Consider the following 225,710-nt stretch of genomic DNA (forward strand, 5'->3'; position numbering starts at 1 on the left):
GGCAACTTCGCAAGCCGTTCCCGCGCGCGGCCAGCTTATGCGCGACCGCAATTTCCGCTGGCTGATCGCCGGCTCGCTCATCTCGATGCTGGGCGACCAGTTCAGCCTGATCGCGCTGCCCTGGCTGGTGCTGCAGATGACCGGCGACACGCTGGTGCTGGGCACGGTGCTGGCCCTGATGAGCGTGCCGCGAGCCCTGCTGATCCTGCTTGGCGGCGCGCTGGTCGACCGGCATTCCCCCAAGCGCGTGCTGATGCTGACCAAGCATGTCAATACGCTGCTTCTGGCATTGCTGGCGGCGCTGGTCTTCGGCGGCCAGCTGCATCTCTGGATGGTCTATGCGCTGTCGCTCGCGATCGGCCTGGCCACGGCGTTCAGCATTCCGGCCGCCACGTCCATCATGCCGCATGTCGTCGCCCGGGAACTGCTGCCCGCCGCCAACGGCGTGGCCATGGGCCTGCGGCAGCTTGCCATGTTTGCCGGCCCGCTGCTGGCCGGTGTGCTGATCGCGCTGTTCGGCGACGGAAAAGGCGGCATCGGCGGTGGCGGCGAAGACGCGGGAAGTGCGCATGGCATCGCCATCGCGTTCGCGCTGGATGCGTTCAGCTTCGCGCTGTCGGCATGGACCTTGTCGAAGGTGCGCTCCGCTGCCGCCCCGGCAAATCGCCAGGCAGTGCGGCAATCCGTCTGGGCGGCGGTCGGCGACGGCCTGCGCTATTGCTGGAATGACGCCAGCCTGCGGACCTGTTTTACGTACTGGGCTGCAGTGGCGCTGTTCATCAGCGGCCCCGTCCAGGTGGCGGTGCCGGTGCTGGCCGGCGAACTTGGCCAGGGTGCGGCGGCCTTCGGCGCGCTGGCCGGAGCGCATGGCGCCGGAACGCTGATCGGCGTGATCATCACCGGCATGCGGCCGCGCATGCGCATCGGTAGCTTCGGCAGGACCATCCTGCTGCTTGACGGCATGATCGGGCTGCTGTTCATTCCGCTCGGCCTGATCGGCGCGGCATGGCAGGGCATGCTGCTGCTGTTGGCCATCGGCGTGCTGGGCGGGTTCGTGCAAGTGACGGTCTACACCTGGCTGCAGCATCATGTCACGCCTCCCATGCTGGGCCGCGCGATGGCGATGTTCATGTTCATCTTCCTGGGCATCGCGCCGATGTCGTCGGCGCTGACCGGCTGGCTGCTGCGCAGCGTGACGCTGGTGCAATTGTTCGCCTTCAGCGGCGCCGTCCTGGTGGCGATCGTGCTGGTGGCGCTAGGCCTGTCGCGCATGGGCAAGCTGGCAGATCCGCCAGCCGCACCGGTCTTGCCATCCTGACAGCGGGATTGCCGCAGGCGCTGGAACGTGCCAGTCTTTGCTCACTGCCCCCGTGTTTTAGGCAATAATCAGGTTTCGCCAAGAAAACTTTTTTGCCGGCAATCCACGTTAAGACTGGGAATCCATGCTTGATGCCGATCTGACAACAGCGCCGAACCGCGGCGTGGAGGAAGACCTGTTCCGCCAGCTGTTCCGCCGGCACAGTTCGATCATGCTGCTCATCGATCCGGCAACAGGCATCATCGTCGATGCCAACCCGGCAGCCATCGCTTTCTATGGCTATCCGCACAGCCTGATACGCGGCATGCACATCAGCAAGGTCAATACCCAGCCCGGGCATGAAATCCGCAGCGGGATGCATGAGGCGCTTGACGATCAGCGCAAGTTCTTCATCTTCCGCCATCGGCTCGCCAGCGGGGACATGCGCACCGTGGAGGTCCACTCCTCCGCCATTGACATCGGCAATCGGCCGCTGTTGTTTTCCATCGTGTTCGACGTCACCGAGCGCGAGCGCGTGCATGATTCACTGCGGCTTGCATCGCTGGTCTACCAGAAGAGCAGCGAGGCCATGTCGGTCATTGACAGCAACGGCATCATCGTCAATATCAATCCGGCATTCACCGAGATCACCGGCTATACCGAGGCGCAGGCAATCGGCCGTAACATCCGGATCCTGGAGTCGCCGCGCGAGAGGCCGGATGCATTTACCCGTATCGGGCAGGCGATGGCGCGCAACGGCCGCTGGCAAGGCCAATTGTGGTGTCGGCGCAAGTGCGGCCAGGATTTCCTGCTGTCGCTCAAGCTCAATTCCATTTATCAGCCCGACGGCAAGATTCAATGCAACGTCGGCCTGTTTTCCGACATCACGAAAAAGCACGAAACCGATGAACTGGTCTGGCGCCAGGCCAATTTCGACACGCTCACCGGCCTGCCCAACCGGAGCATGTTCCACGACCGGTTGCAGCAGGCCATGTTCAAGGCCAATCGCGGCCGGCAGCAAGTGGCGCTGCTGTTCCTGGACCTCGACTTCTTCAAGGAAGTCAACGACACGCTCGGCCACAGCATGGGCGACCGCCTGCTGCAGGAGGCGGCGCGCCGGGTGCGCTCCTGCGTACGCGAAACCGATACGGTGGCGCGCCTCGGCGGCGACGAATTCACCGTCATTCTCGAAGAACTGAGCGACACCCGCAGCGTCGAACGCGCGGCCGGCGACATCCTGCAAGCCCTGGCCGAGCCCTTTCATCTCGGCACCGAACAGGTGTACATCTCGGCCAGCATCGGCATCACCTTCTATCCGGCCGATGGCAGGGAAACCGATACCCTGCTCAAGAACGCGGATCAGGCGATGTATGCCTCCAAGGCGCAGGGACGCAACCGCTACAGCTACTTCACCACGTCCATGCAGGAAGCGGCGCAGATGCGCAAGCGGCTGGTCACGGACTTGCGTATCGCGCTGCATGAAAAGCAGTTCCGGGTCTATTATCAGCCCATCATTGATCTCACCAGCGGCCGCATCTGCAAGGCCGAGGCGCTGATCCGCTGGCAGCATCCGGTGCGCGGCCTCATCAGTCCGGCCGAATTCATTCCGGTCGCCGAAGAGACCGGAATGATCGTCGAGCTGGGTGAATGGATTTTCCGCCAGGCCGCGCGTCAGGTCGGCGCCTGGCGCCTGCGCCATGATCCGGCGTTCCAGATCAGTGTCAATGTTTCGCCGGTTCAGCTGCAGAGCGAAGGCATCAATCACGAAAGCTGGCTGGGCTGCCTGGAATCCCTGCAGCTGCCGGGACAAAGCGTGGTGGTGGAAATCACCGAAGGCATGCTGATGGACAGTTCGCGCGGCGTCTCCAGCCAATTGCTGCGCTTCCGCGACAACGGCGTGCAGGCGGCGCTCGATGATTTCGGCACCGGCTATTCCTCGCTCTCTTACCTCAAGAAATTCGACATCGATTACATCAAGATCGACAAATCCTTCGTGCAGAATCTGTCGCCCGGCTCCGATGACATGGCCTTGTGCGACGCCATCATCGTGATGGCGCACAAGCTGGGCATCAAGGTGGTGGCCGAAGGCGTCGAGACCGAAAGCCAGCGCCGGCTGCTGGCGGCCAGCAAATGCGATTTCGCGCAGGGCTACCTGTTCTCGCGCCCGGTGCCGGCGGAGGAGTTCGAGCACCTGTTTTAGGGCCTGTTTCAGGGCCAGTTCCGGCTTTTCTCCCGCTATTACCAGCACGTCCTGATGACGCCGGAGGTAATCGACCGCAGTCCGGCTTCGGCGGAAGATGGGTTCAACGATGCAGCATACGGATGCCCGCATCGGAGATTTCCCTGAACCGACTTGAGGAGCTTGCCATGCTGAACTTTCAATCGCCACTTTTCCTTCGCCGCGTCCTGCTCGCCGATGCCGCCGCCGGCGCCGCGACCGGCCTGCTGATGCTGTCGGGCGCCGGCATGCTGGAAAGTCTGCTGAACCTGCCGGCGGCATTGCTGAAGACCGCGGGCGCCAGCCTGCTGCCGCTCGCCGCCTTCCTGGTCTGGCTGGGCACCCGCAAGGCACCGTCCCGGACTGCCGTGTGGATCGTGATCGCGGTGAATGCGGTCTGGGTGGTGGAAAGCTTTTACCTGCTGCTATCGGGATGGGTTGCGCCGAATGCCCTGGGACAGGCGTTCATCGTGGCGCAGGCACTGGCGGTTGCGGTACTGGCGGAGCTGGAGTATTTCGGATTGCGCCGGTCGCCATCGGCGGTGGCTTGCTGAACGCCGGCGTACCGGAGCCATATTCAAGCCATATTCAAGCCGCACTGGCCATGCCGGCCACGCTGCGGCGAATGGAAGAATGCCATCGCAGGAAACATCATGTCCTGCGATGGCATTCGGAAAGTCCGCCCCCGGCAGGGAGCGATGTCGGATCTAGAAGCGGCTGCGGCGGACGGTGCGGGTGCCGTAGCTGCGGGTGAGCATCCTGGATTGGATCTTGCGCCACAGAAAACCTGCAACGGCGAGGAAAATCATCTTGCGCATGAAGACCTCCGTTATCAAATGAGTCAATGATGATCTGACGCAGGCTGATCGGCTTGGTTCCTGCTTTGCACGCCCAGACAGGTCATAAACGCATCAAATGCCGGTATTTGCTCAGGCTGTCAGCTTTTCGCGGTTGGTGAGCGAAGGAAAAAGCCGCATCCAGATTGCCACGATGGCGAGCGTGCCGAAGCCCCCGATCAGCACCGAGGGAATGGCACCGAACCAGCCCGCGGTCACACCCGATTCGAATTCGCCCAGCTGGTTCGAAGCGCCGATGAAAATCGAGTTGACCGCGCTGACCCGTCCCCGCATCTCGTTCGGCGTATCGAGCTGCACCAGCGATTGCCGCACCACCACGCTGACCATGTCGAAAGCGCCGGTCAGCGCCAGGGCCAGCAACGACAGGCCGAACGATGTCGACAGGGCGAACACCAGCGTTGCCACGCCGTACAGCGCGACCGAACCGAACATGACCTTGCCGACCCTGCGCTGGATAGGATGGCGCGCAAGATAGAGGGATACCAGCAGAGCGCCGACGGCCGGCGCGGAACGCAGCAGGCCCAGTCCCCATGGGCCCACATGCAGGATGTCGCGCGCGAAGATGGGCAGCAGCGCGGTGGCGCCGCCGAGGAGAACGGCGAACAGGTCCAGCGAGATGGCGCCAAGAATCTCCTTGCGATTCCAGATGAAGGAAATGCCGGCGAACAGGGTCTGCAGCGTGACCGGTTCGCGCGGCGGCGGCGCATGGTCGACCCGGATCATCAGCGTGAAGACGACCGCCGCAATGCACAGCAGCGCGCAGGTGGCATACACGGCGACTGCGCCTGCCACATAGAGGAATCCGCCGATCGCCGGTCCGAGAATGATCGCGAACTGCGTGCCGGCCGAGTTGATCGCCAGCGCGCGCGGCAGCACTGCCGGCGGCACCAGCAGCGGCCCCAGCGCCTGCTGGGTCGGCATCTGGAAGGCTTTTGCCGCGCCCAGCGCCAGCGACGCGAGCAGAATGGTTTCGCGATTGAGCCAGTGGCCCAGGGTCCCCGCGATCAGCAACAGCGCGACGCCAAGTTGGCCGGCGAGACACCAGGCCAGAATGCGGCGCCGGTCGTAACGGTCGGCAATCTGGCCGACCAGCAGGGACAGGGCAAGCGCCGGCAGAAACTGCGCCAGCCCCACCATGCCGAGATCATAGGCACTCTGGGTGATGTCGTACATCTGCCAGGCCACGACAACCATGAGCATCTGGTTCGAGGCGGTGGTGGCAATGCGGCTGAGAAAGAAATGGCGGAACGAAGGATAAGCTGCGAGTGGATTGATCATTGTTGTTATGACGACGCGGAAATGCCCAGCCGGGAGCTTATACCAATCCCGAGCCAAACCATGCCGTGAGATCGATTCGGGATGGGTATTACCGGGCCCGCGACTCGTCCCAGGCGCGAATCCCCATGTTGATGCGATGAGATTGCAGGTTCTCAAGAACGACGCTGTCCGATGGGCGATGATACCGGTTGATTCGACAGACATTGACCATGGAGGACGGCGACTGCATGCCGTCGCAATACGGCATGACGCAAAAAGCGCAACGCAGGGAGCATTTCCTGCATTTATTCAAGGCAAGGGAACTGGTCACGCTCGCCGTGCTGGCCGCCTCCCTGCTCGTCACCTTTCGCATCTGGGAAAGCGCCGAGCGCTCGGCGCAGCAGAACCTGAGCACGGCCTTCGACTTCCGCGTCAGGGAATCAAATATCCGTATCGAACAGCGCCTTGCCGTCTATGAACAGATATTGCGTGCAACGGTGGGACTATTCGCCTCCGCCGATACGGTCACCCGCAACGAGTTCCGGGCGTTCGTGAGCAGTCTGTCCCTGCAGGAAATGTTTCCCGGCATCGAAGGGGTCGGCTTGTCCATCATCGTGCCGCCCGGGCAGAAGGATACCCACGTCGCCGCGGTGCGCGCCGAAGGTTTTCCGGAATACGACATCCGCCCGCCGGGCGACCGCGACTTCCAGACGTCGATCGTGTATCTGGAACCCTTCTTTGGCCGCAATCTGCGCGCCTTCGGGTTTGACATGTTTTCCGAACCCCATCGGCGCGCCGCCATGGAAGAGGCCCGCGACAGCGGAAGGACGGCGATTTCCTCCAAGGTGGTGCTGGTGCAGGAGTCCGGAACCGAAGTGCAGGACGGCTTCCTCATGTATCTGCCGGTGTTTCGCAACAATGCGCCACGCGCCAGCGTCGAGGAAAGGCGGGCCAGCATTCTCGGCTGGGTCTATGCGCCGTTCCGCATGGAAGACTTCATGCGCGGGGTCAACGGCGAACTGACCAACGACGTGGATGTGGAAATCTATGACGGCGAACTGGTCAATCCAGCGGCGCGCATGTATGACAGCCATGTAGAGGTGGAAGCAAGTTCTCCGGCGCGCGGGCTCAAGCGCGTCGCTTATATCCAGACAGGCAGCAGGACATGGACGGTCGTTACGTCGGCAATGCCGGAATTCGACGTCCGCATGCACTCGGATCGGCCAAGACTGATCCTGCAATCGGGTGTCAGCATCAGTCTGCTGATCGCCCTGCTGATCTGGCTATTCCTTGATGACAGGGCGCGTGCGCTGCAGGCCGCCGACCAGGCAATGCAGCTGGCGCTTTATGACGCGCTGACCGGCTTGCCCAACCGCAAGCTTCTTGACGAGCGGCTCGGCGTCGAACTCACCAAGGCGCGGCGCGACCGCAGCCATGTCGCCCTGCTGTTCATCGACCTCGACAAGTTCAAGCCGGTCAATGATAACTTCGGCCATGCCTACGGCGACCTGCTGCTCAAGGAAGTGGCAAGACGCCTGCAGAGCTGCATGCGCGAATCCGATACCGCTTCACGCCTCGGCGGAGACGAGTTTGTCGCATTGCTTTCCGGCATCGAAGATGACGAGGCGACGCTGCGCGTGGCCGACAAGATCCTGCTGCGTCTCACGGAGCCGTACGAGATTGCGGGACATACCTTTCATATTTCGGCCAGCATCGGCGCCGCGGTCTATCCGCGCGATGGAATCGACAGCAAATCGCTTGTCCGGAGCGCCGACGTGGCAATGTACGTCGCCAAGAATGCAGGACGAGCCAACGTGAAACTGGCGGAGCGTACACATTAGAGAAGATTGCAGGTGGGGTATGGAAGAATCGGTTTGTCCATGCGCCCAAGACAGGCCGAGGCCACCTTACGTTTACCTGCAATCCTCTCTGACACGCGCGGCAGGCAAGCAATCGGCGCTTCATAAAAAAGGCCCGCGCTCGGCGGGCCAAGTCCATATTGGCAATATGGAGAGGCAAAGGTCAACGACGGGGAGATAACACCGGTCCTGCTCAGCCTCCGACGCGCTGGATGGCGGAACGGCTGGCCTTGGCTGCCTGCACCGCTTCATTGCGCACGTCCTCGCGCGTCCGCGTGGAGGCTACCTGGGTGAATTCCACGAATTCCGACTGGCGCCCGGCCAGGCCCTGTGCGTAGGCGGAATCCAGCTCGGCGCGCACTTCAGCCCGGGTCTTGCCGCCGGCCACCTGGGTGAATTCGACAAACTCGGCCGATTGCATGGCGCTGCGCGCAGCAGGATTATTCAGCTCCGCCCGCACTTCCGCGCGGGTGCTGGACGAAGGCACATTGGTGTAATCGACAAAATCGTCAGCGGCAAAAGCGACGGTTGAGGTGGCGATGATGGCAAGGGCAACTGCAGTCATTTTGATGTTCATTTGGATACTCCACGGATTCATTGAATAAGCGGCAATACCGATTGCCGGTCCAGCACTTGCTGTGCATGCCTCCTAGTGGCTTGCATTTTGCAAGTAACGAAGCCATCTTAGCCTAGTGACTTTTATTTTGCAAGGGTCTAAAATCGAAAACATGGAAAAGACACTCAAATGCGCTGCTCCCATCTCCTGTCCGATCGTGCGCTCGGCGTTGCTTCTCGGGGATGAATGGATCCTGCTGGCCCTGCGGGCGCTGTTCCGCGGCCCGCTGCGTTTCGACGACCTGCAGAAACAGACCGGTGCTGCGACCAATATCCTGACGACGCGGCTCAACCGCATGATCGAAGGCGGCCTGGTGGAAAAGGTGCCTTACCAGGAAAGGCCGCCGCGCTTCAATTACCAGCTCACCAGGGCCGGCAAGGGTTTGTTTCCCGTTGTTCTGGAACTGATGCGTTTCGGCGATGAATACCTGCAGTGCGAAGATGCCAAGCCGGTGCGGCTGCGGCATGCCGATTGCGGCAAGCTTTCCAAGCCGGGACAGACCTGTTCTGAATGCGGCCAGCCGATACGGCTTGGCAACGTGACGCTCGAAGACTCCTGAGCGGGGTGCCGCACCAGCTTGCCAACCGCTTTATCAACAGTGAAGAAGTAAAAATCAGGAGACCTGGCATGGAAGCACAAGACAAACTCAAGCAGTGGCGGGATGAGGAAGCCGCGATCCGGCCGGTGCTGTGCGCACCCGGCGTGGCGACGCGCGAACAATTGCGCGAACGTTCCGGAATCGAATTCCTGAAGGACATCTTTCAAGGCAAATTACCGGTTGCGCCCATCGGAGCATTGCTCGACTTCATTCCCGTGCATGCGGATGCCGGCGTGATGGTGTTCCAGGGCACGCCCGGACCCCAGCATTACAATCCGATCGGCATGGTGCATGGCGGCTATGCCGCCACCCTGCTCGACTCCTGCGTCGGATGCGCAATTCACACCATGCTTCCGGCAGGCAAGGGTTACAGCACGCTGGAGCTGAAAGTGAATTACATTCGCGCGCTGACCGACAAGACTGGGCCGATACGGGCGGAAGGACGGGTCATCAACGTCGGCAGTCAAGTCGCCGTCGCGGAAGGCCGCATCACGGATGTGCATGGCAAGCTGTATGCGCATGCGACCACGACCTGCCTGGTGTTTTCCATCTAGGCTGTGTTTGATCAGCTGCAGTTCGGTGCGGTTCCGGGGCCGCGCCTGCGATGCCCGGCGTACGTCCGTACGCGGGCGCTCCCTCAGCTCAATGCAATGCAACGAAACGCGGCTTCGAACCGATCGCGACGCTAATCCAACCCAGCCTGGCGGGGCGAATGTACGGGAGAATCGGTTTGTCTCGGGATGCAGGGCATGGCAGGCCGAGATGCCCGTCCACTCATTCGCAACATTCGCAATTCGCTCCGCGCCATACCTGCACGGACCTGTCGCAAAAAGCATCCGGCTTTCGCCGACGGTGCTGCACACCGCAGTCGGCGACAAGTCTCAGTGATGGTGATGATGGGTCCAGCTGCCGTCCGGAGAAGCGAGGAAGGACTCGACTGCATCTTTTTGTCCGGTCGCATGACGCAGCACTTCACCGCAGCTGCAGATGCCCTGATAAGGCTGGATATGGGAACAGGCGGATATTTTTTGCAGGAAAACCTTGACGGGCTTCGAGCATTTCTTGCATTTGAATTGCAGGGTGCGGGCGGGCTTGTTGCTCATTTTTTAGGCAATGACAGTAAGGGGTTGAAGCGGTCTTCGCGGCCGCACATTATTTCACGGTTTTCTTTTTGCGTTTTCGATTGCGCCGCTTCTGCATCTTCTGTACAATTCGCAGCCTCAGACGCGGGGTGGAGCAGTCTGGCAGCTCGTCGGGCTCATAACCCGAAGGTCACAGGTTCAAATCCTGTCCCCGCAACCAGATATTAAAAAGGCCGCGCATTGCGCGGCCTTTTTTCATTTCGGCGCGGTCCCGCGATATTCAGGGATTCTCATGCGCCTTTCATGCCGGCAGCAATGCTGCCGGCCTCTGTTGCCATGAAACGCTTTCTTCAAGCGTGAATTACACGTGATGCAGGGCAGCGATCCGGTCCTCGAGCGGCGGATGGCTGGAGAACAGCGACATCAAGCCGCCGCCGGCAATCCCGGACGCCGCCATGTTCTTGGGCAGTTCACCATGCGAGAAGCTGCCCAGGCGCTGCAAGGCCGCGATCATCGGACGCGGGGAACCCAGCAATTGCGCCGCGCCGCGGTCGGCACGGAATTCACGCTGGCGCGAGAAGTACATGACGATGATGCTGGCGAGAATGCCGAACAGGATATCGCAGACCACGACAGTGACGGTATAGCCGATGCCGGGTCCGCTGCTTTCCTGGTCGCCCCTGCGCAGCATCTGGTCCACAAGATAACCCACCACCCGCGCCAGGAAGGTGACAAAGGTATTGACCACGCCCTGGATCAGCGTCAGCGTCACCATGTCGCCATTGGCGATATGCGCCACTTCATGCGCGAGAACCGCTTCAACCTCTTCGCGGGTCATGGACTCAAGCAAGCCGGTGGAAACCGCCACCAGCGAGCTGTTCTTGGTCGCACCGGTGGCGAACGCGTTCGGTTCGCCGTCATAGATGGCGACTTCGGGCATGGCGATGCCGGCGCGCTGGGACTGGCTGGCGACCGTGTTGACAAGCCACATTTCGGTGGAGGTGCTGGGCTGTTCGATGACGCGTGCCCCGGTCGACCACTTGGCGATCGGCTTCGACAGGAACAGGGAAATGAACGCGCCGCCAAAGCCCATCAGCGCGGAAAACATCAACAAGGTGCCGAGATTCAGGCCGTTTGCGGTCAGGTACTTATTGACGCCAAGCAGACTGGCGCTGATGCCGAGCACCAGCATAATGGCAAGGTTGGTGCCGACGAACAAGATCACTCGTTTCATGATTATCCTGTGAGGTGAATGTAGAGAATTCGTTTTGCCGAAGCCTTATGCGATATCGGGCAGCATCAGGCAGATTCGGCCACTAGGGGCGCCTTGAAGCGCGCATGCCGGATTTGCTTGGCTCGCTCGAGATGCCGGGTAATGACTTGCGCGGCGCGATGGACGGTGACATCCACCGCTTCGGCGATGCTGGCCGCCTTGCCGGTGACGATGACCGGCGGCAGGCCCGGAATGCGCAGTTGTATCTGGCATTGCTTGTCTATGCCGCCTTTTGGGCCATTGTGGTCGGTGATGCGGACAATGATGGCGTTGATGGACTGCTGGGTCCGGTCGAGCGCAAACCGCAGGCGCCGCACAACATGGTCGCGCATGACCTTCGGCAGCTTGACGCCATTGGCAACGATAGTCGGTTTCATGATGGGCTCCGTTGTGGTTAAGGAGCCCACATCGTAATGGAATGCAATCGCACAAAAAAGCGAAGTAGGCAGAAGTTTTTGTTCCGAAAAAACTGATTCTGTACGCAGCGGATTTTATGAAGCGACCTCCACGCGGTTGCGCCCCAGCCTTTTGGCCTGGAGAAGCGCGCCATCCGCCACCTCCGTCAGCGCCGCCGCGGTATGAATCCCCGGCAAGGAAGCAATGCCCGCGCTGAAGGTGGCATGCAGGGCTCCGCCAGGATGGGCATGCGGCAAGCCGGAAAAGTCCCTGCGGATGCGATCGATTGCGGACAAGGCCTTGTCCCTTGTCACGCCAGGCAATGCAATCAGGAATTCCTCGCCGCCATAGCGTCCGATCAGATCCACCGAGCGCAGCCTGCCCTTGAGGAGCCAGGCGAGGCCCCGTATCACCTGGTCGCCCACGGGATGACCATACGCATCGTTGATCGACTTGAAATGGTCGATGTCGATCATCGCCACCGTGAGCGCATGTTCGTCGCCGGCCTCTTCCACCATCGCCTTCAGGCGGGATTTGGCTGCCGTGTGATTGAGCAGGCCGGTCAGTCCGTCGAGACGCGTGGAGCGGCGCACTTCCCTGAAGCGCTCGATCCTGGTCTTGACCACCGCGGCAAGCAGCACCGGATTGAATGGTTTCATCAGGAACTGGTCTCCGCCAAGGCGCAGTGCCTCGACCTGCATGCCTACCGCGGATTCGCCCGAGAGATAGACGACCGGCAGGGAGTTATAGGCTGCCATCTGCCGCAGTACCCGCGTGGCCTCGACACCGTTGAAGCGCGGCATGTACATGTCCATCAGTATGAGATCGGGCTTGTAGGATTCGAGCGCCTCCAGCAGCCGGCCCGGATCATGGATGGCATGGGTATTGATGCCGTGCTGCGCCAGCGTGCGCCGGATCAGCGCGACGGCGACACGCGAGTCTTCGACCACCAGCACCCGGTACTGCTCCTGTTCATTGGTCTGCACCAGATCGAGTATGCAGTTGAGCACCATCGCAGGCTGGTCTTCGGCAGCGATGGTGATATCGATTCCGGCCCGCATCAGCGCGACGATGGGTTCGATCTCCGATTCACCGCCGAGGTAAATCAGCTGGCTTGCCGGACAGGCGGCGCGAATGGCAGCGATCCGTGCGCTTTCATCCGCCGTCGTGATGTCCCCCGCCGGAATGAAAAGCACCGCAAGCGGCTTTTCCGCTTCCTTCATGTCCTGATCTTCATCCCAGCCGTGTTTGCTGACCTTGAATCCGAAAAACTGCATCTGCTCCGTCAGCGCGCTTGCCATGGCGCGCTTTTCCGGCGCCGCAATCATCCAGACCGAGCGCGGCTTGATCCAGTCGATATCGGCCGGCGCCGCAGCGGCTTCCTGCATGCGGCGGGCGGAAGCCACGTTGCGCGATGTGGCGACCGCTCCGGCGAGCGAGTCAAGCTGACGCTGCAGCATGGAGATGTCCTGACCGGAAATCGGATGGGTCTCTTCTTCGCCAAGCCGCGCCAGCGCCGCATTTTCCAGCCCTTCGCAAAGACGGACCAGGCCGGGCAGGCGCAGGCGATTGAAGTATTCTGCGAGACTGTTGACGGCAATGGCGAATTCGATGAACTGCTCGAAGCGCCCTTCCTCGACATACCGCGACCAGCGCTTCTGCAAGACCGACAGGCGATCATCAATGGAGTTGTGGTGAGATTGTGGCATGACCGAACCTGCGAAAACGATTCGGCATTATCGGGGAAGCAGGTGGCTCAGGCAATGAAGAATGTAACCGGGAGTTGCTATAACTCGACAATGTCCGCGACTTCCCTCGACAGCCATTTGCGCGTGATGTGATAGACCTCTCGATCGAATCGCCCCCTGCCTTTCTGTAGTAATTCAACCGCCTCTTCTTCACTTCTTACAGGACCGAGATACGACCAAGAGTCGATGACATGCAGGTCGGCATTTTCGCGAAAGGCGATTGCACCAGGGTAGGGCCATGGCTGCAGGCGCATGCTTTGCAGCGCGTCCCGCACACGCTGGTTGTGCCGGTCCACACTCTCCTTGCCGGTGCATGCACCCTGGCATTTTCCTGTGGCGGCCGCCGTGCAAGATGCTCCTGCGCCTGCCCGCATCTTCTCGATTCCAAGAAGACGCGGGCACAGACGGTAGGCATTGGCGATCGCGCGCAGCGCATCGGATGCCTTTCGCCTGCTGGCAAACAATCCGTACAGGTCCGGGTCCACGCCGAAGAACAGGTCGTCGGTCATGATCAGCACCGGCTGCAGCACGCCCTTGCGCATTACCAGCCGCCATGCGCAAACATCCTCGTCAGGCACGATGTGATTGAACGCGGGCTGCAGCCGCTTGATCATGCGCGCTTCCAGCAACTGCGATCCGAGTTCGCCCGACGTCGCCCTCCATTCCACGCGGCGCACCTGGGACATCATCTGCTGTTCCCTGGCTGACATGCGGCCGGCATGAAAATGCGCGTCCACGCGTCGGCGCAGGTGGTCTGCCTTGCCGATGAAGAGCGGCGCATCCTCCTCGCCATAAAACAGATAAATACCCGGCGTATCGGGCATGTCGTCGATATGGAGCGCTTCGATCTGCGGCAGCACCACAGGGCGGTTGAGCAGCTTCTCAATCGCCTCATCAATGGCATCGGCCGCATGGGCTTCATGGATCTTCTTCCAGAACTGCCAGATGAGCTGGGCGTCTCCCAATGCCCGATGACGCTCGGTGACATGCAGGCCATGTCGCGCGACCAGCGCATCGAGGTTGTGTCGCTCGAATTCCGGATACAACCTGCGGGAAAGCCGGACGGTGCACAACACCGGCGGATGAAAGTCGCGTCCAACGCGGCGGAACTCGCTGCGCAGAAAGCCGTAGTCGAAGCGGGCGTTATGCGCGATGAAGACCCGGTCGGCAAGGCGCGTGCCGATTTCGTCGGCCAGGTCCGCGAAGCGTGGCGCATGCTGCACCATTTCGTTCGAAATGCCGGTCAGCGACTGGATGAATTCGGGAATGGGCATGTCGGGATTGACCAGGCTGCTCCATTCGCGCACGCCCTGCTCGTCGACTTGCACGATCCCGACCTCGGTGATGCGGTCCGCTCCCGCGGTGCCGCCGGTGGTTTCGAGATCGACGAAGGCAAGACGAGGATAGCGCCGTTCCGTCATGTCGGTTCGAGTGCCTCTCCTGAAGCCAGCCGCTGCGCTGTCTGCAGGGCGCGCACCATGTCGGCGAACGCGGCCGCCCTGAGCTGCTCGTCCGGCACGCGCAGTACATACGAGGGATGATAGGTGGTCACGAGCCAGCGGCCTTCATGCTGCATCGGCTTGCCGAGCATGCTGTTCAAGGTCACCTTGCTGGTGTGCATCAGCGACTTGAGCGCGGTGGCGCCAAGCGCGACGATGACGCTCGGCCCGATGCCGCCGATTTCCTGTTCCAGCCAGTAGTTGCAGGCATTGATATGGCGCTGGTCGGGTGTCTTGTGCAAACGCCGCTTGCCGCGCGGTTCCCACCGGAAGTGCTTGACCGCATTGGTGAGATAGACCGTGTCGCGCTGCAGGCCGGCCTGGGCGAAGACATCGTCGAGCAGCTTTCCCGCAGGTCCGACGAAGGCATGGCCGGCAAGATCTTCCTGGTCGCCAGGCTGCTCGCCGACCAGCATGATGCGCGCGTCGGTCGGCCCGCTGCCCGGCACGCCCTGGGTCGCGCGCTCCCACAGTTCGCAGCGCCGGCACTGGTCGAGCGAAGTGGGTTCGTCGCGCCTGGGCTGCGCATCGGCGGCTTCAATTGCAATGACGGCGCCGTCGCGACGGCCGACCTCGCGCGCCTGCGCAATGCGCTGCCCGCCGGCGCTGGCCTTGCTGACGAGATCGGGAATCAGGCGGCTTTCCGGCAGATTTTTCCAGTAACGAACAGGCATGTGCATCTCCATGGCATCGGTGTTGAGGCGCGCGGGATTGAAGGTGCTGCGATAGTAGGCCAGCCACAGGGCTTCTCCGATATCGTCGCCATGCTCGACCCGCGTGTTTCCCGGCGGCCCGAAATGCAGCCGGCTGCCGTCCCAGGAAGCGTTGCCCCGGGGCGTCGCGATCAGCCACGTCGTCCTGCCCATGCGCCGGGAGAAATGTTCCGCCGCGTCATGCAGCACGTCGTGCTCGGGTTCGAACCAGGCGACAAAGCGGGGATCGCCGGCATCCTGCGGCCGTTCGCGAAAGCGCAGGAAGGCATGCATCCTGTGTTCCTCGCGATGGACGGTCTTGACCATCGTCTGCAAGCGCATGCCATCCTCGTCAGCAGCGGACAGCACCACCCGGTCACCCTGGCTCCAGCGCCATAGCACCCGGTAAAGAAATGCCCAGCGGTCCGGCGCGCGGTAGCAGGAGGCCGTTTTCAGCAGGCTGACCAGCTCGCGCGTTACCTGCAATGCTCCCGGCGGCGCCTGGCCTTGCTGCAGCTCTGCATCGCTGGCAAACAGGCCGGGCTCTTCTCCCTCTTCCCTCCAGTCGATTTCATGCGGCGCCTTGCCGGCAGCAATGAAATTCCGAGCTGCCTGCCGCCATTCCGCGAAGGAGGCGACTTGCGCATGTGAATTCATGCAGCTTCCTGCAGCGAAGGCCACAGGCCCAGCTGCTGCGGCGCATCGGCCAGCGCGCGCCGCAACGCCTCGGACGGCGCCGTGTCATTCTGCGGCCGGTAATCGGCAGTGATGATGAAAGGCTTGATCTTCTCCATGCTGCACCTCATGCGTGCCAGATCTGCATAACGGATGCGTCTGGCGCGCCGAAGTTCCACCAGGCGCTTGGCATTGCGCAGCCCGATTCCCGGCACCCGCATGATCATGCCAAGATCGGCGCTGTTGAGATCAAGCGGAAAGTGTTCTCGGTGCATCAATGCCCAGGACAGCTTGGGATCGATATCGAGCGCAAGATTGCCGGCGGAAGGCAGCAGTTCGCCGGCATGGAAGCCATAGCCCCGCACCAGGAAATCGGCCTGGTACAGGCGATGTTCGCGCATCAGCGGCGGCGGCCTGGTCGGCAATCCGTCCGGGCTTTCGGGAATCGGGCTGAATGCGGAATAGTAGACGCGCTTGAGCTTGTAGGAGCCATACAGGGTTTCGGCCGTGGACAGGATGGTACTGTCGTCGGTCTGGTCGGCGCCCACGATCATCTGGGTGCTCTGGCCGGCCGGCGCATAGCGCGGCGCCTTCGGCTCAGCCTCCTTTTCGTCGAGCTTGCGGCGGATGGAGCCCATCGCCAGCTTGATGGTGTGCACGTTCTTTTCCGGAGCCAGGCGCTCGATGCCCTCGGCGGTCGGCAATTCGATGTTGACGCTCAGGCGGTCGGCATACAGTCCGGCCTCGGCGATGAGTTCCGGCGCCGCGTCCGGAATGGTCTTGAGATGAATGTATCCGCGGAACTGATGTTCGGTGCGAAGCTTTTTTGCGATCAGCACCAGCTGCTCCATCGTGTAATCGGCGGAGCGGATGATGCCGGAACTCAGGAAGAGTCCGTCGATATAGTTGCGCAGGTAGAAATCGGTGGTCAGCTTGACCACTTCGTCGACGGAAAAGCGTGCGCGGGGCACATTGCTGCTGCGCCGGTTGATGCAATACTGGCAATCGTAGATGCAAAAATTGGTCAGAAGAATTTTCAGCAGGGAGACACAGCGGCCGTCTGGCGTATAGCTGTGACAAATTCCCATGCCGGTCGTGGCACCAAGGCCGTCCTTGCCTTCGGACGAACGCTTGGGCGCGCCGCTGCTTGCGCATGAAGCATCATACTTCGCTGCATCGGCAAGAATCTCAAGCTTGTCGGTCAGTTCCATTGCAATCCAATACTGTCTGCATATACAGCATTTTACGCCAGAAGGAATCGGTTTGCCTTAGACAATTCGGCTGATTAACGCAGTTACCACAGCTTTTTACGGTACCTGGCCTGTTGCAGAAATGCATTGGCGAATGCCGGCTTTTGTATCGGACTTGAACTGATTTGCTTCACGTCAAAAGTATGGACGGCCGGGGTCTTACACTGCGCCTAGACCAGTTTGGTGAATGCAATCGGAGACCATGATGACCCGCCCTGAAAACCTGTTTGAACAAGCCAGCTACGACCTGAACAAGTTCAGGGAAAGGCGGATCGCGGAGCGTCGCTCGGTTCCGCGGGACACGATGGACCGCAGAGCAAGCCGCAGCGACGGCATGAATGGAGGGAGAAGCCTCGGAGAACTGCCGCAGGGTGAGAAGGACGATGGCAGCTAACGCGGAACCCGGGCGGCGGCCCGAGTCAGGCCGCCGCTCCGCCGGATTTACATGGCGCTGGCGCCAACTCCATGAGGCATTTCGCGATGCATTGTTTCGCGAAACGAAGGCATCTTGGGCGCACGGCGGCTCTTGACTTGTGGATCCATGCCGCCAAGCCAGTACTTGGATTGGGTATCGCCCATCATGTCGCGCAGATCGCGGATGCTGATTTCAGTCAGTTCATGCGCTGTCAGCAACATGTCGGAATTGACCGCCACCTGCTTGTGGCGCACCTTGCTGATAGTCGAAGGCGGAACGTCCAGCGCACGAGCCAATGCGGCGTCACTCTTGGCACCCAGAACCTCCATCAAGGTGTCGAGCAGATGGTTGGGTGTATAGCCTTCCTGTCCTACCAGCGGTGATTTTTTTCTCATGCTTCCTCCTCAATAACGATGAGCAATTTTGCCTTGACGAAACATGAATGGGTGGGAAACACAGCCGACTCTTGATTTTGCGCAAGCCCGCCCGAGAGGCCGAAGGAACCGCGTTACATCTGGTTCAACTGATAACAAATCCTTACAAACTTCGGGTCAACTCGCTTCAGGAAGGAGTCGTTTGTGGACGTGTACCACCCCTTTCAATATCTCTTAGCGAGAAAGCGAGACACGATATGAAGACTCTGATTGCCACCCTGATCGCAGGCCTGTTTGCCGCTTCCGCCTTTGCACAAACTGCTACCGCGCCGGCCGGCAGCACCACGACAACGACGACGGCACCGGCTGCCAAATCCGACGCCAAGGTAGTCAAGGACGATGCGAAGGCAGCGGAAAAGAGCGCGAAGGCCGATGCCAAGGCAGAGGAAAAGGTAGCCAAGGCGAATGCCGACGCCGACAAGAAAAAGGCCAAGGCAGACAAGAAAGCGAAGAAGGAAGTCGCCGAGGCGAAGAAGGACGCTGCCGAAGACAAGGCTGACGCAGCAAAGAAATAAGAAGCTTCACACGCGTTTGAGCCGCACCCAGGCAGGCCCGTCAGGGCCTGCCTTTTTTATGGCCGATCCCATTGCTTCGGCACCGGTATCGATATCGGCCCGAACGACTCCTCCCGGGCGAAATGCCAGTTCATGCGCGCCACGGCAACGGGCCTGATCAACAACGCGCGGCCAGCCCTGCAATGCCTGCGGCGCCTTCGCGCTCCCGAGTAAAGTGTGAACAGGCCCTACCAATCCCGCGCATCAGGCAATAGCCGTCACCTCCACGGCAACGCCGCTCAGGACGGCGTTGCCGGACAGGGGGTCGCGCCGGCTCTCGTCGAGCACCGCATTGAGATTGCTGCCGGGCCGTTCCGCCGCCACCGCCATGCGGGTGCCTGGCATGTCATGTCCCCAGCCGTGAGGCAGGCTGAGCACGCCCGGCATCATGTCCTCGCTGAATTCCACCACGGCTTCGATCGTGCGCCCGCCACTGCCGATGCGCACCTTGCCGCCGTCGCGCAGGCCGAACTTTTGCGCATCTTGCGGATGGATCAGCGCGGTGCAGCGGTAAGGTCCCTTCGCCAGCATCGGCAGGTTATGCATCCAGCTGTTGCACGAGCGTACCTGGCGCCGCCCGATGATGACCAGCGGCGGCACGGCTTGAGCGAGCGCTCCGCGTACCCGGCTCAAGTCTTCGAGCAGTATCTCCGGCGCCAGCTCGACCTTGCCGGACGGCGTACGCAGCATTTCCGGAATGCGCGGCTGCAAGGGTCCCAGGTCGATGCCTGCCGGAGCAGCCTTGAGTTTTTGCAGGTTGATGCCGCCGGGATTTCGCCCGAACTGGTCGCCGTACGGCCCCATGCGCAGTGCGAGGTCGATCTGCCGTTCGGGGCCGTTCAGATGCGACAGGGCGGAGATCACGGCATCCGCATGCTCGCCGGCGAGGCGCCGCACATCCTCCGCAAACAAGGCATCGTCCATCGCATGCACATCAGCGCCGGCGCCCCGGCCTTGCGCAATCGCGGCCAGGCGCAGCAGGATCTGCCATTCCGGCGGGTGACTTGGATCGCGCTGCAGCACCGGCTCGCTGTACCGGGCATGGTTGCGATAGCTGAACTGCGGGAACGCCATGTCGTAATGCAGGTCTTCCAGCGGCGACAGGCCCGGCAGGATGACGTCCGCGTGACGCGTCGTCTCGTTGAGGTAGATATCGACGCTGACCATGAATTCCAGGCTGTCGAGCGCGGCGGAAAGCCGCCCGCCGTTGGGCGCCGACAGCACCGGATTGCCGGCGATGGTGATGAGCGCCCTGACCTGCCCTTCTCCCGGCGTCTCGATTTCTTCGGCGAGACAGACAATCGGAAACTCGCCCATGACTTCCGGCGCACCGGAAACGCGGCTCTTGCGGCGGCCGGTAGTCACTCCCTTGCCGATGCCAGGCTTGCCCATGGTGTTGGCGGCGAAGGCGGGCGCTTTCGCAAACATGGCGCCGCCTTCCTGGTCGAGATGGCCGGTGAGCGCATTCAGGACGTCGATGAGCCAGCTGCACAGCGTGCCGTATTCCTGGGTGCAGGTGCCCATGCGGCCGTACACGGCGGCACGCTCGGTGGCTGCGAGGCGGCGCGCCAGCGCCCGGATGGTTGCCGCATCGATTCCGCAGCGCGGCGCCATCAGCTCGGGCGTGAAATCCTGCACCGCCGAACGAACGGCTTCGACACCATTGAGGTGATCCGCGATGCGGCCGAGGCGTACCAGTTGCTCGTCGAACAGCGCATGCACCATGCCCAGCAGCAGGAAGACATCGGTGCCGGGACGGATGAAATGATGTTCGTCGGCCGCTGCGGCGGTTTCGGTGCGGCGCGGATCGATCACCGCAATGCGCCCGCCGCGTGCGCGCATTGCCTTGGCCTTGCCGCGGTAATCCGGCACCGTCCACAGGCTGCCGTTGGACACGATGGGATTGGCGCCGATGATCAGCAGGAACTCGGTGCGCTCGATATCGGGCACTGGAAACGACAGCCAATTCCCGAACATCAGTCCGCATGACAATTGCTTGGGCATCTGGTCGAGCGTGGACGCGGAAAAGAAATTGCGGGAGCCGAGCGCCTTGCCCAGCCGCGAGAAGTACATCAGCAGGCCGATCTTGTGGGCGGAAGGATTGCCGATCACGCTGGCGACGGCGTCATTGCCGTGGGCCTGCATGATGGGCGGCAGCCGCCGCGCGATTTCATCGAAGGCGTCTTCCCAGCTGGCTTGCACGAAGCGGCCGTCACGCTTGATCAGCGGCGTGCGCAGCCGATCCGGATCATCATGCAAGTCTTTCAGCGAGGCGCCTTTCGGACAGATGTAGCCGCGGCTGAAAACATCTTCCGCGTGGCCGCGGATGCCGATGACCTGGTTGTCCCGGACGCGCAGTTCCAGGCCGCAGCAGGCCTCGCAGAGCGGGCAGATGCGGTGGGCAATAGTTTCGGTGGATGCAATGTTGTGGCTTGGCATGCTTGTCTCCTGGCTGGATGTTTTTTATTGTCGGACCATTATGCGGCAGGCGCGATTACCTTGCAGGTTATCCGTGGCGGATTCTGCCGAATGCCGGCTGCGGCGCGGCGAAGAACTTTCGGTGCGCGCTTTCACTCTACGTTGACGCAACGTCAACTTGAGTTAGTCACTCAACCGCATTCAATTCAAGAGAGAAAGACCGGGCCAATGGATATATTAATGGTATTAACTTCGCATGACCAATTGGGAAATACCGGCAAGAAAACCGGCTTCTGGCTGGAAGAATTTGCCGCTCCCTATTACGTGTTCAAGGATGCAGGCGCCAGGGTCACCCTGGCCTCTCCCAAGGGCGGGCAGCCGCCGCTCGATCCGAAAAGCGACGAGCCGGATGCGCAGACGCCGGCCACCGAGCGCTTCAGGAAAGATCCCGAGGCGCAACAGGCGCTGGCTGATACGGTGCTGCTCTCAAGCGTATCGCACGAGGAATTCGACGCCGTTTTCTATCCCGGCGGCCATGGCCCGTTATGGGACCTGTCGGAAGACCAGGATTCGCTGACCATGATCCAGAGCATGCATGCGGCCGGCAAGCCGGTGGCCGCGGTCTGCCATGCGCCGGGCGTATTCCGCCATGCCAAGCTGCACAACGGGCGGCCGCTGGTGGAAGGCAAGCGCGTCACCGGTTTTACCAACACCGAGGAAGAGGCGGTGCAGCTGACCAAGATCGTGCCCTTCCTGGTGGAAGACTCGCTGAAGCGAAGCGGCGGGAATTTTTCGCGCGGCCCGGACTGGGCTTCCTACGTGCAGGTCGACGGTACGATCGTCACCGGCCAGAATCCCGCCTCGTCCGAGGCAGCCGCGCAGGAAGTGCTCAATCTGCTGAAGAAGGGCACGTAGCAGGCTCCGATGTCATTAAGACACTAAGCAAGACACTTAAGGCCTGCGTCCGCAGCCACCGGGCGCAGGCAGGCTGTTTCCCTACCGGGAAGACCCGCTTTCGCTTCAAGCGGCCAGCTTGTGCTTGACCAGGATCTTGTCCACCTTTTCCTTCAGCGTCGCCGCATTGAACGGCTTGACGATATAGCCGTCGGCGCCCGCCTGGGCGGCGGCGATGATGTTCTCCTTCTTGGCCTCCGCGGTCACCATCAGCACCGGCAGGTGCTTGAAATCGGGCGTATCGCGGATACGCTGCAGCAGGGTCAGCCCATCCATGACCGGCATGTTCCAGTCCGTCACCACAAAATCGACAGGCACGCCTGACGAACGCAGGCAGTGCAATGCCTTTTCGCCGTCTTCGGCTTCGGATATCTTGGTAAAACCGATTTCGCGCAACAGGTTGGAAACGATGCGGCGCATCGTGGAAAAGTCGTCAACAACGAGAACGTGAATGTGAGAAGACATGCAATAGAGTTGGTTGTGAAGCAAGGATGAAACGACTGAGAAGACTTTGGGTGCAAAAAGTTCCAGGCGGATACACCATCGTTGCCGCAGGCTGCCCTCGAAAAATTCCGGCCTCCGATTTTGCTATCATGGCGCCCTGCACGGCGGACAAGATTTCAGCGCCGCCAACGCGACTATCCCCAATAACAACCATATTTTCGAAACGACCCGCTCTCATGAAATCACTGCTCCGCTTTGCCTTCGCCATCAGCGCATTGCTGGCCGCCGCCGGCGTCCATGCGCAAAACGCGCAAAACGTATTGCGTGTTTCCGCCATACCCGACGAGGCGCCCACTGAACTTCAGCGCAAGTTCAAGCCGCTAGGCAGCTACCTGGAGCAGAAGACCGGCATGAAGGTGGAGTTCGTACCCGTCACCGACTATGCTGCATCGGTCGAGGGGCTGATCAACAACAAGCTCGACATGGTGTGGTTCGGCGGCTTTACTTTTGTCCAGGCCAAGGTGCGCAGCGGCGGCAAGGTGATTCCGCTGGTGCAGCGCGAAGAGGACGAGAAGTTCAAATCGGTCTTCATCTCCACCGACAAGACGATCGGCAAGCTCGAAGACCTCAAGGGCAAGACCTTTGCATTCGGCTCGGAATCATCGACATCCGGCCACCTGATGCCGCGCTTTTACCTGCTTGGGGCCAACGTCAATCCGGATGTCGACATGAAGCGCGTCGCCTTCTCCGGCGCCCATGACGCCACGGTCGCCGCGGTGGCCGGCGGCAAGGTCGATGCCGGGGCGCTCAACATCTCGGTCTGGGAAAAGCTGGTATCGCAGAACAAGGTCGACACCAGCAAGCTGCGGGTGTTCTACACCACCCCGGGCTATTTCGATTACAACTGGACCGTGCGTTCGGACATGAATCCCGAACTGCGCAAGAAGCTCACCGATGCCTTTCTCGCACTGAACAGCAATGATGCGCAGGGCAAGGAAATTCTCGAGCTGCAGCGGGCCACGCGCTTCATTCCGACCAAGGCAGAAAACTATGCGTCGATCGAGAAGGCGGCGCAGCAAGCGGGATTGCTGAAGTAATGAGCTTTGAACTGCGCGGCGTTACGGTGCGCTATTCGCCGGCGCTCCCTAGGCTTGCGCTGTCCGACGTCACGCTGTCGATCGCGCAGGGCGAACAGCTGGCGCTGATCGGCCCTTCCGGCGCCGGCAAGACGACGCTGCTGCATACGCTGGCCTTCGCGCGCAGCATCGACGGCGGCAGCCTGCGTGCGCTGGATGCGGAGCCCTGGGGGCTGAGCTCGAGCGGACGCCATGCGCTGCGCGCGCGCCTTTTCCTGGCGCCGCAGACGCCGCCGCTGCCGCCGCGCCAGCGCGTGGTGACCGCGGTGCTCGCCGGGCGCCTGCCGCAGTGGAGCCTGCTCAAGGCGATCACTTCTCTCTTCAAGCCTGCCGATCCGCAGGCCGCCTACGATGCGCTGTCCAGGTTCAATCTGCAGGACAAGCTGTATGCGCGTGTTGACCGTCTGTCCGGCGGCGAACGCCAGCGCTGCAGCCTGGCGCGTCTCCTGGTGTCCAATGCGCAGGCGCTGCTGGTCGACGAACCGCTGTCGGCGCTCGATCCCGCGCTGGCGCAGCAGACGCTCGACGTACTCCGGCAGGAAGCCCGGGCCCGCAATGCCACCCTCGTCTGCAGCCTGCATCAGGTGGAACTGGCGCGCGCCCATTTTCCGCGCATCGTCGGCCTGCGCAATGGACGCGTGGTGTTCGACGCGCCGCGCGACGCCGTCAGCGACCAGATGATCGCCGCGCTGTATCAGCAGTCCGACCGCGAAGCTCAGGTCTCCGTCGGCGAAGAGCCCGAGATCGGCGCCGGCCGTGGTTTCGCCTCCGGCTGCTACTGACACGATCATGCTGCGCAGCGCATCCGCCGTGTCAACTGCCATGTCCCCCGCCATCCCGGCCGATCCGAGCTGGCGCGGCCGCGTCACCGCCATCGTGCTGGCGCTGCTGATTCTCTGGCCGCTGCTGGTGTGGAGCGAATTCAAGCCGTGGATCCTGTTCGATGCGCAGAGCCTGAACGCCACCTGGAATTTTCTCGCGTCCTTCCTGCCGCCCGCCCATTCTCCCGAATTTCTGCTGCTCGTCGCGGAAGCGACCTGGCAGACCATCGCGATGGCGACGGCCGGCATGGCGCTGGCATTGGTCGGCGCCATGCCGCTGACCATCCTCATCAATGAACGCCTGTCGGTGTCGCGGCTCGGCACCGGCCGCATCGGCGCCCTTGGCCGCATCGTTCGCCAGCTGATGCGATGGCTGCTGATCGTCTTGCGCAGCGTGCCCGAACTGGTGTGGGCGCTGCTGCTGGTGCGCATCGTCGGACTCGGTCCGACGGCCGGCGTGCTCGCCATTGCACTGACCTACTGCGGCATGCTCGGCAAGGTCTATGCGGAGATCCTGGAATCGGCCGAACCGCATGCGACGGATGCGTTGCTCGCCAACGGCAGCGGGCGACTGGCGGCGCTGCTGTACGGCGCCTTGCCGGAATCGGCGGCGGAACTGGTGTCGTACACCGTCTATCGCTGGGAATGCGCGATTCGCGGCTCGGTGGTGATGGGCTTCGTCGGCGCCGGCGGGCTCGGCCAGCGCATGGATGAGTCGATGAAGATGCTGGCCGGCGGCGAAGTCGCCACCATGCTGATCATTTTCGTGCTGCTGGTGGCGGGTGCCGATCTTGTCAGCAAGCTGCTGCGAAGGAGGCTGGCATGAAACCGGATCCGCAGGGAGCCGTGCCGATGCCGCCCTCACCGCCATCGCTACCATCACCGCCGCCACCTTCCGTCATCCGTCTCTCGACGCTGTTGCTGCTGCTCGGCCTTGTCGCGCTGGTCGTGGCCAGCTTCGCCACGCTGCCGCTGCAGTGGAAGGCATTCTTCACCCTCGATGCGCTGCGCACCACGCGCGATTTCCTGGCCGGCTTCGCGCCGCCCGAAAGCGCGCCCGCCTTCCTGCGCAAGACCGCGCTGGCGACTGCTGAAACGATAGCCATGTCGGCATTGGGCACCGTGATCGCCGCGATTGCGGGAATGCTCCTCGCCGTTCCGGCCAGCGGCCGTTTCGGCGCGGGCCCGAAGGCAAGCACGCGCATGCTGCTCAATGCATCGCGCGCGGTGCCGGAACTGGTGTGGGCCTCCATTCTGCTTGTCGCGGCGGGGCTCGGCCCCTTTGCCGGCACGCTGGCCCTAGCCTTTCATACCAGCGGGGTGCTGGGCAGGCTGTTCGCCGACGCGCTGGAAAACACGTCGCCGCTGCCCGAATCGTCCTTGCGGCTCAACGGCGCGCAAGCGATGCCGGCCTTTCTATATGCGACGCTGCCGCAGGCATTGCCGCAGATGCTGTCCTACACGCTGTATCGCTGGGAAAACAATATCCGTGCCGCAGCCATCCTCGGCGTCGTCGGCGCCGGCGGCCTGGGGCAGATGCTGAAGTACCACCTTTCGCTTTTCCAGATGCATCAGGCCGCCACCGTCATCATCGCCATGCTGCTGCTGGTCGCATTTGTCGATGCCTGCAGCTTTGCGCTGCGACGCCTGCTGATGCGCTGAGCGAATCTTTCTTCTTCTCCTTTAATTCTTCTTCGGCACAAGAGCCATCATTGTTCCCTCCATCTGGGCATGCAGTGAGGCATTACGCTGTCCCCAACGCCCGGCAAGGAATTTTCAATCGTGCCGATAGTCTCAGCAAATGAGCACGGCATTGCCGACACATGGCCGCTCTCCTTCACTTTCATCGCTGCCGGGAACACGCTTCATCGGCACGCCGATCCCGCATGCACTTTGTACTTTGTGCAGGTAATTCTTGCGTGCGTTGTCAATCCCGCCCGGATAAAAACGCACTGCAGCAAACATCGAAGATCATGCATCCATTGATACGACTGCAGGCATTGCGTCGATAAGACGCCTGCGTGGTACATGTCTTGCATCCCAGTCGCGTCCACCTACCAACGCGACCTGGCCAGCGGCATCGCCAGGCAACTATGAGAGGAATTCCATGTTTGCTCATAACAAACGTCTTCAGTACACGGTGCGCGTCACCGAAAGCAATCCAGGACTGGCCAATCTTCTGCTGGAACAATTCGGCGGCCCGCAGGGCGAACTCGCCGCAGCCTGTCGCTACTTCACCCAGGCACTGAGCGAGGATGATCCGGGCCGCAAGGACATGCTGTTCGACATCGCGACCGAAGAGCTGAGCCATCTTGAAGTGATCGGCAACCTGGTCGCCATGCTGAACAAGGGCGCGAAGGGCCCTCTGGCCGAAGGCATCGACAGCGAAGCGGAAATGTATCGCAAGATCCATGGCGCGGGCAACGACAGCCACGTCACCCAGGTGCTGTACGGCGCCGGCACGCCGCTCATCAATTCCGCCGGCGTGCCGTGGACCGCTGCCTACATCGATACCATCGGCGAGCCGACCGCCGACCTGCGTTCCAATATCGCGGCCGAGGCGCGCGCCAAGATCGTGTACGAACGCCTGATCAACTGCACCGACGATCCGGGCGTGAAGGAAGCGCTGGGCTTCCTGATGACCCGCGAGATCGCCCACCAGAAGTCGTTCGAGAAGGCGCTGTACTCGATCGAGCCCAACTTCCCTCCCGGCAAACTGCAGGGCGATCCCCGCTTCACCGGCGTCTACTTCAACATGTCGCAGGGCGAAGGCGACATGCGCGGCTCCTGGAACCAGGGCGACCAGTGGATGTTCGTGTCGGACCGCAACGAGCAGGCCGCGGTCGATGGCGGCGACGGTCTTGCCAGCGTGCAGTTGAAGACGGAAGAAATGACCGCGCTCGACATCATGGCCAAGCGTACGCAATCCAATCCCACGGTGGACCCGCCCACCGGCGCCGAGCTCGGCGTAGCGCCCGGCGGCCCGGCGAAATCCGTCAAGAGCAAGACGTGATGCGTGATTCTTCATTCGGTCCCTGAACGGCATTGAATGAATGAATCGCTGAGCCATTGCTGCTTCATGCACGCGGCGCACGCGGTGCACGCAGCGCATGTGATGCAGCATGGCTCTCCAATACCCGCAGGCAGCGCCTCGCATCGCTGCCTGCGCAAGAAAAGATAAGAAGGATGCGTCTTCATGCCCCCGCCCACCATCGCGGACACACCAGCCTGGACTTCACCGATACCCGCCGACGGAAACGGCATGCTGCGCAGCGTCGCCGTTAACGAGAGCGGCCACTGGATACGACGCCTGCTCGGCTTCATGGGACCGGGCTACCTGGTGGCGGTCGGCTACATGGACCCGGGCAACTGGGCCACCGATCTTGCCGGCGGTTCCTCGTTCGGCTATTCGCTGCTGTGGATCATCATGCTGTCGAACCTGATGGCGATCCTGCTGCAGATCCTCGCCGCGCGTCTCGGCATCGCCACCGGCATGGATCTCGCCCAGGCCTGCCGCGCCCATTACTCGCGCAAGTCGGCGCTGGCGCAATGGGTGATCTGCGAAATCGCGATCTGCGCCACCGATCTTGCCGAAGTGATCGGCACCGCGATTGCGCTCAACCTGCTGTTCGGCATACCGCTCGCCTGGGGAGTGACGCTGACCGTGCTCGATGTGCTGGTGGTGCTGTGGCTGCAGCAGCGCGGCTTCCGCTATTTCGAAGCGCTGATCATCGGCCTGCTGAGCATCATCTTCGTCTGTATCGTATTCAACCTGATCCTGGCGCAGCCGCAGTGGCGCGAAGTGGCCGCCGGCATCATTCCCAACAGCCAGACCATCACCGATCCGGCGATGCTGTATGTGGCCATCGGCATCATCGGCGCGACCGTCATGCCGCACAATCTTTACCTGCATTCCTCGACGGTGCAGACGCGCCGCTATGCGCTCGATGACAAGGGCCGGCGCAACGCGATGAAGTGGGCATCGATCGACGTGGTGATCGCGCTGCTGCTGGCGCTCATCGTCAACGGTTCCATCCTCATCACCGCGGCGGCGGTGTTTCATGCCAGCGGGCATCGCGAGGTCGCCGAGATCCAGGATGCCTATCACCTGCTCACGCCGCTGCTTGGCACCGGCATGGCCAGCATCCTGTTCGGCCTGGCGCTGCTGGCATCCGGCCAGAGCTCGACGCTGACCGCGACGCTGGCCGGACAGGTCGTGATGGAAGGCTACATACAGCTGAAGATGCGGCCCTGGCTGCGCCGCCTGCTGACGCGCTCGATTGCCATCGTTCCGGCGCTGGTCGCCACCATCTACTACGGTGAAAGCGGCACCGCGAAGCTGCTGGTGTTCAGCCAGGTGGTGCTGAGCCTGCAGTTGCCGTTCGCCGTGATTCCGCTGGTGCGCTTCACCAGCGACAGCAAGCGCATGGGCAGCTTCGCCAACCCGCGCTGGGTGAGCTGCCTCGCCTGGCTGGTGGCCATCATCATCGTGTCGCTCAACGGTGCAATGCTTTACGGTTTGTTAAAAGGATGATTCCCGGCGCCGCTACACTATAGATCCGAACCGGAAAATGCACCGTTTTTCGGGCCGAATCCCCTCACCCCGGCCCTCTCCCAGGGGATAGAGGGTCGAATCAATAAAAACCATCATGTGCGGACGCATTACCCAACATCGCGATCAGCTTGCCTATGCCCGGGAAATGGGCTGGCAGGCCGACGACTTCGGCCGCCAGGAGGGGCGCCGCGCTCCCAGCTGGAATGTGGCGCCCGGCACTTCGCCCTGGCTGATGCATCGCTTTGAGGACGACCGCGAACACATGGATACGGTGAGCTGGGGTTACCGTCCTTCCTGGGCTGCCGAAAAGAAAATTCCGATCGCCATCAATGCCCGCATCGAAAAAGCGGCGACCGGTCCCTATTTCAGGCCCTTGTGGAAGAAGGGCCGCGCCATCGTGCCGGCCGACGGCTGGTATGAATGGACCGGCGAGAAAGGCCGCAAGCAGCCCTGGTACATACGGCGCAAGGATGACCGGCCGATGTTTCTGGCCGCCATCACCGGCTACCGCGCGGACAAGGAGCCCGGCGAGAATACCGGCTTCGTGATCGTCACCGCCGCGGCCGATGGCGGCCTGATCGACGTGCATGACCGCCGGCCGGTGGTGTTTTCGCCGGAAGATGCGGCCCTGTGGATGGATAACAGCCTGCCGTCCGAGCAGGCCGAGCATCTGGCGCGGGCCATGGCGCTGCCGCCGGAAGCCTTTGACTGGTATCGGGTGAGCACCGACGTCAACCGCGTCGGCAACAACTCCGCGCACCTGATCGAGCCGATCGCCGCGCAAGACGCGGATGAGGCAACGGAAGACGAAGACGAATGATCAGCCGCCCAGCGTGCGGTCCTGCCGGGAAAACCATTCCAGCGCCTGCTCAAGGTGCTCCGGCTTGAAGTCTGGCCAGTAATCGTCCACCACATAGATATCCGCATACACCGACTGCACCGGAAGAAAGCCGCTCAGCCTGCGTCCGCCGCCCCAGCGCACCACCATGTCGAGCCGGGAAACATCGCTGGAACGGATGTCGCCGTGCTTCATGCCCGCCAGGTCCCATTTCCAGCCGTAGTTGACCAGGAAATTGACCTTGATGCCGCTTCCCTGCCGCTGGCGGTACTGCCGCAGTTCCGCGGGAAACTGTTCCGAGTCTTCGTCGCCGACCACCAGCAGCGCGCAGCCGCGCCGCATCACTTCTTCCGCAAAGTGGATGCAGGCCTGGCTGAACGCATGCTTCTGCTCCGAGGGCCGCTTGACATTGTCCTGAGTAAAGCCGTACACCGACACTTCCTCGATGCCGAGTGCCTTGCATTGCTCGTACAGCCGCAGGCCCGGTTCGATGCCGAACGCGTAGCCGTCCTGCTTGCCCATGCCGCGATTGACTGCCCAGCGGCGATTGCCGTCCGGAATGAAGCCGATGTGTCTTGGAAGCGCCATGCGTCATCACCATGCCATGATGGAAACCGCTTCACTATAAAAGCTTCCTTCAGGATTCGGATTGCTGCTTCTCCAATGCCGTGCGGATTGCCTGCGCATCCGGATCGCCCTTGTCCAGCGCTTCGTAATAGGACTTGGCCTGGGCGCGGGTCATGTGCGGCGGCAAGGGCGGCACATTGGCGTCGGCCACGAATTCCAGCACGCAAGGCCGGTCCGCCGCGAGCGCCTGGTCCCAGGCTGCGCCGACCTGGTCCGCGCTTTCCACGCGCAGGCCATGCAGGCCGAGCATGCGCGCAAAGTCGGCATAGGCGAAATCGGGCAGGTCCTGCGACGGCGCATACTTCGGATCGCTTTGCTGTCCGCGCTGCTCCCAGCTGACGAAGTTCAGGTCCCGGTTGTTGAGCACCATGACGACCAGGTTCGGCTTGCTCCATGCGCGCCAGTTCTTCGCGATCGTGATCAGCCCGTTGATGCCGTTCATCTGCATCGCGCCGTCGCCGGCGAGTGCGATCACCGGGCGGTCCGGATACGCATACTTGGCGGCGATCGCATACGGCACCGCGCAGCCCATGGTCGACAAGCCGCCCGACAGCGAAGCCTGCATGCCTTGCCGCATCTGCAGATGCAGCGCATACCAGCTGGCGACCGAACCGGAATCGCAGGTCAGGACGCAGTCATCTGGCAGCCGCTTCGACAGTTCGTGAAAGGGAAGCTGCGGATTGATCGGCGCCGCAGCATCCATCGCACGGCGCGCCATGGTCTGCCGCCAGCGCTGCATATTGCCTTCGATCTCCATGCGCCAGCCGCGGTCGCTCTTGCGGTCCAGCAGCGGCAGCAGCGCCTTCAGGGTTTCGCGCGCATCGCCGATCAGGTTGCATTCCATCGGGTAGCGCAGGCTGGTCATCCTGGCGTCGATATCGATCTGCACGCCGCGCGCCTGTCCTTCCGGCGGCAGGAATTCCGCGTAGGGAAAGCTCGACCCGACCATCAGCAGCGTGTCGCAGCCGCTCATCATTTCGAAACTGGGACGCGTGCCGATGATGCCGATGCTGCCGGTGACGAAAGGCAGGTCGTCCGGCACGGCGGCCTTGCCCAGCAGCGCCTTGGCGATGCCGGCGCCCAGCAGGTCGGCCGCCTGGATCAGTTCATCGGCGGCGCCGAGCGCGCCGGCCCCGGCCAGAATCGCCACCTTCCTGCCGCGGTTGAGGATCTCGGCGGCCTGCTGCAGGCTGGCCGCGGACGGCACGAGATTGCGGCCGACCGTGCCGATGCCCGAGTGCACCGTGCCATGCTCGCGCGGCGGCGTGTCCACCGCATCAAGCTCCTGCAGGTCGTTGGGAATGATGATGCAGGTCACCGTACGCTGCTCCTGCGCAATGCGGAAGGCGCGGTCGATCAGGTGGCGCACCTGCTCCGGGACCATCGCGGTCTGCACGAACTCGTGCGCGACATCCTTGAACAGCGTCTGCAGGTCGACTTCCTGCTGGTAATCGCCGCCGAGCGCGGCGCGTTTCTGCTGGCCGACGATGGCGACCACCGGCTGATGGTCCATCTTGGCGTCGTACAGGCCATTGAGCAGATGGATGGCGCCGGGGCCCGACGTGGCCAGGCAGACGCCGGCCTGACCGGTAAATTTTGCGTGGGCGCAGGCCATGAAGGCGGCCATTTCCTCGTGCCGGGTCTGCACGAATTCAACCGCGTCCTGGCGGCCGAAGGCGCCCATGATGCCGTTGATGCCGTCGCCCGGATAGCCGTAGACGCGACTAACGTTCCATTGCTGCAGGCGCTGCAGAATGAAGTCGCCGACAGTGCCGACATTGCCGATAGTGCCATCATTGGCCATGATGCTTCCTCCGGAATACGAATGAGCGGACAGAAGGCTTAGCAAATTGCATTCCGCTTGCCCGGACGCAGCATCGGCGCCGGCGAGCTGATGGCGGGAAACGTCGCGCCAAGCAAAAAGCGACGCCGAAGCGTCGCTTTCTTGTTTGCCATGCATTCCCGGAATCTGCTCCGGGAATCAATCAACAGCAATCGGCCGGCAGCAATGGCCAGCGCTGATCAATAGCTGGTCAGCGGAACCGGCTGCTGGTTCTTGAAGGTAAACACGGTTACCGGGGATTCCTTCATGTTGCCCTTGTCGTCGAAGGAGTAGTTGCCGGCGACGCCCTTGAACGAACCCTGGCGGATGGCGGCATTGACCTTGGCCGGATCAACCGAGTCGGCCTTCTTCATGGCCTCGGCGTACAGCATCACGCCGTCGTAGAAGGAAGCGGCATACACGCTCGGGTCCTGATTGAACTGCTTCTTGTACTTGTTCTTGAAATCAGGACCGGATGCGGCCTTGTCGAGGATCGCGCCGCCCTGCGCGCAGAGCACGTTCTCGCCGACGGCGTCGCCGCCGAGCTTGCCCATTTCCGCTGCGCAGATGGTGTCGCCGCCGAGCAGCTTGGCATTCAGGCCGAGCTGCTTCATCTGGCGCGCCATCGGGCCGCCCTGGGGAGCATAGCCGCCGAGGAAGATGGCTTCCGCCTTCTTCGACTTCAGGCTGGTCAGGATCGCGGTGAAGTCGGAAGCCTTGTCATTGGTGAACTCGTGGCCGACCACGTTCAAGCCGGAAGCCTTGGCCTGCTTCTTGAACTCTTCGGCGACGCCCTGGCCGTAGGCGGTACGGTCATCGATCACGGCGACGTTCTTCAGCTTGAGTTCCTTGGCGGCATACAGCGCCATCTTGGAGCCGAGCTGGGAATCGCTGGCGTTGATGCGGTACAGCGACTTGTAGCCCTGCTCGGTGATCTTCGGATTGGAACCGACGGTGGCGACCAGCGCGCCGGCGTCGTTGTAGACGCGCGATGCGGGAATGGCGACGCCGGAATTGTACGGGCCGACGACGAACTTGACGCCGCTGTCCATCAGTTTCTGGGCGACGTTGACGCCGGCTTTCGGATCGCCCTGGTCGTCTTCGCTGACCAGTTCGAACTTGACCTTTTTGCCGCCGACGGTGATCGGCTTGGCGTTCAGCTCGTCGATGGCCATGCGGGCGCCGTTTTCATTGTCCTTGCCGGCGAAGGATTGCGCGCCCGAGAGGGGGCCGCTGTGACCGATCTTGACGACGGTTTCCTGCGCGGTGGCGACGCTTGCCAGACCGGCCAGGGCCAGTGCGGCGATAATCTTGTTCTGGTACATGTGGTTTCCTCGTTTAAGTATCTTCTCCATGGCACGGCGATCGTGTCGGCCAGCGCCAGCGCTGTGAACTGGTGGGGTCACGGCTGTGGATTATGGACAAGGTCATGCAAAATTATCTTGCGTTCTTTTTACGTAAACCGGGCATTTGTAGCAAATTATTCTTCTGGAGCCGGCAAAGGTGAATTAAATTCGGCTTTTCCCGGGAAATGGAACTTCGACAACAATCTTGACGCCATGGAATCGAGCAATCTGTACAGCGGCATTCCGGCCGCCCTGCCGCAGGAATTGATGCAGACCCTGGCCGCCGCCGGCAATGTGCGCATCGAACGCATCGTTTCGCGCGGCCATGCCTCGCCGCCCGGCTTCTGGTACGACCAGGCCGAGCATGAATGGGTGGTATTGCTCAAGGGCCGGGCCGGCCTGCGTTTCGAGCGCGGCGACCGGCTGCTGGAGCTCGGCGAAGGCGATTTCGTCAATATCGCGGCCCATGAAAGGCACCGGGTGGAATGGACGGCGGCTGATGAGGAGTCGGTCTGGCTGGCCGTGTTCTACCATTGATTCGGCCGGAAAGATTGTTCATCTTCCGGGTTGCTGATCTCCCCCTCCCCTCCACCTTCGGAACAAGGCCGGGCGAGGGGATTCGGCCCAACCTATTTTCGGGCCGGATCTACAAGCTGTAAGCGCGCCGTTTCAGTCGTGCTCGTAATGCGGCAGGCGCGTGCCGCAGCCCTTGCAGAAATTGGCATCGGCATCCAGGCCGCTGGCCAGGCATTCCGGGCAGGTGCGGGTGGTCGGCTTCGGCTGCACCCGCTGCAGGGTCATTTCCGAGGTGATGATGCCGGTCGGCACCGCGAGGATCGACCAGCCGATCAGCATCGACAGCGAAGTGATCGCGCGGCCGAGATCGGTCCTGGGCGTGATGTCGCCGAAACCGACCGTGGTGACGGCCGTGATGGCGAAATACACCGCGGTCGGGATGCTGCTGAAGGGCGTGCCCGGACCGCCTTCGATCACGTACATCAGCGTGCCGTTCAGGATCACCAGGATCGCCACCACCGACAGGAAGATGAAGATCTTGCGGCGGCTGGCGAGGAGCGCGTTGCCCAGCATCGAATACTCCTCGATGTAGGACGTCAGCTTGAGCAGCCGGAACATGCGCAGCAGCCGCAGCAGGCGGAAATCGATCAGCGCGTGCAGCTCCGGCATGAACAGGGCCGCATAGGCGGGAACGATGGAGAGCAGGTCGATGATGCCGAAGAAACTGGTGGCATAGCGCATCGGATGCCGCACGCAGGACAGGCGGCTGATGTACTCCAGCGTGAAGATGATGGTGAAGAACCACTCCAGTGCGTGGAGCACGCTGCCGTAGCGGAGACCGATGCTCTCGATGCTGTCGAGCATGACCACGGTCACGCTCAGCAGGATGGCGGCGATCAGGCTGAAGTCGAACACCCGGCCCGGCACCGTGTCCGCCTCGAAGATGATGATAAACAGGCGTTCCCGCCAGCCCGCCTGCGGACGGCCGAAATAGGCAGCCGGGTGGGCAGGCCGCGGCGGGCGCTGCGATGAAATGCGCTGGTTCATGATGGGTAGGCCGAAGTGCGGAAATCCTGGAAGGCACGATTCTACAGGACGCATGTTGCCGCTCCGGCGCCTGCGGTCTTCCCGAATGATGCCGGCACCTTTTTTGCCGCGGCAACCAGGCCGCACTGTCTTGCCGCGCCCTTTGACTGAGGAAACGCACCATCGCATCGCAGGATGCTGCAAGAATTCGAATGTGAATATGAAGCCGTCTGGCCCGCAACCCATCCACCGTAGAGGAAAACAGCCGCATGGATCTCGTCATCCGCAACGCCACCCTGCCCGACCATACCCGTGCCGATATCGCCATCGCCGGTGACAGGATCGCCGCCATCGGCACCGACCTCGCCCTCAAGGGCAGGCAGGAGATCGATGCCCATGGCGACCTGGCGGCGCCGCCGTTCGTCGATGCCCACTTCCACATGGATGCGACGCTCAGCTACGGCCTGCCTCGCGTGAACCAGTCGGGCACGCTGCTCGAAGGCATTGCGCTGTGGGGCGAACTCAAGCCGCTGCTGGCGCAGGAAGCGCTGATCGAGCGGGCGCTGCAGTACTGCGACTGGGCGGTGGCGCGCGGGCTGCTCGCCATCCGCACCCATGTCGATGTCTGCGACGACCGCCTGCTGGCGGTGGAGGCGCTGCTGGAAGTCAAGCGGCGCGTGGCGCCCTACCTTGACCTGCAGCTGGTGGCCTTCCCGCAGGACGGCCTGCTGCGCAGTCCCGCTGCGTTCGACAACTTGAAGCGGGCCATCGCCATGGGCGTGGACGTGGTGGGCGGCATTCCGCATTTCGAGCGCACCATGGCCGATGGCGCCGAATCGGTGCGGCTGCTGTGCGCGTTCGCCGCCGACAAGGGCTTGCGGGTGGACATGCATTGCGACGAAACGGACGACCCGCTGTCGCGCCACATCGAAACCCTGGCGTATCACGCCAACCGCCTCGGCCTGCATGGCCGCGTCGCCGGCTCGCACCTGACCTCGATGCACTCGATGGACAACTATTACGTCAGCAAGCTGCTGCCGCTCATCGCCGAATCCGGCGTCGCCGCCATCGCCAATCCGCTCATCAACATCACGCTGCAGGGCCGCCACGACACCTATCCGAAGCGGCGCGGCATGACCCGCGTGCCGGAACTGATGGCCGCCGGGGTCGATGTCGCCTTCGGCCATGACTGCGTGATGGACCCGTGGTACGGCATGGGCTCCGGCGACATGCTGGAAGTCGCGCACATGGGCCTGCATGTGGCGCAGATGACCAGCCAGGAAGCGATGCGCGCCTGCTTCGACGCCATCACCGAAACGCCGGCGCGCATCCTCGGCCTGGAAGGCTACGGCCTGCAGGCCGGCTGCCATGCCGACCTGGTCATTCTCGATGCGGGCAGCACGATCGAGGCGATCCGCCTGCGCGCGGCGCGGCGCTATGTGCTGCGGCGTGGACGGGTGATCAGCCAGTCGCCGCCGGCGCGTGCCGAGCTTAATTTGCCGGGGCGGCCGGAACAGGTGAATTTCCGGCTGGGGCGGTGAGCTGCTTGCGGTCCTGCATTGGCTGAACCCGCGCAGCCATGAAATATTTAAAGAAAGCGTTTTCAGCAAGCCCAAATGAGTTCACTGAAGGCAAACCTGTTGTTTCAATCTTTTGTTTCAACGGCTTGAAGCGACCCATCGCGATGGGAGTAGACGTGGGCGTGGTGGGCGGCATGGAACTGTTTCGCTTCCGGAAACACTCATGCCTTCCATACCGCGGCCCGGATTCCTCTTTTCTTTAAGAAATGGATTCCGTCGCCCCTGTCTCTGCTTGAGGAAACGACGCATGACTAAAATGATTGGTTCATACCATGTATATGTAACAGGCTCCAACAGTCTTCCAAAAAATACGCAAATTGCCGATACCAGGCAGAACACACCAGCGCAAACGGCGCCAGGCGTTACCGGAAGTCGTGCGCATAAGAGCATGGTCGAGGCGGTCGTCTGGCGTAGCCGGCTTATGTCGTGCTGCATCACCAAGAACACGCAACCGACGGCGGAGAGCGTTGCACAAGCTTTCCAGCCTACCGGCATGCCTGCGGTCGAAAGTCATGCCGATCGGCTTACAAACCTGCCGCCGGAACTGCAACGGATCATCTTGTCCATGATGCCGATGAACGCCCGGAAGAACTATCGTCTGCTGAACAAGCGCGCGGAACCGATTGCAGCCAGCCAGCTGCAGCATGAGAACGTGAACTCGCCCCAACATCTCGCTGACGTATTGAACGCCTATGGTAATGCCAATATCCAAGCACTCAGCATTTCGGGGTCAGCTTTCGCGGACACGGACTGGAACACACTGCCTGTCTCTCTCGAGTATCTCAATCTGTCGCAATGTCAAAATTTAACGGATCAAGGGCTTGCCGCGGCATTGCAGCGTGTTCCCGATCTCCAGCATCTGGATGTATCGGGATGCATCCGATTAACGGATCAGGGCATAGCAACGGCACTGAACCATGTCCCCGATCTCCGGCATCTCAACCTGTCACGATGCGAAGGCTTACGAACAGTAAGCCTTCCGCTTCGTCGATTGGAAGAACTCGATGTATCCAATTGCCGTCATCTCCTTGCCATTCAAGCTCCAGAAGACGGTTTTCCTGCTCTTGCCCGGTTCAATCTGTCTTCGTGCGGCGAAATAGTTGCTGCGGAACTCACCCCACTACTGCAAAGATGTCGCAGTCTGGCCGAACTTAATTTCAGCTTCTGCCGCAATCTGGCCGAAGTAATACTGTCTGGGATGACTGCACTGGAAACCATCGAGGCGCGCCATTGCGAGAATTTGACAACATTAAGATTGGATAGCCATCGCATCCTCAAGAAAATGAATTTAGCCTACAACGACAGCCTAGTTACCGTAGGAGTCGGAAACCTGCCCGCGCTGGAAGAACTCGACTTATCGACGAATGTACAATTGGGGCAAGAAACCAATCGCCAAATGCTTGACGGGGTACTCCAAAACGCAGGAACGAATCTTAAGCGCCTCAACTTGAAGGGGCGCATTCCCAGCGATGGGGCCATGCCGGATCTGCGCTTGTTTGCCGCTCTGGATGAGCTGGATATCTCGCGTGCCAGCATAGTCGGTTCAAGCCTTTCGGAACGACTGCCGCCTTCCCTCAAGATATTGAAAATTTCTGATACCGGAATCACCGACAGGCACCTGAGCGGTGTCCTGCGAAAGCAACGCAATCTTGAGCACCTCGAAGTTCATCGGTCCCGCAATGTGACCAGCGCCGGTTTGCGGCCTTTGCGAAGAAATTTCCCTCTGACACTGCAGTATCTTGGGGTGGATGGTTGCACGAAATTAAGCACTGAAGCGAAAGCGAAACTGAGAGCCGTCATTCCCGATGTGAGTTCAACGAGTTAGCACGGCTTGCCTTCGCCCGTTCAGCATACGGAGGGGTATGGTTCGAGTCTGCAGCCGTCAGGCTCCGTTGCGTGGAACTTGGCGAACGCAGGTTGTCCACGGTACTGCGCATCGCGCCATGCGCGGCGCGATGCGCAACCCTGCTTGCCATCCGCGCCGGCTGTTGCAGATGGGCACCCGGCCTGCCAGCCGGGCTCGGACGCAAAACAAGTGTGCAACCCTTCCGCCTCAATAGCAGGCCTCCTACCCTCGCATCGTGCCTACATCAACAGCATCACGATGCGCACCGCGATGATCCAGCAGATGAGAAGACCGCCGAAGAAGCACAGCGCCCGCCAGGGCTGCAGGCCGCGCAGATAAACGATGGTGTGTGCGTAGCGTACGGCGACGTACAGCCCGAACAGCAGCTGCGCCGATTCCTTCGTCGCTCCCAGCAGTACATAAGTCAGCGCCAGTGCCAGGAACAGCGGCAGGTTTTCAACATCGTTGCGCCAGATATGGCCGCAGCGCTGCACCAGCGGCGCTTCCTTCTCCCTTGGACGCACACCCGCCAGCGCCGCGTCTTCCGGCACGAGAAAGCTGCGGCTGCGGAAGCGGCTGACGATCTGCAGGAAGCTGGTCAGCGTGGTCTTGAGGAACAGTGCCGCGAGAGCCAGCGCGAAGGCCGGCAGGGCAGGATAGGCATTCATTGCTGCGCCTCCCGGCTGGTGCGCCGGCGCTGTTGCGGCGAAGGCGCGCGCCTGGTGGCGTGCAGGTCGGCAAAGATCATGTGCGGCATGTGCATTTCCTTGTTGGTTGATCGTGCCGCCATTATCGGAATGCGGCGTCAAACACGCCATTGTCGGAAACGACATATTCATGGTTAAATCGGACACATGCCCAATGATCCCGACACCAGTCCCGGCACCATCCGCATCGGCGTATTGATCTATCCCGGCTGCCTGCGCAGCGGGGCCGTGCTGCCGCTCGATGTATTCCGCATCGCCACCGCGCTCTCCGCCCACCGGCCGGCGGCGCAGCGGGTGCGCTTCGAGGCGCAATGGTTCGGCGTGCGCAACCGCAGGAGCATGCAGGTCGGCGGCCTTAGCTTTGCTACCGAAGCGGCGGACCCGGAAGCATTCGACGCCATCATGCTGCCCGGGATCGACCATACCGAAGCCCATGAGCTGACGCCGCTGCTGGAAGAGCTTGGTCCGGAAAAGGAGTTGCTGCGACGCTATGCGCGGCTGGACAGGCCGATCATCTCCAGCTGTTCCAGCACCTGCCTGGTGGCGCAGGCCGGCCTGCTCGACGGGCGGCGCGCCACCACCAGCTGGTGGCTGGGCAATTTCTTCCGCAAGCGCTATCCCGAAGTGGCGCTGGATGCGGAACAGCTGGTGGTCGAGGACGGCCAGTTCGTTTCCTCCGGCGGCGTCACGTCCTATCTCGACCTGTCGCTGTGGCTGGTCGGCCGCTTCGGCGGGGAAGCCTTGCGCCAGAGCGTGGCCAAGGTGCTGGTCATGGACGGCAACCGCAGCAGCCAGGCGCCCTATGTCGCCACGGCGATGATGCAGGACCAGGGACATGCGAGCATCGACCGGGCGCGTCGCTGGCTGAACAAGCACATGGACCAGCCCTGGACCATGACGGCGCTGGCCGAGCATTGCAATACCACGCCGCGCACGCTGCTGCGCCGCTTCCGCCAGGCGCTCGGCATGAGCCCGATCCAGTATGCGCAGCAGCTGGCGGTGGAGCGCGCCAAGGCGCTGCTGGAATCGACCCGGCTGTCGCTGGAAGACATTACCGGCCGCTGCGGCTATGAGGATGTCTCGACCTTCAGCAAGGTATTCAAGCGCAGCACCCGGCTGACGCCGCGGGAATACCGGGCACGCTTCGGGTTGCGGCAGTAAGCTGCGGTGCCGGCCTGTTCCATCGTGCGCGTTTCCTCCAAAGCAATCCTGGTCAAAACCCCTAAGGGCTTCCTTAACTTGATTGCGGATGCGGCGAAAGACTCCTGCACGATGTGACTGGCGTTCTTTCCACGTCAGGCAAATTATCGATGGAACTATCTTTCGACAAAGGCCACACACGAGCTCCATTTTAGCGTTCCATGAATCCGGACGATGGCCGGACCGGTTATCCATTCAAGGGGGGAAATGAAATTTTCTATCAGTGACATGCGCAACACCTTTAGGAACCTGCACCTATTCTCCGGCCCCCGTCCAGATCAAACGACACAAGCACGGAGTGAAAACTCGCAGGGAAGTGCAGCATTGGCTGCCGCACCAGCAAGGGAGCCGGCAAGCACCAGAATCAGAGCCGGTCAGCCGCGCAATCAGACACGCGCTTTCTTATCAAAATTGAAGAATGCTCTTCATTTGCGCAGCAGACGGCCTCCTGAAACTCGTGAGGTCACTAATGCCGGACCGCAGGTTCATTCTGTAGTCGGCAATGCCGAACCAGATGCTGGCCCGGGCACCGTAGCCAACGTGGATGCTTCTCCTGGGGTCCGTGATGTCCAAGTGGATGCTTCTCGTCAGGTCAGCCATGCCGAGGTAGAGGTCTCTCCTCAGCTTAGCCATGCCCAGGTAGAGGCCTCCCCTCAGGTCAGCCATGCCGAGGTGGATGCTCGCCCCGACCCGTTGACAGAGGTCGCCACGCAATATGACACAAGAGATATTGAGCATTTGTCTCTGGGGAACTTGGGATATCTGCCGCAAGAATTGCGACTGGAAATAGCATTCGCGCTGGACCCTGCGGGACGCAAGCGGTTGCGTTTGGCATCGAAGCAACTACGACGCTTGGGAGCGCGAGGATTGCAGCACATCAGTATAAGCAGCCCTGCACACCTCAAGTCTGCGTTAATGACATACGGCCCCGGCGGCATCAAGTCACTGACCATTTCCGGCACATTTAAAGATGCGCATTTCGGTAATGTTGAATTACAGCGCCTGGTCCAGGCTAACCTGATGGCGCTCAAAAGCCTTGATATGTCCGGGTGCCCGGACATAACCTTTGATGGAATTTTGCGCTTAGTCCAGCATCTGCCATCGCTTGAGCGGCTCGATATATCGGGAGAGAAGCAACTTGTTGCGGTAATGGGCCAAGATATGCAGCGGCTGTTCACAATACTGCCGCGGCTTGGCCATTTGAAATTACGTGTTGGCAGCGAACTCAATGAGTTTGACGAGGTTGACGGAGTTGCCGAGTTTGCCGACGCGTTCTCGCTCGCTACCAATCTGAATCACCTGGATCTATCGCATTCCATACAGCTAACTGACGATCTGCTTGTTCAATTACTGGCGCGCTTGCCAACTCTGCAATGTCTAAATGTGAGTCACTGTCTTTCGATAACCGGAACCGGACTGACCGAAGCACTGCAACACACACGTGATCTCAAGCAGCTTGATGCCTCCTTCTCAAGCAACCTTGATGATGATGACTTGCCTGCCGCCTTGCAGCACGTACCTCGGCTCACTCATCTCAATCTTTCCGATTCGACGGGCATCACTCCCGAACAGCTTACGGGGGCATTGCAGCATGTACCGATGCTTACGCATCTTTTCCTGTCCAATCTGTCGAACATGGAAGATGTGGCGCTTGCCGAGGCACTGCAGCATGTGCCGATGCTCAGGCATCTGGATATTTCCGGATGGACGGGGCTGAACACCACCGAGGAAGGATTTGCCGCAGCAATGCGGCATGTCCGTGAACTCACGCATCTCAATGTGGCGGATCTCGGCGGTGGCGTCACTGATGCAAGGTTGGGAATGGCCATGCAGAGCTTGTCAGGCCTGAAGAGCCTCATTGTGGCCAGATCTTCCAGCCTCACTGATCATGGGCTCGCTGTTGCATTGAATGCCTTGCCGGAACTTGAGCACCTTGATATCTCTTCTTGCCATGCGCTGACAAGGCCGGCGTTGCCAGCCCTGTCGTCTCTCAATACGCTCAATGCATCGAAATGCCCAGAAATTCGAAGGATCAGCTTGGCAAATTTGCCTGCTCTGAAGCATCTCGATTTGGGTTACAACCCGCGTCTGACTGCAGCCCGTTTAAGAAGATTATTAGCCCCTGCGGCACCAAATCTGGAGCATCTCAATATCGCTCACCTGCGCGACGCCACGGATGAGAACCTTCCGAAATGGAACACGTTCGCCAACCTCAGGTCTCTGGATTTGTCCTTGCTTGACCAAATTACTGACGTGACAATCCAATCCCTGCCTCGCGGGCTTGACTACCTGGTCGTGCGCGGCTGCGACAACCTGACTGACGCCGCGTTGAATGGCCTGCCCAAATCCATCAACATTTCTCAATATTGAACCATGGCGCGATCCTGGCTTTGGGTTTGAACCGGCATCATCGAATGTGCGGCGGAGCGGTTTGGACGGCTGCGGAGCGCCGCAAAGCCATTGCATGCCGCATCGGCGCTCGCAGTGCCCGCATTCGATGGAGTCCGCCCGCTCCGAAAACCGAGCCTGATGAGATGGCCGCACGCCGATTTTCAGGAACTGCGCAGGGTCAACCGCACATGAAGGATGAAGCCCGGCTTGGTATGATGCCGACTTGTCCACCTCTTTCCAGCCGCCGCCATGAAATGCGCCATCGTTCCCGTCACACCCTACCAGCAGAACTGCAGCATTCTCATCTGTGAAAACACCAGGCGTGCCGCGCTGGTCGACCCGGGCGGCGAACTGCCGCGCCTGCGGGCCGCGCTGGAGCAGCTGGGCGTGACACTGGAAAAGGTGTTGCTGACCCATGGCCACACTGACCATTGCGGGGTGGCCGGCCTGGTGCGCGAGGAATTCGGCGTGCCCATCGAGGGGCCGCAGCGGGAAGACAAGTTCTGGATCGACCGGCTACCGGTGTCGAGCCGGCGCGAAGGCTTTACGCCGGTCGATGCCTTCGAGCCGGACCGCTGGCTGGAAGACGGCGACACGGTGAGCTTCGGCGAACAGACGCTGCAGGTGCTGCACTGCCCCGGCCACACTCCGGGCCACGTGGTGTTTTTCCATGAAGGTGTGCGGCTGGCGCTGGTGGGCGACGTGCTGTTCAAGGGATCGATCGGACGTACCGACTTCCCGCGCGGCGATTACGATACGCTCGTCAATGCCATCCGCAGCAAGCTGTGGCCGCTTGGCGACGACGTGTCCTTCATTCCCGGACATGGCCCGGCGTCAACCTTCGGCCATGAGCGGCAGCACAATTCCTTTGTCGGCGACGCGCACTTTGGGTAACCATCAGCAGGCAGCAGACACCGTTTTCCGATGCAGGCTTGCTTTTTCCGGCAAGCTGCTATACTTCAGTAAATATTTCCGCAGGGCAAACCAATTGAAAGATTGGGACGCAAAGCTTCCGGCCTAAAAGCACTGTTTTTCTGACATTGCTCACGGCAGCGGGGCCGCCTTCCGAAGCGAAGCCGCGCTTTTCGCCTTTGGCATGCCTTGCATTTTTGTGAGCCGACATGCCGAAGTTCCCGACGCTATTCCTGCTGACCGCCGCCGCTCTTGTCCTGGCCCCAGCCGCCAGGGCCGAATGCGGCATTGCGCACAATGAAGATACCTTGACCATCGTGGTGGGCAAGAGATCGCCGTCCTGTTTTTCTTCCGACGAATTCCGCGCCGCCTTCAAGGCGCAGATCAGCGCTGCGCTTGAAGGCGGCGGCGTTCCGAACCCGAAGCAGAAGAAGGCCTTCGATGATCGCAACAGCAGCGGAAGCAAGCTGTGGCGCATCGCCGAGCGCCGGCATCAGATGAACAATTATTTCGGGCAGCGTTAAGGCGATTGCCGTTTCGCCGCTATCTGGAGCGTTTTCACCCTGACCTGCCTGACTTGTTCCGCATGAGAGATGTGCCGCAGGATTCGCGCACGCCATGCCGATTTGCGCTAACGTTGAGCCCTTCGCGCTTTCAGCATCATTCAGGATTCAAGGAGGACAACGAGATGCCGCTCTCCGCATCGCAGCTTGCACAATTCGCCCAGGACGGTTACCTGGTATTCAGGGGGATGGCCGCGCCGGAAGCCTGCGCGGCGATGCAGGCCGTCACGCAGGCGCATCTGCGGCAGCAGCTGGCACCGGTCGAATACGAGGCGGAAGTCGGCTATGCCGGCGCGCCCGCCTCGCTCGATGCGCCCGGCGGCAGGACGGTGCGGCGGCTGCGCGCGGCTTACCAGCGCGATCCGGCCTTTCGCCGCTGGGCGGAAGATGCGCGCATTGCCGAGTGGCTGCGGCAGCTGATCGGCGAACCCGTCAACCTGACACTGGCCCATCACAACTGCGTGATGACCAAGCATCCCAACTTCGGCACCGCGACCGGCTGGCACCGCGACATCCGCTACTGGTCGTTCATGCGCAACGAGCTGGTCTCGGTCTGGCTGGCGCTGGGCAGCGAAGTCGAATCCAACGGCGCGCTCAGGGTGATTCCCGGCTCGCACCGGCAGGACATCCGGCGCGAACAGCTCGACGACCTGGATTTCCTGCGCCCGGACGTGGAGGAGAACCAGGCCATCTTCGCGCGCGGCATCACGGTGGAACTGCAGCCGGGCGACGTGCTGTTCTTCCACAGCGGCCTGTTCCATGCGGCCGGCCGCAACAACGGCGACGCGGTAAAGACATCGGTGGTGTTCGCCTATCGCGGACGCAGCAACCTGCCCCTGACCGGCAGCCGCTCGGCGGCGGCGGGCGACGTGGCGCTGGGCGACTGATCGATTGTCTGCTTCCTCAGACTTCCACGCCGAACGCTTCCCTGAGCCCTTCCCTGCCGCGCGGCGTGAGCTGCAGCACCCTGGGCGCTTGCCCGCGCAGCAGCCATTTGCGCTCCATCAGCGCCTGCAGCAGCGCCGCGCCCAGCGCGCCGCCGAGATGAAAGCGGCGTTCGCTCCAGTCCAGGCAGCCGCAGGCGAACTGGCGCCTGGCGCCGCGCAGCGGCGCGGGATCGATGCCGAAACCGAGAAAGGCCTGCTCGCCCCGCGCCGATAACTCCATCTGCCGGTCGCTGCTCGACAGCAGTCCCTTTCCTTCGAGCTGGGCGAGCAGCTGCACGGCCAGTTCGCCGGCAAGATGGTCGTAGCAGGTGCGGGCAAAGCGCATCGCCGGCGGCGTACCCTTCGATGCCGGCAGCGGGCGCGGGGCCGGCTGCGGCGCGATGGCCGCCAGCGATTCCAGCGCGATGCCGACGGTATGGCTCGCCAGGCAATAGTAGCGGTGGCGGCCTTGCGTCTCCACCCGCAACAGCTCGGCTTCGACCAGCTTGGCCAGGTGGCCGCTGGCCGATTGCGCCGAGACATTGGCGGCGAAAGCCAGTTCTCCCGCCGGCCGTGCCCGGCCGTCGATCAGCAGCCACAGCATCGCCGCGCGCGCCGGATCGCCCAGGAGGGCAGCCACTCTTGCAATCTGGACAGCGGATTCCATGCTTCACCTCGTGATGAAATATCAGCAGAAAAAGCATCCTAACATTGGAGCCTCTTTCACGGAGGTTGCCATGTTCGCAGTCGTATTCGAAGTCCTGCCATCGCCGTCCGGCTATCAGCGCTATCTCGATACCGCGGCGGCGCTGCGCCCGCATCTCGACGGGATCGACGGTTTTGTTTCCATCGAGCGTTTCCGCTGTCTCACGCAGCCCGGCTGGATTCTCTCGCTATCGTTCTGGCGGCATGAGGCCGCGCTGGTGCAATGGCGCGGCCACGGCGAACATCATGCGGCCCAGCAAGCCGGCCGCGGCGGCGTGTTCGATGATTACCGGCTGCGGGTGGTGCGCATGCACGATGCCTTTCCCGCGGACTCGGCGCAGCCGCTGATCGTGCTGCAGGAAAATCCGCCAGCACAAGCACAAGCACACGCCGCAGGCAGGCTTTTTCAAAGCCTGGCGCAGGAAAGCAGGCATATCGGGCTTGCCGATGGCAGGCCCTTCGCTGAAAGGCATGGGGACGGCCTGCGCTATGGCGAAGTGCTGCGCGATTACGGCCTGTTTGACAGGCAACAGGCGCCGCAGCATTTCCCTGCGGTGGCGCGTTAGGGGACTCCGATGCATAAGCTCTTGTTTCTGCAATCCGATGTGGCGGACCCGTTCGCCCTGTATGCCGACCAGCTGCGCCAGGACCCGGTTGCCTGGGATCCCGTCAACCGCATCTGGGCGGTGTATCGGCATGCCGACTGCGCAAGGCTGCTGCAAAGCGGAAGCGCGCACATTCCCGCACTCAATCCCGACAGCGAGCGGCAGCTCGGCGCAACAGCGCGCCTGGTCGCCGGCAGGCTGGCGCGCCTTGCCAACCCGCCTTCCCATGCCTTGTTTCGCCGGGCCCTGCTGCGCCTGTTCGAGCAGCTGCAGCCGGTGGCGATGGCCGGGCTGGTGGACAGGCTGATCGGCGCGGCACCGCAGCTGGACTGGGTGGAAGCCGTCTGCGCCAGGCTGCCGATGCTGGCGGTGATGAAGGGCTTCGGTTTCCCGGAAGAGGATATTGCCTGCCTGCTTCCCTGCGCCGCCCGCCTAACGCAGGTGATGCTGCCGAACAAATCGCCGCAGCAGGTCGCCGACGTCAACAGCGTGATCGGCGCCGTGTATCCGGTGGTGGAAAGGCATCTGCGGCATTGCGCCGGATGGCAGGTGCCGGACGATGACGACACGCGCGCGATCCTGAATGCCAACCTGATCGGCATGCTGATCCAGAGCGTGGATGCGGGCCGGGGGCTGCTTGCCAATGTCCTGCTGCAGGCAATGAATCAGCCCTGCGAGCCGTCGCGGATGACTCCGGCCGAATGGCGGGCATGGGTATCGGAAACATTGCGCTTCGATCCGCCCATCCACAATACGCGGCGGGTGCTGACCGAAGACATGGAGATCGGCGGCGCATTGCTGCGCAGGGGCGACACGGCATTGCTGGTGCTGGCGGCGGCGAACCGCGATGCGGCCGTGTTCGAGCGGCCGGAACGGTTTGATCCGAAGCGCCCGAACAATGACGCGCATCTTGGGTTCGGCGCGGGGATGCATCAATGCGCGGCGCGGCATTATGCGGAGGCGCTGGCGGCGGAAACCATGAGCGCGCTCTTTGCGCGATACCGGGTGCATCTGCCCGCGCAGGACATCGCGCATGCGCCGCTGGTCAATGCCCGGCTGGCGCAGCGGATTGCGCTGGAGCTCGAGCGGGTTTAGCTATACCACTCCGCCGATAATCAAGTTCCCGATCGCCTCATGCAGCGCCTCATCCACCGTTTCCAGCCACACGAAGCGCAACTGCTGCCTTGCCGTTTCGGGAATGTCGTCGATGTCCTTGCGGTTGCGGGCCGGCAGCATCACCACCTTGATGCCGGCCTGCAAGGCGGCCAGCACTTTTTCCTTGATGCCGCCCACCGGCAGCACCATGCCGCGCAGGCTGATTTCGCCGGTCATCGCGCAATCGCTGCAGACCGGGCGGTCGCGCACAAGTGAAGTCAGCGCGACATAGATTGCCACGCCGGCGCTCGGGCCGTCCTTGGGCATGGCGCCGGCCGGCACGTGAACGTGGATGTCCTGCTTTTCAAAGAATTCGGCATCGATCTGCAGTTCCGCGCAATGCGCCTTGACCAGGGTCAGTGCCGCCTGCGCGCTTTCCTTCATCACCTCGCCGAGCTGTCCGGTGAGAATCAGCCTGCCGTTGCCCGGCGTGCGGCTGGCCTCGATGAACAGGATCTCGCCGCCGGCGGCGGTCCAGGCGAGGCCGGTGGCCACGCCCGGCAGGCTGGTGCGCATCGCCAGTTCGCTTTCGTATTTCCTCGGGCCGAGGATCTCGGCAAGATCGCTTTCCTCGATGCGCAAGGCCGACGCGTTGCCTTCGGCGATGCGCATGGCCACATGGCGGAACACGTTGCCGATCTCGCGCTCCAGGCTGCGCACGCCGGCTTCGCGGGTGTAATCGCGGATCAGCGAATCGAGCGCGGCATCGCTGAGCTCGCACTGCTGCGGCATGATGCCGTCGGCTTCCAGCTGGCGCGGAATGACGTAGCGGCGCGCGATCTGCGCCTTTTCCTCGGCGGTATAGCCGGGCAGCTGCAGCACTTCCATGCGGTCCAGCAGCGGACCGGGGATGGTGTCGAGCATGTTGGCGGTGCCGATGAACATCACCTTCGACAGATCGAAAGGCTGGGCCAGATAGTTGTCGCGGAAGCTGATGTTCTGCTCCGGATCGAGCACTTCCAGCAAGGCGGCGGACGGATCGCCGTGCATGCCGCCGCTGCCGAGCTTGTCCATCTCGTCGAGCATCATCACGCAGTTGTGGGTGCCGGCCTTGCGCAGCGCCTGGATGATATTGCCCGGCAAGGCGCCGACATAGGTGCGCCGGTGTCCGCGCACTTCGGCTTCATCATGCACTCCGCCCAGGCTCACGCGCACGAACTTGCGGCCGGTGGCGCGGGCGATGCTCTGGCCGAGCGAGGTCTTGCCCACGCCGGGCGGCCCGACGAAGCACAGGATCGGACTCTTGCCTTCCGGATTGAGCTTGCGCACGGCGAGATGTTCGAGAATGCGGCGCTTGATCTTGTCGAGCCCGAAATGATCCTCGTCGAGAATGCGGCGCGCCTCGGCGATATCGATGCGGTCCTCGCTGCGCCTGGCCCACGGCAGCTCGGTCATCCATTCCAGGTAGGTGCACAGCATCGAATACTCGGCGGCGGCCTCGGGCATGCGGCGCAGCCGCTGCAATTCCTTGCGTACATGCGCCTCGACGTCGTGCGGCATGCCAGCCTTGTCGATGGCCTCGGCCAGCTTTTCGACTTCGGCATCGCCGGCTTCGGTTTCCCCGAGTTCATGCTGTATGGTCTTGAGCTGTTCGCGCAGCAGGAATTCGCGTTGCCTGTCTTCCATGCGCTCCTTGGTCTGCGCGCTGATTTCCTCGGACAGGCGCAGCACTTCGATGCGCTCGGCGAGATGGCCGATCACATGATCGAGGCGCGGCAGCAGTTCCCGCGTTTCGAGGATCTGCTGCTTCTGCGGCAGGGGCAGGTCCATCAGGCCGCAGACGAAATCGGCGAGTTCCGCCGCCGAGTTCATGTTCTGCGCGGCCGCGGCCAGCTCCGGCGGCGCCTGCGGCAGCAGGTCGATGATTTCGGTGGACAGCTGCTTGAGCTGGTGCAGGCGAGCTTCGATATCCGGTCCTTCCTCCGCCGGGCCGGCGAGGCGTTCGACGCGGGCGACGTAGAAGGGATAGCCGTCGAGGAACTCGACGATGCGGAACCGCTGTTGCCCCTGGCACACGATGTAGTGGCCGCCCTCGTCGGAAGTGAGATAGCGCAGGATGCTGGCGGCGGTGCCGACCTGGTAGAGCTGGTCGGTGCGGGGGGACTCGTGTTCGGAATCGTGCTGCAGCAGCAGGCCGATGTCATGCTCGCCGCGCACGGCTTCCTGCGCGGCGGCGATGGAGCTTTCGCGGCCGACGCTGATGGGCACGATCATGCCGGGGAACAGCACGAGATAGCGCACCGGAATGATGATCATCGCATCCGGCGGCAAAGCAGGCAGCTTGCTCGGCTCCGCCTTGATCTGGGCCATCGCGGTGCTGCCTTGTCCGCCGAGGCTTGCCTCAAGGAGATGCACCTGCTCGAGTTTGATCATGTCGCCCCTCTTGCTTGAAATATGAGGGGTTTGACACGGGCATGGCCGGGCTGTTCCGGCGAAAACGCTGATGCCGGATAAGCCGCGGGCAATAATGGAAAGTTCCGCTTACACCAGACCTTCGAACAGGATCACGTCGACCATGTCGCCGGCATGGACGGTGTCCTGGTCATGATGCAGCACCACGATGCAGTTGGCTTCGGACATGGAGCGCAGAATGCCGGAACCCTGCGAACCGGTGATGCGCACCCGCTGCACGCCGTCCGCGCCGGTGGCGACGATGCCGCGCTGGTATTCGGTGCGGCCGGGCTTCTTGCGGATCGGCGATTCGGAGGCGACGCGCATGAGCGGCAGCCGGTTTTCCTCTGCGCCCATCATGCGCAAGAGCGCATCGCGGGCGAAGAAATAGAAGGTGACCATGACCGCGACCGGATTGCCGGGCAGGCCGAACAGGCAGGCATTCCTGCCGTTCGAGGAAATCTTGCCGAAGGCCATGGGGCGGCCGGGCCGCATGCCGATTTTCCAGAACGTGACATCGCCCAGCTCTGCCATCATCTGCTTGGTGTAATCGGCCTCGCCCACCGACACGCCGCCGGAAGTGATCACCGCATCGGCGCTTTCGCAGGCAATGCGGAATGCCTGCGAAAGCGTTGCAGGATCATCCTTGACCACCCCCATGTCGATGATCTCGCAGCCGAGGCGGCTGAGCATGCCGTACAGGGTATAGCGGTTACTGTCATAGACGCAGCCGGGGTCGAGCGGTTCACCGATGGAGCGCAACTCGTCGCCGGTGGAGAAGAACGCCACGCGCAGGCGCCGCCGCACCGGCACCTCGGCGATGCCGAGCGAAGCCAGCAGGCCGAGGTCGGCGGGACGCAGGATTTTTCCCGCCGCCAGCGCCGGCTTGCCGGCCTTCAAGTCCTCGCCCTGCAGGCGGCGGTTGTCGCCGGTCTTCACCGCGCCGGCCGGAATGGTGACCTCTCCTTCGCCCGCCGCCTGCGTGAATTCCTGCGGCACCACGGTATCGCAGCCTTGCGGCATCGGCGCGCCGGTCATGATGCGCACGCACTCGCCGGCCTGCACTTCACCGTCGAAGCCGCCGCCGGCATGGATGGTGGCGATGATGCGCAGGGTGGCCGCCTTGTCCGGCCCCACGTCGGCGCCGCGAACCGCAAAGCCGTCCATGGCCGAATTGTCATGCTGGGGAACATTGATCGGCGAAATGATGTCGTGCGCCAGCACGCGGTCGAGCGCGCTGCGCAGCGCCACCTTTTCCACCGCCTCGACCGGCGTGACGACATCGCGGATGATTTGCTGCGCCTGCGCGACCGGCAGGGCGTTGGGATCGTAATCGGACAGGCAGCTGATGACTTCGGACAGGCTTGGCATGGCGGCGGTCGGTAAGTTCGGAAGGCGGTTGATGGGAGCCGGTGGCTGGCAGATGGTTGCTGGTGGCTGGCAACTCAGGCGGATTCGAAGCGGCGCAGCTCTTCGATGGTATTGATGTTGCGGAAGCCGGCGTCGTCGGGAAAATGCACTTCGACAAACTTGAGCGAGCGGTACCATTTGTCGATCTTGCGTTCGCCGGCCTGCAGGAAGATGGTCAGGCTCGACAGTACCGATGTCTTCATCAGGCAGAACACCGGGTGCGGCTGGCGGCGCCCGTCTTCTTCCGTGACCGCCACCGCCAGTTCCGCATCCTGCGCGGCGAGTTCGGCGGCCAGGCGTTCCACCAGGTCCTGCGGCAGGAAGGGCGAATCGCAGGGCGCCGTCACCAGGTAATCGGTCTCGCAATGCAGCAGACCGGTCTGCAGGCCCGCCAGCGGGCCTTCGAAGCCGCCCAGCTGGTCGGGCCAGACGGGAAAGCCGAAGCCTTCATAGGGGCCGATGTTCTGGTTGGCATTGATCATCAGCGCGCCGACCTGCGGGGACAGCCGCATGATGGCATGCAACACCATCGGCGCCCCGCGGAAGGTCTGCAGGCCCTTGTCGACATGGCCCATGCGGGAGCCGCGTCCGCCGGCGAGGATGAGTCCGGTAATCTGTTCAGGTGCGATCGTCATGTTCAATATCGGAAAGAAGAGCCCAGGTGGCGGACATTGTAATTCCTGCATTGTTCCTCTGTCGATTGGTGATGCGATGCATGGCGGCCCGGCGCGGGCCGCGCGCACCGGCACAAGCCGGCGCGGGCCGGAACATGATGCGCATGCAAAGTCCGAGCGCGGGAGCGGCAATCTGGTTTAGACTTCAGGCATCTATTCAGGAGAAGCAATGAGCATTTCGATTGAAGCAGTCAAGTCCGCCTTGTCGCAGGTTATCGATCCCAACACCGGCAAGGATCTGGTGTCGGGCAAGTCGGCAAAGAACATCCGCCTCGACGGCGCCGACGTCATGCTCGACGTGGAGCTGGGCTATCCGGCGAAGAGCCAGATGGACGCCATCCGCAAGTCGGTCATCACCGCGGTGCGCGCGGTCGAGGGCGCCGGCAATGTCAGCGTCAACGTCACTTCGAAGATCATCGCCCACACCGTGCAGCGCGGCGTCAAGCTCATGCCCAACGTCAAGAACATCATCGCCGTGGCCTCCGGCAAGGGCGGCGTCGGCAAGTCCACCACCGCGGTCAACCTGGCGCTGGCGCTGGCGGCCGAAGGTGCACAGGTCGGCATCCTCGACGCCGACATCTACGGTCCGTCGCAGCCGATGATGATGGGCATCAACGCCCGTCCCGAAACGGTCGACGGCAAGACCATGGAGCCGCTGGAAAACCACGGCCTGCAGGTCTCCTCGATCGGCTTCATGATCGATCCCGACGAGCCGATGGTCTGGCGCGGCCCGATCGTCACGCAGGCGCTGCAGCAGCTGCTGGAACAGACCAACTGGCGCGACCTCGATTACCTCATCGTCGACATGCCGCCGGGCACCGGCGACGTGCAGCTGACGCTGTCGCAGAAAGTGCCGGTCACCGGCGCGGTGATCGTCACCACGCCGCAGGACATCGCCCTGCTCGACGCGCGCAAGGGCCTGAAGATGTTCGAGAAGGTCGGCATTCCGATTCTTGGCATCGTGGAAAACATGAGCGTGCACATCTGCTCCAGCTGCGGCCATGCGGAACCGATCTTCGGCCAGGGCGGCGGCGAAAAGATGTGCGCCGAATACGGCGTCGATTTCCTCGGCGCGCTGCCTCTGACCATGTCGATCCGCGAGCAGGCCGATTCCGGCCGTCCTACCGTGGTGGCCGATCCGGATGGACAGGTTGCCGACATCTACAAGGCCATCGCCCGCAAGGTGGCGGTCAAGGTTGCCGAAAAGGCAAAGGACATGAGCAGCAAATTCCCGAGCATCGTCATCAAGAACGACTGAAGCCACTCAAAGGAGGCAAGGCAGCGCCCCGGCAGCCTGGCCTTCCTCTTTCCGCCAGGAGCCGGCTTGCCGGTTCCGCATCCCTTCCCGGCGGGATGCCAGCGCGCATCCCTGCCATCGTTTGCTTTCAACAAGCTTACAGTCCTGCAACACGAAAAAATTTCATCAGGGCCGGCACATGGGTGCAAAAAGCCACTGCAATTTTCCTTTTTTTGGCGCACTATTACGTCAGAAAAATTTGTAGCGCCCTATAACAGGGTAGTCCGCACGCCCTGAGGAAAAGATGGAGACAGAAGCACTCTCGGTCGCCGTGGTGATGCAGCGCACCGCGCTCGCCAACCGCTGGCAACCTTACGCATGGAAGCCGATCGAGCTTTCCATCGGCATGCCCGTGCCCGGCAACTCGGCCCGCTGCCTGCGCAGCGAGGAATCCGACACCCGCTGGCTGTTCGGCGGCTTCGAAGTCCGCCTCTACACCGACGAGGCGGAAGGTTATTTTCTTAACATCGATTCACCGCTCCCCTGCTGGTTCGTCATGTGGCGCATCGAAGACATCGACGGCACCGAAGTCGCCGTGCCCAAGCAGGTCACGCTGTCCTACAACGAGGCGGCGCGATTGATGGACGGCGGCGAACGTGTCGACACCCTGCCCGCGCCGGCGGAGATCATCGAACACCTGCAGCGCTTCGTCGCGCAGCACTACCGTCCCGAAGTGAAGAAGAAGCGGCGCAAGCCTTCCTTCGAGGGCGGCGCCGGCGTCGCGCAGATGGCTGCGGAAGAAGGAAAGCAACATGGAAGCTGAAAGCTTTTTTGCGCGCTGGTCAAAGCGCAACGCCGAAGCGGCCGGGGAAAGACAGCAGGACGCCGCGGCAGGCGGCACGCACGCGCAATCGCCATCCCGGGCGCAGTCCCTGCCGGCAGAGGAACAGGGCCTGCCGAAGCCGCCGCCGACGCTGGAGGATGTGGCCGCACTGACCGCCGATTCCGACTTCAAGCCCTTCGTCGCACGCGGCGTCGACGAGAACGTGCGCCGCTCGGCGATGAAGAAGCTGTTCGCCGATCCGCAGTTCAACGTGATGGACGGCCTTGATGTCTACATCGACGATTACAGCAAGTTCCAGCCGATGACGCCGCAGATCCTGGCGGCGCTCAATCATGCGCAGGCGCTGCTCGATCCGCTGTCGCAGATCGAAAATCCGCTGATGCGCCTGCTGCAGCAGGCGGTGGAAGAGCCCGCTGCCGCTCCGGCGGCCGAGCCGTCCGATCCCGCCCGCCCGGCCGAGTCCATCGACGCTGCCGCTTCCGGCACGCATGCCGATGCCCACGCCGATGCAAGCGCGGAAGTACGGCAGCACGACCTCAACACGAATTCGAACCAGGCATCCCATGACCACCCAATATAAAGTCTGCAGCTGCAACCATACGATGCCGCTCGACGCGGCTGCCGGCGCTGCGCTCGGCGAGGCGCTCGGCACTGCGCCGCTGAAGCCGGCCAGCCAGCTGTGCCGGCGCGAAGTCGGCGGCTATCTCGACGCGCTGCAGGGAGTGGACCGTGTCGTGGTCGGCTGCACCCAGGAACAGGCGCTGTTCGCCGAACTGGCCGAGCAGAAGCAGACGGTCGCGCCTATCCGCTTCGTCAACCTGCGCGAGTCCGGCGGCTGGGGCAAGGAAGCCAGGCAGTCGCTGCCGAAGATGGCCGCGCTGCTGGCCGCTGCCGCGCTGCCCGACGTGGAACCGGTTCCCACCGTCGACTATGATTCCGGCGGCCAGGCGCTGCTGATCGGTCCGGCGGCGCGGGTACTGCCCTGGGCAAGGCGCCTGTCTTCGCAGCTGCAGGTAAGCATGCTGCTGACCTCCGGCGATGCGGCGCAGCCGCTGCCGGAGCGCGACCTGCCGGTATTCTCGGGCACGAAGATCAGCATCGACGGCTGGCTGGGCGCATTCAAGGTGCGCTGGCAGCAGGCCAACCCGATCGACCTCGAACTCTGCACCCGCTGCAATGCCTGCGTGGCGGCCTGCCCCGAGAACGCGATCGACCTGAACTACCAGATCAATCTGGACGCCTGCACTTCGCACCGCGACTGCATGAAAGCCTGCGGCGCCGTCGGCGCCATCGACTTCATGCGCGAGGATACGGCGCGCGGCGGCGATTTCGATCTGATCTTCGATCTGTCCGACCAGCCGCTGATCACGCTGCACCAGCCGCCGCAGGGCTATTTCGCCCCCGGCGCCGATCCGTTCGCACAGGCCGAACAGGCGCTGCAGATGGCGCAGATGGTCGGCCAGTTCAGCAAGCCGAAGTTCTTCACCTACAAGGAAAAGATCTGCGCGCACAGCCGCAACCAGACCGTCGGCTGCAACGCCTGCGTCGAGGTCTGCTCGGCGCAGGCGATCGGCCACGCCGGCAACCATATCCAGGTCAATCCCAACCTGTGCGTCGGCTGCGGCGCCTGCACCACGGTCTGCCCGTCGGGCGCGCTCAGCTATGCCTATCCGCGCGCGACCGACCTCGGCCGCCGCATCAAGACGCTGCTGACGACGTATGCCCATGCCGGCGGCCGGCAGCCGGCGCTGCTGCTGCACAGCCAGGCGAAGGGCGCGGAGATGCTGCTCGAAATCGGCCGCCTTGCCGGTGCGGGCGCAGGCAAACTCGGCGGCCTGCCGGCGCAGGTGATGCCGGTGGACCTGCATCATGTGGCCTCGGTCGGCATCGATGGCTGGCTGGGCGCCATCTGCCATGGCGCGTCGAACGTGCTGGTGCTCGCCACCGGCGAGGAAGCGCCGCAGTACCTGGAAGCGCTGGAAACCCAGATCGCGGTGGCGCAGGCCATCCTCGGCGGCCTCGGCTACGAAGGGCGGCATATCGCGCTGCTGCGCGCCGCGAATGCGCGCGAGCTTGATGCGCAACTGCGCGAGTTTCAGCTGCAGCCGCTGGCCATGGTGCCGGCGCAGCGCGCGACCTTCAACATCGCCTCGGAAAAGCGCACCACGCTGGAATTCGCATTCGATCATCTGCTTAAGCATGCGCCGGCGCCCCGCACCGACATCGCGCTGCCGGCGGGCGCGCCCTTCGGCAGCGTCAGCGTCAATGCCTCGGCCTGCACGCTGTGCATGTCCTGCGTCGGCGCCTGTCCGGAATCGGCACTGATCGACAATCCCAACCTGCCGCAGCTGCGCTTCGTCGAAAAGAACTGCGTGCAGTGCGGCCTGTGCGAAAAGACCTGCCCCGAAAACGCGATCAGCCTGACGCCGCGCCTGCTGCTGGGCGAAGCGGCGAAGCAGCCGGCGGTGCTCAACGAAGCGCAGCCCTACCACTGCATCCGCTGCAGCAAGCCGTTCGGCACGCTGCAGATGATCGAGAACATGCTGTCCAAGCTGTCGCTGCACGGCGCCTTCGCCGGCAACATCGAGCGACTCAAGATGTGTTCCGACTGCCGCGTGATCGACATGATGGACAACAAGAAGGAAACTTCGATCCTGGAATTGAAGCGATGAACAAAGCGATGAACGAAGCGATGACCCGGCCCCTGGCCAAGCCTGACGCACCCGACACCGACCTCCGATAAGTCCATGACCACTGCCCAAGCGCTCAAATTCGAAGCTCCCGACCAGGGCGAGGAAACCGCCCGCGCCGATCTCTACGGCTTGCTGGCCGCCTTGTTCTATGCGCCGCCGCCGGCGGAACTGCTGGCCGCCATCGCCGCTTCACCCGAGGAAGGCGACGGCATCCTGCAGCAAGCCTGGCGCGACCTCGCCGCCGCCTGCAGGCAAGCCGACGCGGAAAGCCTGCGCGAGCTTTACGAGTCGCTCTTCATCGGCGTCGGCAAGCCGGAGCTGATGCTTTACGGCTCGTTCTACCTGTCCGGCTTCCTGATGGAAAAGCCGCTGGCCGCGCTGCGCGCGGACCTCGACCGGCTGGGCCTGCAGCGCGACGAGCAGGTGCCGGAAAGCGAGGACCATATCGCCGCACTGTGCGAAGTGATGCGCTACCTGATCGCTTCCGATGATGCGCTGCATGCCAACCTTGCAACGCAGAAGCAGTTTTTCGCCGACCATCTGCAACCTTGGGTCATCCAGATGTGCGACGCCATCCTCGCCTATCCGCAAGCCGGTTTTTATGCTGCGGTCGCACAACTGGCGAAGAGCTTCTTTGAAGTGGAGATGCAGGCTTTCGACATGGCCTGACCTTGCATAGATGAAAGTTTTTCACCTGTAATCAATTTGCATGGACAAATGTTCTAATCAGTGCAATTCGTAAAAAACTGTGCTACTTTGAAATACATAACATGCTGCACCAAAAAATAGCAGGCAGAGCAGACAAGGCTCCAGGAGACGACATCATGGCAGAGCAAAACAAGGTTGCCCGCAGAACCTTCTTCGCGGGGCTTGGCCTGGCCGCAGCGGCCGGCATCGCCGCAAAATTTTCCCCCAAGACCGCCGTACCCGCCGCCGCAGAAGCGCCGGCGCAGCCGCAAGGCGACGGTTACCGTCTGACCGAACACGTCAAGAAGTATTACCGGACGACCACCCTCTAACCCTTACGGGAGACGACCATGCTGTTGACTCGCAAAGGCCAGTCAGGCCAGCGCTCGCCCAATCGATTCACGTCCAGCCTGTCCGAGAGCCTGTCGCGCGCGCTCCCGACGATGGACCGGCGCACCTTCCTCAAGCGTTCCGGCATCGGCATCGGTGCCGGCATTGCCGCTTCCCAGCTCAACCTGATCCAGAAGGCCAGGGCCGCCGACGGCGCCAAGCCCGCCGGCAACGGCAAGGTCGAGGTGCGGCGCACCGTCTGCACCCATTGCTCGGTCGGCTGCGCGGTCGACGCGGTGGTGGAGAACGGCGTCTGGGTACGCCAGGAACCGGTGTTCGATTCGCCCATCAACCTCGGCGCGCACTGCGCGAAAGGCGCGGCGCTGCGCGAGCACGGCCATGGCGAATACCGCCTGAAATACCCGATGAAGCTGGTCAACGGCAAGTACCAGCGCATCAGCTGGGACCAGGCGCTCAATGAAATCTCTGCCAGGATGCTCGACATCAGGAAGGCCAGCGGCCCCGATTCGGTGTTCTTCGTCGGCTCCTCCAAGCACAACAACGAGCAGTCGGCGCTGCTGCGCAAGTTCGTGTCCTTCTTCGGCACTAACAACACTGACCACCAGGCCCGCATCTGCCATTCGACCACGGTCGCCGGCGTTGCCAACACCTGGGGCTACGGCGCGATGACCAACAGCTACAACGATATGCAGAACGCCAAGGCGGTCATGTATATCGGCTCCAACGCCGCCGAGGCGCATCCGGTGTCGATGCTGCACATGCTGCATGCGAAGGAAAACGGCACCAAGATGATCGTGGTCGATCCGCGCTTCACCCGCACCGCGGCCAAGGCCGACCAGTACATCCGCATCCGTTCCGGCACCGACATTCCCTACCTGTACGGCATGCTGTACCACATCTTCAAGAACGGCTGGGAAGACAAGAAGTACATCAACGACCGTGTCTACGGCATGGACAAGATCCGCGAAGAGGTGATGACCTGGACGCCGGAACGCGTCGAGGAAGCCTGCGGCGTGACCGAAGCCGAGCTCTACAAGGCGGCCGAAACCATGGCCAAGAACCGTCCGTCCTCGCTGGTCTGGTGCATGGGTCAGACCCAGCATTCGATCGGCAATGCGATGGTGCGCGCTTCCTGCCTGGTGCAGCTGGCGCTGGGCAACATCGGCGTCTCCGGCGGCGGCGCCAACATTTTCCGCGGCCACGACAACGTGCAGGGCGCGACCGACGTCGGCCCCAATCCCGATTCCCTGCCCGGCTACTACGGCCTGGCCACCGGCTCCTGGAAGCACTGGGCGGCGGTGTGGGGCGTGGATTATGAATGGATCAAGAAGCAGTTCGTCTCGCAGGCGATGATGGAAAAGTCCGGCACCACCGTCTCGCGCTGGGTCGATGCGGTGCTGGAGAAGAACGAACTGATCGACCAGGACAACAACGTCAAGGCGATGGTGTTCTGGGGCCATGCGCCGAACTCGCAGACGCGCGGCCTGGACATGAAGAAGGCGCTCGACAAGCTCGACATGCTGGTGGTGATCGACCCCTATCCGTCGGCCACCGCGGCGATGGCGGCAATGAAGGTCGACGGCCAGGAACTCAATCCGAACCGCGCGGTGTACCTGCTGCCGGCGGCGACGCAGTTCGAGACCTCGGGCTCGGTGACGGCCTCGAACCGCTCGATCCAGTGGCGCGAGAAAGTGATCGAGCCGCTGTTCGAATCCCGCACCGACCACATGATCATGTATCAGCTGGCGGAAAAGCTCGGCTTCGGCAAGGAGCTGGTGGCGAAGATCAAGCTGGTGCCCGGCAAGGGCGGCATGATGGAACCGGAACCGGAAGACATGCTGCGCGAGATCAACCGCGGCACCTGGACCATCGGCTACACCGGCCAGTCGCCGGAGCGGCTCAAGGCGCACATGAAGAACATGCACCTGTTCGACGTGAAGACGCTGCGCTGCAAGGGCGGCAAGGATGCGGCCACCGGCTACGACATGACCGGCGATTACTTCGGTCTGCCATGGCCCTGCTACGGCACGCCGGAAATGAAGCATCCGGGCACCCACATCCTGTACAACACCAACCAGCATGTGATGGACGGCGGCGGCAACTTCCGCGCCAATTTCGGCGTCGAGCGCGAAGGCGTCAACCTGCTGGCCGAGGACGGCTCGCATTCGGTGGGCGCCGACATCACCACCGGCTATCCGGAATTCGACCATGTGCTGCTGAAGAAGCTGGGCTGGTGGGATGACCTGACCGACGCGGAGAAAAAGGCGGCCGAAGGCAAGAACTGGAAGACCGACCTGTCCGGCGGCATCCAGCGCGTCTGCATGAAGGTGCACGGCGTGCACCCGTTCGGCAATGCGAAGGCGCGCGCCGTGGTGTGGAACTTCCCGGATCCGGTGCCCAAGCACCGCGAGCCGCTGTACGGCACCCGCCCCGACCTGGTGGCCAAGTATCCGACGCACGACGACAAGATGGCCTTCTGGCGCCTGCCGACGCTGTACAAGTCGGTGCAGCAGAAGAACGTGGAAGCCAAGCTGTACGAGAAATTCCCGATCATCCTGACGTCGGGACGCCTGGTGGAATACGAGGGCGGCGGCGAGGAAACCCGTTCCAATCCGTGGCTGGCCGAACTGCAGCAGGACAACTTCGTCGAGATCAATCCGAAGGCGGCGGCCGACCGCGGCATCCGCGACGGCGAATACGTGATCGTATCGACGCCGACCGGCGCGCGCATCAAGGTCAAGGCGCTGGTGACGCAGCGCGTCGGAGCGGATACGGCCTTCATCCCGTTCCACTTCTCCGGCTGGTGGCAGGGCAAGGACATGCTCGAGTACTACCCGCAGGGCGCCGCCCCGGTGGTGCGCGGCGAAGCGGTCAATACCGCGACCACTTACGGCTACGACTCGGTGACCATGATGCAGGAAACCAAGACCACCATCTGCAATATCGAACGCTTTACTGCCTGACGGAGAGACGACATGGCACGAATGAAATTCATCTGCGACTCGGAGCGCTGCATCGAGTGCAACAGCTGCGTCACCGCCTGCAAGAACGAACATGAAGTTCCCTGGGGCGTGAACCGCCGCCGCGTGGTGACCGTCAACGACGGCATCATCGGCCAGGAAAAATCGGTCTCGGTGGCCTGCATGCATTGCTCGGATGCGCCCTGCATGGCGGTCTGCCCGGTCGACTGCTTCTACCGCACCGACGAAGGCGTGGTGCTGCACAACAAGGACACCTGCATCGGCTGCGGCTACTGCTCGTATGCCTGCCCGTTCGGCGCGCCGCAGTTCCCCTCCTCCGGCACCTTCGGCCTGCGCGGCAAGATGGACAAGTGCACCTTCTGCGCCGGCGGTCCCGAGGAAAACGGCTCCAAGGCCGAGTTCGACAAGTACGGCCGCAACCGCCTGTCCGAAGGCAAGCTGCCGGCCTGCGCGGAAATGTGTTCGACCAAGGCACTGCTCGGCGGCGACGGCGACATGGTGGCCGACATCTTCCGCAACCGCGTCCTGCGGCGCGGCAAGGGCAGCGAAGTCTGGGGCTGGGGCACCGCCTACGGCAAGGCGCCCAACGGCGAAGTCAAACCTGTTGCGGAAGGGAAGAAGTCATGATGCGCAATTTCGTCCTGATACCGGCCGCCTGCGCGGCACTGCTCGGCGGACTCGCCGGCTGCGGCGAACTCGACCAGAGCATGACGGCCGACAATACCAACCGCAGCGACGTCGCGCCCTGGCAGGGAGCCAAGAACAGCTATGTGGCGCAGGGCTGGAAGGCCGGCGACAAGGCCAGCTGGGAAAAGCAGCTGCAGACGCGCGGCCAGGCCCAGAACGAATACCTGAAGTCCAACTAGCGTGCGGCGCCGGGCGGCGATGCCAGTCATTGCCGCGATCCGGTGTTTCGCCGCTGCGTAACACCTGCCGGCGTGAGCCTCGCGCAGAAGGGAAAACATCATGAACAAATGGATAAGCGGTCTGGCCCTGTCGCTGATGCTCGGGGCCGGCATGGCGAACGCGCAGGATGCGAAGACGCCTGCCGCGGCTCCGGCCGCCACCCCCGCATCGACACCCGCTGGGCAGGCCCAGGCGCCGCTCAATGTTGAATCAATCGACATTCTCAAGCAGAACCAGGCCGAACGCAGCCTGACGCAGCCCGGCAACAATGCGCCGACCTGGCGCATCGTCAAGGAAGGCACGAACAACTATTCCAGCCTGCCCGGCCCGGAAATGGGCGTGCTGATCCAGCCCAAGGCGCAGTTCCCCGGACAGGACCGCGCCACCACCGCCGGCGAAGCCTGGCGCCAGTACCGCAACGGGCCGCTGACCCAGATCGGCGGCTGGCTGCTGATCCTGGCGGTGCTCGCGCTGGCCGCGGTGTATTTCATCAAGGGCCCGATCAAACTGAAGGGCGCCCGCACCGGCCGCCTGATCGAGCGCTTCACCTCGCTGGAGCGCATTACCCACTGGACGGTGGCGATCACTTTCCTGACGCTGGCCATTTCCGGCGTCATCATGCTGTTCGGCAAATACGTGCTGATGCCGGTGTTCGGCCACACGCTGTTCGGCTGGCTGGCCTATGCCTGCAAGAACATCCACAACTTCGTCGGCCCGCTGTTCTCGCTGTCGCTGATCGTGATGTTCGTCATCTTCGTCAAGGACAACCTGCCCAACAGTTCGGATGGCATATGGATCAGGCGCCTCGGCGGCGCCATCGGCGACGGCCATGTGAAGTCCGGCCGCTTCAATGCCGGCGAAAAGCTGTGGTTCTGGGGCGGCGTGACGCTGCTCGGTCTCATCGTCAGCGCTTCCGGCTTCGTGCTCGACATGCTGGTGCCGGGCCTGCTCTACACCCGCGGCACCATGCAAATCGCCAACGTGATCCACCTGGTGGCGGCGGTGCTGGTCTTCGCGATGTCGCTCGGCCATATCTACATGGGTTCGATCGGCACCGAGGGCGCCTATGAAGCGATGCGCCACGGCTATGTCGACGACACCTGGGCCAAGGAGCATCATGAGCTGTGGTACGAGCAGGTACAGAACGGCGAAGTGCCGCGCGTGCGCTCGACTCCGCCTGCGGGCGATGGCGCACCGGTCAAGGCAGTTTAAAGGAGGAATGCAATGAAGAAAGTTCTATCGTTGATGGCAATGCTTGCCTTGATGACGGGTTCGGCCTACGCCAAGCTTCCCGCACCTTCGCCGGAAGCCAAGGCCGCCGCCGACGCCGCCAAGGACAAGGCGGCTTGGGGCGACAAGGTTGCAGCCTATAAACTGTGCCTGTCGCAGGACAAGACCGCCGCGTATTACCAGAAGAACAAGGAAGGCGCGAAGAAGCCGACCGTGGAAACCCCGGCCTGCGCCGACCCCGGCCCTTATGTTCCGCCGGTCGCCGCTGCGGCACCTGCACCCGCGGCAGGCGCGGCGGCAACGCCTGCATCGGCATCGGGGGCAGCACCGGCAGCAACACCGGCAGCAACCCCTGCGGCGCCGGCAGCAACGACGGCACCAGCAGCAGCATCGGCAACACCGGGCGCAACTGCCAAGAAGTAATCCGCGCTTCACTGATACACTGTTTGCTGTCCCAAGCAGAAAAGCCTCCCGCATGCCACGCCGCCCTTACCTCACCAATGCCGCCGCCAATCTGACGCAGGAAGTCGAGGTGATGGACGAGCGCGGCAGGATTTCCACCATCTCCATTCCCGCCGAACGGCCGCTGACGGTCTATGTCGACAAGCGCGAGCTGGTCACGCTGATGACGCTGGGCGGCGCGCCGGAAGCGCTGACGCTCGGCTACCTGCGCAACCAGAGGCTGGTGCGTTCGGTGGAAGACATCGAATCGGTCACCGTCGACTGGGAAGTGGGCGCGGTTGCCGTGAAAACCTATACCGGCATCGCCGACATCGAGGAACGCACGTCCAAGAAAGTCGTCACCACCGGCTGCGGCCAGGGTTCGGTGTTCGGCGGCCTGATGGATGAAGTCGACCAGATCAGCCTGCCGCCGGACGCAAGGCTGCGGCAGTCGACGCTGTACAAGATCGTCGACACCATCCGCACCCAGCAGTCCATCTACAAGCAGGCCGGTTCGGTGCACGGCTGCGCGCTGTTTTCCGGCGAAGGCGAACTGCTGTATTTCGTCGAGGACGTGGGCCGCCACAATGCGGTCGATTCCATCGCCGGCCGCATGTGGCTCGATGATGTCGGCGGCAACGACAAGGTGTTCTACACCACCGGCCGGCTGACGTCGGAAATGGTGATCAAGGGCGCGCAGATGGGCATGCCCTTCCTGCTGTCGCGCTCCGGCACCACGCAGATGGGCCACATGGTGGCCGCCAAGCTCGGCATGTCGCTGCTGGCGCGCTGCACCGGCAAGCATTTCCTCGCGCTGACCGGGCGCGAACGGCTGATCATGGAGCCGCACCTGGCGGACGTATTGCGCATCGCCTGATAGCTTAAGCGCCGCCGCTCTGGCAAACTTGCCCTATTCCGTCCCGGTCCATCCCTGCCGCACCCCATGCATTTGCTCGACGCCATCCGCGATGCCTTCCTCCTGCTGCTCTCCGGCGATGCCGAGCTGTGGGGAATCATTTGGCTATCCATCAAGACCACCCTGCTTGCGCTGCTGATCGCCGCGCCGCTTGCGGTGCTGGCCGGCTACCTGATCGCCGCCCGCTCCTTCACCGGACGCCGCATCCTGATCTGGCTGGTGCAGGCGTCGATGTCGCTGCCCACCGTGCTGATCGGCCTGCTGCTGTATCTGTCGCTGTCGCGCCAGGGACCGCTGGGCGATTTCCGCTGGCTGTTTTCGCAATCCGCGATCGTGGCCGGCCAGGTGCTGATTTCCCTGCCGGTACTGACCGCCTTCACCTTGGCCGCCGTGCAGGCCGCCGACCTGCGGGTGGCGGAGACCGCCGTCACGCTCGGCGCCTCGCCATGGCGGGTGATGCGCACGGTGCTGCACGAGGTGCGCTACGGCGTGATGGCGGCGGTGATCAGCGGCTTCGGCCGCGTGATTTCGGAAGTCGGCTGCGCGATCATGGTCGGCGGCAACATCGCCGGCGAAACCCGCACCATCACCACCGCCATCGCGCTGCAGACCAGCAAGGGCGAGTTCGCGCAGGGCATCGCGCTCGGCATCGTGCTGGTGGCGATCGCGCTGGCGATCAATGCCGTCATGGTGGCGCTGCAGGGCGATCCGCGCTCGGCCCGGGGCGCGGCATGACGGCCCTGCTGGACATCGAGCGCTTGTGCAAGCGCTTCGGCGAACGCGAGCTGTTCAACATCGACCGGCTGCTCATCCACCAGGCCGCCGCCTATGTGCTGACCGGGCTCAACGGCGCCGGAAAGAGCACGCTGCTGCGGGTGCTGGCCGGGCTGGAAGCCGCCGAAGCGCAGCGCGTGAGCTTCCTCGGGGAAGAGGTGCGCCTGTCGCCCTATTCCCGCGCAATGCGCGAAGCGGTGGTTTATGTGCACCAGCATCCGGTCATGTTTTCCACCAGCGTCGCGCACAACATCGCCTTCGGGCTGGAGGCGCGCGGCCTGCCGAGGCAAGACATTGCACGGCTGGTCGAGGAAGCGATGCGATGGGCCGGGGTCGAACATCTGCGAAACAGCAAGCCGCTGACCCTGTCCGGCGGCGAAAAGCAGCGTATCGCACTGGCGCGCGCCAAGGTGCTGTCGCCGAAACTGCTGCTGCTGGATGAGCCGACGTCCAACCTCGACGGCGCCGCGCGGGAACAGGTGATCGCACTGATTCCGTCGCTGGTGCGCGGCGGCAGCAGCGTCATCATGGCCTGCCATGACCGCGACCTGATCGCGCTGCCCGGCGTGCAACGGCTGAAGCTGCGCGAAGGCCGGCTGCAGGCCCGGCAGCAACGCGTGCGCGCGGCGTGATTTGCGCTTTGGAAAATTACTCGGTGGTGCAGGCCTGCTTGCCTGCGGCTGCTCCGGAAAAAAGCTGCCGGTGCCGGCACGGAGGCCTGCACACCCTTTGATGCCGAGTGTCTCCGGTCATCAAACCATTCTTACTGCTTCTTCTCGCCTGTGGTCTCGGGCACCGAATGATTGTTCACCTGCCCGGAATGCGGCAGCGTGGACTTTTCCTGTTCCTTGGTGAGCTGGGCCGGATTGGCCTGGGTCGGCGTATTGGCGCTGCCGCTGGTGCCAGTGCCCGCGCTCGCGCCTGATGCAGCAGCCTGCGGCGCGATCGTCGCATCCGAAGCCGGCATCTGGTTGGGCGGCAGTGCGACCGACTGGCTGGCGCTGCTGGAAGAGGATGGCGTGATGGACGGTGCGCCGCTGGTGTCGGAAGTCTTGGGTTCCGGAGTTTTCTGACAGCCCGCGAGCAGCGCAAACGCCGCGCATGCGAGCAGGACACTGCTGGGTTTGTTCATGATGACCTCGCTGGGAACGATAGGGGCGTCCGGCCGCCGCGAGCGCAGCGCCGGATAAAAAAACGACATTTATACGACACGGGCGTTGGCGTTGCGTTCTCGCGGTTTGCAGGCAGTACGACCGGTATCAATATTTTGCCGTCCGTCGTCATCGTTTGATCGGGCTTATGTCGTTTTCTTGAATGCTCGCCTGGCCGGTTCAGGTTTCGCCGGGGAAAAATTACAGCAGATATGCCGCAGTCACGCGGGAACATTGTTTTCCGGCCGCCTGGTCGCAACGAATACCGCGCCGAGAATGATGACTCCTCCCGCGACCATGCCCGCCGTGGGGATCTCTCCCAGCATCAGCGCCGCCAGTGCGATGCCGTATACCGGTTCGAGATAGGTGAACATGCTGGCGGTCTGCGCGCTGACGCGGCGCATGCCGGCAATGAACAAGGTATGGGCCAGCGCCGTGCAGGCCAAGCCGAGGAAGACCAGCTGCGCCAGGCTGGAGACGGTCGCAGGCAGCATGGATGCATCGAGCAGGGGCAGCAGCGCCAGCGAAGCAATGCCATTCTGGTAGATGGAAATCTTGACCGGGTCTTCGTTCTGCACCAGCGCATGGTTGAGGAGCTGGATCACCGCGAACGACAAGCCGGATGCGATGCCCCATAGCGGACCGGCGAGGTTGGCGGCCTCATCGAGGGAGCCGGGCACCACCAGTCGGAGGCCCAGCATCAGCACCGCCACCAGGACAAAGTCGCCGTACCGTATGCGCCCGTTGCCAAACAGCGGGCCGAGCAGGATGACGAAAATCGGAAAGCAGGAAAAGGTCAGCAAGCCGACTGCCACGCTCGACAAACGAATCGACAGGAAAAAGCTGGTCCAGTGGAACGCCAGCAAAATACCGATCAGCAGGAAGCGCCATAGCTGAGCCCGGCTCGCGCGCAGCCCGATGCCCCGGATGCGCGCCCACAGCAAGAGCCCGAGCGCGGCGAGGCCGGCGCGGCCGGCCACCACCATCAGCACATCCAGCGTCATCAGCTGTCCGACGACGCCGGACAGCCCGAACAGAAAGGTGGCGATGTGAAGCTGCAGCACGGCGTAAGTCATAACGGGTGGATTCTGGATGAGTAAAAGGCGGAGAGCATTCGATCGCCCGGATTGCTTCGACCCGGGCGTGCGTAGCTTATACCAGCTCCTCGTGACTCCATGGTTTGAAGTAACGTCCGCTTCGCCTCGAACATCTGCAAGCTTCTCCTGCCCGCTTCCCGCGGCACAGGTGCACAGGTGCACAGGTGGCAATGAGGAAGGCTCAGCCTCGCTGGCTCGAGTCAATGCGCTTGTTCAATCAGGCCGGCCATCAAGCGGGTTATTCAGCCAGCTTCCAAACCTCGTTGAATAATAGGCAATATATTTATCAAATGTAAATCACTCTTGTGATTTAATTCGTACTTAAACTACTTTGTCACGTCGCACACGCGGCCAACCTGTCGGGAACATGCATGCTGTCAAGACTGAAGAACGACTTCTCCACCTCCGCAGCCATTGCGGGGCTGATCGCCCTATTCGCCACTTATAGCGGCCCGGTACTCATCGTGGTGCAAGCGGCGCAGGCCGGTCACCTGCCGCATGAACTGCTCTCCACCTGGATCTGGGCATTGTCGATCGGTGCAGGAGTCGCCGGCTTGCTGCTGACGCTGAGGCACAGGATGCCCGTGATCGGCGCCTGGTCAACGCCGGGGGTGGCGCTGCTGATCACGGGGCTTGCGCAATATCCGTTCAGCGATGTGATCGGCTGCTTTCTGATATTAACCATCGTCGTTGCCGCACTAGGCTTGTCCGGCCTGTTCACGCGTCTCATGGCAGTGCTTCCGGCCCAACTGCTATCGGCGATGATCGCCGGCGTTCTATTTCAGTTTTGCGCGAAGATCTTCCAGTCGCTGCAGTCCTTTCCCGGCGTCGTACTTCCGGTGATTGCCGCTTATGTGGTCTGTCGCCGCTTCATTCCGCGCTACGCCGTCGCATTCGCCCTGCTAACGGGCCTCGCGTGCGCACTGCCCGGAATGCAAGTTGATCCGCAGTCGATCGACCTTCGTATCGCAGTCCCCCTGGCGACCCGCCCGACCTTTGCCCTGGATGCCCTGCTCGGACTGGGCCTGCCTTTGCTACTCCTGGGGCTGACGCAGTATGCAACCTCGATCCATATCCTGCGCCAGGCCGGCTATGACATTTCTCCCCGCTCCGTGGTCGGCGCCTGCGGATTGATCTCGATTCCGCTTTCCCTGTTCGGGTCCTGCGGCATCAATCCCGCCGCCATCGTCGGCGCCATCTGTGCCAGTTCCGAGTGCCACGAAGACCCGAGACGGCGCTACATCTCCGGCGTGGTATGCGGCGTCGGATATCTGGGTGTCGGCATCTTTGGAGCTTCAGTCGTCGCGCTGTTCGCCTTGCTGCCTCCGGGGCTGACGACCACGCTGGCGGGTCTTGCATTGCTCGGCACGCTGGTCTCAAGCCTGACCACCTCTCTTGCGGTCGAAAGCCAGCGTGAAGCATCACTGATCACGTTCATTGTCACGGTATCGGGAATGTCTTTCTTCGGGCTGGGCTCAGCGCTATGGGGATTGCTGGCCGGGGTGCTGTTTGGAGTCGTGCTGACATGGAAACCTTCGCTCGGACTGCCACGACTGAAAAACACCGAACAAGGCACCGGGAATCCGCGATAAGGCTACTGTCGCGCAAGCACCCGGACAATGCCGTCTACGCATGCGGCGCGCCCGCATGCCTGCCATGAATTCAGATCCATACAACCTGCATGCTTGACCCTACCGACAAGTACATCCTCACCGCCATCGAGGCGAATGCCCGCTTGAGCTATACGGAGCTTGCCGCGCAATGCAGCTCGACGCCGACCCGCTGCCGCCAGCGTCTGCAGCATCTTGAACAAGCAGGATACATCCTTGACTACACCACGCAGCTAGATCCGGTGAAGCTCGGCATGCCGCAGTTGATGTTCATTGAAATTACGCTGGACCGTACGCACCCTCAGGCATTTCGCCGCTTGCCGATGGCGCTCCGCGCGCTTCCTGAAGTGCTGGAATGCCACCGGGTAACCGGAAGATTCGACTTTCTGATCAAGCTGCGTGTCAGGGACCTGAGGGAATGCACTGCATTGCTCTGCGACATGATGTCTGCCTGCCCCGGTATTCAACGGACACATACGCGCGTAGTGATTGAAGAAGTCCTTTGCATGTCAAGTGCGCTGACGCAAGCCACTGCACCGCAGCCATCCTCCAGCCCTGCTGCGCCCCTTGCTCAAGTTGCATCGATCCCATGATTTCCTGCTGTGAAGCAAGCCATGCTGAAGCGGTCCGAACTTTTGCCTGCGCCGTCACTCCACCTGATTTTAAGCTTCAGGAGTGAATCATGAATCCAGCATTGAATGGCATGAATATCGCCATCCTCGTCACCGATGGCTTCGAGCAATCCGAGCTGACGGAACCGAAGAAAGCGCTGGAAGCGGAAGGTGCACTGATCAGGATCGTGTCGGACAGGTTCGACAAGGTGCAGGGCATGCATCATGACCAGCCGGGCGACCAGTTCACCGTGGACCTGCTGCTGCGGGAAGCCGATGCCAAGGCCTTCGACGCCGTGCTGCTGCCCGGCGGCAAGGTCAATGCGGCGGCATTGCGCGAGATGGGCGAAGCGCAGCGCTTCGTGCAGAACATCGATGAAGACAACAAGCCGATCGCGGTGATCTGCCATGGCGGATGGCTGCTGGTGTCGGCCGGCCTGGTCGAGGGCCGCACGATGACCAGCTTTCCCGCGCTGGAGCAGGATATCCGCAGCGCGGGCGGCAACTGGGTGGATCAGGAAGCCGTGGTCGACGGCAATCTGATCAGCAGCCGTACCCCGGAGGACATTCCGGCATTCAACGAGAAGATGGTGGAAGTCATCGCCGAACGCATGCGGGCCAAGCTGCGCGGCACCCCCGACGAACATGCGGTGGGCCTCGGCAGCAGCTGAGCGCGTTGCGCGTCAATGTTGAAACAAACCGCGGCGCCGGTTCATGCAGCTGCCGCCGCGACAATCTTTTCCGGCTCGCATCATGGCCCGGACGAATGCAAGCGCAGCGCGTCCGCACCCGATGTCCATTCCGTATCAGTTGCGTGCATACGAGAGATGAAATCCCTCCAGCCCTTCGATCTGCGACATGTCGTTCGCCAGTTCGCTGATCGGCGCGCCGCTGGAGCGGTTGAAGGCCACCGCCACGAAATGCCACTCGGTCTTGCCGTTCTGCACGGCGATTGAAATCGAGCCGCGGGCAATTTCATATCCTCGCCTTAACGCCGCTTCCTGCAATTTCAATTCACTTGGCGCGGCGCCTTCGCGAAAGCGCATCACGATGGCGATCGCATGGCGCGACGGCAGCCGGCTGGCCAGCTTCGGCACGCCGGCCATGCAGAACGCCGACATCAAGGCCAGCAGCATCGCCGACAGGTAGAATCCGACGCCGACCAGCACGCCGATGACCGACGTTGCCCAGATGGAAGCGGCGGTGGTAAGGCCGCTGATGTTGAAGCCTTCCTTCATGATCACGCCGGCGCCGAGAAAACCGATGCCGGTGACGATGCCCTGAATGACCCGCGTCGGATCGGCGCCCAGCCCGAACACTTCCTGCCCGCCATACCAGGCGCCGGGGTAACCCGCGATCACCGTCAGCGCCGCCGAGCCCATGCACACCAGGCCATAGGTGCGCATGCCGGCCGCCCGCCCCCGATACGAGCGTTCGTAACCGACCAGCAGCCCCAGCAGCAGCGCGCCGAACAGGCTGAAGAAGACAATCAGATTGGTTGCCACCACCGGGCCCGACCAGAAGGCGGCCAGCATCTCGGCGGAAGGCAGATCGGCGGACAGTTCAAGCATGCAAGGAGAAATGCAGGAGACGGCAAGCCAAGGGCGGGAAGGCAGGATGCTTCATCGTCGTCATGCCTGGAAGCGCCGCAAGCCGTCGAGATCGAGGATGTGAATGCCGCCGTAATCCACCCGCAGCAAGCCTTCCTTTTCCAGCACCTGCAGCGCCTGGTTGACGCGCTGGCGCGATGCGCCGGAAAGATAGCCGATCTCTTCCTGCGAGATCTGCAGCAGCGGATTGGCGCCGGGATACAGATGGGTATTGAACATCGCCGCCAGGCAGCGGGCCACGCGCGAATCGACATCGAGCAGGCGGTCGAATTCGACCATGCCGATGAACTGGCCGAGGCGCTCGTTGAGCTGCATCAACAGGAAGTGGGTGAACGGCAGACTGGTGTCGAGCAGCCACTGGAAGGTGGCGGCAGGCATGCGGGCGATGCGGCTGTCGCGCAGGGCCGTCACGTCATATTTGCGCGGCTCCTTCTTCAGCAGCGATCCCTCGCCGAACCAGGCGCCGGCCTGCATGCCGGTGAAGGTGATCGATTTTCCCTCGGCCGACAGGTTGGTCATCTTGGCCAGGCCTTCGATGATGCCCAGCCAGGCATCGACCGGCTCGCCCTTGCGGCAGACATAGCCGCCCTTGGGCACGAAGGTTTCCACCGTCTCCGCTTCCACCCGCGCCATCTGCTCGGGCGTCAATCCCTTCGCCCAGATCGACTGGCGCAGCACATCCCTGAGCTGGGGCTGCGACTGGGGCTTGGGCGGATTCATGGTGCGTTGCATCAACGATAGTCTTGTGATCGAATGAAGATTGTCGGTCGGATGACAGCGCACAGACATTCATCTGTCTAGTATGCTGACAACAAAAGAATACAAACAACGGAGACATTGTAAGCCGACTTGCCCCGCGCATGTACAGTGCGGCAAGCCAGCCTGCATCGCCTGGGCAGTATCGACTGCCACCCGGCCTCGGCCGGCGCTCCGACCTCCAATGCTTCATGACGGTGATACCTGTTATCAGAGAGCGAGTGGGACAATGGTAGAGATGATCAAGACGGGCGGAAGCACTTTCCCCCGCATGCTGCTGCAACACGGCCAGACCCGCGCGGACCGGCCGGCCTTCCGTGAAAAGGACCTCGGCATCTGGCAAAGCTGGAACTGGTCGCAGGTGGTCGATGAAGTGCGCGCCTTTGCCTGCGGCCTGGCCGCAATGGGTTTCAAGCGGGGAATGAACCTGGCCATCGTCGGCGACAACCGGCCCCGCCTCTACTGGTCGATGATCGCCGCGCAATGCCTGGGCGGCGTCGCGGTGCCGCTGTACCAGGATGCGCGCGCGGTCGACATGGCCTTCGTGCTGCAGGATGCGGAAGTCGCCTTCGCGGTGGCCGAAGACCAGGAGCAGGTCGACAAGCTGTTCGAGATCAAGGACGACCTGCCCGCCGGCAGCATGCTGCTGCAGCACATCATCTATGACGATGACCGCGGCATGCGCCACTACCAGCAGCCGGAACTCTCCTTCTTCGAAAAGGTGCAGCAGATCGGACGCGAATTCGACCGCGCCCATCCCGACTTTTTCATGAATGAAATCAATGCCGGCGACGAAGACGACGTTGCGGTGATGCTCTATACCTCCGGCACCACCGGCAAGCCGAAAGGCGTGTGCCAGACGCATGCTTCCTTCATCACGGCGGCCAAAGGCAGCATCGAGTTCGACGCCCTGACGCCGGACGAGGACATTCTTTCCTACCTGCCGATGGCCTGGGTCGGCGACCATCTGTTTTCCTTCGCGCAGGCCATCGTGGCCGGCTATACGGTGAACTGCCCGGAGTCCGGCGAGACGGTGCTCAACGACCTGCGCGAGATCGGGCCCACCTATTACTTCGCGCCGCCGCGCATCTTCGAAAACATGCTGACCACGGTCATGATCCGCATGGAAGACGCCGGCGCCGTCAAGCGCAAGATCTTTCATCATTACATGGAAGTCGCGCGCCGCGTCGGCGCCGACATCCTCGACGGCAAGCCGGTCGGCGCGATGGATCGCTTCCAGTATGCAATGGGCGAGATGCTGGTCTACGGTCCGCTGAAGAATGTGCTCGGCCTGTCACGGGTGCGGGTGGCCTACACCGCGGGCGCGGCGATCGGCCCCGACCTGTTCCGCTTCTACCGCTCGATCGGCATCAACCTCAAGCAGCTGTACGGCTCGACCGAAACCTGCGCCTATGTCTGCCTGCAGCCGAACGGCAACATCAAGTTCGACAGCGTCGGCCTGCCGGCGCCGGGCGTCGAGGTCAAGCTCGCGCCCAACGGCGAAGTGCTGGTGAAGTCGGCCGCGCTGCTCAAGGAATACTACAAGCGGCCGGACGCGACCGCGGAAGTGATCGACAGCGACGGCTATTTCCATACCGGCGACGCCGGCCTGTTCGACGAGGAAGGCCACCTGAAGATCATCGACCGCGCCGCCGATGTCGGCCGCATGAACAGCGGCGCGATGTTCGCGCCCAACTACATCGAGAACAAGCTGAAGTTCTTCCCCTTCATCAAGGAAGCGGTGGCCTTCGGCAACCAGCGCGACATGGTGTGCGCGTTCATCAACATCGATCTCGATGCGGTCGGCAACTGGGCCGAGCGGCGCGGCATCGCCTACTCGGGCTATACCGACCTGGCCGGCAAGCATGAGACCTACGACCTGATTGCCGAGTGCGTGGAAAAGGTCAACGCCGACCTCGCTTCCGAACCGATGATGGCGGATACCCAGATCCATCGTTTCCTGGTGCTGCACAAGGAACTCGATGCCGACGACGACGAACTGACCCGCACGCGCAAGGTGCGCCGCCGCTTCGTCGCCGAGAAATACAAGGTGCTGATCGATGCGCTGTACGGCGGCAGGACCACGCAGTACATCGAGACGCAGGTGAAGTTCGAGGATGGCCGCGAAGGCATGGTGGCGGCCGACCTGCGCATCGTCGACGTGAAGACGTTTTCCACTCTGAAGAAGGCGGCCTGAGATGAACAGCACACGCAAGATCGGCGACGTCATTCTTGACCTGAAGAACATCTCGCTGTCCTTCGGCGGCGTCAAGGCGCTGACCGACATTTCCTTCGATGTGCGCGAGCACGAGATCCGCTCCATCATCGGCCCCAACGGCGCCGGCAAGAGCTCGATGCTCAACGTGATCAACGGCGTCTACCGTCCGCAGCAGGGCGTGATCACTTATCGCGGCCAGCAGCGCCGCGACATGAACACTTATGCGGCGGCCAAGAGCGGCATCGCCCGCACCTTCCAGAACATCGCGCTGTTCAAGGGCATGTCGGTGCTCGACAACATCATGACCGGCCGCAACCTGAAGATGCAGACCAACTTCCTGCTGCAGGCGCTGTACTGGGGACCGGCGCAGAAGGAAGAGATCGAGCACCGCAGGAAGGTCGAGGAAATCATCGACTTCCTGGAAATCCAGCACATCCGCAAGACGCCGGTCAGCCGCCTGCCCTACGGCTTGCAGAAGCGCGTCGAACTCGGCCGCGCGCTGGCGGCGGAACCCTCGATCCTGCTGCTCGACGAGCCGATGGCCGGCATGAACGTGGAAGAGAAGCAGGACATGTGCCGCTTCATCCTCGACGTCAACGACCAGTTCGGCACCACCATCGTGCTGATCGAACACGACATGGGCGTGGTGATGGATATTTCCGACCGCGTGGTGGTGCTCGACTACGGCAAGAAGATCGGCGACGGCACGCCGGAGGAAGTGCGCAAGAACGAAGATGTGATCGCGGCCTACCTGGGCACCGCGCATTGATGGCTGATGGTTGATGGCTGATCATTGATCGCATACGGCGGCTGGCACTTACACAAGAGACAAGAGAAGAGAGACGAGGGACGGCATCATGGGTTTTTTCATTGAAACATTATTCGGCGGGCTGATGGCCGGCATGCTCTACGCGCTGGTGGCGCTGGGCTTCGTGCTGATCTTCAAGGCATCCGGCGTGTTCAACTTCGCGCAGGGCGCGATGGTGCTGTTCGCGGCGCTGGCGATGGCGCGCTTTTCGGAATGGCTGCCGCAGTGGCTGGGTTTCAGCAATGCCTTCGTCGCCAATGCGCTGGCGCTGATCGTCTCGATCGCGATCATGATCGTGGTGGCCTGGCTGATCGAGCGCTTCGCGCTGCGCAAGCTGGTGAACCAGGAGCCGATCGCCCTGCTGATGGCTACGCTCGGCATCGGCTACTTCATGGACGGCGCCGGCCAGCTGCTGTTCGGCAGCGCCACCTACAAGATCGATGTCGGCATGCCGAAGGATCCGATGATGCTGTTCGAGAACACCTTCGAAGGCGGCCTCCTGATCAGCAAGGAAGACTTGTATGCGGCGGTGATCGCCGCCGCCCTGGTCGCCGCGCTGTCGATCTTCTTCCAGAAGACCGCGACCGGCCGCGCGCTGCGCGCGGTGGCCGACGACCACCAGGCGGCGCAGTCGATCGGCATTCCGCTGTCGCGCATCTGGGTCATCGTCTGGTCGGTGGGCGGCATCGTCGCGCTGGTGGCCGGCATCATCTGGGGCTCCAAGCTGGGCGTGCAGTTCTCGATCTCGCAGGTGGCATTGAAGGCGCTGCCGGTGGTGATCCTCGGCGGCCTGACCTCGGTGCCGGGCGCGATCATCGGCGGGCTGATCATCGGGGCGGGCGAAAAATTGTCGGAAGTGTATCTGGGGCCGTTCTTCGGCGGCGGCATCGAAAACTGGTTTGCCTATGTGCTGGCGCTGGGTTTCCTGCTGGTGCGTCCGCAGGGCTTGTTCGGCGACAAGATCATTGATCGGGTTTGAGTTTTCCCCCTCTCCCGCAAGCGGGAGTGGGCTGGGGGTGAAGGGGATGGCCAAGACAGCAGCAGGTTTTGCTACTCCCCTCATCCCCGACCCTTCTCCCGCCTGCGGGAGAAGGGGGCCAAGCGGTGACAGCGAGACCTCATGAGATTCTCATTCATTGCTTAGCCAACCAGGCAGCAACAAATATCACCGGGACCACCCGGCACACTGGAGACAGCATCATGTTTTACCGCGAAAACGGTCAGTTCAAAACCAGCTATCTCACCGACCAGCAGATCTTCCCGGTCTCGCAGGATCGCCTTGCGATGTGGCTGCTGCTCATCATCGGCTTCGTCGTGCTGCCGGCCTTCGCCAGCGATTATTTCTTCCGCGCGGTGATGATTCCCTTCCTGGTGCTGTCGCTGGCGGCCATCGGGCTCAACATCCTGGTCGGCTACTGCGGCCAGATCTCGCTCGGCACCGGCGCCTTCATGGCCATCGGCGCCTACGCGGCCTTCAACCTGCATGCGCGCTTTCCCGGCATGCCGCTGCTGGCGTCCCTGATCGGCGGCGGCCTGTTCGCGACGGTGTTCGGCGTGTTCTTCGGCATTCCCAGCCTGCGCATCCGCGGCCTGTATCTGGCGGTGGCGACGCTGGCCGCGCAATTCTTCACCGACTGGTTCACCAACCGCGTCGCCTGGGTCACCAACAATTCCTCGTCCGGCTCGGTCAGCGTCGGCACATTGAACTTCCTCGGCATCACGCTGGATACGCCGATGGAGAAATATGTCTTCTGCCTGAGCGTGGTGCTGGTGTTCGCCCTGCTGGCCAAGAACCTGGTGCGCAGCGCCATCGGCCGTGAATGGATGGCGATCCGCGACATGGACGTGGCGGCGGCGGTGATCGGCATCCGCCCGGTATTCGCCAAGCTGTCGGCGTTCGCGGTGAGCTCCTTCATCATCGGCGTGGCCGGCGCGCTGTGGGGCTTCATCCACCTCGGCGCCTGGGAGCCGGCGGCGTTTTCGATCGACAAGTCGTTCCAGCTGCTGTTCATGGTGATCATCGGCGGGCTGGGATCGATCGTCGGCAGCTTCTTCGGCGCGGCCTTCATGGTGCTGCTGCCGCTGCTGCTCAATTACGTGCCGCACTGGCTCGGGCTGCCGCTGTCGACCGCCACCGCTTCGCATCTCGAGCATATGATCTTCGGTGCGCTGATCGTGTTTTTCCTGATCGTCGAACCGCACGGCCTGGCACGTTTGTGGCAGACCGCCCGGCAGAAGCTGCGGGTGTGGCCGTTCCCGCATTGAGCAAGCTTGTAATCCCTCCGCCCTGAAGGGGAGGGAATGGAAGACAAGTTTCATCACGTACCCGAAAAGTACGCCAACAACAAGGAGACCAACATGAAGTTGAAGCACATCGCTGCCACCGCCGCCATTGCCGTCGCAGGCTTGTCGGCACTGACCACCACGTCGCTGTCCTATGCGCAGAATGCGGAACAGTTCATCCCGCTCCTGGTGTACCGCACCGGTCAGTTCGCGCCGCTGGGCATTCCCTGGGCCAACGGCAAGCAGGACTACCTGAAGCTGATCAATGCGCGCGACGGCGGCGTCAACGGCGTCAAGCTGGTGTACGAGGAATGCGAAACCGCCTATGACGCGGCGAAAGGCGTCGAATGCTACGAGCGCCTGAAGGGGCGCGGCACCGGCGCGGCCGGCTTCGATCCGCAGTCGACCGGCATCACCTTCGCGGTGACCGACAAGGCCTATGCCGACAAGATGCCGATCGAGACGCTGGGCTACGGCCTGTCGCAGTCGGTGGACGGCACCGTGTTCGAATGGAACTTCCCGCTGCTGGGCACCTACTGGACCGCGGCCGACGTGATGATCCAGGACATCCTGAAAAAGGAAAAGGGCAACCTGAAGGGCAAGAAGATCGCGCTGGTCTATCACGACTCGCCTTACGGCAAGGAACCGATTCCCCTGCTGCAGAAGCGCGCCGCCAAGGACGGCTTCACGCTGAGCCTGCTGCCGGTCACGCCGCCGGGCGTGGAGCAGAAATCGACCTGGCTGCAGATCCGCCAGCAGCGTCCCGACTATGTGCTGCTGTGGAGCGCGGGCGTGATGACGCCGGCGGCGATCCGCGAGGCGCAGGCGACAGGCTTCGCGCGCGACAAGATGTATGCGATCTGGTGGGCAGGCTCCGATCATGACGTGAAAGACATCGGCGACGGCGCCAAGGGCTACAACGCCATCACCATCCACAACAGCGCCGCCCGCGACAAGGTGCATGAGGACCTGAAGAAGCTGGTCTACGACAAGGGCCAGGGCACCGCGTCCGATGCCGGCGAGATCGGCACGCTGGCGCATACCCGCGGCATGATGATTTCGATGATGCAGGTCGAGGCGATCCGCACCGCGCAGGAAAAATACGGCAAGGGCAAGCCGCTGACGCCGGAGCAGGTGCGCTGGGGCTTCGAGAACCTGAACCTGACCGCCGACCGCCTGAAGACGCTGGGTTTCAGCGAAATCATGCGCCCGGTACAGACGTCCTGCAGCAACCACATGGGCGCCGACTGGGCGCGCATCGTGCAGTGGGACGGCGCCAAGTGGAAGATCACTTCCGACTGGTACCAGGCCGACAAGTCGCTCATCGATCCGCTGGTCAAGGAGTATGCAGAGAAGTATGCGAAGGAAAAGAACGTCAAGCCGCGCAGCTGCTGATGCATTGCTGATGCGCAGTTGACGCGCAGTTGATGTTTGCCGCGGGGGCGGCCGATGAAGCCGCCCCCGCGGAATCCCCACCGGTTCAACGATCAAGCAACAAGGAAATCCTATGCCGTCCGCCGTGCTGTCCGCCGCGCCTTCCGTCGCTCCCGCCCAGGCTGCGCAGGTCGCCAACCTGCTGGAAGTCAATGGCATCGAAGTCATCTACAACCATGTGATCCTGGTGCTCAAGGGCGTGTCGCTGAACGTGCCCGAGGGCCGCATCGTCGCCCTGCTCGGCGGCAACGGCGCCGGCAAAACCACGACGCTGCGCGCGGTGTCGAACCTGCTGCGCGGCGAACGCGGCGAAGTCACCAAGGGCATGATCCAGCTGCGCGGCGAGCGCATCGAAAATCTCTCTCCCGCCGACCTGGTGCAGCGCGGCGTGGTGCAGGTGATGGAAGGCCGGCACTGCTTCGCCCACCTGACCATTGAAGAGAATCTGCTCACCGGCGCCTACACGCTGAAGAACAAGGGCGATATCTCCGCCAACCTGGACAAGGTGTACAGCTACTTCCCGCGCCTGAAGACGCGCCGCACCTCGCAGGCCGCCTACACCTCCGGCGGCGAACAGCAGATGTGCGCGATCGGCCGCGCATTGATGACCAATCCGCGCATGGTGCTGCTCGACGAGCCGTCGATGGGACTGGCGCCGCGCATCGTCGAGGAAGTGTTCGACATCGTGCAGGACCTGAACCAGAAGGAAAAGGTCACCTTCCTGCTGGCCGAACAGAACACCAACATGGCGCTGAAATATGCCGACTACGGCTACATCATGGAAAGCGGCCGCATCGTGATGGACGGCAGCGCCAAGGATCTCGCCAGCAATGAAGACGTCAAGGAGTTCTATCTCGGCGTCGGCGGCGAGGAGCGCAAGAGCTTCAGGGATGTGAAGAGCTACAAGCGGCGCAAGCGCTGGCTGGCCTGAGCGCGACCGCGGTCGCAGGCGCGCGGAAGAGCCGCGCCATGGCATCGCTTTGTCCGTCGAAACCATTTATTGCAACAGCAGGCACCCCATGTCCGACTATTTCGATTCCCTGGAAACGCGCGATCCGCAGGAGCGCGAACGCAGCCTGATGCAGGCGCTGCCGCAATTGATCAGCCGTGCGCAGCGCGCGCCGGGCTGGGCGCGCATCCTCTCCGGCGTGAATGCCAGCGACATCAGCTCGCGCGCGGCGCTGGCGCAATTGCCGGTCACCCGCAAGTCCGATCTGAAGGATCTGCAGCAGGCCGATGCCCCCTTCGGCGGCCTGACCACGACGCCCACGCCGCAATTGCGCAGGCTGTTCATGTCGCCCGGCCCCATCTTCGATCCGGAAGGACAGGGACAGGACTGGTGGCGCTTCGCGCGGCCGTTCACCGCGCTCGGCCTGCGCGCGGGACATGTGCTGCAGAATTGCTTTTCCTATCACTTCACGCCGGCGGCCTTCATGGCCGAGGGCGGCGCGGCGAAGCTGGGATGCCCGATCATTCCGACCGGCATCGGCCAGACCGAAATGCAGGTGCAGGCGATGTCGGCATTAAAGCCCGATGCCTATGTCGGCACGCCGTCCTTCCTGAAGATCATCATCGAGAAGGCGCGCGAGATGGGCGCCGACATCAGCAGCGTGCAGCGCGCGCTGGTCGGCGCGGAAGCCTTGCCGCCCTCATTGCGCAAGTGGCTGCAGGACAATGGCGTGCCGCATGTGCTGCAGATGTACGGCTCGGCCGACATCGGCAATATCGCCTATGAAACCGAGACCGGCGGCCAGGTCAATCCCGGCATGGTGCTCGATGAAGACCTGCTGCTGGAAATCGTGCGCCCCGGCACCGGCGATCCGGTGGCGGAGGGCGAAGTCGGCGAAGTGGTGATCACTTCCTTCAATCCCGATTACCCGCTGATCCGCTTCGGCACCGGCGACATGTCGGCGGTGCTGCCGGGCGTCTCGCCCTGCGGACGGACCAATACCCGCATCAAGGGCTGGATGGGGCGCGCCGACCAGACCACCAAGGTGCGCGCGATGTTCGTGCATCCCTCGCAGGTGGCGGAAGTCATGAAGCGCCATCCGCAAATCGTGAAGGCGCGCCTGGTGGTCAGCGGCGAGATGGCCAACGATGTGATGACCCTGCATTGCGAAGTGGATCAGGCCGATGGGGTTGCGGCGGATGCGGTCGTGGATTCGATCCGGGAGGTGACGAAGCTGCGCGGCGAGGTGCGTTTCGTTGCGCGCGGCGAGCTGCCGAATGACGGCAAGGTGATCGAAGATGCGCGCAAGTATGAATAGGCCCGGCCAGGCTTGACGGTCGTTCAATAAAAGCGCCGCTGCGGCATTGCTGGCCGCAGCGGCGCTTTGTCTTTGTCCTTGCCTTGCCTTACCGCATCCGCAGGGATCAGAAATCCTTCTTCACGACTTTGTCGGGCGACTTGCCCGGACGGTCGTTAACCACTTCATCGACGCCGCCGGTTTCGCGCAGGTCGGTATCGACCTGTCCATTCTGCAAGTCCTGGTAGGCTTGCTTCATGTCATCACGCACGTTGTCGTCGTAGTTGTCGTTGGATTCGTCGCGCTCGTGCGGCATGCGCGGCGTCGAGCCTTCCTTGTACGGCCGCTGTGTGGAAATCTGGTGTTGCTTGAGTGTCCTGTCCATCGCTCCCTCGCTTGATTGAGAAATAACTATCGGGAAAACTGTTCGAGGGCAGCGACGGGGAAAGATTCCCTCCAGATGGAAATCAGGCAACAAGGATCAATCAGGACTCTTCAGGACCCTCGACGATGTACAGCCTGCCGACGGAGTTGGCTTGCCGGATTGGCAATGCCTTCTGGTATTCCGGCGAGTTGTACCAGCGTTGGGCCGCTTCCAGCGACGGGAATTCCTGGATCACGGTGCGCCAGCCGGCGTTGTGGATCTCATCCTCGCCTTCGAGCTGGATGCGCTGGCCGCCGCGCACCAGGAACTTGCCGCCGTACTGCGCCGCTGCGGCGGTCGACTGGGTGCGGTAAGCTTCATAGTCCTGCGGATTGGTCACTTGTATTTCTGCTACGACATAGGCTTTCTTCATTGACAAGCTCCTTTGTTTCAACAAGGTCATCATCTTGCCACATTGCCTGCTGCGGCATATGATGGCCGCCCGCGGCGCATGGCGGTTCTGCAGCGCCGACATATTTTCATCTTGTACCGAGGTCCGGCGCCATGCCTTATATCGATTCCGAATTCCACCGTGACAAAGCCCGTTCGCTGCTCAAGGATGCCGAACTGATTTTCGACGAAGCCGCCGTGCAGCGCGCGGTCGATGATATTGCGGGCAAGCTGAACCAGCGTTTCGACTCCGATGAAGGCGCGCCGTTTCCGCTGGTGCTCGGCGTGATGGGCGGCGCGGTCGTATTCTGCGGCCAGCTGCTGACGCGCCTGACCTTTCCGCTCGAATTCGACTATATGCACGTGACCCGCTACGGCAGCAAGGACCAGGGCGGCAAGATCGAGTGGAAAGTCATTCCGCGCTCGAATGTCGAAGGCCGCACCGTGATCGTGCTCGATGACATTCTCGACGAAGGCGAGACGCTGGCGCATGTGAAGGAACGCCTGTTCGAGATGGGCGCGGCGGAGGTGATTCTTGCGGTGTTCGCGGACAAGAATATCGGCAAGGCCAAGCCTGTGACGGCGGACTATATCGGGTTGACGCTGCCGAACAAGTTCGTGGTGGGGTATGGGATGGATGCTTACGGGTACTGGCGGAATTTGCCGGGGATCTGGGCGATCAGGACCGAGAGTTCGAATCCTGCGTGATCAAACGATGGTACAAGCCTTCGCGCCTGCATTCTTTTCCCTTCTTTTCAGGGCGCCCGGCGTAAAAAGAACCGTTGAATGCGACTGATAGCTTAGGTTCTCCGTTGATGCTTGCCGGGTCTGGCCCCGGCGGGCCACCTACTTTTTTGCTTCGCCAAAAAAGTAGGCAAAAAAGGCGACACCCCTATCGCCGCCCCTGCGGGGTTCCCAAACGTGTTCAGCGTAAAGCGGGAAGCGCAGAAACTCGCCTTCGGCTCAGACAGTCTGCGCTTCTCAATCCGCTTTACACTGAACACGTTTGGCGTCGTTAGAGGGGAATTCACAGCCTCTATACGCTGGCCTGGTCAGGACTATTTGTCGGAACAATCCCTGTTATTCAGGTAGTGCAGGCCTCCGTGCCTGCACCCACACCGGCGGTCCGAAGCACCGATTCCTAACGCTCAAACCCTAACCCGCAGCTTCGCCGCCGCATACTCCGCCTTCAGCTTCTCCATCACCTCCGGCACCGTCATCACCGCGTCCATCAGGCCCACGCCCTGCCCCGCGCCCCAGATATCGCGCCAGGCCTTGGCCTTGCTGCCGCCGCCGGAGCCGAAATTCATCACCGTCTTGTCGGCCTGCGGCAGATTGTCCGGGTCGAGGCCGGCGGCCACGATCGACTTCTTGAGGTAGTTGCCGTGCACGCCGGTGAACAGGTTGGTGTACACCACGTCGGCGGCGGTCGATTCCACGATGGCCTGGCGGTAGGCCTCATCCACATTCGATTCCTTCGTCGCCAGCCAGCGCGAGCCGATGTAGGCGAAGTCCGCGCCCATGGCCTGTGCGGCGAGGACGGCGTCGCCGGTGGCGATCGAACCCGACAAGGCAATCGGTCCCTTGAAGAACTTGCGCACCTCGCCCACCAGCGCGAACGGCGACAGCGCGCCCGCATGGCCGCCGGCGCCGGCCGCGACCAGGATCAGGCCGTCGACGCCGGCTTCCAGCGCCTTCTGCGCATGACGGATCGAGATCACGTCGTGCAGCACGATGCCGCCGTAGCTGTGGATCGCATCCAGCATTTCCTTCGGCGGCGCGCGCAGGCTGGAAATGATGATCGGAATCCGGTGCTTGACGCACACCTCGACATCATGCGCGAGGCGGTCGTTGGACTGGTGCACGATCTGGTTGACGGCGATCGGACCGATCTTGGCGCCGGGATTGGCCTGGCGGAATTCCTCGAGTTCGGCCTGGATTTCGGTCAGCCAGGTATCGAGCAGTTCGGCGGGACGCGCGTTGAGCGCGGGAAAGGAACCGACGATGCCGGCCTTGCACTGCGCCGTGACCAGCGCCGGTCCGCTGGCGATGAACATGGGTGAGGCGATGACCGGCAGGCTGAGGTTTTGCAATACGGCCGGCAAATGACTGTTGCTCATGGATTCTCCTTGGCGAATCCTGCCTGCAGGACAGGCAGATGGAATGATGAAAGGCGCTTGTCAACGGAATCGATTGTTCCCGCGATTGCGTTTGATTGCGTTTTCTGGAATTCTGTTTATGATGTTATCAGAAAAAACAATGTTATTTACAAGCTTCGTTCGAGCATGAAATCTAAAAAAACACCGGTCGTCGATTTTCGCCAGGCGCAGGAAGACCTGCGCGGCACCTTGCGCCAGGGCATGCTGGATGCGGCCACGCGCCTGCTTACCGAGGAAGGGCCGGCGGCATTGACGGTGCGCCGCGTGGCCGACGCGGTGAACTGCTCGACCACGCTGCTGTATTCGCTGTTCGGCGGCAAGGATGGCCTGGCCAATGAGCTGTATCTCGAAGGCTTCGCGCGGCTCAAGGCGGCATTCGCCGACGCGGCTGCGCAGGCCACGAAGAAGAAAGCCTCGCAGCAAGGCCTGGAGCCGCTGCTGCTGCATGCGAAGGTGTATCACGAATATGCGAAGCGCAATCCCAGCTATTACATGGTGATGTTCGGCGACGCCATCGCCGGCTTCGTGCCGCCGGTCGAATCGCGCAACCAGGCCTGGGAATCATTGGCGGCGCTGATCGAGACCTTCGAGCGGGTGATGGACAGCGGCGCGTTGCCGAAGTCCGATCCGATTGCTGCGGCAAGACTGCTGTGGGCGGCGATGCACGGGGCGGTGAGCCTGGAGCTGAAGGGGTATTACCTGAAGACGGAGCGGGCGGATGAGTTGTTCAATGCGGCGGTGAATGCGGTGTTGAGGTCGTTGCGGGTTGCGGGTGATTGAGGCTGGGCGGTCTCGCGGGCGCCCTCACCCCCAGTCCATTCCCACGAACTGGCTTGCAAGCCAGTTCGGCTAGGGCAGCGCAAACCAGTGGTTTGCAAAACCCTGCCTCCGCCCCGCTTGCGGGAGAGGGGAGCCAACTGCCAGCGAATAATTCGGACTTGGCTTGCGCATAGAGGCTGTTGGATTTCTCCGCTTGCGAGCAGCCGAAAAAGCATGGATTGAAGCGGATCAGAAGTGAAACTTGTCTGAGCCCGCAGGGCGAGTTTGTTTCACTTCCCGCTTCGGCCCGCATTTTTTCGGGCACCCCGAAGGGGCTGCATGCCCGCGGTCGCCTTTCTTTGCCTACTTTCTTTGGCGAAGCAAAGAAAGTAGGTGGCCCGCCGGGGCCAGTCCCGGCAAGGCTCCACGGAGAGCCAAACGCATTGCATCACCGAAGAGAAATAAAGAGAGATACCGAAAAAACCAGGAGACATACGATGAATTACACCACCCTCACCCTAACCATCACCAACAAGATCGCCCACCTCACCCTCAACCGCCCCGCCACCCTCAACACCATGCACCCCGTGCTGTGGCGCGAACTCACCCACGCCCTCGCCACACTGCAAAGAGAAGCCCCCGCCCGCGCCCTGATCATCTCGTCAACAGGCAAGCACTTCACCGCCGGCATGGCGCTCGACGTCTTCGGCGCCGACAGCGGCATCTCGCTCAACGACACCAGCGCCGCCGGCCGCGCCAACATCGTGCCGCAGCTGGCCGACATGCAGCAAGCCTTCAACCAGATCGAGCAATTGCGCATGCCGGTGATTGCCGCCATCCAGGGCGGCTGCATCGGCGGCGGCGTCGACATGGTGTCGGCGTGCGACATCCGCCTCGCCACCAGCGACGCCTTCTTCTGCATCCAGGAAATCAACATCGGCATGACCGCCGACCTCGGCACGCTGCAGCGCCTGCCGAAGCTGATCCCTGAAGGCATCGTGCATGAACTCGCCTACACCGGCCGCCGCCTGCCGGCGCAGCGGGCGCTCGCCGTCGGCCTGGTCAATGAACTGTTCGAGTCGCAGGACAGCATGATCGAGGCAGCCATGCAGATGGCCAGGGAGATCGCGGAAAAACCGCCGGTCGCCATCTGGGGCAGCAAGCAGGCGATCCATTACGCGCGCGACCATTCCACCCACGATGCCCTGCAGCAGATGGGCTGGCTGCAGTCGGGCATCTGGCAGACCGGCAACCTGGTGGAAGCCTTCACCGCGAAGCAGCAGGGCCGCGCTGCGCAGTTCGACGATCTTGCGCCGCTGCATTCCTTCGCGGAAGGCAAGTATGAATTGAAGTAGGCCTCACCGCGCGAAGCCTGGCTTCGCATCCCTGAACCACGACACACATGCACAGGAGACCATCATGTTTCAACCCAAGCTGATGCAGGGCAAACGCATTCTCGTCACCGGCGGCGGCACCGGCCTCGGCCGCGCCATGGCGGAAAAATATCTGTCGCTCGGCGCCGACATCTACATCTGCGGACGCCGCAAGCAGGTCTGCGACGACACCGCGAAGGAATTGATGGCGGCCCACGGCGGCTCGGTGAAAACCTTCGGCATCGATATCCGCGACGCGGCGGCGGTCGATGACATGATCGAGCAGATCTTCGCCGACGGGCCGCTGACCGGCCTGGTCAACAATGCGGCAGGCAATTTCATCTCGCCGACTTCCGCACTGTCGCCGCGCGGCTTCGATGCGATTGCCAACATCGTCATGCACGGCACCTTCTATGTCACCCATGCGGTCGGCCGGCGCTGGGTGGAGATGGCGGCCAAGGGCCAGTGGAAGCCGGAAGACGGCTATCGCAGCGTGGTGTCGATCATCGTCACCTGGGTGCTGAACGGCGGCCCCTTCGTGGTGCCTTCATCGATGAGCAAGGCGGCCATTCATGCAATGACGATGTCGCTGGCGACCGAATGGGCGCAGTACGGCATCCGCCTCAATGCGATCGGCCCGGGCGAGATTCCGACGGAAGGCATGAGCAAGCGCCTGAATCCGGGAGAGGAACCGGGCGCGCGTTCGGCGGCGGTCAATCCGATGGGACGCGCCGGCAAGATGGAGGAACTGCAGAATCTGGCGACCTTCCTGATGAGCGACGGCTGCGACTGGCTGACCGGCCAGGCGATCATGATGGATGGCGGCAACCACCTCGCCACCGGCGGCAATTTCTACGGCCTGCGCAGCTGGAGCGAGCAGCAGTGGAAGGAAGCGCGCGACCGCATCGAGGCGCAGAACAAGAAGGACCGCGAGCAGCGCAGCGCATAGCGTGGCAGCGCGGCCGGCACGCAGTGTGGGTCAGTCCTGGTTGACCAGGCGGCCATCCTCGATGCGTGCCGCCTGCGCGCGGATCAGCTGCGCCACCGCCCACTGCGCCAGTTCCGCCGCCGGCTTCTGCAGGTAGCGCGCATTCGCCTCGCGCACCAGCAGCATGTCGGCCATCAGGGTTTCGACATCGGCCATGGCGATGCCCTGCTTGTCCAGCAGCAGGAATTTGAGCAGGACCTTGATGGCGTTCTGCGCATTGCGCGCCGGATCGGCGACAAAGTAGTCGAGGCGGGAAAAGGCGGTCGCGAGCGCCCGGCCGGCATCGGTGAATGGCGCGCCGTGGCCGGGAATGACCAGCCTCACGTCCAGCGAGGCGATCAGTTCCAGCGTGGCCCGCACTTCGGCGAATCCCGACTCGCCTTCCAGTTCGGGGAACACCACGCCGAAGCCGTTTTCCCATAGCGCGTCGGCGGAGATCAGGATGCCTTCGTCAGGCGAAAAGAAGATCAGCGAATGCGGATCGTGGCCGGGCGCGGCCAGCGCCTGCCAGGTCATGTCGCCCAGCGTCAGCGATTCGCCGGGACGGATGGTATCGGTGAAGCCGAAGCGTTCGCACTGCTGGCCGGTGGCCTTGTAAGTGAGCGACTCGTCACTCCATTGACGCACCTTGTCGGCCTCGGCGGCGGGTATCGCGGTGCGGCAGGAGAAGGCGCGCTGCAGCGCCGCGTTGCCGCCGCAGTGATCGGAATGCAGATGGGTGTTGACCAGCAGGTCGAGCCTGCGCCCTTGCAGCGCGTGGCGCACCAGTGCCACCGTCTGTTCGGCATGCGAGGCGTAACCGCTGTCGACGAGCGCGGTCTCGCCGCTGCCGGTGAAAAGAATATTGTTCGACGACAGCCAGCCGCGTTCGAACACCTGCATCGTTGCGGGCAGTTTCATTTTTTCATTTGATACGCGAGCGAAATCTTCGCGAACTCCACCAGCACCGCCTGCGAACCGCCGTTGAAGGTGGTGAAGCTGTTGCCGCTGCGGACCACCAGGCGCGGCGGGAAGATCGCGCTCAGATACGGGATGCCGATCATCTTGGCGCTGCGGATGTCGCGCCATTCGACATGGCGGTTGTACATCCAGCGCTGGGTGATGCCGGTGTCGTCAATCGTGACGGTCGAGCGCAGGAACCAGTAGTAGCTGATGGCCAGCATCATCGCCGCGCCCAGCAGCAGCGCCTTGATGCCGAAACCGTAGTCGAGCAGCGGATAGCGCAGGGTGATGCTGGTGGCATAGACGGCGAGCACGATGGTCACGCAGGTCGCGAGGATCTTGAACCAGAGGCTGTATGCAGGCCCGGTGATGGCTTGCTCGGGCTTGTAAAAATTGAATTGCATGCTATGTGTGCTCGGTGATGTATTCAAGTTCGCCGCTGCACGCCCACCGGACGGTCGGCGGCCTGCAGATACGATGGCGATTGGAAGAAGGGATCGCCGGCGAGACAGGCGAGCAGCATGTCGGTCGAATCGAATCCCCAGAACACGCGATTATCCACCACCGCGGTCGGCACGCCAAACACATTGGCTGCGATTGCCTGTTCGCCAATGCCGCGCAACTGCTGCTTGACCTCGGCGGCATCGAGCATGTCCGGCGTGGCATGCAATTCCTGCAACAACGCCTGGAAGCCGGCGGCATCGGCCGGGGTATTGCCTTCGCGCCAGACCCAGTGGAACAGCCGCCGCACCACTTCCGGCGTATTGCCGAGCGCAATCGACAGGCGCAGCAGCGGCAGCGGATTGAAGGGATGCTCGGGCGGCATCGTCATCGGGATGCCGTGCCTGTGCGCGAGCCAGAGGCAGTGTTCGTAGGTCCATTGACGCTTGGGCACGATTTCGGCGGGGCCCTTGCCGTCCCAGTGGTTGAGCAGGGCGGCGAGCAGCACCGGTTTGTATTCGATGCGGGTGCCGGATGGCAGGCGGGAGAGGTGTTCGTGCTGGAGGTAGGCGAAGGGGGAGATGAAGTCGAAGTACCAGGCGATGGGTTTTGCGGTGTTCATGGGAGGCTCCTTTTTGGGCTTGTCTGTGTTGCTTGCCTTGCTTGCCTTGCTTGCCTTGCTTGCCTTGCTTGCCTTGCTTGCCTTGCTTGCCTTGCTTGCCTTGCTTGCGATTTCTCTTCGGTGATTCGATGCGTTGGCCTCTTCGTGGAAGCTTGCCGGGTGCGGCCCGGCAGCCGCTCACTTTCTTTGCTTCGCCAAAGAAAGTAAGCAAAGAAAGGCGACCGCGGGCATGCAGCCCCTTCGGGGTCCCCGAAAAAGAGTGGGCCGAAGCGGGAAGTGAAACAAACTCGCCCTGCGGGCTCAGACAAGTTTCACTTCTGATCCGCTTCGGCCCACCCTTTTTCGGCTGCCTGCAAGCGGGGTACTGCCACAGCCTCTATGCGCTAGCTTGGTCTGGATGAATCGCCGGCGTTCGACTCCCCTCTCCCGCAAGCGGGAGAGGGGCTGGGGGTGAGGGCGGCCGCAAGTGAGACTGCGGCCACCAACAACAAAAGCCCAACTCAAAATCGCCACCTTCCAACGACCACATGTTAACGACCACAGCCAGCACATCAAGGCTGTGGCCGTTCCCCGCTTGCAGGCAGCCGGAAAAGCATTGGTTGAAGCGGATCAGAAGTGAAACTTGTCTGAGCCCGCAGGGCGAGTTTGTTTCACTTCCCGCTTCGACCGATGCTTTTCCGGGAACCCCGAAGGGGCTGCATGCCTGCGGCCGCCTTTCTTTGCTTACTTTCTTTGGCGGAGCAAAGAAAGTGAGCGGCTGCCGGGCCGCACCCGGCAAGTTTCCACGAAGAGTCCAACGCATCGAATCACCGAAGAGAAGCACGCCCTAAAACAACCCCTCTTCCCGACGCCGAATCTCCACCCAAACCGCCCTCTTATACTCCTCGCTCCCCGCCCCCCACTGCACAATCTCCTCAATCGTCCGCAAGCACCCCTCGCACAACCCCGTCTGCGCATTCATCTTGCAGATATTGATGCAAGGCGAAGGCACCCTGCCCTGATCAGTCGCCGGATCATATTGAATCATCGCGCCGCCTCAGGCCGAGGCCGCTTCGCGCAGCGCCACATCCGCCACCGGCGCGCCGGTCATCGCCTGCAACTGCTGCGGCGTCAGGTTGAACACCGCATGCGGATGCCCGGCCGCGGCCCAGACGCTGGGCAGCTTCATCAAGTCTTCATCGATCAGCATCACCGTCTTTTCCACATGCCCGATCGGGCAGACGCCGCCGATCGCATAGCCGATCCGGGTCTTGACGAACTTGGCGTCGGCGCGGCCCAGGGGACCGACCTGCGCCGCCACCTTGCTTTCATCGACACGGTTGACACCGCTGGCCACCACCATCACCGCCGCATCATCGGCCAGGCGGCGGAAGACGATGGACTTGGCGATCTCGGCGACGCTGCAACCAAGACCGGCGGCGGCTTCGGCCGAGGTCTTGCCGGTGTCGGGCAACATCACCACCGGCTTGTCATGGCCAAGCTCGGCGAGGAGGTCGGCAACGCGCTGCGCGCTGCCGGGCAATCTGGATTCGGTCGTACTCATCTCGATCATTCAGTGATTCAGGCATTCAGGAAAGGCGCAACACGCCGCCGCAGCTCCGGCACGACTTCCCGCTCGAACCAGGGATTGGCCTTGAACCAGGCGATGTTGCGCGGACTCGGATGCGGCAGCGGCAGGTATTTCGGCAGGTAGTCGCGCCAGGCGGCGACCGTCTCGGTCAGCGTGCGCCTGCCATTGTCGCGCAAATAATATTCCTGCGCATGGCGGCCGATCAGCAGCGTCAGCTCTACCTTCGGCATCAGCTCCAGCAGCGGCGCATGCCAGGCCGGCGCGCATTCCGGGCGCGGCGGCAGGTCGCCGCTCTTGCCCTTGCCGGGATAGCAAAAGCCGGTCGGCACGATGGCGACGACGCGCTCGTCGTAGAAGACCTCGCGCGGCATCTGCAACCAGAAGCGCAGGCGGTCGCCGGAAGGGTCGTTCCAGGGAATGCCGGTGTCGTGCACCCGGCGTCCCGGCGCCTGGCCGACGATCAGGAGCCGCGCGGCGGGACTCGCCTGCACCACCGGACGCGGACCATGCGGCAGATGCGCGCTGCATTGTTCGCAGGCGCGGATGGCCGCCAGCAATTCCGGCAGCGGTCGCAGCGGCGCTTCCTTCAAGACAATTTATCCCGCGCGCTTGGCCGCGATGGCATTGCCGGTACGGCTGGCTGCCTTGCGGCCGAGGTGCTGCGAAATGAACTGGCCGGCGTCAACCACCTTGTCGAGATCGATGCCGGTGTCGACGCCGAGGCCGTTCATCAGGAACAGCACATCCTCGGTCGAGACATTGCCGGTCGCGCCCTTGGCATACGGACAGCCGCCCAGGCCCGCCACCGAGGAATGGAAGATCGAGATGCCGACTTCCATGCTGGCGTAGATGTTCGCGGTCGCCTGGCCATAGGTGTCGTGGAAATGACCGGACAGGCGCTCGATCGGGAATTCCTTCGCCACCCGCTCCATCACCGCCTGCACCTGCTTCGGCGTGCCGACGCCGATGGTATCGGCAATGTCGATCTCGTCGCAGCCGAGTTCCTTCAGGCGGCGCACCACGTCGGCCACGCTGTCGGCCGGCACCTCGCCCTGGTAGGGGCAGCCGAACGAGCAGCTGATGCTGCCGCGCAGGCGGATGTTGTGCTGCTTGGCCGCCTGCGCCACATCGCGGAAGCGCTCGATCGATTCGGCGATCGAGCAGTTGATGTTGCGCTGGGAAAAGGCTTCGGAAGCGGCGCCGAAGATCACCACTTCATCGGCGCCGGCGGCCAGCGCCGCTTCGAAGCCCTTCATGTTGGGCGTCAGCGCGGAATAGACGACGCCGGGCTTGCGGCGGATCTTGTCCATGACTTCGGCGGAAGTGGCCATCTGCGGCACCCACTTCGGCGAGACGAAGGAGGCCGCCTCGATGTTAATGAAGCCGGCGTCGGTCAGGCGGTCGACCAGCTCGATCTTGACCTCGGCGGGAATGGTTTCCTTTTCGTTCTGCAAGCCGTCGCGCGGACCGACTTCGACGATTTTGACTTTGCTGGGGAGGCTCATGACATGCCTTTCATCAGTTTTCGCTGGACGGCTCCCCTTCAAGGGAAGGGAGCCGATGAGTACTCCGTGGCTGGCTACGCCGCCTTGAACGCGAGCAACTGCGCGCCTTCCGCCACCTGGTCGCCGACCGCATACAGCAGGTCCTCGACCGTGCCGTTGGCCGGGGCGGCGATCGTGTGCTCCATCTTCATCGCTTCCATGATCAAGAGCGGCGCGCCCTTCTCCACCGTCTTGCCCTTCTCCACCAGCAGCGCCACGATCTTGCCCGGCATCGGCGCCGTCAGGCGGCCGCCCTCGGCCTCGCTTTCACCGGCATGGGCCAGCGGATCGTTGTAGTTCAGCTGGTAATGCGCGCCGCCGGAAAACACATGGAACACGTCGCCCGAGCGCACCACCGTGCCGCGCACCGCCGTGCCGTCGACCTTGATCACCAGTTGCTGGCCGGACCGCTCGACCAGCGTCATCGCCGCCGATGCGCCGTTCAAGCCCAGCGACCAGCCGGTCTCGCGATAAGACACCGATACCGGATAGGTGGTGCCTTCCTCGGCGAATTCCAGGGTGCGCAGCAAGGCGCCGTTCATGCGCCAGCCGCTGGTGTTGGCCCAGGGATCGTTGGCGGCCGCGCCGGCATTCTGCTCCGACGACAGCAGCGACGCCGCCGCCAGGCCGAGGATCTGCAGCGAGACCGGCTGCTGCGCCGGGAACAAGGCAGCGTGATGGCGCTCGATCAGGCCGGTATCCAGATCGGCCTGCGAGAACGGCTGGCTTTCCACCAGGCGCTTCAGGAAGGCAACGTTGGTGGCCAGGCCCACGACCTGGTATTCCGCCAGCGCCTGCGACATGTGCGCCAGCGCTTCCTCGCGGTCGTTGCCCCAGACGATGAGCTTGGCGATCATCGGATCGTAGAACGGCGAAATCGCATCGCCTTCGCGCACGCCGGAGTCGATGCGTACCGCCGCCGGGTTGCCGGCGACGCTGCCATTGCCCAGCTGGAACGCTACCGAGGCCGGTGTATGCAGATGGCGCAGCGTGCCGATCGACGGCAGGAAGCCCTTTTCCGGGTTTTCCGCATAGATGCGCGCTTCGAGCGCATGGCCGTGGATGGTGAGTTCCTCCTGCGTCTTCGGCAGCGGCTCGCCGAAGGCCACCCGCAATTGCCATTCGACCAGGTCGAGCCCGGTGATCATTTCGGTGACCGGATGCTCGACCTGCAGGCGGGTATTCATTTCCATGAAGTAGAAGCTGCCGTCCTGGTTGGCAATGAATTCCACCGTGCCGGCGCCGACATAGCCGACCGCCTTGGCCGCGGCAACCGCGGCTTCGCCCATCGCGCGGCGGCGCTCTTCGGTCATGCCGGGCGCGGGCGCTTCCTCCAGCACCTTCTGGTGGCGGCGCTGCACCGAGCAGTCGCGCTCGAACAGGTAGACGCAGTTGCCTTGCGTGTCGGCGAACACCTGGATCTCGATGTGGCGCGGGCGGGTCAGGTATTTCTCGACCAGCACCTTGTCGTCGCCGAAGCTGTTGATCGCTTCGCGCTTGCAGGATTCGAGCGCGGCCTTGAAGTCCTCGCTTTTCTCGACGATGCGCATGCCCTTGCCGCCGCCGCCGGCGGAGGCTTTCAGCAGTACCGGATAGCCGATCTTGTCGGCCTGCTCGCGCAGGAAGTCGGCATCCTGGTTGTCGCCGTGATAACCCGGTACCAGCGGAACGTTGGCTTTTTCCATCAATGCCTTGGCGGCGGACTTCGAGCCCATCGCGCGGATGGCGGAAGCCGGCGGGCCGATGAAGGCAATGCCCGCTTTCGCGCAGGCGTCGGCGAAATCCTCGTTCTCGGACAGGAAGCCGTAGCCGGGATGGATGGCCTGGGCGCCGGCGGCCTTCGCGACTTCGATGATCTTGTCGGCGCGCAGGTAGCTTTCCTTGGCCGGCGCGGGGCCGATCAGGACGGATTCGTCGCAGACGGCGACATGCTTGGCATTGGCATCGGCCTCGGAATACACCGCGACGCTTTTGACGCCGAGGCGGTGGGCCGTGGAAGCAACGCGGCAGGCGATTTCGCCGCGGTTGGCAATCAGGATCTTGGTGAACACGCTATCTCCTTATGGGGTGCGGTGGTTGTCTCTTGTTGTGATCTGTGATGCATGTCCTGCGCGGCGGTCTTTCTTGCGGAAAGACCGCCGATAATGCGTTTCCTGCGTTTCGTTACCCGTTCGCGACCATCTTGGCATCGACCTGCGTGTGCTTGATGCGCATGCCCAGCTTCTGCAGCAGCGCCATGTCGGCATCCGCATCCGGGTTGCCGGTGGTCAGCAGCTTGTCGCCGTAGAAGATGGAATTGGCGCCGGCCGCAAAGCACATCGCCTGCACCGCTTCGCCCAGTTCGCGCCGGCCGGCCGACAAGCGCACCCGCGCCTTCGGCATGGTGATGCGGGCCACCGCGATGGTGCGCACGAATTCCAGCGGGTCGAGCGCATCCTGGCCATACAGCGGCGTGCCGGGCACCTGCACCAGGTGGTTGATCGGCACCGACTCCGGATACGGATCGAGGTTGGCCACCTGCGCCACCAGGCCGGCGCGCTGCTTGCGCGATTCGCCCATGCCGACGATGCCGCCGCAGCAGACCTTGATGCCGGCATTGCGCACCTTGTCCAAAGTATTCAGGCGGTCTTCGTACTGGCGCGTGGAGATGATGTCGTTGTAGAACTCGGGCGCGGTGTCGAGGTTGTGGTTGTAGTAATCGAGGCCGGCGGCGGCGAGGCGCTCGGCCTGGCCGTCTTCCAGCATGCCCAGCGTGGCGCAAGCTTCGAGGCCGAGCGCCTTCACGCCGCGCACCATCGCTTCCACATGGTCGAGATCGCGGTCCTTCGGGCCGCGCCAGGCGGCGCCCATGCAGAAGCGGGTGGCGCCGTGCGCCTTGGCGGCGCGCGCGGCTTCGAGCACGGTTTCCAGCTCCAGCAGTTTCTGCGCGGTGACGCCGGTATCGTAGCGCGCCGCCTGCGGGCAGTAGCCGCAGTCTTCCGGGCAGCCGCCGGTCTTGATCGACAGCAGGGTCGCGAGTTCGACTTCCTGCGGATCGAAGTTTTCACGGTGCACCTGCTGGGCGCGGAACATCAGTTCGTTGAACGGCAGGTCGAACAGTTCCAGCACCTTTTCCACCGGCCAGGCTTGCGCGGCAGCGGCGCGGGTGGCGGCGGGAGTGCGGAGTTCGTGAAAGGTAATGGCTTGCGATGACATCAGACTTCCTTTGCTTCTGGTGAAAACGGAGTAGAAGATGCGGCCGGGCCGGCAACGGGCCAGTTCGGCAGGCTGGAACAATCGAGATAACTTGCGGCGGCCGATGCCGAAACCACGGGCAAACGCGGGATGACGCCGAGCAGCGGCGCGGCAAGGCGCGTGCGCAGCGTATCGACGTTCTCCGCCTGAAAGCGCATCTGCGGATCGACCGCGTTGGCGACCCAGCCGGCCAGCCGCAGGCCGCGCGCGGCAATCGCTTCGGCGGTCAGCAGCGCATGGCTGATGCAGCCGAGCCGCAGGCCGACCACCATGATGACCGGCAGCGCAAGCTGCTGCGCCAGGTCGGCGGTATCGAGCTGCTCGGTGAGCGGCACGCAAAAGCCGCCGACGCCTTCGACCACCACCGCATCGGCGGCGGCGGCCACCTGCCGGTAGCAGGCCAGGATGTGATCGATATCGAAGCGCACGCCTTCCAGCGCGGCGGCGATATGCGGCGCGGCGGGCTCGCGCAGCAGATAGGGCGTGGTCAGGGAAAGCGGCAAAGCCACATTGGCGGCGCAGGCGATCGCATCGACATCGTCGTTGCGCAGCACGCCGTCGCGCATCTCCGCGCCGGCGGCGAGCGGTTTCATGCCGGCGGCGCGCACGCCGGTCCGCGCCAGCGCATGCAGCAGGGCGCTGGTGGTGAGCGTCTTGCCGATCTCGGTATCGGTGCCGGTGATGAAGTAGGCGGTTTGCGCGCTCATGGCCGCACCTCGCTTTCGATGGCATGGATGGCCTGCGCCAGCTGCGCGACATCGGCGGCGGTATGCGCGGCCGACAAGGTGATGCGCAGCCGCGCGGTATCAGCCGGCACGGTCGGCGGACGGATGGCCGGCACCCAGTATCCCTGCTCATGCAGCAGCGCGGCGGCGCGCAGCGCTTCGTCATTGCCGCCGATGACGATGGGCTGGATCGCGGTCTGCGACGGCAGCAGTTGCCAGCGCCGCGGGCGCAGGCCATCCTGCAGTTGCGAAACCAGCTGCCGCAGGTGCGCGCGCCGTTGCGCGCCTTCCTCGCCGGTAATGATGTCGAGGCTGGCCAGCAGCGCATGCGACAGCGCCGGCGGCGCGGCGGTGGTGTAGATGTAGGCGCGCGCCCGCTGCACCAGCCATTCGATCACGGTCGCATGCGCGGCGACGAAGGCGCCGCCGACGCCGGCGGCCTTGCCGAGCGTGCCCATGTAGACCAGGTTCGGCGAGCGCAGCCGGAAGTGCTCGAGCGCGCCGTGGCCGTTGTCGCCGAGCACGCCGAAGCCGTGCGCATCATCGACCACCAGCCAGGCATCATGCCGCTCGCACAAGGCAAGCAATGCGGGCAGCGGCGCGAGGTCGCCATCCATGCTGAACACGCTGTCGGTGACCACGATTTTGGTCTTCGCGGTGCTGGCCTGGAGCAGGCTTTCCAGTGCCTCGACATCGCCATGCGCGTAGACCTTCACATTGGCGCGCGACAGGCGGGCGCCGTCGATCAGCGAGGCATGGTTGAGCGATTCGGAAAACAGGTCAGTGTCGCGCCCGGACACACCAGATACAGCAGACGCGGCGGCCAGCGCGGTCAGCACCGCGATATTGGCCATGTAGCCGGTGCAGAAGCTCAGCGCCCGCGCCTGTTCGATATACGGCGACATCAGCCCGGCGAAGCGTTCTTCCAGCAGGTCATGCGCGCGGGAATGGCCGCTGATCAGGTGCGAGGCGCCGCTGCCGGCGCCGTATCTGCCTGCGCCTTCCTTGAGCGCCTCGATCAGGCGCGGATGCGCGGCCAGGCCGAGATAGTCGTTGCTGCAGAAGGCCAGCATCGGGCGGCCGTCGACGGTGACATGCGGCGCGCACGGCGTGTCGGCGACGCGGCGGCGGCGCAGCAGTTTCTGCTGGTCGAGCTGGTGCAGCTGCTGTTCGAGTTGGGAGAGCAGTTGCATGTCAGCCCCTCATCACTTCATCGAACACCGCCTGCGTGCGCGCGGCGAGGCTGTCGGTTTCCTCGTCGTCGAGGATGTACGGCGGCATCAGGTAGACGGTGCGTCCGATCGGGCGCAGCAGCAGCTCATGCTGCAGGCCGGCGCTGAAGAACTTGCGCGAAAACGCGGGATCGTCGGTGAGCACGTCGAATGCCCAGATCATGCCGCGCTGGCGGAAATGCACGACCCGCTCGTCTTCGGCCAGCGGCATCAACGCGGTGGTCAGCCGGGCGGCACGCTCGCGGTTGCGGTTGAGCACATCGTCCTGCTCGAAGATGTCGAGCGTGGCCAGCGCCGCGCGGCAGGCCAGCGGATTGCCGGTGTAGGAATGGGAATGCAGGAAGCCGCGCTTCACATCCGCATCATAGAAGCCCTGGTAGATGTCGTCGCGCGTCATCACCAGCGACAGCGGCAGGTAGCCGCCGCTGATGCCCTTGGACAGGCAGATGAAGTCGGGCCAGATGTCGGCCTGTTCGCAGGCGAAGAAACTGCCGGTGCGTCCGCAGCCGACCGCGATTTCGTCGGCGATCAGGTGCACGCCGTAGCGGTCGCACAGCGCGCGCGCCTCGGCGAGATAGGCCGGGTCGTACATCGCCATGCCGGCGGCGCACTGCACCAGCGGCTCGACGATGACGGCGGCGATGTGCTCGCCGCGCTCGGCCAGCAATTGTTCCAGCTGCTTCGCCGCGCGGCGCGCCACGTCGGCGGCGCTTTCGCCGGCTTCGGCATTGCGCGCATCGGGCGCGGCGACCACGTGGGCCTGCTGCAGCAGCGGGCCGTAGGCATCGCGGAACAGGGCGACGTCGGTCACCGCCAGCGCGCCGATGGTTTCGCCGTGGTAGCTGCCCTCCAGGCAGACGAATTCCCGCTTGTCGGTCTTGCCGCTGTTGCGCCAGAAATGAAAGCTCATCTTGAGCGCGATCTCGACCGCCGATGCGCCGTCGGACGCATAGAAGCAATGGCCGAGTTCGCGGCCGGTGAGTTCGGACAGCCTTTCCGACAGCCTGATGACCGGCTCATGGGTGAAGCCGGCGAGCATCGCATGCTCCAGCAGGTCGAGCTGGTCCTTCAGCGCGGTATTGATGCGGGGATTGGCATGGCCGAACAGGTTGACCCACCAGGAACTGATGGCATCGAGATAGCGCTTGCCGTCAGCGTCGAACAGCCAGGCGCCGCGTCCATGGCTGACCGGCACCAGCGGCATCATGGTTTCATGATGCTGCATCTGCGTGCACGGATGCCAGACGCTGGCCAGGCTGCGGGCAACCCAGTCGCTGGGTTGTGCGGCAGGTCGTGCGGCAGGTTGATCGCTAGGTTGAGGTATGTTCAAAAGCGGCTCCACAACTTCGTTGCACCCTTGCGGGCTCATTTCGTGACAGGGTGCAGGAAGTGCATTTCGCTTACTCCAGCCACCCCGGCTTGCGTTTCTCCAGGAAGGAGCGCACGCCCTCGCGTCCCTCGTCGGAACTGCGGATGTCGGCGATGCGCAGCGCCGTGTCGGCGATCAGCTCGGCGCTCAGCGGCGCGCCGGCCACATCCTGGACCAGGCGCTTGGCCTGCCGGACTGCGTGGGGACTGTTCGATGCCAGCGCCTTGACGATGTCGGCAACCGTCGCATCGAGTGCCTCGGCGGTGGTCACCGCATGCACGAAGCCGATGCGGTGCGCCTCCTGCGCGGAAAAACGTTCTGCCGTCAAAAAATACCGGCGGGCGGCGTTTTCGCCCATGGCCTTGATGACGTAGGGTGAGATTGTCGCAGGAATCAGCCCCAGTTTGACCTCGGACAGGCAAAAATTGCTTGTCTCTACGGCAACACTGATGTCGCAGGCCGCCGCCAGTCCCATGCCGCCCGCATAGCAGTCGCCTTGTATCTTCGCCACCACCGGCTTCGGGCAGGCGTAGATGGCGCGCAGCATTTCCGCCAGCTGCGCCGCGTCGGCGCGGTTCTCCTCGTGGGTGTAGCCGGCCATCTTCTTCATCCAGTTGAGGTCGGCGCCGGCGCAGAAGGCCGGGCCGCTGGCGGCCAGCACGATGGCGCGCAGCTTGTCATTTTCTCCAAGTTCGCCGAAGACCTGCGTGATTTCCGCGATCGTCGTTTCATTGAAGGCATTGCGCACCTCCGGGCGGTTGAGCGTGACAGTGGCCACCCTGCCCTGCTCTTCGATCTTCACATCCAGTGTCTGCCAGTTCATGGTCGTCCTTTATTCCTGGTATTACATGCGGAACACGCCGAACTTCGTGTCGGGAATCGGTGCATTGAGCGATGCGGAGAGGCCGAGGCCAAGCACCATGCGGGTATCGGCCGGATCGATCACGCCGTCGTCCCACAGCCGCGCCGTCGCGTAATACGGATGGCCCTGGTGCTCGTACTGTTCGCGGATCGGCTGCTTGAAGGCTTCCTCTTCTTCCTTGCTCCAGCTGCCGCCGCGGCCTTCGATGCCGTCGCGCTTGACGGTGGCCAGCACGCTGGCCGCCTGTTCGCCGCCCATCACCGAGATGCGCGCATTCGGCCACATCCACAGGAAGCGCGGCGAGTACGCCCGGCCGCACATGCCGTAGTTGCCGGCGCCGAAGCTGCCGCCGATGATCACGGTGAACTTCGGCACCGAGGCGGTCGATACCGCCGTCACCATCTTCGCGCCATTGCGGGCGATGCCTTCGTTCTCGTACTTGCGGCCCACCATAAAGCCGGTGATGTTCTGCAGGAACACCAGCGGGATCTTGCGCTGGCAGCACAGTTCAATGAAGTGCGCGCCCTTCAGCGCCGACTCGGAGAACAGGATGCCGTTGTTGGCGATGATGCCGACCGGCATGCCGAAGATGTGGGCGAAGCCGGTCACCAGCGTGGTGCCGTAGCGCGCCTTGAATTCATCGAACTCGCTGCCGTCGACGATGCGGGCGATGATTTCACGCACATCGAAGGGCTTGCGGGTATCGGTGGGAATGACGCCATAAACGTCGCGCGGATCGTACTTCGGCGCCACCGGTTCGCGCAGCACCAGCTGCTGCGGCTTTTGCCGGTTGAGATTGCCGACGATCTTGCGCGCCAGCGCCAGCGCATGCAGGTCGTTCTGCGCCAGGTGGTCGACGACGCCCGACAGCCGGGTATGCACATCGCCGCCGCCGAGGTCTTCGGCACTGACCACCTCGCCGGTGGCGGCCTTCACCAGCGGCGGACCGCCGAGGAAGATGGTGCCCTGTTCCTTGACGATGATGGATTCATCGCTCATGGCCGGCACGTAGGCGCCGCCGGCGGTGCAGGACCCCATCACCACGGCGATCTGCGGAATGCCCTTGGCCGAGAGGTTGGCCTGGTTGAAGAAGATGCGGCCGAAGTGGTCGCGGTCGGGAAAGACGTCGTCCTGGCTGGGCAGGTTGGCGCCGCCGGAGTCGACTAGGTAGATGCAGGGCAGGTTGTTCTGGTCGGCGATCTCCTGGGCGCGCAGGTGCTTTTTGACCGTCATCGGGTAATAGGTGCCGCCCTTCACGGTGGCGTCGTTGCAGACGATCATGCATTCTTGGCCGGCGACGCGGCCGATGCCGGCGATCACGCCGGCGGCCGGCGCGGCATTGTCGTACATTTCGTAGGCCGCCATCTGCGACAGTTCGAGGAAGGGCGTGCCGGGATCGAGCAGCATCTGCACGCGGTCGCGCGGCAGCAGCTTGCCGCGCGCGGTGTGCTTCTTGCGGGCTTCCTCGCCGCCGCCTTGCGCCAGCTTTTCCACCTTGGCCTTGAGGTCGTCGACGAGCGCCTGCATCGCTGCGGAATTGGCCTTGAAGTCTTCGCTGCGGGGCGACAGTTTGCTTTCTATTTGCGGCATCTTGTTGTCATCCTTTTTATATTGCTGATTCGTGATCAAGCGATGTTGTCGTCATTCGCCTTTCGCCCTTGTGGGACGATGCAGGCGCTCATGTCTTTTCAGGTTTTTTCAGGTCTTTTCCGGAAAACTGCCGTCCACGTAATACCACCTGCCGTCTTCGCGCACGAAGCGGCTGATCTCGTGCAGGCGGTGCGCCCGCCCGCCGGTCTTGTAGCGGGCGACGAATTCCACCGTGGCGCGCTCCCCGTCGGGCACATGCCTGCGCACCTCCAGGCCAAGCCACTTCGTATCCTTGTCCTGCGCCACCGGCTCGACCGGGCGGGTCGTAGCATGCCATGTAGCCTTCAGATAATCTTCATTGCCCAACACATAGGCGGTATATCGCGAGCGCATCAGGAGGTCGGCAGCGGGCGCGGCCTGGCCGCCTTCGATGAAGCGGCCGCAGCAGCCTGCATAGTCCTTGCCGCCGCAGGGGCAGCTGTTCGCCTGCGGCTTGCTCATTCCAGCACCAGCTGCGGCAGCAGCGCCATGTCGCTGAACACCTTGCTGGCGCCGGCATCGAGCAGGCGCTGCGGGTCGGTCCGCTCGGCATAGCCGTACACCGTCATGCCGGCCGCCAGCCCGGCGGCGATGCCGGTCGGCGTATCCTCGATCACCACGCAGCGCGAAGGATCGATGCCCATGGTCTTCGCGGCGAGCAGGTAGACGTCCGGCGCCGGCTTGGTGCGCGGCACCTCCATGCCGGAAAACATGTTCTTCTCGAACCACGGCAGCAAGCCGGTCTGGCCCAGGGTCAGGTGCATCTTCGCGCGGTCGGCGCCGGAAGCGACGCAGAACGGCATCTCGCGTTCCGCCAGCCGCGCCACCGCCTCGCGGATGCCGCGCACCGGATCGATGCCGGCTTCCAGCGCCCGGTTGCGGCGCTCGACGAACTGCAGGTAGAAGTCGGACGGCATCGGCTTGCTGATGTTGGCGGCGATCGTGGCCGCTTCGTCGCGCACCAGGCGGCCGACGAAGATGCGCATGGTGTCTTCCAGCGAGACTTTCCAGCCGAGCTCGTTGAGCATGTCGGCCAGCACGCCGCAGGTGATCGGTTCGCTGTCGACCAGCACGCCGTCGCAATCGAATGCGACCATGTCGAACTTGGGCATCAGGCTGTCTTCGCTTTCTCTGTCTTGTCCGGTTTGCTTGCAGTGGGCGCGCCCGCCTTCTTCCAGGCGCCGAAGCCGCCTTCGATATGCGCGACCTTGTCCATGCCCATGTCCTGCAGGGTCTTGGTGGCCAGCGCGCTGCGCAGGCCGCCGGCGCAGAAGAAGATGTATTCCTTGTTTTCGCCGAACACCGGCTTGTAATACGGCGACTCCGGATCGACCCAGAATTCCAGCATGCCGCGCGGCGCGGAGAAGGCGCCGGGGATCACGCCCTCGCGCTCGAGTTCGCGCGGATCGCGGATGTCGACGAACTGCACGTTGGGGTCGTCGTACTTGGCGCGGGCCTGTTCGACCGTGTAGGTGGTGATCTCGGCCATCGCTTCATCGACGAGGGCCTTGTAGCCTTTTTTCATCGCGTCTTCTCCTTGGGTTTGTCGCTCTTGCTGCCTTGGCTTGTGCAGGCACGGAGGCCTGCACTACTGGAGCGCTCGGGCAATCAGTATCTTCTGGATATCGCTCGTACCCTCGTAAATCTGGCACACCCTGACATCCCGGTAAATCCGCTCCACCGGAAAATCGCTGACATAGCCGTAGCCGCCGTGGATCTGTATCGCATCCGAGCAGACGCGCTCGGCCATCTCGCTGGCGAACAGCTTGGCCATCGCAGCTTCCTTCAGGCAGGGCTTGCCGGCATCTTTCATGCTGGCCGCATGCATGATCAATTGCCGCGCCGCTTCGATCTGCGTCGCCATCTCCGACAGCTTGAACTGCACCGCCTGGTGCTCGAACAGGGTCTTGCCGAAGCTGGTGCGTTCCTTCGCGTAGGCCAGCGCCGCTTCGAAGGCCGCGCGCGCCATGCCTACCGATTGCGAGGCGATGCCGATGCGGCCGCCTTCCAGGCCGGACAGCGCGATCTTGTAGCCCTGGCCTTCCTCGCCGATCAGGTTCTGCGCCGGGATGCGGCAGTTCTCGAACAGGATCTGCGCGGTGTCGGAGGAATGCTGGCCGAGCTTCTCTTCAAGGCGCGCCACGATGTAGCCGGGCGTGTTGGTCGGCACCCAGAAGGCGCTGATGCCCTTCTTGCCGGCGGCCTTGTCGGTCACGGCCATGACGATGGCCACGTCCGCAGTTTTGCCGCTGGTGATGAACTGCTTGACGCCGTTGAGCACGTAATGCTCGCCGTCGCGGGTGGCGGTGGTACGCAGGGCCGATGCATCGCTGCCCACGTGCGGCTCGGTCAGGCAGAAGGCGCCGAGCATGTCGCCGCGCGCCAGCGGCTTGAGGAAGCGCTCCTTCTGCTCCGCGTTCGCGTACATCATGCCGATACTGCACACCGGGCAGTTGTTGACCGAGATGACGGTCGAGGTGCCGCCGTCGCCGGCGGCGATTTCTTCCAGCACCAGCGCCAGCGACACATAGTCGAGGCCGGCGCCGCCGAGTTCTTCCGGCACCGCGACGCCGAAGGCGCCGAGCGCGGCCAGGCCCTTGAGCTCGTCGGCCGGAAAGTGGTGCTCCTTGTCCCAGCGCGCGGCGTTGGGCGCGAGGCGCTCCTGCGAAAAGCTGCGCAGCGCGTCGCGGATCATTTCATGCTGTTCGGATAAAACCATCTGCTGTCCCCTTGCCAGGCCAGTCGTGCCGGCCATGCCTTGTCATGTCGTTGTTGATTGTTACCAGGCGATGCTGCGGCCGTCGTAGCTCTGGAAGGAGCCGCTGTGCTCCGGCCCGAGGCCGGCGATCACCTTGAGCATGCCGGCCACGCTGTCCTCGACCGAGGTCGGCGCGTCGGGTCCGCCCATGTCGGTCTTTACCCAGCCGGGGTTCATCGCCACCAGCGTGGCTTTCGGATAATCGAAGGAGGCGCTTTTCACCGCCATGTTGAGCGCCGCCTTGGAAGCGCGGTACACCCAGCCGTGGCTGGATTCGGTCTCGCCGATGCTGCCCATGCCGCTGCTGATGAAGACGAACTTGCCCTGGCGCGCTTCGACCAGCGGCGCGATCATGGGAATCGTCTGCATCGCGCCGAGCACGTTGGTGCGCATGACCTTGTCGAAATCCTCCGCCGTCGGCATCGCGCTTGCCTGGCCGCCGCTGCCGTAGTAGCCGGTCACATACACGGCAAGGTCGAGCTTTTCATCGTCGAGCTGCCAGCCGATCCCGGCCAGCGATTCCGGCTTGAGCACGTCGAGCTTGAGCGCTTCGGCGCCTTCGCCGCGCAATTCCTGCAGCGCGTCGTCATTGCGCGCGGTGGCGATGACCTTCCAGCCGGCCGCGCGCAGCTGGCGCACGAATTCGTGGCCGATGCCGCGCGAGGCGCCGATGATGAGTGCGGTGGGCATGGTGAATTTCCTTGTACGGACTGGTTTGCGCGTTCCTGACGTCGCCGTCAGGAACGCTTGGTGCTGCTATTGATACTGCTACTGATACCGATGAGGCGAACCGCTTACACCAGTTCGATTGCCATCGCGGTGCCTTCGCCGCCGCCGATGCACAGCGCCGCGACGCCGAGCTTGCCGCCGGTCTTCTGCAGCGCGCCGATCAGGGTGACGATGATGCGCGCGCCGGAAGCGCCGATCGGATGGCCGAGCGCGCAGGCGCCGCCGTGGATGTTGATCTTGTCGTGCGGGATGCCATGCTCCTTCATCGCGGCCATCGGCACCGCGGCGAAGGCTTCATTGATCTCGAACAGGTCGACGTCCTTGGTGGTCAGGTTGAGCTTCTTGTACAGCTTCTCGATCGCGCCGACCGGTGCGGTGGTGAACCAGTTCGGTTCCTGCGCATGGGTGGAATGGCCGAGCACGCGGGCGATCGGCTTGCAGCCGAGCTTCTTGGCGGTCGATTCGCGCATCAGCACCAGTGCCGCGGCGCCGTCGTTGATCGAGGAAGAGGAAGCGGCGGTGATGGTGCCGTCCTTCTTGAAGGCCGGCTTGAGCGACGGGATCTTGTCGACCTTGGCTTTCAGCGGGCCTTCATCCTTGTCGATCACCACGTCGCCGGACTTGGCGGCCACGGTGACGGGCGCGATTTCCCACTTGAAGGAACCGTCGTTGTTGGCGGCCTGGGCGCGCTTGACGGATGCGATCGCATAGGCGTCCTGCTCTTCGCGGGTGAACTTGTACTTGTCGACGCATTCCTCGGCGAAGGTGCCCATGGAACGGCCCTTTTCATAGGCGTCTTCCAGGCCGTCGAGCATCATGTGGTCGTACATCATGCCGTGGCCGATGCGGTAGCCGCCGCGCGCCTTCGGGATCAGGTAGGGCGCATTGGTCATGGATTCCATGCCGCCGGCGATGACGACATCGTTGCTGCCTGCCAGCAGCGAGTCGTAGCCGATCATCGCCGCCTTCATCGCCGAGCCGCACATCTTCGACAGCGTGACCGCGCCGGCGGAGGTCGGAATGCCGGCCTTGATCGCCGCCTGGCGCGCGGGCGCCTGGCCCTGGCCCGCCATCAGGCAGTTGCCGAACAGGACTTCATTGACATGGCTGGGTTCGAGGTTGGCGCGCTCGATGGCGGCGCGGATCGCGACCGCGCCGAGGTCGGATGCGGACAGGCCGGAAAAGTCGCCCTGGAAGGCGCCCATCGGGGTGCGGGCTGCGCCGACGATAACAATAGGATCGTTGTTCATGTGAAGTCTCCGAGGTCAAGCGGCTTGCGCCGCGGGGGTAAGGGGTTTGTAGCTGAAGCGCAATTCCTGCGGATACGGGAACACGTCTTCGATATGGCCATCCAGGATGCGCTGTTTGGCCTGTTGCCAGTACTGCGGGGTGAGCAGGTCGGCATGGTGCTTCAGGAAATATTTTCTGACTTCCGGATTGCCGAGCAGGAAGGTGCCGAACTGCTCGGGGAACACGTCGTTCTTCGCCACCGGATACCAGGGCTCGCTCGCCATTTCATCTTCCTCGTTCCGCGGTGCCGGAATCGCGCGGAAGTTGCAGTCGGTGATGTACTCGATCTCGTCATAGTCGTAGAACACCACGCGGCCATGCTTGGTGACCCCGAAGTTCTTGTACAGCATGTCGCCGGGGAAGATGTTGACGCCGACGAGATCCTTGATCGCATTGCCGTATTCGACGATCGCATGTTCGATGGCCGCATGGTCGCCGCGCCGGTCGGCCTCGCTCAGCCACATGTTCAGCGGAATCATGCGGCGTTCGATGTAAAGATGCCTGATGATGATTTCATCGCCCTCTTCCTCGATGATGGATGGCGCCACCTGCTTGAGGTCGGCCAGCAGTTCATCGGAAAAGCGGGCGCGCGGGAAGGCGACGCTGGAATATTCGAGGGTGTCGGCCATGCGGCCGACGCGGTCGTGGTTCTTCACCAGCAGGTATTTTTCCTTCACCAGTTCGCGCGTGGTGTCCTTCGGCGGCGGGAAGTAATCCTTGATCACCTTGAACACGTACGGAAACGACGGCAGCGCGAACACCACCATCACCAGGCCGCGGATGCCGGGCGCGGATTCGAAGCAGTCCGATGAATACTTGAGATGATGCAGGAAGTCGCGGTAGAACGCCGCCTTGCCCAGCTTCTGCAGGCCGAGGATGGTGTAGATCTCGCTGCGCGGCTTGTACGGCATCAGCGAGCGCAGGAACTGCACATAGGCCGACGGCACTTCCATGTCGACCATGAAGTAGGCGCGGGTGAACGAGAACAGCACGGTGATCAGCGTCGGATCGAACAGCACCGTGTCGAGCACCAGTTCGCGCTTGCGGTTGTACAGGATGGGCACGACGAAGGGATAGACGCGGTTGCCGTTGATGCCCTTGCCGACGATGTAGGCGCCCTTGTTGCGGTAGAACAGGGACGACAGCACCTGGATCTGGTGGTTGGGCTCCAGCAGGTCGGAGCCGAACATGGCGCGCATGCGGGCTTCGACCAGGCTGACATCGCGGTCGAGATCGGCGAACGGCGTGTTCAGCTGGAAATTGGTGACGATGCGCTTCAAGGTGTAGTGCAAGCCGTCCTTGGCCGGATAGTAGACCCGGTAGATCGGCAGCGGGCCGTCCGGTTCGATGTATTCGGTGGAGACCGCCGGCCGCACGAAGATGAAATCGTTGTGGAAATAGGTGCGGTGCAGGATGTTGCAGCAGACGGAATTGAAGAAGGTTTCCGCCAGTTCCGGCTGCTTGTGATTGATCAGCAGGCCGATGTAATGCAGCTTCACCTCGCGCCAGACTTCATCGGTCAGTTCTTCCTGGGCGTATTCGTCTTCCAGCGCATGCACGCATTCCTGCACCCGCTTGTCGTAGAACGCGATTCTGTCCCTTGCCTTGCCCTGCGCCGTTTTCCAGTCGCTGCTCTCGAAATACCGCTTGGCATCCTGGCTGGCGATCCGGAACAGCCGGTAATGCTTTTCGAAGCCGTCGAGGATGCTGCGCGCGATGTCGAAGGCAATCTGGGAACGAAGCAGCTTGGGAAAGGCGGTCTGGGACATGGCTAGCGCTCGAATTGGATTTTCCAGGCTTCCAGTTTAGCCAAATCCACGCCGATGCCGCCGCACACCACGACCAGCGGCCTTTCGAACGGAGCCAGTGCCGGGACGCTGTGATACACCACCGACAGGGCCGCGCCGCAGGCCGGTTCGACCAGGGTGCGCATGTCGTCGGCAAAGCGGCGGCAGGCGCTGACGGTCTGCGCATCGGAGACCACGACGCTGCGCACGTCGTGCTCACGCGTCCATTCGAAGGCGCGGCTGGCGACGCGCCGGGCGGCGAGGGATGTCGCGATGGTCTTCACTTCCGGCAAGGTCACCAGTTCATTCGCCTTGATTGCCGCATGCAGGGAGGCGGCGCCCTCGGTTTCGGCGGCGATCACCGGAATGTGCGCCCGGCCGTTCCGATGCAGGCCGGCGATCACGCCGCACATCAGCCCGCCGCCGCCCACCGCGCAGACCACCGCATCGAAATCGGCGCCCTGGGCCACGGCTTCGTCGATCAGGGTGGCGTTGCCGTCCCAGATATCCTGGTGATCGAAGGGCGGCACGTAGACCGCACCCGGCTGTTCGCACAATTGCAATGCATGCTGGTTGCTTTCGTCCCAGACGCTGCCGTGAACGATGACTTCGGCGCCGATGCTGCGGATGCGGTGGCGCACCGACTCATGCGTGGTCTGCGGCACCACGATGGTGGTGTGCAGGCCGAGCGCCACGCCGGCGACGGCGGCGGCAAAGCCGGCATTGCCGCCGGACGGGCAGACGAAATGGCGGGCGCCGCGCTCGGCGGCACGCTGGCAGAACAGGCCGATGCCGCGCATCTTGAAGGAACCCGAGGGCTGCAGGTTTTCCATCTTGAGCAGGACCTGCTTGCCGATGGCGGAAGCCAGGCTGTCGTGGCGCAGGAGCGGGGTGGTGAGATGCAATGAAGCCATGGTGCGATGGTAATCCGTTCTTTCGATCTTCCACACTCGTAAAAATACGGGCGTTCGGTTTTCGTTTTTTCGATTTTTCAGGGAGGCGACGCTCCACCGTTGAGGACACCGTTCCGGGCAACGACCGCCATGGTTCCGCTGAATTTGCTGACAAGCACTTTCCTGTCGCCGCTGAGGGCATGGACTTCGGACTCCACCACGTGGAAAGCCTTGCCCGGCTTGAGTACCTGGACGCGGCACCAGAGGGTGTCTCCCAGTCCGGGACGCAGCAGGTGCATCTTGAATTCCACGGTCAGGATGAAGCCTTCGGCCGGCGTCACGGTCATCGCGGCACCGCCGGCGGTATGGTCGGCGATCGTCGTCTGCACACCGGCGTGGATGACGCCGGTGTGCTGCAGATGACGCGGCGCGATGCGAAGGGTGGATTCGCACCAGCCGGGACCGCAATCGACAAGGATGATGCCGATTTCGTTCAGGAAAGCCGCCTCGCCGAAACCCTGTTCGACGACGCGACGGTAATTCGGATCGGGGGAATGCATTGTATGCGCTCCGTCTCTGCTGCGCTTGCACGGCACCCTGCTCCCGGCAGGGTGCATGTTTGCATTACCTGGTCTCGGCGAACAGCTCGCGGCCGATCAGCATGCGGCGGATTTCGCTCGTTCCCGCGCCGATCTCGTACAGCTTGGCGTCGCGCCACAGGCGGCCGACCGGGTATTCATTGATGTAGCCGTTGCCGCCCAGCGTCTGGATCGCCTCGCCCGCCATCCAGGTCGCCTTTTCGGCGGAGTACAGGATGGCGCCGGCCGCATCCTTGCGCAGCGCCCGCACCGCTTCCGGATTCTTCGCCCGGTCGCAGGCCTGGCCGACCGCATAGACATAGGCCTTGCAGGCCATCATGGTGGAATACATGTCGGCGACCTTGCCCTGCATCAGCTGGAATTCGCCGATCGGCTGGCCGAACTGCTTGCGCTCGTGGATGTAGGGCACCACCGCGTCCATGCAAGCCTGCATGATGCCCAGCGGCCCGCCGGACAGCACGGTGCGCTCGAAGTCGAGGCCCGACATCAGCACGTTGACGCCCTTGCCGAGGCCGCCGAGCACGTTTTCCGCCGGCACTTCGCAATCCTGGAACACCAGTTCGCCGGTGTGCGAGCCGCGCATGCCGAGCTTGTCGAGCTTCTGCGCAATCGAGAAGCCCTTGAAGCCCTTCTCGATCAGGAAGGCGGTCATGCCGCGCGGGCCGGCTTCGATGTCGTTCTTCGCATAGACCACCAGGGTGTCGGCATCCGGGCCGTTGGTGATCCACATCTTGGTGCCGTTCAATACCCAGCGGTCGCCCTTCCAGTCGGCGCGCAGCTTCATGCTGACCACGTCGGAGCCGGCGTTCGGCTCGGACATCGCCAGCGCGCCGACATGCTCGCCGGAAATCAGCTTGGGCAGGTATTTCTGTTTCTGCTCTTCGGTGCCGTTGCGCTTGATCTGGTTGACGCACAGGTTGGAATGGGCGCCGTAGGACAGGCCGACCGACGCCGAGGCGCGGGAAATTTCCTCCATCGCCACGATGTGGGCGAGATAGCCCATGTCGGTGCCGCCGTATTCTTCGCTGACGGTGATGCCGAGCAGGCCGAGCTCGCCCATTTTCTTCCACAGGTCCATCGGGAACTGGTCGGTGCGGTCGATTTCGGCGGCGCGCGGCGCGATTTCCGCCTGCGCGAATTGCTGCACGGTTTCGCGCAGCGCGGCGATGTCTTCGCCATGGTCAAAGGTCAAGCCGGGCAAGTGGATCATGTCGTCCTCGGTTTATAGGAGTTATGCAATCGGAATACTTACCAAAAATACTGAAAATACTGGTCCAAACTTCTGGCGCGATGCTGCGCATCATACCGCCAAAATGACGTTTACGTAAACGTAAAGCAGATACCGTAGAACTACGATTTTGACGGGTATCAGGCGGCGTCCTTTAGCTTGCGCGCCGCCGCTTTCTTCTCGGTCGCCTTCAGCGGCTTTTCGCCGGACAGCAGCCGCCTGCACTCCTCTTCATGCGCGGCGATCTCGGCCAGGGTGACCTCGATATCCTCGCGCTGCCGCTCCAGGGTTTCCCGGTGCTGGGACAGCACCGCCAGGAAGCGCTTGAGCTGCGGCGCGGTGTCTTTCGGCGATTCGTACATGTCGACCAGCGCCTTGATTTCCGAGAGGCTCAGGCCCAGGCGCTTGCCGCGCAGGGTGAGCTTGAGCCGGGTGCGTTCGCCGGCGCTGTAGACCCGGGTGCGCCCGCCCGCACCCTCGCGCTTGGGACTGAGCAGGCCCTGGTCTTCATAGAAGCGGATGGCGCGGGGCGTGATGTCGAATTCGCGGGCAAGCTCGGTGATGGTATAGGTTGGCATGAGGGAATTCCGGGATTGTCAGCAGCGAAAAACGAATGTGTTTAGAATCACTGAAAGGCAACTGCAGTTTACGTTAACGTAAAGTCCTATTGTAGCGCGGCCGCGGTAAAAGTGAACCGGCAAGGACCACGTGCCGCGGCGAGTGTTGCAATCGCCGTAATCGCCGTAATCGCCGTAATTGCCGTAACTGTCGCGGTTACCGCCATCGCTGCGATAACCGCGACGATTGCGCCGCCCCGCATTCAACCTGTTTTCCCTGGAGCTCCGTCATGAATCCCCTGGAATCCCAACTCGAGTATGCGTTCGGCGATCAGCTGCCGCCGTCCGGATCGGTCATGGAAGTCGCGCCCGGCGTGTTCTGGCTGCGCGCCGGCCTGCCCTTCGCGCTCGACCACATCAATCTCTGGCTGCTGCGGGATGGTCCCGGCCCGGACAAGGAAGGCGAAGGCGGCTGGACCATCGTCGACTGCGGCATCAGCAGCGACGCTACCCGCGATGCCTGGGAGTCGGTGTTCGCCAGCGCGCTGGGCGGACTGCCGGTGCTGCGGGTCATCGTCACCCATTGCCATCCCGACCATGTCGGCCTGGCCGACTGGCTCTGCAAGCGCTGGAACGTACGGCTGTGGATGACGACCGGCGAGTACGGATTCGCCCGCATGATGTCGGCATCGCTGCCCGGCGTCGACGGCGTGGCCGCGCTGCCCCACTTCGTGCGCCACGGGCTGAGCGAAGCGTCGATGAGGGAAAAGGTCGAGGGCCGCAAGAGCTATTACTCGACCATGGTGCCGTCGATGCCGGAAGCCTATCACCGCATCTACGACAACCAGGTCTTCCGCATCGGCGCCCATGACTGGCAGGTAATCACCGGCTTCGGCCATTCGCCGGAACATGCGTCGCTTTACTGCGCCGGACTGAACCTGCTGATTTCCGGCGACATGGTGCTGCCGCGCATCTCCACCAATGTGTCCGTGTTCGCGGTCGAGCCCGAATCCAACGCGGTGCAGATGTACCTTGATTCGCTGAAGAAATTCGCCCACCTGCCGGCCGATACGCTGGTGCTCCCGTCCCACGGCAAGCCCTTCCGCGGCCTGCATATCCGCATCGGCCAGCTCAACGACCATCATCGCGACCGGCTGGCGGAAGTCGTGGAAGCCTGCGCCAGCCCGCAGACGGCGGCCGACATCGTCCCGATCATGTTCCGGCGCCCGCTCGACACCCACCAGATGAGCTTTGCGCTCGGCGAAGCGCTGGCCCACCTGAACAAGCTCTGGCATGACGGCGTACTGGTGAGGGAGACGGATCAGGGCGGCGTGATCCGATTCCGGACTGCTTGAAAGGCCCCAAGTCTACATACCAGGCCCGGCCGATGCGCCGGCCTTTATTTTCTGTGAAATCGAATTTTTCCGCGCAATTGTTGAGCTAGATTCGACCTTTTCCGCAGAAGTCGAATTTATATTATTCATCGCGCCAGTTTACTTGGTAAAGACTGTGTTACCTTCTCTTTACATATTTCGTCACAAGAAGTTCCTGTCGCCGATAGACTGACTGTTAAGCTCCGACATGGAATAGTGCGCGGTCATGAATCCAACTATAGAACGAGAAGGCTTTAGCGAGCGCCTCCAGAAGGCGCTGCGCAACGCGGAATACTCTGCCGACAGCCCGACGCAGCTGGCGCGGGAATTCAATGTCCGTTTCGAAGGCCGGCCGATTACGGTGCATGCCGCTCGCAAATGGCTGGTCGGCGAAGCGATTCCCACCCAGGAAAAGCTGCGCACCCTCGCCCAGTGGCTGGGCGTATCAACGGAATGGCTGCGTTTCGGCGGTGAAGATCAGGCCGCTTCGGAATCCGGCGCTTCCACTTCACGCTTCGAATCCACCGATGTCAAACTGCTGACCGATCTGCAGCGGCTCGACAAGCATCATCAGGCGCTCGCCCGCGAATTTATCCGCATGCTGGTCAGGATGAACCGGGAAAAATAAGCCGGCAAGCCGTATCACCGATACCCGGCAAGACCATCTCCGGCGTTGCGACGCCCGCCTGGCTCAACCGCCCGCGAGCCCGCGCAGATAACGCAGCCCGGCGATGGCGCGACTGCCGTACCAGGACATCATTTCGCCATCGACCAGTTGCACCGGCTTGCCGATCTGCCTTTCCAAGGCGTCGACATGCTCTTCGGTGAAGCGGTAGGGCTCGCTCGACAGCAGTACCGCATCGATGTTCCCGACCAGCCGGTCCGACCAGTCGAAGCGCGGGTAGCGCGCCGCGCCGCCCGCCGCTCCGGCCGGCGCATCCGATACCCAGTGCCGCCAGCCGATTTCCTCCAGCATGCGGGCGATATAGGTGTCGCGCGACACCGTCATCCACGGATCCTTCCAGATGCAGTACAGCACGGTCTGCGCCGGTGCCTTCGGGGCGGCCCGCAGCGCCGCGTATTCCCGCTCGAATTCGGTACATAGCCGTTCGGCCTGCGCCGGGACGCCGAAGATGCCGCCGAGCAGGCGGTACAGCGCAGGATTGTCGCGCGGCGCAAGCGGATGCGTGACGATTACATGCGGAATGAACTGCGCCAGCGCATCGACGGTGGGCTTTTCATTCTCGTCGATATTGACCACCAGGTGAGTGGGCGCGAGGCGGCGTATCTTGTCCAGATTCACATCCTTGGTGCCGCCCACCTTGGGAATGGCGCGCACGATGTCCGCGGGATGAATGCAGAAACCGGTACGGCCCGCCAGCATGCTCGCGAGGCCGAGATCGCATAGCAGTTCGGTGACGGACGGCACCAGCGAAACGATACGCGCAGCCTCGCCGGCGGCGAGCGCCGGATGCTCCTGCCCGATGGAATCGATGTAAGTCATGGCTTGCGCTCCTTGTGCGGCGCCTTGGCGAAAACCGCATCGTACAGCCAGTTCGGCAACAGCCGCAGCAGCTTCGCCACCACGCCCATCTGCCAGGGGATGACGCAATAGCTGGCGCCGGCCTCGATGGCGCGCACCGCCCGTTCCGCAAAGGCGGATGCCGGCATCAGAAAAGGCATCGGATAGCGGTTGACGCGGGTCATTGGCGTATCGATGTAACCGGGGGCGATGGTCACCACCTTGACGCCGCTGCCGCGCAGTTCCACGCGCAGCGATTCGCAATAGCTGATCACCGCCGACTTCGATGCGCTGTAGGCGCCGGCCCCGGGCAGGCCGCGGATACCCGCAACACTGGCGATGCCGACCAGCCGGCAGACACGGCTGCCGGCGGCGGCCTGCCGCTTCATTGTCGCCACGAAAGGCGCGAAGGTGGCGACGGTGGCCGTCACATTGGTGGCGAAGATGCGTTCGAAAACTTCCAGGTCTTCCGCATGCTCGGTCAGCGTGCCCTGCGAGATGCCGGCATTGGCAATGACGATGTCGACGCCGCCGCGGCTGCCGATGAAGTCCTGCGCGGCGGCGTGCAGCGCGGCATGGTCGTTGACATCCAGCGCGTAGAGGCGATGGCGCTCCGGATGCGGCAGGTCGGCCGCCAGCTGCTGCAGCAGGTCGCCGCGCCGGGCCACCAGGCCCAGCGTTGCCCCCTGTTCCGCGTAGCGCCTTGCCAGTGCGGCGCCCAGTCCGCTGGAGGCCCCGGTGATGAAAACGCGTTTCATGTCGGCATGCATGTCAGGTGTAGTGGAGAATGAGAGCCGTAAAAAAGCGGATTGCCATGAAAAAAGTCCGCCCTCTTGCGAGTGACGGACTTTGGCAAATCAGGATGGCAGGTATTACTTGCCCTGCTTGCTCTTGTTCACCAGCCAGTCCGCAACCTGCAGCGTGGCGGCATGCAGCACCGGTTCCGGCTTGTTGCCAATGCCGGCGGCGACGATGGAGGGCGAAGTCAGGTAGCGGCCGTCGATGGCAAGCAGCGGCACGCCGTCGATCTGGTACGCCTGCGCCAGTTGCGCGGCGCGCTTGACCTTGCTCTGGATGCCGAAGGAGTTGTAGACCTCGAGGAATTTCGCCTTGTCGAGGCCGTTCTTCACGGCAAAGTCGGTGATTTCCGCATCGGTATCGGTGCGCTTCTTCTGCACGTGGATGGTGTTGAACACCTTGCCATGCAGTTCCTCCAGCTTGCCCATCGCTTCCAGCGTGTAATACAGCTTCTGTTGCGGCACCATGGATTCGCGGAAGGCCACCGGAACGCGCTTGAAGTTGATGTTGTCGCCCTGCTTCTTCACCCAGGCCACCAGGTCATTTTCCAGAGCATGGCAATGCGGGCAGGAATACCAGAAGAATTCGGTCACTTCGACCTTCTTGCCGGAGTCGGTCTGCTGTGCCTTCTCCAGCGTGCGGTAATCGACGCCGTTCTGGGGATTATCGGGCGCAGCCTGGGCGCCGGCGACAGCCATCAGAGAGATGCTCAATGCAGCCAGGACATGTTTCAGAAAACGCATATGCTTCCTTTTACTTTTAATAGCTTTGATCTGGTTCGATCAGCTTTTGATGTTGGTCTATTTCGCGATGCGCACGACCGCCGCATCGACGCCGTTGTCGGACAGCTTGCCGCGCACCTTGTTCATCGAATCCATCTGGTTGAACGGGCCCACGCGCACCCGGTACAGCACGCCGGTATCGGCCTGGCGTTCCGAAATCCTGGCCTCGACGCCCAGCAGGGCCAGCTTGGCGCGGATGTTTTCCGCATCGTTCTGCTCGCGGAAAGCGCCCGCCTGCAGATAATAACTCCACTTTTCATCCTGAGCTTCGGCCTTGGCTTCCGCCTTCACGTCGGCGCGGGTATCGTTCTCGGACTTCTTCGGCTTTTCCGCCGTGCCAAGCTTGGCCGACTGCTCGACAATGGGCGCCTTGCTTTCCTGCGCAACCTTCGCCGCCGGCTTGGCATCAAGCTTCGGATCCACCCTGACTTCCTGCTTCTTCTCGGTAGGCTGCGGCACGGCGGTATTGGGCGGAGCCGGCTCCTTCGCCGCCTCTTCCACCGGCTTCTTCGCCTGCTTGCCGTACAGCGGCTTGTTCGGGTCGCTCACCTGGGCATTCTGATCGGCCTGCTTGGGCCGGCCCATCTTGTCGGTGAAAGGCATCGGGGTCTTGGTGATCATCATGGCCACCCCCAGCGCAATGCCAAGGCCGATGATCAGGCCGACGATGATGCCCAGTACCGTGCCGCCCTGCTGCCTGTTGTAGTTATGCATACTTCCTCAATCCACTTCCAATCCGGTCCGTCCGATGTTCCTGCGCGCCACCCTACGTCCGCGGAAATGGACGCGCAAGCACTTGAACAGATTCTTACATCCTAGAGGGCGCCGATACGCCGATCAGCGCCAAGCCATTGCGCAGGACCTGGCGGGTGGCGCGCAGCAAGGTCAGGCGGGCCGTCCGGGTGGCGGCATCGTCGACCAGCACGCGTTCGGCGTTGTAGTAGCTGTGCAGCTCGCCGGCCAGGTCGCGCAAATAGAACGCTACCTGATGCGGACCGAGTTCGTCGAGGGCTTTTTGCAGCATCTCCGGATATTCGGCCAGCTTGGCGAGAAGCGCGGCTTCGCGCGGCGAAGTCAGTGGCGAAAGATCCACATTGGTCAGCGTGGATTCGTCGCCGCCCCATTGCGCGAGCACCGAGCAGATGCGCGCATGCGCGTACTGCACGTAGTACACCGGGTTCTCGTCCGATTGCGACAGCGCCAGATCGACATCGAAGGTGAATTCGGTATCGGCCTTGCGCGAGATGAGGAAGAAGCGCACCGCGTCGCGACCGCGGGTGAGGTCGCGCTCGCCGTTCTCGTCGACGGCATCGCCGGCCGACCATTCGATCAGGTCGCGCACGGTCACGTAGGAACCGGCGCGCTTGGAAATCTTCACTTCCTCGCCGTTTTTCATCACGGTGACCATCTTGTGCAGCACGTAATCCGGATAGCCTTCCGGAATGCCGAGATTGACGGCCTGCAGGCCGGCGCGCACGCGGGCGATGGTGCCGTGGTGATCGCTGCCCTGCACATTGATGACCTTGGCAAAGCCGCGCTGCCACTTGGTGATGTGGTAGGCGACATCCGGCACGAAGTAGGTGTAGGTGCCGTCGGACTTCTTCATCACGCGGTCCTTGTCGTCGCCGTATTCGGTGGTGCGCAGCCAGAGCGCGCCATCCTGCTCGTAGGTCTTGCCCGCCTTCACCAGCGCGTCGACGGCCGCGGCCACCTTGCCTTCGGTGTACAGCGAGGATTCGAGGTAATAGTTGTCGAACTTCACGCCGAAAGCCTGCAGGTCGAGATCCTGTTCATGGCGCAGGTAGGTGACGGCGAATTTGCGGATCGACTCGATATCCTCGACGTCGCCGCTGGCGGTCACGGGCGCGCCGTCGCTGGCGGAAACCGTTTTCTTCTGCAGGAAGTCGGCGGCGATGTCGGCGATGTAATCACCGTTGTAAGCGGCCTCGGGCCAGCCCTCTTCGCCCGGCTTGAAACCTCTGGCGCGCGCCTGCACCGACAGCGCGAGATTGCCGATCTGGACGCCGGCATCGTTGTAGTAGAACTCGCGGCTGACGTCGTAGCCCTGGGTCGCCAGCAGCGAAGCCATGGCATCGCCGAGCGCGCCCTGGCGGCCGTGGCCGACATGCAGCGGACCGGTCGGGTTGGCGGACACGAATTCCACCATCACCTTCTTGCCGGCGCCGGCTTCGGACCTGCCGAAATTGCCGGCCTGGTCGATCACGGCCTGCACCACCGCCTGCTTGGCGGCGGCCGCCACGCGCAGGTTGATGAAACCCGGTCCGGCGATGTCGGCGCTTTCGATCAGCGCGCCCTTGTCGGCCAGCACCGCGGCGACGATGGCCCGCGCCAGTTCGCGCGGATTCTTCTTCAGCGGCTTGGCCAGCTGCATCGCGATATTGCAGGCGATGTCGCCGTGCGCCGGATCGCGCGGACGCTCGAGCACGACGGTCGGTTTCAGTTCGGTTCCGGCGACGATGGGCGCGAGGGCGGCCTGGAACAAGTCAATGATCTGTTGTTTTTGCGAAGCGAGCATGGGAAAAATGGCATTCGGCGCAAGGGCCGTGCTTTGAATTGGGGACAGCCGGCATTATACCGGCTCGTTAATGCGGGTTCGCGCCGGATGGAGGGCTGCGGCGGCGGGATCCGCCGGGCCAGCCTACTCGCCCAGCCGGTCGCGGCAATAAGTGCCGAGAAAGCGCTGCATCTGGAATTCCTCCGGCAGCCATGGCGATTCAGACAACTTTTGCGGCAGCAGGTAGAGGTAGGTTTGTGCATCGGCTAGTTCGCCGGAGTCCAGCCTGACCCGCACCCGGTCCCGCCGGTATTCGCTGCCTTCGAAGGCGTCGAGCGCGGCGACATCGGCATCGGACACGTCAAAGTAGACGATGCCGGCCACGCTGGCGCCGGAGCGGACGATGGTGCCGGGATAGGTTTCGCCGGCCAAGGCGAAACGCGCATGCCCGTCCAGCACGGCCGGCGCACTCCGGTAGTCGCCGCGCACCACGCGCTGCCAGACTTGGGGAAACATCAGGGAACCATAAGTGAATACATGTGCGGACATCGGACAACCCCGGAATCAGCTTCGATTGGAAACCGGCAATGATAGCCGCATTGCGCGATTCATTGCGTCGCCACAGTCGGTGCCGAGTGTTGCTGCTGCGCGGCGGCCACCCGGTTGCGCCCCAGTTCCTTGGCGCGGTAGAGCGCGGCGTCGGCGGCGGCCACCAGGTCGGACGGCTGGCATGCGTCATCCGGGCGCAGCGAGGCAACGCCCAGGCTAACGGTAACGCCCGCCGCCGCCCGCGATGCGGCATGCGGAATCTGCAGGTCGGCCACCGCCTGGCGCATGTGCTCGGCCAGCGCCGCGGCGGCATCGGCCTCGGTGGCCGGCAGCAGGACGACAAATTCCTCGCCGCCGAAGCGGGCGGCCAGGTCGGCGGAGCGCCGCACCACCGACTGCAATGCCTCCGCCACCTTTTGCAGGCAGGCGTCGCCGGCCGGATGGCCGTAGTGGTCGTTGTAATTCTTGAAGCAATCGACGTCGATCAGCACCAGGCTCAATGCATGGCCGTCGCGCCGCGCACGGTTCCATTCTATGCCGAGCCGGCGGTCGAATTCGCGGCGGTTGGCGAGCCGGGTCAGGGCATCCTCGGCCGACAGCTTGCCGAGCAATTCCACCGCATCGCTCAGTTCCTCGTTGCGCTGCTGCTCGCGCAGGCGGGCGAGATAGGCGCGGCGCTGGTCCTGGTCCATGCGGAAGTTGGCGATCAGGCTGATAACCACCGCCGCGAAGCAGAACATCCAGTTGTTGAACCGGACTTCGCCGGACATGCCGGCCACCTGCATCAGGCTGACGCCGTACAGGCCGACCAGTCCGACGGAGGTGACGACCGCGCTGCGGAAGCGCTGGTTGAGCACGATATTGCCGAACAGGACAATGAGCGTCACGCCGGTGTGGTAATGCACGGCATTGGGATGGTGGCTGAGCGCGGCGATCCAGGACAGGCTGGCGCCGGTAATCATCAGGGTCACCGACAGCAGCGATTCGCGCATCAGCGGCGTCTTCAGCCGGTAGAGGGCGAAGCTGCACAGCAGCATCAGCGGGATCACGATCAGGAAGCGGATTTTCCAGGCTTGCTGGTAGACATCGGGCACCATGCTGCGGTCGCTGATGGCAAACGCGGCATACAGGAAGGCTCCGGCCAGTCCGGTCCGTGTCATGCGGTTTTCGCGCAGCCTGTCCATCTCGGCCTGGTACGACGCCTCGATTTCAACGGGAAATGTGCCGCTGCGCCCCCAGAACGAAGTGGTCGTGGTGGATTGGGGTGCTGTCAGGTCTTGCGGTGAGGTCTCGCGTGACATGGGCTCATGCGCCTCGGAAATGCGACATGTCGAGCTTAGCGCCGCCATGCGCCTGCGTCCAGTAAACCGGAACATTCGGTGCGCGCGGCAACGGGAATGCGAGCGCGTCGCGCCGGGCGGCGCGAGCCCATGTCCTCGCCATCCTTGTCATCTGGTCCAGAACGGCGGCATCAGAAGCGCGTCGCGTAGCGCAGCGCCAGCAGCTTGTCGAGCGCGGCATCGGCGATATTGTTGGGTTCGCGGCGCAGCATCATGCTCACGCCCATCGATGACAGCGGCCCCAGCGGCGCCTGATAATTCAGCTCCCCGCGCACCTCCCTGCCGGCCGGCGCCATCGAAAAGACCAGCCTGTCGCGCGCCTGTTCATTCGACAGCACATCCATCGTGAGCTGGCCGGCATAGGTGCGCATCGGCTGCGATACGGCCAGGCTCAGCCGGTCTCCCGTCCGGAGGCGGTCGGCGGCTACCAGCGCCAGCGAAAAGGCATTGGTGCGCAAGGTGGTCACGCCGGCAACCAGGCTGTCGCTGCTGAGCCCGGGAGTGATGCCGTAGGCGGCCTGCCCGGCCAGCGCGAGCTGCGGCATGAGCAGCACGGCGCCGGCGAGCTGCAGCGAATGGGTGGCCGCGCGGTTGGCGATCGACAGCGCGCCGCTCGAATAAGAGCCGAGGTAGGCATTGCTTTCCCGCGTCTGCAGCAGCGACAGCGACAAGGAAGCCCCGTCAAAGGATCGCGACACTTCAAAGATGCCCGATTTCGCCTTCGGCAGCGATGAGGAAGCCGGCAGGTAGATGTCGGATGAGGCCAGCGGATCCCGGGCTCCCGAAGCCACCAGTCCAGCCCGGATCCGGTAGCCGCCGAGTTCGCGCGCGACGGCCAGATGACTGGTGCCGGGCAGCAGGGACAGATAAGGATTGGACAGGCCGGCGACCTGCGACAGCGACAGGTCCGGCGCCAGCTTGAAGCCCTGGGCGCCGAATTCCTGGCCGGCGAAACTGCCGAGCGCGAAGGAAGTCTGCATGCCGCTGCCGCTGCGCGCCTGCAGCGAAAACGCGGCAAGGCGGGAACGCAGTGCGTCGTACTGCGCGATGCCGCTCTGGTTGCCATGGTTGCCATGGTTGCCAGCAACGATCCATGATTCACGGGCGAACGCCATTTCGACATCATCGGCGAAGACCCGCTCGGCCACTTCCATGCGCCTTTCCATGCCGCGGATCACCTGGGTAAGCGACAAGGCGGTGCTGCGTGCGACGCTCCTGCCGAGGTCGATGCCGAAGTCACGCTGGAAATCATCCCTGCCGACCGCGCGCAACTGGCCGGATGCGGCGAGGCTCCAGATGGCGCTGGTGGCTGCCGACGGCTGCATCGTCCCGTTGAGCACGTGAATGGTCTTGCCGTTATAGGTGGTGGTCGTCAGCGCGCCGACCGGCTGCAATGCCTTGGCGATATTAAGCAGGCCGCGGCCGTAGATCGGGTCGATTCCCGGCGCCCCGAGATCGGTGGCGGTAACCAGCAGGATGGTCGCCACCTGGTCGGCGCGCAGCCTGGGCCACATCTGCATCAGCAGCGCCGCCGCGCCGCTGACCATGGGCGCGGCCATCGAGGTGCCGCTCATGGTCGCATACTGGTCGTTGCGGTAGGCGGACACCACGCCGACGCCGGGCGCGACCAGGAACCAGGCGGCGGTGTCGCCGGCGCGGTTGGAAAAGGAGGCGATGCGGTTGGTGCCATCCACCGCGCCCACGGCGATGATCTGGTTGTTGGCCCAGGCTTCCCTGGCAAAACGCGCCGGCCAGTTGGCGGCCGGGGCGCCGTCGTTGCCGGCCGCCGCGACGATCAGCAGTCCGCTCTTCACCGCCTGCTGCATGGCGCGCGGATCGAAGGGGCCCGCTGCGCCGATGCTGAGGTTGACGATGGCCGCCTTGCCGATCGCGTGGCGCAGGCCGGCATCGAGCGCCAGCGTGTTGCCGCTGCCGCTGTCCAGGAAGATCTTGATGGGCAGCAGCGTCGCGCCAAAGGCAACGCCTGCATTGCCGCGGCCGTCGCGGGCGCCGGCGATGATGCCCGCCACATGCGAACCATGCCCGTTGCGGTCGGTGACGTCGGTACCGGCAGTCACCGCATTCAGGCCGGGAAGCAGCTTGCCCGGCTGCAGGAACTCCCGGTGTGCGCTGCTGATCCCGGTATCCAGCGTGCCTATCGTCACGCCGGCGCCGCTCAGCCCGCGGACATAGGCGGTATCGGCGCGGATGCGGCCGAGATAGAAGGAGGTTCCGCGCTCGATCTCCATGGCGCTCGCCGCGGGCGACAGCGGCAGTGACATTTCGGAAAAGGCATCCGAGCGGGCGGGCGCCGTCCACATGGCACAAGCGGAGCAGACAGCGATCGAGATCAGGCTCGACAAGAAGGCAGGCGAATGGGACATTTCCGTTAAGATACAGACAGCATGTTTCCATTCTGCATCGGAAGCCCCGTGCTGCCTACGTATTGCATTGAAGGAAATGAAGAGAAGTCGCCTGCCAGCAACAGGATGTCAAATGCAGTAGACACATTGGCATCGCTTTGACGCATCTCGCCGGCGCAAGGCATTGTGCGAACGCCAGCCTGGTCAATGTTGTCTTGTCTGCTGTCCCGCTTGCTGTTCCAACTGCAGTTCCGATTGCTGTCCTGATCAACCCCACCCGGGCTTTCGCGTATGGAAAAACATTATCTGTCACCGCTTTTCACGCCGAATGCCATCGTCGTCTTCGCTGGCGACGACAACGTGCCCGGCAGCCAGACCTCGTACGGCAGGCTGATCAGGGCGCAGCTACAGGCCGCCGAGTTCACCGGACGGGTCATCTACCTTGATGTCGGCATGAGCGGGACGCTGAGCGACCTTGCCCAGTCGCAATCGGATCTGGCCATCATCGCGTTGCCGAACGATCAACTTGCGGCCGCGCTGGAAGTCGCCGCCCGCATCCGCAGCAAGACGGCACTGATCGTTTCCAGCGGCGTCGATTCGTCGCTCGCACAGCGGCTGCAGTCCATTGCGAAGCAGCATGGCATTCATCTGCTCGGCCCGAATTCCATGGGATTCCAGCGCCCCCAGCTCAATCTGAATGCCAGCGCGCTCGGGCCGCTTGCGCGCACCGGCTCGCTGGCGCTGGTGTCGCAGTCCGGCGCGCTCGGCTCGTCGATTCTGGATTGGGCGGTGAAGAATGGCGTGGGCTTTTCGACGGTGGTTTCACTCGGTGCGCATACTTCCCTCGATGTCGCTGAAGTGCTGGATTTCCTGGCGCAGGACCGACGCACCCAAAGCGTGGTGGTGTATCTCGAAGGCATCTGCAACGCGCGCCGCTTCATGAGCGCGCTGCGCGCGGCGGCCAACGTCAAGCCGGTGTTCGTGCTCAAGGCCGGCCGCAAGCCGGCCGGCTCCAGCGCCGCCCTCACCCATTCCGGCGCCATCGTCGGCAGCGACGATGTCTTCGACGCCGCCCTGCAGCGCGCGGGCGCCGTGCGCGTGCGCAGCTTCGTGCAGCTGTTCACCGCCGCCAAGGGCCTGCTGGCGCGCAATCTGCCGGTCGGCAAGCGGCTGGCGGTGATCAGCAACGGCGGCGGTCCCGGCGTGCTGGCCGCCGACTGGACCAACGAACTCGGCCTGGAGCTGGGCATGCTGTCCGACGCGGAAGCGTCGGCACTGGCGCCGCAGCTGTCGCCGCTGGCCAACCTGCAAAGCGTGATCGACCTCGGCGAGGAAGCCGCCGCGCAGCATTATCACGCCGCCGTCAGCGCCTGCGCGAACGGCAAGGGCATCGACGGCATCCTGGTCATCCTCTCGCCGAAGCCGGATCTCGACACCACCGCGGTAGCGCAGGCGCTGGCCGATCTCTATCCTTCGCTGGTCAAGCCGCTGGTGACCTGCTGGATGGGCGACGAGCGCGCCGCCGAAGCCCGCACCATCCTCAGCCGCGCCGCCATCCCGACCTACCGCACCCCGGAAGCGGCGGTCGACGCCTTCAGCAACATCGCTTCCTTCCACCAGAACCAGCAGCTGCTGCAGCAGACGCCGCCGCCGCTGTCGCCGCTGGCCAAGCCCGACCTGGAAGGCGCGCGCATCCTGGTCGAAAGCGTGCTGGCCGAACGGCGCAAGGTGCTGACCGAGATGGAATCGAAGGCCCTGCTGGCCGCCTTTCATATTCCGGTCACCAAGACCATCCTCGCCCGCTCGGCGAGCGAAGCCATCCTGATCGCCAACCAGCTCGGCTACCCGGTGGCGCTGAAGATCGACTCGCCCGATGTGTCGCACAAATCCGATGTGCAAGGCGTCGCGCTCAACTTGCAGAATGCGGCGGCCGTGCGCGACACCTGGAACGACATGATGGCCACCGTCAAGCGCCTGCGGCCGGATGCCCGCATCAACGGCGTGACGATCCAGAACATGTCCGGCAAGCCGCGCGGCCGGGAGCTCTATATCGGCGTCAACACGGATGAGCCGTTCGGCCCCGTGATCTCGTTCGGCGCCGGCGGCACCATGATCGAACTCATCGCCGACCGCGCCATCGAGCTGCCGCCGCTCAATGAATTCCTTGCGCAGCGGCTGATCGACCGGGCCCGTTCCGCCGAGACGCTGGGCAATTGGCGCGGCGCGCCGCCAGCCGACCGCCAGGCGCTGGAACAGATGCTGCTGCGGGTATCGGAAATGGTCTGCGCGCTGCCGCAGCTCAAGGCGATGGATATCAATCCGGTGATCGTCGACGCCGCCGGCGCGCTGGCAGTCGATGCGCGCGTGGTGGTCGACCATGCGCCGCGCGGCGGCGGCGATTATCCGCACCTGGCCATCCTGCCCTATCCGTCCGATCGCGAGGAGGAATGGCCGCTGCGCGGCGGCGGCCATTACACCATGCGGCCGGTGCATCCGAACGATGCCGAAATGCTGCAGGACTTCGTGCGCCGGCTCTCGCCGGAAAGCCGCTACATGCGCTTCGTCTCCACCATGCGCGAACTGTCGCTGCGCATGCTGGCGCGTTTCACCCTGATCGATTACGACCGCGAAATGGCGCTGGTGGCGGTTCACCGCGAACGCACGCCGGACGAGCAAGGCGGATTCCGCGACACCGACCGCATCATCGCGGTATCGCGCTATGTGACCAATCCCGATCTGTCCAGCTGCGAATTCTCGCTGGCGGTGTCCGACGAATTCAGCGGCCAGGGCATCGGCTCGCGCATGATGATGGCCATCATGGATGTGGCGCGCAGCAAGGGGCTGGAACGGATCGAAGGGCTGGTGCTGTCGAACAACGTGCCGATGCTCAAGCTGATGCGCAGCCTCGGTTTCGAGGTGCGGCGCTATGAGGAGGACATGGATTTCCGCCTCTGCGTGCGCTCGCTGTAGGCAGTGTTTGATCAGTTGATAAGCGCCGTGCGGCGGGCCACGCCGGCGACGAACAACGCCGCGATGCACCCAGGGCAGGCTGAAGCTTCCGCACATTCTCCTGCAATCCGCTCCAGAGCGCAGCAGGAAACGCAGAGCCGGATTCAGGCAGCGGATGTTCTCGGCAGGACGATGCGGAACACCGTGCCGTCGGCATCGTTGGAGACCGCCGTGATTTCGCCGCCGTGCGCCGTCACGATTTCGCGTGCGATGAACAGGCCCAGACCCAGATTGGCCGGCGGCATGGAATGGTTGCCGTCGTCGGATCCCACATGCACCAGCGGGTTGAAGATGACCCGCAGGACATCCTCCGGAATCACCGGGCCGCGGTTGCGCACTTCGATGACGACGCAATCGGGTTCGCCCTGCGCGGCGACGATGATTGGCGCTTCCCTGCCGCCGTAGCGGGCAGCGTTGCTCAGCAGGTTCATCACCACCTGGCGCACGCGCTCGCCGTCGATCACCGCGCGCAGGTCGCCCGCGGTTTCGACCAGGATCTCATGGCGGGGATAGGCAATGCGCGTCTCTTCGAGCGCCGCCTGGCATACCGTCCCCACATCGGCATCCGCCGGCGCTACCGGCACGCCCCTGCCAAGGCGGCTGCGAGTGAATTCGAGCAGATCCTTGATCATGGCGCTCATCGCCGCGGCGCTGCGCCACAGCCGCATGACGGCGTCATCCTGCTTCTGTTTCGGCACACCTGGCGTGGTCAGATACTGGCTGGTCATCATGATGGCGCCCAGGGGGGTGCGCAGGTCATGGCCCAGAATCGCCAGGAACATGTCGCGCGAGCGCTCCACTTCCCGGGCATAGCGGGCAAGGGCTTCCGAAAGCGACCGGTCGATGGCATCGTTGAAATGCAGCGTCTGGTCGAAGGCGAGCGCATCGAGTTCGGGGCCGGACTCCATCCACAGGCGGATCACGCTGGCGCGCAGGGCCAGGAATTCCGCACTCAGGTGGTCCAGGTCGAATCCGGCATGGTGGCGCATCGCACCGTAGGTGGCGGCGGCCGTCTCGTGACCGTCGAGCAGGCTGGCGGGGCCATCGGCCGACGGCGCCTGCGGACGAAGACGGGGCCGCGGCGTTTCGATGTCGGCAATGATGGCTTGCAAAATGTCGCGCGAATGCTCGCGCAAGCCTACGCCGTGCGCATCCGCATCCGGTGCCAGAGTGGCGGCAAACGCCTCCCACTCGGCAACTATGCAATCCATATTGTCATTGATGAACGTCGATAATTTCACCGCGCCTCCATCGCAGGGCCATTGACTTTGAGAACGGTCAAGCGTTCCACGGCCGCCATTTTACCTGCTGCAGGCGGATTGCTGCATGGAAATGGAAAATTGCTTTTACGCTCTCAAGCAGGCGGATCGTCAAAACCTCACGGTCAGAGTGCGGCGAGCCGCCATAACGAGGTCACTTCCGCTGCACGCGCCTGATGCAGGGGATCATCGGCATCCATGACCTTGGGGTGTCTTGGACGGATATCCATCTTCGCAAGCACCTTGAGTCCGGCCGTCTCCACCCACTCAAGCAGTTGGGCGCGGGTCCGCAGTTCCAGATGCTCCGCGAAATCGGACAGGATCAGCCAGCCCTCGCCGCCTGGCGCAAGATGAGCGGCAAGGCCGTCAAGGAATCCCCGCAGCATGCGGCTTTCGGGGTCATACACCGCATGCTCGACCGGGGAGCTTGGGCGCGCCGGCACCCATGGCGGATTGCAAATCACCAGCGGCGCGCGGCCCGGCGGAAAGAGATCGGCCTGCAGCAGTTCGACCTGGCCGGCATAGCCGAGACGCTCGATGTTGTCGCGGGCGCAGGCCAGGGCGCGCGGGTCCTGGTCGGTCGCCACGACATTGGCCACGCCCCGCCTGGCGAGCACGGCGGCCAGAATGCCGGTGCCGGTGCCGATATCGAAGGCCAGCCTGTCCGCTCCGGCAGGCAGTGGCGCCTTCGCGACAAGATCGACATATTCGCCGCGCACCGGAGAAAACACGCCGTAGCAGGGATGGATGCGCGCGCCGAGCGCGGGAATCTCCACGCCCTTCTTGTGCCATTCATGGGCGCCGATCAGTCCGAGCAATTCCCGCAGCGATGCCACATAGGCTTCCGCTGCCGACCCATAGGCTTCTTCGCAGGCCTGCCTGACATCGGGTGCGCGCCGCAGCGGCACGGCATGTCCCGCCTCGAAAGGCAGCAGCAGCATGCCGAGGATGCGGGCGCGCTGGGCCTGCGCCTGGCGATGCTGGTGAAAGGCTTCCTTCGGCGAGGCTGCAGGCGGCTTCGGCTTTTTCGGCTTGCGGTCGACGCGCCGTGCCAGCGCCTGCAGCAGCTGGCGGGCATTCTGGAAGTCGCCGCGCCACAGCAGGGCCGTGCCTTCGCAGGCAAGCCGGTAAGCCGTATCGGCATTCATACGGTCATCTGCCACCATGATGCGCCTGGGCGGCGGCACTCCGGCCTCGGAACGCCAGCGGGCCATTTGTTCGCTGCCAGCCTCTTGCCATTGAAGAACCGGATGCTCGCTCATGAACGGGCTTTCATGCTGGGAAAGAAGAGGACACGGGTAAAGGAATCAAAGCTGAACTCAAGACGGGACTTAAGTCGGCATGTGAAGCGTGGCTTACGGCGAGGCATGCGGCGGTCCGTTCGGAAAAGGAAGGCGAAAGCCGCCATTCTACGCCTGGCCGCGGGCGTCTCCGTATTGCGCCTGCCGGTTTTCCGGATTGCCGTTATCGGTGTGAAGGCGCGGGCTGCGAACGTCCGGGCAAGGGAAAGCGATGCGGATAGCGATGCGCCTTGTCGTGTTCAAGCAGGGAAATCACGGCCTTGACGATTGCATACATCAGCGCCCTGTCGACAGAGGGATGGTCGCTGTAGTGAGCGATGATGGGGCCGGCGATGACCGTGTCCGGCATGGCGTCGTCGCCCTGGCTGCCGTAGCTGATGGGAATGTTGTAGCACGCAATCAGCGGGCCGCAGGCAGCCCAGTCGCGGGTCCATTGCGGCATGGCGGTGGTGCCTTCCCACAGGACGCCGGCGCTTTCATAGAACTCTTCGACCTCGTGTCCCAGCAGTTGCGCCAGATGACGCTCCTTGGCCACGCAACTGCGGAAATATTCTTCGTCGCTCATACGCATGATCGGTCTCCATGTCTCCAACATGGAGTTAGATGTCTTTGGCACGGCGGGTTCACCACGGTGGCGGTACGAAATGGGGAACAACAAGGACAATCGGCCAAAAAAAAGCCCGCAGACCTTTCGGCAGCGGGCCAATCCAATTCTAGGAGAGTTGGAGGAGACAGGTGCCACTATATCGTCCGGGATGCCTGCTGTCCGCTTTATTGTCGTGATATCCGGTATAGCCAAAATTTATATCTGCATGGCATATCGGCCTGAAACGCCGCCGCCAAAAGAAAAGCCCGCACGAGCATCCGTGCGGGCTTTTGTGTCTCCCAACCTTCCTGAGGTGGATTTTTGTAACGCGATATTACATCGACATTGCCATTTATCCAAGCCTCGGGGCGCATGTCATGGCGACAACTTCCGGAAATCCCGCAACAGCAGCCGTTTCAGCCGCTGTTTCGGTGAACGCTGCGCGAAATCAACGGTCATTGATTGAGTTAACTACAAGGTCTTCAATTCAGTTACAACAGCAAGACTGGAAGACTGCCCGGCCCGCCCATCCGGCAACCCGGGCGTGCCTGGAGCCAGGCTCCGGCCTTGCTGTTCGAATGGAGAAATCATGTCGACCGTGATTCATCACCGAGGTATCAAGATCGTGACGCTGGCACACGATGAGCGCATCGTCGACCATTGCAGGAAAGGCGATATAGCCATTGTCCGGGAAAACGCCGGCTGGTGGACTTACTTCGTTGGTGCCGACGGCGAGACGGATAGCTACGATGCGCCGTTCGACAGCTACGACAAGGCATTGTGGACGGCAAAGGCCGCAGCGGAATTCTCGGCGGAATAAGCGCGAATACGCCGGCACCAGGCATGTTCACCCAGGCCATCAATCCCGGGTGAGTACGAACAGCAAGGCGCCGGCCTGTTCAGGCCGGAGTTTGTGCTCAGCCTTTCTTCAGGCACTCGCTCATGAATTTCTTGCGGTCGTCGCCGGTCTTGCCCTTGGCATCCGCATTGCAGCTCTTCATCTTGTCCTGCTGCGCCTTCTGCGCTTCGCTGACCTTCGGCTTGTTGCTCAGGCATTCCTTCATGAAGGCCTTGCGCTCATCGCCTTTCTTGTCCGCAGCTTCCTTGTTACAGGTCGCCATCTTGTTTTGCTGCTCGGTCGCAGCGAAGGCGGAATGGAAAAGCATGGGTAACGCAAGCACCAGTGCACCAGCGATTGTCTTCATCTTGTTCTCCAGGGGCTGTATTTGAATAGGTGACTACATGAGTCAAATTTATTACAGCACATTTCCCTGGCCATTCCTACATCATGGCTTGCAGAGATTTGACCTGGATTGAGTTGATGATGCAAAAACCGGCGCTGCGACCATGAAGAAGGCATACAGGGCGCGGCATGCAGAGCGTGATTTTCACCGCGCTCGAAATACGATAGGCCGATCGCCGGAATAGCGCTGTCGACTCAGGACGCTGCCAACATTTCAGAGGAATCCGACGATCCTGCTAACTGAGGAAGGTTAGGCACCGAGCAGGATCTGAGGGCGGGCATTGCGCACCACCGTCACCACATCGGTCATCGGATCAATCTTCCACGACTTCAGAAAGCCCTGCTCCACCAGCAGCTCCAAGGCCTTCTTCAAACCATTGCGAAAGTGGTACAGCTGCTGCGCCGACGATCCGCACAAGCCCTTGAGCGTCTCCACCTTGTAACCAAACGGCTCCCGGTGCGTGTAGTAAAAACCATGCAGCCACTTCGCCAGCGGCGAGCGCAGCTTCAGTCTCTGCCGCCAGTCCAGCTGCGTATAGGCATCCGTGCCGAACAGGGTAATGAGCTTCGGGTTCAGCCGCACCTTCCACTGCCGGTCGCTCTCGTCCTTGAAGGTGAACTCCTGCACCAGCGTGCCGCCGTAGCCGCGCTTGCCCGAACCGGCATCGAAGCGGATCTCCACTGCGTTGGCCGTCAACCGCAAGATGCACAGCCGCAGCCGCTCGTACGACGGCGCCGAGGTCGGCCAGCCCATCGACTTGAGCATCGAATAGGCCGTGAACGACACTTCATGGCCCAGCGGCTGGCTGCGCGCCAGGTGCACCAGGTTCAGGAACACGTCCTCGTCGTCCTGGCGCAGCTCTTCGCCGGTATAGAAGATTTCCACGCCCTTGACCGAAGTAATCGGCCGTTCCTTGAGGTGCTGGCGCGGCTCGTTCTGGCGCGCCACGCTGAACAGCGCCGAGCGCGCCAGCGGATTGGGCAGGCCGCGCACCTGGTTTTCCCACAGGGGCAGCTGGGCAATGAGGGCCTGCTCGACATCGCGCCGCACCGCTTCCTCATCGGCATCGAGGCTCATCTGGGTCATGGCCATGGCGCGCGCCGGGCTGTTGCGCTTGGCGGCGAGCGTTTCCTCGATACGCTGCAGCGCGTCGCTGAGCGGCTTGTGCTTGATCCCGGTGGCCGGCATGCTGGTTGGTCCGTTGTTGTTGTAAGCGAGCAAGTTACCATGGGCAGTATCGTTTATTGAGCGTGGCGGCACGTCGTTGCAGCGTTGAAACACGTATCTCGAGCGTGGGGGCGGGAACGTTTTCTGTGGATAAGTGGGCAATCTATCGTCGTTCGAGCGTGGCGGCGGGGGCTGGACAGGCACACAGTAGTGCTGTCGTTGCCCGAGCGAGGCCATGCGGGCGATGGCGGGCCGTGTTCGATCGCGCCGGCCACGCTTGAACAACGTGTGCAGGCACAGTAAGTCCCTGCTTCGGCCTGCGGGGTGACGTTTGTGGAGCGTGGCGGCGGGTGGCAGCAGGCCGGGAGCGGCTGGACACGTCTTTCGAGCGTGGTGCGCCGGCGCGGCAGCGCTTGGCACGTCGTTCGAGCGTGGGCAAATGCGGCGTCATCGTGGCTGGAGCGTGGCGGCAAGGGGCTTGGGCCGAGAGAAATGTCGTTGGTCGAGCGTGGAAAGCGGGCCAGAGGCGGGTTGGCGGGGCGAAAAGGCGGCGAGTAGAGCGAAAAAGCACGTAGTTCGAGCGTGGAGAGGTAGCGTAGGCGGAGCGAGGAAGCGCGTAGGTGGGGCGAGCGAAGGACGTCTGCGGAGCGAGGCGAACACGTAGGTGGAGCGTGTCAAGGGCGTCTTCGGAGCGAGCGGGGTTATGGAAAAGCGCTGAAGAAACAAGGGCTTGCAGGAGATTTTCGGGCGCTTAATCTGTTTTTAATCTTTGTAATCCGGCGCGCCCAACGCTTCAGATACGAGTCCGGCGGTTTCAGGATCAACGCACCCGGATCCTTTTCTTCCCATGGCGGCATGGGATGGCTCGCTATGGATATCAGGCGACGCGCTGCCCGCCAAGCCATGCCCGAGGCGACATGCCGAACTTGGCAGTGAATGCCTTGGTAAAAGCCGGCTGGCTTCCATATCCGACTTCGAAGGCGACGTTCTGCACCGGCTTATGCTTCAGCAGCAGGCGCTGGGCGAGAACCATCCGCTGTTCGGTCAGATAATCCGCCGGGGTGCTGCCTACCACCAGATGGAACTGGCGTGCGAAACGGCTGCGCGACATCCCGGACTCGGTCGCAAGCTCGTCGACCGTCCAGGGGTAGGCGGGATCGCGGTGAATGGCCATCAGCGCCTTCGACAGGGCGGGATCGGATAAGCCGGATAAACGCGCCTCCGAAATCTGTTGCGTGCGGAAGGCATGACGGATCAGCTGCACGACCAGCACGTCGCATAGCCGGTCAAGAATAAGCTGCTGGCCGAATTCACTGCAGACGGCTTCATCGAACAACAATTCCAGTGTCTTGCCGAGCGGCGGCAGTTCTGCAAGAGGCACTTGAAGATAGCCAGGCAAGGCCCGCGCCAGCGCATTCTTCTCATTGCCATGAAAGCGCACCCGTGCGCATAGCAGCTGCACCGAAGCGCCGTGCGGCACCGCCAGCCTGTGGATGCCGGGATGCGCATACAGCACAAGGCTAGGCTGGTCGATCAGCACCGGGGGGCCGTCTTCATTGTGCAGCATGACCTTGCCGGCCCGAACGAGATGGAGAAAACCGACCTGCTCCTGCTCGCCCAGCGTGTTGAAACCGCAGAATTCGCCGTTATAGAACGTTTCGGTTGAAAACCCCCAGCGCGCCATCAATGCGTCAAGCCTGTCCATATCAATTCACCAAGAGACGATAAGCAATAAAAAGTGGAGTTACGGAAACTTTTTTATCGCATTGTAGCCGCTATTATTTCCGTGGGAATGCGTGTTTCCGGGAGGCGCCCGCTGGCCGAAGCAGATCGTCTCGCCTTTGCAACTCATTGCTGCCGAGAGGGAGGGCCAACAGCAAAGGCTGGGCAGGATCGGATGGACTGGAAGACGTTGCAGGCGGCATGAAGCCGTCCACGCCACGGCTCCCTCCGGGCGGATGACGGTAGCCGGCTTACGTCGATGTCAGGCCAATTACCGACAGTGGCGGCCGACGATGTTCACCGGCTGGCGAGGGCGAGCTGGCCGAGCAGGAATCCATAGCGGCGATGGATGACAGGTGCAATGCAGCCGTTGGGAAAGGCTCCCTTTCCCCAATGGAGGAATTCGGAATGTCATCAGGTATAAGGCCGGGACAATGCAAGCCGGGCGCCGTACTCACCAGCACGGCGCCCCATGTTTTTTGTCGCCATGCGACCAAATTGTCTGATGCGATTATCCGATCAGGCACCGAGCAGGATTTGAGGGCGGGCATTGCGCACCACCGTCACCACATCGGTCATCGGATCAATCTTCCACGACTTCAGAAAGCCCTGCTCCACCAGCAGCTCCAAGGCCTTCTTCAAGCCATTGCGAAAGTGGTACAGCTGCTGCGCCGACGATCCGCACAAGCCCTTGAGCGTCTCCACCTTGTAACCAAACGGCTCCCGGTGCGTGTAGTAAAAACCATGCAGCCACTTCGCCAGCGGCGAGCGCAGCTTCAGCCTCTGCCGCCAGTCCAGCTGCGTATAGGCATCCGTGCCGAACAGGGTAATGAGCTTCGGGTTCAGCCGCACCTTCCACTGCCGGTCGCTCTCGTCCTTGAAGGTGAACTCCTGCACCAGCGTGCCGCCGTAGCCGCGCTTGCCCGAACCGGCGTCGAAGCGAATCTCCACCGCATTGGCCGTCAACCGCAAGATGCACAGCCGCAGCCGCTCGTACGACGGCGCCGAAGTCGGCCAGCCCATCGACTTGAGCATCGAATAGGCCGTGAACGACACTTCATGGCCCAGCGGCTGGCTGCGCGCCAGGTGCACCAGGTTCAGGAACACGTCCTCGTCGTCCTGGCGCAGCTCTTCGCCGGTGTAGAAGATTTCCACGCCCTTGACCGAAGTAATCGGCCGTTCCTTGAGGTGCTGGCGCGGCTCGTTCTGCCGCGCCACGCTGAACAGCGCCGAGCGCGCCAGCGGATTGGGCAGGCCGCGCACCTGGTTTTCCCACAGGGGCAGCTGGGCAATGAGGGCCTGCTCGACATCGCGCCGCACCGCTTCCTCATCGGCATCGAGGCTCATCTGGGTCATGGCCATGGCGCGCGCCGGGTTCTTGCGCTTGGCGGCGAGCGTTTCCTCGATACGCTGCAGCGCGTCGCTGAGCGGCTTGTGCTTGATCCCGGTGGCCGGCATGCTGGTTGGTCCGTTGTTGTTGTAAGCGAGCAAGTTACCATGGGCGGTATCGTTTATTGAGCGTGGCGGCACGTCGTTGCAGCGTTGAAACACGTATCTCGAGCGTGGCGGCGGGAACGTTTTCTGTGGATAAGTGGGCAATCTATCGTTGTTCGAGCGTGGCGGCGGGGGCTGGACAGGCACACAGTAGTGCTGTCGTTGTCCGAGCGAGGCCATGCGGGCGATGGCGGGCCGTGTTCGATGGCGCCGGCCACGCTTGAACAACGTGTGCAGGCACAGTAAGTCCCTGCTTCGGCCTGCGGGGTGACGTTTGTGGAGCGTGGCGGCGGATGACAGCAGGCTAGGAGCGGCTGGACACGTCTTTCGAGCGTGGTGCGCCGGCGCGGCAGCGCTTGGCACGTCGTTCGAGCGTGGGCAAATGCGGCGTCATCGTGGCTGGAGCGTGGCGGCAAGGGGCTTGGGCCAAGAGAAATGTCGTTGGTCGAGCGTGGAAAGCGGGCCAGAGGCGGGTTGGCGGGGCGAAAAGGCGGCGAGTAGAGCGAAAAAGCACGTAGTTCGAGCGTGGAGAGGTAGCGTAGGCGGAGCGAGGAAGCGCGTAGGTGGGGCGAGCGAAGGACGTCTGCGGAGCGAGGCGAACACGTAGGTGGAGCGTGTCAAGGGCGTCTTCGGAGCGAGCGGGGTTATGGAAAAGTGCTGAAGAAACAATGACTTGCAGGAGATTTTCGGGCGCTTAATCTGTTTTTAATCTTTGTAATCCGGCGCATCCAACGCTTCAGATACGAGTCTGCATTCGCGGTCCCAGCAACGACATGGCATGAAGGGTGACCAGTTTTTGGTCTTGCTGGAGAAAAGATACGACCCACTTGCTTTTGAGGCACTGTTAAATCCGCTTAATCCTGCTTGCGCGGATCGCGCCGTTCTTCGCCATTGGAGCAAACAGGAGCAAAAGCCAGCGTTTGAAAAAAATCAAAGAATCAAATTTGTCTAAGACAAATTGTTGACAAGCGGAAAGTAAGATGTGAATATCCTTCCTATGTTTTCTTAAGGAAACATTTCCCGAGTTCCAGAGAACCTTGCTGAAACTCATAAAATTCACTAAAAAAGGATAAATACTTATGAGCGACTTGGCCATGATCTCTTTCGGCAAAGCTGACATCGAAAACACACTTAAGAAGATGGCGAGCGGCGACATAGACAAACTCGCCTTCGGCGCCATTGAGTTGGACAAAACCGGCACGGTACTCAAATACAATGCGGCAGAAGGCACGATCACCGGACGCAATCCGGCAGCTGTCATCGGCAAGAACTTCTTCCGCGACATCGCCCCTTGCACCGCGACGCCAGCCTTCAAGGGCGTGTTCGAAAAAGGCGTCAGGGAAGACAATCTCAACACCCTGTTCGAATACGTGTTCGACTACCAGATGAAACCGACCAAAGTGAAAGTGCATATGAAAAAGGCGCTCAGCGGCGGCAATTTCTGGATCTTCGTGAAGCGGATCTGAACCATGCATCCCGATCCGGACGAAACAATGAGGAATGCGGCCAGCTGGTGGAATGACGAACAGGCGCTGCAGCGCTTCATCTGCAGCCTGGTTGCATCGGAACTCGCATCCTTGCGTCCGGGAGGTCTCGCCTTGCCCGGCTTCCCCTGGGAAGCGGGCTTGCATCTGGTCGACGACCTCGGTGCCGACTCGCTTGAATTGCTCGGCATTGCCACCGCATTGGCCGAGTCGCTGCACATGCATGAATCAGGGTTCGAAGATTATCTGCTTGCCCGCCCGACGATTGGGGAATGGGTACAAATCGCACAAGCAAGCTTGCAGCATTTTTCAGGAAAGCTGACGTTCAGGACATCAGGCAGCACCGGTCAGCCGAAGCCATGCTGCCACCCATTGCCGCTGCTGATGCAGGAAGTCGTTGAACTTTCAGCCTTGTTCTCTGGCCGCCGGCGCATCCTTTGCGCCGTTCCTGGCCACCATATCTACGGTTTTCTCTTCACCATATTGCTCCCGCGCGCCTTGGGCATCGACGCAAGCGGGATCATCGATTTGCGTGGAAGTTCTCCAGCGCGTCTGGCAAACGAATTGAAGGAAGGCGATCTCGTGGTGGGCCATCCGGAATTCTGGCGCGCCGCGGCGAGACTCTTGCCATCGGTCCCGGCCGGCGTGATCGGTGTGACGTCCACCGCGCCCTGTCCAGCGGAAGTGAGCCAAGCCATTGAAGAAGCCGGCATGCACAAGCTGATACAAGTCTATGGCAGCTCCGAAACGGCGGGGATCGGCTGGCGCGACAGCAGTACGTCACCCTACCGCTTGTTCAGCCATTGGAAAAAATCCGCGGAAGCGCATCACGGCCTGCTACGCATGCAACCGGACGGGCAGGAAACGTCCTATACCTGTCAAGACCGCCTTCAATGGACGGGGCCGCGAGAATTTCTTCCCGCTGGCAGGATGGACAATGCGGTACAGGTTGGAGGAATCAATGTCTTTCCGGCTCGTGTACGTGATGTACTGCTGCAGCACCCGGAGGTCGCCGATGCAGCGGTCCGCCTGATGCGCCCTGAAGAAGGTGCCCGTCTCAAGGCATTCATCGTTGCCCGGATGCCCGGCATCGACCATGCAGAGCTGCAGCAACGTCTGCATTCCTGGGTAACCGAACATCTGACGACCGCGGAGAGGCCAAAGGCATTTACCTTCGGCGAGCAACTGCCCAAAAGCAGCATGGAAAAAGATGCTGACTGGCTTATTACGCCGTCTTTGCGTTCCACGGCCGACGTGCAATGACCATACGGCACTGCGATGTTTGAGGGAAATGAAGCGGGAATGAAGTAACGAAAAGAAGTGGCGCGGCTGGCGGGGATCGAACCCACGACCCTTGGCTTCGGAGGCCAATACTCTATCCACTGAGCTACAGCCGCGTAGAAGGAACTGCAAAGAGGCTGAAGAATACCTTTTTTCGCGTTGCACGTCCATGTGAATGCGCCAAGGAATTTGATCGCGCTGTCAAATTGACACTTTATCCCCGCCCAGCAAAATCGAACGGAACCCACTCCCGACAGTGGCCCTGTTGTCTACGAAACTGTTTGCTGCAACATTAGGTTGAACGATCATTTCTGGGTTCAGCGCGCAGAATCAGGGCAGGGTCGGCTGAATACCTGCCTGGATCAAGGCAAATCACACGATTTCACCTGCATCATTCCCTCTGTTCTTTCGTTCCAAACCCTGAACTTTCCGACTATAATCAAGAGTTTTGCGAGGTATTGCGCTGCTTTATGTGAGAGCCACTGGCCCGATTTGCGCACCCGCCCACCGGTTTTAAAAATGCACTGAGGGAATAATGAGCGACGCACACAACGAACACGAATCTTTGATCAAGACGCCCAAGCAGCTCATCGCCGCGGTGGCCGCCGGTTTTTTGATTCCAATCATCTGCATCGTGCTGCTGGTTCAGTATGTGGCCAATGAAAGCAAATCGAGTGCAGGATCGGACAGCCAAACTCCGGAATCGATCGCGGCTCGCCTGAAACCGGTGGCCGATGTCGGCTTCACGCTCAAGGATGCGAATGCTCCCAAGGTGCTGCAGACAGGCGAAGCGGTTTACAAGGCAGTGTGCGCAGCCTGCCACACTTCCGGTGCAGCCGGCGCTCCGAAGCTTGGTGATGCAGCAGGCTGGGCATCACGCATCAGCCAGGGACAGGCAACGCTGGTGTCGAATGCCATCAAGGGCATTCGCGCGATGCCCGCCAAGGGCGGCAATCCCGATCTCGACGACGTCGAAGTCGAACGCGCAGTGGTATATCTGGCCAACCAATCGGGCGGCAAGCTGAAGGAGCCTGAAGTAAAGGCAGCTCCGGCAGCCGCCGCAGCACCTGCTGCCAATGAAGCTGGCGCACAAACCGCTTCCGCAACCCAGCCGGTGACATCCTCCCCATCCCAGCAGACTCAGGCAGTCGCCAGCGCGGCACAGCCGGCGGCTGGCAGCAGCGCCAAGGTCGATGGCAAGAAGGTGTATGACACTGCCTGCGTAGCCTGCCATGGCGCGGGCGTTGCCGGCGCACCGAAGGTCGGCGACAAGGAAGCCTGGGCGCCTCGCATCAAGCAGGGCTCCGCAACCTTGTATGAGCATGCCATCAAGGGCTTTCAGGGCAAGGCTGGCGTGATGCCTCCGAAAGGTGGTTCATCCGCGTCGGATGAGGAAGTCAAGGCTGCCGTGGATTACATGGCGGATGCCTCCAAATAAAACCGCCTCAACGACAGCGTACATAGCGCGCACAGCGCAATAAAAAAGCCGACCTTCGGGGCGGCTTTTTTATTTGCTGCCGCATCGTATCGGCAAATGGTTTTGACGGTTTTGACGGTTTTGACGACTTTGGCAGTTTTGACGGAAAAGCTTTCCCGATTCAGCGTGCCTGTACCGGCTGAGGCACTTGTTGAGCGGCTGCCTGCGGCTCGGCGACATAAATTTCGACACGGCGGTTGCGCGCACGATTGGCTTCCGAGTCATTGGACGCAATCGGTTCACGCGACCCGCGGCCGTCCACGCTGATGCGATTGGAAGCAACGCCGCGCCCTGTCAGATAATCGCGCGTATGCACGGCGCGGTTGACGGAAAGCGGATTGTTGATGGCATCGCCGCCGGTGCTGTCGGTATGTCCGATGATGGTGACTCGGCTATAGGGGTTTTCCACCAGGCCGGAGGCGAACTTGTCGAGTATGGGGCGGAAGTTGGGCTTGATGTCCGCGCGATTGGTATCGAACGAGATATCGGTCGGGATATCCAGCTTGAGACGGTTATCGGCGGTCTGCGTAACCTGAATGCCAGTGCCTTGCGTGGCCTGTTCCATCTGCCGCTTTTGCTGCTCCATCCGACTGGACCAGATGTTTCCGATAATTGCGCCGGCTGCGCCGCCGACCACCGCACCGGTCGCCGTCCTGCGGCCGCTGCCCGATCCGGTTGTACCGCCCAGCACCGCGCCGATGCCCGCACCCACGCCCGCACCGGTGGCGGTACCGCGCTGAACGTCATTCATGCTGGCACAGCCGCCAAGTCCGATTGCGGCGGCGAGCGTGGTGACGATAATTTGCTTGCGCATTTGCATATCCTCTTGGGTAAAAACACCTTTTGGACATCCGCGATGCAATGCGAGTTCGTCAAGTTACAAATGGTGATAATTACCTGGGGATACAGGTGGAAACAACGTGCGTGCCTGCTCTTATGCCAATCCGAAGTCTGCCGCGCGAGGTCGCGTCTTTCTCCAGTGGCCTGGATGGCGTCGCCATCCATTTTCCTGGCTCGCTATGGGCTCCCGAACTGCAACCGCCGCCTTGCCAGCCAAACAATCCATCGTTCTCCTTGGTGATGGAATGACTTGGAATGGGTTCTACCGCTCGATGGTGTTGCGCCGCGTCGCGGGCCCGGCATCACCCCGCCGTGCTGTTGCTGTTTTTTTAAAGCGCGTGAAAAGGTAACCGGCAGCGCCGGCGGCTGCGGCGGCTCCCAGCAGCGCCTTGGGAACATTTCGATTCTGCAGCAACCTCGTCAGCAAGGGCAATGCGATGGGAGCCAACGCCTGCATATCCGATGCGGACAGATTGTCGAGATGGCGGGCGGCGAATGCACCCGCACTTGCCTTGAGATGCTGCAGCGCGCTGCCGACGATGGCTTCGGGATGGGCGTTGGCGGACACGGCATTCTTCGCCAGAACCATGCCGGCACGATGCAGCGCTCCCTCGGCGATCAGTTGCTTCTTGCGTTCGGAACAAGTCATGCGGTGGTTTCCCCCTGGAGCTTATAGCAAGGCATCGCGGTCCTTGCGCAGTTCAGCCATGGTGGCCGACAGCGACAGTTTGTCACGACTCAGCAAGGAGCGCATGTAGAAGAACAAGGCAAGCGCGAGCAGGCTATACAGCGCAGCCATCAACAGCAGGATTGTCCATCCCATCGCATCCCAGGCCAGTGCCACGATCAGCGCAGTCCAGCAGCCCAGCGCGAACAGCATCACGATGAGGCCTGCCGCGCCGATGAGCATCATGCGCAGCAGCTTGTCGCGCACTTCCCCCACTTCCAGCGCGGCGAGTTCGAGCCGGTTATGCAATAGCGAGAAACCCGTTTTCGCAACGCCTGCAATGCCTGCCAGCAGACCGAATTCGGAATCAGGGATTTGCGCCTTGCCGGATTGTTGATCCATAGGTCTCTCTACCGGCGCGATAGCAGCAAGCCGATCAGCAGGCCCGCACCTGCGGCGACACCGACCGCCTGCCATGGGCGCTCGTGTACAAACTCATCGGTGGTCTGCGCGGCGACCTTGCCTTTTTCAAGAGCGATGACCTGCGCTTCCTGCGCCCGCTCCATCGCGGTATCAAGCAATGCCAATCCCCTGGCGCGCAATTCATCGGCTTTGTCGCCGGTATTCTGAGTCGCTTCGCGGAACAGGTCCTGCGCCTCTTTGATCAAGGTCCTCATGTCGTTTCGGACAGTCTTGATGTTGGAAGTCTGCATGGCGATTCTCCTTTGGCATTCATACGGTTTCGTGGCCGGCAGGGCAATCCATGGTTGCTGCCATGACCGGCTTCGTGGAATTTTACGCGTTCGGCAACAAAAAACAGAAGCGGCACTTTATACCAGGCCATACTGGCGGCGCAAAGAGCGGACGGTTTTGCCGGTCATGCTGTCGGCTGCCGTACAGGCAGCCGACAAGCCGGAAAGCGTGCGGAACATCCCGGCATCAGGAAACTGAACCGGTGCCCCGTTGGCGCAATTCGGCGATGCCTTCAATGCTTCCCAGGCGGATGACGACCGGATTGCCCGGAAGCGTGCGTTGCACCGGTCGCCAGGCAAACAGCCATTCCTGCTCCGCGGCGAGTTGGCGCGCCTTCGAGAATACGGCCCCCAGGGGGCTCGGCTTGCCGTAGGAAATGGCCGCATCAATGCCGGCCCAGCTCGGCAGCACGCGCTGCGCCGCGCGGTGCACTCGTTCGCCAAAAGTTTCGACGTCGTGAATGACGAGGCAGCAGTCCGCCTGCCCGAATGCGTCGAACAGGAAATCGTCCCACGCACTGGCCATGCTGAGCGTCAGAAAGCCTGCGGGCACGACTGCGGGCTTGGGTCCGAACGGTGTGATCTGGTCGGTACCGGGCGTGGCATACGCAGTCGATACCGGCGGACACAGGCGGAATTCGCCGTGTGCGAGGGAACGTTCAAGCCACTGTCGTTGCGAATAGCGGTATAGCTTGGAGGGGCGGGCATAGGAGCCGGCAAGGGAAAGAGACTGCAATGGATTCATGAATGCGATCGGGTAAGTCGTGCAGTCATTTAAACAGATTCATGCGTTGCTGACAAACAAAGCCATCACGTCGGCAAAGAACAACGGCCATAAATATTTCCGCAGAACATCGTTTATCATGCAAAACAAGCCGGTTGCCCCGTGTTTTGCAGGCCAGCCTTTAACGATTTAGGAGTTTTTGATGCGCTCAATCATTACTGCAACCGCAGCCATCGCATTGACGATGGTTTGCGTATCTGTCCAGGCGTCGGACATCAATGTCGGTGTCAGCGTCGGCGGGCAGATTAGTCCGGGCGTCTACGGCCGGGTCGATATCGGCAATACGCCACCGCCGGTGGTGTACCAGCAACCCGTCATCATTACGCGTCAGGCACGCCCGGTGACGCCGGTGTACATGCATGTGCCTCCCGGCCATGCCAAGAACTGGGGGAAGCACTGCCAGAAGTACAATGCCTGCGCGCAGCCTGTCTATTTCGTCAGGTCGGGCGAGTATGAGGGCAAAGGCAAGGGGCACGGCAATGGAAAGGGCCATGGCCACGGCAATGATGGCCGTCATGGACACGACGACCATCGTCAAGGGCATGACAAGAAGGAAAAAAAGCACAAGCACGACTAGCGGGATTCTAGCCAATACGCAGAAGGATGGGATTCGGGATGCAGGACAAAAAGGACCGAGGCGGCGCCCATCCGCATCGCACCTGTTTCTGACCTGTGGCTACGCACGGAGCGCATTGCCGCATGGCGAAATCAAAGCGGCGCTTCACGAAGCTCGCAATAAAAAGCGGCCTTATGGCCGCTTTTGCATTGTAAAGCGCATGCAGAATCTTTTTCTTACTTGCTGCTGGTAGGCGATGTGCCTTGACCGGACGAAGACTCCGATCCGGAACCGGCTGTGGCACCGGAGGATTCGGATTTCTTGGCCTTCGCCTTTTTGCTGTCTTTTTTCTTGGCCTTGGTTTCGCTGCCGGAAGCACCCGAGCTTGCTGCCGCGCCGCGGTCGCTGCTGGTGCTGGAGGCGGTGCCGGAACTGCCGGTGCCGGTTGTGCCGGTCGCTGCACTCGGGCTCGATGTGGCGGAGCTTGCGCCGGTGCCGCTCGTGCCGGACGACGAAGTGCTGCCGGCGCCGCTGGTGCCCGAGGCGCTCGATGGGCTGGATGGGCTCGGCGGAATCGAGGTCGATGTGCCGCTGCCGCCTGCCATGCCGGCGTCGCTGCCGGTGCCAGCGCCGGACGCGCCCGTGGCATTCTGCGAACGGACCGTGGATGACGGCGACGTGGAGCTGCCGCCGGCACCGGTCGACTGCGCCAAAGCCAGGGATGACACTGATGCGATCACGACAAACGACAGTGTCCGAAGTTGGGTTGTTAGGGTCATAGCTACCTCCTTCAGTTAAAAGAAAAGCATCACCGATGCAGCAGCTTGGATGCAGCCCTTATTCCCTTGTTCAGGAAAATCGGCTGTGCAATGCCGCAAAAGGGCTGATTATTTTTTTAAACGATTGAATCTAAAGGAGTTTTAGCAATGTAATAATCTGTAACGGCAACCTTCTCCCAGCGTCAGCGGAAAGGCTCCTGCGGGAACAACCAGAAATCCATCATTGATCCATCTGAGGCAAGGCGAGTGTGCGCAACTGAAAGCGCCCGTCATTATTGAATAACCAGGTTTCCGAAAGTTCCACCTTACCCTGCCGCAGCAGATGCGAGGCCGGCTTGGGAAAAGGCGCTGCATTGCGCAGCGAAGCCATTGCAGTGGCCTCCGCATCCCGGTCCCGGTTGGAACGCATGATTTCGCTGCGTAACAGCCGGCCGCCGGCATCAACCGAATACCTCACGACGACGACCGAACGCAGCAACGCTTGCGGACGCGTGGTGTAGACCTTGATGGAATTGACCTCCGTGATGCGCTGCGCCAGATCGCGCTTGTAGCCCTCGACCGTGTTCTCCGTCGATGTTGCATCCGGATAGGTTTCCACTCTCTCGATGCGCGGCATGCCGCCTGCAGAACGTTCCCGCGGAGCATCCGCCGGGCGGGTGCTGCATCCTGCAAGAACAAGAATGGCAAGCATGGGTAGGAAACTGGTATTCATGGCGGCTGGCGAAAATCGAAAGTAAGGAAAGTCAGGGAACAAGAGCCGGTCATTCAGGATCATTCAGGCATCGTCGCTTGCGGCATCCGCATCGTATTGATCCATGGCGAAGATGCGAATGCGCGTACGTTGAAAGTAATCCAGCGCGGAATTCGGCCAACAGCAATCTTACCGGCGGTTACATGTTTGCCGCCAGCATGTTCGCAGCCAGCATTCCTGCACCGTGCCTGTTTCCACCTGCCTCACCGTGAGGAGAAAGTAATGTTTGGTCAGTTCGGCTTTCAGTCTTCGGGCGTGCGCGCCCATGCGCAGCGCGGCCACCGTGACGGCAATGGTTTTTTTGCGGTTGAGGCTAGCGGCTTTGCGCGGGCAGGCCTGCCCCGGGCCTGGGCCGTGTTGAGCGATTACGATCGTCTTGCCGAGTTCGTGCCTGATCTGGTGTCGTCGCGGGTGGTATCGCGGACCGGGGCGGCAGCCATCGTCGACCAGGTCAGCCGCATCGGCATCATGCTGATGACCTATGTGGTCCGCATGCAGATCCGCATCGAGGAACATCCGATGTCGGCGCTCGACGTGTCGCTCATTTCCGGCGACATGCGCCATTATGAAGTTCACTGGACGCTGGAACCTGCCCGCCAGGGCGGAATTGACGGCACGCTGCTGCGCTTGTCCGGCGAACTGGAGCCGCAATTCTTCATTCCCCCCATGGTTGGCCAGCCGGTGGTGCAGGCCAATGTCAGGCAGCTGATGGAAGCAGTGGTCTCGGCCATCGAAAAACGCACCGCACATTGAGACATCTGCGGATTTCCGCGAAGCCGGTTCTTCAGGCGAACCGGCGCATACGCCGGAATTGCTCGGTGGCGGCAATCAGCGCGCGTGCGATCCCGGGCTCGTAGCCGGAGTGGCCGGCATCATCAATCATGTGCAGCTTCGCCCCGGGCCAGGACTGATGCAGCCGATAGGCGCTGGCGGGCGGGCAGACGACGTCATAGCGTCCTTGAACGATTACCGCGGGCAGATGCGCGATGCGGCCGATGTCTCGTATCAGCTGGTCATCGGTGAAGAACCCTTCATGCAGGAAGTAATGCGCTTCCAGGCGCCCTATTCCAAGACTCACCTGGTCGGTGCTGAAGTCGTCGATCGCCTGCAGGTCCGGTTTCAGGAACAGGCATCGCCCTTCATAGCGGCTCCAGCTGCGAGCGGCCGGCATGTATATCGCGGCATCGTCGGAGAACAGTCTCTTGCGGTATGCCTGCAGCAGTTCGCCGCGTTCCTGTTCGGGCACATGGGATGCGAATTCGGCATGCACTTCCGGGAAGAACCAGGCGATCCCGTTCATGAACCAGTCAATCTCGGCCGGCGTGCATAGAAAGATGCCGCGCAGGATGAAGCCAAGACAATGCTGCGGATGCGCTTCTCCGTAGGCCAGCGCCAGCGTTGACCCCCATGAGCCGCCGAAGACCAGCCACTGTTCAATGCCGAGCATGGCGCGCAGGCGCTCGATGTCTTCGATCAGCAGCTGCGTGGTGTTGTTGCGGTATTCGCCCAGCGGCGTGGACTTGCCGGCGCCGCGCTGGTCGAACAGCACGATCCGGTAATGCGCGGGATCGAAGAAGCCACGATGCCGCGGCGATGTGCCGCCGCCGGGACCGCCATGCAGGAACAGGACCGGCAAGCCATCCGGATTGCCGGATTCTTCCCAATACAGCGTATGGATGTCGTCCACCTGCAGCATGCCGTGCCGGTAAGGTTCGATCGGTGGGAAAAAAGGTGCGGTGTCGCTCATCTGATCCTCCGGAATGCGAAGGAGACCATTGTAAGGCGCGGCGAAGGAAACGTCCGCGCTTCCCCGGAAAAGCCCTAACCCGGAGAACGCCTTCGATTCGTCGTTTCACGCCCTGTTTTCCGCAGTTCGTCGCAAGCCGCTTCCAACGCGGCATGGCCATGCCCAGAATCGCCATATCAATCATCGGCCGGGGAGACATCCATGCTGCAGCAAATGTTGATCAACACGCCTGTCTGGGTCTGGGCATTGCTTGCCTTCCTGATCGTTCGCGGAGTGATGTCCGGCATCGGCCGCGAGACCGGCATCAGAAAGCTGTTCATCATGCCGCTGGCCATGCTGGCCTTGTCGATCCACGGCATGGCGGCAAGCTTTGGAGCCGATCCATTCGCGGCCCCGGCATGGCTGGCGGCAACCGTTGCCGGCACGGCACTGGCATGGGCACTGTTCAGTCTCGACAGCGTCAGCGTTTATCCGGAACGGGGCACCGTCTTTCAGCAAGGCAGCTGGATGCCGCTGATGCTGATGCTCGCCATCTTCTTCGTCAAGTATGCGGTGAACGTGATTCTGCATGTTGCGCCGCAGGCAAGGCAGGATGGCGGGTTTGTCATCGCCGTCTGCGTGCTGTATGGCCTGTTCAACGGCATCTTCATCGGGCGCCTGCTGCGCATTCTTGCAATTTATCGTTCGGGAGTAGCCAGGAAATATAAATTGCTGTAGACTTGCGGTCCTTCAGATGTGGTGACGCACACATCGCATGAACGGCAACGCCGGGCATGGAGTTTTTAGGAGTGGTAGTTCAGTTGGTTAGAATACCGGCCTGTCACGCCGGGGGTCGCGGGTTCGAGCCCCGTCCACTCCGCCAAGATACAAAAAAGACGAACTTCGGTTCGTCTTTTTTTACGCCTGCACTCTTCATTTCTGCACTCGCCAGCCGGCTGGCTTTGTTCCATCGCGCGACAAGAAACGCGCAAGGCGGTCTTCCACCCTGCGCGCATATCTTGATCAGGCTGCTTTCTTCTGCTGTTCTTCGCCGCCGAGTGCGGCGACCAGATCGGCGATCAGCTTCGCCAGTTCGCCGGTCATCAATGCGAAATCGGTGTCGAAACGCTCATCATCATTCTGGGTCGAGGTCTCGTTTTCCTTGAGGACGTCGAGCGGCGCGACGCGCTTGATGGCGAGGGTTTCCGTCAGCACGAAAGAGACGCGGTCGCTCCATGTCATCGCCAGCCGGGTGCACTGCTTGCCCGCCGCGATATGGCGGCGCACGTCGTCGGCTTCCAGCGTATGCCGCACATAGCGCACGGTAGCCTTGCCTTCGTTGGTGGCACGCAGTTCGGTATCCTGGTCGACGGTGAACCCGCTCGGCGCTTCATCCGCGGCCAGCCAGTCGGTCATCGCCGACAAGGGCGACTGTTCGGTGCGCAGCGAAGCGAACGGCAACGTTTCTAGCGACTTGAGCAGCAGCTTGAATACTTCATCGGCCTTGGCCGGGCTGGCGGCATCGACAACCAGCCAGCCGTTGACCGGATCGATCCAGACACGGGTGCTGCGCTGGATGCTGAAGGCGCGCGGCAGCAGTTCATCGGTAACCTGCTCCTTCAATTCCTTCATCTGCTTGCGTCCGGGCTTGAAGCCCTGCTGCTCTTCCAGCTCGGCGGCACGCGCCTTGGTGACCTGGTTGACCACGGTCGAGGGCAGTAATTTCTTTTCGGTGTCGAGCTGCAGCAGCAGCTGGCGGTTGACGGTATGAACCAGCACGCCATTGCCGCGCGGGGACTGCCAGCCCTGACTTTGCAATTCACTGCTTGAGCAAGGCGCGAATTCCTGCTTGACCAGCGCGGCTTCCAGTTGCTCGGATGTCATGGTCCACGGAGCAGTGAGACGATAAATTTGCAGATTCTTGAACCACATGCTGGTACCCAAAAAGGCGCCATTCTACACGCGGGGTCAGGTGGAGTCAGTTGCGATTTGCAACAAGCGGATCGCTTTGCAACAGCGTTGTTTCCATGCCGGACAAGCCGGATTTTTTATGCATTATCGTCGTTGAGCCAGACGTCGGCCGCGCCAGGCGCATGAGATGAAGTGCACTGCCGGCGCCTTCAGCAGTGTGTGAGGTGTTGAGGTGTTGAACGACGGTCGAACGAGCCATGATGAAGAGCGCCGCCGGCAAGCGGCGGCGCAGGGCATCGGTGAGTTGCGCAGTTGCCCGTGGGAGGACCACTGCAGCGTTAGCGACCCGATGTGGTATTCAGGCCATCAACGTTACGCTGCATCGGACCGCTGGCTTGCGGGTTCTTGATCAAAGCGTTGGCTTCTTTCTTGTCTTGCTTGTACTGCTGCTTCGCGTCCTTCTTGCTTTGCTTGTATTCCTGCTTGGCTTCCTTGCGGGCCTCGCGGCGCTGCACATAAGGATCGTTCGAAGCGCTCGCGGCGGGATTGCTGCTCACCGCTCCGGTCGGAGCGGCGCTCGATGCAGTACCCGATGTGGTGGTTGCCGAGGAGCCTGTGCTGCCCGAGGCCGAGGTGCCGGATGCGCCGCCAAGGGTGCTTGAACCGCTGGAAGACGCGCCGCTTTTTGGCGGGATTGCGGTCGATGTGCCGGTATTGCCAGCCATGCCCGCATCGCTGCCGGTGCCGGCACCGCTTGCGCCGGTTGCATTCTGTGCCGGCACGGAGCCGGCGGCTGCGGCGGCGCTGGTATCGGTGCTTGTGGTGGTCTGCGCATAGGCAAGATTTGTCAGTGCAACGATTGCGGACCCGAACAGGATCTTGTGCAGTTTAGCCATGATGAACTCCTGGAAATTGATAAAGAGATGGACGCGCTCGTCGCGAACGGTGACGAAGCCGTTGTCGCCATGCTGACGATTGCGCACGTTATCCAAGTGACAAAAAGGGCAAAACGAAAGTTCCGGCCATGGGGCGGGAATGCGACATTGATCTTGTAACTGTTGTTTGCACAACGCATCCGATGCGGCGGCATTCCTGCATGCATGAACAGGCGACGCATAGCCGCCGCCGGTCAAATTTACAGAGGCGCTGCCAGAACTGCACGCGCCGGCATTCAATCATGTCGACGCTGCGCAGCGAAACGCGCGCCGTCATGCCGCGCCGTTCGGCGCCAAAGCCACGAGACACCGTACTGATCAGCGCCGTCCGCACTGCGGCATGGATATTGCAACCCCTTGCCGCTCGAAGAACCCGAAACCTTCGGGACCGAGGCATGCGTCCCGCGACCTGCGTAGGAAATGTCATCGCGCGTCCGTGCGAATCGATAAAGACGCGTGAATGCAAATACGGTCACACCGATCAACGATGGAAGGAGAGTACATCATGGCAACCAGTACACTGGACCCCGACAACATCCCCGAACCGGACCGTCAGCTTGCCAAAGGGCATGACACCGATTCGCTTGGCCCCAGCGATCTTTCCGACACGGGCAGCGATGTCCAGGGTGGCCTGCGCTGGGCAGGTGAAATGGACATCGGCCTGGACAAGGGCACCAACGAAGATCCCGACACCGGCCGCAACGACATGACAGCCGGCCCGGATCTCGGCGATACCGGCCTCGACAGCGATACCGATTCCTCCGGCACCGGCGAGCGCGCCGCGGCAGGCCGCGATTCCGATATCGAAGCGGGAGCGGATATCGATGTCGACAGGATCGACTATGTCAATCCGGGCGATGACGCGGATCTCGATCAGGATGACCTGTTTGCTCCTCCGCCGGGTTCGCCCGACCGTCCGCAACCCGGCCGGCGCTGATCACGATGAAGTCAGTCGATTGCCTGATCATCGGCGGCGGCGCGGCCGGACTGACCGCGGCAGTCTATCTGGCCCGCTTCCGCCGCCGCGTCGAAGTGGTGGACGGCGGCACCAGCCGCCTGCTCCAGATTCCGACGTCTCACAATTATCCCGGCTACCGCAGCGGCATTCATGGCAACGACATTCTGTCGCGCCTGCATGCGCAGGTGGAGGAGTACGATGTGCCGGTAGTGCGGACCGTCATCGACACGCTGCGGCGCGAAGAGGACGGCAGCTTTACCGCGACCGCCGGCGACCTGCGCTGGCAGGCACGCAGCGTGATTCTCGCCACTGGCGTGGTGGATGTCGAACCGGCCTTTGCCGAGGTCAAGCAGGCCGTCGCGAAGGGATGCCTGCGCTACTGTCCGGTCTGCGACGGCTTCGAGGCAAGCGGCAGGAGTGTCGGCGTCATCGGCCATGGCAAGGGCGGACTGGGCGAGGCCGCATTCGTCAGTCATTTTGCTTCGAGCGTAAGCTTGTTCACGCTGGAAGAAGCCATCGATCCTGATCCGGACGAGCAGGCGCGGCTGGAGCGTGCGCGGGTGCAGGTCGTGCATGAACCGGTGGCCGGCCTGTCCCTGGCGGAGGCCGGCGGCATGCGCATCGAACTGCGCGACGGCACGCGGCACTGCGTCGATATCGTGTATGCCGCGCTGGGCACTACGGTCAACTCGGGATTGGCGCAATTGCTCGGCGCCCGCCAGACCGCCAAGGGCGAATTGCTGGTCGACGAGCATCAGCAGACCTCGGTCGATGGCTTGTATGCCGCCGGAGACATCGTTGCCGGCCTTAACCAGATCACGGTGGCGCAGGGCCAGGCGGCGATTGCGGCGACAGCCATTCACAACCGCCTCAATGCATGGCATGACTGAGCGCCTGCCGGGCATCCGGATGTTGGAATGCCGGGAAGGTTCACGGCGCGTAAAACACGCGGTGAACAATGAAGAGACGATTACAGATCGCCTTCGGACACCAGCAGATCGGTAACGAGGACTTCCCTCAGCTTGTCGGTGCGCAGAGATGCATTGCCGGCCTCGCGAAAGGCCTGCTGCAGTTCGGCGATGCCGGCCGGCGTGCGCACCCGCGCCGGATCGGCCTGCATGAGGGTACTCGCCATGATCTGCTCCAGCGCCCGCTGGTTGCCGGCAGCCCAGTCGGCGTCGTTGCCGGTGGTCCGGATCGCCAGGCCGGCACGGATCGAATGCCCGTCCCTGCTGATGGCAACCGACGGCAGCGTCAGATAGCGCGTCTCGGCATTGCGTTTCTGCGCATACTGCCAATAGAACCAGACTGCCGCAAAGCCTGCGGCGAGCACGATGAAGGTGGCGGCAATGGTCACGGGCAGAAGGCGATCGCGCGCGCCGGATTTGGGAACAGGTTTGGGCATGGGGCTGGAAGAACGGACTGCTAGGAAATCCTAGGAACGGCTATGTACGGCCAGGATGGCTTGCGGGCTGCAGAAGCGTCCTCATTCTACCTTCCGCCGGTGCAAGTCCCGCAACCGCAAGCATGCCGTGCATTGCGCTGTGCGCCGGCAACAACACTCGCCTTGGCGCAATGATGGTGCCGGTTCAATGCATGTTTTGCATTTTTTCGCATTGCACGAGAATCCACGGCTTCACCACCACTGCCCACAGGCTGAGGTCGGCTTGCAGCCAGGCCTGGGCCTGGGCGTCGTTGGCCTTGGCGATCAGGCCGTCGTTCATCCATTGCGCCACCGTGTTCTTGTCGTCCTGCGCGATGCGCACGGCGACATCGACCAGGTCGAGCGTGTCGCTGACCACGACGACGACGCCGCCGGCATAGAAGCGCTGCAGTTCGGTCCATGGCAGGCGCGAGGTTTCGCCATTGATCTTGGCGCGGAGCAGTTCGGTATGTTTGTCGCTCATGTCAGTAATGGGGAGGTTTCTCGTTGATCGGAGCGGCATGCGCGCCATCCTTGGCGGCATCGCGCATTTCCCTGATGTGGCGGGCCAGTGCCGTGCACAGGACTTCGAGTTCATCGATCTTCTTTTGTTGCTCGTAGATCGTGCGGTTCAGGGTATCGACCAGGTCTTCCTGCCGCGCAATCTTGATCTCGATATCCACCAGGCGCTCTTCGGTTGTCATTCCGGCCTTTCAAAAAGCCTCAATTGTAGATGAGGGCGGTTTCACACTTCGTTCGGGAGATGCGAACCCTCCGGGAAGGTACCGTAGGCGTCACACTTCCGAATGAAGTGTGAACAGGCCCTAGCGCGCCACCCAGCCGCCGCAGACCGGAAACACCTGGCCGACGAAACAGTTCGCGGCATCGCTGCAAAGGTAAGCCGCAAACATCGCATCCTCGTGCTGGCTGACCAGCCGGCCGAGCGGCACTTCCCGCTTCAGCCTTTCCTGGAATGCGGGATTGGCCTGCACTTCGGGCGGAAAGTAGGTGGGATTTTCAACAAAGTTCTGGGCGATGGCATTGACCTGCACATTGTGCGGCGCGGCTTCCACCCCCACCGCCTGGATGTAGGCAAGCTGGGCGCCGCGCGCTGCGCTGTAGGTTGAGGTGCGCTTCATGCCGCGCAAGGCGGAAGCACTGCCGATCAGCAAGATCTTTCCGGATCTGCGCTCGGTCATCTGCGGCAGCACCGCGCGCACCAGGCGCGGCAGCGGATCGACCATCTGCGCGAAAGCATGCCGCCACTCCTCGTCGCCGACCTGCGCGGCCGGCGTCGCCGGGGCGGGAATGGCGAGATTGATGATCAGTGCATCGACATGTCCGGCGGCCTGCATCATCGTCGCCACCGCCGCGTCGTCCTGCAGGAGGCTGGTGTCGGCAATGATGTCAGCGCCCAGCCCGGCCAGCACTTCACTCAAGGCTGGTCCCATGAACGTGTCGGCCTGGGTAACGAGAATGCGTTTGCCGTTCAGATTGAATGCCGTCATGACTGTCTCCGTATTTTGTCGATTGGTATTGCCCGTGCAGCCATTTTACGGTCTGGCGCAAGGAGTTGCCGAACCCGGGCCGAACTGGATTGGCGGCGGCCGCCAGATGGTATCGCCGCATGGTATCGGCGGCTGGTGTTTCCGAGCTCGCACCACCGCGCGTCATGCACGCCTGAAGTCGCCGGCTTCGATGCACTTCCTTACTGAGCACTCGTCACGGTGCTTGTTGCAGCATGGAATGCCATGAACAGCAAGCTCAGCAGGGGCAGGAGCAACCGCCGCAGCGCGCGAAACCTGCGGCGCCTGCATGCTGTCTGTACTGATTGAATGCAAGCTGCGGTCTGCATCAAGATTTTCCGAACCGGCATCGTTCATGTTTGAAGTTGCACGCCGCGCGGAGATGCCATCCGCATGCGGAGCGCATTGCTGCGGCTCAAGCATCGGCTGCAGTATCATCCGTCAAGAATGAATCCAGGCGCCTGCATGCTATGGCGCGTTCACATCAGGATTAAGCCATGAGATCAACCAAAGCCAGTGCCGCCATCGCCCGGCTCAATGCGCGCGATACGGACTATCGGTATTCGCTCGGAATCAATGCGGCAGGACTGTTCTATCTGTTGCGCGCCGCACCGGGCGCGAAGCCGGAAAAGGTCAGCGACGATCTGCCGCTCGATGAATTCGTACAGTTCGTGAATCAGACCGGGCCGCAGAAGAAGGTCAAGGTCAGCAAGTTCGATGTCGCTTTCGAAAAGCAGCTCGCCAGCCGCGGCCGCGGCGAGTAATCCGGTAATCAGGAACATGAAAAAAGCGCTGTCCGCCGATGGGCGGGACAGCGCTTGTTCCTGCGTCATTGATGCCATGGACGATGCTCGCGGCAAGGCGCAAGGACCGTCACCCGCCGCGATCAGAAGCGGTGGCGCACGCCGACGTTGAAGACCGACGGGTCCAGGCCGGCAGCGGCCGGGCTGCCCACCGTCGCCGCCGCATCGTTCTTGATGCGGGCATACGAGGTGTACAGGTTGGTGCGCTTGGACAGCGCATGGGTGTAGCCGATCGCCCACTGGTCCGCATCGCGCGTGCCGCCGCCGATGTCGTCGTTGCGGCGGATGTAGGAAGCCAGGATGGTGCCGGCGCCGATCGGCGCGCTCACGCCGACCATGGCATCGTCGCGGTCGAGGTTGGTCACGCCGACGGCGGTCTCGCCCTTGCTGCGCGCATAGGCGGCATGCAGCTTGGCCACGCCGAAGTCGAAGGTGCCGCCCAGGAAGGTGGTCTTGGCATCGCCGGCATCGACGGTAGCGCCGGCCACGACGGCGGTGGCGTTCTGGTCATGGTGGGCCAGGATGATGTTGAGCGGGCCGGCGGAATAGCTGGCCGACAGGCCGACCTGGCGGCCGGTGGAAGTGCTGCCGGCGACTTCGCCGAAGCTGTACTGGGCCTGGCCGCTGAAGCCGCCGAAATTGGGCGAGGAGTAGTTCAGGGTGTTGTCGGCGCGCTCGCCGTAGACGCTGAAGACGTTGGCGGCATTGCCGGCCAGGCCCAGGCCGAACGGATCAATGTTTTCGACGGCGGTGCGGATGGGGTTGTACTGGCGGCCGAGCTTGACGGCGCCGAAACCGCCTTGCAGGCCGACGAAGGCCTGGCGGCCGAACAGGCGTCCGCCTTGGCCGAGGGTGCCGTCATCGATGCTGAAGCCGTTTTCCAGCGTGAAGATGGCCGAGAGGCCGCCGCCGAGGTCTTCGGTGCCGCGGAAGCCGATGCGGCTGCCGGACTGCTGGCCGCTCTGCAGCGCGGTGTTGTTGACGCGACCGTTGTCGATGCGGCTCAGGCCGGCATCGGCGACGCCGTAGATGGTGACATTGGTTTGCGCGAAGCTGCTGCCGGCAACGGTGCCGAGCACGGCCAGTGCGATGAGCGATGTTTTCATTGTTCGTTTTCCCTGGTTGATGTGTCGAATGGGCTGCGCGCCTCCTCCGCATGCTTCCGCGTGCAATGACGTACCTCTTCGCGCTGCCCTTGCGTAGCTTCGGGAGGCATCGGAGGCTGTCGTTTTGTGCGGCACTGTAGCATCGGCCGACGCAACGGCTCTACGTATTTTTCGTCATAAGCACATGCGCCGCGGATGCATGGCGACAGGCATTTGGCGATCGATGCTGCGGCACGCGCGGTGGAGGCGCGATGCAACCAGGCGGGATTCTGCCGGTCTTAGATGACCGGGTGATGACATACCGGCATGCGGGAAACTACTAGAGCGGTTTCACCCTGACCTGCCTGCCGGTCCCGGACAGATTGCCCCTGGCACGGCGTTGTGACTCCTTGCCATGGCCTGGCCATGTCGCGTCGTCACGCCTTGTTCCAGCGGCAATCTGACTCGGCCTCGACTAGGCCGGTCAGGGTGAAAACGCTCTAGGCTGTGTTTGATAAGCTGCTGCGCGATCCGGATTGGCGCCGATCCGAACCGCTCGCAACGCTTATCAAACACAGCCTAGGCGGCAGCGCCGGTCACGCCGCCTTCGGCCGGTTCAGCAAGGCCTTGAGATTGGCGAGCCTGTCCTGCGGGGACAGCTTCTCCTCTTCCTTGGGCACGGCATCGCCCTCGTCGAGCTTCATCTCCTTGATGAAGCGGGACACGTCGCAATTGACACTCTCTCTCGCGCGCTTGCGCTTCTTGCACCAGGTGATGTGCAGGCTGCGCTGCGCACGGGTGATGCCGACGTACATCAGGCGCCGCTCTTCCTCGATGCGCGCGGCGAGCAGTTCGGCCGGCGCATCCGGGTCGCCCTTGTGCGGCAGGATGCCCTCCTCCACGCCGACCAGGAACACGTGCGGAAATTCCAGGCCCTTGGAGGCATGCAGCGTCGACATGCGCACCGCATCCGGTTCTTCGTCGCGGCCTTCGAGCATGGTCATCAGCGCCACCATCTGCGTGAGTTCGAGCAGGCTCTTTTCCTCATCGGTGCCGTCGCGTCCGCCGGTGCCCTTTTCCTTGAGCCAGGTGGTGAAGTCGATCACGTTCTGCCACTTCGACTGTGCCTGGCGGTCGTCGAAGGTATCGTAGAGATAGGCTTCGTAATTGATCTCCTTCATCATCTCGTCAAGCAGCTCGGCGGCGTTTTCGCCGCGCTTGGAGGCGCGCGCTTCGAGGCCGTTGATGAAGTTGCAGAACTCGCGCAGCGGGTTGAGCTGGCGGTCGGCGAGCTTGGATTCGATGCCGCCCTTGAACACGGCCTCGAACAGCGAGCATTGCCACTGGCCGGCGAAGGCGCCGAGCGCTTCCAGCGTCGATTGTCCGACGCCGCGCTTGGGCGTGGTCACGGCGCGGATGAAGGCCGGATCGTCGTCGCCATTGGCGACCAGGCGCAGATAGCTGACGATGTCCTTGATCTCGGCGCGATCGAAGAAGCTCTGGCCGCCGGAGATGGTGTAGGGAATGCGCTCCTTGCGCAGCGCCTGCTCGATCACGCGCGCCTGGTGGTTGCCGCGGTAGAGAACCGCATAGTCGGAGAATTTCGCGCGGCGCTCGAACTTGTGCGCCGAGATCATGATGGCAATCTGCTCGGCTTCCTGTTCGTCATCCTGCATCGCCAGCACCTTGACCGGATCGCCGAGGCCATGTTCGGACCACAGCTGCTTTTCGAACAGCTTGGGATTGTTGGAAATGACCGCATTGGCCGCCTGCAGGATGCGGGTGCTGGAACGGTAGTTCTGCTCGAGCTTGATGACTTTCAGATCAGGGAAGTCGACCTGCAGCTGCTTGAGGTTTTCGATGGTCGCGCCGCGCCATGCGTAGATCGCCTGGTCGTCGTCGCCGACGGCGGTGAACATCGGCTTCTTGCCGATGCCGGTGACCAGCAGCTTGACCAGTTCATACTGGCAGGTGTTGGTGTCCTGGTACTCGTCCACCAGCAGGTAGCGCAGCTTGCGCTGCCAGCGGTCACGCACCGCTTCATTGCTGCGGAACAGTTCGACCGGCAGGCGGATCAGGTCGTCGAAATCCACCGCCTGGTAGGAAGACAGGGTGGCGACGTAATTGCGGTAGATGCGCGCGGCCTGCGCTTCGTCTTCGGTGGTGGCCTGGCTCAGCGCGGTGTCGGGATCGACCAGGCCGTTCTTCCACAGCGACATCATGTTCTGGATACGGCGCACCATCTGCTTGTCGGTGGTGATGGCCAAGTCCTGCACCAGCGAAAAGCAGTCGTCGCTGTCCATGATGGAGAAGCGGTCCTTCAGTCCCAGTTCCTTGGCTTCGCGCCGCAGGATCTGCACGCCGAGCGAGTGGAAGGTACAGACGGTGAGCTGCTTGGCTTCCTTCGGTTCCTTGAGCAGCTTGGCGATGCGCTCCTGCATTTCCAGCGCCGCCTTGTTGGTGAAGGTGACGGCGGCGATATTGCGCGCCTCGTAGCCGCAATCCTCGATGAGATGGGCGATCTTCTGCGTGATCACGCGCGTCTTGCCGGAACCGGCGCCGGCCAGCACCAGGCAGGGGCCGTCCATGTACTTCACCGCTTCGCGCTGCGGGGGATTCATTCCATGCATACCGGGGGAGGAAGGATGTGACATGCGCAAGACCGGGGAACCAAAGCGGGCCATTGTAGCAGTGCGAGCCGCCCCGCTGATGCGCGTTGCGGCGTTGCGACGATTTTGCCGGTTGCCCTCCTGCTGCAGCGAGGCGGTGGTTGCCGTGGTCCGAGCGGATATGGAACTTTTTCAATCCCGACGTCACAGACGGCTTGCCACTTTTAAAACAACGGCTTTTTTTCCTGCCTGAATAAACGCTGCCGCCCTTTACAGAAAGCTTAACCATGGGTATATCCCAAACTTTTACTGGTTTCGTCACACGCGCCGTTCCTCCAGCAACTTCGGAACCGAAGCCGGCGGCATCCACTGCATCTGCCGCGTTCAGTCGGCTGCGTCCGGCTTGGACCAGGGAAGTGATGGAAAACTTGGGATCGAAAAAGGCTCCGCCTCCCGTCCCCTTGGCCGGTGCCACGTGGATGAAACAGCATGCCGGGCAACAGCGGGTAAAGCTTCATTCAGGTATGACCGCAGGGACCTTGCTGGCGGCAACCAGACAGATTTTCAATATGAGCGATGACCATCTCAAGTTGCTCGCCGAGGATATTCATGCCGTCCTGACGACATACAGCGATGGCAATAAGAATTTGCAAAAGGCGGCCAATCGATACTTCCGCAGCACTTACGCGAAACTGTTTGAGAAGGAGTCCTATTCTTTCGAAAACGAGGCCCAGCGCAATTTGATGACGTGTCTTCGTGATTTGATCCGCTCGCAGACCGTTGCCAGGGGGCGTCCCGTTTCAGTTACTGCTGTTGCTGCAGCTACTTCAGTTGCTCCGGTTGTTCCGGTTGTTCCGGTTGTTCCGGTTGCGCCCATTGCTCCGATCGACTTCCCAGGCTTCAACCCTATCGCCACAAACCAGGCTTTCGAAATCATACGCAATGCCTATTTGGAGCGAGTCGAAATTGAGCGCAATAACCTCGCCGTGCCGATGCCAACGCCGACGCCGGCATCTCCAGAGACTTCCCGGGGAAATCGAATGACGAGGATTTTGCGAGCGTTTCGGAATAGCGGAACACCACTGCGCAGAATACAGCCAAAGATGCGCAGGCGGCATCCTGAGCTGGCGTTTACTGCAGCCCGAACATCTCCATCCCGTTGCGATAGGCGATCCGCTCCGCCACGTCGCGCGGCAGGGCGCCGAGCATGCGCCGGTAGAACGCGGCGAGGTTTTCCACCTCGCCCCAGCGCGGCGTGACCCAGGTATCGGTCCCTACCACGAAACGGTTCGGATATTTCATCAGCAGCTGCTTCCAGCGCGGATGGAGCGTGCCGTCCTGCTCGAGATCGCCGCGATACGACAGCTCGCCGACGATGTTCGGATACTGCGCGAACATCTGCTCGACCTTGTCGAGCGGCGTGCTCATGCCGGTGTGCGCCCAGATCAGCTTGACGCCGGGCGCATGGCGCAGGATGCGCTCGACCGCGTCTTCATCCGAATGGGCATGCAGCCACAGGCCGCGTTCCTTCGCCAGGCGCGCGATCTTTGCCATGTAGGGCGCGTCGGCATCCTTGCCGAAGATGTGGAATTCGCCGATGCCGCGGTAAATGCCGCGCTGCAGTTCCTTTTCCACATACTCGGCCACGCCCTGGCTGCTGAACCAGTCGTGGCGGTCGGGCTGCACCCGGTAGGGACGCAGGAAGGGAACGATCTGGATGTCCGGCGCCTTCTGCGCCATCAGGTCGAGCGTGCCGTCGTTCGGCCGGCTGGTCGCCAGCACCGCGCGTATGCCGGTCTTGCGCCACAGGTCGACCACCTGCTGCGGCGAGAGCAGGGAGCGGGCTTCGACGTTGTAATGCATGTGCGCATCGAACAGCGGCAAGCGCTCTTCGGCCAGTGCCGGGGCACCCATCCAGGCCAGGCACAGTACCGAGGCGATGCGGCCCAGCCGGTGGCGCAGGTTTCGCCGCATCGCCGGCATGGCGCGGGACCGGGAATCGGGCAAGGCGGAAGCGGATGCGTGCATGAAGGTCTCCAGGAAGGAGCGGTCATTGTGACGTATCGGCTTCGCCGATGCACGCTGCACCGCGGCCAACGGCACCAGAACCATCTACCTTGCGGTGGCCAGCACCGGCTGGACCAACCCGGAAGCCGTGTCGCTTCCGGTGATCTGCCTGAGCGGCCGCGCGATGTCCCCGGAGAAGCCGGGCCAGGCCGGAAAATAAGGGCTGGCCACGATCAGGCCCATGCCGATCACCAGCGAGGACACGGCCAGGATGGCGCCGCCGATGTCGAGCAGGCGGTTGCGGCGCGCCTCGCGCTGCCTCAGGTCGATGTCGTAAGCCTGGCGACGTCCGGGCGAGGACAGCACCAGGTAGGCCTGGCGTATCGTCTGCAGCTTCTGCTGCGCCCGCTTGCTCAGCGGGCGCACGCCCAGGCCGAGCAGGTGCCGGTTCAGGTGGCGGCGGTAGCCGAGTTCGATTTCGATATGGCTGGCCTGGCGCCGTACGCCAAGCAAGTCGTAGAGTGTTTTCATGAGAGAAGTGCCTTTCCGACAACGCTTGACGTTATAGCGAAAGGCCGCTGCCGCAACAATCCCGCATTTATGGGACGTTCCGGCAAGCAATACACTCATGAATGCAAATTTTGCAGTGTAGCCGGCACCAAAACTTCGCCCGAGGGTGGAAAGCTGCGGCATAATTTCCCTGCTGCAATGCTTTCGCCCCGATGCTTCCGCCCATACCCGCAGGAACGAATGCCATGAACCCTGAACGCCCCGTTTCCATCGCCGACCTGCGCTTCCTGATCGCGGAAGATGACAATTTCCAGCGCCACTGGCTCAAGGTGATGCTGACCAAGCTGGGCGCCTGCCACGTTGCCGAGGCGGAGAACGGGCGGGTCGCGCTCGACATGCTGCGCTCGGACGAGCCGGTCGACATCAGTTTCATCGACCTCAACATGCCGGAGATGGACGGCATCGAACTGGTCCGGCATCTGGCCAATCTGGAACACCGCACGGCCATCGTGCTGACCAGCGCCCTCGGCTCGGCGCTGCTGTTTTCCGTGGAAACCATGTCCAAGGCGTATGGCGTTCATCTGCTCGGCACCTTCGAGAAGCCGGCAACGCCGGAGGTGCTGCAGCAACTCATCGACCAGTACCGCCCGCGCCCGCCGAAAGGCAAGGTGCGCAGCACGCTGCCCACGTTCACCCTGGCGGAGATACAGCGAGGCGTGGCGGCCGGCGAATTCGAGCCGTTCTTCCAGCCCAAGGTGGAACTGTCCAGCGGCAAGGTAAAGGCGGTCGAGGCGTTCGTGCGCTGGCGCCATCCGCAGTACGGATTGCTGACGCCGCCGGCCTTCATTCCGACGCTCGAGGCAAGCGGCCACATGGAATCGCTGACCTGGCTGGTGATCGAGCGTTCGGTCGCGGCCTGCCGCAGCTGGCATGACCGCGGCTACATGCTGGGAGTCTCCATCAATTTGTCGGTCACCTCGCTGGCCGAGCCCGGGCTGGCCGAGAAGATTCTTTCCCATATCGGGCAGCACGGCATCGGGGCGCAGCACATCACCTTCGAAATCACCGAACTGATGGCGATGACGGATGTGCCGATCTGCCTGGAAAACATTGCGCGCCTGCGCATGAAGGGCTTCGGCCTGTCGATCGACGACTACGGCACCGCGCACTCGAACCTGCAGCAATTGCTGCGCATTCCCTTTCTCGACCTCAAGATCGACCGTTCCTTCGTGGCGGGCGCGTCGAAGAACGGGCAGATGCATATCGCTCTGAGTTCATGCCTCGACCTGGCGCGCAAGCTGCGGCGCAATTCGGTGGCGGTGGGCGTGGAAACACGGGAAGACTGGGACTTGCTGCGCGACCTCGGCTGCACCTATGCACAGGGTTATTACATTGCCAAACCCATGGAGCGCGATGCCGTGCCGGGCTGGATCGAGGAATGGTCGCAGTTCTTCTGAAGCGGGGCGGCAGGAACGCTGGCAAAGCGCGAAGGCGTTAAACGGATCAAGGCGACCGTACATTCACCTGCAATCCGCTCTCAGGGTTTACACTAGCCGATTGTCCCTGCCTGTTGCGCACCATGAAATTTTCCCATCTCATCGAAATCAACGATCCGCTCAATCCCCTGCTGGATACCTTGTCGCGCGAGCAACTCTGGCGCGGCCTGGTATTGCGGGCGGAAACGCCAAAGGCTTTCGTGCCTTATCTGGACAAGTGCAACATCCTTGAAAAATCACCGCTGTCGATGTCGCGCGAGCTGCATTACGGCACGCTGGTCGTGCATGACCGAGTGACCTTCCTGCCGCAGGAACAGGTGGTCTATCACGTGCCGGCGCAGAACGAGATTCCGGAGTCGACGCTGACAATGACCATCGAGGAACCCGAGCCGAACATCTTCTTCGTGCGCTTTGAATACGACGACGGCGCCGACGAGGCGCGGGACAATGCGGAAGCGATGTACAACGACTTCCGCAAGTCGGCCTATACCGAATCGGACATCGACACCATCCGCATGATCAGGGAGCTGGCCGAGAAAGGCGAGCTCGGCTAACCCGATACGCAGCTTCGATAGGCAAGGCCGGTACGCAAAGAGATACGACATACGCACCCGCAGCCGCGGTAGCCCGGCATAATAAATCCATCTCCCTTCCGCAGGGAGATGGATCGGGCTTCAACAGGGGAAGACGCTATCGGCATGCGGCCGCCGCAGCCGGTCCGCATGCCCGCGTGGCCGAAGCTGCAGCTCAGCGCTGTCCGCGGCCGGAAACGCGTTCAGCGCCGTAGCGCACCGCGTCCTTCACCTTCTCCCATGCGCTTTCGGGATGATTGGTTTCCCATTCCCTGCGCATGCCGGGCTCGGCATCTTCCCACCGGTAATCCTTGTAGCGTTCGTTGCCGGCCATGGTCGAGCCATAGCGGTAGGCGGCGTCGTAGTCTTCATAACGGCTACCGGACTGGCCATAGGCGGTTTGCCAGTGAGTACGATAGTCCGAATCGTCGGCGGTCATGCCGGTGTCGCGGTAATCGGACATCATGTCGGTGCGCGCACCGGCATGGGTGCCGAGCTGCTCGACTTCGACATCGGTGCGGCGCACGGTGTCGTTGATATCCTCGGTGCGCTGGGTGGTTTCCTTGCCCACCACGACTTCCTCGACCACGCGCGCAGTCTTCGATACCACGGCTTCCTCGGCGGTTTCACGCATCTCGACCGCACCCGCCTTGATGGCATCCAGGTCCGCCATGCTTGCCGGCTGGTCGACCGGATGGCGTTCCACCTTGACATGCTCTTCGCGCAGTTGCACCGATTCGCTGACCGGCGTCTCGCGCACGCGCTGATAGACCCGCACGCCGCCGCGCTGCACTTCCCGCTTGCCGACCTGAAGCTCTTCCTCGATCACCGGGATGCGGGTGCCGTCGGCCTGTGTGCCGGTCAGCGTACGATCGCCCATGCCGCTGTCATGATGCGGCATCGACGACCCGGACATCGCCGAACCGGCTGCACCCGCCGCACCCGCTGCGCCGGTCCGCGTCGTGTCCGCGCTCCAGTCGGTGCGCGACGCCGAGACCGAATCCGATGCGCTCATGTCGCTCATTGCCTGGCCGATCGACGGCGCGCGCGACTGGCCATACATTGCACGGTCCTTCTCGATCTCGCTGTCGGTGTACATCGGCGCGCTTTCATCGTAGCGGCTCCAGCCCTGGCTCCTCCAGTGCGAAGAGCGCTCGTCGATGTCGACCGGGTCAAAGCGATTCATGATTTCGGTAGCGCGGTCACGCTGTTCCTCGCTGGCGGCATTGACGCTCAGGACGCAGCTGCCGCGGCGTACCGCTTCGGAATAGATGTCGCGATGCTCATGATGCTCGTCCATGCCGAACAGGGAACGGAAGAAGCCGCCGATGCCGCCGCTGCTTGAGTCAGTTGAAGCTGTGCTATCGCTCGTGGTCATGCCGTCGGCATCCGGGCTGAGCTGCACATCGGAACGGGAAAAGCCGGCGGAAAGCAATTCATTCATTGCATTCTGGGCCTGGGCATAACTGTCATACACGCCTACTACGGTATTTTCCATGATCAGTCTCTCCAAAAAAACAGGATTGCCCGGCAACAGCGCCGGGAAGCTTGACTTGAGTAGACTACTGCAGGCATAAGCCGTGCCTGCGCGGACTTCAATGCGGACGGCCGGCCGGAGGGGTCAGGGGCTTCGATGTGCCTTCATCGAAACGCTCGACCCTGACCTGCTCGGAGCGCAGGCTTACCTCCTGCGCCGCATCCACGGGCCTCTGTTTGCGCGTGATGCGCACTTCTTCCTTGAGCACCAGCTGCTTCTGCACGACCAGCACTTCCTCCAGCACGGGCACCACCAGCGTGTTGCCCTCATAGCGGCTTTGCGGCGCCTCGCCGCTGACCACGCGCCCCAGCGGCACATGCTCAACCACAAGCTCGTCGTGCATCAGGCGCTGTTCGATTTTTTCGGTGTGCTCGGAGACGGTCTTGTGGAGACGAACGCCGCGGCCCGTGTCGACCAGCTGCTTGTCCACCTGCAGTTCTTCCTCCATGACCGGAAAGCGCATCTGCCCGCCTTGATGGGCGGACGAAGCGGAAGCCTCGCTGGCGGCAGCTTCGGCCGATGCGCTGCGGAACTGGAAAGGCAGCCGATAGCTGCCATCCGGCTGTACGGCCAGCAGGCTGACCGGCACCAGCACCTGCATGCCGTCCGACAGCCTGATCCAGGCCTGCATCCCTTCATCGCCCTGCTGCAGGGAAGTAATGGCCGCCGGTGTGCCTGCAATGTCGACGACCCGTGCATTGGCCAGCTGCCTGCTCGAGACAGGTGTGCCGGCATTGTCAGGAAAATGTGCCATGAAAGTCTCATCCATTCTCAGTCGGGGAAAAGACGTTGAATGCAAGGAGTGGGCCGGATGCCTCACGGGCATGGATATCGCTGGAGATGGAGGACGGCCGCAGATGCGTTGCGGCAGGCTTGCCGATGGATTCCGGTAAATAGGCGATGCAGCCCATGGCCTGATACCTTTTTTTACCAGGCGCGCGGCAAAATTTACAGTGCGCCCGGCACCCCGTGTCCATCAAAAGTATTGCCGAAACTATTGCCAGGGCTTGCTCTCTTACTCATATTCATGAAAACCAATCAGGAGCCAGCCATGACGACTATTATTGCAGGCCGATTTCAGGAGCAATCGGAGGCCACCTATGCAGTGGAGGAACTCTTGCGTGCAGGATTCGATCGCGAGCATCTCTGCTACTTCTTTTGCAACCCTGCCGGACAGCATGGCGCTTATCCCATCGGCGGCGATGAAAACATGTCGCCGGGCGCCAAGGCATCGGGCAAGGGGGTCGCGGCGGGAGCTGCGGCAGGTGCGGTGGTGGGCGCGGCTGCGACGCCGGTGCTCGGCCCCGTGGGTGCAGTCACCGGCAGCCTGGTCGGCGCGCATATCGGCGGCCTGGTCGGCAGCATGTCGTCGATGAAAGACCAGGGAGAAATGGCCGAGGAAGGCCATGCGCCAAGAAATCCGGTGCCGGTGCGCCAGTCGGGCATGATGGTCGCGGTAGCCGTGCCGCAGGATGACGAATACCACGACCGCGCCGTCAATGTGCTGCGTTCGCTCGGTGCGATGGACATTGAACGCGCAGACGGCAGCATCGAGAACGGCGACTGGGTCGATTTCGATCCGGTATCGCTGCCGCAACTCGTCGACTATGCGCCGGAACAGGCGCGCCCCAGCGGCCCCAACCAGCGGGCATAAGCAACAGGCCCACCGGGTTCGTCATGGCGGCGGTTGGCGGAACATCCGCTAACCGTCGATGTGCGCGATCAGCGGCAGATGGTCGGAGGCGATGCGGGCCAGTGGCGTCGCATGCACTTCGACATGCACCAGCCTGTGCCGCGGGCGGATCCAGATGCGGTCGAGCGCGAACAGCGGACGCCGCGACGGAAAGGTGCGCGGCGCCGGCACCGCTTCGAAGTGCGACACCAGCCAGCGCAGCGACTGTCCCCAGATAAACCACTCGTTCAGGTCGCCCAGCAGGATCACCGGCATTTCCTCGGTATCGAACACCTGCAGCAGACGCCGTATCTGTTCCCGGCGCTCGGGAATGCGCAGGCCGAGATGCGTGGCCACCACGCGCAGCATGTGGCCGTGGCAATTGATATCGGCATCGAGCGCGCCGCGCGGCTCCCTGCTGCCGAACGACAGGTCGATGCTGCGCACCGACAGGATGGGATAGCGGCTCAGCACCGCATTGCCGAAGCGTCGCTGCGGCGTGTCGCAGGCAGGCCCTTCGACCGCGCTGAAGCCGGTCGCCTGCTGCAATTCCTTCAGTACATTAGGCGACTTGCCGCCGCCGAGCGGCACTTCCTGCAGGGCGATGATGTCGGCGTCGATCTCGCGCAGCACATCGGCGACGCGCCCGGGGGCGAACCGCCCGTCGCAGCCGACCGCGCCGTGGATGTTATAGGTACAGATGGTCAATGGCCATGGATCGTTATCGTGCGCCGCGGTCATTACGCGCGGAGCGGTTGCGCTCATGTCATTCATCAGGCGGTATGTTCCTCTCTTCGGGTTAGCAGCTTCTGCAGGCCGAGCGCGACGGCAATCAGCGACAGCGCCACGCCGATGAGGACAGCGACGGTGCTCGGGCTTGGGTTGCGCACGGCTTCTGCGAGGTGATGCACGAAGGTCACCGTCATCGCAATGCCGGGCAGCATGCCGAGGAGGGTTCCGATCAGATAATCGCGCAGGCGGATGTGCGAGGCGCCGGCGACCAGGTTGACTACCGTAAAGGGCGCGACCGGCAGCATGCGGATGACCACCACGGCGACAATGCCGCGCCGGGCCAGCCGCTTGCTCAGGCGATTGATGCGCGGACCGAGTACCTTCTGCACGGTTTGCCGTCCCAGCCATGCGCCGACGCCGTAACTCACCGCAGCGCTCAAGAGAGCTCCAGAAATCGCATACAGCGTGCCGGCGACCGGCCCGAACACGATGCCGGTCACGGCGATCAGCAGCATCACCGGCACCATGACCAGCCCCGCCAGTACATAACTCACCACCACCGCGACCGGGGTGAACGGCAATTCATCCAGGCCGCGCGCAAAGCCCACCAGCGAGTCCAGGTTGACCCAGTCGCGCAGCGGCGTCCAGCGCCAGGCCACGGCGAGCAGGACAAGCGCGATGGCGAACAGGCCGATGCCGGCCATGCGGCGCGGCACCGGCTTGCGGGATTCGTTGGGCAGGAACTCGGCCACCAGTTCGTCCGGATCGATCGGCTTTTCCGGATCGAAAATGGCTTGCTCCGGAATCAGCGCATCGAGTTCCGGCGTGGTGTCCGGATGCATTTCCTGCAGGCTGCGGCCGGACGTCCGCAGCGCCGAAACGGTCGCATGCAGGCTGTTGCTTTTCGCCATTTCCGCTTGCACGCGTTCCGGCGCGGTATCCAGATGCTCGCCGAGCAGGCGGCTGCGCAGCCGGGCGATGGCGCGCCGTATCTGCGGATTGCCATGCGCCTCGATCGTGATGTTGCATTCGGTATCGGTGGCCATGGAACGGCTGCTGAGATTGGCCGAGCCGATGGAAAACAAGTCGTCATCCGCCGCGAAGACCTTGCTGTGCACGTTCAGGCACTGCGGCGCCAGCCCGGGTATATGCGGACAGACCATCCGGTAGCGGCCGAAGCTGTCGGCCGCCTTCAGCCGCTTGTGGGCGCGAGCGCGCAGCACGCCCATGGTGGCCTGCTCCAGCCAGCCGCTTTGCGTCTGCGGGGAAATGATGAGCACCTCCGGCCCCTGCGGCTCTTCCAGCCGCTGCGCCAGCGCATTGGCGATGGTGCCGGAGGTGAAATACTGGTTTTCGAAAAACAGGTGCTGCCGTGCGGAGGCAATCGCATCCAGGTGCAGTTGCCTGATTTCATGCACGCCCGCCCTGCCGTCGAATTCCGGTTCGGTGCGGGAAATGGCGATGTCGATATCGGTCAGGTCGGGCTTGACCTGCGCCGGCCAGGGATCATGGTCCGACTGGCAGACCACCACCGGCGTTTCGCCGCAGGCGCGCTCCCAGCGCGTGCGCGCCAGTTCGCCGAGCGCGCGCGCGGCATCGCCGTCCACCATGGCCTGCACGTCATGAAACGGCGCATGCGGCTTGCCGTCGCTGTCGCAGCGCAGTGGCGCATCGCAGGCATGTTCCGAGGTATCCCAGCGGCTGCGCGTGAGGTCGAGCCCGCCGACAAAGGCGACGCGGTCGTCGACCACGACGATCTTCTGATGATGGGAACCGCCGATGGGATGTTTGGCATCCATGCGGAAAGCCAGGCGGCGATGGGTGCGCCAGTCGAGCTTGTAGACCGGCAGCCACTCCCGTTCCAGCGCGTACAGCATGGCGAAGTCCCAGTTGAGCACATAGGCGCGCAGACTGGGCCGGGAGGCGACGACCTGGTGCAGGAATTCGCCCAGCGGCTCGGGAAAGCCGTCATTGGCGCCTTCCGGAACCAGGCGCATGCGGCTGTCGATGTCCCAGCTGAGAATGAAGATGCTGTGGCGCGCATTGCGTATGGCTTCGCGTACCGCGCGGAAATAAGGCTCCGCATCAACCAGCATGCTGAACCGGTGCGCGCGCTCGATGCGCCAGCAATTGCGTCCCTGCTGCAGGATGCCGGACGGCGAGGCGACGGATGCGGAGCGCTGTTGTAATGCCATGCGTATGCTGTCAAGAAGGAAACTGTGAGCGTTCGACGCGACGCCCGGGTTGAAGTTTCTCGGCTTGATGCAGGACGCGTGCCTGCCGGCGGGATTGCCTGCAGGCGAGCTTGGCGGCAGGAACCCTTTGGGTCAGCTCAGCAAGGCGTATTCCCCGCCGCGCTCGAGCGCACGTTGATAGGCGGGTCGCTCATGGATACGCTGCAGATAGGCCATCAGCCTGGGACGGGAGGCGTCGAGTCCGGCACGGGCGGCGGCAGCCTCCAGCGGGAAGCTCATCTGGATATCGGCGGCGCTGAATTCCTCGCCGGCAAACCAGGTACGCTGCGCCAGTTCGGCTTCGAGAAAATCGAGATGGCGCTTGATCTGCGGCTGGATGAAGCTGCTCTTGGCGCGCCCGGCGATGGCGCGGGCGACAGGCTTCACGAAGAACGGCATCGGGCCATGCTCGATGCGGTCGAAGACCAGCTTGAGCAGCAGCGGCGGCATGGCCGAGCCTTCGGCGTAGTGCAGGAAATAGGTATAGCGCAGGCGGTCTTCGCCGCCGCGCGCCGGAGCCAGGCGGCCATGGCCGTAGCGGTCGACCAGGTATTCGACAATGGCGCCCGACTCGGCGATCGTCAGGTCGCCATCGGTAATCACCGGCGACTTGCCCAGCGGATGCACCTGGCGCAGTTCCTCCGGCGCCAGCATGGTCTTGGGGTCGCGCTGGTAGCGCTTGATGTCGTACTCCAGCCCGAGCTCTTCGAGCAGCCAGAGCACGCGCTGCGAACGGGAATTGTTAAGGTGATGAACGATGATCATGGGGCGGCATTCCTCCTGGTATCGGTGACATCGGTGGCGAAGCGATGCGGCTTGCCAAAGGTGCCGATTGTGCCACGTCCGCGCCGGCTCGGCGGTTTCGGCCTGCCTTCAGGTCGCCTTCAGCAGATCAGGATATGCGCCTTCAACCGGATGCCCGTTGCCGATGCCGGACTGCGCCGCCAGGGCATGCGCAATCTGCCCTGCTCCGCCGCCCGCGGTTCATCGGGCCGCCCGACGCGCTCCTTGATTTCCCTGTTGCGCGACATGGCCCGCATTCGCCCTCGGATTCAGATATCCACCGGATCGACTTCCAGCGACCACCTGGCGCGCGTCTTCGTCGCCCTCAGCTCCGCCATCCAGCTCTTGAGAAAGGCCTGCAGCGCAGGACGCGAAGGCGACTCGACCAGCAGCTGGGCGCGATCGACATTGGAGACGCGGGTCACCGTCATCGGAATCGGATCGTTGATGGTGATGCCTTCATGTTCCATGCATTGCGCGGCATGCTGCAGGAAATCCAGCGCCGTCTGCAATTCCCTCGCCTCGGCGCGCAGGAGCGCCTGGTACATGAAGGGCGGCACGCCGGCCTGGCGGCGCTCGTCGAGCAGTTCGCTGGCGAAGCGGTCATAGTCGTGCGCCATCACCGCGCCGTACAGCGGGTGCTGCGGATAGCGCGTCTGGATCAGCACTTCGCTGGCATTGCCGCCCTCCTTCTGTCCCGCGCGTCCGGCGCGTCCGGCCACCTGCATCAGTTGCGCAAACAGCCGTTCGCTGGCGCGGTAATCATGCGAGAACAGCGCGGTATCGGGATTGAGCACGCCGACCAGGGTGAGGTTGCGGAAGTCATGGCCCTTGGCCACCATCTGGGTGCCGATGAGGATGTCGACATCGCCGCGGTGCACGCTGTCGAATGCCGCCTGCGCGCTGCCCTTGAGCCGCGTGGAGTCGGCATCGATGCGCATGATGCGCGCCTCCGGGAATACGTGCTGCAGGCCCTCTTCCACCCGCTGCGTACCGCGTCCCAGCGGCTGCAGATCGATGTTGCCGCAGGTGGGACAGGAGCGGGGAATGCGCAGCTCGAGGCTGCAGTGGTGGCAGCGCATGCGGTGTTCCGGCTTGTGCAGCACCATGAAGGCCGTGCAGCGCGGGCAGTTGCCGATCCAGCCGCAGGCATCGCATGCCAGTACCGGCGCATAGCCGCGCCGGTTGAGAAACAGCAGCGATTGCTCGCCGCGTTCCAGGCGCAGCTTGAGGGCGCTGACCAGCGTCGATGTCAGTCCTTCCCCGGGCTTGTCGCGCTCCATGTCGATCAGCCGCACCCTGGGCAGTACCGCCGCCTGCGATGCGCGCTCGCGCAGTTCCAGCTGCCGGTAGCGCCCCGACTGCGCGTGATGCCAGGTCTCGAGCGATGGCGTGGCCGAGCCGAGCACGATGGGAATCGAAAGCTGGCGGGCGCGCCAGACCGCGAGATCGCGCGCCGAGTAGCGCAAGCCTTCCTGCTGCTTGTAGGAGGCGTCATGCTCCTCGTCGATGATGATCAGCTTCAGGTGCGGCAGCGAAGCCATGATCGCCAGCCGCGTGCCGAGCACGATGCGGGCATGGCCCAGGTGCGCGGCCAGCCAGTTGGTCAGGCGTTCGCCCTCGGCGAGACCGCTGTGCAGCGTGGCGATGGAGACGCCGGGAAAACGGGCCCGCACATTGCCTTCTAGCTGAGGCGTGAGATTGATTTCCGGGATAAGTATGAGGATCTGCGCCTGGCTGTCCTGTTCCGCTGCAGCGGCCAGGACTCGTGCGGCCGCCTGCAGATAGACTTCCGTCTTGCCGCTGCCGGTCACGCCGTAAAGCAGGGTGGGCGCGAAGCCTTCGGCGGCGGCGATGGCGTCGACTGCCTGCTGCTGGCCGGCGTTCAGGCGCGGAGCATCCGCGGGCGCGGGATCATGAACCTGCTCCTGCTTGCCGAGCTTTTTCAGCGCACGCTCCAGCGATACGGTTTTTTCGCTGCGTAGGTTTTTCGGTAGTGCCGGAAGGGCGACTTCGCCAAGCGGCCGCTGGTAATAATCCGCGGCAAAGCGGCACAGGTTCAGCCATTGCCCGGACAAGGGCGGAAGCGGGCGAACGGCGATCGCGCTCTTCATCTTGTCGGCCGGCACATTGGTATCGCTTCCGACCTGGACGATGATGCCTACCGCTTCGCGCCGACCGAATGGCACCTGCGCCAGCTGTCCGACCTGCGGTGTGCTGCCCTCGCCCGCCCACCTGTAGTCGAAGCAAGTGTCAAGTGGGGTATCCAGCGCTACAGTAAGGAAAACGTCGGTCACAAGTTAAAGTAATTATTCAAAGATTGCGCTAACACTGCGATTCATAAGGCTTTTTTACGCTGTCCACAAACTCTGTGGATAACTTTGTGGAGAACCCGCGCTTGACAAGGAAACGGGCCAGTTGCCATGCGGGTTTCCCCAAATTGCTCAAGCGAAATGCAAAAATTTATCCTTTTAAAATCAGTCACTTGCAAATGTAGATTTGTAGAAGGAAATTATTTTGACGAAAGAAAGTTGTTGCTATGCACAAAGACGACACTGCTTCGATTTTGTGAATAAGTGCTGATGAACCACGACGTTTGTCAATGTTTTTTCCCGTTTGAAAGATTCATTCGCACAACAGTAACTGCAGATCACTTTCCTGGAAGATCGCTCATCTGCGCTGCATCAAATTCGCATGACCGTACGGAAATTTAACTTTTTTCTTAAGGAAATGCTGTAAATACCGGTTTCATAAGTGCTTTTTCAACTATCCACAAAATCTGTGGATAACTTTGTGGAAAAGCGCCTTATAAGCGCTGGGAAGGCTTGATTTCATGCGGTTTCCAACAGAATGCCGTATTGAAAAGCAAAAATACATCCCTTTAAAATCAATGACTTGCACCGGCACTACCGTAAGGAAAGATAGACTTCAAGCAATAGAAGACCACCTCTTCTCGGTAGCGTGGAATTGTGAATAAACGGAGGTTTCCGTCCGGAAGTGTTTCGCCTGTGATAGTTATTCACAGGCGTTTTCCATGGCTTTTTCAGCCGCGTTGCCTGCGGCTAAAACTGTGGACAGCTTCCACCAGCACGGTCACGGATTCCGGCGGTGTGAACTGGGAAATGCCATGGCCGAGATTGAAGACATGGCCATTTCCTGCGGAAGGCGTTCCGTAGGAGCTGAGCAGCTTTTCCACTTCGGAACGGATCTGGTCGGGTCCGGCGAACAGCACATTCGGATCGAGGTTGCCCTGGAGCGCGACCTTATCTCCCACGCGCGCGCGCGCCTGCCCGAGGTTGACCGTCCAGTCGAGGCCGACCGCATCGGCGCCGCTGTCGGCGATCTGTTCCAGCCACAAACCGCCACCCTTGGTAAACACGATGGCGGGAATCTTCTGGCCATCATGTTCGCGCTTGAGCTGGCCGAGCACTTCGCGCATGTAGGCAAGCGAAAACTGCTGATAGATGCCGTCCGCCAGCACGCCGCCCCAGGTATCGAAAATCATGACTGCCTGCGCTCCAGCCTCGATCTGGGCATTCAGATAGGTTGCCACGGCGGCCGCATTGGTCTTGAGGATGTGATGCATCAGGTCGGGCCGGTTGTACAGCATGGTCTTGACCTTGCGGAAGTCATCCGATCCGCCGCCTTCCACCATGTAGCAGGCCAGCGTCCAGGGACTGCCGGAGAAGCCGATCAGCGGCACCCGGCCGTTCAGCGCGCCGCGGATCTGGGTCACGGCATCGAATACGTATTGCAGCGACCCTTCCTGCGGCGCCTGCAGGGCCATGACGGCTTTTTCATCGCGCAGCGGACGCTCGAATTTCGGACCTTCGCCTTCGGCGAAATACAGTCCGAGACCCATGGCATCGGGCACGGTGAGGATGTCGGAAAACAGGATGGCGGCGTCGAGCGGATAGCGGTCCAGCGGCTGCAGCGTCACTTCCGTCGCATAGTCCGGATTTTTTGCCAGCCCGAGGAAGGAACCGGCGCGTTTGCGGGTGGCGCAGTATTCGGGCAGGTAGCGGCCTGCCTGGCGCATCAGCCACAGCGGCGTGTATTCGGTAGGCTGGCGAAGCAGTGCGCGGAGGAAGGTATCGTTCTTGAGGGGGGCGAAATTGGATGGCATAGGAAGACTCTCAGTGATCCGCCATTATCGCCGATGCGGGACGATTCGACTGCATGCCCTTGGCTTCGGAACGCATATTTCCGGCCATGAAGCCGGCGGTCTTGAGTCCGGACGTCTTGCCTTCGGCGGCGGTTCAATCGGATGTCAGCCGGCGTTCGGCCCGGATTCGGGCAGCCGGTATTGTCATCTTGGAATCAAAATCCCCTGCTGTTCCTCGTCGGCGATACGGCGAATGTAGGTGGCGAAGTCGGGGTCTTCTCCACGCAGGAGCTGGGGCAGGAGATAGTAAAAATCCTCGCGCCGGCACCATTCCCGCATGTAGTCGTCCCATGAATTCCAGCGCCGCAAGGCGACACCGCTCAGGTCCTCTTCATAGGAAACGATGTAGGCGCGTTCGAACAAGGCGATCAGCATTTCGAAAATGATGAGCATGCGCTCGCGCTGTTCGTCGCTCAGATTGCTGCTCTTTGCCGTTGTGCGCAGTTGCAGGTCGGGATTGTCGAGCACGATTTTCAGGAAATCGCTATAGGCATTCTGCAGCAGCTGGTAGGCCTCCTCGTCTTCGGCATCGCGTTCCTTGCGCTGCTCGTAGAGGAACAGAAAAATGGCGAAGGGCAGACCGAATACCGTGACGACGAAGCTGGCCGTCTCCCAGAAATCTGGGTTGATCAGGAAGTTCATGACATTCTCGAACGCAATAATGCTTATCGTACCGGCATTTTCGGGTTCGGCGGCATGTGAAGCGGGACTTTCGGCGGCAACAGGCGTGCAATGCCCGCTGCCGCTAGCAGGTCGGCCCAGGCGCGGTAGCCGGCGGCGGAAGGATGGTAGCCGTCGCATGCCAGCAAGGCGGGATCATGCATGTCCAGCGCGAGCGGCACGTGGAGGATGGTGTCGCTGGCTGCGGCGAGGCGGCGCAACGCGGCGTCCAGGCTGCGGGCTTTCAGGCCCATGACATAGCGCAGGGGCTGCGGCAGCACCGGCAATGCCGACATCGGCGGCACGCCGGAAAGCAGAATGCAGTGCGGGGAGCAGCGCCGGGCCACTTCGGCCAGCAGGGCGGACATGTCCCTTTTCCAGCGGCTCACCGAGCGGAATGCGGTGGTGTCATTGACGCCGAAGGCCAGCAGCACGAGATCGACATGCCGTTCCGGAATGCAGGGTACCAGCTGATCCAGCGCATCCGAGACCGTCGCACCGTTCCTGCCGCAAGCGCGCCAGCTCACCGGCCGCCGCAACTCCCTGGCAAGCGAGGCGGCAAGCCGGCCGCCGATGGCTTCCTCATGACGGCTTACGCCAACGCCGGCCACGGTCGATTCACCGAGCGACAGTATCGACACGGCAGCACCGCCGAAGTCGGCACCGGCAAGTCCCTCCGCCGGCCCTCCGGCCTCCGGCAGGCGCAATGCGATGCGCCGGGTGCGGCGGCCCTGAACGATCAGGCAAGGCAGCATCGCCAGCGCGACAAGCTCCGGCAGAAAGCGACGCATGCTATTCGATCCTGATCTTGGCGAGTTCCGGCTTCGGCGGCGGATAACCCAGCTGCATGGCTTCCATCGCCTGTTGCACGATGCTGGCGATGGCAAGGTTGCGATGCGTCTTGGAATCCGCAGGAATACTGTACCAGGGCGCATGTCCGGCGTCGGTTTCACGTATCGCCTGCTCATACGCCTGCTGGTAATCGCTCCAGAATTTGCGCTCTTCGATATCCTGGGTATCGAATTTCCAGTGCTTTTCGGGATTGTCTATTCTTGCCTGCAGCCTGTCCTTCTGCTCATCCCTGGAGATATGCAGGAAAAATTTCAGGATCGTGGTGCCGGTCTCCGCCAGCATTCTCTCGAAGTCGCGGATGTGGGCATAGCGGCGCCGGCATTCCTTTTCGTCTATCCATCCATGCACGCGCGTCACCAGCACATCCTCATAGTGGCTGCGGTTGAAGATCACGAGTTCGCCCTGCCCCGGCACCTGCTGATGGACGCGCCAAAGATAATCGTGCTCCTTCTCGACAGCGGTGGGCGCCTTGAAGGCGACAGTGCGTATCCCCAGCGGATCGATGCGGCCGAACACTCCCCTGACCGTGCCGTCCTTTCCCGAAGTGTCCATGCCTTGCAGGATCACCAGGAGCTTGCGTCGCCGTTCCGCATACAGGACATTCTGCAGTTCGGCGATGCGCTGCGCCATCTGCTCGACCCGTTCCTTGTCCTTGGCCTTGTCGCCGGTACTGAACGGCTTTTCGCCGGCAGTCTTGTCGACGACCGCAAAATTCTTTCCTACGCGCAGATCATCCGGTTTTGCCATTGTTTCTCCTGTTCTGATGTATGCCCGGCAGATGCTTGCAGGTATTTGCATGCATCCTGCTGTGCCATGGCGGCATCATCAGGTCGAGCCTAGCATGCGCTCAGGGTTCCCGGAATTGAGCGCAGGCATACCTTGAATGCCGGATAGCGGCTTCGCGTGGCGTACGACCGCTCCATCGCGTGGCACGTCATCATGCCGCTTTCCGACCGGCGCAACTCCGGCATGCATGATCTGCGTGGAAAAACTCCTGGAAAAACAAAAAGGCAGCCAAAGCTGCCTTTTTGATTGTTGCGTGTTTTTGTTGCCTGTGCGTCGCTTGCCGCCTGCCTGCATTACCGCTTCTGGCGCAGTTTCTGGATCGCAGCCAGCTGCGCGACGGCCGCAGCCAGTTCAGCCTGGGCCTTTGCATAGTCGATCGAGGAGTCCTTGTTCGACAATGCTTCTTCCGCCAATTTCTTCGCTTCTGCCGCCTTGGCTTCGTCAAGATCGTGACCGCGGATGGCTGTATCAGCCAGCACGGTAACGCCAGTGGGCTGCACTTCAAGAATGCCGCCAGCGACGAAGACAAATTCATCTTCGCTCTGGCCCGGCACCTTGATGCGTACCGCACCCGGACGAATGCGCGTGATCAGCGGCGTATGCTGGGGATAAATGCCCAACTCGCCCGCCTCACCCGGCAACGCGACGAATTCGGCTTCGCCAGAGAAGATTTCCTCTTCGGCGGAGACGACGTCTACGTGAATAGTGTTTGCCATGTCGGAGCCTTAAGTGTGCGTTCTAAGATCCACGATGGGCATGCTGCCCATCGGGTAACTGATTTGCTTCTCCCTTCGAGGGAGTCCGGATGGGAGGCTTCGAATCCTGTGGGAAATTCGTTGCCATCCCGCCACCCTTCCCTGCGGAGGGAGGAAGCCAAACCGCATTACTGGATCTTCTTGGCTTTCTCGATAGCTTCTTCGATCGTGCCGACCATGTAGAACGCCTGTTCCGGCAGGTGATCGAGTTCGCCGGAAGCGATCATCTTGAAGCCCTTGATCGTGTCTTTCAGCGAAACGTACTTGCCCGGGGAGCCGGTAAACACTTCAGCGACGTGGAACGGCTGGGACAGGAAACGCTGCATCTTACGTGCGCGTGCCACGACCAGCTTGTCTTCCGGTGCCAGTTCGTCCATGCCGAGAATCGCGATGATGTCGCGCAGTTCCTTGTAGCGCTGCAGGGTGCCCTGAACGGCGCGTGCGGTCTCGTAGTGTTCCTGACCGACGACGTTCGGGTCCAGCTGGCGCGACGTGGAATCGAGCGGGTCAACCGCGGGGTAGATACCCAGCGCAGCAATGTCACGGCTCAGAACGACGGTGGAGTCGAGGTGAGCAAAGGTGGTTGCCGGGGACGGGTCGGTCAAGTCATCCGCAGGGACGTACACGGCCTGGATGGAAGTAATCGAACCGGTCTTGGTGGAGGTGATGCGCTCCTGCAGACGGCCCATTTCTTCGGCCAGCGTCGGCTGGTAACCCACCGCGGAAGGCATACGGCCCAGCAGCGCGGACACTTCGGTACCGGCCAGCGTGTAGCGGTAGATGTTGTCGACGAAGAACAGAACGTCACGGCCTTCGTCACGGAAGGATTCCGCAATGGTCAGACCTGTCAGCGCCACGCGCAGACGGTTGCCCGGCGGCTCGTTCATCTGGCCGTACACCATCGCCACCTTGGAGTTGGCGAGGTTGTCCAGGTCCACGACCTTGGAATCGGCCATTTCGTGATAGAAGTCGTTACCTTCACGAGTACGCTCACCCACACCGGCGAACACGGACAGACCCGAGTGCGCCTTCGCGATGTTGTTGATGAGTTCCATCATGTTCACGGTCTTGCCCACACCCGCACCGCCGAACAGACCAACCTTACCGCCCTTTGCGAACGGGCAGACCAGGTCGATCACCTTGATGCCGGTTTCGAGCAGTTCCTGCGACGGCGACAGTTCGTCGTAGGCAGGTGCCTTGCGGTGGATCGATGCGGTCGTTGCTGCGTTGACCGGACCGCGCTCGTCGATCGGGTTGCCCAGCACGTCCATGATGCGGCCCAGTGTTGCGGGACCGACCGGTACCATGATCGGTGCGCCGGTGTTCTGGATGGTCATGCCGCGACGCAGACCGTCGGAAGAGCCCAGAGCAATGGTACGGACGATGCCGTCGCCAAGCTGCTGCTGCACTTCGAGTGTCAGCTCGGAGCCAGCCATTTTCAGGGCGTCGTACACCCTGGGCATGGCGTTGCGCGGAAATTCCACGTCAACCACGGCGCCGATACACTGAACGATTTTGCCTTCAGCCATTTTCGTTCCTTCAATATTTTAAGTTTTAAGATTCTTTACGAGCAGTCGCCTGACGCTGGTTACACCGCTGCCGCGCCGGCAACGATCTCGGACAATTCCTTGGTAATCGCGGCCTGGCGGGTCTTGTTGTAGACCAGTTTCAGTTCGCCGATCACGTTACCTGCGTTGTCCGAAGCGGCCTTCATCGCGACCATGCGCGCCGATTGCTCGGACGCCATGTTTTCCGCGACAGCCTGGTAGATCAGCGCTTCGACATAGCGCACCAGCAGTTCATCGATGACGGTCTGTGCGTCCGGTTCGTAGATGTAGTCCCATGCATGGGACGACTTGTCCGCTTCCATCCGCTCGGCCGACAATGGCAGCAACTGATCCATCATCGGTTCCTGGCGCATCGTGTTGATGAACTTGGTGTAGCAAAGGTAGACCGCGTCGAGCTTGCCTTCCTGATAGGCGTCCAGCAGAACCTTGACCGGGCCGATCAGCTTTTCCAGATGCGGCGTGTCGCCGAGCTGGATGGCATGCGACACGACCTTGGCGCCGATACGTCCGAGGAAGCCGAAACCCTTGTTGCCGATGGCGACTGCTTCAACTTTTTTGCCTTGGCCTTCGAGCTCACGCACCTTGTTGGTCACCTGACGCAGCACGTTGGTGTTCATGCCGCCGCACAGACCCTTGTCGGTCGTGACGACGATGATGCCTACCGTTTTTGCTGCGTCCTGCTTGACCAGGAACGGATGCGTGTACTCGGGATTGGCCTGCGACAAGTGAGCGGCGATATTACGAATCTTGTCACTGTAGGGACGTGCCGAACGCATCCGGTCCTGCGCCTTGCGCATTTTGGATGCGGCGACCATTTCCATCGCCTTGGTGATTTTCTTCGTATTCTCTACGCTCTTGATCTTGCCGCGTATCTCTTTACCTGCAGCCATGAGGTCTTACTCCTTTAGCCTTAAGCTCCAGTGGCTCAGAATGTTTTCTTGAAGTCGGCGATCGCGGCGGCCAGCGTTGCTTCGCCGTCCTTGTCGAGTGCCTTGGAATCTTCAATCTTCTGCAGCAGGGCGCCGTGGCTGGTCTTCATGAAGTTGTGCAGGCCGGATTCGAATGCCAGCACGCGCTTCACTTCGATGTCATCGAAGTAGCCCTTGTTCACTGCGAACAGCGACACGGCCATCAACGAGATCGGCAGCGGCGAATACTGCGGCTGCTTCAGCAGTTCAGTCACGCGTGCGCCGCGGTCGAGCTGCTTGCGGGTGGCTTCGTCGAGGTCGGAAGCAAACTGCGCAAACGCCGCCAGTTCACGGTACTGCGCCAAGTCGGTACGGATACCGCCGGACAGGCCCTTGATGACCTTGGTCTGGGCTGCGCCACCGACGCGAGACACCGAGATACCCGCGTTGATCGCGGGACGGATACCTGCGTTGAAGAGCGAAGTCTCCAGGAAGATCTGGCCGTCGGTAATCGAAATCACGTTGGTCGGAACGAACGCGGAAACGTCGCCGGCCTGTGTTTCAATGATCGGCAGCGCGGTCAGCGAACCGGTCTTGCCCTTGACTTCACCGTTGGTGAAGGCTTCGACATAGTCGGGGTTCACGCGAGCGGCACGCTCGAGCAGACGGGAGTGGAGATAGAACACGTCGCCAGGATAAGCTTCGCGGCCCGGCGGGCGGCGCAGCAGCAGCGACACCTGACGGTAAGCGACGGCCTGCTTGGACAGATCGTCATAAATGATCAGCGCGTCTTCGCCGCGATCGCGGAAGTATTCGCCCATCGCGCAGCCGGAGTAGGCAGACACGTACTGCATCGCGGCGGATTCGGAAGCGGAAGCGGCAACCACGATGGTGTACTCGAGGGCGCCATTCTGTTCCAGCGCGCGCACGATGTTCTTGATGGTCGATGCCTTCTGGCCGATCGCGACATAGATACATGTCATGTCCTGGCCTTTTTGGTTGATGATGGTATCAACCGCAACGGCGGACTTACCGGTTTGACGGTCGCCGATGATCAGTTCGCGCTGGCCGCGGCCGATCGGCACCATCGCGTCGATCGCCTTGAGGCCGGTTTGCATCGGCTGGGAGACGGACTGACGTGCGATAACGCCCGGAGCGATCTTTTCGATCGGGGCGGTCAGCTTGGTGTTGATCGGGCCCTTGCCGTCGATCGGCTGACCCAGTGCGTTGACGACGCGGCCGCGCAGTTCGGGGCCGATCGGCACTTCCAGGATGCGGCCCGTGCACTTGACGGTGTCGCCTTCGGAAATGTGCTCGTATTCACCCAGAATAACGGCGCCGACGGAGTCGCGCTCGAGGTTCAGCGCGAGGCCGAATGTGTTACCCGGGAATTCCAGCATCTCGCCTTGCATCGCATCGGAAAGACCGTGGATGCGGCAGATACCGTCGGTCACGGAAATGACCGTGCCCTGGTTGCGAATCTCAGCGGAATCGCCAAGGCCTTGGATCCGGCTCTTGATCAGTTCGCTGATTTCAGACGGGTTGAGTTGCATGTTAACTCCTAATATTTTTCACTCTGCCTGGCCTTGTGCCAGGGATCAGAAGCAGCCAATCACGACGCGAGGGCTACGTACATCTTTTGCAGCTTGGCACGTACCGAAGTGTCGAGCACTTCGTCGCCAACTGCCACGCGTACGCCGCCGATCAGCGAATTGTCCACTTTGACGGACGGATTGAGCTTGCGGCCAAATTTCTTCTCCAGCGTCGCGACGAGATCATTGACTTGCGCATCGGTCAGTTCGAATGCGCTTGTAATTTCTGCGTCTGCCGCGCCTTCGGATGCATTCCTCAGTGCATGAAACTGCGTCCCGATTTCGGGCAACAGTGTCAGGCGCCCGTTTTCGACGAGCATCGCCACGAAGTTCTTGGCTTCGGGGCTGACATTCGTTTTCAGCAGGGACAGGAAAGTATCGACGATCTGCGTATCCGTAAGTTTCGGATTCGCGGCAAAAGTCTTGACGTCGGGAAGAGCGGCAACCGCTGCCATTTCCGACACGACATCGGACCAGGCGGCGAGGTTGCCGGATTTGGCAACACGAAACAGTGCTTCTGCGTATGGGCGAGCAATGGTTGCGAGTTCGGCCATGATTACAGTTCAGTCTTGAGTTGGTTCAGCAGGTCGGCATGAGCCGTTGCATTTACCTCACGCTTGAGGATCTGCTCGGCGCCGGCAACTGCGAGCGCAGCAACCTGAGCGCGCAGTTCTTCGCGTGCGCGTGTGACTTGCTGTTCTGCATCTGCCTTGGCGGCGGCGAGAATGCGCGCTGCTTCGTCGGATGCGGTCTTCTTGGCGTCTTCGATAATTGCCTGCGCACGCTTTTCAGCGTCGTTGATGCGCTTCTGGCCTTCGTCGCGTGCGGTAGCCAGTTCGGCTTGCGCGCGCTTCTCGGCGGCGGCCATTTCTGCCTTGCCCCGGTCTGCGGCAGCCAGACCGTTCGCAATCTTCTCGGCGCGCTCGTCGAGCGCTTTCATCAGCGGCGGCCACACGAATTTCATCGTGAAGATCGCGAGGATGAAGAAGACCACGAACTGTGCAATCAGGGTTGCATTTAAGTTCACGGTGTTTTCCTTCTCAGAATAACGAGAGCCGAACCTGGTTCAGGTCCGGCGACTGGAAATCGGCGGGTGTCGGGGATGACACCCTGTGCGCCGGATTAGCCCGCGACGAACGGGTTCGCGAAAGCAAACAGCATCGCGATACCAACACCGATCAGGAACGCAGCGTCGATCAGACCAGCGAGAACGAACATCTTGGCTTGCAGGGTGTTCATCAGTTCAGGCTGACGTGCGGATGCTTCCAGATATTTGCCGCCCATGATCGCGATACCGATACAAGCACCGATAGCACCGAGGCCGATGATCAGACCGCAAGCCAGAGCAACAAAAGAGATATCAGTCATTTGAATTCCTTCAAAAAGTTAAAGTTGAAAAGTTAAAACCAAAATACCCAAAAACGTACTTCTTTACGTACTGCCTATCTTTCGATTCTTTACGTGGCCGGATCAGTGGCCTTCATGTGCCTGACCGATGTAGATCAGGGTCAGCATCATGAAAATGAATGCCTGCAGGAACACGATCAGGATGTGGAAAATCGCCCAGATCGAACCGGCCACGATATGGCCGAAGAAGCCGAAGATGGTGGCGGTGGAGCCCAGCAGCGCGATCAGCAGGAACACGAGTTCGCCTGCATACATGTTGCCCCAGAGTCGCATGCCGAGGGAAACGGTACGGGCGATGTACTCGATGAAATTGAGCAGCAGGTTGAACGGTGCGAGCCAGATGCCGAAAGGTGCGGCGAACAGTTCGTGGATCCAACCGCCGATGCCCTTGATCTTGACGTTGTAGTACAGAACCAGGGCCAGCACGCCGAGCGCCATGCCGAGCGAACCGTTGAGGTCGGCTGTGGGAACGACGCGGTGGTGGATATCGATGCCCATCAGGCGGAAGATGCCTGCGAACAGGTCGACCGGCAGGAAGTCGAGGGAGTTCATCAGCGCAACCCAGACGAAAACCGTCAGGGCCAGCGGAGCGATGAAGGAACGGTTGCCGTGGACGATGGACTTGGACTGGTCTTCAACCAGTTCCACCAGCATCTCGACCGCGGCCTGGAAACGGCCCGGCACGCCGGAAGTCGCCTTGCGGGCGGCACGCCACATCAGGAAGCAGCCGACGACACCGGCAAAGATGGACCAGAAAACGGTGTCCAGATTGATGATCGAGAAATCGACCATCTTTTCCTGATGGTGGCTTTGGAGATGACCGAGGTGGTGAACGATGTATTCTGACGCCGTTGGCGCGTGTGATGCCGCTTCAGTAGTAGATGCCATGTCAGTGCCTAAATAATAAGATGATGTAACTTTTCAGCGCCACGATGAAGGCGGCGATCAGCGCCAGCCAGTTCAAATCGCGGTACAGCCAGACCACCGCACCCAATGATGCGAGAGTCAATGCAATCTTGATAAATTCGCCGATGAAAAACGTCATCGGATTGACAGCGCCAGGCTTGCGTGCACTGATGAACAGCCGCAAAGCGAACAAGCCGTTTGGCACCACACAGCACAGTCCACCCAGAAGCGCCGACACCAGCGCATGCACTCCGCCAAGCAAGCCGGCAATCAGTCCGGCAATGACCGTAGTTGTTAATTGCAAGACGACGAGATGCAGCATGAGAGTCCAAGTCGTGCAATCCGTCGGTCCGGAAAATACGCTTCCGATACCGGCTACGGGCCGCGGTGTTTCAAGGTGGTGCGTTTCGTAAAACCACGGGATTATAAGTGTTTTCCGCAGCCAGCGTCAAACAATTGCCCGCTCTCAATCATGGTTCTCGCTACAGTAAAACTACGGTATGGCGGCTGAAATTCGCGGTCCCTGCCAGATGTGCAACCTGTGATCGTAGCTCGCCGGTAAGGCCGGTCCGCCGTTCAATCTTCTTTCATCGCCACCATCTTAAGCGTCGATGCTGGTGATGCCGATGACTGCGGAGGTAATAAGCTGATCGCAACGGCTCGCGAGCCGGAAGCGCAGGGAGCGCCAGGTTTGCGAACAGGAAACGTGGTTTCGGCTTTCACCGCATCATGTCGGCAAGCCATTGCCTTCCCTGCTCCCAGTTACCCAGGCCGCTGTCGCCATTGATATGGCCGCGGGCGCCGATTTCGTGAAACCGTGCGTCCCAAGCGTCTGCCCAGGCCCGCGCACGCGGCAGTGCGCACCATGGATCGTCGGACGAGGCAACCACCAGGGTGGGGAAAGGCAATCTTGCACGCGGCATGGGCGAAAAGCCGGTGACGAATGCAGGAAAATCCTCCCGCTCCACATCGGGAGGCGCCACCAGCAAGGCGCCGCGTACCTTGAGCGCATGCTGGGCATGACCCGGTTCGCTTGCCCACCATGCGGTCAACGCGCAGCCAAGGCTGTGAGCCGCCAGCACCACGGGTCCCTCTGACGCAGCAATGGCAGCGTCGAGCGTCGCGACCCAATCCGCCCGGTCGGGTGCGTTCCAGTCCGCCTGCACGATGCGCCGGGCGTTCGGCAGGCTGTTCTCCCACAGGGTTTGCCAGTGCCCTTCGCCGGAATTGAAAAGGCCGGGCAGGATGAATACAGTAGTCGTCATGGTCATCATGCGGAAAAGCGATCCACTGGTACTGGCATCAGGCCGGCTGCTTTTCAACGCGGATCTTGGCGATCAGGTCGTCCAGCGCGTCGAGGTTGGCAAAATCGATGATCAGCTGACCCTTGTTCCTGGCCCCAAGCTTGATCGACACCTGGGTGGCGAGCGTGTCGGACAGTTCTTCCTCCAGCCTGGCGATATCGCGCGACTTTTCCTTGCCGGTTTTCTGCTTGGTGGCGGCCTGCTCGGTGCTGGCGCGAACCACCAGTTTCTCGGCTTCGCGCACCGACATGCGCTTGGCGACGATCTGGTTGGCCAGCGTGATCTGCGTCGCCGAATCGACTGCAAGCAAGGCCCGCGCATGGCCCATGTCGATGTCGCCGGCCATCAGCATGGTTTGCACCGGCTTGGCCAGGTTCATCAGCCGCAGCAGGTTGGAGACGGCGCTGCGCGAGCGTCCGACCGCGTTGGCGGCCTGCTCATGGGTGAAGTCGAAATCCGAAATCAGGCGATGAATGCCCTGCGCCTCTTCCAGCGGATTGAGGTCTTCGCGCTGGATGTTTTCGATCAGCGCCATCGCGGCGGCCGCCTGGTCGTCGATATCCTTGACCAGCACTGGCACTTCGGTCAGGCCGGCGATCTGGGCGGCACGGTAGCGGCGTTCGCCGGCAATGATTTCATACCGGTCGGAGCCGCTGCTGACCGGCCGCACCAGAATCGGCTGCATCAGTCCCTGGGCCTTGATGGAGGCGGCCAGTTCGTTCAGGGCGCCCTCGTCCATGCGCGTGCGCGGCTGGTACTTGCCGGCCTGCATCTGCGCAACGTTCAGGGCCGATGGCGCGCCGGGCACGTTCGGCACCGCCTCGGCGACGTCGGAAGAGCCGCCCAGCAATGCATCGAGTCCGCGTCCGAGTCCCTTGGATTTCTTGATAGCCATGATCAGCCTTACAGTGCCTACAGTGTGTGAATGCGCTCGACCATTTCGGCGCCGAAGGCGAGATAGGCCTGCGCACCCTTGGAAGATGGATCGAACACGACGCCCGGCATGCCATAGGATGGCGCTTCGGCCAGCCGGACATTGCGCGGAATGATGCTCTTGAATACTTTGTCGCCGAAATGCTGCTCGAGCTGGGCCGATACCTGCTGCGACAAGGTCATGCGCGGATCGAACATGACGCGCAGCAGGCCGATGATCTTGAGGTCGGTGTTGAGCTTCGCATGCACCTTCTTGATGGTGTTGACGAGGTCCGACAATCCTTCGAGCGCATAGTATTCGCACTGCATCGGGATGATGACGCCGTGCGCCGCGCACAAGCCGTTGAGCGTCAGCATCGACAATGCGGGTGGGCAATCGATCAGCATGAAGTCGTATTCACTCTCGACTTCGGCGAGTGCAAGCTTGAGGCGCTTCTCCCGGTTGTCGAGTTCCACCATTTCAACCTCGGCGCCCGCCAGCTCCCGGTTGGCGGGCAGGATATCGAACTTGCCGGTTTCGGATGTCTTGCGCGCCGTTTTCACATCGCTCATCCCCAGCAGCACCTGGTAGACCGAAGACTCGAGATCGGACTTGTTGACGCCCGCTCCCATGGTGGCATTACCCTGGGGGTCGAGATCGATCAGCAGCACGCGCTGGTTGTGCTGGGCCAGTCCGGCTGCGAGATTGACGGCGGTTGTTGTTTTGCCGACGCCGCCTTTCTGGTTGGCGACGCAGAATATTTTGGCCATGTGTTCTTAGTTGGTGGTGAGTTTGATGCCGAAGCCGATCAGGAACATGCCTGCTGCCTTCGATGCGAAGCGTGCGACGCGCTGGTTCCGGCCCAGGCGTGTTGCCGCAGCGTTGCCGACAAGGACAAGCAGGCTGCCATAGAACAGCGTGCAGCAGGAAATGACCGCACCCATCGCGAGAAAGGTGGCGCTTCCCTGATGTGTCGCTGGGTCGATGAACAGCGGAAAGAATGCCATGTAGAACACGATTGCCTTGGGATTGATGATGGTCACCAGGAAGCCGCGACGGAAGTCGGCGGCATTCGAGAATGGCACGGGAGCCCCGTTGCTGTCCTTGCCCGCCGTCAGTAATTTGTAGCCCAGCCATGCGAGATAGGCGGCGCCAACATATTGCAGGCCCTTGAACAGCAGGGGATTTGCCTGAAGCAGTGCCGCGACGCCCAGCGCCGCCATGAGCATCAGCAGCGCATCGCCCGCCATCAGTCCGACCAGGGAGGCATAACCGCCGCGAATGCCATGCCTGCCGGTGCTGGTCAGTACGCAGAACGTGCCAGGTCCGGGCAGCATGAGGAACACCATGGTGGCGATGATCATCTGCCAGACATCGGTGATGCCCAGCGCATGAAATGCTTCGGTCATGACTCCCCTTCCCTTTCGATGAATACGAGATGGCGTTCCGCATCCAGGCTCGGCACCTTGAGCGGCTGCACCTGCGTCACTTTCCAGCCGGCGGGCAATCGGGCGATTTCCTCCTGCGGCATGACGCCCTTGAGCGCAATGAAGCGCCCGCCCTTCTGCAGCAGGTGTTGCGACCAGGTGATGAAATCCTTGAGTTCCGCGAATGCGCGCGACGTAATGACATCGAATGGCTGCTGCACCTGCAGCTGTTCCACGCGCGCGGTATGGACGGTAACGTTGGCCAGGCCGAGCTCCGCCTTGGCCTGGGTCAGGAAGGCGGTCTTCTTGTGGACCGTGTCGATCATCGATACCTTCATGTCGGGCCTGGCGATGGCGAGCACCATGCCCGGCAGGCCGCCTCCTGCTCCGACATCGAGGATGTTGGCGGCACCGGCAAATGCGGGTACCACGGCAAGCGAATCCAGCAGATGCTGGACCACCATCTGCGCCGGATTGCGTACGGCAGTCAGGTTGTACACCGCATTCCACTTTGACAACAAGCCCAGGTAATCCATGAGCTGGCCGATCTGGGGTTCGCCCAGATCGAGTTGCAATGCGCGCACGCCGTCGGCAAGCACGGCTGTCATTTCAGCCCGAGGGAAACCGGTCATTGGACTGTTTCCTCAAGCCGCTGCGGGAGTGGTGGCGAATTCCTTGAAGCCGCCTTTTTTCAAATGCACCAGCAGCAGGGAAATCGCCGCCGGCGTTACGCCGGAAATGCGGGACGCCTGACCAAGTGTTTCGGGACGATGCTTGTTCAGCTTTTGCCGCACTTCCATCGACAGGCCGCGGACTTCCATGTAATCGAGCTCGGCGGGCAGGCGAAGGTTTTCATAATGATCATGACGTTCGACTTCGCGTGCCTGGCGGTCGATGTAACCTGCGTACTTGACCTGGATTTCGACCTGTTCCCGCACTGCCTCGTCGGCCACGCCCGGGCCAGCCAGTTCCTGGCCTTCCGCCCCCTTCAGCGTCATCAGCGTTTCATAGGTGACATTCGGCCGACGCAGCAGATCAGTGAGTGCATACTCGCGTTCAATGGCTTTTCCCAGAACGCGTTCTGCTTCTGCAGCAGGAATGATACGGGGATTGACCCAGGTCGATTTGAGCCTTTCCATTTCACGTGCAACGGCTTCACGTTTCTTCTCGAACATTTCCCACTGCGCATCGCTCACGCAACCCAGTTCGCGGCCAATTTCCGTCAGCCGCATGTCGGCATTGTCTTCCCGCAGGCTGAGGCGATATTCGGCGCGGCTGGTGAACATGCGGTACGGTTCCTGCACACCCTTGGTAATCAGGTCGTCGACCAACACGCCAAGATAAGCCTCATCGCGGCGCGGCGTCCAGGCTTCACGGCCTTGCGTCTGCAGCGCCGCATTGAGTCCGGCCAGCATGCCTTGCGCGGCGGCCTCTTCATAGCCCGTCGTGCCATTGATCTGGCCGGCAAAGAACAAGCCCTGGATCGCCTTGGTTTCCAGCGATGCCTTCAAGCCGCGTGGATCGAAGTAGTCGTACTCGATTGCATAGCCTGGACGAAGAATATGGGCGTTCTCAAGTCCGCGCATGGAATGTACGAGATTGAGTTGCACATCGAACGGCAGACTGGTCGAGATACCGTTGGGATAAAACTCATTGGTGGTCAGCCCTTCCGGCTCCAGGAAAATCTGGTGCGCCGATTTGTCCGCGAAACGATGGATCTTGTCCTCGATCGACGGACAGTAGCGCGGTCCCACGCCTTCAATGACACCCGTGTACATCGGGCTGCGATCCAATCCGCTGCGGATGATGTCGTGCGTGCGCTCATTGGTATGCGTGATCCAGCACGGCAGCTGCTTGGGATGCATGGCAACCGAGCCCATCACCGAGAACACCGGGATCGGGTCCAGATCGCCAGGCTGCTCTTCCATGACCGAGAAGTCGATGCTGCGGCCGTCAATGCGTGGCGGCGTGCCGGTTTTCAATCTGCCTTGCGGCAGCTTGAGTTCTTTGAGACGTGCGGAAAGGGATACTGCGGGCGGATCCCCTGCCCGTCCTGCAGCATAGTTATTCAGTCCGACGTGGATCTTTCCGTCAAGGAAGGTTCCCGCTGTCAGCACGATAGCACGGCTGCGGAACTTGATGCCGACCTGGGTGACGGCACCAACAACGCGATCGCCTTCGACCATCAAATCATCCACGGCTTGCTGGAACAGCCAAAGATTCGGCTGGTTTTCCAGACGGCTGCGGATAGCCTGCTTGTAGAGGATACGATCCGCCTGAGCGCGCGTGGCGCGCACCGCCGGGCCTTTCGATGAATTGAGAATACGGAACTGTATGCCTGCCTCGTCGGTGGCGATCGCCATCGCGCCGCCCATTGCGTCCACTTCCTTTACCAAGTGCCCCTTTCCAATGCCGCCGATGGATGGATTGCATGACATCTGCCCCAGCGTTTCGATGTTATGAGTCAGAAGCAAGGTCTTTTGGCCCATGCGTGCGGAAGCAAGCGCCGCTTCAGTTCCAGCGTGACCACCGCCAACGACGATGACATCAAATTCGGAAGGAAAGAACATGGTATGCCTGTATGAAACAGAAAAAAGAATGGAAAGGTGAAGCAGGTAGAGGCGAGATTATAAGCGTTTTTCATCGCCCTCCGCATTGCCTGTCGTTTTTGTTTCACGTGAAACATGCGGAAAGCTGTTGTGCTTGACAGCGTATGAACCGGGTGAATTCCTGTTTATGCCGCCAAGCGGACCCGCACCTCAGAGTTGTACATGTGAACCTTTTAAGCTGCGTAACATGACTTCGGTGCGTTTGCAGGAATGGAGTACAGCTATTGCTCCCAAGTGCGAAGCAGTCAGAATGTTTCACGTGAAACACCTCTGTTCGGAGTGCGGCAAGTTTCATACGGCGCTATGATGGAGTCTGTCATCCGCCTGCAAAGGTGGAGTGAGTAGACAGGATTCAATTGTCCTAAATAACATAGCCGGAGACTTCATGAATACCAATGCCAGTTTTTCGCCCTTCTCCTTCAGCACCGTCCCCAATCTCATCTCCGAACCCGGAATCGCACAACGCCTGGGTAATCTTGTCACGCAACACTTTCCTCATGCCCGACGCGCATTGCTGGTCACTGATAATGGATTTCTGAAAACCGGATTGGTTGACGCACCTATCGCGAGTTTGAAGAACGCGGGACTTGCCGTTGGCATTTACTCGGATGTTGTTGCCGATCCGCCGGAAGCCGTTGTGCTGAGCGCTGTTCATGAGGCACGTCAAAACGAGACGGACCTAGTAATCGGCCTGGGCGGTGGAAGCTCGATGGATGTCGCCAAACTGATCGCGGTACTGGCAGGAAGCGACCAGGAGCTGAAAACCATGTATGGCATCGGCAATGTAAAGGGATCCCGCCTGCCCCTGATCCAGATTCCCACGACAGCCGGCACCGGGTCCGAAGTCACGCCGATTTCCATTGTCACTACCGGTGCCACGACGAAAATGGGCGTCGTATCGCCGAAACTGTACGCTGACCTCGCCATCCTGGACGCGGAACTGACGCTCGGGCTGCCGGCCAAGGTAACGGCCGCTACGGGAATCGACGCCATGGTGCATGCGATCGAGGCCTATACCACGAAGCATAAGAAGAACCCCTTGTCCGACATGCTGGCACAGAAGGCGCTCGAATTGCTTTCGCGAAATATCCTCGTCGCATGCGAGGACGGAAGAAATCTGGCAGCAAGGCAGGCAATGCTGCTCGGCGCCATGCTCGCCGGTCAGTCGTTCGCCAATGCGCCCTGCGCAGCGGTCCATGCCCTCGCCTATCCGATTGGCGGCATTTTTCACGTGCCACACGGGCTGTCGAATTCGCTGGTGTTGCCGCATGTGCTGCGCTTCAATGCGCCTGCCGCAGCCGATCTGTACGCTGAACTGGCTGACATCGTCTCGCCGGGAGCGAGCGGCAGCGCCGAGGCGAAGACCGAAGCGCTGATCCGGCAGATGGACGAGATCGCCCGTCGCACTGGCATCGAGACCCAGCTGCGCCAAGTGGGCGTAGCCGAGGCCGATCTCGACCGCATGGCGGACGATGCCATGCTGCAGACTCGTCTGCTGACCAACAATCCACGTGAAGTCACGCGCACGGATGCACGCGCCATCTACGCGGCAGCGCTGTAATTCTGTAGTAAGGCGGGGAAGAAAGCCGGCAGCAGGACGCTGCCGGCGTAGTCAGGACTTAGTGGGAAGACGACGGCGCAGAGGAACCACGCTTGAACAACGCGCCGATCTCGCCGACGATGCCACGGCGGAAGGCCAGCACGCAGACGATAAAGATGAAGCCGGTGACGATGGTGACCGACTCGCCGATCGAGCGGAACCATTCGATGCTGGTCAGGGCGGCGAGCCAGTTGCCGAAGTCGCCCAGCTTGTTTTCCAGCGCAATGATCAGGATCGCGCCGACGATAGGACCGACCAGCGTGCCAAGGCCGCCGACCAGCGTCATCAGCACCACCAGGCCAGACATCGACCAGTGCACGTCGGTCAGCGTCTCGAAACCGAGCACTACGGTTTTAGTAGCGCCCGCCAGACCGGCCAGGGAAGCCGACAGCACAAAGGCCAGCAGCTTGTACCTGTCGGTGTCGTAACCCAGCGAGATGGCACGCGGCTCGTTTTCCTTGATGGCCTTGAGCACCTGGCCGAACGGCGAATGCACCGTGCGGACGATCAGCGCAAAACCGACGATGAAAATCGCCAGCACCACGTAGTACATCGTCATGTCGCTGCCCAGATCGACGGTGCCCAGCAGGCGGCCGCGCGGCACGCCCTGCAGGCCATCCTCGCCGCCGGTGAACTTGGCCTGCAGGCAGACGAAATACAGCATCTGCGCCAGCGCCAGCGTGATCATCGTGAAATAGATGCCCTGCCGCCGGATCGCCAGGCTGCCCATGATCAGGCCGATCAGCGCCGCCACGGCGATGCCTGCCAGGATGCCCAGTTCGAACGGCAGGCCCATCACCTTGAGCGCGTGGCCGGTGATGTAGCCCGCCATGCCGAAGAAGGCCGCATGGCCGAAGGACAGCAGGCCGGTGAAGCCGATCAGCAGATTGAACGCGCAGGCAAACAGGGCAAAGCACAGCACCTTCATCAAAAATACCGGGTACACCACGAACGGTGCTGCCAGTGCGATCGCGATGGCGACCGCGTATCCAAGCTTCTTATTCATAATCGAACCTATTCAAACCTTGATTCAGACGCCGACGGCAACCACCCGGCCATCAGCGCACCTAGCGATGCAAGCGATTGAGCGCTCACTTCTCCTTGCCGAACAGCCCGGCGGGACGGATCATCAGCACGATCGCCATGATGATGAACACCACGGTCGCCGACAGTTCGGGGTAGAACACCCGCGTCAGGCCTTCGATGATGCCCAGCCCCAGACCGGTGATGATGGAGCCGAGAATCGAACCCATGCCGCCGATCACCACCACGGCGAACACCACGATGATCAGGTTCGAACCCATCAGCGGCGACACCTGGATCACCGGCGCGGCCAGCACGCCGGCGAATGCCGCCAGCGCCACGCCGAAGCCGTAGGTCAGGGTCACCATCAGCGGCACGTTGATGCCGAAGGCTTCCACCAGCTTCGGGTTCTCGGTGCCGGCGCGCAGGTAGGCGCCGAGCTTGGTCTTCTCGATCACGAACCAGGTGGCGAAGCACACCACCAGAGACGCTACAACGACCCAGGCGCGGTATTTCGGGAGGATCATGAATCCGAGGTTGAACGCGCCCGTCAGCGCCTCAGGGACCGAATACGGCTGCCCGGAGACGCCATAGAAGGAGCGGAACAGGCCTTCGAGCATGAGGGTGATGCCGAAGGTCAGCAGCAGCCCGTAGAGGTGGTCCAGCTTGTAGAGCCAGCGCAGCATCGTCTTCTCGATGATGATGCCGAACAGGCCGACCAGGATCGGCGCGGCGACCAGCATCACCCAGTAATTGACCTGGAAGTAGTTCAGGCCCATCCAGGCGAGAAAGGCGCCCACCATGTACAGCGCGCCGTGGGCGAAGTTGATGACGTTGAGCAGGCCGAAGATCACCGCAAGGCCGAGCGACAGCATTGCGTAGAAGGAGCCGTTGACCAGGCCGAGCAGGAGCTGGCTGAGCATGGCCTGTAGAGGGATGCCGAATATTTCCATAGACGATAAGAGAAATTGCTTGAATGCGAACGCTTTTCCGTGCTGCCGGAAAGGCCGGAACAGGGATGCAGATGGACGCGCCGGCTGAAACTGCCCCAGAGCCGGTCGAATGTCCCTTCCCTACTCCCTTCCCTGCGATAGGAAGGGAAACATGATGCCAAGACGTGTTGCCAGTAAAACAAGCACCGCCGGGGCGGCGTGAAACCCGGTCACTCCTCAAACCAGTGACCGGCGCGGCAGCCGACCGGCATCATTGCCGGCCGGCTGCCACTAGTGGCCTATGACCTGCGGCCTAAGCCAGGCTTACTTCCACAATGCGCACTTCGACTCGGCCTTCGTGGTGAATGCCTGGTCGCCCGGGATGGTCTGAACGACCTTGTAGTAATCCCACGGGTACTTCGATTCCGAAGGCGACTTCACCTGCATCAGGAACATGTCGTGCACCATGCGGCCGTCCGGACGGATCACGCCGTTCTTGGCGAACATGTCGTTGATCTTGGCGCTCTTCAGGTGCGCCATCACCTTGTCGGCATCGTCTGTGCCGATGGCCTTGACCGCGTTCAGGTACTGCATGGTCGCCGAATAGTCGGCCGCCTGCAGGCTGGACGGCATCTTCTTCATTTTCTCGAAGTAGCGGCGCGCCCACTTGCGAGTCTCGTCGTTCTGGTCCCAGTACCAGGCGTCGGTCAGGTACATGCCCTGGGTCAGTGCCGGGGTCAGCGAATGCACGTCGTTGATGAACATCAGGAGGCCTGCCAGCTTCATCGACTTGGTGACACCGAACTCGTTGGCTGCCTTGATCGCATTGATGGTGTCGCCGCCGGCATTGGCCAGGCCGAGGATCTGCGCCTTGGACGACTGCGCCTGCAGCAGGAAGGACGAGAAGTCCGATGCCGACAGCGGATGGCGAACCGCGCCGACCACCGTGCCGCCGGAAGCCTTGACCACATTGGTGGTGTCGTTTTCCAGCGAGGCGCCGAACGCATAGTCGGCGGTCAGGAAATACCAGCTCTTGCCGCCCTGCTTCACCACCGCGGAACCGGTGCCCTTGGCCAGGGCGACGGTGTCATAGGAGTAATGGATGGTGTACGGCGTGCATTCCTCATTGGTCAGGCGAGCGGTGCCCGCGCCGATGGAAATGAAGGGCTTCTTCTTTTCCGCCGCGACTTTCGCCATCGACAGGTTGGTGCCGGAATTGGTGCCGCCCAGCAGCATGTCGACGCCTTCGCGGTCAAACCATTCGCGGGCCTTGGAAGCGGCGACGTCGGCCTTGTTCTGGTGGTCGGCGGTGATCACTTCGATCTTCTTGCCGTTGACCGTGCCGCCGAAGTCGGCGATCGCCATCTTGATGGCTTCCACACCGCCCTGTCCGTCGATATCCGAATACAGACCGGAAATATCGGTGATGAAACCGATCTTGACCACATCGCCGGAAATCTGGGCCGACGCCGAGCCGGCCACGGCCATCGAGAGGGTTGATGCGACGGCAACTGCAATTGCTTTCAACTTCATTTCTATCTCCTTGGTTATACATAGCCATTGTGTGGCTTGCTTCTTTATACCCCGAGCAGCGAATTCAGCACGGGCATCTTGTTATTCAGTTCGGATGCCGCAAAGGTTTCGACAATCTGGCCATGTTCCATCACATAGAAGCGGTCGGCCAGCGGCGCGGCGAAGCGGAAGTTCTGCTCCACCATCACGATCGTGTAGCCCTTTGCCTTGAGCATGGTGATCATGCGGGCCAGCGCCTGCACGATCACCGGCGCCAGGCCTTCGGAAATCTCGTCCAGCAGCAGCAGGCGCGCGCCGGTGCGCAGGATGCGCGCCACCGCCAGCATCTGCTGCTCGCCGCCCGACAGACGCGTGCCCTGGCTGCCGCGCCGTTCCTTCAGGTTGGGAAACATGTCGTAGATCTCTTCGATCGACATGCCCTTGTCGTTCTTCGACACCTGCGGCGGCAGCAGCAGGTTTTCCTCGGCCGACAGCGATGAAAAAATGCCCCGCTCTTCGGGGCAGTAACCTACGCCGAGATGGGCAATCTTGTGAGTCGCAAAGCCGATGGCCTCGGTGCCGTTGATCTTGATCGAGCCCTTGCGCGCGCCGGTCAGTCCCATGATCGCGCGCAGCGTGGTGGTGCGTCCGGCGCCGTTGCGACCGAGCAGGGTCACCACCTCGCCCTGGTTCACCGAGAGATTGACGTCATGAAGGATATGCGATTCGCCATACCAGGCGTGAAGATTCCTGATTTCCAGTGCCGGTACAGCCATATTCAATGCGCTCCTTCCAGTGCGCCGGCAGTGGTGCCCATGTAGGCTTCCATCACCTGCGGATTGCTCGAGACTTCCTCATAGGTACCTTCGGCCAGCACGGCGCCGCGCTGCAGCACCGAGATGCGGTCGCTGATGCCGGCGATCACGCTCATGTTGTGCTCGACCATGAGGATGGTGCGGCCGGCCGACACCTTCTTGATCAGTTCGGTGACGCGATGCACGTCTTCATGGCCCATGCCCTGGGTCGGCTCGTCGAGCAGCATGAGTTCCGGCTCCATGCCCAGCGTGGTGGCGATCTCCAGCGCGCGCTTGCGGCCGTACGGCAGATCGACCGTCATGGTATCGGCGAACTTTTCCAGGTCCACCTGCTGCAGCAGGCCCATTGCCTGGTCGTTGAGCGCATCCAGACGCTTCTCGCTCTGCCAGAAGGCAAAGGAATTGCCGAGCGGGCGCTGCAGTCCGATGCGCACGTTTTCCAGCACGGTCAGGTGCGGGAAAACGGCGGAAATCTGAAAGGAACGAATGATGCCCTGGCGCGCAATCTGCGCGGGCTTGGCCGACGTAATGTCGCGGCCGTTGAAAAGAATCTGTCCCGATGTCGGCACCAGGAACTTGGTAAGCAAGTTGAAGCAGGTTGTCTTGCCGGCGCCGTTGGGGCCGATCAATGCATGGATATGCCCACGCTGCACCTGCAGGCTAACGTTATTGACGGCAGTAAAACCCTTGAACTCCTTGGTCAACTGCCTCGTCTCCAAAACCACATCCGCCATGGGTTCTCCCTGTTGACTGTTATTAGCAGAAGGCGTGCATAGCAAAAATGCACAGTACACAGTACGACTGGGGGGGTGGCAATACAGTAGAGAATTCATCCACCGATTGTTTGGCCTGCATCAATCCTTCTGAATTGTATGAGTTTATTGACTACAGGCAAGTCGGGCCAATGTTAGCATGAAGAAAACACCAGTGTCAGCTAATCCTTTCCATCCCTGCCCCAAATGAAAAAGCGCTCCCCAAGAAGCGCTTGCCGTGTCCTGCCGGATCTTCCTTAACGCATTATTCAGCCTGACCGAAGTCGTCCCATCGCATGATGCGGGACTGGCCTCACCCCACCGATACCGGTGCGCGTTCCTCAGCGGTATTGACGATGATGCTCCCCTGCTCCCGCCGCGCCGCCTTGATCCATTCCGCCGCCTTCTCCGCAATCATGATGGTTGGCGAATTGGTATTGCCCGAGGTGATGGTCGGCATCACCGAGGCATCGACGACACGCAATCCGCGTATGCCCTTCACCCGCAACTGACTGTCGAGCACCGCCATCGGATCATCGGCACGGCCCATGCGGCAGGTGCCCACCGGGTGGAAGATGGTGGTGCCGATATCGCCGGCGGCTTTGGCCAGTTCTTCCTCGGTGCGGTATTGCACGCCCGGCTTGAACTCTTCGGGCATGTATTTCTGCAATGCCGGCGCGGCGACGATGTTGCGCGTGAGGGTCAGCGCATTGGCCGCCACCTTGCGGTCTTCCGGCGTGCTCAGGTAATTCGGCGTGATCTTCGGCGCCGCGAACGGGTCGGCGGAAGCGATGCGGATATGGCCGCGCGCGGTCGGACGCAAATTGCAGACGCTGGCGGTGAAGGCCGGGAAAGGATGCAGCGGCTCGCCGAAACGTTCCAGCGACAGCGGCTGCACATGGTATTGCAGATTGGGGCTCGGCTGCGAGGGATCGGAACGGGTGAAGGCGCCAAGCTGCGACGGCGCCATCGACATCGGCCCGCTGCGCGACATCACATACTGCATGCCGATGCGCATCTTGCCGAACCAGTTGTTGGCCATCATGTTGAGCGTCTTCGCACCCCGAATACGGAAAATCATGCGCAGTTGCAAGTGGTCCTGCAGGTTTTCACCAACGCCGGGCAAGTCCTTGACCACCGGAATGCCGTGCCGCTGCAGGAATTCGCCCGGACCGATGCCGGACAGCTGCAGGATCTGCGGCGATCCGACCGCGCCCGCGGTGGAAATGGTTTCATGCACGCATTCGGCAAACCATTCCTTGCCGCCGCCGGTGAATTCGACGCCGGTGCAGACTTCGCCCTGCTCGGTGTGCTGGATGCGCAGGCGCTTCACATGGCAGCCGGTCATGATATCGAGCTGGCCCTTGCGGTTGGGGGTCGGCCGCAGGAATGCGCGGGCGGTGCTCCAGCGCAGGCCGTTCTTTTGATTGACCTCGAAATAGCCGCAGCCTTCATTGTCGCCGCGGTTGAAGTCTTCCACGTTGGGAATGCCGCTCTGTGCCGCCGCTTCGCGGAAGGCATCGAGAATTTCCCAGGACAGGCGCTGCCGCTCCACCCGCCATTCGCCGCCGGACCCATGGAATTCGCTCGGACCCTTGTGGTAATCCTCGGTTTTCTTGAACACCTGCAGCACCTTGTCCCAGCGCCAGCTGTCATCGCCGGTGATATCCGCCCACAGGTTGTAATCCCTTGCCTGCCCGCGCATGTAGATCATGCCGTTGATCGACGAGGATCCGCCGATGACCTTGCCGCGCGGGTAGATCAGCGCGCGGCCGTTCAGGCCGGCATCGGCTTCGGTGCGGAACAGCCAGTCGGTACGGGGATTGTCGATGCAATACAGATAACCCACCGGAATGTGAATCCAGACATAGTCGTCCTTGCGTCCTGCTTCCAGCAGCAATACCGAAACGCCCGCATCCTGGGCCAGCCGGTTGGCCAGCACGCAGCCGGCACTGCCGGCACCGATGATGATGTAGTCGTATTTTCCAGCGGATTCCATGAATGCTCCTGTGTATTCCTGCGTGCTTTCCCGTTTGCTTCTCTGTTTCTGCTGCTTTTCGGGGTGTCCCGGTGTGCCGGAGGCCGGCCGATGAGGCTTCGCGGTTTTTTATATTGAAGTTGATATATACGAATAGTAGTAATGGTTAACTGCCTGCCCTGCCTGTGGATAAGCCGGTAAACCCGTTGCAATTCAATCGCTTGAAGAATTCATAAGCCTTTGAACAACTGGTGTATGGCAGGAGGATGGATTCGGGATAAAAAACCGGTTCTGCTTTTTTCCCGGCTTGTCCCGTTTACATCCACCCGCTATCCAAGGGCTTATCCACAGTTGCCGGCAGGCGAAACCACGACTTCGCCGCTTTTCTTACTTGGCGACCGGCATCGTGAATTCCGCACCCTTGACGATGGAATCCGGCCAGCGCTGCATCACCGACTTGTAGCGGGTATAGAAGCGGATGCCTTCCTCGCCGTAGGCATGGGTATCGCCGAACAGCGAACGCTTCCAGCCGCCGAAGGAATGCCAGGCCATCGGCACCGGGATCGGCACGTTGATGCCGACCATGCCGACTTCGATGCGGCGCGAGAATTCACGGGCGGTATTGCCGTCGGAGGTGAACAGCGACACGCCGTTGCCGAATTCATGGGCATTGATCAGCCGCACCGCGGAAGCGAAATCCGGCACCCGGACCACGCACAGCACCGGGCCGAAGATTTCTTCCTGGTAGATCTTCATTTCCGGCGTCACATGATCGAACAGCGAACCGCCGAGGAAGAAGCCGTTTTCATGGCCGGGCACCTTCAGGCCGCGGCCGTCGACCAGAAGGCGCGCGCCGGACTGCACGCCATCCTCGATATAGCCTTCGATCTTGGCCTTGTGCTGGGCGGTGACCACCGGACCCATCTCGGCCTCGGATTCCATGCCGTTCATGACTTTCAAGGCCTTGACGCGCGGAACCAGCGCCTCGACCAGCTTGTCGGCCACGCTGCCGACCGCCACCGCGACCGAGATCGCCATGCAGCGCTCGCCGGCCGAACCGTAGGCCGCGCCGATCAGCGCATCGACCGCCTGCTCCAGGTTGGCATCGGGCATGACGACGAGATGGTTCTTCGCGCCGCCCAGCGCCTGCACCCGCAGCGGATACGGACCCTTGCGCTTGGCGCCTTCGGTATAGATGTATTCCGCGATCGGCGTCGAGCCGACGAAGGACACCGCATTGACCTGCGGATGCTGCAGCAAGGCGTCGACCGCCACCTTGTCGCCCTGCACCACGTTGAACACGCCGTCCGGCAGGCCGGCGCGCTTGAACAGGTCGGCGATCATCAGCGACGGCGACGGGTCGCGCTCGGAAGGCTTGAGAATGAAGCTGTTGCCGGTGGCAATTGCCATGGGCGCCATCCACATCGGCACCATGAACGGGAAATTGAAGGGCGTGATGCCGGCGGTCACGCCCAGCGGCTGGCGCAGCTGCCAGTTGTCGATGCCGCCGCCGATGTTGTCGGTGAACTGGGTCTTCATCAATTGCGGAATGCCGCAGGCGAATTCCACGACTTCCAGGCCGCGGGTCACTTCGCCCTTGGCATCGGAAAACACCTTGCCGTGCTCGCGGGTGATGGCGGCGGCCAGGTCGTCATGATGCTGTTCGATCAATTCCTTGAACTTGGACATGATGCGGGCGCGCTTGAGCGGCGCGGTATCGGCCCATCCCGGCGCCGCCGCCTGCGCTGCCGCGACGGCGGCATTGACTTCCTCCGGGCTGGCCAGCACGACCTGGGCGCTGACCTCGCCGGTGGCCGGATTGAACACATCCTGCCTGCGTCCACCGGCCGATTCCGTCACGCGACCGCCGATGTGATGTTGAATGAGCTGCGTCATAAGGATTCCTTTGGCAATGTAAAGATTTTTTAGCAGGATATCGCCGTACTGTTGTGGAATCCAATCAGTTATTATCAAATCGATATAAGCAACCCTTATGGTGAAGCCATGGACCTGACCCAGTTGCGCGCCTTCGTCACCGTTGCCCGCGAAGGCAACCTGACCCGCGCCGCCGAACGCCTGCACCTGACGCAGCCGGCGGTGAGCCTGCAGATCAAGTCGCTGCAGGCCAGTCTCAACCTGCAACTCTTCCACCGCACCCCTGCCGGCATGGTGCTGACCGATGACGGCGCCAAGCTGCTGCCGATTGCCGAGCGGGTCATGGAAAGCGTGGCCGAATTCCGGCAGCGCGCCGCCGCCCTGCATTCCACCCTGTCCGGCGCCCTGTCCATCGGCACCATCCTCGACCCGGAATTCATTCGTCTCGGCCCTTTCCTCAAGCGCCTGGTCGAGACTTATCCGCAGTTATCCACGCAATTGCAGCAGGGCATGTCCGGCTGGGTACTGCAGCAGGTCAGGGCCGGCGCGCTCGACGTCGGCTATTACCTCGGCACGCCGGGCAAGGAATGTCATGCACAGGTGCTGACTTCCTTCACTTACAACGTGGTCGCGCCGCAAGGATGGAAAGCGCGGGTCGCCGGCAAGGACTGGGCGGCGCTGGCGGCCCTGCCCTGGATCTGGACGCCGCCGGAATCGGCGCACAACCGGTTGCTGACCAAGGCGTTTGCGCAGGTCAAGGCGACGCCGAACAAGGTGGCGCTGGTCGATCAGGAAATGTCGATGCTGGACCTGGTCAAGTCCGGCGTCGGCCTGTCGCTGATCCGGGAATCGATCGCGCTGCGGGAAGCGCATGCGCACGGGCTGGTGATCGCCGACAAGGTCAGCCTGTCGACCGACCTGTCCTTCATCACGCTGGCCAAGCGCAAACAGGAGCCGACCATCGCGGCGGTCTTCGGGCTGCTGCAGGGAATCTGGTCACGCTGACAAGTTTTTATTGTTTTTTGTTGTTATTTGGCTGCCAGGGCTGTGGATAAGCCTATGGATAGGCGCTTGAGGGCTTGGGGAGAACCCGGGATTTCTCCCGAATGCATTTTTTTGTCCAGATACTGTCCTTTTCCCATACAGGCTTTATTCAAGCGCTTATGCATGCGCTAAAAACTTGATCTCAAAGGGGTTTACCGGCTTATCCACAGAAAGGTGGGCAGGTTAACAACTACTACTATTTTTAAATACCAAATCTGATTTAAAAACCCGCGACTTCCCTATTGTCGGCCGCATGCGTTGAATGCGGAAGAATGCGCAAACGCAAGTACACTTGGCGCTCTAGCCTTGTTGAACGCATTCACTGTCAGGATTTCCATGCCTCTTCCCATTCCTCGCCTCGGCATCATCAGCGCACTGCACCAGGAACAGGCTGGCCTGATCGACAACATGGCGCAGCCGCAGTCCGTCACGCGGGCAATGCGCGACTATGTCAGCGGGCAGTTATGGGGAATCGACAGCGTCTGCGTGCTGTCCCGGATCGGCAAGACTGCGGCGGCAGCCACCGCCGCCACCCTGATCGAGCGGTTCGGCGTGACGCACATCGTGTTCACCGGCGTGGCCGGCAGCGTCGATGCCGGTGTCGCGGTCGGGGATATCGTGATTGCGGATGCGCTGGTGCAGCACGACATGAATGCCGCGCCGCTGTTTCCGCGCTTCGAGGTGCCGCTCCTGGGACAAGCCTTGTTTTCCTCGGACCGTCATCTGAGCGACTGGCTGTTCGAAGCCGCCGGCCGCTTTGTCGCCGAGGATGTGGACAAGATGGTGGCGGAAACGGACAGGGAACTGTTCCGGCTGCACCGGCCGCGGGTGCATCGCGGGTTGATCGGCAGCGGCGATGAATTCATCCATGGTCCGCAGCGGCGTGTCGAACTCAGGGAGGCGTTTCCGCAATTGCTGGCGGTGGAGATGGAGGGGGCGGCGGTGGCGCAGGTCTGTTTCGAGTTTGGGGTGCCGTTTGCGGTGATCCGTACGATTTCCGATGGCGCGGATGAAGCGGCGCCGCGTGATTTCATGCAGTTTGTTGAGCGGGTGGCTTCGCGGTATTCGTTTGGGATTGTGAGGCGGCTTTGCGGGTTGGGATGACGGGTGGTGCGGGGCGCTGTGCCTGCGCTACGGGCTTTTGTCCGGTGATAATTTGAATCTTGCTTTCTCCGTGGGGGCTTGTTTTGCCGGGTCTGGCCCCGGCGGGCCACTTACTTTCTTTGCTTCGCCAAAGAAAGTAAGCAAAGAAAGGCGACCCCGCTGCCGACGCCCCTTCGGGGTTCCCAAAAGAGTCTGGCACCAAGCGGGAAGCGCGGAAACTCGCCTTCGGCTCAGACAACCGCGCTTCTTTATCCGCTCGGTGCCAGGCTCTTTTGGCGTCGTCAGAAGGGGCATTTAACAGCCTCTATGTATTGGCTTGGTCGGTCTTATAGCTGAAACATACTTTACATACTTTAGCTTGGTAGTGAAGGTCTCCAGACGGGAGCGTTGAGCAAGTATCGGAACCTGCACTACTAGAAAAAATTGTTTGGCCAAAAAGATTGGCGAAGGAAGTGCAAAGAGGCTGTTGAATTTTCCCATCTACCGACGCCAAAAGAGCGGGCGGCAAAGCGGATAAAGAAGCGCAGACTGTCTGAGCCGCAGGCGAGTTTCTGCGCTTCCCGCTTTGCCGCCCGCTCTTTTGGGAACCCCGCAGGGGCGGCGATAGGGGCGTCGCACCTCGGCGGCCCCTTTTTTGCTTACTTTTCTTGGCGAGACAAGAAAAGTAAGTGGCCGCCGGGCCACCCCCGGCAAGCCTCCACGGAGAAAGCAAGGTTTAACTATCAACGGACAAAGCCCATTACCCACCCCCAAAAGCCTGCATCATGAAATGACTCATTTTCCCGCCGGAGCAGCCACCTTCTGCGCCGGCGCTGGCGGTGCCAGCAACCCCGCGCAATCACTTCCCTCCTCCGGCCCGACATGCACCAGCGGAATCAACGCCGCCGCCACCGGCCCAAGCAAGCCAAGCGCAACCGCCGTCCCCGCCTTCAACGCAAGCGCGCCGCGATCCACCGTCATTTCCCTCTTCCTGAAATTCCCGTCCACATGAATCGGCGAGCGCAGTGAAACCAGCTTCCATCCCTTGCTTTCCGGATAAACCGTCAGCGCCACCTTCTCCCTGCCAAGGTCGATCGAGCCATCCACCTGGATGCGCGCTTCGTCGGTATCGATGACAAAGGCGCGCGGCCGCATCACGCCTTTGCTGATGGCGACATCCGTCATCGCGCAATTGATGCTCACCTGCTTGTCGCCGAACATCTGCGCCGCCACCATGCTGCTCACGTTCAGGCCGATCTTGTCGAGAAACAGCCGGCTCACCGTGCCCGCATTGACCACCGCGCGCAGCTCGCCGTCGGCACCCGCCAGCAATCCGGCGATCGACTTGCCGCTGGCGCGCAGCGAGGCATCGGCATTGATTTCCCCGGCGCTGCCTTTCATCAGCGGATCGTCGAACAGCCGGGCCAGCTTCAGGTGCCGCGCCGACATCGTCAGTTCCCCCCGCAGCGGCCGGCTGCCGCCGTCGAGCCGCAGCCGTGCGCTGAGCCTGCCGCCGGCGATGCCGGCCTCCAGGGGCGCCAGCGTGAGCACGCCCTCCTGCAGCCGGATGCGGGTCGCCAGGTTGTCGATCGGCAGCGGATTCTTGCGCGCCACGCTGCGGGCGGTGAATTCGATATCGGTATCAAACTTTGCCCAGCGCTCCGGCCGCCAGGGCCGGTCCGGCAACAGCCTGTCGGTCGGCTTCGCTTCCGGCTTGCCGGCGGTGCTGATGCCGACCAGCGGCGCCAGATCGCCGAACTGAAGCCGGTTCGTGACGATCCGGCCCTCCAGCCGCGGCCTGGGCAGGGCATCCCCGCCATGACCGTCCGTCTTGAGAAGGAAATGCAGTTCGCCGGCGATGTCGGTCATGCCGATGCGGCCATCGAACTCCCGGTAGGTCCAGGAGATGCCGGGCGTCCCCGTCAGCCTGCCTCGGGTGGTGTACGGGCGGGTTTCCGGCAGGGCGATGCCCAGCAGCGGATAGAGCTGCGCAAGGCTGGCGCCGGTCACATTCACTTGCAGGTCCAGCATCGGACCGTCGCGCGGCCTGTCGAGGAAGCCTTGCGCTTCCACCAGGGTCTGCGCCGCCGGCTGGCCTATCTTCAGGCGGGCTTCGATCGGGTAACGGGCATTGCTATCCTGGATGGTCAGCATGCCGGAGCGGCCGTCGCCGCGGATCGGTTCGCCCTGATAGCTGCCGCTGAGGCGCCACCCCAGCAGGTAAGGATCGCCGTCGCGGCTGTCGATGGTGTCGACATCGCCCTTCAGTTCCAGCCTGCGCTGTTCGTCGGCAAGGCGCACGCTGCCCTTGTTGACCGCGATCCGGCCGATCCGGGTCTGCCAGCCGGAATCCTCCTTCGGTTTGAAGGTCCAGTTGCTGCTGCCATCCTTGCGACGCTCAAGCAGCACGTCGGGCGCATCGAGCGACAGGCTGGGAATGAGCAGCTGCCGCTGCAGCAGGCCAAGGGGATTGACGGAAAAACGGACATGCGCGACGTGCGCCATGACGGCTTGCGACGACCAGTCGGCGTTGCCGAGCATGATGTCGTCGGCCTTGAGATGCGGCCATGGAATCCAGGCGCGCCATCCGGTTTCGCCTTCGGCCGGACGCCAGCCGAGCGACAGGTCGCCGCGTATGGCGAAGGAGCGGCCGGTGGCTTCGGCAATGCGTTCGCCGATCCAGGGGCGGGCGCGGTTCCAGTCGAAAGTGACAAGACAGGCGATGACAATAGCGATGACCGCAGCAAGGCCGAGGCTGCCGCCAATGGCTATGTGGGTCGCGCGTGACATACCATTGAGACGTTGGCGGAGTGTCAATGGTTCAGGGAAAAGGCCGCAGGCAGGCAGCGAAGCTGACGCGCCTCATTGCTTCTTCCGCGCGGCAAGCCCGATAAGCCCGATAAGCAGGGAGATAAGCAAAGAGACAGGAAGGGAATGTTTTCCCGCCCTGTCTCTTCCTGTGGTTTACCGCCGGTCCTGCATCAAGCGATGCAGTCAAACACCGCTCGTCAGGCGCCGAGCGTCATCAGGCTGGCATTGCCGCCAGCGGCAGTCGTATTGACGCAGACCGCACGCTCTGCCACCAGGCGCCACAGGGCGATCGGCTCGGCTTCGGCGGTTTCGACCAGCGGCACCAGGGCGCCTTCGCGCGCCGCCAGGGCTGTCAGCGTCTCGCCCATCTGCTGGCCATCGACCAGGGCGATCTGCAGCGATGTCTGCGGCAGCTGCCGGATTTCCACGGTGGCGATTGCACGCCTGACTTCCTGCGGAAGACCGGCCGGCAGCAGGCGGGCCGTTTCCGCCGTCATCACCGCGGTATTGCCGGTGGCAAACACGGCGGCCAGCTGGTTCAGCAGCGCCAGCGTCGAGGATGCCGCGCACAGCACCGCGCCGCGCGGCGAGAAGCTGAGCGTATTGCGTTCGCCGGTCGGGCCGGGCAGCACCAGCGCGGTATTGAGCAGCGTCGCATGCGCATAGCCGTCGGCCAGCGCGGCGATGCGCTCATGGCCGTGCGTGCCGGCCCAGGCCAGCAGGCTGTTGAAGGCCGGCTGCGCGGATGCCGCATCCTTCTGGTGGATGGTGTGCGCCGCCTGCGTCACGCTGGCGTTGCGCTGCAGCCGCTTGAGATAGAGCGGGCCGCCGGCTTTCGGGCCGGTGCCGGACTTGCCTTCGCCGCCGAAGGGCTGCACGCCGACCACTGCGCCGACGATGTTGCGGTTGACGTAGATGTTGCCGACATGCGCGCGCGAGGTGATGAAATCGATGGTTTCATCGATGCGCGAATGCACGCCCAGCGTCAGGCCGTAACCGCTGCCGTTGATCGCTTCGATCAGCGCCGGCAATTCATCGCGGCGGTAACGCAGCACATGCAGCACCGGGCCGAACACTTCGCGCTGCAGCTCGGACAGCGAATTGATCTCGATCACCGTCGGCGGCACGAAGGTGCCGTTGTCGCAGGCAGCCGGCAAGGGCAGCTGATAGACCTTGCTGCCCTGCGCCCGCATGCGGTCGATGTGGCGCAGCAGGCCCTGCTGCGCTTCGGCGTCGATCACCGGGCCGATGTCGGTGGCGAGGCGGTCGGGGTTGCCGATGCGCAGTTCCTGCATCGCGCCCTTGAGCATCTTGACGGTCTTGTCGGCAATGTCGGCCTGCAGGCAGAGCACGCGCAGGGCCGAGCAGCGCTGGCCGGCGCTGTCGAAGGCGGAGGTGAGCACGTCGGTCACCACCTGTTCCGGCAGCGCGCTGGAATCGACGATCATTGCATTCTGGCCGCCGGTCTCGGCGATCAGCGGAATGTCATGGCCTTCCTCGGCCGCGCGCTTGGCCAGCACGCGGTTGATCAGCTGCGCGACTTCGGTCGAACCGGTGAAGATCACGCCGCGCACGCGGCGGTCGGCCGTCAGGCGGGCGCCCACCACTTCGCCGCGGCCGGGCAGGAACTGCAGCGCGCCGCGCGGGATGCCCGCTTCATGCAGCAATTGCACCGCCCGGTGCGCGATCAGCGGCGTCTGCTCGGCCGGCTTGGCCAGCACCACGTTGCCGGCGGCCAGCGCGGCGCTCACCTCGCCGATGAAAATGGCCAGCGGGAAATTCCAGGGGCTGATGCAGACCACCGGGCCGAGCGCTGCCGCATTCGGTGCCTGCCGCACTTCGGCGGCGTAGTAGCGCAGGAAGTCGACCGCCTCGCGCACTTCGGCGATCGCATTCGGCAGCGACTTGCCGGCTTCGCGGATCGCCAGCGCCATCAGTTCCAGGCCGTTTTCCTCCAGCAGGTTGGCGGCGCGCACCAGCGCTTCGGCGCGCATGGCCGGCGGCGTGGTCTGCCAGTCGGTCGCATAGGCCTGCGCCTGCTGCAGCGCGGTTTCCACTTCCTCGACGCCGGCCTCGATGACCTGGCCGACCACATCGGCATGATTGGCCGGGTTGCGTACCTCCTGGGCGGGGCCGCCGGCGACCGCGCCGGTGCCCAGCAGCGGCACGGCCTGCCATTGCCGCGCGGCGAAGCGGGTGAATGCCGCATCGACGCCGGCCAGCGTGTTTTCATTGCTCAGGTCGATGCCGGCGGAGTTGCGGCGCTCGCTGCCGAACATGTCGGCCGGCAGGGCAATGTTCGGATGCATGGCGCCGCCCAGCTTGGCGGCGACCGCCAGCGGATCGGCGATCAGGGAATCGATGGCCACGTTCTCGTCGACGATCTGGTTGACGAAGGACGAGTTGGCGCCGTTCTCCAGCAGGCGGCGCACCAGGTAGGCCAGCAGGGTTTCATGCGAGCCGACCGGCGCATAGATGCGGCAGGGCTTGTTGAACTTGTCGGCGCCGACCACCTGGTCGTACAGGGTTTCGCCCATGCCGTGCAGGCACTGGAATTCATAGTCGGTCACGCCCTGTTCCTGCGCCCAGGTATGGATCGACGACAGCGTGTGCGCATTGTGCGTGGCGAACTGCGGATAGATCACGTCGGTCGAGGCCAGCAGCTTCTGCGCGCAGACCAGGTAGGACACGTCGGTGTAGACCTTGCGGGTGTAGACCGGATAGCCCGGCATGCCGTCCACCTGGGCGCGCTTGATTTCCGCATCCCAGTAGGCGCCCTTCACTAGGCGCACCATGAACTTGCGGCCGCTGCGGCGCGCCAGGTCGACCAGGTAATCGATGACGAACGGGCAGCGCTTCTGGTAGCCCTGCACCACGAAGCCGATGCCGTCGAAGCCGGCCAGTTCCGGATCGTGCGCGAGCGCTTCCATCAGGTCGAGCGAGAGTTCCAGGCGGTCGGCTTCTTCGGCATCGATGTTGAGGCCGATGTTGTAGCGCTTGGCCAGGAGGATCAGCTGCTTGAGGCGCGGCAGCAGTTCCGCCATCGTGCGCTCGCGCTGGGCGCGGGAATAGCGCGGATGCAGCGCCGACAGCTTGACCGAAATGCCGGGGCCGTCCTTGATGCCGCGGCCGTTGGAAGCGCGGCCGATCGCATGGATCGCCTGTTCATAGGAAGCATAGTATCTGGCGGCGTCTTCCTCGGTCAGCGCCGCCTCGCCCAGCATGTCATAGGAATAACGGTAGCCGCGCTTTTCATTGTCGCGGCTGTTGTCGATGGCTTCGTCGATGGTCTGTCCGGTGACGAACTGGTTGCCCAGCATGCGCATGGCCAGGTCCACGCCCTTGCGGATCAGCGGCTCGCCGCCCTTGGCGATGAGCTTGGTCAGCGCCGAACCCAGGCCCTGCTCGCTGTTGGTGCCGACCAGCTTGCCGGTGATCAGCAGGCCCCAGGTGGCGGCATTGACGAACAGCGACGGCGATTCGCCCAGGTGCTTGCGCCAGTCGCCCTTGCTGATCTTGTCGGCGATCAGGCGGTCGGCGGTCTGGTGGTCGGGGATGCGCAGCAGCGCCTCGGCCAGGCACATCAGCGCCACGCCCTCTTCCGACGACAGCGAGAATTCATGCATCAGCGCATCGACGCCGGAGGCGCGGGTACGCTTCTGGCGCACCGCTTCCACCAGCTTGCGCGCCATCTGCTGGATGCGGACCTGCGATGCTTCGCTGGTTTTCGCCTGGCCGAGCAGCCACTGCACCGCTTCGCCTTCGTCGCGGCGGTAGACGGCGGTGATGGCGGCGCGCAACGGTGATTGCGCATGGTTAACATCGGCGTGGAAGGCCGAAAACGGGACGGTGGCGTTGACGCGTGGTGCTGTTTCGGTAGCGGTGAGCATGGAGGAATCGAATCAGAAGAATGAAAAATAATGATTCGATTGTAGGCAGGATCGCTAAGGATTAATTCTGGAAATCTCGTTCGCTATCTGAATTTTGTATTTTGTGGGACAATCCAGCCGAAGAAAATTTTCGTAGTTTTACCGCCATGCTCGACAAGATCAGCAAAAAAATCCTCTCCGAACTGCAGAATGACGGTCGCATCAGCAATGTCGAGCTGGCGTCGCGCGTCAATCTGTCGCCGGCGGCCTGCCTGGAGCGGGTGCGCAAGCTGCAGGAGGCTGGCTACATCGTCAATTACACCGCCCAGCTCAATCCGCAGCTGCTCGATGTCTCGCTGCTGGTCTTCATTGAAGTCGTACTCGACCGCACCACGCCGGAAGTCTTCGAAGCCTTCAAGCGCAGCGTGCAGGTGATCCCGGAAGTGCAGGAATGCCACATGGTGGCCGGCGGTTTCGACTACCTGGTCAAGGCGCGCGTCAAGGACATGAATGCCTACCGCGAATTCCTCGGCAAATCCCTGCTGCAACTGAAAGGCGTGCGCGAGACGCATACCTATGCGGTGATGGAAGAAGTCAAGAACACCACCAAGCTGCCGATCCGCTAAGTTTTCTGCTCCCCTTCCCCTTCCCTTTCCCTTTCCCGTTCTCCGGGTTTGCGGTGCGTTTCCCGATTATGCGGCGGCGAACACGGCGGCCGGTCCGGTGACATCAAGCACCTGCACGCCGTCGCAAACAAGAATGGCGATGCGCATGAGCATTGGCAGAATTTGATGCGGTTCTGTCATTTCACGATGACACACCGGCCTACAATGCTCTTTGCCTGGCTTACCTCCTCTATCAACCGCTCAACCGCATCCGGAAAGGTTTCCCCATGCTCGAACTGCGACCCACCTGCGAACACTGCAACAAGCCACTGCCGCCTTCCTCGACCGAAGCCATGATCTGCAGCTTCGAATGCACCTTCTGCCATGACTGTGCCGCCGGCGTGTTCGGCAATGCCTGCCCGAACTGCGGCGGCGGTTTCGCGCCGCGCCCGGTACGGCCGGCCAATAATTGGAAGGGCGATAACTTTCTCGGCAAGTACCCGGCCTCGACCGTGGTCAAGCACCGGCCTGCCGACCTCGCAAGCCATGCCTTATTGCTGGAGAGACTCGATAAAATTGCCCCTGAGAAGCGTTAAGACCGGCATCGGTGCGTGGCATAAGGGAAATGAAACCTTGGCGCATTTTCCTTTGAGCCTTGTCAATAGCGTCTCATCGTCGAATCGGTAAAACGGAAGAAAAGTTAAAAGACGATCAACGATAAATGACAGGAGATATTGCTATGACCTGGTTTCATGCCCTTCCCTGGCATTGGTTCGAGTCCCTCGCCATGGCGCTCTTCTGGATGCTGGTGATCGTACTGGCCCTGGCACCCATTAATTACCTGCGCAGTCAGCTGGATGAACAGATGCAGGAGACCGATCCCTTCGTTCCGCAGAGCGATACGCCTGCCGGCAACTCCAGCCCACCCTTGAGCAGCAAGTCATAAAAACCGTACGACGAAAGAGCAACTGGCGTAGGTGATATCACTTACACCACTTACACCAGGGCTTGCGCGCATTTCTCCAATGAATTACCGGTTTGAGCGACCTCAAACCGGGCGCAGTTTGCGGTCATTGCGGATTGTCATCTACCGGACGTCTGAGAAAATACAGCCCGCGCCATTTATAGCGGCGTTCTTATCACGTACCAGACAGGCGGTTATCAGATGCAGGATTCAGCACGTGTTCGACTTCTTTCGTTCAGCCATTCCGTTATCGCCGATACCGGCTTCATCTGCCCGGCACGCACGATCGCGGGATGCCTCTGATGGAAGCAGCGTCACTTCGCATCCTGGTTGTTGAAGACAACGACTCCCTGCTCGAAATCCTGTGCGAGATGCTGGGCTCGCTCGGCTATCAGACGGTGGCCGCGACCAGCGGCGAAGAGGCACTGGAACACCTGCGCAGCGGCAGCTTCAGCGTGCTGCTGGCCGACATCAACCTGCCGGGTATCTCGGGCATCGACCTGGCGACGATGGCCATCGAGATGAACTCCGCCATCAGGATCATCTTTTCCTCCGGTTTCGGCTATCTCGTGTCGGACCGGCTCGACTTCGACTTCGTTCTGCTCAACAAGCCTTACTACATTCATGAACTGGCGCATGCGGTCAGCAACTCGGTCAGGCAAATGTCGGAGCAATGAGCCATCGATGCGCACCGCCATGCCGTCATCGCCCTGTCATCCGGTCTTCATGTCGCCGTAACAAATCCGCCGTAGCATCACGGCTCGTGAAGACGCGGGCAGACGCTTGCTGCTGCCAATGCCGGAGGAAACATCATGAATCCCGATATCGTCATCGTCAGGGAGGGCGACGGTTACCGACTGCTGCACGGCCATCTGCGGCTGGCGACCGAACTGGGGCGGACCGGAGAAGTGGATGTCGATGTGCGGGGCGAAGGCAAGGTCAGGATCGTCCGGGTGCGCGATGATCTGGAAGTGCGCCATGACGGGCGGCGACTGCCGCTCTATCGACAGTAGCGACAAAGTCAGCCGCGCGTGTCACATTACGCGGCATGACCAACGCAAGGATCACCAGCCATGCATGAATCGACGCGCGGCGAGTCGCCGGCACCGGAAGATAGCGGAACGAATACCTCTTCCAATCCTTCCCTGGAAAGCGTGCTCAATGCGCGCCTGAGCCGGCGCTCGATCCTGAAAGGCAGCTTCGGCTTCGCCTCCACCGCGTTTTTCGGTCCCGGCCTGACTGCCTGCGCCAGCCGCGGCGACGCCCTGCAAACCAATACCGCACCGGGCGCCGCCAGGAGCCTCAAGCTGAATTTTGATGCGGTTGCCAAGAGTCTGGCCGATGCAGTCAGCGTACCCGCCGGTCATACCGCCGCGGTACTGTATCGCCTCGGCGACCCGATCGCCACCGGCGTTGCGCAATACAGGAACGACGGCACCGAAAGCGGCGCATCGTTCGCGCAGCGCGCCGGCGATCATCACGACGGCATGCATTTCTTCGGACTCGGCAGCGACGGCAAGCACAGCACGTCTGCCAGCGACCGCGGCCTGCTCGTGATGAATCATGAATCCATTACGCCAAGCTACCTGCATGCGGGCGGCCAGACCATCGCCGGCCATGCGCGCACCGTCGCCGACGAAGTCGTCAAGGAAATGAACGCGCACGGTATCAGCGTGATTGAAGTGGTCCGCAACGGCGGCAGCTTCAGCTACAAGACGGATTCGCCGTTCAATCGCCGCATCACCGCGTTCACCGAGATGGCGTTGTCCGGTCCCGCCGCGAAGACGCCGATGATGATCACCGCCTATTCGCGCGACGGCTCGAAGACCCGCGGCACCGTCAACAATTGCGCCAATGGCCATACCCCCTGGGGCACTTACCTTGCCTGCGAAGAGAACTGGGCCGGCTACTTCCGCCGCATTGCCGCGCGCGATGATGCGAACCGCAGCGCCAGGGAAAGGACGGCGTTCGCCCGTTACGGCGTGGCCGGAAACGGCAACCATCTGTGGGCCACGGCAACCGCCGCGAGCGCGGACGACACCTCCTTCAGCCGCTGGAATGCGATGAAGCTGGGCAGCAGTACCGACGGCAGCGACGATTTCCGCAATGCCGCCAACACCTATGGCTGGATCGTCGAAATCGATCCCTTCCATGCCGCATCGACGCCGAGGAAGCGCACCGCGATGGGCCGTTTCGCCCATGAGAACGCAGCCTTCCTGCCGCCGGTCGCAGGCCGGCCGCTGGTCTGTTACATGGGCGACGACTCGCGCGGGGAATACCTCTACAAGTACGTTTCCAGCGCAGCCTGGGATCCAGCCGATGCGAACAAGGGCCTGGCCGGCGGCGACAAGTACCTGGACGACGGCAGGCTTTACGTCGCCAGGTTCCATGCCGACGGCACCGGCAGCTGGGTCGAGCTCGGGTTCGGCCGCAACGGCCTGACCTCTTCCAACACCACTTATGCATTCGCCGACCAGGCCGACGTGCTGATCAACACCCGCCTCGCGGCCGATGCGGTTGGCGCCACCAAACTGGATCGCCCGGAGTGGGTGGCCGTCAATCCCGCCAATGGCGAGGCCTACCTGACGCTGACCAACAACAGCCATCGCGTGCTGGCCAACCCGAGCCCCGGCCGGCCGGCGGTCGATTCCGCCAGCCCGCGCTTCTACAACGATCCGAAAGGCGCGGCCGCGACCGCGCAGAAGGGCAATCCGAACGGCCACATCATTCGCTGGAAAGACGCTTCGGCGGAAGCCACTGCCTTCCGCTGGGATGTCTTTTTGTTCGGCGCGCGCTCGACTGCCGATGCGGCCCGCGTCAATCTTTCCAAGCTGACGGCCGATAACGACTTTTCCAGTCCCGACGGCTTGCGGTTCTCCAACCATACCGGCCTGCTCTGGATCCAGACCGACGATAGCGCCTGCACCGACGTGACCAATTGCATGATGCTGGCCGCGGTGCCCGGCAAGCTCGGCGATGGCGGCAAGAGGACCATCAACAATGTCGATGGCGCGACGACCGGAGCGGTCGATACCTATGTCGGCGCCGCGCCGGGCGACACCAGGCTGCGCCGCTTCCTGGTCGGGCCGAAGGAATGCGAAATCACCGGCGTGGCGGAAACGCCCGACGGCAAGGCCCTGTTCGTCAACATCCAGCATCCGGGCGAAGACACCAGGCCGACCTTGGGCAACCCTGCCAGCTTCGGCAGCCACTGGCCCGACGGCGGCGATGCCCGTCCGCGTTCCGCCACCATCGTCATCACCAGGAACGACGGCGGCACGGTGGGCGGCACACTCGCCTGACAGCGGGCCCGCACAGGTCAAGAGGTGGCCGGCGCATCCGTGCCAAAGCGCATTGTTAGTGGCTCTCAAGCCAACCACCAACCGGAATCGCGGATGCCGCATTGTGTCTTCGACACCATCGAGTCGGGTACGGCCTGACGCACGCCGTTGCCCGGGTATTCGCCGATGCGGCGCGGTGCCGCTGACAAATCTTCCGGGATCGCCAGTCTGGTCAGGACGAAAGCGCTCCAAGCCTGGTAAAAGTTCGGGCTGCAATGCCACAACGGCAATGCAGCCCGAACAAGATTCCGCCATCCGCTTTGTATGGGCGGGATTGCCGCTGATGTATCAGGTTTTCTTCGCCAAGCCCATGCCTTCGATCATTTCCTTTTCTTCCTTGAAAGTGGTCTGGGCGAACTTGGTATAGGCGGCGCTATCCATGTAGATGATCGGCTGGTCGAATTTCTCCAGTACGGCAATCACTGTCGGGTCTTCCAGGGTTTTCTTCAGCGCATCCTGGATCCGCTTGACCAGCGCCGGGTCCATGCCTTTCGGTCCGCCGATGCCGAACGGGGAATCCGAGACGGTCTGGTAGCCCAGTTCAAGCAGGGTTGGCACGTTCGGCCAGCGCTTGGTGCGCTTGCTGCCGTAGGTTACGAGCAGGCGCGCCCGGCCGGCTTCGACTGCGGAGGCCCAGCCGGTTGCATCGCTGTGCGCCATGACATGGCCGCCGAGCAGGGCCTGCATGCCGTCGGCATTGCCCTTGAACGGCACGTGCATCAGCTTGATGCCGGCGCGCTTGGCGAACTGCTCGACCACCAGGTGCGGCGTGGTGCCGGTGCCGGTGGAGCCGTAGCTGAGCATTTCGGGATTGGCTTTGGCGTACTCCACCACGTCCTTGATGCTCTTGAACGGGGAGTCGGAGCGCACCACCATGCCGAAGGTATAGCCGGTCAGGCAGGCGATGTAGGTCAGGTCCTTCATCGGATCGAAGGACACTTTCTGCATGTGCGGCAGGCGGAAGATGCCCAGCGGCAGCTGCGACAGCGTATAGCCGTCGGGCTGGGCATTGGACAGTTCGACCGCGCCCAGGATGCCGCCGGCGCCCGGCTTGTTTTCAATGATGACGGTGCCGCCCAGGGCCTTGCCGAGGCTGTCGCCGATTGCGCGCATCACCACATCGGTGGAGCCGCCGGCCGGCCAGGGGCAAAGCAGGCGGATCGGACGGGACGGGTATTTGTCCTGGGCGATGGCGGGAAAGGCAATCGTGGCGCCTGCGGCAACAGATGCCTTCAGAAAATGTCTGCGGTTCAACTTGGTGTGGGTCATGATTTGTCTCCTGGTTTCCTTGTTATGGGCAGATGCACATTGCTCAGGATAGCAAAATGGTCCGCACCCGGACAGGATGCGGACCATGCCTCATGCTCTTTGCAACAGACGGATCAGCGAGCCGACGATACCGGTGCCGCCGGGATGGCCTGGCCGCCCGGACCTGCTGCGAAGCTCAGCGGAGAGACAGCGGCCTGCTGGCCGACGCCCGGCTTGCTCCAGTCGCAGACGCCGGTCGGGAAGACAGCCTGCAGGCGCTGCAGCTGCGCGGCGCTCACTGTCTGCGGCGCATAGTCGGCCACGGTGAGCGGCTTGAGCTGGCACTTCAGGATGTCTTCCGACAACGGTCCCCCGGCGATCTGGCGCGGCGAGCTGGCCGGACGCAGGAAGGGATCGGCATCGCAGGCTGCCCGGTTGGTGACCTTGGTCGACTGCGTGGCATCGCTGCTGAGGTAGCAGAAATCCACCGCTTCGGCCGGCTTGGAGCGCGCGATTTTCTGCTCGATCGGCAGCGTGCTGGTATCGGCCTTCAGGTTGGTCAGCCACTTGTCCATGGTCAGGAACGAGTCCAGCGTGATGGCCGGGAACGGCGCAAAGCCGGTCCGTCCGAAACGCCACATCACATGGTTGTCATGGTTGCCGTTGGCCTTGTCGAGGCGGTCGCGCAACTCGAAGCTGCGCCATACATGGTGGATGCCTGTCAGTCCGGCGGCCGAACCGGCGGCGCCGGTAGGCAGCGGAACAATCAGGGAATCATCCCAGCCGCGCATGTCGATGATCGCCGTCTTGGCCAGTTGCTTGCCGCTGGCGACGATGCCGCTGCGGTAGGCAACTTCCAGTCCTTCCGGATCGGCCGCGGTACGGGTTGCCGTACGTACCGAATCGCGGCTGATACCGCCGATCTGCTCGTTGAGCGTGACGAACTCTTCCGCGGTGATCGCGCCGCTGACGAAGGCGCGCAGGCCGTACTGCACGCCGACGTTGTCGCGGGTGTCGCGCGGGAAGTTGGTGCCGGGCACCTTGCCGAAGATCGATACCGCGCTGTCGAGCGCGCCGCAGCGCGGACCGCTCGGATTGGTCACCGGATCGTAGACCACGCTGGCCGGCAGGCCGCAGTTGTTCGCCGACGTCGTCGACTGGGTGATGATGCCGGTGTCGTTGTTGGCGGGCGCGACGGTGCGGGCGAAGAAGTTGCCAGGCTTGCCGTTGTTGCCGAACAGGTTGTTCCAGGCATGGCAGGCGGTCTGGTCGACATGGCCGTTGATCGCCGCCTTCTTCGCATTGATCTGCGCCTGGGTGTAGCCCGAGCCGGTCATCAGGTTCAGCCAGGCCGGCTGCTGATAGGTCTCGACCAGCATCACGCAGTCCTGGACTTCCATGGTCGTGGTTTCCGAGTCCGGATAGGTGCAGCTCGGCTGGATGCCGTCAAGCAGGCCCGGCATGATGGACGACCCGGTGTACTGATTGATCGAGCCGCCCGAGCAGCCCGTGCCCATGGTGAACTTGATGGGGCCGTAGTTCTCGGTGATGCGCTCCTTCATCATCATCAGGGTTTCGGTCATCAGCACCCGGTTCGAGTTGTACTGCGAGTCGGTCAGGCTGTTCTGCACCACCATGAAGCCGCGGGAAAGCGATTTGTCGTCGGCCCAGGAGCCTTGCGGACGGAACTGCTTGCGCGGCTGGCCGGTGCTGGAGCCGAACTGGTACAGCACCTTGCCGTTCCAGGTGGACTGCGGCGCCGCTGCGCTCCAGGGTTGAGCCGGATCGGCCAGCACCGCGATGTCATAGATGCCGCGGTTCAGGGTGCCGCGTTCGCGGCGCACGATGTACGGCACGGTCACGCCGGTATCGGTCGTGGTGGTCGCCAGGTCGGCGGGCCGGGCCGCGGCGGGGTCGTAGCGCTTGAAGCAGGCGTTCGCCGGCGCGGTCGCCGGCGTGGACGGATCAGGCAGCACGTTGGCGCAGCCGGCCGTCGTGGTCTTGTAGAAATAGGCGACTTCGGTCCGGATGTTGCACTGGGCGTCGGTGGCAGTGGTCGACAGGCCGCTGGCGTTGCTGGACGGCGTGGTGCCGGCTTCGGGCTGGGCGGTCGGCGTCGCGCACACCCAGGGCTGGATCTGGGGACCCGAGATGATCGGTCCGCCGGCCGGATAGTTGGTCACCTTCAGCGTGGCCGGCGCAATGCCGCTGCCCTGGGCGGTGATGGTGTTGTCGCCGTTGGCCAGACCGGTGACCAGGCCGGTGTAGCGGCCATTGCGCAGGGCGAAGGCGCTGCTGACGTCGCGTCCGCCGACATCGACCTTGATGTCGGAGGCATTGACGCCGGTGGGAACGTTGATTTCCACCAGGGCGTCGCCGCCGCTGACGAAGTCGGCCCGGGTGGACAAGACCTTGATTTCAGGCGCCGGCGCGGTGCTGTTGCCGCCGCCGCATGCCGCCAGAATCATGCTGAGTGCAGTCACGGGAACGGCCCGCGACCACGGCTTGATGTCAACCATCTGTTGTCTCCTGTCTGTTGTTGTGTGCGTCAACGACGCGCCGCGTCCCTGCTCCTGTGCTCCGGTATTCCGTGCGGACGACGAAAAAAAATAATAGGAAGGCTTGGAATGGCGGACAAGTCGGAAAGCGAAGGTGCGGATGTCAGAATGTTCTGACAGGACGCGCGGCGCCGGCATGATGCACTGCGATCTTCGGCCAAGATCCGGCTACACGCGCCAAGTCAATGACGCGGAAGCGGCAGGCCGCAGCCCTGCACGACAGTCAATTGCGAAAGATCAAATGGGGAATGCGGTGATCGACGCCTTCAGTCGATCAGCTTGTTGCGCACCGCATACTGGATCAGTTCGGCATTGGTGCTGACGCCGCGCTTTTCGAGGATGCGGCTGCGGTAGGTGCTGACCGTCTTGATGCTGATGGACAGCTTGGCGGCGATCATGGTGAGGGATTCGCCGCGCACCAGCATGTCGAAGATCTGGGATTCGCGGATCGACAGTTTCTTTTGTTCGCCCGGATTGTCGTCGGGGCCGTGCAGCGACGAGATCAGCATTTCGGTGACCGCCGGCGTCATGTATTTCTGTCCCTTGGCCACCATGCGCACAGCGCCGATCAGGTCGGCCGCTTCCATGTCCTTGGCCACGTAGCCGTGGGCGCCGGCGCGCAATGCGCGCAACGCGTACTGCTGCTGCGAATACATGCTGAGCATGATGACCTTCAGTTCCGGAAGCTCGGACTGTATCGCTTCGAGCAGGTCGAAGCCGCTGCGCGCCGGCAGGTTGATATCCAGCAGAACGATGTCCAGGTCGGCGTGGCCGCGCAGCCGCGCCAGGCCATCAGCCCAGTCCCCCGCCTCATCGACCACGGAGAAATCCGGTTCGTCGTGCAGCATCTTCTTGAGGCCGGAACGAAACATGGGATGGTCGTCAATGATCATCAGCTTAATCATCCGGCGTCTCCTGATGGCTGCCCTGGCTGGCCGGCACCGACGGATGCGCCGGGTCTGCCGGAGCCGCCCCATCCAGCGGCACCGCAAGCGCGATGCTCGTGCCCAGCCCTTCGGTGGATTGAATCGTCAGCGCGCCGCCGAGTTCGCGGGCACGCTCCTTCATCGACAGCAGGCCGAAGCAATGCGCCGCCGATTCCGGAGCGGCGGCCATGTCGGGCGGCATGCCGCGCCCGTTGTCTTCGATGTGCAGGTGCAGCATGCCCTGCTCCGCCGCCAGCCTCACTTCCACCTCTGTCGCCTGCGCATGGCGGGCGACATTCGTCAGCGCTTCCTGGAAGATGCGGTAGACCATGGTCGCGCGCGAATTCTCCAGCGGCAGGGCGAGCTCCTTCGGGCACATGAGGGCTTGGATGCCGGAACGGGTTTCAAAACGTTCCAGGTAGGATGCCATCGCCGTCGCCAGGCCGAGATACTCGAGCGCCTGCGGATGCAGCGATTCGGAAATCTCGCGCACGCTGTTGATGGCTTCCTGCAGCAGGCCGTTCAGGTCGTCGGCGATGTCGCGGATTTCGCCGGGCGCGGTGCGGCGCAGGATGCGGCCGACATTGAGCTTCATGGAAGTCAGCAGGCCGCCCAGCACATCATGCACCTCGCGCGCATAGGCGGAGCGCTGGCGTTCGCGCACCGCGATCAGATAGGCGGCCAGCTCCCTGTACTGCTGCTGCGAGCGCTCCAGCTGCCGGTTGCGTTCCAGCTGCTCGGTCACTTCGATGCCCACGCCGACCACCGCCGGCCTGCCGCGGAATTCAAGCGCCATGCCGTGCACGTCGATGAAGACGATGCTGCCGTCGCGATGCAAGCCGCGCACCACGAAGCGCATGCTCGGCTCGACTCCGGAGACGCGCCGATGATAGCGGGCGCTGACTTCCTCCACATCCTCCGGCGGCACGAACCGGCTGACCGGCTGGCCGATCAGCTGTTGCGGCGTATGCCCGGTCATTGCAGCCCAGGTGGCGTTGGCATATTGAAAGACCTCATCCTGGATGATGTAGACGCCGGCCAGCGCCTGCTCCACCAGTCCGCGGAAGGGAATGCTGCTGATATCGAAGTCGTTTGCCGGTTCGCTCATGGAGGATATGGATGATGGCGCTGCGCGTCAGTCGAGCTTGGCGCCGGAGCGCTTGACCACGTTCTGGTAGCGCTTGTTCTCCCGCCGCACCAGTTCGGCGAACTGCGCCGGCGTGGTCGGCGCCGGCTCGGCGGCGATCTTCAGCATCCGTTCACGCACCGCCGGCGAGCGCAGCGCGGCGGTGAAGTCCCGGTTGAGGCGGTCGATCACCGCGGCCGGCGTGCCGGCCGGCGCGAAGATGCCGAACCATGTGGTGATCTCAAAATCCCGGAAACCGGCCACGCCGCTTTCCGCGATCGTCGGCAGGTCGGGATAGGCTGCCGCCCGCTTCAGCGTCGTCACTCCGATGGCCTTGATGCGGCCCTCGCGAATGCGCGGCGCGGCCGAGCCGAGATTGTCGAACATCAGTTGCACGTCGCCGCTCAGCAGGGCCGTCTGCGCGGGCGCCGCGCCGCGATAAGGGATATGCACCATGAAGACGCCGGCCAGCTGCTTGAACAGTTCGGCTGCCAGATGCCCGCCGCTGCCGTTGCCGCCGGAGGCGAAATTGATCTTGCCGGGATTGCGCTTGAGATAGCCGATCAGGTCGGACACGTTGGCAATGCTGTTCTGGCTGGCGAATTCGGCATTGAGCACCAGCACGTTGGGCAGGTCGGCCAGGAGCGTCACGGGCGCGAAATCCTTGAGCGGATCGAAGGGCATGCGCGGATACAGCCAGGGGTTGATGGCATGCGTCGACAAGGCGCCGATGCCCAGGGTATGGCCGTCTGGCGCCGCCTTGGCCACGACATCCATGCCGATATTGCCGCCCGCGCCGGAGCGGTTTTCGATCAGGACATTGCCGAGGGAAGGACGCACCGCCTCGCCGACAATGCGCGCCACCGCGTCGAGCGGCCCGCCCGGCGGGAAGGGAACCACCAGGGTGATGGGCTTGCCGCCCGGGTTGAATTCGGGGGCTTGCGCCAGTGCGGACGGGACATGCGTCCCTGCTGCCAGCGCGGCCAGCGTCGATAGGCCAGCCAGCGCCAGCTTGCGGCGGCGTGCGAGGAAAGTCGGCTTGCGGTTCATGAAGCGTTTGCGATCAGGTCGTGTGGTGATGGGAGCCGACAGTATAGCGAGTGCATCGCGGCGCGACAGCGTAACGTCGGGGCAAGCACGGCCTTAATGCAGATTGCCGGCGGCGCCTTCGCCGGTTCCGGGAAACCGGTTCATCCGCGACCAGCTGCCGCTCTGCATCAATTCCTCGAATTCCAGCGCCGGCACCGGCGGGCTGAAGATGAAGCCTTGCGCGCTGGTGCAGTCGCGCGCCTTCAGGTAAGCCAGCTGCTCGGCCGTCTCCACGCCGCCGGCGACCACGGAAATGCCGAGGTTGTGCGCCAGGCTGATGATGGCCGAGGTGATCGCCGAATCCTCGCGCCGGTGCGGCAGATGCCGCACGAAGGCCTTGTCGATCTTGAGCGAGTCGATCTCGAAGTCGACGAAATCACTCAGCGCCGTCGCCCCGGTGCCGAAATTGTCGATGGTCAGGCGGATTCCCAGAGAACGCAGATGCGACAGCTGTTCCTTGATCTCCGGATGCTGCGCCAGCATCGATTCCGGCACTTCGAGTTCCAGGCTGGACGGCGCGATGCCGGCATCGGACAGGATGAAGGGAATCATCGCCACGAATTTCGGATCGCTGAACTGGCGCGCCGAGCAATTGACCGACAGCCGCAGCTCGGTGAGGCCGTTCGCCTGCCAGCGGCGCACCTGGTGGCTGGCTTCGCGCAACGCCCATTCGCCGATCTCGACGATCAGGCCGCTCTGCTCGGCGATTTCCAGGAAGTCGTTCGGCAAGACGGTTTCCAGCTCGGTCGCATTCCAGCGCAGCAGCGCTTCCACGGTCGAGATTTTCCAGCTGCTCAGATCGATCAGCGGCTGGTAATACAGTTCGAACTGGTGGTTCTTCAACGCCGCGCGCAGCGCGGCTTCGCGGTCGCGCTTCCAGGTCTGCTCGGAAAACAGGTCGGAGGTGTAGAACTGGAAATTATGGCGGCCGCTGTTCTTGGCGCGGTACAGGGCGAGGTCGGCGCGCTTGAGCAGCTCCACCGAATTCTTGCCGTCTTTCGGATAGACGCATAGTCCGACACTGGTGCCGCTCAGCACTTCCTGCCCTTCCAGTTCATAGGGGCGCCCCAGTTCCAGGATCAGCTTGCGGGCGAGCGTCTCGGAGGCATGCGGCTGCGAAACGTCGGTCTGGATGATGATGAATTCGTCGCCGCCGAGGCGCGCGACGAAATCGGTCTCGCGCAGCGAGGAGCGGATGCGCAGCGCCACTTCCTTGAGCAGCAGGTCGCCGGTGTGGTGTCCGAAGGTGTCGTTGACATGCTTGAAACGGTCCAGATCGAGCAGCAGCAGCGCCATCGGCACATCGTTGCGCTGCGACAATGCGATCGACTGGTGCAGCTGGTTGCTGAAATAGACGCGGTTGGGCAGGCCGGTCAGCACATCATGGTTGGCCAGGAAATGCGTCTGTTCCTCGGCCAGGCGGTGCGAGGTATGGTCGCGCATGATCTTGACGAAGCCGCGCAGGCCGCCATGGGTTTCCAGCAGCGGCGTGACGGCGCCGGTGGACCAGAAGCGCGTGCCGTCCTTGCGCAGGTGCCAGCGGTCGTCGTCGGAACGGCCGCGGCTCTTGGCTTCCTCCAGCTCCTTCCATGGCTCGCCGGCACTGCGGTCCTCGCTGGTGAACAGGCGCTCCACATGCTGCCCGATGGCTTCCCCCTCGCTGTAGCCGAAGATGTGTTCGGCGCCGCTGTTCCAGCTGACGATCAGGCCGCCGGTGTCGAGCATCATGATCGCATGGTCGGTGGACGCCTCGACCAGCATCCGGAAATCCCGTTGCGACTGCTTCAGCGCCCGCTCTGTCTCCACCTGCTGGGTGATGTCGGCGTTGGTTTCGAGATAGCGGTAAGGCTGGCCGTCGTGGAATTCGAGCGCCCACTGGCTGAAGATGATCAGTTCCCGGCCATCCTTGGTGGTATGGACGATTTCGCCTTCCCAGTAGCGCTCGCGGTGCACGGTGTCGCGGATCTGTTCCAGGGGTACAGGGAAGCGGGCGCGCAGCAGAACATGGCTGGCCTGGCCGAGCGCTTCCTCGCGGCTGTACCCGTACAGCTTTTCGGCGCTCCGGTTCCAGTAAGTGATGACATCATCGGTGCTGCGCGCGAGGATGGCATCGCGGGCCAGGTCGAGCAGGCTGGCCTGTTCCTGCAGTTTCTGCGCCTGCCGGGCGGATTCCTCATCGCGGCGGCGCAGTTCCGAGATGTCATGGAATACCACCACGCCGCCCACCGGTGCGCCATCGCTATCGAGCAGCGGGCGGGCATTGGCGCTGACCCAGATGCCCTCATTGTTTTTTCCACCCGGCACGAAAGCGGTCAGGCCGTCGATATGTTCGCCCCGCAGCGCACGCCACATCGGCCGTTCCTCGGGAAGATACGGGGTTGCGCGGTCGGGCCGGCACAGGTTGATTGCCGCGAAATAGTCTTGCCCGATGACCGCGGCCGGATCCAGGCCAAACAAGCCTTGCGCCGCGGGGTTGATCAGGATGAGACGCTCGGTCAGATCAGCCACCACAACGGCGCCGGCCATGCTGTGCAGAATGGAATGGGTGATATTGGCCTGGCGGTGGATCTCCTTTTCGAGTTCCTCGTGCCGGGTCATGTCCCGGAGCGAGGCGAGAAATACCGTACGGTCCGCCGAGGCGATGGCTGTCACGGTCAGCTCGACCGTGATCTCGCTGCCGTCCTTGCGCCTGGCCGGCATTTCCATCCGCTTGTTGAACACATTCGCCTGGCCGGTTTGCAGATAGCGGCACATGCCGGCGCGGTGCGCCTCGCCATACCGCTCCGGCACGATGGTATCCGTCAGGCTTTTGCCAAGCACTTCGGCCCTGGTCCAGCCGAAGGCTTCCTCGGCCTTGCTGCTCCAGTCGAGGATGCGGCTGTCCGCATCGACCGCAATGAATGCATCAAGCGCATTGTCGATGACGAGTCGATAGAGCTGCTCGGCTTGAATCGGCTCCTGGAACAATAGTTTCATTAAGGGTTTTCAGCGACGCAGTACATACGTCGTTGAGACAGTGCGACCGACCCCGGGTTTCTTGTAATGCGGCGAAAGGTGAGATAACGCAACGGCTTTGGGAGGAGCACCGGCGGATTGACCGCCGTTTGTGCTCATTTGCCCTCGTTTGCGCTTCCTCCGCTGCCCATGCGGTGAACCGAAGCGCAGTGCGTGCCCCGCCCTGCCGAATCAGGCCGGCTGGGCTGCCTTGTTGGCGCAGGCCTCGCGCAAGTGGAAAGGCAGCCATGCCCAAAGAACCCAGTTGGCGAACTCCGGGCCGCTCATCAATGCGATATTGCCGTCGTCGCCCAGACAGTGCTGGATGTCTTCGCTGCCCGCATGCTGGCAACCGATTTCGCTGAGGATATAAAGATCGCGCAGCGCAGCCAGATTTTCATGAAGAAACAGCACCAGCACGACAGCAGCGGTATCCGGATCATGCCGGGCGCTGAAGAAGCCCTGCGCCCAGACCCGCATGTATTCCTCGAAGCTGAGCACGCCGTTGATCCCGAAGCGTGCCTCAAGATAAGCGGTGGCGGCCGGACTGTAGGTGATGCGCGGGCCGAAACTGCTGTCGTCCTGCCAGAACTCGCTCTTGCCGATACGGTGAATGAGTGCGTCGGGATGGCGGACAGAGGAGATGCCGCCGAGCTCGGCATTGCCGAAGATGGCTTCAAGCTCGGCCATGCGATGCCGTACAGTCAGCTGATGATTGGAATGAAAATCCGGAAAAGGGAACATGCTGGCCTCGTGGTATTCAATATGCCGGAATGGCAGATCGGCAAAGCGAGGCCGAGAAACGATGGTCGGACGCGGGAAAAGGCGCCCTGGAAGTCGCCGGCGGGAAAACCGGAGTGCCGCCGTGCAAAGGAGCGGGATAAGGCTCTTCTTGCTTCAGTGATGGGAAAGACGACTGGCAGTACGGGCAACAATACCGCAATACCTTGCCTTTTGGCAACGGTTTCTTCTGGCTGTTCGGAACCTTGCCGTACGGCTTGATTCGGCACTTCAGCGTTCCGTGCCTGCCCGAACACGGCACGGAAGCACCTTCCCTGCATCAGGAGCTCGCTGCGGATTTCGAACAGACTCCGATGCCGATGCGGCGCATTGCACCAAGCTTACTTGTTGCGGCCTTGCTCCAGAAAGCTCGGGCGGAAGGCATTCAAGGTCTCTTCGGCCTTGAGCAGTTCGTTCGCCACTTCATTGATCTTGCGCCGATGGGAGCGCGCATGGTCGCGCAGCACTTCAAACGCGGTATCGCGGTCGGTCTGGTAGCGTGCCATCAGGAGTCCGACCGCCATGCTGGTTTCCCGGCCCGCCGCCAGCGCAGCGGTAAGATTGATTTCGCTGCGCCGCAGGCGCCGGATGTCGTCGGCACGCGCCAGCGCCGCCTCCACCGCGGGCACGATCTGCGCGGCTTCGACCGGCTTGACCAGATAGCCGACCGCGCCATAGGTCGTGGCTTCCTTGACAATATCCATCTGGCCATGCGCCGACAGGATCATGGAGGGAACGGCGCCTTCCTCCTGCAGCCGCTGGGCCAGTTCAATGCCGGACATGCCGGGCATCGTGACATCGAGCAGCGCCAGGTCCGGCGGATTCTCCAGCGCCAGAGGCAGCGCCTCTTCCCCCGAGTTCGCCTGAACCACGTCATAGCCGGCATGCTTCAGTACCGAGGAGACGAAGGACAGGATCAGCGGGTCATCATCGACAACAAGCAGGCGTCGGCTGGGGGCGGTTTTGGTATTCATTGCGGGCGCTCCGGATAGGCAAGTCCAGTCGTATTTTAACCAGTTCCCGCGCTTGTCCGTCCAATTGCCGCTCAACTTGCCGTTCGACTTGCCAGAATGCTGTCCGTGTTATTTCGACAATCGTATGTCGGCCAACCGGGGTGTTAGTCATCGACATGACATAAATACGACAGGCGTCTACACTTCCCCGATTCGATATAGAATACCCCCAAGGTCGTATAAACAATTATCAAGGAATGCGTCGATTTACCGCTTTCAAACCCTTGTTTGCTAAGTGAAAAACGCTTCCCGCATTTTTGCCACCGCTCACAGGAATCAGGACCATCCGCTTCATGCTGAACCATTTTTGCGCACATGTCCGGCCGAACCTGAGTCCTGCTTCCACCATTGGTGATTTCGGAGCTTGAAGATGCAAGCCCTGCTCAAACACCTGGTGGATATCACCTGCCAACGCGACCACACCCTGCTCGATACCTCGATTGTTTCCGCATTGCGCGAACTGGTTGGCGCTTCCCAGGTGCGCGTTCATGAACTGTTCCGTTTCCGCGACGAGTTGTTCGTTCGCCCGCGTGTCTGGATCAAGGACGACAAGATCGTTTCCCAGGAAGAGGGCCCGGACAATCACGGCGAACCGATCATTCATTATCCGGCGCTGGTCGAGTGCATCAAGCAGCGCAAGAACCACACCGAAGAATCCGGTCCGGACGGCGGGCACGTGCTCTGGCTCCCCGTCTGGCTCAATGACAAGGTCAATACCTGCCTCGAAGTCAGCACTCCTGTTCCCTACAGCGGCGATACGCTGCGCATGATAGAAGGCATCCTGTGCGTCTATCGGAATTACCAGAATATCCTCGATTACAGCGAGCGCGACTCATTGACCGGCCTCTTGAACCGCAAGACTTTCGATGAAAAATTTTCCCGGCTGCTGGCCGCCAACGTGCCGGAAGCCGTGCCGCAGGATCAGGAAGAACGCCGCCTGCAGCCCTCGCCCGAAATCGGCCAGTGGCTGGCGGTCGTCGATATTGATCACTTCAAGCGCGTCAATGATCAGTTCGGCCATCTTTACGGCGACGAAGTCCTGATCCTGGTGGCCAATCTGCTGCGCCAGTCCTTTCGCTCCCAGGACCGGGTGTTCCGCTTCGGCGGCGAGGAATTCGTCGTGCTGCTGCGTTCCACCACGCTGGACGACGCCCGCAAGATTTTCGACCGCTTCCGGGCGAACGTCGAACAGCATGACTTTCCCCAGGTGGGCAGGGTCACCGTCAGCGTCGGCTTCGCCAGCATTTCGACCGAGTCGCCGGTGATGATTCTCGGCCATGCGGACCAGGCGCTCTACTATGCGAAGGCCAACGGCCGCAACCGCGTCTGTTTCTATGATGAACTTGTCAGCATGGGCGAGCTGCACTCGGAAGTGTCGAACGATACGGTCGAGTTCTTTTAACGCCGGCCTGCCCGGATCGCTTATCTGGCGAACAGGCGCCCATGCGCCCAGCCGTTATAGCCTGCTGGTACGGAGCACCTTTCGCAGAAAATTCACACCGCCCGCTTGAGCGTCGCCATCATCGCGCCGGCCAGCATCAGCAAGCCGCCGGCCGCGCGATTGCTGGTGCGGACAAAGCTTTCGTTGGCAGTAAAGCGCTGGGTCTTGCTGCCGAGCCAGGCATACAGGCTGTAGGCCGCGGTATCGAGGCCGATGCAGGTTGCGCCGAAGATGAGCATCTGCATGCCGACCGGACGCGCGGGGTCGATGAACTGCGGCAGCAGCGCGA

Annotated in this window: 216 protein-coding genes, 3 tRNA genes and 1 riboswitch (2 of these 220 cut by a window edge); of the genes, 86 read left to right on the forward strand and 133 right to left on the reverse strand. The window is 62.3% G+C overall.

Features of this window, described 5'->3' with window-relative positions:
• The 3 genes from FH061_RS00775 to FH061_RS00785 form a co-directional block, all read left to right on the forward strand.
• On the forward strand, positions 1-1,318 hold the 3' portion of the coding sequence (locus FH061_RS00775) for an MFS transporter (protein ID WP_151632006.1). It extends 2 nt beyond the left edge of the window; the window shows 1,318 of its 1,320 coding nt (coding positions 3-1,320); the start codon is cut by the window's left edge — 1 of its three bases falls inside, at position 1; it ends in the stop codon at positions 1,316-1,318.
• 124 nt (positions 1,319-1,442) lie between these two features.
• On the forward strand, positions 1,443-3,497 hold the full coding sequence (locus tag FH061_RS00780; RefSeq protein WP_151632008.1) for a putative bifunctional diguanylate cyclase/phosphodiesterase: 2,055 nt from the start codon (positions 1,443-1,445) through the stop codon (positions 3,495-3,497).
• A 167-nt stretch (positions 3,498-3,664) separates the two neighbouring features.
• Positions 3,665-4,069 carry a hypothetical protein gene (locus FH061_RS00785; RefSeq protein ID WP_151632010.1) on the forward strand — a complete coding sequence of 135 codons (405 nt, stop codon included), beginning with the start codon at positions 3,665-3,667 and terminating at the stop codon, positions 4,067-4,069.
• Between the two features lie 375 nt (positions 4,070-4,444).
• On the opposite strand, the gene FH061_RS00790 is transcribed toward FH061_RS00785, so the two are convergent.
• Complete coding sequence (locus FH061_RS00790; RefSeq protein ID WP_151632012.1) at positions 4,445-5,650, reverse strand: MFS transporter; 1,206 nt, start codon at positions 5,648-5,650, stop codon at positions 4,445-4,447.
• 188 nt (positions 5,651-5,838) lie between these two features.
• Between FH061_RS00790 and FH061_RS00795 the strand changes: the two genes are divergently transcribed.
• Positions 5,839-7,470: a CHASE domain-containing protein gene (locus FH061_RS00795; RefSeq protein ID WP_225984429.1), complete on the forward strand. Its 1,632-nt coding sequence runs from the start codon at positions 5,839-5,841 to the stop codon at positions 7,468-7,470.
• Between the two features lie 211 nt (positions 7,471-7,681).
• Here the strand turns inward: FH061_RS00795 and FH061_RS00800 are convergent, their stop codons facing one another.
• On the reverse strand, positions 7,682-8,065 hold the full coding sequence (locus FH061_RS00800) for a DUF4148 domain-containing protein (protein ID WP_151632014.1): 384 nt from the start codon (positions 8,063-8,065) through the stop codon (positions 7,682-7,684).
• Between the two features lie 151 nt (positions 8,066-8,216).
• Between FH061_RS00800 and FH061_RS00805 the strand changes: the two genes are divergently transcribed.
• Entirely contained in the window at positions 8,217-8,663 is a 447-nt protein-coding gene (locus tag FH061_RS00805) for a winged helix-turn-helix transcriptional regulator (RefSeq protein ID WP_151632015.1), read from the forward strand.
• Positions 8,664-8,731: 68 nt separating this feature from the next.
• Entirely contained in the window at positions 8,732-9,256 is a 525-nt protein-coding gene (locus FH061_RS00810) for a PaaI family thioesterase (protein ID WP_151632017.1), read from the forward strand.
• Positions 9,257-9,583: 327 nt separating this feature from the next.
• On the opposite strand, the gene FH061_RS00815 is transcribed toward FH061_RS00810, so the two are convergent.
• Positions 9,584-9,805 carry a hypothetical protein gene (locus FH061_RS00815; protein WP_151632019.1) on the reverse strand — a complete coding sequence of 74 codons (222 nt, stop codon included), beginning with the start codon at positions 9,803-9,805 and terminating at the stop codon, positions 9,584-9,586.
• 122 nt (positions 9,806-9,927) lie between these two features.
• On the opposite strand from FH061_RS00815, the gene FH061_RS00820 reads away from it, so the two are divergent.
• Positions 9,928-10,004, forward strand: a tRNA-Met gene (locus FH061_RS00820).
• A gap of 141 nt (positions 10,005-10,145) precedes the next feature.
• Here FH061_RS00820 and htpX read toward each other — a convergent pair.
• The 6 genes from htpX to FH061_RS00850 form a co-directional block, all read right to left on the reverse strand.
• Entirely contained in the window at positions 10,146-11,018 is an 873-nt protein-coding gene (gene htpX / locus FH061_RS00825) for a protease HtpX (RefSeq protein WP_151632021.1), read from the reverse strand.
• A 65-nt stretch (positions 11,019-11,083) separates the two neighbouring features.
• Positions 11,084-11,434 (reverse strand): HPF/RaiA family ribosome-associated protein, encoded by a 351-nt coding sequence (locus FH061_RS00830; RefSeq protein ID WP_151632023.1) that lies wholly within the window; start codon positions 11,432-11,434, stop codon positions 11,084-11,086.
• A 114-nt stretch (positions 11,435-11,548) separates the two neighbouring features.
• Positions 11,549-13,162 (reverse strand): diguanylate cyclase, encoded by a 1,614-nt coding sequence (locus FH061_RS00835; protein ID WP_151632025.1) that lies wholly within the window; start codon positions 13,160-13,162, stop codon positions 11,549-11,551.
• Between the two features lie 77 nt (positions 13,163-13,239).
• Positions 13,240-14,622, reverse strand: coding sequence for a 3'-5' exonuclease family protein (locus tag FH061_RS00840; protein ID WP_151632027.1), 1,383 nt, complete (start codon positions 14,620-14,622; stop codon positions 13,240-13,242).
• Positions 14,619-16,049, reverse strand: coding sequence for a UdgX family uracil-DNA binding protein (locus FH061_RS00845; protein WP_151632029.1), 1,431 nt, complete (start codon positions 16,047-16,049; stop codon positions 14,619-14,621). Before FH061_RS00845 ends, FH061_RS00840 begins: the two co-directional genes overlap by 4 nt.
• A complete protein-coding gene (locus FH061_RS00850; protein WP_151632031.1) occupies positions 16,046-17,278 on the reverse strand; it encodes a putative DNA modification/repair radical SAM protein in 1,233 nt (410 codons plus the stop codon). The genes FH061_RS00845 and FH061_RS00850 overlap by 4 nt, the downstream gene beginning before the upstream one ends.
• A 241-nt stretch (positions 17,279-17,519) precedes the next feature.
• Here FH061_RS00850 and FH061_RS00855 point away from each other — a divergent pair, with 241 nt between their 5' ends.
• Positions 17,520-17,711: a hypothetical protein gene (locus FH061_RS00855; protein WP_151632033.1), complete on the forward strand. Its 192-nt coding sequence runs from the start codon at positions 17,520-17,522 to the stop codon at positions 17,709-17,711.
• A gap of 47 nt (positions 17,712-17,758) precedes the next feature.
• On the opposite strand, the gene FH061_RS00860 is transcribed toward FH061_RS00855, so the two are convergent.
• Positions 17,759-18,127, reverse strand: coding sequence for a helix-turn-helix domain-containing protein (locus FH061_RS00860; RefSeq protein WP_151632035.1), 369 nt, complete (start codon positions 18,125-18,127; stop codon positions 17,759-17,761).
• Between the two features lie 236 nt (positions 18,128-18,363).
• Here FH061_RS00860 and FH061_RS00865 point away from each other — a divergent pair, with 236 nt between their 5' ends.
• Positions 18,364-18,681, forward strand: a complete 318-nt coding sequence (locus FH061_RS00865) for a hypothetical protein (protein ID WP_151632037.1) — start codon at positions 18,364-18,366, stop codon at positions 18,679-18,681.
• Positions 18,682-18,924: 243 nt separating this feature from the next.
• Here FH061_RS00865 and FH061_RS00870 read toward each other — a convergent pair whose 3' ends face one another.
• Positions 18,925-21,159 (reverse strand): molybdopterin-dependent oxidoreductase, encoded by a 2,235-nt coding sequence (locus FH061_RS00870; protein WP_151632039.1) that lies wholly within the window; start codon positions 21,157-21,159, stop codon positions 18,925-18,927.
• A gap of 207 nt (positions 21,160-21,366) precedes the next feature.
• On the opposite strand from FH061_RS00870, the gene FH061_RS00875 reads away from it, so the two are divergent.
• Positions 21,367-22,053, forward strand: a complete 687-nt coding sequence (locus tag FH061_RS00875; RefSeq protein ID WP_151632041.1) for a type 1 glutamine amidotransferase domain-containing protein — start codon at positions 21,367-21,369, stop codon at positions 22,051-22,053.
• A 105-nt stretch (positions 22,054-22,158) separates the two neighbouring features.
• Here the strand turns inward: FH061_RS00875 and FH061_RS00880 are convergent, their stop codons facing one another.
• Entirely contained in the window at positions 22,159-22,557 is a 399-nt protein-coding gene (locus FH061_RS00880) for a chemotaxis response regulator CheY (RefSeq protein WP_151632043.1), read from the reverse strand.
• A 215-nt stretch (positions 22,558-22,772) separates the two neighbouring features.
• Between FH061_RS00880 and FH061_RS00885 the strand changes: the two genes are divergently transcribed.
• The 4 genes from FH061_RS00885 to phnE are packed head-to-tail and all read left to right on the forward strand — an operon-like array spanning position 22,773 to position 26,155.
• Positions 22,773-23,633, forward strand: coding sequence for a putative selenate ABC transporter substrate-binding protein (locus FH061_RS00885; RefSeq protein WP_151632045.1), 861 nt, complete (start codon positions 22,773-22,775; stop codon positions 23,631-23,633).
• The gene (locus FH061_RS00890; protein WP_151632047.1) at positions 23,633-24,454 is read left to right on the forward strand and encodes a phosphonate ABC transporter ATP-binding protein; all 822 of its coding nucleotides are present in this window, start codon (positions 23,633-23,635) and stop codon (positions 24,452-24,454) included. The genes FH061_RS00885 and FH061_RS00890 overlap by 1 nt, the downstream gene beginning before the upstream one ends.
• A gap of 7 nt (positions 24,455-24,461) precedes the next feature.
• Positions 24,462-25,319, forward strand: a complete 858-nt coding sequence (locus FH061_RS00895; RefSeq protein ID WP_225984430.1) for a PhnE/PtxC family ABC transporter permease — start codon at positions 24,462-24,464, stop codon at positions 25,317-25,319.
• Complete coding sequence (gene phnE / locus FH061_RS00900; RefSeq protein WP_404822395.1) at positions 25,316-26,155, forward strand: phosphonate ABC transporter, permease protein PhnE; 840 nt, start codon at positions 25,316-25,318, stop codon at positions 26,153-26,155. The genes FH061_RS00895 and phnE overlap by 4 nt, the downstream gene beginning before the upstream one ends.
• A 132-nt stretch (positions 26,156-26,287) precedes the next feature.
• On the opposite strand, the gene FH061_RS30230 is transcribed toward phnE, so the two are convergent.
• Entirely contained in the window at positions 26,288-26,458 is a 171-nt protein-coding gene (locus FH061_RS30230) for a hypothetical protein (RefSeq protein ID WP_192804839.1), read from the reverse strand.
• 142 nt (positions 26,459-26,600) lie between these two features.
• Here FH061_RS30230 and FH061_RS00905 point away from each other — a divergent pair, with 142 nt between their 5' ends.
• From FH061_RS00905 to FH061_RS00915, 3 genes are all read left to right on the forward strand, one after another.
• Positions 26,601-27,506 (forward strand): manganese catalase family protein, encoded by a 906-nt coding sequence (locus FH061_RS00905; RefSeq protein ID WP_151632049.1) that lies wholly within the window; start codon positions 26,601-26,603, stop codon positions 27,504-27,506.
• Positions 27,507-27,689: 183 nt separating this feature from the next.
• A complete protein-coding gene (locus FH061_RS00910; protein ID WP_318840941.1) occupies positions 27,690-29,027 on the forward strand; it encodes an Nramp family divalent metal transporter in 1,338 nt (445 codons plus the stop codon).
• 115 nt (positions 29,028-29,142) lie between these two features.
• Positions 29,143-29,868, forward strand: a complete 726-nt coding sequence (locus FH061_RS00915) for an SOS response-associated peptidase (protein ID WP_151632051.1) — start codon at positions 29,143-29,145, stop codon at positions 29,866-29,868.
• Here FH061_RS00915 and FH061_RS00920 read toward each other — a convergent pair whose 3' ends face one another.
• From FH061_RS00920 to FH061_RS00930, 3 genes are all read right to left on the reverse strand, one after another.
• Complete coding sequence (locus tag FH061_RS00920; RefSeq protein WP_151632053.1) at positions 29,869-30,474, reverse strand: undecaprenyl diphosphate synthase family protein; 606 nt, start codon at positions 30,472-30,474, stop codon at positions 29,869-29,871.
• 49 nt (positions 30,475-30,523) lie between these two features.
• Entirely contained in the window at positions 30,524-32,317 is a 1,794-nt protein-coding gene (locus tag FH061_RS00925; protein ID WP_151632055.1) for a thiamine pyrophosphate-requiring protein, read from the reverse strand.
• A 218-nt stretch (positions 32,318-32,535) separates the two neighbouring features.
• Positions 32,536-33,660 (reverse strand): branched-chain amino acid ABC transporter substrate-binding protein, encoded by a 1,125-nt coding sequence (locus FH061_RS00930; RefSeq protein WP_151632057.1) that lies wholly within the window; start codon positions 33,658-33,660, stop codon positions 32,536-32,538.
• A gap of 234 nt (positions 33,661-33,894) precedes the next feature.
• On the opposite strand from FH061_RS00930, the gene FH061_RS00935 reads away from it, so the two are divergent.
• Positions 33,895-34,218, forward strand: coding sequence for a cupin domain-containing protein (locus FH061_RS00935; protein ID WP_151632059.1), 324 nt, complete (start codon positions 33,895-33,897; stop codon positions 34,216-34,218).
• Positions 34,219-34,350: 132 nt separating this feature from the next.
• Here FH061_RS00935 and FH061_RS00940 read toward each other — a convergent pair whose 3' ends face one another.
• Positions 34,351-35,244 (reverse strand): ion transporter, encoded by an 894-nt coding sequence (locus FH061_RS00940; protein ID WP_151632061.1) that lies wholly within the window; start codon positions 35,242-35,244, stop codon positions 34,351-34,353.
• A gap of 248 nt (positions 35,245-35,492) precedes the next feature.
• Here FH061_RS00940 and FH061_RS00945 point away from each other — a divergent pair, with 248 nt between their 5' ends.
• On the forward strand, positions 35,493-36,764 hold the full coding sequence (locus FH061_RS00945) for an amidohydrolase family protein (RefSeq protein ID WP_151632063.1): 1,272 nt from the start codon (positions 35,493-35,495) through the stop codon (positions 36,762-36,764).
• Positions 36,765-37,050: 286 nt separating this feature from the next.
• Positions 37,051-38,628 carry a leucine-rich repeat domain-containing protein gene (locus FH061_RS00950; protein WP_192804840.1) on the forward strand — a complete coding sequence of 526 codons (1,578 nt, stop codon included), beginning with the start codon at positions 37,051-37,053 and terminating at the stop codon, positions 38,626-38,628.
• Between the two features lie 260 nt (positions 38,629-38,888).
• Here FH061_RS00950 and FH061_RS30235 read toward each other — a convergent pair whose 3' ends face one another.
• A complete protein-coding gene (locus FH061_RS30235) occupies positions 38,889-39,317 on the reverse strand; it encodes an MAPEG family protein (protein WP_192804841.1) in 429 nt (142 codons plus the stop codon).
• Positions 39,318-39,503: 186 nt separating this feature from the next.
• Between FH061_RS30235 and FH061_RS00960 the strand changes: the two genes are divergently transcribed.
• The 5 genes from FH061_RS00960 to FH061_RS00980 all read left to right on the forward strand — a co-directional run bounded on the left by FH061_RS00960 (position 39,504) and on the right by FH061_RS00980 (position 45,309).
• On the forward strand, positions 39,504-40,517 hold the full coding sequence (locus FH061_RS00960) for a GlxA family transcriptional regulator (RefSeq protein WP_151632069.1): 1,014 nt from the start codon (positions 39,504-39,506) through the stop codon (positions 40,515-40,517).
• 246 nt (positions 40,518-40,763) lie between these two features.
• The gene (locus FH061_RS00965; RefSeq protein WP_192804842.1) at positions 40,764-42,926 is read left to right on the forward strand and encodes a leucine-rich repeat domain-containing protein; all 2,163 of its coding nucleotides are present in this window, start codon (positions 40,764-40,766) and stop codon (positions 42,924-42,926) included.
• Positions 42,927-43,196: 270 nt separating this feature from the next.
• Positions 43,197-43,841 carry an MBL fold metallo-hydrolase gene (locus tag FH061_RS00970; protein WP_151632073.1) on the forward strand — a complete coding sequence of 215 codons (645 nt, stop codon included), beginning with the start codon at positions 43,197-43,199 and terminating at the stop codon, positions 43,839-43,841.
• A 74-nt stretch (positions 43,842-43,915) separates the two neighbouring features.
• A riboswitch (cyclic di-GMP riboswitch) is annotated at positions 43,916-44,013 on the forward strand.
• Positions 44,014-44,068: 55 nt separating this feature from the next.
• On the forward strand, positions 44,069-44,383 hold the full coding sequence (locus FH061_RS00975; RefSeq protein WP_151632075.1) for a hypothetical protein: 315 nt from the start codon (positions 44,069-44,071) through the stop codon (positions 44,381-44,383).
• 164 nt (positions 44,384-44,547) lie between these two features.
• A complete protein-coding gene (locus FH061_RS00980; protein ID WP_151632077.1) occupies positions 44,548-45,309 on the forward strand; it encodes a phytanoyl-CoA dioxygenase family protein in 762 nt (253 codons plus the stop codon).
• Positions 45,310-45,325: 16 nt separating this feature from the next.
• Here the strand turns inward: FH061_RS00980 and FH061_RS00985 are convergent, their stop codons facing one another.
• Complete coding sequence (locus FH061_RS00985) at positions 45,326-46,015, reverse strand: ArsR/SmtB family transcription factor (RefSeq protein ID WP_151632079.1); 690 nt, start codon at positions 46,013-46,015, stop codon at positions 45,326-45,328.
• A gap of 70 nt (positions 46,016-46,085) precedes the next feature.
• Between FH061_RS00985 and FH061_RS31595 the strand changes: the two genes are divergently transcribed.
• Both FH061_RS31595 and FH061_RS00995 read left to right on the forward strand, forming a co-directional pair.
• Positions 46,086-46,619, forward strand: coding sequence for an antibiotic biosynthesis monooxygenase family protein (locus FH061_RS31595; protein ID WP_151632080.1), 534 nt, complete (start codon positions 46,086-46,088; stop codon positions 46,617-46,619).
• A 9-nt stretch (positions 46,620-46,628) separates the two neighbouring features.
• Positions 46,629-47,753 carry a cytochrome P450 gene (locus FH061_RS00995; RefSeq protein WP_151632082.1) on the forward strand — a complete coding sequence of 375 codons (1,125 nt, stop codon included), beginning with the start codon at positions 46,629-46,631 and terminating at the stop codon, positions 47,751-47,753.
• On the opposite strand, the gene lon is transcribed toward FH061_RS00995, so the two are convergent.
• The 3 genes from lon to mobA all read right to left on the reverse strand — a co-directional run bounded on the left by lon (position 47,754) and on the right by mobA (position 52,249).
• Positions 47,754-50,123 (reverse strand): endopeptidase La, encoded by a 2,370-nt coding sequence (lon, locus tag FH061_RS01000; protein WP_151632933.1) that lies wholly within the window; start codon positions 50,121-50,123, stop codon positions 47,754-47,756. It abuts the gene before it with no gap.
• A 171-nt stretch (positions 50,124-50,294) separates the two neighbouring features.
• On the reverse strand, positions 50,295-51,575 hold the full coding sequence (gene moeA, locus FH061_RS01005; protein ID WP_151632084.1) for a molybdopterin molybdotransferase MoeA: 1,281 nt from the start codon (positions 51,573-51,575) through the stop codon (positions 50,295-50,297).
• Between the two features lie 74 nt (positions 51,576-51,649).
• A complete protein-coding gene (mobA, locus tag FH061_RS01010; protein WP_151632086.1) occupies positions 51,650-52,249 on the reverse strand; it encodes a molybdenum cofactor guanylyltransferase MobA in 600 nt (199 codons plus the stop codon).
• Between the two features lie 208 nt (positions 52,250-52,457).
• Here mobA and apbC point away from each other — a divergent pair, with 208 nt between their 5' ends.
• The 14 genes from apbC to FH061_RS01080 all read left to right on the forward strand — a co-directional run bounded on the left by apbC (position 52,458) and on the right by FH061_RS01080 (position 65,980).
• On the forward strand, positions 52,458-53,546 hold the full coding sequence (gene apbC / locus FH061_RS01015) for an iron-sulfur cluster carrier protein ApbC (RefSeq protein WP_151632088.1): 1,089 nt from the start codon (positions 52,458-52,460) through the stop codon (positions 53,544-53,546).
• Between the two features lie 283 nt (positions 53,547-53,829).
• Positions 53,830-54,348, forward strand: coding sequence for a DUF3305 domain-containing protein (locus tag FH061_RS01020; protein WP_151632090.1), 519 nt, complete (start codon positions 53,830-53,832; stop codon positions 54,346-54,348).
• Positions 54,338-54,949: a DUF3306 domain-containing protein gene (locus tag FH061_RS01025; RefSeq protein ID WP_151632092.1), complete on the forward strand. Its 612-nt coding sequence runs from the start codon at positions 54,338-54,340 to the stop codon at positions 54,947-54,949. The genes FH061_RS01020 and FH061_RS01025 overlap by 11 nt, the downstream gene beginning before the upstream one ends.
• Entirely contained in the window at positions 54,933-57,041 is a 2,109-nt protein-coding gene (locus FH061_RS01030) for a 4Fe-4S binding protein (RefSeq protein WP_151632094.1), read from the forward strand. Before FH061_RS01025 ends, FH061_RS01030 begins: the two co-directional genes overlap by 17 nt.
• A gap of 75 nt (positions 57,042-57,116) precedes the next feature.
• The gene (locus tag FH061_RS01035) at positions 57,117-57,731 is read left to right on the forward strand and encodes a TorD/DmsD family molecular chaperone (RefSeq protein WP_151632096.1); all 615 of its coding nucleotides are present in this window, start codon (positions 57,117-57,119) and stop codon (positions 57,729-57,731) included.
• A 155-nt stretch (positions 57,732-57,886) separates the two neighbouring features.
• On the forward strand, positions 57,887-58,081 hold the full coding sequence (locus tag FH061_RS01040; protein ID WP_192804843.1) for a hypothetical protein: 195 nt from the start codon (positions 57,887-57,889) through the stop codon (positions 58,079-58,081).
• Between the two features lie 18 nt (positions 58,082-58,099).
• Entirely contained in the window at positions 58,100-61,063 is a 2,964-nt protein-coding gene (locus tag FH061_RS01045) for a formate dehydrogenase subunit alpha (RefSeq protein WP_151632098.1), read from the forward strand.
• Positions 61,064-61,075: 12 nt separating this feature from the next.
• Complete coding sequence (gene fdh3B, locus FH061_RS01050; protein WP_151632100.1) at positions 61,076-61,708, forward strand: formate dehydrogenase FDH3 subunit beta; 633 nt, start codon at positions 61,076-61,078, stop codon at positions 61,706-61,708.
• Positions 61,705-61,947, forward strand: a complete 243-nt coding sequence (locus FH061_RS01055) for a hypothetical protein (protein WP_225984431.1) — start codon at positions 61,705-61,707, stop codon at positions 61,945-61,947. The genes fdh3B and FH061_RS01055 overlap by 4 nt, the downstream gene beginning before the upstream one ends.
• Before the next feature lie 100 nt (positions 61,948-62,047).
• Positions 62,048-63,199, forward strand: a complete 1,152-nt coding sequence (locus FH061_RS01060; protein WP_151632102.1) for a formate dehydrogenase subunit gamma — start codon at positions 62,048-62,050, stop codon at positions 63,197-63,199.
• Positions 63,200-63,211: 12 nt separating this feature from the next.
• Complete coding sequence (locus tag FH061_RS01065; protein WP_151632104.1) at positions 63,212-63,640, forward strand: hypothetical protein; 429 nt, start codon at positions 63,212-63,214, stop codon at positions 63,638-63,640.
• 52 nt (positions 63,641-63,692) lie between these two features.
• A complete protein-coding gene (locus FH061_RS01070; protein WP_151632106.1) occupies positions 63,693-64,535 on the forward strand; it encodes a formate dehydrogenase accessory sulfurtransferase FdhD in 843 nt (280 codons plus the stop codon).
• Between the two features lie 66 nt (positions 64,536-64,601).
• Positions 64,602-65,309 carry an ABC transporter permease gene (locus tag FH061_RS01075; RefSeq protein WP_151632108.1) on the forward strand — a complete coding sequence of 236 codons (708 nt, stop codon included), beginning with the start codon at positions 64,602-64,604 and terminating at the stop codon, positions 65,307-65,309.
• Positions 65,306-65,980 carry an energy-coupling factor ABC transporter ATP-binding protein gene (locus FH061_RS01080; RefSeq protein WP_151632110.1) on the forward strand — a complete coding sequence of 225 codons (675 nt, stop codon included), beginning with the start codon at positions 65,306-65,308 and terminating at the stop codon, positions 65,978-65,980. Before FH061_RS01075 ends, FH061_RS01080 begins: the two co-directional genes overlap by 4 nt.
• A gap of 131 nt (positions 65,981-66,111) precedes the next feature.
• Here FH061_RS01080 and FH061_RS01085 read toward each other — a convergent pair whose 3' ends face one another.
• On the reverse strand, positions 66,112-66,480 hold the full coding sequence (locus tag FH061_RS01085) for a hypothetical protein (protein ID WP_151632112.1): 369 nt from the start codon (positions 66,478-66,480) through the stop codon (positions 66,112-66,114).
• 240 nt (positions 66,481-66,720) lie between these two features.
• Positions 66,721-67,575, reverse strand: coding sequence for a DMT family transporter (locus FH061_RS01090; protein ID WP_151632114.1), 855 nt, complete (start codon positions 67,573-67,575; stop codon positions 66,721-66,723).
• Positions 67,576-67,967: 392 nt separating this feature from the next.
• On the opposite strand from FH061_RS01090, the gene FH061_RS01095 reads away from it, so the two are divergent.
• The 3 genes from FH061_RS01095 to FH061_RS01105 all read left to right on the forward strand — a co-directional run bounded on the left by FH061_RS01095 (position 67,968) and on the right by FH061_RS01105 (position 70,488).
• Complete coding sequence (locus tag FH061_RS01095) at positions 67,968-69,188, forward strand: benzoate/H(+) symporter BenE family transporter (protein ID WP_151632116.1); 1,221 nt, start codon at positions 67,968-67,970, stop codon at positions 69,186-69,188.
• Between the two features lie 89 nt (positions 69,189-69,277).
• Complete coding sequence (locus tag FH061_RS01100; RefSeq protein WP_151632118.1) at positions 69,278-69,799, forward strand: Lrp/AsnC family transcriptional regulator; 522 nt, start codon at positions 69,278-69,280, stop codon at positions 69,797-69,799.
• Positions 69,800-69,888: 89 nt separating this feature from the next.
• Positions 69,889-70,488, forward strand: coding sequence for a type 1 glutamine amidotransferase domain-containing protein (locus FH061_RS01105; protein WP_151632120.1), 600 nt, complete (start codon positions 69,889-69,891; stop codon positions 70,486-70,488).
• A 135-nt stretch (positions 70,489-70,623) separates the two neighbouring features.
• Here the strand turns inward: FH061_RS01105 and FH061_RS01110 are convergent, their stop codons facing one another.
• Both FH061_RS01110 and FH061_RS01115 read right to left on the reverse strand, forming a co-directional pair.
• Positions 70,624-71,388, reverse strand: a complete 765-nt coding sequence (locus FH061_RS01110) for an MgtC/SapB family protein (RefSeq protein WP_404822397.1) — start codon at positions 71,386-71,388, stop codon at positions 70,624-70,626.
• Positions 71,389-71,448: 60 nt separating this feature from the next.
• Positions 71,449-72,147, reverse strand: coding sequence for a Crp/Fnr family transcriptional regulator (locus FH061_RS01115; RefSeq protein ID WP_151632122.1), 699 nt, complete (start codon positions 72,145-72,147; stop codon positions 71,449-71,451).
• Between the two features lie 274 nt (positions 72,148-72,421).
• Here FH061_RS01115 and FH061_RS01120 point away from each other — a divergent pair, with 274 nt between their 5' ends.
• The 7 genes from FH061_RS01120 to FH061_RS01150 all read left to right on the forward strand — a co-directional run bounded on the left by FH061_RS01120 (position 72,422) and on the right by FH061_RS01150 (position 81,193).
• Entirely contained in the window at positions 72,422-74,380 is a 1,959-nt protein-coding gene (locus FH061_RS01120) for an AMP-dependent synthetase/ligase (RefSeq protein ID WP_151632940.1), read from the forward strand.
• 1 nt (position 74,381) lies between these two features.
• The gene (locus tag FH061_RS01125; RefSeq protein WP_151632124.1) at positions 74,382-75,170 is read left to right on the forward strand and encodes an ABC transporter ATP-binding protein; all 789 of its coding nucleotides are present in this window, start codon (positions 74,382-74,384) and stop codon (positions 75,168-75,170) included.
• Between the two features lie 88 nt (positions 75,171-75,258).
• Positions 75,259-76,188 (forward strand): branched-chain amino acid ABC transporter permease, encoded by a 930-nt coding sequence (locus FH061_RS01130; protein ID WP_151632126.1) that lies wholly within the window; start codon positions 75,259-75,261, stop codon positions 76,186-76,188.
• Between the two features lie 221 nt (positions 76,189-76,409).
• Complete coding sequence (locus tag FH061_RS01135) at positions 76,410-77,474, forward strand: branched-chain amino acid ABC transporter permease (RefSeq protein WP_151632128.1); 1,065 nt, start codon at positions 76,410-76,412, stop codon at positions 77,472-77,474.
• A 93-nt stretch (positions 77,475-77,567) separates the two neighbouring features.
• Positions 77,568-78,887, forward strand: a complete 1,320-nt coding sequence (locus tag FH061_RS01140; protein WP_151632130.1) for an ABC transporter substrate-binding protein — start codon at positions 77,568-77,570, stop codon at positions 78,885-78,887.
• Between the two features lie 112 nt (positions 78,888-78,999).
• Positions 79,000-79,857 (forward strand): ABC transporter ATP-binding protein, encoded by an 858-nt coding sequence (locus FH061_RS01145; RefSeq protein WP_151632132.1) that lies wholly within the window; start codon positions 79,000-79,002, stop codon positions 79,855-79,857.
• Between the two features lie 88 nt (positions 79,858-79,945).
• A complete protein-coding gene (locus tag FH061_RS01150; RefSeq protein WP_151632134.1) occupies positions 79,946-81,193 on the forward strand; it encodes a phenylacetate--CoA ligase family protein in 1,248 nt (415 codons plus the stop codon).
• A 106-nt stretch (positions 81,194-81,299) separates the two neighbouring features.
• Here FH061_RS01150 and FH061_RS01155 read toward each other — a convergent pair whose 3' ends face one another.
• Positions 81,300-81,557 (reverse strand): hypothetical protein, encoded by a 258-nt coding sequence (locus FH061_RS01155; RefSeq protein WP_151632136.1) that lies wholly within the window; start codon positions 81,555-81,557, stop codon positions 81,300-81,302.
• 100 nt (positions 81,558-81,657) lie between these two features.
• On the reverse strand, positions 81,658-81,969 hold the full coding sequence (locus tag FH061_RS01160) for a DUF1330 domain-containing protein (RefSeq protein ID WP_151632138.1): 312 nt from the start codon (positions 81,967-81,969) through the stop codon (positions 81,658-81,660).
• 131 nt (positions 81,970-82,100) lie between these two features.
• Between FH061_RS01160 and FH061_RS01165 the strand changes: the two genes are divergently transcribed.
• A complete protein-coding gene (locus tag FH061_RS01165) occupies positions 82,101-82,694 on the forward strand; it encodes a hypoxanthine-guanine phosphoribosyltransferase (protein WP_151632139.1) in 594 nt (197 codons plus the stop codon).
• Positions 82,695-83,134: 440 nt separating this feature from the next.
• Here the strand turns inward: FH061_RS01165 and FH061_RS01170 are convergent, their stop codons facing one another.
• Positions 83,135-84,106 (reverse strand): NAD(P)H-dependent flavin oxidoreductase, encoded by a 972-nt coding sequence (locus FH061_RS01170; protein WP_151632141.1) that lies wholly within the window; start codon positions 84,104-84,106, stop codon positions 83,135-83,137.
• A gap of 165 nt (positions 84,107-84,271) precedes the next feature.
• Here FH061_RS01170 and FH061_RS01175 point away from each other — a divergent pair, with 165 nt between their 5' ends.
• From FH061_RS01175 to FH061_RS01185, 3 genes are all read left to right on the forward strand, one after another.
• The gene (locus tag FH061_RS01175) at positions 84,272-84,925 is read left to right on the forward strand and encodes a TetR/AcrR family transcriptional regulator (protein WP_192804845.1); all 654 of its coding nucleotides are present in this window, start codon (positions 84,272-84,274) and stop codon (positions 84,923-84,925) included.
• 476 nt (positions 84,926-85,401) lie between these two features.
• Entirely contained in the window at positions 85,402-86,259 is an 858-nt protein-coding gene (locus tag FH061_RS01180) for an enoyl-CoA hydratase-related protein (RefSeq protein WP_151632145.1), read from the forward strand.
• Between the two features lie 64 nt (positions 86,260-86,323).
• Positions 86,324-87,226 (forward strand): SDR family oxidoreductase, encoded by a 903-nt coding sequence (locus FH061_RS01185; RefSeq protein ID WP_151632147.1) that lies wholly within the window; start codon positions 86,324-86,326, stop codon positions 87,224-87,226.
• 30 nt (positions 87,227-87,256) lie between these two features.
• Here FH061_RS01185 and FH061_RS01190 read toward each other — a convergent pair whose 3' ends face one another.
• The 25 genes from FH061_RS01190 to FH061_RS01315 all read right to left on the reverse strand — a co-directional run bounded on the left by FH061_RS01190 (position 87,257) and on the right by FH061_RS01315 (position 111,297).
• Positions 87,257-88,165: an MBL fold metallo-hydrolase gene (locus FH061_RS01190; protein ID WP_151632149.1), complete on the reverse strand. Its 909-nt coding sequence runs from the start codon at positions 88,163-88,165 to the stop codon at positions 87,257-87,259.
• Entirely contained in the window at positions 88,162-88,611 is a 450-nt protein-coding gene (locus tag FH061_RS01195) for a hypothetical protein (protein WP_151632151.1), read from the reverse strand. The genes FH061_RS01190 and FH061_RS01195 overlap by 4 nt, the downstream gene beginning before the upstream one ends.
• Before the next feature lie 23 nt (positions 88,612-88,634).
• Entirely contained in the window at positions 88,635-89,270 is a 636-nt protein-coding gene (locus FH061_RS01200; RefSeq protein WP_151632153.1) for a 2-hydroxychromene-2-carboxylate isomerase, read from the reverse strand.
• Between the two features lie 826 nt (positions 89,271-90,096).
• Positions 90,097-90,297: a DUF1289 domain-containing protein gene (locus FH061_RS01210; protein WP_151632157.1), complete on the reverse strand. Its 201-nt coding sequence runs from the start codon at positions 90,295-90,297 to the stop codon at positions 90,097-90,099.
• Between the two features lie 9 nt (positions 90,298-90,306).
• Positions 90,307-90,813 (reverse strand): YbaK/EbsC family protein, encoded by a 507-nt coding sequence (locus tag FH061_RS01215; protein ID WP_151632159.1) that lies wholly within the window; start codon positions 90,811-90,813, stop codon positions 90,307-90,309.
• 17 nt (positions 90,814-90,830) lie between these two features.
• Entirely contained in the window at positions 90,831-91,430 is a 600-nt protein-coding gene (locus FH061_RS01220; RefSeq protein ID WP_225984432.1) for a uracil-DNA glycosylase family protein, read from the reverse strand.
• Positions 91,431-91,436: 6 nt separating this feature from the next.
• The gene (locus tag FH061_RS01225) at positions 91,437-92,345 is read right to left on the reverse strand and encodes a hydroxymethylglutaryl-CoA lyase (protein ID WP_151632161.1); all 909 of its coding nucleotides are present in this window, start codon (positions 92,343-92,345) and stop codon (positions 91,437-91,439) included.
• A gap of 74 nt (positions 92,346-92,419) precedes the next feature.
• The gene (locus FH061_RS01230; protein WP_151632163.1) at positions 92,420-94,435 is read right to left on the reverse strand and encodes an acetyl/propionyl/methylcrotonyl-CoA carboxylase subunit alpha; all 2,016 of its coding nucleotides are present in this window, start codon (positions 94,433-94,435) and stop codon (positions 92,420-92,422) included.
• 112 nt (positions 94,436-94,547) lie between these two features.
• On the reverse strand, positions 94,548-95,579 hold the full coding sequence (bioB, locus tag FH061_RS01235) for a biotin synthase BioB (RefSeq protein ID WP_151632165.1): 1,032 nt from the start codon (positions 95,577-95,579) through the stop codon (positions 94,548-94,550).
• A complete protein-coding gene (gene bioD, locus FH061_RS01240) occupies positions 95,579-96,325 on the reverse strand; it encodes a dethiobiotin synthase (protein ID WP_151632167.1) in 747 nt (248 codons plus the stop codon). The genes bioB and bioD overlap by 1 nt, the downstream gene beginning before the upstream one ends.
• Entirely contained in the window at positions 96,322-97,536 is a 1,215-nt protein-coding gene (bioF, locus tag FH061_RS01245) for an 8-amino-7-oxononanoate synthase (RefSeq protein ID WP_151632169.1), read from the reverse strand. The genes bioD and bioF overlap by 4 nt, the downstream gene beginning before the upstream one ends.
• Position 97,537: 1 nt before the next feature.
• Positions 97,538-98,905: an adenosylmethionine--8-amino-7-oxononanoate transaminase gene (locus FH061_RS01250; protein ID WP_225984433.1), complete on the reverse strand. Its 1,368-nt coding sequence runs from the start codon at positions 98,903-98,905 to the stop codon at positions 97,538-97,540.
• Positions 98,906-98,975: 70 nt separating this feature from the next.
• Positions 98,976-99,767 (reverse strand): enoyl-CoA hydratase/isomerase family protein, encoded by a 792-nt coding sequence (locus tag FH061_RS01255; RefSeq protein WP_151632173.1) that lies wholly within the window; start codon positions 99,765-99,767, stop codon positions 98,976-98,978.
• Between the two features lie 21 nt (positions 99,768-99,788).
• Positions 99,789-101,396 (reverse strand): carboxyl transferase domain-containing protein, encoded by a 1,608-nt coding sequence (locus tag FH061_RS01260; protein ID WP_151632175.1) that lies wholly within the window; start codon positions 101,394-101,396, stop codon positions 99,789-99,791.
• 108 nt (positions 101,397-101,504) lie between these two features.
• Complete coding sequence (locus FH061_RS01265) at positions 101,505-101,897, reverse strand: YchJ family protein (protein ID WP_151632177.1); 393 nt, start codon at positions 101,895-101,897, stop codon at positions 101,505-101,507.
• Positions 101,894-102,547 carry an HAD family hydrolase gene (locus FH061_RS01270; RefSeq protein ID WP_151632178.1) on the reverse strand — a complete coding sequence of 218 codons (654 nt, stop codon included), beginning with the start codon at positions 102,545-102,547 and terminating at the stop codon, positions 101,894-101,896. Before FH061_RS01270 ends, FH061_RS01265 begins: the two co-directional genes overlap by 4 nt.
• Entirely contained in the window at positions 102,547-102,960 is a 414-nt protein-coding gene (locus tag FH061_RS01275) for a rhodanese-like domain-containing protein (RefSeq protein WP_151632180.1), read from the reverse strand. The genes FH061_RS01270 and FH061_RS01275 overlap by 1 nt, the downstream gene beginning before the upstream one ends.
• 63 nt (positions 102,961-103,023) lie before the next feature.
• On the reverse strand, positions 103,024-104,154 hold the full coding sequence (locus FH061_RS01280) for an acyl-CoA dehydrogenase family protein (protein ID WP_151632944.1): 1,131 nt from the start codon (positions 104,152-104,154) through the stop codon (positions 103,024-103,026).
• A gap of 60 nt (positions 104,155-104,214) precedes the next feature.
• Positions 104,215-104,883, reverse strand: coding sequence for an SDR family oxidoreductase (locus tag FH061_RS01285; RefSeq protein WP_151632182.1), 669 nt, complete (start codon positions 104,881-104,883; stop codon positions 104,215-104,217).
• 104 nt (positions 104,884-104,987) lie between these two features.
• A complete protein-coding gene (locus tag FH061_RS01290) occupies positions 104,988-106,172 on the reverse strand; it encodes an acetyl-CoA C-acetyltransferase (protein WP_151632184.1) in 1,185 nt (394 codons plus the stop codon).
• 15 nt (positions 106,173-106,187) lie between these two features.
• Positions 106,188-107,981, reverse strand: a complete 1,794-nt coding sequence (aceK, locus tag FH061_RS01295; protein ID WP_151632185.1) for a bifunctional isocitrate dehydrogenase kinase/phosphatase — start codon at positions 107,979-107,981, stop codon at positions 106,188-106,190.
• A gap of 2 nt (positions 107,982-107,983) precedes the next feature.
• Positions 107,984-108,913, reverse strand: a complete 930-nt coding sequence (locus FH061_RS01300; RefSeq protein WP_151632186.1) for a pyridoxal-phosphate dependent enzyme — start codon at positions 108,911-108,913, stop codon at positions 107,984-107,986.
• A gap of 77 nt (positions 108,914-108,990) precedes the next feature.
• Positions 108,991-109,452, reverse strand: coding sequence for a PaaI family thioesterase (locus FH061_RS01305; RefSeq protein ID WP_151632187.1), 462 nt, complete (start codon positions 109,450-109,452; stop codon positions 108,991-108,993).
• 64 nt (positions 109,453-109,516) lie between these two features.
• On the reverse strand, positions 109,517-110,701 hold the full coding sequence (locus tag FH061_RS01310) for an isovaleryl-CoA dehydrogenase (protein WP_151632189.1): 1,185 nt from the start codon (positions 110,699-110,701) through the stop codon (positions 109,517-109,519).
• A 158-nt stretch (positions 110,702-110,859) separates the two neighbouring features.
• The gene (locus tag FH061_RS01315) at positions 110,860-111,297 is read right to left on the reverse strand and encodes a MerR family transcriptional regulator (RefSeq protein ID WP_151632191.1); all 438 of its coding nucleotides are present in this window, start codon (positions 111,295-111,297) and stop codon (positions 110,860-110,862) included.
• 269 nt (positions 111,298-111,566) lie between these two features.
• Between FH061_RS01315 and FH061_RS01320 the strand changes: the two genes are divergently transcribed.
• Both FH061_RS01320 and FH061_RS01325 read left to right on the forward strand, forming a co-directional pair.
• Positions 111,567-112,631, forward strand: coding sequence for an MBL fold metallo-hydrolase (locus FH061_RS01320; RefSeq protein WP_151632193.1), 1,065 nt, complete (start codon positions 111,567-111,569; stop codon positions 112,629-112,631).
• 244 nt (positions 112,632-112,875) lie between these two features.
• A complete protein-coding gene (locus FH061_RS01325) occupies positions 112,876-113,277 on the forward strand; it encodes a hypothetical protein (RefSeq protein ID WP_192804846.1) in 402 nt (133 codons plus the stop codon).
• A gap of 63 nt (positions 113,278-113,340) precedes the next feature.
• Here FH061_RS01325 and FH061_RS01330 read toward each other — a convergent pair whose 3' ends face one another.
• The 8 genes from FH061_RS01330 to FH061_RS01365 all read right to left on the reverse strand — a co-directional run bounded on the left by FH061_RS01330 (position 113,341) and on the right by FH061_RS01365 (position 122,437).
• Positions 113,341-114,153 carry a helical backbone metal receptor gene (locus FH061_RS01330; protein ID WP_151632195.1) on the reverse strand — a complete coding sequence of 271 codons (813 nt, stop codon included), beginning with the start codon at positions 114,151-114,153 and terminating at the stop codon, positions 113,341-113,343.
• Complete coding sequence (locus FH061_RS01335; protein ID WP_151632197.1) at positions 114,150-114,929, reverse strand: SDR family oxidoreductase; 780 nt, start codon at positions 114,927-114,929, stop codon at positions 114,150-114,152. The genes FH061_RS01330 and FH061_RS01335 overlap by 4 nt, the downstream gene beginning before the upstream one ends.
• Positions 114,930-115,043: 114 nt before the next feature.
• A complete protein-coding gene (locus FH061_RS01340) occupies positions 115,044-115,712 on the reverse strand; it encodes a thiol:disulfide interchange protein DsbA/DsbL (protein ID WP_151632199.1) in 669 nt (222 codons plus the stop codon).
• Positions 115,713-115,769: 57 nt separating this feature from the next.
• The gene (locus FH061_RS01345) at positions 115,770-116,465 is read right to left on the reverse strand and encodes an SPOR domain-containing protein (RefSeq protein WP_151632201.1); all 696 of its coding nucleotides are present in this window, start codon (positions 116,463-116,465) and stop codon (positions 115,770-115,772) included.
• 94 nt (positions 116,466-116,559) lie between these two features.
• A complete protein-coding gene (argS, locus tag FH061_RS01350; RefSeq protein WP_151632203.1) occupies positions 116,560-118,287 on the reverse strand; it encodes an arginine--tRNA ligase in 1,728 nt (575 codons plus the stop codon).
• Between the two features lie 123 nt (positions 118,288-118,410).
• A complete protein-coding gene (locus FH061_RS01355; protein WP_151632205.1) occupies positions 118,411-118,815 on the reverse strand; it encodes a gamma-glutamylcyclotransferase family protein in 405 nt (134 codons plus the stop codon).
• A 59-nt stretch (positions 118,816-118,874) separates the two neighbouring features.
• Entirely contained in the window at positions 118,875-120,116 is a 1,242-nt protein-coding gene (locus FH061_RS01360; protein ID WP_192804847.1) for a GGDEF domain-containing protein, read from the reverse strand.
• Positions 120,117-120,286: 170 nt separating this feature from the next.
• The gene (locus tag FH061_RS01365; protein WP_192804848.1) at positions 120,287-122,437 is read right to left on the reverse strand and encodes a S8 family peptidase; all 2,151 of its coding nucleotides are present in this window, start codon (positions 122,435-122,437) and stop codon (positions 120,287-120,289) included.
• Between the two features lie 372 nt (positions 122,438-122,809).
• Between FH061_RS01365 and FH061_RS01370 the strand changes: the two genes are divergently transcribed.
• Positions 122,810-125,488 (forward strand): bifunctional acetate--CoA ligase family protein/GNAT family N-acetyltransferase, encoded by a 2,679-nt coding sequence (locus tag FH061_RS01370; RefSeq protein ID WP_151632210.1) that lies wholly within the window; start codon positions 122,810-122,812, stop codon positions 125,486-125,488.
• Between the two features lie 143 nt (positions 125,489-125,631).
• On the opposite strand, the gene FH061_RS01375 is transcribed toward FH061_RS01370, so the two are convergent.
• From FH061_RS01375 to FH061_RS01385, 3 genes are all read right to left on the reverse strand, one after another.
• Positions 125,632-126,768, reverse strand: a complete 1,137-nt coding sequence (locus FH061_RS01375; RefSeq protein ID WP_151632212.1) for a sensor histidine kinase — start codon at positions 126,766-126,768, stop codon at positions 125,632-125,634.
• Positions 126,769-126,911: 143 nt separating this feature from the next.
• On the reverse strand, positions 126,912-128,048 hold the full coding sequence (locus FH061_RS01380; RefSeq protein WP_151632213.1) for a methyltransferase: 1,137 nt from the start codon (positions 128,046-128,048) through the stop codon (positions 126,912-126,914).
• Between the two features lie 202 nt (positions 128,049-128,250).
• Positions 128,251-128,652 carry an aminoacyl-tRNA synthetase gene (locus FH061_RS01385; protein WP_225984434.1) on the reverse strand — a complete coding sequence of 134 codons (402 nt, stop codon included), beginning with the start codon at positions 128,650-128,652 and terminating at the stop codon, positions 128,251-128,253.
• A gap of 79 nt (positions 128,653-128,731) precedes the next feature.
• On the opposite strand from FH061_RS01385, the gene FH061_RS01390 reads away from it, so the two are divergent.
• Both FH061_RS01390 and FH061_RS01395 read left to right on the forward strand, forming a co-directional pair.
• On the forward strand, positions 128,732-129,139 hold the full coding sequence (locus tag FH061_RS01390; protein ID WP_151632217.1) for a hypothetical protein: 408 nt from the start codon (positions 128,732-128,734) through the stop codon (positions 129,137-129,139).
• A gap of 123 nt (positions 129,140-129,262) precedes the next feature.
• Positions 129,263-129,493, forward strand: coding sequence for a hypothetical protein (locus FH061_RS01395; RefSeq protein WP_151632219.1), 231 nt, complete (start codon positions 129,263-129,265; stop codon positions 129,491-129,493).
• A gap of 97 nt (positions 129,494-129,590) precedes the next feature.
• Here FH061_RS01395 and FH061_RS01400 read toward each other — a convergent pair whose 3' ends face one another.
• The 4 genes from FH061_RS01400 to trfA (FH061_RS01415) form a co-directional block, all read right to left on the reverse strand.
• Positions 129,591-129,878, reverse strand: coding sequence for a PsiF family protein (locus tag FH061_RS01400; protein ID WP_151632221.1), 288 nt, complete (start codon positions 129,876-129,878; stop codon positions 129,591-129,593).
• Between the two features lie 288 nt (positions 129,879-130,166).
• Positions 130,167-131,105, reverse strand: coding sequence for a plasmid replication initiator TrfA (trfA, locus tag FH061_RS01405; protein ID WP_192804849.1), 939 nt, complete (start codon positions 131,103-131,105; stop codon positions 130,167-130,169).
• Positions 131,106-131,961: 856 nt separating this feature from the next.
• Positions 131,962-132,789 carry an AraC family transcriptional regulator gene (locus FH061_RS01410; RefSeq protein ID WP_151632225.1) on the reverse strand — a complete coding sequence of 276 codons (828 nt, stop codon included), beginning with the start codon at positions 132,787-132,789 and terminating at the stop codon, positions 131,962-131,964.
• Between the two features lie 536 nt (positions 132,790-133,325).
• On the reverse strand, positions 133,326-134,264 hold the full coding sequence (gene trfA / locus FH061_RS01415) for a plasmid replication initiator TrfA (RefSeq protein WP_192804850.1): 939 nt from the start codon (positions 134,262-134,264) through the stop codon (positions 133,326-133,328).
• 814 nt (positions 134,265-135,078) lie between these two features.
• On the opposite strand from trfA (FH061_RS01415), the gene FH061_RS30240 reads away from it, so the two are divergent.
• The 3 genes from FH061_RS30240 to pcl all read left to right on the forward strand — a co-directional run bounded on the left by FH061_RS30240 (position 135,079) and on the right by pcl (position 137,047).
• Positions 135,079-135,252, forward strand: a complete 174-nt coding sequence (locus FH061_RS30240) for a hypothetical protein (protein ID WP_192804851.1) — start codon at positions 135,079-135,081, stop codon at positions 135,250-135,252.
• Between the two features lie 127 nt (positions 135,253-135,379).
• Positions 135,380-135,766, forward strand: a complete 387-nt coding sequence (gene pyp / locus FH061_RS01420) for a photoactive yellow protein (RefSeq protein ID WP_225984435.1) — start codon at positions 135,380-135,382, stop codon at positions 135,764-135,766.
• Between the two features lie 27 nt (positions 135,767-135,793).
• Positions 135,794-137,047 carry a 4-coumarate--CoA ligase gene (gene pcl / locus FH061_RS01425; RefSeq protein ID WP_225984457.1) on the forward strand — a complete coding sequence of 418 codons (1,254 nt, stop codon included), beginning with the start codon at positions 135,794-135,796 and terminating at the stop codon, positions 137,045-137,047.
• A 58-nt stretch (positions 137,048-137,105) separates the two neighbouring features.
• Here pcl and FH061_RS01430 read toward each other — a convergent pair.
• Positions 137,106-137,181 (reverse strand) — tRNA-Arg (locus tag FH061_RS01430).
• 419 nt (positions 137,182-137,600) lie between these two features.
• Here FH061_RS01430 and FH061_RS01435 point away from each other — a divergent pair.
• The gene (locus FH061_RS01435; RefSeq protein ID WP_151632231.1) at positions 137,601-138,503 is read left to right on the forward strand and encodes a c-type cytochrome; all 903 of its coding nucleotides are present in this window, start codon (positions 137,601-137,603) and stop codon (positions 138,501-138,503) included.
• Positions 138,504-138,663: 160 nt separating this feature from the next.
• On the opposite strand, the gene FH061_RS01440 is transcribed toward FH061_RS01435, so the two are convergent.
• The 4 genes from FH061_RS01440 to FH061_RS01455 all read right to left on the reverse strand — a co-directional run bounded on the left by FH061_RS01440 (position 138,664) and on the right by FH061_RS01455 (position 140,762).
• Positions 138,664-139,356 carry an OmpA family protein gene (locus FH061_RS01440; RefSeq protein ID WP_404822398.1) on the reverse strand — a complete coding sequence of 231 codons (693 nt, stop codon included), beginning with the start codon at positions 139,354-139,356 and terminating at the stop codon, positions 138,664-138,666.
• Positions 139,357-139,644: 288 nt separating this feature from the next.
• Positions 139,645-140,031, reverse strand: a complete 387-nt coding sequence (locus tag FH061_RS01445) for a hypothetical protein (protein ID WP_151632235.1) — start codon at positions 140,029-140,031, stop codon at positions 139,645-139,647.
• Positions 140,032-140,052: 21 nt separating this feature from the next.
• Positions 140,053-140,451, reverse strand: coding sequence for a phage holin family protein (locus tag FH061_RS01450; protein WP_151632237.1), 399 nt, complete (start codon positions 140,449-140,451; stop codon positions 140,053-140,055).
• A gap of 8 nt (positions 140,452-140,459) precedes the next feature.
• The gene (locus tag FH061_RS01455) at positions 140,460-140,762 is read right to left on the reverse strand and encodes a DUF883 family protein (RefSeq protein ID WP_151632239.1); all 303 of its coding nucleotides are present in this window, start codon (positions 140,760-140,762) and stop codon (positions 140,460-140,462) included.
• Between FH061_RS01455 and FH061_RS01460 the strand changes: the two genes are divergently transcribed.
• Complete coding sequence (locus FH061_RS01460; protein WP_151632241.1) at positions 140,761-141,000, forward strand: hypothetical protein; 240 nt, start codon at positions 140,761-140,763, stop codon at positions 140,998-141,000. The two genes, FH061_RS01455 and FH061_RS01460, sit on opposite strands and share 2 nt — an antisense overlap.
• On the opposite strand, the gene FH061_RS01465 is transcribed toward FH061_RS01460, so the two are convergent.
• Positions 140,989-141,546 carry a hypothetical protein gene (locus tag FH061_RS01465; protein WP_151632243.1) on the reverse strand — a complete coding sequence of 186 codons (558 nt, stop codon included), beginning with the start codon at positions 141,544-141,546 and terminating at the stop codon, positions 140,989-140,991. The genes FH061_RS01460 and FH061_RS01465 overlap by 12 nt on opposite strands.
• A gap of 181 nt (positions 141,547-141,727) precedes the next feature.
• Here FH061_RS01465 and FH061_RS01470 point away from each other — a divergent pair, with 181 nt between their 5' ends.
• The gene (locus tag FH061_RS01470; protein WP_225984436.1) at positions 141,728-142,162 is read left to right on the forward strand and encodes a hypothetical protein; all 435 of its coding nucleotides are present in this window, start codon (positions 141,728-141,730) and stop codon (positions 142,160-142,162) included.
• Between the two features lie 300 nt (positions 142,163-142,462).
• Positions 142,463-142,939, forward strand: coding sequence for a hypothetical protein (locus FH061_RS01475; RefSeq protein WP_151632245.1), 477 nt, complete (start codon positions 142,463-142,465; stop codon positions 142,937-142,939).
• Between the two features lie 201 nt (positions 142,940-143,140).
• Here FH061_RS01475 and FH061_RS01480 read toward each other — a convergent pair whose 3' ends face one another.
• Entirely contained in the window at positions 143,141-143,632 is a 492-nt protein-coding gene (locus tag FH061_RS01480; RefSeq protein ID WP_404822399.1) for a TonB family protein, read from the reverse strand.
• A gap of 261 nt (positions 143,633-143,893) precedes the next feature.
• Here FH061_RS01480 and FH061_RS01485 point away from each other — a divergent pair, with 261 nt between their 5' ends.
• Positions 143,894-144,424 carry an SRPBCC family protein gene (locus tag FH061_RS01485; protein ID WP_151632247.1) on the forward strand — a complete coding sequence of 177 codons (531 nt, stop codon included), beginning with the start codon at positions 143,894-143,896 and terminating at the stop codon, positions 144,422-144,424.
• A gap of 31 nt (positions 144,425-144,455) precedes the next feature.
• Here the strand turns inward: FH061_RS01485 and pip are convergent, their stop codons facing one another.
• Positions 144,456-145,418, reverse strand: a complete 963-nt coding sequence (pip, locus tag FH061_RS01490) for a prolyl aminopeptidase (RefSeq protein ID WP_151632249.1) — start codon at positions 145,416-145,418, stop codon at positions 144,456-144,458.
• A gap of 201 nt (positions 145,419-145,619) precedes the next feature.
• On the opposite strand from pip, the gene FH061_RS01495 reads away from it, so the two are divergent.
• Both FH061_RS01495 and FH061_RS01500 read left to right on the forward strand, forming a co-directional pair.
• Positions 145,620-146,135: a DUF6622 family protein gene (locus tag FH061_RS01495; protein ID WP_151632251.1), complete on the forward strand. Its 516-nt coding sequence runs from the start codon at positions 145,620-145,622 to the stop codon at positions 146,133-146,135.
• Positions 146,136-146,203: 68 nt separating this feature from the next.
• A tRNA-Asp gene (locus tag FH061_RS01500) sits at positions 146,204-146,280 on the forward strand.
• A 140-nt stretch (positions 146,281-146,420) separates the two neighbouring features.
• On the opposite strand, the gene FH061_RS01505 is transcribed toward FH061_RS01500, so the two are convergent.
• The 3 genes from FH061_RS01505 to FH061_RS01515 all read right to left on the reverse strand — a co-directional run bounded on the left by FH061_RS01505 (position 146,421) and on the right by FH061_RS01515 (position 148,291).
• Positions 146,421-147,329: a recombination-associated protein RdgC gene (locus tag FH061_RS01505; protein WP_151632253.1), complete on the reverse strand. Its 909-nt coding sequence runs from the start codon at positions 147,327-147,329 to the stop codon at positions 146,421-146,423.
• 46 nt (positions 147,330-147,375) lie between these two features.
• A complete protein-coding gene (locus tag FH061_RS01510; protein ID WP_151632255.1) occupies positions 147,376-147,567 on the reverse strand; it encodes a hypothetical protein in 192 nt (63 codons plus the stop codon).
• A gap of 79 nt (positions 147,568-147,646) precedes the next feature.
• On the reverse strand, positions 147,647-148,291 hold the full coding sequence (locus tag FH061_RS01515; RefSeq protein WP_151632257.1) for a hypothetical protein: 645 nt from the start codon (positions 148,289-148,291) through the stop codon (positions 147,647-147,649).
• Positions 148,292-148,748: 457 nt separating this feature from the next.
• On the opposite strand from FH061_RS01515, the gene FH061_RS01520 reads away from it, so the two are divergent.
• Both FH061_RS01520 and FH061_RS01525 read left to right on the forward strand, forming a co-directional pair.
• Positions 148,749-149,180: a hypothetical protein gene (locus FH061_RS01520; protein WP_151632259.1), complete on the forward strand. Its 432-nt coding sequence runs from the start codon at positions 148,749-148,751 to the stop codon at positions 149,178-149,180.
• A 5-nt stretch (positions 149,181-149,185) separates the two neighbouring features.
• Positions 149,186-150,091 (forward strand): NAD(P)/FAD-dependent oxidoreductase, encoded by a 906-nt coding sequence (locus FH061_RS01525; RefSeq protein ID WP_151632261.1) that lies wholly within the window; start codon positions 149,186-149,188, stop codon positions 150,089-150,091.
• An 80-nt stretch (positions 150,092-150,171) separates the two neighbouring features.
• Here FH061_RS01525 and FH061_RS01530 read toward each other — a convergent pair whose 3' ends face one another.
• From FH061_RS01530 to FH061_RS30245, 5 genes are all read right to left on the reverse strand, one after another.
• On the reverse strand, positions 150,172-150,606 hold the full coding sequence (locus FH061_RS01530; protein ID WP_151632263.1) for a hypothetical protein: 435 nt from the start codon (positions 150,604-150,606) through the stop codon (positions 150,172-150,174).
• A gap of 184 nt (positions 150,607-150,790) precedes the next feature.
• Entirely contained in the window at positions 150,791-151,108 is a 318-nt protein-coding gene (locus FH061_RS01535; protein WP_151632265.1) for a DUF2288 domain-containing protein, read from the reverse strand.
• 1 nt (position 151,109) lies between these two features.
• Positions 151,110-151,328: a SlyX family protein gene (locus tag FH061_RS01540; protein WP_151632267.1), complete on the reverse strand. Its 219-nt coding sequence runs from the start codon at positions 151,326-151,328 to the stop codon at positions 151,110-151,112.
• Positions 151,329-151,448: 120 nt separating this feature from the next.
• Positions 151,449-152,132, reverse strand: a complete 684-nt coding sequence (locus tag FH061_RS01545; RefSeq protein ID WP_151632269.1) for an SDR family oxidoreductase — start codon at positions 152,130-152,132, stop codon at positions 151,449-151,451.
• Between the two features lie 162 nt (positions 152,133-152,294).
• Positions 152,295-152,507 carry a hypothetical protein gene (locus FH061_RS30245; protein WP_192804852.1) on the reverse strand — a complete coding sequence of 71 codons (213 nt, stop codon included), beginning with the start codon at positions 152,505-152,507 and terminating at the stop codon, positions 152,295-152,297.
• A gap of 140 nt (positions 152,508-152,647) precedes the next feature.
• On the opposite strand from FH061_RS30245, the gene FH061_RS01550 reads away from it, so the two are divergent.
• Entirely contained in the window at positions 152,648-152,914 is a 267-nt protein-coding gene (locus FH061_RS01550; protein WP_151632271.1) for a hypothetical protein, read from the forward strand.
• A gap of 122 nt (positions 152,915-153,036) precedes the next feature.
• On the opposite strand, the gene FH061_RS01555 is transcribed toward FH061_RS01550, so the two are convergent.
• From FH061_RS01555 to FH061_RS01570, 4 genes are all read right to left on the reverse strand, one after another.
• A complete protein-coding gene (locus FH061_RS01555; protein ID WP_151632273.1) occupies positions 153,037-154,059 on the reverse strand; it encodes a porin in 1,023 nt (340 codons plus the stop codon).
• Between the two features lie 575 nt (positions 154,060-154,634).
• On the reverse strand, positions 154,635-156,692 hold the full coding sequence (locus tag FH061_RS01560) for a UvrD-helicase domain-containing protein (RefSeq protein ID WP_151632275.1): 2,058 nt from the start codon (positions 156,690-156,692) through the stop codon (positions 154,635-154,637).
• Positions 156,693-157,778: 1,086 nt separating this feature from the next.
• Positions 157,779-158,675, reverse strand: a complete 897-nt coding sequence (locus FH061_RS01565) for an amidohydrolase family protein (protein WP_192804853.1) — start codon at positions 158,673-158,675, stop codon at positions 157,779-157,781.
• 84 nt (positions 158,676-158,759) lie between these two features.
• A complete protein-coding gene (locus tag FH061_RS01570) occupies positions 158,760-159,185 on the reverse strand; it encodes a J domain-containing protein (RefSeq protein ID WP_192804854.1) in 426 nt (141 codons plus the stop codon).
• A 224-nt stretch (positions 159,186-159,409) separates the two neighbouring features.
• Between FH061_RS01570 and FH061_RS01575 the strand changes: the two genes are divergently transcribed.
• Together FH061_RS01575 and FH061_RS01580 are read left to right on the forward strand one after the other, a co-directional pair.
• Entirely contained in the window at positions 159,410-160,621 is a 1,212-nt protein-coding gene (locus FH061_RS01575; RefSeq protein WP_192804855.1) for an EAL domain-containing response regulator, read from the forward strand.
• A gap of 122 nt (positions 160,622-160,743) precedes the next feature.
• On the forward strand, positions 160,744-161,214 hold the full coding sequence (locus FH061_RS01580) for an SRPBCC family protein (protein WP_151632283.1): 471 nt from the start codon (positions 160,744-160,746) through the stop codon (positions 161,212-161,214).
• A 193-nt stretch (positions 161,215-161,407) separates the two neighbouring features.
• Here FH061_RS01580 and FH061_RS01585 read toward each other — a convergent pair whose 3' ends face one another.
• Positions 161,408-162,730, reverse strand: a complete 1,323-nt coding sequence (locus FH061_RS01585) for a YsnF/AvaK domain-containing protein (RefSeq protein ID WP_225984437.1) — start codon at positions 162,728-162,730, stop codon at positions 161,408-161,410.
• A gap of 97 nt (positions 162,731-162,827) precedes the next feature.
• Entirely contained in the window at positions 162,828-163,523 is a 696-nt protein-coding gene (locus tag FH061_RS30840; protein WP_225984438.1) for a YsnF/AvaK domain-containing protein, read from the reverse strand.
• Positions 163,524-163,820: 297 nt separating this feature from the next.
• On the opposite strand from FH061_RS30840, the gene FH061_RS01595 reads away from it, so the two are divergent.
• Complete coding sequence (locus FH061_RS01595) at positions 163,821-164,423, forward strand: glycine zipper domain-containing protein (protein ID WP_151632285.1); 603 nt, start codon at positions 163,821-163,823, stop codon at positions 164,421-164,423.
• 48 nt (positions 164,424-164,471) lie between these two features.
• Here the strand turns inward: FH061_RS01595 and FH061_RS01600 are convergent, their stop codons facing one another.
• From FH061_RS01600 to mnmG, 24 genes are all read right to left on the reverse strand, one after another.
• Positions 164,472-165,206, reverse strand: a complete 735-nt coding sequence (locus tag FH061_RS01600; protein ID WP_192804856.1) for an endonuclease/exonuclease/phosphatase family protein — start codon at positions 165,204-165,206, stop codon at positions 164,472-164,474.
• An 8-nt stretch (positions 165,207-165,214) separates the two neighbouring features.
• Positions 165,215-167,368, reverse strand: a complete 2,154-nt coding sequence (locus FH061_RS01605; protein ID WP_151632289.1) for a VTT domain-containing protein — start codon at positions 167,366-167,368, stop codon at positions 165,215-165,217.
• A 132-nt stretch (positions 167,369-167,500) separates the two neighbouring features.
• A complete protein-coding gene (locus tag FH061_RS01610; protein ID WP_151632291.1) occupies positions 167,501-168,172 on the reverse strand; it encodes a glutathione S-transferase in 672 nt (223 codons plus the stop codon).
• Positions 168,173-168,291: 119 nt separating this feature from the next.
• Entirely contained in the window at positions 168,292-168,438 is a 147-nt protein-coding gene (locus FH061_RS30250) for a hypothetical protein (protein WP_192804857.1), read from the reverse strand.
• A 21-nt stretch (positions 168,439-168,459) separates the two neighbouring features.
• Positions 168,460-170,487: a primosomal protein N' gene (locus FH061_RS01615; RefSeq protein WP_151632293.1), complete on the reverse strand. Its 2,028-nt coding sequence runs from the start codon at positions 170,485-170,487 to the stop codon at positions 168,460-168,462.
• A gap of 746 nt (positions 170,488-171,233) precedes the next feature.
• Complete coding sequence (hemE, locus tag FH061_RS01620; RefSeq protein WP_151632295.1) at positions 171,234-172,316, reverse strand: uroporphyrinogen decarboxylase; 1,083 nt, start codon at positions 172,314-172,316, stop codon at positions 171,234-171,236.
• Positions 172,317-172,499: 183 nt separating this feature from the next.
• Positions 172,500-172,997 carry a hypothetical protein gene (locus FH061_RS01625; RefSeq protein WP_192804858.1) on the reverse strand — a complete coding sequence of 166 codons (498 nt, stop codon included), beginning with the start codon at positions 172,995-172,997 and terminating at the stop codon, positions 172,500-172,502.
• A gap of 23 nt (positions 172,998-173,020) precedes the next feature.
• Positions 173,021-173,806, reverse strand: a complete 786-nt coding sequence (locus tag FH061_RS01630) for an SGNH/GDSL hydrolase family protein (RefSeq protein WP_151632297.1) — start codon at positions 173,804-173,806, stop codon at positions 173,021-173,023.
• 1 nt (position 173,807) lies between these two features.
• Complete coding sequence (locus FH061_RS01635; RefSeq protein ID WP_151632299.1) at positions 173,808-174,614, reverse strand: polyphosphate kinase 2 family protein; 807 nt, start codon at positions 174,612-174,614, stop codon at positions 173,808-173,810.
• A 332-nt stretch (positions 174,615-174,946) separates the two neighbouring features.
• Entirely contained in the window at positions 174,947-175,369 is a 423-nt protein-coding gene (locus FH061_RS01640) for a F0F1 ATP synthase subunit epsilon (RefSeq protein WP_151632301.1), read from the reverse strand.
• A gap of 167 nt (positions 175,370-175,536) precedes the next feature.
• The gene (atpD, locus tag FH061_RS01645; protein ID WP_151632303.1) at positions 175,537-176,937 is read right to left on the reverse strand and encodes a F0F1 ATP synthase subunit beta; all 1,401 of its coding nucleotides are present in this window, start codon (positions 176,935-176,937) and stop codon (positions 175,537-175,539) included.
• Between the two features lie 59 nt (positions 176,938-176,996).
• Complete coding sequence (gene atpG, locus FH061_RS01650; protein WP_151632305.1) at positions 176,997-177,866, reverse strand: F0F1 ATP synthase subunit gamma; 870 nt, start codon at positions 177,864-177,866, stop codon at positions 176,997-176,999.
• A 35-nt stretch (positions 177,867-177,901) separates the two neighbouring features.
• Positions 177,902-179,437: a F0F1 ATP synthase subunit alpha gene (gene atpA, locus FH061_RS01655; protein ID WP_151632307.1), complete on the reverse strand. Its 1,536-nt coding sequence runs from the start codon at positions 179,435-179,437 to the stop codon at positions 177,902-177,904.
• 59 nt (positions 179,438-179,496) lie between these two features.
• Positions 179,497-180,030 carry a F0F1 ATP synthase subunit delta gene (locus FH061_RS01660; RefSeq protein ID WP_151632309.1) on the reverse strand — a complete coding sequence of 178 codons (534 nt, stop codon included), beginning with the start codon at positions 180,028-180,030 and terminating at the stop codon, positions 179,497-179,499.
• A gap of 2 nt (positions 180,031-180,032) precedes the next feature.
• Positions 180,033-180,503 (reverse strand): F0F1 ATP synthase subunit B, encoded by a 471-nt coding sequence (locus tag FH061_RS01665; RefSeq protein WP_151632311.1) that lies wholly within the window; start codon positions 180,501-180,503, stop codon positions 180,033-180,035.
• Between the two features lie 95 nt (positions 180,504-180,598).
• A complete protein-coding gene (gene atpE, locus FH061_RS01670; protein ID WP_151632313.1) occupies positions 180,599-180,844 on the reverse strand; it encodes a F0F1 ATP synthase subunit C in 246 nt (81 codons plus the stop codon).
• Between the two features lie 102 nt (positions 180,845-180,946).
• Entirely contained in the window at positions 180,947-181,771 is an 825-nt protein-coding gene (gene atpB / locus FH061_RS01675; protein ID WP_151632315.1) for a F0F1 ATP synthase subunit A, read from the reverse strand.
• A gap of 1 nt (position 181,772) precedes the next feature.
• The gene (locus FH061_RS01680; RefSeq protein WP_151632317.1) at positions 181,773-182,111 is read right to left on the reverse strand and encodes an ATP synthase subunit I; all 339 of its coding nucleotides are present in this window, start codon (positions 182,109-182,111) and stop codon (positions 181,773-181,775) included.
• A gap of 397 nt (positions 182,112-182,508) precedes the next feature.
• Positions 182,509-183,054 carry an RBBP9/YdeN family alpha/beta hydrolase gene (locus tag FH061_RS01685; protein ID WP_225984439.1) on the reverse strand — a complete coding sequence of 182 codons (546 nt, stop codon included), beginning with the start codon at positions 183,052-183,054 and terminating at the stop codon, positions 182,509-182,511.
• A 37-nt stretch (positions 183,055-183,091) separates the two neighbouring features.
• The gene (locus FH061_RS01690) at positions 183,092-183,988 is read right to left on the reverse strand and encodes a ParB/RepB/Spo0J family partition protein (RefSeq protein WP_151632321.1); all 897 of its coding nucleotides are present in this window, start codon (positions 183,986-183,988) and stop codon (positions 183,092-183,094) included.
• Positions 183,989-184,005: 17 nt separating this feature from the next.
• Complete coding sequence (locus FH061_RS01695; protein ID WP_151632323.1) at positions 184,006-184,776, reverse strand: ParA family protein; 771 nt, start codon at positions 184,774-184,776, stop codon at positions 184,006-184,008.
• A gap of 6 nt (positions 184,777-184,782) precedes the next feature.
• Positions 184,783-185,415, reverse strand: a complete 633-nt coding sequence (leuE, locus tag FH061_RS01700; protein ID WP_151632325.1) for a leucine efflux protein LeuE — start codon at positions 185,413-185,415, stop codon at positions 184,783-184,785.
• Positions 185,412-186,065 carry a 16S rRNA (guanine(527)-N(7))-methyltransferase RsmG gene (gene rsmG / locus FH061_RS01705; protein ID WP_151632327.1) on the reverse strand — a complete coding sequence of 218 codons (654 nt, stop codon included), beginning with the start codon at positions 186,063-186,065 and terminating at the stop codon, positions 185,412-185,414. Before rsmG ends, leuE begins: the two co-directional genes overlap by 4 nt.
• 12 nt (positions 186,066-186,077) lie before the next feature.
• Positions 186,078-188,003 (reverse strand): tRNA uridine-5-carboxymethylaminomethyl(34) synthesis enzyme MnmG, encoded by a 1,926-nt coding sequence (mnmG, locus tag FH061_RS01710; protein ID WP_151632329.1) that lies wholly within the window; start codon positions 188,001-188,003, stop codon positions 186,078-186,080.
• A 424-nt stretch (positions 188,004-188,427) separates the two neighbouring features.
• Here mnmG and FH061_RS01715 point away from each other — a divergent pair, with 424 nt between their 5' ends.
• On the forward strand, positions 188,428-189,603 hold the full coding sequence (locus FH061_RS01715; protein WP_151632331.1) for an iron-containing alcohol dehydrogenase: 1,176 nt from the start codon (positions 188,428-188,430) through the stop codon (positions 189,601-189,603).
• Between the two features lie 58 nt (positions 189,604-189,661).
• Here FH061_RS01715 and FH061_RS01720 read toward each other — a convergent pair whose 3' ends face one another.
• The 7 genes from FH061_RS01720 to FH061_RS01750 form a co-directional block, all read right to left on the reverse strand.
• A complete protein-coding gene (locus tag FH061_RS01720; RefSeq protein ID WP_151632333.1) occupies positions 189,662-190,648 on the reverse strand; it encodes a branched-chain amino acid ABC transporter permease in 987 nt (328 codons plus the stop codon).
• 85 nt (positions 190,649-190,733) lie between these two features.
• A complete protein-coding gene (locus tag FH061_RS01725; protein WP_151632335.1) occupies positions 190,734-191,618 on the reverse strand; it encodes a branched-chain amino acid ABC transporter permease in 885 nt (294 codons plus the stop codon).
• Between the two features lie 303 nt (positions 191,619-191,921).
• Positions 191,922-193,130 carry an ABC transporter substrate-binding protein gene (locus FH061_RS01730; protein WP_151632337.1) on the reverse strand — a complete coding sequence of 403 codons (1,209 nt, stop codon included), beginning with the start codon at positions 193,128-193,130 and terminating at the stop codon, positions 191,922-191,924.
• A 44-nt stretch (positions 193,131-193,174) separates the two neighbouring features.
• Positions 193,175-193,885, reverse strand: a complete 711-nt coding sequence (locus tag FH061_RS01735) for an ABC transporter ATP-binding protein (RefSeq protein WP_151632960.1) — start codon at positions 193,883-193,885, stop codon at positions 193,175-193,177.
• Positions 193,886-193,887: 2 nt separating this feature from the next.
• Positions 193,888-194,658, reverse strand: a complete 771-nt coding sequence (locus FH061_RS01740) for an ABC transporter ATP-binding protein (RefSeq protein ID WP_151632339.1) — start codon at positions 194,656-194,658, stop codon at positions 193,888-193,890.
• A gap of 331 nt (positions 194,659-194,989) precedes the next feature.
• Positions 194,990-196,675 (reverse strand): GMC family oxidoreductase, encoded by a 1,686-nt coding sequence (locus tag FH061_RS01745; RefSeq protein WP_151632341.1) that lies wholly within the window; start codon positions 196,673-196,675, stop codon positions 194,990-194,992.
• Between the two features lie 366 nt (positions 196,676-197,041).
• Complete coding sequence (locus tag FH061_RS01750; RefSeq protein ID WP_151632343.1) at positions 197,042-198,550, reverse strand: CoA-acylating methylmalonate-semialdehyde dehydrogenase; 1,509 nt, start codon at positions 198,548-198,550, stop codon at positions 197,042-197,044.
• A gap of 108 nt (positions 198,551-198,658) precedes the next feature.
• Between FH061_RS01750 and FH061_RS01755 the strand changes: the two genes are divergently transcribed.
• Positions 198,659-199,534 carry a LysR family transcriptional regulator gene (locus tag FH061_RS01755; RefSeq protein WP_151632345.1) on the forward strand — a complete coding sequence of 292 codons (876 nt, stop codon included), beginning with the start codon at positions 198,659-198,661 and terminating at the stop codon, positions 199,532-199,534.
• 375 nt (positions 199,535-199,909) lie between these two features.
• The gene (locus tag FH061_RS01760; RefSeq protein WP_151632347.1) at positions 199,910-200,677 is read left to right on the forward strand and encodes a 5'-methylthioadenosine/adenosylhomocysteine nucleosidase; all 768 of its coding nucleotides are present in this window, start codon (positions 199,910-199,912) and stop codon (positions 200,675-200,677) included.
• Positions 200,678-201,451: 774 nt separating this feature from the next.
• Here the strand turns inward: FH061_RS01760 and FH061_RS01770 are convergent.
• Together FH061_RS01770 and putA are read right to left on the reverse strand one after the other, a co-directional pair.
• Positions 201,452-203,446, reverse strand: a complete 1,995-nt coding sequence (locus tag FH061_RS01770) for an AsmA family protein (RefSeq protein WP_151632351.1) — start codon at positions 203,444-203,446, stop codon at positions 201,452-201,454.
• A 218-nt stretch (positions 203,447-203,664) separates the two neighbouring features.
• Positions 203,665-207,357: a trifunctional transcriptional regulator/proline dehydrogenase/L-glutamate gamma-semialdehyde dehydrogenase gene (putA, locus tag FH061_RS01775; RefSeq protein WP_151632353.1), complete on the reverse strand. Its 3,693-nt coding sequence runs from the start codon at positions 207,355-207,357 to the stop codon at positions 203,665-203,667.
• A 146-nt stretch (positions 207,358-207,503) separates the two neighbouring features.
• Between putA and FH061_RS01780 the strand changes: the two genes are divergently transcribed.
• The 6 genes from FH061_RS01780 to FH061_RS01805 all read left to right on the forward strand — a co-directional run bounded on the left by FH061_RS01780 (position 207,504) and on the right by FH061_RS01805 (position 212,207).
• Positions 207,504-207,962, forward strand: coding sequence for an Lrp/AsnC ligand binding domain-containing protein (locus tag FH061_RS01780; protein WP_057288946.1), 459 nt, complete (start codon positions 207,504-207,506; stop codon positions 207,960-207,962).
• A gap of 266 nt (positions 207,963-208,228) precedes the next feature.
• Positions 208,229-208,537, forward strand: coding sequence for a DUF1272 domain-containing protein (locus FH061_RS01785; protein WP_151632355.1), 309 nt, complete (start codon positions 208,229-208,231; stop codon positions 208,535-208,537).
• Positions 208,538-208,680: 143 nt separating this feature from the next.
• On the forward strand, positions 208,681-208,887 hold the full coding sequence (locus FH061_RS01790) for a hypothetical protein (RefSeq protein ID WP_151632357.1): 207 nt from the start codon (positions 208,681-208,683) through the stop codon (positions 208,885-208,887).
• Positions 208,888-209,207: 320 nt separating this feature from the next.
• Positions 209,208-209,582 carry a response regulator gene (locus FH061_RS01795; RefSeq protein ID WP_192804859.1) on the forward strand — a complete coding sequence of 125 codons (375 nt, stop codon included), beginning with the start codon at positions 209,208-209,210 and terminating at the stop codon, positions 209,580-209,582.
• A gap of 135 nt (positions 209,583-209,717) precedes the next feature.
• Positions 209,718-209,918, forward strand: coding sequence for a hypothetical protein (locus FH061_RS01800; RefSeq protein WP_151632361.1), 201 nt, complete (start codon positions 209,718-209,720; stop codon positions 209,916-209,918).
• Positions 209,919-209,978: 60 nt separating this feature from the next.
• The gene (locus FH061_RS01805) at positions 209,979-212,207 is read left to right on the forward strand and encodes a PhoX family protein (protein WP_151632363.1); all 2,229 of its coding nucleotides are present in this window, start codon (positions 209,979-209,981) and stop codon (positions 212,205-212,207) included.
• A gap of 327 nt (positions 212,208-212,534) precedes the next feature.
• Here the strand turns inward: FH061_RS01805 and FH061_RS01810 are convergent, their stop codons facing one another.
• The 8 genes from FH061_RS01810 to FH061_RS01845 all read right to left on the reverse strand — a co-directional run bounded on the left by FH061_RS01810 (position 212,535) and on the right by FH061_RS01845 (position 223,941).
• Positions 212,535-213,515 (reverse strand): tripartite tricarboxylate transporter substrate-binding protein, encoded by a 981-nt coding sequence (locus FH061_RS01810; protein ID WP_151632365.1) that lies wholly within the window; start codon positions 213,513-213,515, stop codon positions 212,535-212,537.
• Positions 213,516-213,628: 113 nt separating this feature from the next.
• Entirely contained in the window at positions 213,629-216,013 is a 2,385-nt protein-coding gene (locus tag FH061_RS01815) for a DUF6351 family protein (RefSeq protein ID WP_151632367.1), read from the reverse strand.
• A gap of 305 nt (positions 216,014-216,318) precedes the next feature.
• Positions 216,319-216,957, reverse strand: coding sequence for a response regulator (locus tag FH061_RS01820; RefSeq protein ID WP_151632369.1), 639 nt, complete (start codon positions 216,955-216,957; stop codon positions 216,319-216,321).
• On the reverse strand, positions 216,950-218,086 hold the full coding sequence (locus FH061_RS01825; protein WP_151632371.1) for a PAS domain-containing sensor histidine kinase: 1,137 nt from the start codon (positions 218,084-218,086) through the stop codon (positions 216,950-216,952). The genes FH061_RS01820 and FH061_RS01825 overlap by 8 nt, the downstream gene beginning before the upstream one ends.
• 27 nt (positions 218,087-218,113) lie before the next feature.
• Positions 218,114-219,154 carry a Bug family tripartite tricarboxylate transporter substrate binding protein gene (locus tag FH061_RS01830; protein WP_151632373.1) on the reverse strand — a complete coding sequence of 347 codons (1,041 nt, stop codon included), beginning with the start codon at positions 219,152-219,154 and terminating at the stop codon, positions 218,114-218,116.
• 93 nt (positions 219,155-219,247) lie between these two features.
• Positions 219,248-222,169 (reverse strand): sensor domain-containing protein, encoded by a 2,922-nt coding sequence (locus FH061_RS01835; RefSeq protein WP_151632375.1) that lies wholly within the window; start codon positions 222,167-222,169, stop codon positions 219,248-219,250.
• A 210-nt stretch (positions 222,170-222,379) separates the two neighbouring features.
• Entirely contained in the window at positions 222,380-222,931 is a 552-nt protein-coding gene (locus FH061_RS01840) for a hypothetical protein (protein WP_151632377.1), read from the reverse strand.
• A gap of 377 nt (positions 222,932-223,308) precedes the next feature.
• The gene (locus FH061_RS01845) at positions 223,309-223,941 is read right to left on the reverse strand and encodes an ANTAR domain-containing response regulator (RefSeq protein WP_151632379.1); all 633 of its coding nucleotides are present in this window, start codon (positions 223,939-223,941) and stop codon (positions 223,309-223,311) included.
• A 409-nt stretch (positions 223,942-224,350) separates the two neighbouring features.
• Here FH061_RS01845 and FH061_RS01850 point away from each other — a divergent pair, with 409 nt between their 5' ends.
• Positions 224,351-225,382, forward strand: a complete 1,032-nt coding sequence (locus tag FH061_RS01850; RefSeq protein WP_151632381.1) for a GGDEF domain-containing protein — start codon at positions 224,351-224,353, stop codon at positions 225,380-225,382.
• Positions 225,383-225,474: 92 nt separating this feature from the next.
• Here FH061_RS01850 and FH061_RS01855 read toward each other — a convergent pair whose 3' ends face one another.
• Positions 225,475-225,710: the 3' portion of a LysE family translocator gene (locus tag FH061_RS01855; RefSeq protein WP_192804860.1), read on the reverse strand. Its footprint extends 394 nt past the window's final position; 236 of the gene's 630 nt are visible here — the last part of the coding sequence; its start codon lies off the right edge, out of view; it ends in the stop codon at positions 225,475-225,477.

The sequence above is a fragment of the Noviherbaspirillum aerium genome, assembly GCF_008929045.1.
Classification (GTDB): domain Bacteria; phylum Pseudomonadota; class Gammaproteobacteria; order Burkholderiales; family Burkholderiaceae_D; genus Noviherbaspirillum; species Noviherbaspirillum aerium.

Excerpts from the sequence above, each read along its gene's own strand:
- FH061_RS01145 (WP_151632132.1), top strand. The coding sequence starts at position 79,000 with ATGCCGTCCGCCGTGCTGTCCGCCGCGCCTTCCGTCGCTCCCGCCCAG.
- FH061_RS01825 (WP_151632371.1), bottom strand. The coding sequence starts at position 218,086 with ATGAGCGAACCGGCAAACGACTTCGATATCAGCAGCATTCCCTTCCGC.
- FH061_RS01730 (WP_151632337.1), bottom strand. The coding sequence starts at position 193,130 with ATGAAGTTGAAAGCAATTGCAGTTGCCGTCGCATCAACCCTCTCGATG.
- FH061_RS01170 (WP_151632141.1), bottom strand. The coding sequence starts at position 84,106 with ATGAGCAACAGTCATTTGCCGGCCGTATTGCAAAACCTCAGCCTGCCG.
- FH061_RS01115 (WP_151632122.1), bottom strand. The coding sequence starts at position 72,147 with ATGAATCCGCCCAAGCCCCAGTCGCAGCCCCAGCTCAGGGATGTGCTG.
- FH061_RS01560 (WP_151632275.1), bottom strand. The coding sequence starts at position 156,692 with ATGTCACATCCTTCCTCCCCCGGTATGCATGGAATGAATCCCCCGCAG.
- FH061_RS01625 (WP_192804858.1), bottom strand. The coding sequence starts at position 172,997 with ATGAACTTCCTGATCAACCCAGATTTCTGGGAGACGGCCAGCTTCGTC.
- FH061_RS01395 (WP_151632219.1), top strand. The coding sequence starts at position 129,263 with ATGTCGACCGTGATTCATCACCGAGGTATCAAGATCGTGACGCTGGCA.
- FH061_RS01535 (WP_151632265.1), bottom strand. The coding sequence starts at position 151,108 with ATGAGCGACAAACATACCGAACTGCTCCGCGCCAAGATCAATGGCGAA.
- FH061_RS01460 (WP_151632241.1), top strand. The coding sequence starts at position 140,761 with ATGGCGATTCTCCTTTGGCATTCATACGGTTTCGTGGCCGGCAGGGCA.
- FH061_RS00840 (WP_151632027.1), bottom strand. The coding sequence starts at position 14,622 with ATGACGGAACGGCGCTATCCTCGTCTTGCCTTCGTCGATCTCGAAACC.
- FH061_RS01845 (WP_151632379.1), bottom strand. The coding sequence starts at position 223,941 with ATGAATACCAAAACCGCCCCCAGCCGACGCCTGCTTGTTGTCGATGAT.
- FH061_RS01030 (WP_151632094.1), top strand. The coding sequence starts at position 54,933 with ATGACCACCCAATATAAAGTCTGCAGCTGCAACCATACGATGCCGCTC.
- FH061_RS00915 (WP_151632051.1), top strand. The coding sequence starts at position 29,143 with ATGTGCGGACGCATTACCCAACATCGCGATCAGCTTGCCTATGCCCGG.
- FH061_RS01440 (WP_404822398.1), bottom strand. The coding sequence starts at position 139,356 with ATGCGCAAGCAAATTATCGTCACCACGCTCGCCGCCGCAATCGGACTT.
- FH061_RS01830 (WP_151632373.1), bottom strand. The coding sequence starts at position 219,154 with ATGAACCGCAAGCCGACTTTCCTCGCACGCCGCCGCAAGCTGGCGCTG.
- FH061_RS00800 (WP_151632014.1), bottom strand. The coding sequence starts at position 8,065 with ATGAACATCAAAATGACTGCAGTTGCCCTTGCCATCATCGCCACCTCA.
- FH061_RS01795 (WP_192804859.1), top strand. The coding sequence starts at position 209,208 with ATGGAAGCAGCGTCACTTCGCATCCTGGTTGTTGAAGACAACGACTCC.
- FH061_RS01270 (WP_151632178.1), bottom strand. The coding sequence starts at position 102,547 with ATGCCCAAGTTCGACATGGTCGCATTCGATTGCGACGGCGTGCTGGTC.
- FH061_RS01745 (WP_151632341.1), bottom strand. The coding sequence starts at position 196,675 with ATGGAATCCGCTGGAAAATACGACTACATCATCATCGGTGCCGGCAGT.
- FH061_RS01225 (WP_151632161.1), bottom strand. The coding sequence starts at position 92,345 with ATGAGCCTCCCCAGCAAAGTCAAAATCGTCGAAGTCGGTCCGCGCGAC.
- FH061_RS01785 (WP_151632355.1), top strand. The coding sequence starts at position 208,229 with ATGCTCGAACTGCGACCCACCTGCGAACACTGCAACAAGCCACTGCCG.
- FH061_RS01365 (WP_192804848.1), bottom strand. The coding sequence starts at position 122,437 with ATGTCACTGCCGCTGTCGCCCGCGGCGAGCGCCATGGAGATCGAGCGC.
- FH061_RS01095 (WP_151632116.1), top strand. The coding sequence starts at position 67,968 with ATGCTGTCAAGACTGAAGAACGACTTCTCCACCTCCGCAGCCATTGCG.
- lon (WP_151632933.1), bottom strand. The coding sequence starts at position 50,123 with ATGGCCCAGATCAAGGCGGAGCCGAGCAAGCTGCCTGCTTTGCCGCCG.
- FH061_RS00810 (WP_151632017.1), top strand. The coding sequence starts at position 8,732 with ATGGAAGCACAAGACAAACTCAAGCAGTGGCGGGATGAGGAAGCCGCG.
- FH061_RS01850 (WP_151632381.1), top strand. The coding sequence starts at position 224,351 with ATGCAAGCCCTGCTCAAACACCTGGTGGATATCACCTGCCAACGCGAC.
- FH061_RS01180 (WP_151632145.1), top strand. The coding sequence starts at position 85,402 with ATGAATTACACCACCCTCACCCTAACCATCACCAACAAGATCGCCCAC.
- FH061_RS01370 (WP_151632210.1), top strand. The coding sequence starts at position 122,810 with ATGGAAAAACATTATCTGTCACCGCTTTTCACGCCGAATGCCATCGTC.
- FH061_RS01525 (WP_151632261.1), top strand. The coding sequence starts at position 149,186 with ATGAAGTCAGTCGATTGCCTGATCATCGGCGGCGGCGCGGCCGGACTG.
- FH061_RS01575 (WP_192804855.1), top strand. The coding sequence starts at position 159,410 with ATGAACCCTGAACGCCCCGTTTCCATCGCCGACCTGCGCTTCCTGATC.
- FH061_RS30230 (WP_192804839.1), bottom strand. The coding sequence starts at position 26,458 with ATGTTTGCTGCAGTGCGTTTTTATCCGGGCGGGATTGACAACGCACGC.
- FH061_RS01410 (WP_151632225.1), bottom strand. The coding sequence starts at position 132,789 with ATGGACAGGCTTGACGCATTGATGGCGCGCTGGGGGTTTTCAACCGAA.
- FH061_RS00890 (WP_151632047.1), top strand. The coding sequence starts at position 23,633 with ATGAGCTTTGAACTGCGCGGCGTTACGGTGCGCTATTCGCCGGCGCTC.
- FH061_RS01160 (WP_151632138.1), bottom strand. The coding sequence starts at position 81,969 with ATGAAGAAAGCCTATGTCGTAGCAGAAATACAAGTGACCAATCCGCAG.
- mnmG (WP_151632329.1), bottom strand. The coding sequence starts at position 188,003 with ATGTTCTTTCCTTCCGAATTTGATGTCATCGTCGTTGGCGGTGGTCAC.
- FH061_RS01165 (WP_151632139.1), top strand. The coding sequence starts at position 82,101 with ATGCCTTATATCGATTCCGAATTCCACCGTGACAAAGCCCGTTCGCTG.
- putA (WP_151632353.1), bottom strand. The coding sequence starts at position 207,357 with ATGCTCACCGCTACCGAAACAGCACCACGCGTCAACGCCACCGTCCCG.
- FH061_RS01325 (WP_192804846.1), top strand. The coding sequence starts at position 112,876 with ATGAATCCAACTATAGAACGAGAAGGCTTTAGCGAGCGCCTCCAGAAG.
- FH061_RS01540 (WP_151632267.1), bottom strand. The coding sequence starts at position 151,328 with ATGACAACCGAAGAGCGCCTGGTGGATATCGAGATCAAGATTGCGCGG.
- bioD (WP_151632167.1), bottom strand. The coding sequence starts at position 96,325 with ATGAGCGCGCAAACCGCCTACTTCATCACCGGCACCGATACCGAGATC.
- FH061_RS01065 (WP_151632104.1), top strand. The coding sequence starts at position 63,212 with ATGAAGAAAGTTCTATCGTTGATGGCAATGCTTGCCTTGATGACGGGT.
- pcl (WP_225984457.1), top strand. The coding sequence starts at position 135,794 with ATGAGGAATGCGGCCAGCTGGTGGAATGACGAACAGGCGCTGCAGCGC.
- bioF (WP_151632169.1), bottom strand. The coding sequence starts at position 97,536 with ATGCAACTGCTCTCCCAACTCGAACAGCAGCTGCACCAGCTCGACCAG.
- FH061_RS01715 (WP_151632331.1), top strand. The coding sequence starts at position 188,428 with ATGAATACCAATGCCAGTTTTTCGCCCTTCTCCTTCAGCACCGTCCCC.
- hemE (WP_151632295.1), bottom strand. The coding sequence starts at position 172,316 with ATGCCATCCAATTTCGCCCCCCTCAAGAACGATACCTTCCTCCGCGCA.
- FH061_RS00950 (WP_192804840.1), top strand. The coding sequence starts at position 37,051 with ATGACTAAAATGATTGGTTCATACCATGTATATGTAACAGGCTCCAAC.
- FH061_RS00785 (WP_151632010.1), top strand. The coding sequence starts at position 3,665 with ATGCTGAACTTTCAATCGCCACTTTTCCTTCGCCGCGTCCTGCTCGCC.
- atpB (WP_151632315.1), bottom strand. The coding sequence starts at position 181,771 with ATGGCATCTACTACTGAAGCGGCATCACACGCGCCAACGGCGTCAGAA.
- FH061_RS01800 (WP_151632361.1), top strand. The coding sequence starts at position 209,718 with ATGAATCCCGATATCGTCATCGTCAGGGAGGGCGACGGTTACCGACTG.
- FH061_RS01335 (WP_151632197.1), bottom strand. The coding sequence starts at position 114,929 with ATGAAACGCGTTTTCATCACCGGGGCCTCCAGCGGACTGGGCGCCGCA.
- FH061_RS01555 (WP_151632273.1), bottom strand. The coding sequence starts at position 154,059 with ATGAAAACATCGCTCATCGCACTGGCCGTGCTCGGCACCGTTGCCGGC.
- aceK (WP_151632185.1), bottom strand. The coding sequence starts at position 107,981 with ATGTCCCAGACCGCCTTTCCCAAGCTGCTTCGTTCCCAGATTGCCTTC.
- FH061_RS00790 (WP_151632012.1), bottom strand. The coding sequence starts at position 5,650 with ATGATCAATCCACTCGCAGCTTATCCTTCGTTCCGCCATTTCTTTCTC.
- apbC (WP_151632088.1), top strand. The coding sequence starts at position 52,458 with ATGAGCATTTCGATTGAAGCAGTCAAGTCCGCCTTGTCGCAGGTTATC.
- FH061_RS01070 (WP_151632106.1), top strand. The coding sequence starts at position 63,693 with ATGCCACGCCGCCCTTACCTCACCAATGCCGCCGCCAATCTGACGCAG.
- FH061_RS01175 (WP_192804845.1), top strand. The coding sequence starts at position 84,272 with ATGAAATCTAAAAAAACACCGGTCGTCGATTTTCGCCAGGCGCAGGAA.
- FH061_RS01455 (WP_151632239.1), bottom strand. The coding sequence starts at position 140,762 with ATGCAGACTTCCAACATCAAGACTGTCCGAAACGACATGAGGACCTTG.
- FH061_RS00945 (WP_151632063.1), top strand. The coding sequence starts at position 35,493 with ATGGATCTCGTCATCCGCAACGCCACCCTGCCCGACCATACCCGTGCC.
- trfA (WP_192804850.1), bottom strand. The coding sequence starts at position 134,264 with ATGCCGGCCACCGGGATCAAGCACAAGCCGCTCAGCGACGCGCTGCAG.
- FH061_RS01210 (WP_151632157.1), bottom strand. The coding sequence starts at position 90,297 with ATGATTCAATATGATCCGGCGACTGATCAGGGCAGGGTGCCTTCGCCT.
- argS (WP_151632203.1), bottom strand. The coding sequence starts at position 118,287 with ATGCTCGCTTCGCAAAAACAACAGATCATTGACTTGTTCCAGGCCGCC.
- FH061_RS01255 (WP_151632173.1), bottom strand. The coding sequence starts at position 99,767 with ATGAACTGGCAGACACTGGATGTGAAGATCGAAGAGCAGGGCAGGGTG.
- FH061_RS01385 (WP_225984434.1), bottom strand. The coding sequence starts at position 128,652 with ATGAGCGACGAAGAATATTTCCGCAGTTGCGTGGCCAAGGAGCGTCAT.
- FH061_RS01465 (WP_151632243.1), bottom strand. The coding sequence starts at position 141,546 with ATGAATCCATTGCAGTCTCTTTCCCTTGCCGGCTCCTATGCCCGCCCC.
- atpG (WP_151632305.1), bottom strand. The coding sequence starts at position 177,866 with ATGGCTGCAGGTAAAGAGATACGCGGCAAGATCAAGAGCGTAGAGAAT.
- FH061_RS00860 (WP_151632035.1), bottom strand. The coding sequence starts at position 18,127 with ATGAGAAAAAAATCACCGCTGGTAGGACAGGAAGGCTATACACCCAAC.
- FH061_RS01345 (WP_151632201.1), bottom strand. The coding sequence starts at position 116,465 with ATGCATAACTACAACAGGCAGCAGGGCGGCACGGTACTGGGCATCATC.
- FH061_RS01025 (WP_151632092.1), top strand. The coding sequence starts at position 54,338 with ATGGAAGCTGAAAGCTTTTTTGCGCGCTGGTCAAAGCGCAACGCCGAA.
- FH061_RS00905 (WP_151632049.1), top strand. The coding sequence starts at position 26,601 with ATGTTTGCTCATAACAAACGTCTTCAGTACACGGTGCGCGTCACCGAA.
- FH061_RS01320 (WP_151632193.1), top strand. The coding sequence starts at position 111,567 with ATGAATCCCCTGGAATCCCAACTCGAGTATGCGTTCGGCGATCAGCTG.
- FH061_RS01565 (WP_192804853.1), bottom strand. The coding sequence starts at position 158,675 with ATGCACGCATCCGCTTCCGCCTTGCCCGATTCCCGGTCCCGCGCCATG.
- FH061_RS01485 (WP_151632247.1), top strand. The coding sequence starts at position 143,894 with ATGTTTGGTCAGTTCGGCTTTCAGTCTTCGGGCGTGCGCGCCCATGCG.
- FH061_RS31595 (WP_151632080.1), top strand. The coding sequence starts at position 46,086 with ATGTTCGCAGTCGTATTCGAAGTCCTGCCATCGCCGTCCGGCTATCAG.
- FH061_RS01585 (WP_225984437.1), bottom strand. The coding sequence starts at position 162,730 with ATGGAAAATACCGTAGTAGGCGTGTATGACAGTTATGCCCAGGCCCAG.
- FH061_RS01035 (WP_151632096.1), top strand. The coding sequence starts at position 57,117 with ATGACCACTGCCCAAGCGCTCAAATTCGAAGCTCCCGACCAGGGCGAG.
- FH061_RS00960 (WP_151632069.1), top strand. The coding sequence starts at position 39,504 with ATGCCCAATGATCCCGACACCAGTCCCGGCACCATCCGCATCGGCGTA.
- FH061_RS01195 (WP_151632151.1), bottom strand. The coding sequence starts at position 88,611 with ATGCAATTCAATTTTTACAAGCCCGAGCAAGCCATCACCGGGCCTGCA.
- FH061_RS01820 (WP_151632369.1), bottom strand. The coding sequence starts at position 216,957 with ATGATTAAGCTGATGATCATTGACGACCATCCCATGTTTCGTTCCGGC.
- FH061_RS01545 (WP_151632269.1), bottom strand. The coding sequence starts at position 152,132 with ATGACGGCATTCAATCTGAACGGCAAACGCATTCTCGTTACCCAGGCC.
- FH061_RS30240 (WP_192804851.1), top strand. The coding sequence starts at position 135,079 with ATGAAGGGTGACCAGTTTTTGGTCTTGCTGGAGAAAAGATACGACCCA.
- FH061_RS01790 (WP_151632357.1), top strand. The coding sequence starts at position 208,681 with ATGACCTGGTTTCATGCCCTTCCCTGGCATTGGTTCGAGTCCCTCGCC.
- FH061_RS00780 (WP_151632008.1), top strand. The coding sequence starts at position 1,443 with ATGCTTGATGCCGATCTGACAACAGCGCCGAACCGCGGCGTGGAGGAA.
- pip (WP_151632249.1), bottom strand. The coding sequence starts at position 145,418 with ATGAGCGACACCGCACCTTTTTTCCCACCGATCGAACCTTACCGGCAC.
- FH061_RS01135 (WP_151632128.1), top strand. The coding sequence starts at position 76,410 with ATGTTTTACCGCGAAAACGGTCAGTTCAAAACCAGCTATCTCACCGAC.
- FH061_RS30250 (WP_192804857.1), bottom strand. The coding sequence starts at position 168,438 with ATGTCGCGCAACAGGGAAATCAAGGAGCGCGTCGGGCGGCCCGATGAA.
- FH061_RS01520 (WP_151632259.1), top strand. The coding sequence starts at position 148,749 with ATGGCAACCAGTACACTGGACCCCGACAACATCCCCGAACCGGACCGT.
- FH061_RS01390 (WP_151632217.1), top strand. The coding sequence starts at position 128,732 with ATGGGGAACAACAAGGACAATCGGCCAAAAAAAAGCCCGCAGACCTTT.
- FH061_RS01200 (WP_151632153.1), bottom strand. The coding sequence starts at position 89,270 with ATGAACACCGCAAAACCCATCGCCTGGTACTTCGACTTCATCTCCCCC.
- FH061_RS00870 (WP_151632039.1), bottom strand. The coding sequence starts at position 21,159 with ATGCCAAGCCACAACATTGCATCCACCGAAACTATTGCCCACCGCATC.
- FH061_RS00910 (WP_318840941.1), top strand. The coding sequence starts at position 27,690 with ATGCCCCCGCCCACCATCGCGGACACACCAGCCTGGACTTCACCGATA.
- FH061_RS01720 (WP_151632333.1), bottom strand. The coding sequence starts at position 190,648 with ATGAATAAGAAGCTTGGATACGCGGTCGCCATCGCGATCGCACTGGCA.
- FH061_RS01155 (WP_151632136.1), bottom strand. The coding sequence starts at position 81,557 with ATGGACAGGACACTCAAGCAACACCAGATTTCCACACAGCGGCCGTAC.
- FH061_RS01595 (WP_151632285.1), top strand. The coding sequence starts at position 163,821 with ATGACGACTATTATTGCAGGCCGATTTCAGGAGCAATCGGAGGCCACC.
- FH061_RS00965 (WP_192804842.1), top strand. The coding sequence starts at position 40,764 with ATGAAATTTTCTATCAGTGACATGCGCAACACCTTTAGGAACCTGCAC.
- mobA (WP_151632086.1), bottom strand. The coding sequence starts at position 52,249 with ATGACGATCGCACCTGAACAGATTACCGGACTCATCCTCGCCGGCGGA.
- FH061_RS01630 (WP_151632297.1), bottom strand. The coding sequence starts at position 173,806 with ATGCGTCGCTTTCTGCCGGAGCTTGTCGCGCTGGCGATGCTGCCTTGC.
- FH061_RS00805 (WP_151632015.1), top strand. The coding sequence starts at position 8,217 with ATGGAAAAGACACTCAAATGCGCTGCTCCCATCTCCTGTCCGATCGTG.
- FH061_RS01140 (WP_151632130.1), top strand. The coding sequence starts at position 77,568 with ATGAAGTTGAAGCACATCGCTGCCACCGCCGCCATTGCCGTCGCAGGC.
- FH061_RS01735 (WP_151632960.1), bottom strand. The coding sequence starts at position 193,885 with ATGGCTGTACCGGCACTGGAAATCAGGAATCTTCACGCCTGGTATGGC.
- FH061_RS01110 (WP_404822397.1), bottom strand. The coding sequence starts at position 71,388 with ATGCTTGAACTGTCCGCCGATCTGCCTTCCGCCGAGATGCTGGCCGCC.
- FH061_RS01840 (WP_151632377.1), bottom strand. The coding sequence starts at position 222,931 with ATGTTCCCTTTTCCGGATTTTCATTCCAATCATCAGCTGACTGTACGG.
- atpE (WP_151632313.1), bottom strand. The coding sequence starts at position 180,844 with ATGACTGATATCTCTTTTGTTGCTCTGGCTTGCGGTCTGATCATCGGC.
- FH061_RS01075 (WP_151632108.1), top strand. The coding sequence starts at position 64,602 with ATGCATTTGCTCGACGCCATCCGCGATGCCTTCCTCCTGCTGCTCTCC.
- FH061_RS01285 (WP_151632182.1), bottom strand. The coding sequence starts at position 104,883 with ATGCCCACCGCACTCATCATCGGCGCCTCGCGCGGCATCGGCCACGAA.
- FH061_RS01570 (WP_192804854.1), bottom strand. The coding sequence starts at position 159,185 with ATGAAAACACTCTACGACTTGCTTGGCGTACGGCGCCAGGCCAGCCAT.
- phnE (WP_404822395.1), top strand. The coding sequence starts at position 25,316 with ATGAAACCGGATCCGCAGGGAGCCGTGCCGATGCCGCCCTCACCGCCA.
- htpX (WP_151632021.1), bottom strand. The coding sequence starts at position 11,018 with ATGAAACGAGTGATCTTGTTCGTCGGCACCAACCTTGCCATTATGCTG.
- FH061_RS01805 (WP_151632363.1), top strand. The coding sequence starts at position 209,979 with ATGCATGAATCGACGCGCGGCGAGTCGCCGGCACCGGAAGATAGCGGA.
- FH061_RS01685 (WP_225984439.1), bottom strand. The coding sequence starts at position 183,054 with ATGACGACTACTGTATTCATCCTGCCCGGCCTTTTCAATTCCGGCGAA.
- FH061_RS00985 (WP_151632079.1), bottom strand. The coding sequence starts at position 46,015 with ATGGAATCCGCTGTCCAGATTGCAAGAGTGGCTGCCCTCCTGGGCGAT.
- FH061_RS01505 (WP_151632253.1), bottom strand. The coding sequence starts at position 147,329 with ATGTGGTTCAAGAATCTGCAAATTTATCGTCTCACTGCTCCGTGGACC.
- FH061_RS01550 (WP_151632271.1), top strand. The coding sequence starts at position 152,648 with ATGAGATCAACCAAAGCCAGTGCCGCCATCGCCCGGCTCAATGCGCGC.
- FH061_RS01340 (WP_151632199.1), bottom strand. The coding sequence starts at position 115,712 with ATGCGTTTTCTGAAACATGTCCTGGCTGCATTGAGCATCTCTCTGATG.
- FH061_RS00995 (WP_151632082.1), top strand. The coding sequence starts at position 46,629 with ATGCATAAGCTCTTGTTTCTGCAATCCGATGTGGCGGACCCGTTCGCC.
- FH061_RS00875 (WP_151632041.1), top strand. The coding sequence starts at position 21,367 with ATGGATATATTAATGGTATTAACTTCGCATGACCAATTGGGAAATACC.
- FH061_RS00925 (WP_151632055.1), bottom strand. The coding sequence starts at position 32,317 with ATGGCCAATGATGGCACTATCGGCAATGTCGGCACTGTCGGCGACTTC.
- FH061_RS00980 (WP_151632077.1), top strand. The coding sequence starts at position 44,548 with ATGCCGCTCTCCGCATCGCAGCTTGCACAATTCGCCCAGGACGGTTAC.
- FH061_RS01740 (WP_151632339.1), bottom strand. The coding sequence starts at position 194,658 with ATGGCGGATGTGGTTTTGGAGACGAGGCAGTTGACCAAGGAGTTCAAG.
- FH061_RS01275 (WP_151632180.1), bottom strand. The coding sequence starts at position 102,960 with ATGAAAAAAGGCTACAAGGCCCTCGTCGATGAAGCGATGGCCGAGATC.
- FH061_RS01470 (WP_225984436.1), top strand. The coding sequence starts at position 141,728 with ATGCGCTCAATCATTACTGCAACCGCAGCCATCGCATTGACGATGGTT.
- fdh3B (WP_151632100.1), top strand. The coding sequence starts at position 61,076 with ATGGCACGAATGAAATTCATCTGCGACTCGGAGCGCTGCATCGAGTGC.
- moeA (WP_151632084.1), bottom strand. The coding sequence starts at position 51,575 with ATGCCAAGCCTGTCCGAAGTCATCAGCTGCCTGTCCGATTACGATCCC.
- FH061_RS01330 (WP_151632195.1), bottom strand. The coding sequence starts at position 114,153 with ATGACTTACATCGATTCCATCGGGCAGGAGCATCCGGCGCTCGCCGCC.
- FH061_RS01055 (WP_225984431.1), top strand. The coding sequence starts at position 61,705 with ATGATGCGCAATTTCGTCCTGATACCGGCCGCCTGCGCGGCACTGCTC.
- FH061_RS01770 (WP_151632351.1), bottom strand. The coding sequence starts at position 203,446 with ATGTCACGCGCGACCCACATAGCCATTGGCGGCAGCCTCGGCCTTGCT.
- FH061_RS00830 (WP_151632023.1), bottom strand. The coding sequence starts at position 11,434 with ATGAAACCGACTATCGTTGCCAATGGCGTCAAGCTGCCGAAGGTCATG.
- FH061_RS01215 (WP_151632159.1), bottom strand. The coding sequence starts at position 90,813 with ATGAGTACGACCGAATCCAGATTGCCCGGCAGCGCGCAGCGCGTTGCC.
- FH061_RS30840 (WP_225984438.1), bottom strand. The coding sequence starts at position 163,523 with ATGGCACATTTTCCTGACAATGCCGGCACACCTGTCTCGAGCAGGCAG.
- FH061_RS00920 (WP_151632053.1), bottom strand. The coding sequence starts at position 30,474 with ATGGCGCTTCCAAGACACATCGGCTTCATTCCGGACGGCAATCGCCGC.
- FH061_RS01190 (WP_151632149.1), bottom strand. The coding sequence starts at position 88,165 with ATGAAACTGCCCGCAACGATGCAGGTGTTCGAACGCGGCTGGCTGTCG.
- FH061_RS00885 (WP_151632045.1), top strand. The coding sequence starts at position 22,773 with ATGAAATCACTGCTCCGCTTTGCCTTCGCCATCAGCGCATTGCTGGCC.
- FH061_RS01600 (WP_192804856.1), bottom strand. The coding sequence starts at position 165,206 with ATGAGCGCAACCGCTCCGCGCGTAATGACCGCGGCGCACGATAACGAT.
- FH061_RS01060 (WP_151632102.1), top strand. The coding sequence starts at position 62,048 with ATGAACAAATGGATAAGCGGTCTGGCCCTGTCGCTGATGCTCGGGGCC.
- FH061_RS01695 (WP_151632323.1), bottom strand. The coding sequence starts at position 184,776 with ATGGCCAAAATATTCTGCGTCGCCAACCAGAAAGGCGGCGTCGGCAAA.
- FH061_RS00895 (WP_225984430.1), top strand. The coding sequence starts at position 24,462 with ATGCTGCGCAGCGCATCCGCCGTGTCAACTGCCATGTCCCCCGCCATC.
- FH061_RS01690 (WP_151632321.1), bottom strand. The coding sequence starts at position 183,988 with ATGGCTATCAAGAAATCCAAGGGACTCGGACGCGGACTCGATGCATTG.
- FH061_RS01480 (WP_404822399.1), bottom strand. The coding sequence starts at position 143,632 with ATGAATACCAGTTTCCTACCCATGCTTGCCATTCTTGTTCTTGCAGGA.
- rsmG (WP_151632327.1), bottom strand. The coding sequence starts at position 186,065 with ATGACCGGTTTCCCTCGGGCTGAAATGACAGCCGTGCTTGCCGACGGC.
- FH061_RS01435 (WP_151632231.1), top strand. The coding sequence starts at position 137,601 with ATGAGCGACGCACACAACGAACACGAATCTTTGATCAAGACGCCCAAG.
- FH061_RS01040 (WP_192804843.1), top strand. The coding sequence starts at position 57,887 with ATGGCAGAGCAAAACAAGGTTGCCCGCAGAACCTTCTTCGCGGGGCTT.
- FH061_RS01815 (WP_151632367.1), bottom strand. The coding sequence starts at position 216,013 with ATGGTTGACATCAAGCCGTGGTCGCGGGCCGTTCCCGTGACTGCACTC.
- FH061_RS01810 (WP_151632365.1), bottom strand. The coding sequence starts at position 213,515 with ATGACCCACACCAAGTTGAACCGCAGACATTTTCTGAAGGCATCTGTT.
- FH061_RS01260 (WP_151632175.1), bottom strand. The coding sequence starts at position 101,396 with ATGCCGCAAATAGAAAGCAAACTGTCGCCCCGCAGCGAAGACTTCAAG.
- FH061_RS01495 (WP_151632251.1), top strand. The coding sequence starts at position 145,620 with ATGCTGCAGCAAATGTTGATCAACACGCCTGTCTGGGTCTGGGCATTG.
- FH061_RS01290 (WP_151632184.1), bottom strand. The coding sequence starts at position 106,172 with ATGAACAACGATCCTATTGTTATCGTCGGCGCAGCCCGCACCCCGATG.
- FH061_RS01400 (WP_151632221.1), bottom strand. The coding sequence starts at position 129,878 with ATGAAGACAATCGCTGGTGCACTGGTGCTTGCGTTACCCATGCTTTTC.
- FH061_RS01120 (WP_151632940.1), top strand. The coding sequence starts at position 72,422 with ATGATCAAGACGGGCGGAAGCACTTTCCCCCGCATGCTGCTGCAACAC.
- FH061_RS01360 (WP_192804847.1), bottom strand. The coding sequence starts at position 120,116 with ATGTCACGCGAGACCTCACCGCAAGACCTGACAGCACCCCAATCCACC.
- FH061_RS01125 (WP_151632124.1), top strand. The coding sequence starts at position 74,382 with ATGAACAGCACACGCAAGATCGGCGACGTCATTCTTGACCTGAAGAAC.
- FH061_RS01510 (WP_151632255.1), bottom strand. The coding sequence starts at position 147,567 with ATGGCTCGTTCGACCGTCGTTCAACACCTCAACACCTCACACACTGCT.
- FH061_RS01300 (WP_151632186.1), bottom strand. The coding sequence starts at position 108,913 with ATGGCTTCATTGCATCTCACCACCCCGCTCCTGCGCCACGACAGCCTG.
- FH061_RS01265 (WP_151632177.1), bottom strand. The coding sequence starts at position 101,897 with ATGAGCAAGCCGCAGGCGAACAGCTGCCCCTGCGGCGGCAAGGACTAT.
- FH061_RS01105 (WP_151632120.1), top strand. The coding sequence starts at position 69,889 with ATGAATCCAGCATTGAATGGCATGAATATCGCCATCCTCGTCACCGAT.
- FH061_RS01530 (WP_151632263.1), bottom strand. The coding sequence starts at position 150,606 with ATGCCCAAACCTGTTCCCAAATCCGGCGCGCGCGATCGCCTTCTGCCC.
- FH061_RS01605 (WP_151632289.1), bottom strand. The coding sequence starts at position 167,368 with ATGGCATTACAACAGCGCTCCGCATCCGTCGCCTCGCCGTCCGGCATC.
- FH061_RS01640 (WP_151632301.1), bottom strand. The coding sequence starts at position 175,369 with ATGGCAAACACTATTCACGTAGACGTCGTCTCCGCCGAAGAGGAAATC.
- FH061_RS01635 (WP_151632299.1), bottom strand. The coding sequence starts at position 174,614 with ATGGCAAAACCGGATGATCTGCGCGTAGGAAAGAATTTTGCGGTCGTC.
- trfA (WP_192804849.1), bottom strand. The coding sequence starts at position 131,105 with ATGCCGGCCACCGGGATCAAGCACAAGCCGCTCAGCGACGCGCTGCAG.
- FH061_RS00865 (WP_151632037.1), top strand. The coding sequence starts at position 18,364 with ATGAAGACTCTGATTGCCACCCTGATCGCAGGCCTGTTTGCCGCTTCC.
- FH061_RS01380 (WP_151632213.1), bottom strand. The coding sequence starts at position 128,048 with ATGAGCGAGCATCCGGTTCTTCAATGGCAAGAGGCTGGCAGCGAACAA.
- FH061_RS01280 (WP_151632944.1), bottom strand. The coding sequence starts at position 104,154 with ATGGTTTTATCCGAACAGCATGAAATGATCCGCGACGCGCTGCGCAGC.
- leuE (WP_151632325.1), bottom strand. The coding sequence starts at position 185,415 with ATGACCGAAGCATTTCATGCGCTGGGCATCACCGATGTCTGGCAGATG.
- FH061_RS01100 (WP_151632118.1), top strand. The coding sequence starts at position 69,278 with ATGCTTGACCCTACCGACAAGTACATCCTCACCGCCATCGAGGCGAAT.
- FH061_RS30245 (WP_192804852.1), bottom strand. The coding sequence starts at position 152,507 with ATGAACGATGCCGGTTCGGAAAATCTTGATGCAGACCGCAGCTTGCAT.
- FH061_RS01090 (WP_151632114.1), bottom strand. The coding sequence starts at position 67,575 with ATGACTTACGCCGTGCTGCAGCTTCACATCGCCACCTTTCTGTTCGGG.
- FH061_RS00970 (WP_151632073.1), top strand. The coding sequence starts at position 43,197 with ATGAAATGCGCCATCGTTCCCGTCACACCCTACCAGCAGAACTGCAGC.
- FH061_RS01445 (WP_151632235.1), bottom strand. The coding sequence starts at position 140,031 with ATGACTTGTTCCGAACGCAAGAAGCAACTGATCGCCGAGGGAGCGCTG.
- FH061_RS01150 (WP_151632134.1), top strand. The coding sequence starts at position 79,946 with ATGTCCGACTATTTCGATTCCCTGGAAACGCGCGATCCGCAGGAGCGC.
- FH061_RS00930 (WP_151632057.1), bottom strand. The coding sequence starts at position 33,660 with ATGTACCAGAACAAGATTATCGCCGCACTGGCCCTGGCCGGTCTGGCA.
- FH061_RS01660 (WP_151632309.1), bottom strand. The coding sequence starts at position 180,030 with ATGGCCGAACTCGCAACCATTGCTCGCCCATACGCAGAAGCACTGTTT.
- FH061_RS01020 (WP_151632090.1), top strand. The coding sequence starts at position 53,830 with ATGGAGACAGAAGCACTCTCGGTCGCCGTGGTGATGCAGCGCACCGCG.
- FH061_RS01835 (WP_151632375.1), bottom strand. The coding sequence starts at position 222,169 with ATGAAACTATTGTTCCAGGAGCCGATTCAAGCCGAGCAGCTCTATCGA.
- FH061_RS00815 (WP_151632019.1), bottom strand. The coding sequence starts at position 9,805 with ATGAGCAACAAGCCCGCCCGCACCCTGCAATTCAAATGCAAGAAATGC.
- FH061_RS01130 (WP_151632126.1), top strand. The coding sequence starts at position 75,259 with ATGGGTTTTTTCATTGAAACATTATTCGGCGGGCTGATGGCCGGCATG.
- pyp (WP_225984435.1), top strand. The coding sequence starts at position 135,380 with ATGAGCGACTTGGCCATGATCTCTTTCGGCAAAGCTGACATCGAAAAC.
- FH061_RS00850 (WP_151632031.1), bottom strand. The coding sequence starts at position 17,278 with ATGGAACTGACCGACAAGCTTGAGATTCTTGCCGATGCAGCGAAGTAT.
- FH061_RS01305 (WP_151632187.1), bottom strand. The coding sequence starts at position 109,452 with ATGCATTCCCCCGATCCGAATTACCGTCGCGTCGTCGAACAGGGTTTC.
- FH061_RS01755 (WP_151632345.1), top strand. The coding sequence starts at position 198,659 with ATGGACCTGACCCAGTTGCGCGCCTTCGTCACCGTTGCCCGCGAAGGC.
- FH061_RS01750 (WP_151632343.1), bottom strand. The coding sequence starts at position 198,550 with ATGACGCAGCTCATTCAACATCACATCGGCGGTCGCGTGACGGAATCG.
- atpD (WP_151632303.1), bottom strand. The coding sequence starts at position 176,937 with ATGGCTGAAGGCAAAATCGTTCAGTGTATCGGCGCCGTGGTTGACGTG.
- FH061_RS01355 (WP_151632205.1), bottom strand. The coding sequence starts at position 118,815 with ATGTCCGCACATGTATTCACTTATGGTTCCCTGATGTTTCCCCAAGTC.
- FH061_RS30235 (WP_192804841.1), bottom strand. The coding sequence starts at position 39,317 with ATGAATGCCTATCCTGCCCTGCCGGCCTTCGCGCTGGCTCTCGCGGCA.
- FH061_RS01045 (WP_151632098.1), top strand. The coding sequence starts at position 58,100 with ATGCTGTTGACTCGCAAAGGCCAGTCAGGCCAGCGCTCGCCCAATCGA.
- FH061_RS01310 (WP_151632189.1), bottom strand. The coding sequence starts at position 110,701 with ATGATCCACTTGCCCGGCTTGACCTTTGACCATGGCGAAGACATCGCC.
- FH061_RS01185 (WP_151632147.1), top strand. The coding sequence starts at position 86,324 with ATGTTTCAACCCAAGCTGATGCAGGGCAAACGCATTCTCGTCACCGGC.
- FH061_RS00935 (WP_151632059.1), top strand. The coding sequence starts at position 33,895 with ATGGAATCGAGCAATCTGTACAGCGGCATTCCGGCCGCCCTGCCGCAG.
- FH061_RS01450 (WP_151632237.1), bottom strand. The coding sequence starts at position 140,451 with ATGGATCAACAATCCGGCAAGGCGCAAATCCCTGATTCCGAATTCGGT.
- FH061_RS01085 (WP_151632112.1), bottom strand. The coding sequence starts at position 66,480 with ATGAACAAACCCAGCAGTGTCCTGCTCGCATGCGCGGCGTTTGCGCTG.
- FH061_RS00845 (WP_151632029.1), bottom strand. The coding sequence starts at position 16,049 with ATGAATTCACATGCGCAAGTCGCCTCCTTCGCGGAATGGCGGCAGGCA.
- bioB (WP_151632165.1), bottom strand. The coding sequence starts at position 95,579 with ATGTCATCGCAAGCCATTACCTTTCACGAACTCCGCACTCCCGCCGCC.
- FH061_RS00855 (WP_151632033.1), top strand. The coding sequence starts at position 17,520 with ATGATGACCCGCCCTGAAAACCTGTTTGAACAAGCCAGCTACGACCTG.
- FH061_RS01680 (WP_151632317.1), bottom strand. The coding sequence starts at position 182,111 with ATGCTGCATCTCGTCGTCTTGCAATTAACAACTACGGTCATTGCCGGA.
- FH061_RS01780 (WP_057288946.1), top strand. The coding sequence starts at position 207,504 with ATGCTCGACAAGATCAGCAAAAAAATCCTCTCCGAACTGCAGAATGAC.
- FH061_RS01725 (WP_151632335.1), bottom strand. The coding sequence starts at position 191,618 with ATGGAAATATTCGGCATCCCTCTACAGGCCATGCTCAGCCAGCTCCTG.
- atpA (WP_151632307.1), bottom strand. The coding sequence starts at position 179,437 with ATGCAACTCAACCCGTCTGAAATCAGCGAACTGATCAAGAGCCGGATC.
- FH061_RS01580 (WP_151632283.1), top strand. The coding sequence starts at position 160,744 with ATGAAATTTTCCCATCTCATCGAAATCAACGATCCGCTCAATCCCCTG.
- FH061_RS01080 (WP_151632110.1), top strand. The coding sequence starts at position 65,306 with ATGACGGCCCTGCTGGACATCGAGCGCTTGTGCAAGCGCTTCGGCGAA.
- FH061_RS00880 (WP_151632043.1), bottom strand. The coding sequence starts at position 22,557 with ATGTCTTCTCACATTCACGTTCTCGTTGTTGACGACTTTTCCACGATG.
- FH061_RS00975 (WP_151632075.1), top strand. The coding sequence starts at position 44,069 with ATGCCGAAGTTCCCGACGCTATTCCTGCTGACCGCCGCCGCTCTTGTC.
- FH061_RS01315 (WP_151632191.1), bottom strand. The coding sequence starts at position 111,297 with ATGCCAACCTATACCATCACCGAGCTTGCCCGCGAATTCGACATCACG.
- FH061_RS00940 (WP_151632061.1), bottom strand. The coding sequence starts at position 35,244 with ATGAACCAGCGCATTTCATCGCAGCGCCCGCCGCGGCCTGCCCACCCG.
- FH061_RS01760 (WP_151632347.1), top strand. The coding sequence starts at position 199,910 with ATGCCTCTTCCCATTCCTCGCCTCGGCATCATCAGCGCACTGCACCAG.
- FH061_RS01610 (WP_151632291.1), bottom strand. The coding sequence starts at position 168,172 with ATGATCATCGTTCATCACCTTAACAATTCCCGTTCGCAGCGCGTGCTC.
- FH061_RS00835 (WP_151632025.1), bottom strand. The coding sequence starts at position 13,162 with ATGCCACAATCTCACCACAACTCCATTGATGATCGCCTGTCGGTCTTG.